The sequence below is a fragment of the Bradyrhizobium sp. CCBAU 11434 genome (assembly GCF_028128895.1).
GTDB lineage: Bacteria > Pseudomonadota > Alphaproteobacteria > Rhizobiales > Xanthobacteraceae > Bradyrhizobium > Bradyrhizobium zhengyangense.
Genome location: NZ_LBJX01000100.1, coordinates 288,358 through 490,314, shown reverse-complemented (window position 1 = coordinate 490,314; position 201,957 = coordinate 288,358). Strand labels below are relative to the sequence as shown.

The 201,957-nt window shown below is 64.2% G+C and carries 178 protein-coding genes and 1 pseudogene (1 of these 179 only partly in view); 82 read left to right on the top strand and 97 right to left on the bottom strand.

Features of this window, described 5'->3' with window-relative positions; genetic code table 11:
• A pseudogene (locus XI06_RS34640) lies at positions 1–266 on the bottom strand (DUF308 domain-containing protein); the annotation flags it as partial.
• Positions 267–580: 314 nt separating this feature from the next.
• Here XI06_RS34640 and XI06_RS34635 point away from each other — a divergent pair.
• Both XI06_RS34635 and XI06_RS34630 read left to right on the top strand, forming a co-directional pair.
• Positions 581–2,230: a glycosyltransferase family 39 protein gene (locus tag XI06_RS34635; protein WP_237863863.1), complete on the top strand. Its 1,650-nt coding sequence runs from the start codon at positions 581–583 to the stop codon at positions 2,228–2,230.
• Positions 2,231–2,357: 127 nt separating this feature from the next.
• Positions 2,358–3,137: a class II aldolase/adducin family protein gene (locus XI06_RS34630; RefSeq protein ID WP_271607339.1), complete on the top strand. Its 780-nt coding sequence runs from the start codon at positions 2,358–2,360 to the stop codon at positions 3,135–3,137.
• A gap of 206 nt (positions 3,138–3,343) precedes the next feature.
• Here XI06_RS34630 and XI06_RS34625 read toward each other — a convergent pair whose 3' ends face one another.
• The 3 genes from XI06_RS34625 to XI06_RS34615 all read right to left on the bottom strand — a co-directional run bounded on the left by XI06_RS34625 (position 3,344) and on the right by XI06_RS34615 (position 7,849).
• Positions 3,344–4,738 carry a M20/M25/M40 family metallo-hydrolase gene (locus XI06_RS34625; protein WP_237863861.1) on the bottom strand — a complete coding sequence of 465 codons (1,395 nt, stop codon included), beginning with the start codon at positions 4,736–4,738 and terminating at the stop codon, positions 3,344–3,346.
• Between the two features lie 25 nt (positions 4,739–4,763).
• On the bottom strand, positions 4,764–6,092 hold the full coding sequence (locus XI06_RS34620) for a glycosyltransferase family 87 protein (protein ID WP_237863860.1): 1,329 nt from the start codon (positions 6,090–6,092) through the stop codon (positions 4,764–4,766).
• Between the two features lie 137 nt (positions 6,093–6,229).
• Entirely contained in the window at positions 6,230–7,849 is a 1,620-nt protein-coding gene (locus XI06_RS34615) for a helicase HerA-like domain-containing protein (RefSeq protein WP_237889649.1), read from the bottom strand.
• 343 nt (positions 7,850–8,192) lie between these two features.
• Between XI06_RS34615 and XI06_RS34610 the strand changes: the two genes are divergently transcribed.
• The 13 genes from XI06_RS34610 to XI06_RS34550 all read left to right on the top strand — a co-directional run bounded on the left by XI06_RS34610 (position 8,193) and on the right by XI06_RS34550 (position 20,838).
• The gene (locus XI06_RS34610) at positions 8,193–8,558 is read left to right on the top strand and encodes a DUF2267 domain-containing protein (RefSeq protein WP_237863858.1); all 366 of its coding nucleotides are present in this window, start codon (positions 8,193–8,195) and stop codon (positions 8,556–8,558) included.
• Positions 8,559–8,582: 24 nt separating this feature from the next.
• The gene (locus XI06_RS34605; protein WP_237863857.1) at positions 8,583–8,990 is read left to right on the top strand and encodes a DUF4332 domain-containing protein; all 408 of its coding nucleotides are present in this window, start codon (positions 8,583–8,585) and stop codon (positions 8,988–8,990) included.
• A gap of 185 nt (positions 8,991–9,175) precedes the next feature.
• Complete coding sequence (gene folP, locus XI06_RS34600; protein WP_237863893.1) at positions 9,176–10,036, top strand: dihydropteroate synthase; 861 nt, start codon at positions 9,176–9,178, stop codon at positions 10,034–10,036.
• Positions 10,033–10,401 (top strand): dihydroneopterin aldolase, encoded by a 369-nt coding sequence (gene folB / locus XI06_RS34595; RefSeq protein WP_237863856.1) that lies wholly within the window; start codon positions 10,033–10,035, stop codon positions 10,399–10,401. The genes folP and folB overlap by 4 nt, the downstream gene beginning before the upstream one ends.
• A complete protein-coding gene (gene folK / locus XI06_RS34590; RefSeq protein ID WP_237863855.1) occupies positions 10,401–10,892 on the top strand; it encodes a 2-amino-4-hydroxy-6-hydroxymethyldihydropteridine diphosphokinase in 492 nt (163 codons plus the stop codon). The genes folB and folK overlap by 1 nt, the downstream gene beginning before the upstream one ends.
• A gap of 83 nt (positions 10,893–10,975) precedes the next feature.
• The gene (locus tag XI06_RS34585) at positions 10,976–12,847 is read left to right on the top strand and encodes a methylmalonyl-CoA mutase subunit beta (protein ID WP_271607338.1); all 1,872 of its coding nucleotides are present in this window, start codon (positions 10,976–10,978) and stop codon (positions 12,845–12,847) included.
• Positions 12,844–13,308, top strand: coding sequence for a GFA family protein (locus tag XI06_RS34580; protein WP_237863853.1), 465 nt, complete (start codon positions 12,844–12,846; stop codon positions 13,306–13,308). Before XI06_RS34585 ends, XI06_RS34580 begins: the two co-directional genes overlap by 4 nt.
• A gap of 23 nt (positions 13,309–13,331) precedes the next feature.
• Positions 13,332–15,488, top strand: coding sequence for a methylmalonyl-CoA mutase (gene scpA / locus XI06_RS34575; RefSeq protein ID WP_237863852.1), 2,157 nt, complete (start codon positions 13,332–13,334; stop codon positions 15,486–15,488).
• Between the two features lie 221 nt (positions 15,489–15,709).
• The gene (locus XI06_RS34570) at positions 15,710–16,480 is read left to right on the top strand and encodes an RsiV family protein (RefSeq protein ID WP_237873704.1); all 771 of its coding nucleotides are present in this window, start codon (positions 15,710–15,712) and stop codon (positions 16,478–16,480) included.
• Positions 16,481–16,597: 117 nt separating this feature from the next.
• On the top strand, positions 16,598–17,584 hold the full coding sequence (locus tag XI06_RS34565) for a tripartite tricarboxylate transporter substrate binding protein (protein WP_237889646.1): 987 nt from the start codon (positions 16,598–16,600) through the stop codon (positions 17,582–17,584).
• 41 nt (positions 17,585–17,625) lie between these two features.
• The gene (meaB, locus tag XI06_RS34560) at positions 17,626–18,615 is read left to right on the top strand and encodes a methylmalonyl Co-A mutase-associated GTPase MeaB (RefSeq protein WP_271607337.1); all 990 of its coding nucleotides are present in this window, start codon (positions 17,626–17,628) and stop codon (positions 18,613–18,615) included.
• Complete coding sequence (locus XI06_RS34555) at positions 18,612–19,259, top strand: pyroglutamyl-peptidase I (RefSeq protein ID WP_237873640.1); 648 nt, start codon at positions 18,612–18,614, stop codon at positions 19,257–19,259. The genes meaB and XI06_RS34555 overlap by 4 nt, the downstream gene beginning before the upstream one ends.
• A gap of 208 nt (positions 19,260–19,467) precedes the next feature.
• Positions 19,468–20,838, top strand: coding sequence for a TIGR03808 family TAT-translocated repetitive protein (locus XI06_RS34550; RefSeq protein WP_271607336.1), 1,371 nt, complete (start codon positions 19,468–19,470; stop codon positions 20,836–20,838).
• A 19-nt stretch (positions 20,839–20,857) separates the two neighbouring features.
• On the opposite strand, the gene XI06_RS34545 is transcribed toward XI06_RS34550, so the two are convergent.
• The 4 genes from XI06_RS34545 to XI06_RS34530 all read right to left on the bottom strand — a co-directional run bounded on the left by XI06_RS34545 (position 20,858) and on the right by XI06_RS34530 (position 24,925).
• Complete coding sequence (locus XI06_RS34545; RefSeq protein ID WP_271607335.1) at positions 20,858–21,487, bottom strand: TIGR03809 family protein; 630 nt, start codon at positions 21,485–21,487, stop codon at positions 20,858–20,860.
• A 481-nt stretch (positions 21,488–21,968) separates the two neighbouring features.
• Complete coding sequence (locus tag XI06_RS34540; protein WP_271607334.1) at positions 21,969–23,654, bottom strand: S8 family serine peptidase; 1,686 nt, start codon at positions 23,652–23,654, stop codon at positions 21,969–21,971.
• A gap of 12 nt (positions 23,655–23,666) precedes the next feature.
• Positions 23,667–24,359, bottom strand: coding sequence for a hypothetical protein (locus XI06_RS34535; RefSeq protein WP_237863846.1), 693 nt, complete (start codon positions 24,357–24,359; stop codon positions 23,667–23,669).
• Positions 24,356–24,925, bottom strand: a complete 570-nt coding sequence (locus XI06_RS34530) for a sigma-70 family RNA polymerase sigma factor (RefSeq protein WP_164938793.1) — start codon at positions 24,923–24,925, stop codon at positions 24,356–24,358. The genes XI06_RS34535 and XI06_RS34530 overlap by 4 nt, the downstream gene beginning before the upstream one ends.
• A gap of 437 nt (positions 24,926–25,362) precedes the next feature.
• On the opposite strand from XI06_RS34530, the gene XI06_RS34525 reads away from it, so the two are divergent.
• On the top strand, positions 25,363–26,520 hold the full coding sequence (locus XI06_RS34525; RefSeq protein WP_237873649.1) for a GGDEF domain-containing protein: 1,158 nt from the start codon (positions 25,363–25,365) through the stop codon (positions 26,518–26,520).
• A 63-nt stretch (positions 26,521–26,583) separates the two neighbouring features.
• Positions 26,584–27,678, top strand: a complete 1,095-nt coding sequence (locus tag XI06_RS34520; RefSeq protein WP_237889642.1) for a DUF2336 domain-containing protein — start codon at positions 26,584–26,586, stop codon at positions 27,676–27,678.
• Between the two features lie 83 nt (positions 27,679–27,761).
• Here XI06_RS34520 and XI06_RS34515 read toward each other — a convergent pair whose 3' ends face one another.
• Positions 27,762–28,400 (bottom strand): NrsF family protein, encoded by a 639-nt coding sequence (locus tag XI06_RS34515; RefSeq protein WP_237863843.1) that lies wholly within the window; start codon positions 28,398–28,400, stop codon positions 27,762–27,764.
• 2 nt (positions 28,401–28,402) lie between these two features.
• Positions 28,403–28,948: a sigma-70 family RNA polymerase sigma factor gene (locus XI06_RS34510; RefSeq protein ID WP_271607333.1), complete on the bottom strand. Its 546-nt coding sequence runs from the start codon at positions 28,946–28,948 to the stop codon at positions 28,403–28,405.
• Positions 28,949–29,237: 289 nt separating this feature from the next.
• On the opposite strand from XI06_RS34510, the gene XI06_RS34505 reads away from it, so the two are divergent.
• The 5 genes from XI06_RS34505 (at position 29,238) to XI06_RS34485 (ending at position 33,948) form a co-directional block, all read left to right on the top strand.
• Entirely contained in the window at positions 29,238–29,921 is a 684-nt protein-coding gene (locus XI06_RS34505; RefSeq protein ID WP_237863841.1) for a hypothetical protein, read from the top strand.
• A 95-nt stretch (positions 29,922–30,016) separates the two neighbouring features.
• Positions 30,017–30,796 carry an enoyl-CoA hydratase gene (locus XI06_RS34500; RefSeq protein ID WP_237863840.1) on the top strand — a complete coding sequence of 260 codons (780 nt, stop codon included), beginning with the start codon at positions 30,017–30,019 and terminating at the stop codon, positions 30,794–30,796.
• A 189-nt stretch (positions 30,797–30,985) separates the two neighbouring features.
• Positions 30,986–32,416: a TolC family outer membrane protein gene (locus tag XI06_RS34495; RefSeq protein ID WP_377803209.1), complete on the top strand. Its 1,431-nt coding sequence runs from the start codon at positions 30,986–30,988 to the stop codon at positions 32,414–32,416.
• 22 nt (positions 32,417–32,438) lie between these two features.
• Positions 32,439–32,996 (top strand): hypothetical protein, encoded by a 558-nt coding sequence (locus XI06_RS34490; protein WP_271607332.1) that lies wholly within the window; start codon positions 32,439–32,441, stop codon positions 32,994–32,996.
• A 40-nt stretch (positions 32,997–33,036) separates the two neighbouring features.
• Entirely contained in the window at positions 33,037–33,948 is a 912-nt protein-coding gene (locus XI06_RS34485) for an amidohydrolase family protein (RefSeq protein WP_271607331.1), read from the top strand.
• Between the two features lie 2 nt (positions 33,949–33,950).
• Here XI06_RS34485 and XI06_RS34480 read toward each other — a convergent pair whose 3' ends face one another.
• The 3 genes from XI06_RS34480 to XI06_RS34470 all read right to left on the bottom strand — a co-directional run bounded on the left by XI06_RS34480 (position 33,951) and on the right by XI06_RS34470 (position 39,891).
• The gene (locus XI06_RS34480; protein WP_271607330.1) at positions 33,951–37,067 is read right to left on the bottom strand and encodes an efflux RND transporter permease subunit; all 3,117 of its coding nucleotides are present in this window, start codon (positions 37,065–37,067) and stop codon (positions 33,951–33,953) included.
• Positions 37,068–37,100: 33 nt separating this feature from the next.
• Positions 37,101–38,345 (bottom strand): efflux RND transporter periplasmic adaptor subunit, encoded by a 1,245-nt coding sequence (locus XI06_RS34475; protein WP_237863835.1) that lies wholly within the window; start codon positions 38,343–38,345, stop codon positions 37,101–37,103.
• Positions 38,346–38,496: 151 nt separating this feature from the next.
• A complete protein-coding gene (locus tag XI06_RS34470; protein WP_271607329.1) occupies positions 38,497–39,891 on the bottom strand; it encodes a CoA transferase in 1,395 nt (464 codons plus the stop codon).
• 112 nt (positions 39,892–40,003) lie between these two features.
• Here XI06_RS34470 and XI06_RS34465 point away from each other — a divergent pair, with 112 nt between their 5' ends.
• Positions 40,004–40,291 carry a hypothetical protein gene (locus XI06_RS34465; RefSeq protein WP_212241468.1) on the top strand — a complete coding sequence of 96 codons (288 nt, stop codon included), beginning with the start codon at positions 40,004–40,006 and terminating at the stop codon, positions 40,289–40,291.
• Positions 40,292–40,489: 198 nt separating this feature from the next.
• Entirely contained in the window at positions 40,490–41,260 is a 771-nt protein-coding gene (locus XI06_RS34460; protein ID WP_237863833.1) for an SDR family NAD(P)-dependent oxidoreductase, read from the top strand.
• A gap of 43 nt (positions 41,261–41,303) precedes the next feature.
• On the opposite strand, the gene XI06_RS34455 is transcribed toward XI06_RS34460, so the two are convergent.
• Genes XI06_RS34455 through XI06_RS34445 form a run of 3 tightly spaced genes read right to left on the bottom strand, consistent with a single transcriptional unit; the run spans position 41,304 to position 46,952 of the window.
• On the bottom strand, positions 41,304–44,678 hold the full coding sequence (locus XI06_RS34455; protein ID WP_237863832.1) for an error-prone DNA polymerase: 3,375 nt from the start codon (positions 44,676–44,678) through the stop codon (positions 41,304–41,306).
• Positions 44,675–46,267: a Y-family DNA polymerase gene (locus XI06_RS34450; RefSeq protein WP_237863831.1), complete on the bottom strand. Its 1,593-nt coding sequence runs from the start codon at positions 46,265–46,267 to the stop codon at positions 44,675–44,677. The genes XI06_RS34455 and XI06_RS34450 overlap by 4 nt, the downstream gene beginning before the upstream one ends.
• On the bottom strand, positions 46,164–46,952 hold the full coding sequence (locus tag XI06_RS34445) for an ImuA family protein (protein ID WP_237863830.1): 789 nt from the start codon (positions 46,950–46,952) through the stop codon (positions 46,164–46,166). Before XI06_RS34445 ends, XI06_RS34450 begins: the two co-directional genes overlap by 104 nt.
• Before the next feature lie 160 nt (positions 46,953–47,112).
• Here XI06_RS34445 and XI06_RS34440 point away from each other — a divergent pair, with 160 nt between their 5' ends.
• The 3 genes from XI06_RS34440 (at position 47,113) to XI06_RS34430 (ending at position 51,537) form a co-directional block, all read left to right on the top strand.
• Positions 47,113–48,348, top strand: a complete 1,236-nt coding sequence (locus XI06_RS34440) for a putative DNA modification/repair radical SAM protein (protein WP_237863829.1) — start codon at positions 47,113–47,115, stop codon at positions 48,346–48,348.
• Positions 48,348–49,790 carry a UdgX family uracil-DNA binding protein gene (locus XI06_RS34435; protein ID WP_271607328.1) on the top strand — a complete coding sequence of 481 codons (1,443 nt, stop codon included), beginning with the start codon at positions 48,348–48,350 and terminating at the stop codon, positions 49,788–49,790. The genes XI06_RS34440 and XI06_RS34435 overlap by 1 nt, the downstream gene beginning before the upstream one ends.
• A 124-nt stretch (positions 49,791–49,914) precedes the next feature.
• Positions 49,915–51,537 (top strand): inorganic phosphate transporter, encoded by a 1,623-nt coding sequence (locus XI06_RS34430; RefSeq protein ID WP_271607327.1) that lies wholly within the window; start codon positions 49,915–49,917, stop codon positions 51,535–51,537.
• A 76-nt stretch (positions 51,538–51,613) separates the two neighbouring features.
• On the opposite strand, the gene XI06_RS34425 is transcribed toward XI06_RS34430, so the two are convergent.
• Entirely contained in the window at positions 51,614–52,786 is a 1,173-nt protein-coding gene (locus tag XI06_RS34425; RefSeq protein ID WP_271607326.1) for a M20 aminoacylase family protein, read from the bottom strand.
• Between the two features lie 178 nt (positions 52,787–52,964).
• Here XI06_RS34425 and XI06_RS34420 point away from each other — a divergent pair, with 178 nt between their 5' ends.
• From XI06_RS34420 to XI06_RS34395, 6 genes are all read left to right on the top strand, one after another.
• A complete protein-coding gene (locus XI06_RS34420; protein WP_237873669.1) occupies positions 52,965–54,584 on the top strand; it encodes a GMC family oxidoreductase in 1,620 nt (539 codons plus the stop codon).
• A gap of 12 nt (positions 54,585–54,596) precedes the next feature.
• Positions 54,597–55,481 (top strand): alpha/beta fold hydrolase, encoded by an 885-nt coding sequence (locus XI06_RS34415; RefSeq protein WP_271607325.1) that lies wholly within the window; start codon positions 54,597–54,599, stop codon positions 55,479–55,481.
• A 138-nt stretch (positions 55,482–55,619) separates the two neighbouring features.
• A complete protein-coding gene (locus XI06_RS34410) occupies positions 55,620–56,564 on the top strand; it encodes a metallophosphoesterase family protein (protein ID WP_237863823.1) in 945 nt (314 codons plus the stop codon).
• A 24-nt stretch (positions 56,565–56,588) separates the two neighbouring features.
• Positions 56,589–56,918, top strand: a complete 330-nt coding sequence (locus tag XI06_RS34405) for a cupredoxin domain-containing protein (protein WP_237863822.1) — start codon at positions 56,589–56,591, stop codon at positions 56,916–56,918.
• A gap of 127 nt (positions 56,919–57,045) precedes the next feature.
• Positions 57,046–57,594: a sigma-70 family RNA polymerase sigma factor gene (locus XI06_RS34400; RefSeq protein ID WP_237863821.1), complete on the top strand. Its 549-nt coding sequence runs from the start codon at positions 57,046–57,048 to the stop codon at positions 57,592–57,594.
• Positions 57,591–58,355, top strand: coding sequence for an anti-sigma factor family protein (locus XI06_RS34395; protein WP_237863820.1), 765 nt, complete (start codon positions 57,591–57,593; stop codon positions 58,353–58,355). Before XI06_RS34400 ends, XI06_RS34395 begins: the two co-directional genes overlap by 4 nt.
• Positions 58,356–58,375: 20 nt before the next feature.
• Here XI06_RS34395 and XI06_RS34390 read toward each other — a convergent pair whose 3' ends face one another.
• Together XI06_RS34390 and hpnO are read right to left on the bottom strand one after the other, a co-directional pair.
• Positions 58,376–58,687, bottom strand: coding sequence for a hypothetical protein (locus XI06_RS34390; RefSeq protein WP_237863819.1), 312 nt, complete (start codon positions 58,685–58,687; stop codon positions 58,376–58,378).
• 105 nt (positions 58,688–58,792) lie between these two features.
• Positions 58,793–60,184 carry an aminobacteriohopanetriol synthase HpnO gene (hpnO, locus tag XI06_RS34385; RefSeq protein ID WP_237863818.1) on the bottom strand — a complete coding sequence of 464 codons (1,392 nt, stop codon included), beginning with the start codon at positions 60,182–60,184 and terminating at the stop codon, positions 58,793–58,795.
• A gap of 142 nt (positions 60,185–60,326) precedes the next feature.
• Here hpnO and XI06_RS34380 point away from each other — a divergent pair, with 142 nt between their 5' ends.
• Positions 60,327–60,953 carry a DUF2147 domain-containing protein gene (locus XI06_RS34380; RefSeq protein ID WP_237863817.1) on the top strand — a complete coding sequence of 209 codons (627 nt, stop codon included), beginning with the start codon at positions 60,327–60,329 and terminating at the stop codon, positions 60,951–60,953.
• Here XI06_RS34380 and XI06_RS34375 read toward each other — a convergent pair.
• Positions 60,921–63,509 (bottom strand): MMPL family transporter, encoded by a 2,589-nt coding sequence (locus XI06_RS34375; protein ID WP_237863816.1) that lies wholly within the window; start codon positions 63,507–63,509, stop codon positions 60,921–60,923. The two genes, XI06_RS34380 and XI06_RS34375, sit on opposite strands and share 33 nt — an antisense overlap.
• 457 nt (positions 63,510–63,966) lie before the next feature.
• Between XI06_RS34375 and ispH the strand changes: the two genes are divergently transcribed.
• The gene (gene ispH / locus XI06_RS34370; RefSeq protein ID WP_237863891.1) at positions 63,967–64,893 is read left to right on the top strand and encodes a 4-hydroxy-3-methylbut-2-enyl diphosphate reductase; all 927 of its coding nucleotides are present in this window, start codon (positions 63,967–63,969) and stop codon (positions 64,891–64,893) included.
• Between the two features lie 35 nt (positions 64,894–64,928).
• A complete protein-coding gene (hpnH, locus tag XI06_RS34365) occupies positions 64,929–66,089 on the top strand; it encodes an adenosyl-hopene transferase HpnH (protein WP_237863815.1) in 1,161 nt (386 codons plus the stop codon).
• Positions 66,090–66,230: 141 nt separating this feature from the next.
• Here hpnH and XI06_RS34360 read toward each other — a convergent pair whose 3' ends face one another.
• The 8 genes from XI06_RS34360 to XI06_RS34325 form a co-directional block, all read right to left on the bottom strand.
• Positions 66,231–66,551, bottom strand: coding sequence for a hypothetical protein (locus XI06_RS34360; protein WP_237863814.1), 321 nt, complete (start codon positions 66,549–66,551; stop codon positions 66,231–66,233).
• 89 nt (positions 66,552–66,640) lie between these two features.
• On the bottom strand, positions 66,641–67,450 hold the full coding sequence (locus XI06_RS34355) for a hypothetical protein (RefSeq protein ID WP_237863813.1): 810 nt from the start codon (positions 67,448–67,450) through the stop codon (positions 66,641–66,643).
• Between the two features lie 293 nt (positions 67,451–67,743).
• Complete coding sequence (locus tag XI06_RS34350; RefSeq protein ID WP_237863812.1) at positions 67,744–68,493, bottom strand: phosphorylase; 750 nt, start codon at positions 68,491–68,493, stop codon at positions 67,744–67,746.
• Complete coding sequence (shc, locus tag XI06_RS34345) at positions 68,490–70,439, bottom strand: squalene--hopene cyclase (protein ID WP_271607324.1); 1,950 nt, start codon at positions 70,437–70,439, stop codon at positions 68,490–68,492. The genes XI06_RS34350 and shc overlap by 4 nt, the downstream gene beginning before the upstream one ends.
• A 51-nt stretch (positions 70,440–70,490) precedes the next feature.
• Positions 70,491–71,747: a hydroxysqualene dehydroxylase HpnE gene (gene hpnE / locus XI06_RS34340; protein WP_237873685.1), complete on the bottom strand. Its 1,257-nt coding sequence runs from the start codon at positions 71,745–71,747 to the stop codon at positions 70,491–70,493.
• Entirely contained in the window at positions 71,747–72,586 is an 840-nt protein-coding gene (hpnD, locus tag XI06_RS34335; protein WP_237873686.1) for a presqualene diphosphate synthase HpnD, read from the bottom strand. Before hpnD ends, hpnE begins: the two co-directional genes overlap by 1 nt.
• Positions 72,576–73,460: a squalene synthase HpnC gene (gene hpnC / locus XI06_RS34330; RefSeq protein ID WP_271607323.1), complete on the bottom strand. Its 885-nt coding sequence runs from the start codon at positions 73,458–73,460 to the stop codon at positions 72,576–72,578. The genes hpnD and hpnC overlap by 11 nt, the downstream gene beginning before the upstream one ends.
• Positions 73,461–73,653: 193 nt before the next feature.
• Entirely contained in the window at positions 73,654–73,887 is a 234-nt protein-coding gene (locus tag XI06_RS34325) for a hypothetical protein (RefSeq protein ID WP_237863807.1), read from the bottom strand.
• A gap of 473 nt (positions 73,888–74,360) precedes the next feature.
• Here XI06_RS34325 and XI06_RS34320 point away from each other — a divergent pair, with 473 nt between their 5' ends.
• Both XI06_RS34320 and XI06_RS34315 read left to right on the top strand, forming a co-directional pair.
• Positions 74,361–74,858, top strand: a complete 498-nt coding sequence (locus XI06_RS34320) for a hypothetical protein (protein ID WP_237863806.1) — start codon at positions 74,361–74,363, stop codon at positions 74,856–74,858.
• A 65-nt stretch (positions 74,859–74,923) separates the two neighbouring features.
• A complete protein-coding gene (locus XI06_RS34315; protein ID WP_271607322.1) occupies positions 74,924–75,769 on the top strand; it encodes a hypothetical protein in 846 nt (281 codons plus the stop codon).
• A 9-nt stretch (positions 75,770–75,778) separates the two neighbouring features.
• Here XI06_RS34315 and XI06_RS34310 read toward each other — a convergent pair whose 3' ends face one another.
• The 5 genes from XI06_RS34310 to XI06_RS34290 all read right to left on the bottom strand — a co-directional run bounded on the left by XI06_RS34310 (position 75,779) and on the right by XI06_RS34290 (position 83,125).
• Positions 75,779–76,570, bottom strand: coding sequence for a class I SAM-dependent methyltransferase (locus XI06_RS34310; RefSeq protein WP_271607321.1), 792 nt, complete (start codon positions 76,568–76,570; stop codon positions 75,779–75,781).
• A 57-nt stretch (positions 76,571–76,627) separates the two neighbouring features.
• Positions 76,628–78,994 carry an efflux RND transporter permease subunit gene (locus tag XI06_RS34305; protein WP_237863803.1) on the bottom strand — a complete coding sequence of 789 codons (2,367 nt, stop codon included), beginning with the start codon at positions 78,992–78,994 and terminating at the stop codon, positions 76,628–76,630.
• Between the two features lie 205 nt (positions 78,995–79,199).
• A complete protein-coding gene (gene eutC / locus XI06_RS34300) occupies positions 79,200–79,985 on the bottom strand; it encodes an ethanolamine ammonia-lyase subunit EutC (protein WP_271607320.1) in 786 nt (261 codons plus the stop codon).
• Positions 79,982–81,568 carry a B12-binding domain-containing radical SAM protein gene (locus tag XI06_RS34295; RefSeq protein ID WP_271607319.1) on the bottom strand — a complete coding sequence of 529 codons (1,587 nt, stop codon included), beginning with the start codon at positions 81,566–81,568 and terminating at the stop codon, positions 79,982–79,984. The genes eutC and XI06_RS34295 overlap by 4 nt, the downstream gene beginning before the upstream one ends.
• Before the next feature lie 174 nt (positions 81,569–81,742).
• Positions 81,743–83,125 carry an ethanolamine ammonia-lyase subunit EutB gene (locus XI06_RS34290; RefSeq protein ID WP_237863800.1) on the bottom strand — a complete coding sequence of 461 codons (1,383 nt, stop codon included), beginning with the start codon at positions 83,123–83,125 and terminating at the stop codon, positions 81,743–81,745.
• Positions 83,126–83,440: 315 nt separating this feature from the next.
• On the opposite strand from XI06_RS34290, the gene XI06_RS34285 reads away from it, so the two are divergent.
• Together XI06_RS34285 and XI06_RS34280 are read left to right on the top strand one after the other, a co-directional pair.
• A complete protein-coding gene (locus XI06_RS34285; protein WP_237863799.1) occupies positions 83,441–85,171 on the top strand; it encodes a methyl-accepting chemotaxis protein in 1,731 nt (576 codons plus the stop codon).
• A 187-nt stretch (positions 85,172–85,358) separates the two neighbouring features.
• Positions 85,359–86,369 carry an ABC transporter substrate-binding protein gene (locus XI06_RS34280; RefSeq protein WP_237863798.1) on the top strand — a complete coding sequence of 337 codons (1,011 nt, stop codon included), beginning with the start codon at positions 85,359–85,361 and terminating at the stop codon, positions 86,367–86,369.
• A 41-nt stretch (positions 86,370–86,410) separates the two neighbouring features.
• Here the strand turns inward: XI06_RS34280 and XI06_RS34275 are convergent, their stop codons facing one another.
• From XI06_RS34275 to XI06_RS34235, 9 genes are all read right to left on the bottom strand, one after another.
• Positions 86,411–87,826, bottom strand: coding sequence for a hypothetical protein (locus XI06_RS34275; RefSeq protein WP_271607318.1), 1,416 nt, complete (start codon positions 87,824–87,826; stop codon positions 86,411–86,413).
• Between the two features lie 493 nt (positions 87,827–88,319).
• Positions 88,320–88,835 (bottom strand): AAA family ATPase, encoded by a 516-nt coding sequence (locus tag XI06_RS34270; protein ID WP_237863796.1) that lies wholly within the window; start codon positions 88,833–88,835, stop codon positions 88,320–88,322.
• 419 nt (positions 88,836–89,254) lie between these two features.
• Complete coding sequence (locus tag XI06_RS34265) at positions 89,255–89,518, bottom strand: hypothetical protein (RefSeq protein WP_237863795.1); 264 nt, start codon at positions 89,516–89,518, stop codon at positions 89,255–89,257.
• Positions 89,519–89,607: 89 nt separating this feature from the next.
• Entirely contained in the window at positions 89,608–90,099 is a 492-nt protein-coding gene (locus XI06_RS34260) for a septal ring lytic transglycosylase RlpA family protein (protein WP_237863794.1), read from the bottom strand.
• A gap of 321 nt (positions 90,100–90,420) precedes the next feature.
• Entirely contained in the window at positions 90,421–91,638 is a 1,218-nt protein-coding gene (locus tag XI06_RS34255) for an acyl-CoA dehydrogenase family protein (protein ID WP_237873700.1), read from the bottom strand.
• A 387-nt stretch (positions 91,639–92,025) separates the two neighbouring features.
• Positions 92,026–92,250 (bottom strand): hypothetical protein, encoded by a 225-nt coding sequence (locus tag XI06_RS34250; RefSeq protein WP_237863792.1) that lies wholly within the window; start codon positions 92,248–92,250, stop codon positions 92,026–92,028.
• A 23-nt stretch (positions 92,251–92,273) separates the two neighbouring features.
• A complete protein-coding gene (locus XI06_RS34245) occupies positions 92,274–92,849 on the bottom strand; it encodes an HdeD family acid-resistance protein (protein WP_237863791.1) in 576 nt (191 codons plus the stop codon).
• Positions 92,850–92,952: 103 nt separating this feature from the next.
• Complete coding sequence (locus tag XI06_RS34240; protein ID WP_271607317.1) at positions 92,953–94,476, bottom strand: FAD-dependent oxidoreductase; 1,524 nt, start codon at positions 94,474–94,476, stop codon at positions 92,953–92,955.
• A gap of 66 nt (positions 94,477–94,542) precedes the next feature.
• On the bottom strand, positions 94,543–95,433 hold the full coding sequence (locus XI06_RS34235) for an alpha/beta fold hydrolase (RefSeq protein WP_237863789.1): 891 nt from the start codon (positions 95,431–95,433) through the stop codon (positions 94,543–94,545).
• Positions 95,434–95,531: 98 nt separating this feature from the next.
• Here XI06_RS34235 and XI06_RS34230 point away from each other — a divergent pair, with 98 nt between their 5' ends.
• The 4 genes from XI06_RS34230 (at position 95,532) to XI06_RS34215 (ending at position 98,013) form a co-directional block, all read left to right on the top strand.
• On the top strand, positions 95,532–95,864 hold the full coding sequence (locus XI06_RS34230) for a hypothetical protein (RefSeq protein ID WP_237870681.1): 333 nt from the start codon (positions 95,532–95,534) through the stop codon (positions 95,862–95,864).
• A gap of 286 nt (positions 95,865–96,150) precedes the next feature.
• On the top strand, positions 96,151–96,690 hold the full coding sequence (locus tag XI06_RS34225) for a sigma-70 family RNA polymerase sigma factor (protein ID WP_333909386.1): 540 nt from the start codon (positions 96,151–96,153) through the stop codon (positions 96,688–96,690).
• A 1-nt stretch (position 96,691) separates the two neighbouring features.
• Positions 96,692–97,345: a ChrR family anti-sigma-E factor gene (locus XI06_RS34220; RefSeq protein ID WP_237889618.1), complete on the top strand. Its 654-nt coding sequence runs from the start codon at positions 96,692–96,694 to the stop codon at positions 97,343–97,345.
• 68 nt (positions 97,346–97,413) lie between these two features.
• The gene (locus XI06_RS34215) at positions 97,414–98,013 is read left to right on the top strand and encodes a sigma-70 family RNA polymerase sigma factor (RefSeq protein WP_237889617.1); all 600 of its coding nucleotides are present in this window, start codon (positions 97,414–97,416) and stop codon (positions 98,011–98,013) included.
• 5 nt (positions 98,014–98,018) lie between these two features.
• Here the strand turns inward: XI06_RS34215 and XI06_RS34210 are convergent, their stop codons facing one another.
• From XI06_RS34210 to hpaR, 11 genes are all read right to left on the bottom strand, one after another.
• Positions 98,019–98,471, bottom strand: a complete 453-nt coding sequence (locus XI06_RS34210; protein ID WP_237863784.1) for a TspO/MBR family protein — start codon at positions 98,469–98,471, stop codon at positions 98,019–98,021.
• 86 nt (positions 98,472–98,557) lie between these two features.
• Entirely contained in the window at positions 98,558–99,385 is an 828-nt protein-coding gene (locus XI06_RS34205) for an HD domain-containing protein (protein ID WP_237863783.1), read from the bottom strand.
• 287 nt (positions 99,386–99,672) lie between these two features.
• Positions 99,673–101,307, bottom strand: coding sequence for a tetratricopeptide repeat protein (locus XI06_RS34200; RefSeq protein ID WP_237863782.1), 1,635 nt, complete (start codon positions 101,305–101,307; stop codon positions 99,673–99,675).
• A 174-nt stretch (positions 101,308–101,481) separates the two neighbouring features.
• Positions 101,482–102,360 carry a transglutaminase family protein gene (locus XI06_RS34195; RefSeq protein WP_237870673.1) on the bottom strand — a complete coding sequence of 293 codons (879 nt, stop codon included), beginning with the start codon at positions 102,358–102,360 and terminating at the stop codon, positions 101,482–101,484.
• The gene (locus XI06_RS34190) at positions 102,357–104,870 is read right to left on the bottom strand and encodes a circularly permuted type 2 ATP-grasp protein (RefSeq protein ID WP_237863780.1); all 2,514 of its coding nucleotides are present in this window, start codon (positions 104,868–104,870) and stop codon (positions 102,357–102,359) included. Before XI06_RS34190 ends, XI06_RS34195 begins: the two co-directional genes overlap by 4 nt.
• A gap of 27 nt (positions 104,871–104,897) precedes the next feature.
• Entirely contained in the window at positions 104,898–108,167 is a 3,270-nt protein-coding gene (locus XI06_RS34185) for a transglutaminase family protein (protein WP_237889616.1), read from the bottom strand.
• A gap of 137 nt (positions 108,168–108,304) precedes the next feature.
• On the bottom strand, positions 108,305–109,609 hold the full coding sequence (locus XI06_RS34180) for a methyl-accepting chemotaxis protein (protein ID WP_237889615.1): 1,305 nt from the start codon (positions 109,607–109,609) through the stop codon (positions 108,305–108,307).
• Positions 109,587–110,108: a PAS domain-containing protein gene (locus XI06_RS34175; RefSeq protein WP_237889613.1), complete on the bottom strand. Its 522-nt coding sequence runs from the start codon at positions 110,106–110,108 to the stop codon at positions 109,587–109,589. The genes XI06_RS34180 and XI06_RS34175 overlap by 23 nt, the downstream gene beginning before the upstream one ends.
• Positions 110,109–110,279: 171 nt before the next feature.
• Positions 110,280–111,803 carry a UxaA family hydrolase gene (locus tag XI06_RS34170; protein ID WP_237863776.1) on the bottom strand — a complete coding sequence of 508 codons (1,524 nt, stop codon included), beginning with the start codon at positions 111,801–111,803 and terminating at the stop codon, positions 110,280–110,282.
• 183 nt (positions 111,804–111,986) lie between these two features.
• Positions 111,987–112,763, bottom strand: a complete 777-nt coding sequence (locus tag XI06_RS34165; protein WP_237863775.1) for an HpcH/HpaI aldolase family protein — start codon at positions 112,761–112,763, stop codon at positions 111,987–111,989.
• A 195-nt stretch (positions 112,764–112,958) separates the two neighbouring features.
• Complete coding sequence (gene hpaR, locus XI06_RS34160; RefSeq protein ID WP_237863774.1) at positions 112,959–113,477, bottom strand: homoprotocatechuate degradation operon regulator HpaR; 519 nt, start codon at positions 113,475–113,477, stop codon at positions 112,959–112,961.
• A 126-nt stretch (positions 113,478–113,603) separates the two neighbouring features.
• On the opposite strand from hpaR, the gene hpaH reads away from it, so the two are divergent.
• The 6 genes from hpaH (at position 113,604) to XI06_RS34130 (ending at position 120,049) form a co-directional block, all read left to right on the top strand.
• Positions 113,604–114,410, top strand: a complete 807-nt coding sequence (hpaH, locus tag XI06_RS34155; protein ID WP_237889612.1) for a 2-oxo-hept-4-ene-1,7-dioate hydratase — start codon at positions 113,604–113,606, stop codon at positions 114,408–114,410.
• A 34-nt stretch (positions 114,411–114,444) separates the two neighbouring features.
• Positions 114,445–114,843: a 5-carboxymethyl-2-hydroxymuconate Delta-isomerase gene (locus XI06_RS34150; protein ID WP_271607316.1), complete on the top strand. Its 399-nt coding sequence runs from the start codon at positions 114,445–114,447 to the stop codon at positions 114,841–114,843.
• A complete protein-coding gene (gene hpaE, locus XI06_RS34145) occupies positions 114,836–116,374 on the top strand; it encodes a 5-carboxymethyl-2-hydroxymuconate semialdehyde dehydrogenase (RefSeq protein ID WP_237863771.1) in 1,539 nt (512 codons plus the stop codon). The genes XI06_RS34150 and hpaE overlap by 8 nt, the downstream gene beginning before the upstream one ends.
• A 131-nt stretch (positions 116,375–116,505) precedes the next feature.
• The gene (gene hpaD / locus XI06_RS34140; RefSeq protein ID WP_237889611.1) at positions 116,506–117,489 is read left to right on the top strand and encodes a 3,4-dihydroxyphenylacetate 2,3-dioxygenase; all 984 of its coding nucleotides are present in this window, start codon (positions 116,506–116,508) and stop codon (positions 117,487–117,489) included.
• 38 nt (positions 117,490–117,527) lie between these two features.
• On the top strand, positions 117,528–118,397 hold the full coding sequence (locus XI06_RS34135; RefSeq protein ID WP_237889610.1) for a fumarylacetoacetate hydrolase family protein: 870 nt from the start codon (positions 117,528–117,530) through the stop codon (positions 118,395–118,397).
• Between the two features lie 26 nt (positions 118,398–118,423).
• Positions 118,424–120,049 (top strand): thiamine pyrophosphate-dependent enzyme, encoded by a 1,626-nt coding sequence (locus XI06_RS34130; RefSeq protein WP_237889609.1) that lies wholly within the window; start codon positions 118,424–118,426, stop codon positions 120,047–120,049.
• Between the two features lie 90 nt (positions 120,050–120,139).
• On the opposite strand, the gene alkB is transcribed toward XI06_RS34130, so the two are convergent.
• From alkB to XI06_RS34085, 9 genes are all read right to left on the bottom strand, one after another.
• On the bottom strand, positions 120,140–120,793 hold the full coding sequence (alkB, locus tag XI06_RS34125; protein WP_237863767.1) for a DNA oxidative demethylase AlkB: 654 nt from the start codon (positions 120,791–120,793) through the stop codon (positions 120,140–120,142).
• Between the two features lie 9 nt (positions 120,794–120,802).
• Complete coding sequence (locus XI06_RS34120; RefSeq protein WP_237863766.1) at positions 120,803–121,549, bottom strand: 2OG-Fe(II) oxygenase; 747 nt, start codon at positions 121,547–121,549, stop codon at positions 120,803–120,805.
• Positions 121,550–121,710: 161 nt separating this feature from the next.
• Positions 121,711–122,397, bottom strand: a complete 687-nt coding sequence (locus tag XI06_RS34115; protein WP_237863765.1) for a DUF2848 domain-containing protein — start codon at positions 122,395–122,397, stop codon at positions 121,711–121,713.
• The gene (locus tag XI06_RS34110; RefSeq protein WP_237863764.1) at positions 122,390–123,739 is read right to left on the bottom strand and encodes an amidase; all 1,350 of its coding nucleotides are present in this window, start codon (positions 123,737–123,739) and stop codon (positions 122,390–122,392) included. Before XI06_RS34110 ends, XI06_RS34115 begins: the two co-directional genes overlap by 8 nt.
• A 42-nt stretch (positions 123,740–123,781) precedes the next feature.
• Positions 123,782–124,501 carry an ABC transporter ATP-binding protein gene (locus XI06_RS34105; RefSeq protein ID WP_271607315.1) on the bottom strand — a complete coding sequence of 240 codons (720 nt, stop codon included), beginning with the start codon at positions 124,499–124,501 and terminating at the stop codon, positions 123,782–123,784.
• Entirely contained in the window at positions 124,491–125,222 is a 732-nt protein-coding gene (locus XI06_RS34100) for an ABC transporter ATP-binding protein (protein ID WP_271607314.1), read from the bottom strand. The genes XI06_RS34105 and XI06_RS34100 overlap by 11 nt, the downstream gene beginning before the upstream one ends.
• A complete protein-coding gene (locus tag XI06_RS34095; RefSeq protein WP_237863761.1) occupies positions 125,212–126,132 on the bottom strand; it encodes a branched-chain amino acid ABC transporter permease in 921 nt (306 codons plus the stop codon). The genes XI06_RS34100 and XI06_RS34095 overlap by 11 nt, the downstream gene beginning before the upstream one ends.
• Positions 126,125–127,048 (bottom strand): branched-chain amino acid ABC transporter permease, encoded by a 924-nt coding sequence (locus tag XI06_RS34090; RefSeq protein ID WP_237863760.1) that lies wholly within the window; start codon positions 127,046–127,048, stop codon positions 126,125–126,127. Before XI06_RS34090 ends, XI06_RS34095 begins: the two co-directional genes overlap by 8 nt.
• A 64-nt stretch (positions 127,049–127,112) precedes the next feature.
• On the bottom strand, positions 127,113–128,360 hold the full coding sequence (locus XI06_RS34085; RefSeq protein WP_237863759.1) for an amino acid ABC transporter substrate-binding protein: 1,248 nt from the start codon (positions 128,358–128,360) through the stop codon (positions 127,113–127,115).
• A 207-nt stretch (positions 128,361–128,567) separates the two neighbouring features.
• On the opposite strand from XI06_RS34085, the gene XI06_RS34080 reads away from it, so the two are divergent.
• The 4 genes from XI06_RS34080 (at position 128,568) to XI06_RS34065 (ending at position 132,290) form a co-directional block, all read left to right on the top strand.
• On the top strand, positions 128,568–128,981 hold the full coding sequence (locus tag XI06_RS34080; RefSeq protein ID WP_237863758.1) for a Zn-ribbon domain-containing OB-fold protein: 414 nt from the start codon (positions 128,568–128,570) through the stop codon (positions 128,979–128,981).
• A 3-nt stretch (positions 128,982–128,984) separates the two neighbouring features.
• Positions 128,985–130,124, top strand: coding sequence for a thiolase C-terminal domain-containing protein (locus XI06_RS34075; RefSeq protein WP_271607313.1), 1,140 nt, complete (start codon positions 128,985–128,987; stop codon positions 130,122–130,124).
• A gap of 5 nt (positions 130,125–130,129) precedes the next feature.
• Positions 130,130–131,044, top strand: a complete 915-nt coding sequence (locus XI06_RS34070; RefSeq protein WP_237863756.1) for an SDR family oxidoreductase — start codon at positions 130,130–130,132, stop codon at positions 131,042–131,044.
• 127 nt (positions 131,045–131,171) lie between these two features.
• On the top strand, positions 131,172–132,290 hold the full coding sequence (locus tag XI06_RS34065) for an SMP-30/gluconolactonase/LRE family protein (RefSeq protein ID WP_237863755.1): 1,119 nt from the start codon (positions 131,172–131,174) through the stop codon (positions 132,288–132,290).
• 136 nt (positions 132,291–132,426) lie between these two features.
• Here XI06_RS34065 and ppc read toward each other — a convergent pair whose 3' ends face one another.
• The 4 genes from ppc to XI06_RS34045 form a co-directional block, all read right to left on the bottom strand.
• Positions 132,427–135,219 (bottom strand): phosphoenolpyruvate carboxylase, encoded by a 2,793-nt coding sequence (ppc, locus tag XI06_RS34060; RefSeq protein WP_237863754.1) that lies wholly within the window; start codon positions 135,217–135,219, stop codon positions 132,427–132,429.
• 133 nt (positions 135,220–135,352) lie between these two features.
• Positions 135,353–135,757, bottom strand: coding sequence for a YccF domain-containing protein (locus tag XI06_RS34055; protein WP_237863753.1), 405 nt, complete (start codon positions 135,755–135,757; stop codon positions 135,353–135,355).
• A gap of 49 nt (positions 135,758–135,806) precedes the next feature.
• Positions 135,807–136,109: a hypothetical protein gene (locus XI06_RS34050; RefSeq protein ID WP_271607312.1), complete on the bottom strand. Its 303-nt coding sequence runs from the start codon at positions 136,107–136,109 to the stop codon at positions 135,807–135,809.
• 111 nt (positions 136,110–136,220) lie between these two features.
• The gene (locus XI06_RS34045; RefSeq protein WP_271607311.1) at positions 136,221–136,889 is read right to left on the bottom strand and encodes a rhomboid family intramembrane serine protease; all 669 of its coding nucleotides are present in this window, start codon (positions 136,887–136,889) and stop codon (positions 136,221–136,223) included.
• A 307-nt stretch (positions 136,890–137,196) separates the two neighbouring features.
• On the opposite strand from XI06_RS34045, the gene glgX reads away from it, so the two are divergent.
• Positions 137,197–139,314, top strand: a complete 2,118-nt coding sequence (glgX, locus tag XI06_RS34040) for a glycogen debranching protein GlgX (protein WP_271607310.1) — start codon at positions 137,197–137,199, stop codon at positions 139,312–139,314.
• 44 nt (positions 139,315–139,358) lie between these two features.
• Here glgX and XI06_RS34035 read toward each other — a convergent pair whose 3' ends face one another.
• Together XI06_RS34035 and XI06_RS34030 are read right to left on the bottom strand one after the other, a co-directional pair.
• The gene (locus XI06_RS34035) at positions 139,359–140,903 is read right to left on the bottom strand and encodes an acyl-CoA synthetase (protein ID WP_271607309.1); all 1,545 of its coding nucleotides are present in this window, start codon (positions 140,901–140,903) and stop codon (positions 139,359–139,361) included.
• A gap of 161 nt (positions 140,904–141,064) precedes the next feature.
• A complete protein-coding gene (locus tag XI06_RS34030; RefSeq protein WP_237863750.1) occupies positions 141,065–141,874 on the bottom strand; it encodes a crotonase/enoyl-CoA hydratase family protein in 810 nt (269 codons plus the stop codon).
• 104 nt (positions 141,875–141,978) lie between these two features.
• Between XI06_RS34030 and XI06_RS34025 the strand changes: the two genes are divergently transcribed.
• A complete protein-coding gene (locus XI06_RS34025) occupies positions 141,979–142,851 on the top strand; it encodes an SDR family oxidoreductase (protein ID WP_237863749.1) in 873 nt (290 codons plus the stop codon).
• Between the two features lie 117 nt (positions 142,852–142,968).
• A complete protein-coding gene (locus tag XI06_RS34020) occupies positions 142,969–144,546 on the top strand; it encodes a fatty acid--CoA ligase (protein WP_237863748.1) in 1,578 nt (525 codons plus the stop codon).
• Positions 144,547–144,661: 115 nt separating this feature from the next.
• Here the strand turns inward: XI06_RS34020 and XI06_RS34015 are convergent, their stop codons facing one another.
• Positions 144,662–145,936, bottom strand: coding sequence for an acyl-CoA dehydrogenase family protein (locus XI06_RS34015; protein ID WP_237863747.1), 1,275 nt, complete (start codon positions 145,934–145,936; stop codon positions 144,662–144,664).
• Between the two features lie 212 nt (positions 145,937–146,148).
• Between XI06_RS34015 and XI06_RS34010 the strand changes: the two genes are divergently transcribed.
• Positions 146,149–146,928, top strand: a complete 780-nt coding sequence (locus tag XI06_RS34010) for an enoyl-CoA hydratase-related protein (RefSeq protein ID WP_237863746.1) — start codon at positions 146,149–146,151, stop codon at positions 146,926–146,928.
• Between the two features lie 164 nt (positions 146,929–147,092).
• On the opposite strand, the gene XI06_RS34005 is transcribed toward XI06_RS34010, so the two are convergent.
• Genes XI06_RS34005 through XI06_RS33995 form a run of 3 tightly spaced genes read right to left on the bottom strand, consistent with a single transcriptional unit; the run spans position 147,093 to position 149,245 of the window.
• Positions 147,093–147,470, bottom strand: coding sequence for a DUF6285 domain-containing protein (locus tag XI06_RS34005; protein WP_237870620.1), 378 nt, complete (start codon positions 147,468–147,470; stop codon positions 147,093–147,095).
• A gap of 3 nt (positions 147,471–147,473) precedes the next feature.
• Positions 147,474–148,460: a phosphotransferase family protein gene (locus XI06_RS34000; RefSeq protein WP_237863744.1), complete on the bottom strand. Its 987-nt coding sequence runs from the start codon at positions 148,458–148,460 to the stop codon at positions 147,474–147,476.
• Entirely contained in the window at positions 148,457–149,245 is a 789-nt protein-coding gene (locus XI06_RS33995; protein ID WP_237870618.1) for an enoyl-CoA hydratase/isomerase, read from the bottom strand. The genes XI06_RS34000 and XI06_RS33995 overlap by 4 nt, the downstream gene beginning before the upstream one ends.
• 180 nt (positions 149,246–149,425) lie before the next feature.
• Here XI06_RS33995 and XI06_RS33990 point away from each other — a divergent pair, with 180 nt between their 5' ends.
• The 5 genes from XI06_RS33990 (at position 149,426) to XI06_RS43615 (ending at position 153,691) form a co-directional block, all read left to right on the top strand.
• On the top strand, positions 149,426–150,205 hold the full coding sequence (locus XI06_RS33990; protein ID WP_237870616.1) for an SDR family NAD(P)-dependent oxidoreductase: 780 nt from the start codon (positions 149,426–149,428) through the stop codon (positions 150,203–150,205).
• 114 nt (positions 150,206–150,319) lie between these two features.
• Positions 150,320–150,700, top strand: coding sequence for a VOC family protein (locus tag XI06_RS33985; RefSeq protein ID WP_237863741.1), 381 nt, complete (start codon positions 150,320–150,322; stop codon positions 150,698–150,700).
• Between the two features lie 290 nt (positions 150,701–150,990).
• Positions 150,991–152,268, top strand: coding sequence for an acyl-CoA dehydrogenase family protein (locus XI06_RS33980; RefSeq protein WP_237863740.1), 1,278 nt, complete (start codon positions 150,991–150,993; stop codon positions 152,266–152,268).
• A 59-nt stretch (positions 152,269–152,327) separates the two neighbouring features.
• Positions 152,328–152,945 carry a flavin reductase family protein gene (locus XI06_RS33975; RefSeq protein ID WP_237889601.1) on the top strand — a complete coding sequence of 206 codons (618 nt, stop codon included), beginning with the start codon at positions 152,328–152,330 and terminating at the stop codon, positions 152,943–152,945.
• A gap of 20 nt (positions 152,946–152,965) precedes the next feature.
• Positions 152,966–153,691 carry an N-acetyltransferase gene (locus XI06_RS43615; protein WP_333909385.1) on the top strand — a complete coding sequence of 242 codons (726 nt, stop codon included), beginning with the start codon at positions 152,966–152,968 and terminating at the stop codon, positions 153,689–153,691.
• Between the two features lie 48 nt (positions 153,692–153,739).
• Here XI06_RS43615 and yghU read toward each other — a convergent pair whose 3' ends face one another.
• Positions 153,740–154,612 carry a glutathione-dependent disulfide-bond oxidoreductase gene (yghU, locus tag XI06_RS33960; protein WP_271607308.1) on the bottom strand — a complete coding sequence of 291 codons (873 nt, stop codon included), beginning with the start codon at positions 154,610–154,612 and terminating at the stop codon, positions 153,740–153,742.
• 314 nt (positions 154,613–154,926) lie between these two features.
• Between yghU and XI06_RS33955 the strand changes: the two genes are divergently transcribed.
• Positions 154,927–156,060, top strand: a complete 1,134-nt coding sequence (locus XI06_RS33955; RefSeq protein ID WP_237889600.1) for a nitronate monooxygenase — start codon at positions 154,927–154,929, stop codon at positions 156,058–156,060.
• A gap of 197 nt (positions 156,061–156,257) precedes the next feature.
• The gene (locus XI06_RS33950; RefSeq protein ID WP_271607347.1) at positions 156,258–157,766 is read left to right on the top strand and encodes an acetyl-CoA acetyltransferase; all 1,509 of its coding nucleotides are present in this window, start codon (positions 156,258–156,260) and stop codon (positions 157,764–157,766) included.
• Positions 157,767–157,869: 103 nt separating this feature from the next.
• On the opposite strand, the gene XI06_RS33945 is transcribed toward XI06_RS33950, so the two are convergent.
• The 6 genes from XI06_RS33945 to ltnD form a co-directional block, all read right to left on the bottom strand.
• Positions 157,870–159,066 carry an efflux RND transporter periplasmic adaptor subunit gene (locus tag XI06_RS33945; RefSeq protein WP_237863737.1) on the bottom strand — a complete coding sequence of 399 codons (1,197 nt, stop codon included), beginning with the start codon at positions 159,064–159,066 and terminating at the stop codon, positions 157,870–157,872.
• On the bottom strand, positions 159,053–162,232 hold the full coding sequence (locus tag XI06_RS33940) for an efflux RND transporter permease subunit (protein WP_271607307.1): 3,180 nt from the start codon (positions 162,230–162,232) through the stop codon (positions 159,053–159,055). The genes XI06_RS33945 and XI06_RS33940 overlap by 14 nt, the downstream gene beginning before the upstream one ends.
• 246 nt (positions 162,233–162,478) lie before the next feature.
• Positions 162,479–164,170, bottom strand: coding sequence for a methyl-accepting chemotaxis protein (locus XI06_RS33935; protein WP_237870608.1), 1,692 nt, complete (start codon positions 164,168–164,170; stop codon positions 162,479–162,481).
• Between the two features lie 159 nt (positions 164,171–164,329).
• Entirely contained in the window at positions 164,330–165,598 is a 1,269-nt protein-coding gene (otnK, locus tag XI06_RS33930; RefSeq protein ID WP_271607306.1) for a 3-oxo-tetronate kinase, read from the bottom strand.
• On the bottom strand, positions 165,595–166,377 hold the full coding sequence (otnI, locus tag XI06_RS33925; RefSeq protein ID WP_237863733.1) for a 2-oxo-tetronate isomerase: 783 nt from the start codon (positions 166,375–166,377) through the stop codon (positions 165,595–165,597). The genes otnK and otnI overlap by 4 nt, the downstream gene beginning before the upstream one ends.
• Positions 166,378–166,390: 13 nt before the next feature.
• Positions 166,391–167,308 (bottom strand): L-threonate dehydrogenase, encoded by a 918-nt coding sequence (gene ltnD / locus XI06_RS33920; protein ID WP_237863732.1) that lies wholly within the window; start codon positions 167,306–167,308, stop codon positions 166,391–166,393.
• A gap of 105 nt (positions 167,309–167,413) precedes the next feature.
• On the opposite strand from ltnD, the gene otnC reads away from it, so the two are divergent.
• On the top strand, positions 167,414–168,088 hold the full coding sequence (otnC, locus tag XI06_RS33915; RefSeq protein WP_237863731.1) for a 3-oxo-tetronate 4-phosphate decarboxylase: 675 nt from the start codon (positions 167,414–167,416) through the stop codon (positions 168,086–168,088).
• 120 nt (positions 168,089–168,208) lie between these two features.
• Here the strand turns inward: otnC and XI06_RS33910 are convergent, their stop codons facing one another.
• From XI06_RS33910 to XI06_RS33885, 6 genes are all read right to left on the bottom strand, one after another.
• Positions 168,209–168,913: an ABC transporter ATP-binding protein gene (locus XI06_RS33910; protein WP_237863730.1), complete on the bottom strand. Its 705-nt coding sequence runs from the start codon at positions 168,911–168,913 to the stop codon at positions 168,209–168,211.
• Positions 168,897–169,628 (bottom strand): ABC transporter ATP-binding protein, encoded by a 732-nt coding sequence (locus XI06_RS33905; protein ID WP_237889592.1) that lies wholly within the window; start codon positions 169,626–169,628, stop codon positions 168,897–168,899. Before XI06_RS33905 ends, XI06_RS33910 begins: the two co-directional genes overlap by 17 nt.
• Positions 169,625–170,608, bottom strand: coding sequence for a branched-chain amino acid ABC transporter permease (locus tag XI06_RS33900; protein ID WP_237863728.1), 984 nt, complete (start codon positions 170,606–170,608; stop codon positions 169,625–169,627). The genes XI06_RS33905 and XI06_RS33900 overlap by 4 nt, the downstream gene beginning before the upstream one ends.
• Positions 170,608–171,486, bottom strand: a complete 879-nt coding sequence (locus XI06_RS33895) for a branched-chain amino acid ABC transporter permease (RefSeq protein WP_271607346.1) — start codon at positions 171,484–171,486, stop codon at positions 170,608–170,610. Before XI06_RS33895 ends, XI06_RS33900 begins: the two co-directional genes overlap by 1 nt.
• A gap of 154 nt (positions 171,487–171,640) precedes the next feature.
• A complete protein-coding gene (locus XI06_RS33890) occupies positions 171,641–172,885 on the bottom strand; it encodes an ABC transporter substrate-binding protein (protein ID WP_237870598.1) in 1,245 nt (414 codons plus the stop codon).
• Between the two features lie 91 nt (positions 172,886–172,976).
• A complete protein-coding gene (locus XI06_RS33885) occupies positions 172,977–173,792 on the bottom strand; it encodes a putative hydro-lyase (protein ID WP_237863725.1) in 816 nt (271 codons plus the stop codon).
• A gap of 119 nt (positions 173,793–173,911) precedes the next feature.
• Here XI06_RS33885 and XI06_RS33880 point away from each other — a divergent pair, with 119 nt between their 5' ends.
• From XI06_RS33880 to XI06_RS33865, 4 genes are all read left to right on the top strand, one after another.
• Positions 173,912–174,829, top strand: coding sequence for a LysR family transcriptional regulator (locus XI06_RS33880; RefSeq protein ID WP_237889591.1), 918 nt, complete (start codon positions 173,912–173,914; stop codon positions 174,827–174,829).
• Between the two features lie 127 nt (positions 174,830–174,956).
• Positions 174,957–176,207, top strand: a complete 1,251-nt coding sequence (locus XI06_RS33875) for a Zn-dependent hydrolase (RefSeq protein WP_237863723.1) — start codon at positions 174,957–174,959, stop codon at positions 176,205–176,207.
• 12 nt (positions 176,208–176,219) lie between these two features.
• Positions 176,220–177,131: an NAD(P)-dependent oxidoreductase gene (locus XI06_RS33870; protein ID WP_237863722.1), complete on the top strand. Its 912-nt coding sequence runs from the start codon at positions 176,220–176,222 to the stop codon at positions 177,129–177,131.
• Between the two features lie 11 nt (positions 177,132–177,142).
• Entirely contained in the window at positions 177,143–178,216 is a 1,074-nt protein-coding gene (locus XI06_RS33865; RefSeq protein ID WP_237863721.1) for a malate/lactate/ureidoglycolate dehydrogenase, read from the top strand.
• A 59-nt stretch (positions 178,217–178,275) separates the two neighbouring features.
• Here the strand turns inward: XI06_RS33865 and XI06_RS33860 are convergent, their stop codons facing one another.
• Positions 178,276–179,349 carry a tartrate dehydrogenase gene (locus XI06_RS33860; protein ID WP_237889590.1) on the bottom strand — a complete coding sequence of 358 codons (1,074 nt, stop codon included), beginning with the start codon at positions 179,347–179,349 and terminating at the stop codon, positions 178,276–178,278.
• A gap of 156 nt (positions 179,350–179,505) precedes the next feature.
• Between XI06_RS33860 and XI06_RS33855 the strand changes: the two genes are divergently transcribed.
• On the top strand, positions 179,506–180,282 hold the full coding sequence (locus tag XI06_RS33855) for an SDR family oxidoreductase (protein WP_237863719.1): 777 nt from the start codon (positions 179,506–179,508) through the stop codon (positions 180,280–180,282).
• 49 nt (positions 180,283–180,331) lie between these two features.
• Positions 180,332–181,750: an amidase gene (locus tag XI06_RS33850; RefSeq protein ID WP_237889589.1), complete on the top strand. Its 1,419-nt coding sequence runs from the start codon at positions 180,332–180,334 to the stop codon at positions 181,748–181,750.
• Positions 181,751–181,799: 49 nt separating this feature from the next.
• Here the strand turns inward: XI06_RS33850 and XI06_RS33845 are convergent, their stop codons facing one another.
• Both XI06_RS33845 and XI06_RS33840 read right to left on the bottom strand, forming a co-directional pair.
• Positions 181,800–182,906 (bottom strand): amino acid ABC transporter permease, encoded by a 1,107-nt coding sequence (locus tag XI06_RS33845; RefSeq protein WP_237863717.1) that lies wholly within the window; start codon positions 182,904–182,906, stop codon positions 181,800–181,802.
• Positions 182,907–182,908: 2 nt separating this feature from the next.
• The gene (locus XI06_RS33840; RefSeq protein ID WP_237863716.1) at positions 182,909–184,096 is read right to left on the bottom strand and encodes an amino acid ABC transporter permease; all 1,188 of its coding nucleotides are present in this window, start codon (positions 184,094–184,096) and stop codon (positions 182,909–182,911) included.
• Between the two features lie 87 nt (positions 184,097–184,183).
• Between XI06_RS33840 and XI06_RS33835 the strand changes: the two genes are divergently transcribed.
• The 4 genes from XI06_RS33835 to XI06_RS33820 all read left to right on the top strand — a co-directional run bounded on the left by XI06_RS33835 (position 184,184) and on the right by XI06_RS33820 (position 188,235).
• Positions 184,184–185,056, top strand: a complete 873-nt coding sequence (locus tag XI06_RS33835) for a MurR/RpiR family transcriptional regulator (RefSeq protein ID WP_237863715.1) — start codon at positions 184,184–184,186, stop codon at positions 185,054–185,056.
• A 3-nt stretch (positions 185,057–185,059) separates the two neighbouring features.
• Positions 185,060–186,409, top strand: a complete 1,350-nt coding sequence (locus tag XI06_RS33830; protein WP_237863714.1) for an aspartate aminotransferase family protein — start codon at positions 185,060–185,062, stop codon at positions 186,407–186,409.
• A 12-nt stretch (positions 186,410–186,421) separates the two neighbouring features.
• Entirely contained in the window at positions 186,422–187,435 is a 1,014-nt protein-coding gene (locus tag XI06_RS33825) for an amino acid ABC transporter substrate-binding protein (protein ID WP_237863713.1), read from the top strand.
• Between the two features lie 149 nt (positions 187,436–187,584).
• Positions 187,585–188,235 (top strand): aspartate/glutamate racemase family protein, encoded by a 651-nt coding sequence (locus XI06_RS33820; RefSeq protein WP_237863712.1) that lies wholly within the window; start codon positions 187,585–187,587, stop codon positions 188,233–188,235.
• On the opposite strand, the gene XI06_RS33815 is transcribed toward XI06_RS33820, so the two are convergent.
• Positions 188,232–188,879: a TetR/AcrR family transcriptional regulator gene (locus XI06_RS33815; protein WP_237863711.1), complete on the bottom strand. Its 648-nt coding sequence runs from the start codon at positions 188,877–188,879 to the stop codon at positions 188,232–188,234. The two genes, XI06_RS33820 and XI06_RS33815, sit on opposite strands and share 4 nt — an antisense overlap.
• A gap of 153 nt (positions 188,880–189,032) precedes the next feature.
• Between XI06_RS33815 and XI06_RS33810 the strand changes: the two genes are divergently transcribed.
• From XI06_RS33810 to XI06_RS33790, 5 genes are all read left to right on the top strand, one after another.
• Positions 189,033–189,242 carry a ferredoxin gene (locus XI06_RS33810; protein ID WP_237863710.1) on the top strand — a complete coding sequence of 70 codons (210 nt, stop codon included), beginning with the start codon at positions 189,033–189,035 and terminating at the stop codon, positions 189,240–189,242.
• A gap of 110 nt (positions 189,243–189,352) precedes the next feature.
• On the top strand, positions 189,353–190,573 hold the full coding sequence (locus XI06_RS33805; RefSeq protein ID WP_237863709.1) for a cytochrome P450: 1,221 nt from the start codon (positions 189,353–189,355) through the stop codon (positions 190,571–190,573).
• Between the two features lie 33 nt (positions 190,574–190,606).
• Positions 190,607–191,929: an MFS transporter gene (locus XI06_RS33800; protein ID WP_237863708.1), complete on the top strand. Its 1,323-nt coding sequence runs from the start codon at positions 190,607–190,609 to the stop codon at positions 191,927–191,929.
• Between the two features lie 17 nt (positions 191,930–191,946).
• Positions 191,947–192,609, top strand: coding sequence for a sulfite oxidase-like oxidoreductase (locus XI06_RS33795; RefSeq protein ID WP_237863707.1), 663 nt, complete (start codon positions 191,947–191,949; stop codon positions 192,607–192,609).
• A gap of 24 nt (positions 192,610–192,633) precedes the next feature.
• On the top strand, positions 192,634–193,857 hold the full coding sequence (locus XI06_RS33790) for a bifunctional alpha/beta hydrolase/OsmC family protein (RefSeq protein ID WP_237863706.1): 1,224 nt from the start codon (positions 192,634–192,636) through the stop codon (positions 193,855–193,857).
• Here the strand turns inward: XI06_RS33790 and pdxR are convergent.
• Complete coding sequence (gene pdxR, locus XI06_RS33785; protein WP_237863889.1) at positions 193,854–195,284, bottom strand: MocR-like pyridoxine biosynthesis transcription factor PdxR; 1,431 nt, start codon at positions 195,282–195,284, stop codon at positions 193,854–193,856. The two genes, XI06_RS33790 and pdxR, sit on opposite strands and share 4 nt — an antisense overlap.
• Before the next feature lie 100 nt (positions 195,285–195,384).
• On the opposite strand from pdxR, the gene XI06_RS33780 reads away from it, so the two are divergent.
• On the top strand, positions 195,385–196,302 hold the full coding sequence (locus tag XI06_RS33780; protein ID WP_237863705.1) for a DMT family transporter: 918 nt from the start codon (positions 195,385–195,387) through the stop codon (positions 196,300–196,302).
• On the opposite strand, the gene XI06_RS33775 is transcribed toward XI06_RS33780, so the two are convergent.
• From XI06_RS33775 to paaC, 7 genes are all read right to left on the bottom strand, one after another.
• A complete protein-coding gene (locus XI06_RS33775) occupies positions 196,281–197,336 on the bottom strand; it encodes a YeeE/YedE family protein (RefSeq protein ID WP_237863704.1) in 1,056 nt (351 codons plus the stop codon). The two genes, XI06_RS33780 and XI06_RS33775, sit on opposite strands and share 22 nt — an antisense overlap.
• Before the next feature lie 2 nt (positions 197,337–197,338).
• Positions 197,339–198,343 (bottom strand): quinone oxidoreductase family protein, encoded by a 1,005-nt coding sequence (locus tag XI06_RS33770; RefSeq protein ID WP_237863703.1) that lies wholly within the window; start codon positions 198,341–198,343, stop codon positions 197,339–197,341.
• A gap of 75 nt (positions 198,344–198,418) precedes the next feature.
• The gene (paaK, locus tag XI06_RS33765; RefSeq protein ID WP_237863702.1) at positions 198,419–199,750 is read right to left on the bottom strand and encodes a phenylacetate--CoA ligase PaaK; all 1,332 of its coding nucleotides are present in this window, start codon (positions 199,748–199,750) and stop codon (positions 198,419–198,421) included.
• 30 nt (positions 199,751–199,780) lie between these two features.
• Entirely contained in the window at positions 199,781–200,230 is a 450-nt protein-coding gene (paaI, locus tag XI06_RS33760) for a hydroxyphenylacetyl-CoA thioesterase PaaI (RefSeq protein ID WP_237863701.1), read from the bottom strand.
• Between the two features lie 55 nt (positions 200,231–200,285).
• Positions 200,286–201,368 (bottom strand): 1,2-phenylacetyl-CoA epoxidase subunit PaaE, encoded by a 1,083-nt coding sequence (gene paaE, locus XI06_RS33755; RefSeq protein WP_237870574.1) that lies wholly within the window; start codon positions 201,366–201,368, stop codon positions 200,286–200,288.
• A gap of 2 nt (positions 201,369–201,370) precedes the next feature.
• Positions 201,371–201,874 carry a 1,2-phenylacetyl-CoA epoxidase subunit PaaD gene (paaD, locus tag XI06_RS33750; protein WP_237870572.1) on the bottom strand — a complete coding sequence of 168 codons (504 nt, stop codon included), beginning with the start codon at positions 201,872–201,874 and terminating at the stop codon, positions 201,371–201,373.
• Positions 201,868–201,957, bottom strand: the final stretch of a protein-coding gene (paaC, locus tag XI06_RS33745; protein WP_237889588.1) for a 1,2-phenylacetyl-CoA epoxidase subunit PaaC. 687 nt of this gene lie beyond the right edge of the window; 90 of the gene's 777 nt are visible here — the last part of the coding sequence; its start codon lies off the right edge, out of view; it ends in the stop codon at positions 201,868–201,870. Before paaC ends, paaD begins: the two co-directional genes overlap by 7 nt.

The window sequence follows — 201,957 nt, the reverse complement described above, 5'->3', positions numbered from 1 at the left end:
TTGGGCGAGGCAAGGCCCGGCGGCAGCACCGGCCTGACGCGAACCTCCGAGGCCGCGGCTGTCCCGGCCAGGCGGCGGGCGATGGCCTGCAGCTCGAGCAGCACGACGTAGAGTCCTATCAGTAACATACCGGAGCAGACGCCGATCGTTCCGCTCGTTATGAGCGTGCTGCCGAGGCTGAAATCCCTGATGGAATAGCCAAAAGCGACCGCAAGGAGGCCCGCCAGAACGGCGAAAATCCCAGCGATCAACAAAGCCACACTCATCGAACACACCCCCGGCCGCGCATCCATGCGCGACACCCGCTACGCCACGATACCGTCATACTGCGTTCCACGCCAACGACCAATTGGCGCCACTGTTCCTAAAGGGAAGGATATCAGGGACTTATTCACATTCCCTTCAGCAATGGTCCGCTAGCTCTCATGGGCTGCCAAGCGTATCGGAAATTGCTGCGTCGCATCAGGAATTTAGCCATAATGCCCAATTACTTGGTTATGGAACTGCGCTATAGGGATTCCGGGGAGCAGGCCCGCGCGCACCAGCAGGGCCACGAGGGGATTCCGGGTCACCAATAGCCATGACATCCATCACGACTTCGGCGATCGACACGCCTCAGGGGCGCTCGGTTGAACGGACTTGCGACGACCTTGCCATGCTGGTGCTGGCTGCCGTCGCCGTCATCGCAGGCCTGACCTTCCGCGACTACGGGCTCGGCTGGGACGACTACACCCACGCCGAATATGCCGACCTGCTGCTGCGCATGTACGGCTCCGGCTTCAGGGACACCTCCGCCCTCTCCTTCGCCAATCTCTACATGTATGGCGGCGGCTTCGACATGGTCGCAGCCCTGCTGCACAAGATTCTCCCGCTCGAGCTGTTCGAGACGCGACGCCTGGTCGGCGCGATCGTCGGCGTGATCGGTCTTGCGGTGACATGGCGACTGGGCCGCCGCATCGGCGGACCTCTTGCGGGCCTCGCCGCGCTGCTGCTGCTCGCGCTCTGCCCGATCTTCTACGGCCACATGTTCATGAACCCGAAGGATGCGCCCTTCGCGGTGGCGATGATCATCCTGATGCTCGGCCTCGTCAGGCTCGCCGAGGAATATCCAAAGCCCTCGCCGCGCACGATCCTGATCGTCGGCTTGGGAGCCGGTCTCTCGATCGGCTCGCGCATTCTCGGCGGGCTCGCGCTGGTCTATGCGATGATCGGCTTCGTCCCGCTGTTCCTGGAGGAACTGCGCGGCGAGGGCGTCCGCGAGGCCGCCAGACGGTTCGCCCATGTCGTCTACGTGCTGCTGCCCGGCCTTGTGCTCGGCTATCTCGTGATGGGCCTGATCTGGCCGTGGTCGATCATGGAGCCCGGCAATCCCTTCGAGGCTTTGACCTATTTCTCGCACTTCTTCGAGAAGCCCTGGAAGGAGATGTTCGACGGCGCGATCGTGTCCGTGCCCGACATGCCCTGGTCGTATCTGCCGACGCTGTTTGCGCTACAGCTTCCCGAAGTGATGCTGGTGTTTATGACCGGCGCCATCATCGGCACCATCGCCATGTTGCCGCGCCGCGCGGTTCCAGCACGCCGCAAGACCATCCTTTTGATGCTGACGCTGGCAGCGACCCTGCCGCTCGCGATCGCGATGGTGAAGCGTCCGGCGCTTTACAACGGCATCCGCCATTTCGTGTTCGTGATCCCGCCGATGGCAGTGCTCGGCGGCGTCGCCTTCGCCTGGACCATCGAGCGCCTGCGCGCCAACCATCGCGCCTGGCAACCGGCCGTGCTCGCACTATTCTGCTTCGGTCTCGCGCTGCCGCTGGCCGAGATGATCCGGCTGCATCCCTATCAATACACCCATTTCAACCACATCGCCGGCACCGTGCGCGCCGCCGACGACCGGTTCATGCTGGACTATTGGGGCCTCGCGCTGAAGCAGGCCTCCGACGAATTGCGCGAACAGCTGGTCGAGCGTCAGGAAGTTCCGCCGCGCAATCGCAAATGGAAGGTCGCGGTGTGCGGTCCGCAGCGACCGGCCCAGGTCGCGCTCGGCCCCGATTTCACCATCGGCTGGGATTCGAATGCGGCCGATTTCGCCATGACGCTCGGCGAATTCTACTGCAAGGGCCTCACCGCGCCTGTGATGGTTGAGATCAAGCGCGACGACGTGGTGTTCGCCCGCGTCTACGACATCCGCGGCCGCAGCATTTCCAGCCTGCTGTCGATCCCGGCACCGTAAAATTCGCCTCCACCGCAGCCCGCTCCATGCGGGCTACGCTGAACTGCCGCGCTTTGCCCGCCTTGCTGCCCGCTTCACCCGAGACTACGCTCCCCCTCCGCAACAACGAAGTTCGGAGAGATTTGCCATGTCGCCAGCGGAAGCCCGCCTGAAGGAAGTGCCGTCGAACATGACGGAGGCCGAGTGGCAGCAACGGGTCAATCTCGCCGCCTGCTATCGCCTCGTCGCGCTCTATGGATGGGACGATCTGGTCGACACCCACATCTCGGCGCGCGTGCCTGGCCCCGACCATCACTTCCTGATCAACCCCTATGGGCTCATGTTCGACGAGATCACGGCCTCGAGCCTGGTCAAGGTCGATCTGCACGGCAATCAGCTCTCCGAGAGCGAGTACAGCATCAACCCGGCCGGCTTCACCATCCATTCGGCGATCCACGAGGTGCGCGAGGACGCGATCTGCGTGCTGCATCTCCACACTCTGGACGGCACCGCGGTATCGAGCAGCGCCGAAGGGCTCTTGCCGCTGAACCAGACCGCGCAGCTGGTCACCCACGACCTCGCCTATCACGACTATGAAGGCATCGCGCTCGATCACGACGAGCGGCCGCGGCTGCAGAAGGATCTCGGCAACCACAACCACATGCTCCTGCGCAACCACGGCACGCTCACCGTTGGCCGTTCGGTCGCCTCCGCCTTCGAGCGCATGTACCATCTCGAGCGCGCCTGCTCGATGCAGGTGCGCACCCGCGCGCTGGGCACGCCGATCTATCCGGTCGAGCCGATCGCGATCGAGAAGAACACCGAGCTGCTCGCCAACCGAGACAATGCCGAGCTGCGCTCCAACACCCTCGTGTGGCCACCGCTGCTGCGCAAGCTCGACCGCGAGCTGCCGGGCTACCGGTCTTGAGATTTTCATGAATGTGGGGTAGTGTTTTCGTCGAACGACCTCTGCACGTTCTGGAATGAAACGCCGTCCAATCCCGGGCGGCGTTTTTATTTTGGGCACACCGTCATTGCGAGGAGCCCTTGCGACGAAGCAATCCAGACCGATCCCCAGAGGAATTCTGGATTGCTTCGCCACGCTCGCAATGACGAGGAGAGTGTTTTGCGCCTTTACTTCACTTCCGCCAGCGCCGCGAGGATTCTTGCCCAGGAGCGGATGCCCTTCTGGAAGCTGCGCAGATCGTACTTCTCGTTCGGCGAATGGATGTTGTCGTCGTCGAGGCCGAATCCGACTAGCAGCGAGTCGAGCCCAAGCGCACGTTTGAAATCGGCGACGATCGGGATCGAGGCGCCGGAGCCCATCAGTACGGTCTCCTTGCCCCATTCCTCGGTCAACGCTCGTTTGGCAGCAGCAAGCGGCTTCATGTTCCAGTCGAGCGCCACGGCGGGCGCGGCGGAATGGTCGCCGAACTCGACCTTGCAGTCGCCAGGAATCCGGGCGGTCACGTAATCGCGGAAGGCCTTGCGGATCTTTTGCGGGTCCTGCCCCTGGACGAGGCGGAACGAGACCTTGGCCGAGGCATGCGACGGGATCACCGTCTTGGAGCCCTCGCCGATATAGCCGCCCCAGATGCCGTTGACGTCGCAGGTCGGACGCGTGGACGCCTGCTCGACCATCAGCCGCCCCTTCTCGCCAGCGGGAATCGACAGGCCGATCGGCTTGAGAAACGTCTCCGGCGTGAAGTTCAGCTTCTTCCACTGCTCCAGGATCTCCGGCGGCGTATCCTTCACGCCATCATAGAAGCCGGGAATGGTGATGTGGTTGTCGTCGTCGAACAGCCCGCCAAGGATCTTGGTGAGCACCCGGATCGGGTTCATGGCGGTGCCGCCGAACACACCGGAATGCAGATCGCGACTGGCCGCGGTGATCTTCACCTCTTCGTAGAGCAGGCCGCGCAGCGCCGTGGTGATCGCCGGCGTGCTCGGGTCCCACATGCCGGTGTCGCAGACCAGGACGTAATCGGCTTTGAACTCGTCCTTGTTGGCCTCGACGAACGGCACGAAGTTCTTGGAGCCGACCTCCTCCTCGCCTTCGATCAGGAAGGTGATGTCGATCGGCAGCGAGCCCGTCACTTTCTTCCAGGCGCGGCAGGCCTCGACGAACGTCATCACCTGGCCCTTGTCGTCCTCGGCGCCGCGCGCGACGATGATCTTGCGGCCGTCGGCGTGATCCGTGACTGCGGGCTCGAATGGCGGACGGTGCCAGAGCTCGAGCGGATCGACCGGCTGCACATCGTAATGGCCGTAGAAGATCACATGCGGCCGCCCGCCCGCCTTGACCTTGCCGACGACCGCGGGATGGCCGGCGGTCGGCCTTACCTCGGTGGCGACGCCGAGGCTCGCAATGTCCTTGGCCAGATGCTCGGCTGCCGCCTTGCAATCTCCGGCATAGGCCGGATCGGCGGAAATCGACTTGATCCGCAGCAGCGAGAACAGGCGCTCGAGGCTGTTGTCGAAGTCCTTGTCGATGTGATCGAGCACGGATTGAAGCTGCGCATTGGCCATGGTCGGATGTTCCGCTTTTGGAGTCTCAGGATGGCTGTGATTTTAGCCCTGCCGCGGCGTCGGAGCTAGCCGCATCAGGCGGATGGCGGATGTGCCAGGCAAGCGCAAGGGCGAGGATCGCCGTGGCGACGAGGTTGTTGCCCCAGGCCTGGATGGCGTTGGGAAACGGCGGCAGCGACAGCAGCATGAGGATGCCGGCCGCGCCGAGCGCAAGCCAGGTTCCCAGCCGCACCTTCGGCCTGATGTCGAAGGCGGCCCGATGCATCAGCACCGTCAGCGGCAGGAACAGCCACATGAAGTAATATTGTCGCGCCAGCGGCGAGGCCACCGTCATCAGACAGAACAGGATGCCAAGCTCCTCGGCATCCGATCGCGCCGTTCGTTGCCGTTCTGACGGCATGAGTGCGATAAAGCCGAGCCCGAGCAACACCGATACCGCGAGCACGATCCAGTTCGCCGTCCTGTAGTCCACGTCGATGACATTCATCGTGTGCGCCGGCTTGCTGGGATCCTCCAGATTGAAGTTGATCGGCCGAACCAGGCGGTGCGTCACGGCGATGATGGACTGGTTGACCCACGACCAGTTCTGCTCGTCGCGCTGGCCAAAACCCTTTTCCGAGCTCGAGCCGACCATGCCTTGGTACCAGGTCTTGAGCTCGGCCGCGTTGCGCTCGAAGCCGCGGATCGGTGCCGGCACGACGTAGAGCAGGATGCCGATGAAGGCGAGCATGCCGACGACCGCCGCCCATTGCCGACGCCAGACCAGATAAGGCAGCACCGCGATCGGATACATCTTGATGGCGGTGGCGAGCGCAAACATGAAGCCCGCCAACCAGGACCGCCGATGCTGGAGGCTCCAGAAGCCGTAGAGCATCATCGCCAGCAGAACGAGGTTCGGCTGCCCGAGATCGAACATGTCGAACACGAAGGTCACGGTGACGAGCGCCGGCAGCGCTTCGAGCCACGGACCGGGCTTGCGATCCGATCCGGTCATGGCGTTGGAAAGCATCCCCGTGTACCACCACGCCACGGCGTTCAGCACCGACAGCACGATATAGAGCGGGATCTTGCCGAACCAGCTCGGGATCGCGAGCAGAATCGCCGACAGCGGTGGATAGATGAACTCGAAATATTCGTGGACGTCGCTCGGATAGAGCGAGCCGCCATGCAGCACCTGCTGCCCGGCCCAGTACCACAGGGAATAGTCCTTGGTCTTGCCGTGACCGAAGATCTCCGGCCCGAGGACATCGGCGGTCAGGATCAGGCAGCAGAGCAAGAAGAGCAGGTCCAGCGGCGCACGCAGCGAAAGAGCTCGGAGCGCACCGGGTTTGTTGGGCGAATGGGCTGTGGTCACAATGCCTTCAATCTGCGGCCGGGAGAGTGTCGATATATGTCTACCCAGACACAAGCCGCAAGTCTCTCCCTCGCCCCGCAGGCGCGAGGTGAGCTGCGGGGGTCGCAGAAAGCCGCTTCAAAAATGTCCTTGCCTGCCTAGCGTCGGAGCAGTCCGCCGAGCGCGCCGCGCACCAGCGCCCGGCCGACCGAACCGCCGAGCTGGCCGCCGACCGACTTGCCGAGATCAGCCACGACGCCGCCGACCACCTTGTCGGTGACCGTGCGCGTGACGTCGCGCGCAATGCGCTGACCGGTCGTCAGGCGATTACGCCCGGTATTGGTGCCGAAGACGGTGCCGACGATCGAGCCGATCTGGCCGAGGAGGCCGCCACCGCCACCCGCCTGACCATCGGCCGGCGCCGCAGTGCCTGCGATCCGCTTCTGGATGATCTCATACGCCGACTCGGCATCAACAGCGGTGTCGTATTTGCCCTTGACCGGACTTGCATCCATGATCGCCTTGCGCTCTTCCGGTGTGATCGGCCCGATGCGAGCCGATGGCGGCCGGATCATCACCCGCTCGACCATCGCCGGCGTGCCGTTGCCTTCAAGGAACGACACCAGCGCTTCGCCCTTGCCGAGCTCCATGATGACCTTGGCGGTGTCGAGTTTCGGGTTGGGCCTGAAGGTCTGGGCGGCAGCGGCGACCGCCTTCTGGTCGCGCGGGGTGAAGGCGCGCAGCGCATGCTGCACCCGGTTGCCCATCTGCCCGAGCACGCGGTCCGGCACATCGATCGGATTCTGGGTGACGAAATAAACACCGACGCCCTTCGAGCGGATCAGGCGAACCACCTGCTCGATCTTGTCCATCAGCGCCTTCGGCGCATCGTTGAACAACAGATGCGCTTCGTCGAAGAAGAACACCAGCTTGGGCTTGGGCAGATCGCCGGCCTCGGGCAGCTCCTCAAACAGCTCTGACAACATCCACAGCAGGAATGTCGCGTAAAGCCGTGGGCTCTGCATCAACTTGTCCGCAACGAGGATGTTGACCATGCCGCGACCGTCGCGGTCGGTTTTCATGAAGTCCTTCAAGGTCAGCGCCGGCTCGCCGAAGAACTTGGTGCCGCCCTGGTTCTCCAGCACCAAGAGCTGGCGCTGGATGGTGCCGACGGTCGCCTTGGTGACGTTGCCGAACCCTTGCGCCGCTTTCCGGATCGGCGCGAGCGGATCCTCTTCCGCGTCCGGCCCCTTCTTGCCGCTGTCGGGCACGATCGCATCGAGCAACGCCCGCAGATCCTTCATGTCGATAAGAGCAAGGCCATTGTCGTCGGCGACGCGGAACGCGACGTTGAGCACGCCCTCCTGCACGTCGTTGAGATCGAGCATGCGTGCGAGCAGCAGCGGCCCCATCTCGGTGATGGTGGCCCGCACCGGATGGCCCTGCTCTCCGAACACGTCCCAGAACACCGTCGAGAACTGGTCGGGCTGGAAATTCAGTCCCATCTCGCTGGCGCGCTTGACAATGAAGTCTTTGGCTTCCCCGACCTCGGAGATACCGGAGAGGTCGCCCTTGATGTCGGCTGCGAACACCGGAACGCCGGCCCGCGCAAATCCTTCCGCCATCACTTGCAGCGTCACCGTCTTGCCGGTCCCGGTGGCGCCGGTGACGAGGCCGTGGCGATTGGCGAGCGCCAGTGTCAGCCAGGCCAGCTCGTCTCCCTTGCCGACAAAAATCTTGTCGTCGGTATCGCCGAGCTTGTTGTCCTGCACCGTCATCACACTCTCTATTGTTGGTTTCGCGCATTGAAAATTCGAGCCAGCCAGTTCCGTAGTTTAACGCATGTCACAAGCCGATTGAAACCTTTCAGGGCGCCGTCGACATGCGACATCGTCGGAGAACTCGCGCCCGGCATGCGCCAAAAGTCGGATGCGCGCATTCGAACCGCGGTGATTTTTCATGAATTTCGTCTCCGCTCTTGCATCGCTGCAACACTATTCGTGTCTTCGAGAATGAATCGGAACGTCGCATGCGTTCATCGCTTGTATTTCACATCGCGGGGGCTCAAGATCACTCTTCGAAAATAATCCGGCATGTGAACCGGCTGAGGGGCAGGCCCATATGGACGAGCTGATCGGACAGCTGGCGACGAACGCCAGCATAGATAGTGCTGTCGCTGAAAAGACCGTCGGCATTATTCTGGGATTCCTCCGCAGTGAAGGTCCTTCCGACAGCGTGCAGGCCCTGATCGACCAGATCCCCGGTGCAGAAGGGGCGATCGAGGCGTCCAGGAGCGGCGGCGGACTGTCGCGGCTGATGGGCGGCGGCCTGATGGCCGTCGGCACGCGCCTGATGGGCCTCGGGCTTGGCATGTCCGACATCCAGACCATTGCCCGTGAACTTTTTCGCTTCGGCCGAGACAAAATCGGAGCGGATCAGATGGGCAAGATCATCGCGGGGACGCCGGGCCTCAGCCAGTTCGCCTGAGCGACGCTTTTCATACCGAGTATCATGACATATCCGATCTCCGAGATTGAGGGCCTGCCGGCCTTTGCCGCCAACAAGTTGAAGGCGCAGGGTATCCGCACCACCGACGCGTTGCTGGAAGCCGCGAGCACCGCCAAGGGCCGCAAGGCGCTCTCGGCCAAGACCGGCATCAGCGAGCAGCTGCTGCTGGAGTGGGCCAACGTCTCCGACTACATGCGTATTCCCGGCATGGGCCGGGCCAAGGTGGGCCTGGTCCGCGCCGCTGGCGTCACCACGGTGCGCGAGCTCGCCTATCGGAATCCGGCAAGATTGGCGCAGAGCATGCGCGAAGCGAACGATCGCAAAAAGCTCGTCCGCATCCTTCCTTCCGAGAAGTCGGTCGGCGACATCATCGCCAAGGCCAGGAAGCTGTCGCCGAAGATTACGTATTAGGCGCTCTCGACATACGATCTGCAGCGTTAGCTCTCGGTGTCATACCCCGAAAGCGGGGTATCCAGTACGCTGCGGCTCCTCCGCATCACTGCACGGCCCTGGAGTACTGGATTGCCCGCTTTCGCGGGCAATGACAGGGAGGGATGGTCTTGACACCCCCTCCCCGACCGCGCAAAGCGGGCCGCATGAATGCCTCGCCTTCCCCATCCGTCCCGCCGGCCGGCTCGGCCGGGCCAGATGTGCTGCGGACGCTCATGGGCCGGCCGCTACCAGCGGTGATGGGCGTGCTCAACGTGACGCCCGACTCCTTCTCCGATGGCGGCGATTTCATCGCGCCGGAACAGGCGCTGGCACGGGCGCAGGCGATGATTGCCGATGGCGTCGACATCATCGATATCGGCGCCGAATCCACCCGGCCCTACAAGGGTGCGCAGCCAGTGACGGCCGCGGACGAGCTGGCGCGGCTGAACCCGGTGCTGGCAGGCATCGTTGCGCTCGGCGTGCCGGTCTCGATCGACAGCATGAAAGCGGAGGTTGTCGCCTTCGCGCTCGACCAGGGTGTCGCCATCGCCAACGACGTCTGGGGGTTGCAGCGCGACGCCGGCATGGCGCCGCTGGTGGCCGCGAGAGGCGTCCCTGTCATCGTTATGCACAACCGCGAGACCGTCGATTCCGCCATCGACATCGTCGCCGACATGAAGGCGTTCTTCATGCGCTCGCTGGACATCGCCACGACGGCCGGCATCGGGCGTGACAAGATCGTGCTCGATCCCGGCATCGGCTTCGGCAAGACCGCCGAGCAGAGCATGATTGCGTTGGCGCGCCTGCGCGAGCTCGACATGTTCGGCCTGCCGATCCTGGTCGGCGCCTCGCGCAAGCGTTTCATCGCCTCTGTGTCGCCCTCGGAGCCGAAAGAGCGGCTGGCCGGCTCGATCGCCGCGCATTTGATTGCCGTGCAGAAGGGGGCGAAGATCATCCGGACCCATGACGTCGCCGAGACCCTGCAGGCCCTGCGGGTCGCCAACGCAATCGAGAGCAAGCAATGACAGATACGATCTTCGTGACCGGCCTGTCGATCCATGCACGCCATGGCGTGCTGGATCACGAAACCGAAGTCGGCCAGCGTTTTGTGATCGACCTCGAGCTCTACACCGATTTGTCGGAGCCTTCGCGCAGCGATCGCCTGGTCGATACCGTCTCCTATGCCGACGTGGTGGCGACCACAACGGCGGCGTTCAAGAACACCAATTACAAATTGCTGGAACGCGCGGCGGGTGCGGTCGCCGACGCCATCCTGTCGAACTTTCCACGCATCCGCGCCGTGAAGATCACCGTGCACAAGCCGCACGCGCCGATCGCCGCGATCTTCGACGATGTCGGCATCATGCTGACGCGCTCGCGGCATCCCTGATGGCGAGCGTGCTGATCGCGCTCGGCGGCAATGTCGGCGATGTCCGCACGACGTTCAAGAAGGCGATCGCCCATATCTGCGGCATGGCGCAGGCCGCAATGATCGCGCGCTCGTCGGACTATGCGACGCCACCCTGGGGCGACGAGGACCAGGATCCCTTCATCAATGCCTGCGTCGAGATCGAGACGGGCCTCGATCCGCACGCGCTTTTGTTCGTGATGCAGAAGGTCGAGCAGAGATTCGGCCGTATGCGCGACAAGGATCGGCGCTGGGGTCCGCGCACGCTCGATCTCGACATGATCGCCTATGACGATGTGTCAATGAACAAGCCCGACCTGACCCTGCCGCATCCGCGCCTGTTCGAGCGCGCCTTTGTGCTGGTGCCGCTGGCCGAAATCGCAGCCGACCGCGTGATCTCGGGCATTCGTGTGCGTGATGCCCTCGCCAGCGTCTCGACGCAAGGCATTGAGCAGCTTCCGGATACCGGTTAACCAAAATCCACCGTTTGCAGGAACGGGGGCCGCCGTGGCAAATTCGCCTGCACATAACAAGATGTTCGGGAGCCCTTGGCCGTATGACCTCCGTGACTGACGATCTGCCGCTGGCGGCCGATTTTCCCAAGGCGACGGACGCGGACTGGCGCAAGCTGGTCGACGGCGTGCTGAAGGGCGCGCCGTTCGAAAAGCTGGTCGGCAAGACCTATGACGGTCTTAAGATCGAGCCGCTCTACCCGCGCGCCAAGGGGGTAGCGCCGGTCGCGGGGCGCCCGGCGGCCGCGCCGTGGCAGATCATGCAGCGGATCGATCATCCCGATGCGGCGGCTGCGAATGCGCAGGCCCTGACCGATCTTGAGAATGGCGCCACGGGACTCGCGCTCGTGTTCGCCGGCGGCGCCGGCAGCCACGGCTTCGGCCTGGAACCGACAGCCGATGCGGTTGCAAGGGCGCTGAAGGACATTCACCTCGACGCCGGCATCGGCCTCGAGCTTCAGATCGGTCCGCAATCGCGGATGGCTGCGATCCATATCGCGGAATATGTGAAGAGCAACGGCATCGACCCCGCCGCCTGCGACATCCGCTTCGGGCTCGATCCGCTGGCGGCCTGCGCGGTGTGGGGAAACAGCCCCTACAGCTGGGAAGAGATCGTTCCCGCGGTGACCGGCGGCATCAAGGGTCTCGCCGCGCTCGGCTTCAAGGGGCCGTTCGCACCTGCTGATGGCCGTGTGATCCATGATGCCGGCGGCTCCGAGGTGCAGGAGCTCGCTTTCGTGCTTGCCTGCGGCGTCGCCTATCTGCGCGCGATCGAGGGCGCCGGCGTTCCACTCGAGCAGGCGCAAGGCATGGTCTATGCGCGGCTCGCCGCTGATGCCGACCAGTTCCTGACCATGGCGAAGTTCCGCGCGCTGCGATTGCTCTGGGCGCGCATCGAGGTCGCCTGCGGCCTGACGCCGAAGCCGCTGTTCATTGCCGCCGATACGGCCTGGCGCATGCTGACGCAGCGTGCCCCCTACGTGAACATGCTGCGTGCGACCATCGCGACATTCGCAGCCGGGCTCGCAGGCGCCAATGCAATCACCGTGCTGCCGCACACACTGGCGCTCGGACTGCCCGATCCGTTCGCGCGGCGCGCCGCACGCAACACGCAAGCCCTGCTGCTGGAAGAAAGCAACCTCGCCAAGGTCAGCGATCCCGCGGCGGGATCCGGCGGCATCGAGACGCTCACGGCGCAGCTCTGCGAGGCCGCCTGGGCGCTGTTTCAGGAGAGCGAGAAGGCCGGTGGCGCCTTCGCCGCACTTCAGCAGGGCCTGTTCCAGAGCAAGGTCGCAGCGGCGCGAAAGGCGCGCGAGGCCAGCATCGCCAAGCGCCGCGACGTGTTGACCGGCGCCAGCGAGTTTCCGAACCTGCACGAAAGCGAGACGGCCGTGCTGAAGGCGACGCCCATCGCGCTCGCACCCTATGGTGAAGCCAAGTACAAGTTCGATGCCCTCGCGCCGATCCGCCTTGCGCAGCCATTCGAGGCGCTGCGCGACAAATCCGACGCGGCGTTGAAGGCGCGCGGATCGCGGCCCAGCGTATTCCTGGCCAATCTCGGCACGCCCGCCGATTTTACGGCACGCGCGACGTTCGCAAAAAGCTTCTTCGAGGCCGGCGGCATCCAGGCGCTCGACAGCGAAGGTTTTGCCGACCCGGCCAAGCTGGCTGCGGCCTTCAAGGCGTCCGGCGCGGCGCTAGCCTGCCTGTGTTCCAGCGACAAGGTCTATGCGGAACGGGCCGAAGCCGCCGCGAAGGCCCTGCAAACGGTGGGCGCGCGACATATCTATCTGGCGGGTCGTCCGGCCGAGGCGGAGGCGGCCTTGCGCGCGGCCGGTGTCACCGGCTTCGTATTTGCCGGGGGCGACGCGCTTGCGACGCTGCAAGACGCCTATGTCCTGATGGAGCAGACATGACCGACGCGAGCAAACCCGTTCTCACCGGCGGCTGCCAATGCGGGGCGGTGCGCTTTGCGATTTCGGCAACACCCAACAAGGTATCGATCTGCCACTGCCGGATGTGCCAGAAGGCGAGCGGCGCGCCGTTTGCTTCCTTCGCCGATATCAACCGGACGGATTTTGCCTGGACCAAGGGCACGCCATCCGCATTCCAATCCTCCACGATCGCGATGCGCGACTTTTGTGCCGCGTGCGGCACGCCGCTGAGCTTCCGTCGCATCGACGGCCCGCGCATCGAGATCATGACCGGCGCGTTCGACCGACCTGACCGGTTGGTGCCGACGCGTCAGTACGGGACCGAGTCCCGCCTCGGCTGGGTGGTCGGAATCTCCAACCTGCCGAGCCAGACCACGCAGCAGAATTACGGGCCGGAGAAGATGGCGACCATCGTCAGCCATCAGCATCCGGATCATGATTGAGCGCCGATGATATGATTGAATCCATGACCCGCATTCCCAACTTCGCCGACGTCGCCTTTGAGCGCGCCGCGACCGCCGCTCCATCAGGCAGCGCCGAGCCGTGGCTGACGCCCGAGGGCATCCTGGTGAAATCAGTCTATGGCGAGGCCGATCTCGCCGGGCTCGATTTCCTCGAGACTTATCCGGGCCTCGCGCCGTTCCTGCGCGGCCCCTACCCGACCATGTATGTCAACCAGCCCTGGACCGTCAGGCAATATGCCGGCTTCTCCACGGCGGAGGATTCCAACGCCTTCTATCGCCGCAACCTGGCGGCAGGACAGAAGGGCCTCTCGGTCGCCTTCGATCTCGCCACCCATCGCGGCTATGACAGCGATCACCCGCGCGTCGGCGGCGACGTCGGCATGGCCGGCGTTGCCATCGACTCCATCTACGACATGCGCACGCTGTTCGCTGGCATCCCGCTCGACCAGATGAGCGTGTCGATGACCATGAACGGCGCGGTGCTGCCGATCCTCGCGCTCTATGTCGCGGCGGCCGAGGAACAGGGCGTTCCGCCTGAGAAGCTGTCTGGCACCATTCAGAACGACATTCTGAAAGAGTTCATGGTGCGTAACACTTATATCTATCCGCCCGCGCCGTCGATGCGGATCATCTCGGACATCTTTGCGTACACCTCGCAAAAGATGCCGAAATACAATTCGATCTCGATCTCCGGCTATCATATGCAGGAGGCCGGCGCGACGCAGGATCTCGAGCTCGCCTATACGCTCGCAGACGGCGTCGAATATTTGCGCGCCGGACTTGCTGCCGGGCTCGACGTCGACCGCTTCGCGCCGCGCCTGTCGTTCTTCTGGGCGATCGGCATGAACTTCTTCATGGAGGTCGCCAAGCTGCGCGCCGCGCGGCTGCTCTGGGCGAAGCTCTTGAAACCGTTCAATCCGAAGGACCCCCGCTCGCTGTCGCTGCGCACGCATTCGCAGACCTCGGGCTGGTCGCTGACCGCGCAAGATGTCTTCAACAACGTGATGCGCACCACCGTCGAGGCGATGGCGGCGACGCAAGGCCACACCCAATCGCTGCACACCAACGCGCTCGACGAGGCGCTGGCTCTGCCGACTGACTTCTCCGCGCGCATCGCCCGCAACACCCAGCTGTTCCTGCAGCAGGAGAGCGGCACCACCCGCATCATCGATCCCTGGGGCGGCTCCTATTATGTCGAGCGGCTGACGCGTGACCTCGCCGCGAAGGCGTGGGGCCACATCCAGGAGGTCGAGGAGCTCGGCGGCATGGCCAAGGCCATCGAGGCCGGTGTGCCCAAGCTGCGCATCGAGGAAGCCTCCGCCAAGACGCAAGCCCGCATCGATGCCGGCAAGCAGGCGGTGATCGGCGTCAACAAGTACAAGCCGACGGACGAGGCGCCGATCGACATTCTCAAGGTCGACAACACCAATGTCCGGCGCCTGCAGATCGACAAGCTGACGCGGCTGAAATCCGAACGCAATAAGACGGAGGTCGATGCCGCGCTTGCCGCGATCACGCGTTCCGCCGGCGAAGGCAACGGCAATCTGCTCGCGCTCGCCATTGATGCTGCGCGGGCCAAGGCGACCGTCGGCGAGATTTCGGACGCGATGGAAAAGGTGTTCGGCCGGCACCGCGCCGAGATCAAGTCGATCACCGGCGTCTACAAGCGGGAGGCGTCCAGCATGGGCAACCAGGTCGAGAAGGTTCAGGCGCTGATCGACGCTTTCGAGGAAGCCGAGGGCCGCCGCCCCCGCATCCTCGTCGCCAAGATCGGCCAAGACGGGCACGACCGCGGCCAGAAGGTGATTGCCTCTGCGTTTGCCGATATCGGCTTCGACGTCGACATCGGACCGCTGTTTGCCACCGCCGACGAAGCGGCGCGGCAGGCGGTCGAGAACGACGTCCACATCCTCGGCGTCTCCTCGCTCGCCGCAGCCCATCTCACTGCCGTACCCGAGCTGAAGGCCGCGCTGAAGAAGCAGGGCCGCGAGGACATCATGATCATCGTCGGCGGCGTGGTGCCGCCGCAGGATTACGAAGCGCTCTATGCGGCTGGCGCCGAGGCTATCTTCCCGCCGGGCACCGTGATCGCGGACGCGGCCGAGGAGCTGATCCGCAAGCTGAATGCCCGGCTCGGGCATAGCGAGGCGGCGGAGTAATTCCGCCGCCCTCGGCTTGAAGTATCAAACCGGCGGGCGCGCTGCCGCGACCAATCTTCACGTCCCAGTGTTTCGCACCGCGCGCTCCGCGCCGGTTCATCTTGCGGTCATTACAACAATGCAGACATCCAAGCGCCGCGACGGCGTCGCCGCGACGGCGGTCGGGTGCAGAATTGATGGATATTGAAGTGACATATCTTCGTGCAAACGTGCGGGCCGGCTTGCTCGCGATCCTGTCTGCCGTGACTACGATCGGCCTGGCCTCTCCTTCATTCGCCGCCGATCCCAAGCCCGACGCCGCCGTCAAGAACAGGAACATCGACGCGCGCGTCTTTCTCGACGACAAGATCAAGGCCGACGCGCCCCTCGCCGCCGATTGCCTGGCCGAAGGCAAAAGGTGGCTCGACAAGAACGCGGCTGACGCCGCGGCCTCGCGCAAGCAGGACCCACAATTCTTCAAAGACGGCGGCTGGGATTTCGAGCGCAAATATTCGATCCGCTCTGTGGTTGCCGATCGCTATGTCAGCATCCTGCGCGACGACTACATGGACACCCATGGTGCCCATCCCAATTCGGACGTGAATACGGTGCTGTGGGACAAATCCGAGAACAAGCGCATCTCGATCCGCCCGTTCTTCACCGAGACCGCCGACAATGGCGCAACCATGAAGGCGATGGTGAAAGCCGTGATCGCCTCGCTGAAAATCGAGAAGAAGAAGCGCGACAGCGGCGAGACCGCGACGCAGGAGTGGTTCAAGGACCTTACACCTCGCCTGCTCAAGATCGGCGCCGTGACGCTGGCGCCATCGACCGAGACAGACAAGAGTTCCGGCCTGACCTTCCACTACCCGCCCTATGCCGTCGGCCCCTACGCCGAGGGCCAATATGTCGCCTTCGTTCCGTGGGAGACGTTGAAGCCCTATCTCACGCCGGAAGGCGCACGCATCTTCGGCGGCGCACGGCCAAAGGCCGATGCCGACGAACAACAATAGGAGCGGAACCCGTTGCCCACGGCGCCACAGGGCTGCCGCTTGCGACATCGGCGCAAAGCTGCGTAGCATGTTGCGATGACGCGAGCCCGATTCCCGAGGGCGATGCCGGGAACATCGATGCCAGGAATCACCCGCCGCGCTTTCGCGGCCTCTTCTGTGGCTGCAGCCACGTCAGCTCTCCTCTCCCCTGCGCGCGCGCAAGCCTATCCGGCGCGGCCGGTGACCTTGATCGTACCCTGGGGTGCGGGTGGCGGCACGGATGCGACTGCACGGATCATTGCGACGCTCCTTCAGAAGGAGCTCGGCCAGCCGTTCAACGTCGTCAACCTCACCGGAGGATCCGGCGTTGTCGGCCACGCCGAGATCGCAACCGCACGGCCGGATGGCTACACCATCGGCATGATCACCGTGGAAATCGCGATGCTGCATTGGCAGGCGGTGACGCATCTGACGCCGCGGAACTTCATGCCGCTGGCGCTGATGAACGAAGACCCACCGGGCATCCAGGTGGCCGCCGCCTCGCCGTACAGAACGGTGAAAGAGCTGACGGAGGCCATCAAGCTGGCGCCCCCGGGACGGTTCAAGGCATCGGGCACTGGACAAGGCGGCATCTGGCATCTCGCACTTGTCGGCTGGATGCAGGCGATGGGATTGCCGGCGAACCAAGTGAATTGGTCCCCCTCGAATGGTGCAGCACCGGCCATGCAGGAGCTCGTCGCGGGCAGCCTCGACCTCACCACCTGCTCGGTGCCGGAGGCCCACGCGACCATCGAGGCCGGCCAGGCGCGGAGCCTCGCAATCATGGCGCACGCGCGCAATCCGAGCTTTCCCGACGTCCCGACGCTGAAGGAAGCGCTCGGCGTCGACTATTCCACCAGCTCATGGCGCGGCATCGGCGGTCCAAAGGGCCTGGCGCCGGAGATCGCGACCAGGCTGACCGGGGCCTTGAAGACGGTGTACGACTCCGCCGCCTTCAAGGACTTCATGACCGGACGCGGCTTTGGCACCGTATGGCGGGATGCAAGCGACTTCGAAACCTTCATGGACGAGGCTGATCGCCAGATGGGCCAGGCCATGAGGGCCGCCGGTTTTGCCAAGACCTGAGAGGCCCTCGCCTGCCTGCTTCCGCCGTTGTAAAGCAGGACATGGTTGAGAAGAAGACTTCGCTCGATATCACCACCCTCGCCCGCGACCTGCGTGCGGGCCATCGCGCTGCGCTCGCGCGCGCCATCACGCTGGTGGAGAGCCGGCGTGGCGATCATCAGGCGCAGGCACGCGAGCTGGTGCAGACGCTGCTGCCCGACACCGGCAAGGCGGTCCGCGTCGGCATCACCGGCTCGCCCGGCGTCGGCAAATCCACCACCATCGATGCGCTCGGGACCTATCTGATCGAGCAGGGCAACAAGGTCGCCGTGCTTGCGGTCGACCCGTCCTCGGCCCGCAGCGGCGGCTCGATCCTCGGCGACAAGACGCGCATGGCGCGGCTGTCGGCATCCAGCGATGCCTTCATCCGTCCCTCGCCGTCCTCGGGCACGCTCGGCGGCGTCGCTGCAAAAACCCGCGAGGCGATGCTGCTGTGCGAGGCCGCCGGCTTCGACGTCGTCCTGGTCGAGACCGTCGGCATCGGCCAATCCGAGACCGCGGTCTGCGACATGACCGATTTCTTCCTCGCACTGATGCTGCCAGGCGGCGGCGACGAGCTGCAAGGCATCAAGAAAGGCCTGGTCGAGCTCGCCGATATGATCGCGATCAACAAGGCCGACGGCGACAATCTCAAACGCGCCAATGTCACCGCAGCCGACTATCGCAGCGCGCTGCATATCCTCAGCCCCCGCTCCGAGCATTGGCATCCGCCTGTCGTCACCTATTCGGCACTGGCCGGCACGGGCATCGCCGAGCTTTGGCAGAAGGTCCTGGATCACCGTAAGGCGATGAACGCATCCGGCGAGTTCGCCGTACGGCGGCGGGAGCAGCAGGTGAAATGGATGTGGTCGATGCTGGAGCAGCGCATGTTGGCACGATTGCGCAGCGAGGCGTCCGTCCGCGCCAGGGTCAAGAAGATCGAGGCGGAAGTTGCCGATGGCCAGCTCACCCCGGCGCTCGCCGCCGAACGGATTCTGGAGTTGCTGCAATGAGCGATAAGCTCCGCGTTCTCCTCACCGGCTTCGGCCCGTTTCCCGGTGCCCCCCATAATCCGACCCAGCCGCTGGTGGCGCGGCTGGCGAGGCTTCGTCGTCCCGCGCTCGATGATGTCGAGCTATCGCACCACATCTTTCCGGTGACCTATGCCGCGGTCGACCGGCAATTGCCTGATGTGCTGGCACAGGTGAAGCCGGATGCGCTGCTGATGTTTGGGCTCGCGGCGCGTACGCCTTACCTGCGCATCGAGAGCCGCGCGCGCAACGCCGTCACCATGCTGTGGCCCGATGCTGCCAACACCCGCTCCAGCAAGCGCGGCATTGCCGGCCATGCGGACGCCATGAATTTCGGCCCGCATACGGCAAGACTGTTGCGTGCCGCGCGGCTCACCGGCATCGATGCGCGGCCCTCGCGCGATGCCGGCGCCTATCTCTGCAACTATCTGAGCTGGCGCGCGATCGAGAAGGCCCGCGGCGGCGGACCGAAGCTTGCCGCGTTCATCCATATTCCGCTGCTTGCACGCAGCGGCGCCGTGCGGCGCAAGGGCGCCCCGCGGATCACGCTGGAGGAGCTGGTGGATGCGGGGGAAGCGATGCTGATGGAGATGGTGGGTTTGGCAAGGAAGGCGCGGAACGCTTAGTTAGGTCTTGTAGGGTGGGCACAGGCGCATGGCGCCGTGCCCACGTACGTCCTTGGCGACAATCGTGGGCACGCTTGCGCTTTGCCCACCCTACGGCACCGTCTTTGCGGTAAACATTTAACCCTACCGCGAACAATCCTCACCGCCCCCTCCGCCCTGCGCTACCTAATCTTTCGCGGACATCTCCCGCGTCCGCCAAGGACGCGTCATGGACCTCAACCGCCGTCATCTCATCGGAGCTTCGACTGCCGGCATTGCCGGTGCGCTTGCCATGCCCGCCGACGCCGCACGTGCGGCGCCGCTGACGTCGCTGCTCGGCCGCGATGCAACCCAATACGGCGTGCGACCCGGCAGCAGCGAGGACCAGACGCGCGTTCTCCAGCGTGCGATCGACGAAGCCTCGCGGGCGCAGATGCCGCTTGCGCTGCCGCCCGGAATCTACCGCGCGGGCCTTTTAAGACTGCCTGATAGGGCGCAGCTAATCGGCGTGCGCGGCGCGACGAAACTCATCTTCACTGGCGGCGCCGCGGCGATCCAGAGCGACGGTTCTGATTCAATCGGCCTCACCGGTATCACTTTCGACGGCGGCCGCATTCCGCTGCCGACGCGGCGCGGGCTGATCCATGTCCTTGGCGGGCGCGGCGTCCGCATCACCGATTGCGAGATCACCAGCTCCGGCGGCAGCGGCATCTGGCTGGAGCAGGTCTCAGGCGATATCTCCGGCAACATCTTTACTGACATCGCGGTGACGGCGGTGGTCTCGTTCGATGCCAAAGGCCTCAGCGTGTCCCGCAACACCATTGTCGGCACCAACGACAACGGCATCGAAATCCTGCGCACCGCCATCGGCGATGACGGCACAATTGTTGCCGACAACCGCATCGAGGGCATCAAGGCGGGCCCGGGCGGCTCCGGCCAGTATGGCAATGCCATCAACGCCTTCCGCGCCGGCAACGTGATCGTGCGCGGCAATCGCATCAAAAATTGCGACTACTCCGCCGTGCGCGGCAACTCGGCCTCGAACATCCACATCACAGGCAACAGCGTCAGCGACGTGCGCGAGGTCGCGCTCTATTCCGAGTTTTCGTTCGAGGCCGCCGTGATTGCCAACAACACGGTCGACGGCGCCGCCGTCGGCGTCTCCGTCTGCAATTTCAACGAAGGCGGACGTATCGCGGTCGTGCAAGGCAATATCATCCGCAATTTGATCCCGAAGCGGCCGATCGGCACCGCGCCTGACGACGATGCCGGCGTCGGCATCTATATCGAGGCCGACACGTCGGTGTCAGGCAATGTGATCGAGAATGCGCCGTCCTACGGCATCGTCGCCGGCTGGGGCAAATATCTGCGCGACGTCGCGATCACGGGCAATGTGATCCGCAGGGCGCTGGCCGGCATCGGCGTCTCCGTCGTGCAAGGCGCCGGCACCGCGCTCGTCAACAACAACATGATCTCGGAAACCCCGCGCGGCGCGGTGGTCGGCCTCGACCACGCACGCGCCGTGACGGCGGATCTGTCCGCGGAAGGCGCGCAGCGCTTTGTGCAGGTGGTTGTCGGCGGAAACGCAGTGCGGCAGTAGGGCCGCCCCCCGCGCTAGACTAGAACGTATTCCGCAGCAGCGGGTACTTGGCTTCAATGCCGTCGAGGCTGAAGGTGAACTCGACCACGCGCTCGGGGGCCGCGACGATCTCGTCGGCGGGCGGCGTGAAGGTCTGCAGGAACGATGCGATGGACGCTGCCGGCGCAGTCGGAGCGATCCGTTCAGCTGGAGCGATTCGAATTGCCGGAGCAACCCGTGCAGGCGCGGCGATCGGGGCCGCCGGCGCAATGGGCGCCTCGACGATTTCCGCGAGGATATCCGGCTCGGGCTCGAGCCTGACCGGAACGGCGGTCTCTGGGGCGATATGCACGGCCTTTGGCTGCACCGTCTGGGCCTGCTCGCGCGGAAAAACGCGCGGCATGGTCGCCGGCGACCAGCCGAATGCAGAGGTCACGCTCGCGGCGGCCGCGGCGACGTCCTCGCCATTCGCAAGCGCGCGCCAGGTCTGCACCGCGCGCTTGGCTTCCTGGATGTTTTCGAGGAATGCGAGCTCGGAATGGTAGCGGCGCCACCGCCCGGTCTCGAACATTTCAGAGAGATGCTCCAGCCGCTGCTCCGCGAGAGCGCACCAGCGTGCCGCAATTTCACGGCTGGCCGTGCCTCGGCCAGCGTCATGGCGATGAGTCATTAATCAGCCCGTCAGGAGAAAGGTACGGACGCGACGCAACGCACACGAATCAATTTAGGAGCGACATGAATATTTTGTGGAAAAGTTTTGACTTGTCCAGCAACGACACGGCTCAGGTCACAAAACACCGTAGTCACGCGGAGTTTCCAGCAGTTGGGGAGTCAAGCTTCGCACAAGCATGGCGGACCTGCCGCGTGGAGTCGCTTCCTCGTCACAGCGACGCGCTCGCGGTCTCAACCGCAAGCTGATCTCGCATTACGCTTCAAGAGATCCGACGCCCCAAAAGAAAAGACCCGTCCGGGGGGACAACCGGACGGGTCGAGCCATATGGGCGCTTGGGGTGGATGGGCGCTCGCGCCTGATATGACTGATGGGGAGGGATGACCGCTCCCACATTATTTGGTCGTGGCAGCAGGCTGAACGTTCAAAACCGCGGCTCGATTTTTTAACCTTTGGCCGGCGCGCAATGTTGTCGCGGGCGCTAGCGCGCAGCCGGCCTATCCGCCTGAGAAATCGCGGATTTATCGTCCGCGCTCGACAGCGAGGGCTGCTCGATCGCGCGGATGTTGGGGTCGTCGCGGCGCTTCTCGGAATCTTCACGTTTAGTTGTAGCGGCGGCGGCCGCGACCGGCGTCGTGCTGTCGGCCGGAACGGCCATGACCGCGGCAAACGCATCGGGCTCACCGTCGCGGAAGAGATCATCACGCCCGGGTGAACCGAGGTCGCGCGCGGTCTTCGCCAGCGTCATGCGCACCGCTTCCGGCTTCAGGGTGTAATTGCGCTCGAGCAGCAAGGCCGCGACGCCGGAGACATAGGCGGCCGAGAACGAGGTGCCCGACGTTATCTGGTATTTGCCGTCGGGCGCCGGCAGGAAGATGTCGACGCCGGGCGCGGCCAGCGCGATGTAATTGCCGCGGTTGGATGCAGTAAACAGCTTGTCCTGCTGGTCGGTCGCGCTGACGGCGATCACGTTGGGATTGGCGGCAGGATAGAGCGGCGGCGATTTGGCGCCCGCATTGCCGGCGGCCGCGATCAGCACCAAGCCGCGCGCGGCGGTTGCCGCGATCGCACGCTCGATCACCGCGTCCTTCGGGCCGGCGAAACTCATATTGACGATCTGGGCGCCGTGCTCGGCCGCGTAGTTGAGCGAGCGCAGGATGATGTACGACGAGCTCTCCGCTCCGCCGGTGGTGCCACCGAAGGCCCTGATGGCGATGATGCGCGCCTCCGGCGCGCTACCCATCAGCTTCGTATGGGCCACGATGGCGCCCGCAATGCCGGTGCCATGGACGTGGGCGCCTTCGCTGCTGCCGAGCGCATCAAAATTGTCGGCAATGGAATTGGCGAGTTCGGGATGCTTTGCATCGATGCCTGAATCGATCACGGCAACCGTGACATTGGCGCCGTGCACCAACGTATGCGCCTGCGGCAGGCGCAGCTTGGATAGCACGTATTGAGCCGGATCGCCTTCGGTCGGGACCCCCGGCTTCTGGTCCTGCAGCACATAGCGGAAGTTCGGCTGAAGCGAGCGCACACTGGCGTCGGCCGCGAACTCGCGCCGCGCTGTCTCATAAGGGCGGCCGTCGGTGATGCGGAACAGGCCGACCGTGGCCCCGATCAGCGGAAAGTTTTCCGACGACACGCGGGTCAAGCCGTGGCGCCGGGCGAGCTCATCGGCTTCGGTCGGCGACAGCGCGCTGTCGATCTCGGCCACGAATTCATTGGCGAAACTGCGCGACGTCATGGCGACGGGCGTCGCCTTGCCACGCCCCTTGCCGGCGCTCTTCTTGGCCGACTTGCCGGAGCCGTCGCCGCCGCCATTCGGCTGGCTGAGGCACTCGCCATCGGCATCGCGATAGGCGTTGGAACAGGCCGGATAGAGATTTGGCGAGTAGCGCGCGTAGGGCAGCACGGGATTCGGCACCATCCGCCCCGTGATATGAACCGTCGGCGTCAGGTGCGGACCATGATCGCCGCCGCCCACGGCTCTCGCCGCGCCAGTTACGGAGATCGTCGGCGTGCGCGAGGGAACGCTGATCGTCGGCGTGCGCATGATCGCCTGGGCGTGCGCCACTCCGATGCCGAGACAGGCGGCGAGCAAGAGCCCAGCTCCAGCCGAGGAAGCATAGGCACCGGCTCGCAACTTACTCTCGGACTTGCGCATCATTGGTGCAGGCGCTTAAGGCGCCGCTACGGCGAGGTTGATGAACTTCTCGCGCTGCATTCTGGCGAGCAGCGCAGTGAGCTCGTCCTGGCTCATCGCCTTGTCGAACTGCAGGCGGAACATGCCGCCCTTGGCATCGCCGATGATCGAGGCCTGATAGCTGTCAAGCAGCGCGGTGATGTCGGCGACGCGCGCCTCGGGCGTGAAGCGCACCAGCGCCCGCGAAGGCGCAGCCGCCCCGAGCTCACGCGTGATCGGCGCGCCGGTCGAGAGCGACGCAGTCTGGAAGGTCGCAGTCTGAGTCTTCATCAAGACGGCACCGATGATGCCTGCCTGCAGCAGCAGCGCGATGGCGCCCAGGCTCGCCGACCAGGCCATCGTGCGCGGCGACAGGCTCGCAAAGAACGTGGCGATGCGCGCCGACAACGGTAGCGAAGCGGTCGCGCGCGCCGGCTCGGCGTCGATCGCGGCGAACAGCTTCTGCATCGCGCGCGCCGACGGAGCACCCAGGCTCTCGTTCAGGTGGATGGTCTCTTCGTATTCGCCGCGGATCGCCGCATATTGTTTTGCAAGCTGCGGATCGCTGGCGAGCGCTTCCTCGACGCGGCGCGCATCGCGCGCGTTCAGCGTGCCGGCGGCATGCCACGGCAGCAGCAACTCGATCTCACTGGGCTCTTGCTGCAGCATCTTCTTGCTCAAAGCCATCATGGCCAGCCTCGCTCAATGCCGGCTGCCTTCAGCAGTTCGGCCAATTTCTTGCGCGCATAGAACAGGCGCGTCTTTACCGTGTTCTCCGGGATCCCGACGATTTCGGCCACTTCCTCCACGGACTTCTCGTGGTAGTAGACGAGGTCGACGATTTCCCGATGGTCCGGCGAGAGGCCCGTCAGACACTCCCGCAACGCTTCACTGGTATCCTTCTTCTGCACCACCGTCTCCGGATCGTCGGACGAATCCTCGATCGCGTTGGCGGCTTCGTCGTCCAACTCAAAATCCTTCCTGCGGCGAAGCGCAGACAGGGCCTTGAATCGGGTGATTGCCAGTAGCCAGGTGGAAACTGCGGACCGGCCCTCGAACTTACCGGCCTGACGCCAGACGTCGAGAAACACCTCGCTGATGAGGTCCTCCGCCGTCTGCTCGTCCCGCACGAGCCTGAGCCCGAACCTGTACACCCTGACATGGTGCCGCCCGTACAGCACCTGCATGGCAAGCCGGTCACCCTGGGCGATCCTGGCGATCAGGACCTCGTCCGTAGCCGCCTGTGTCACGCTCAAAGCCCGTCTCGCAAGATTGGTCGGGTCGATGCGGGGGACGGTTCGACGGGAGGGGTGAAATTCTTCAACCTACCGCAGTCATACGGGGACTTGTGTGATCTACCACACATACGCGCAATTTCCTTGTCCCACCCGTGGCGGTCGGCCGTTTGGCTCCAAGACGGTAACATAATACGGAAACACTCTCTTGCGGACTTGCCGTGGGCCGGGCGCGGATGGCTCGGTCGAGCGCCTCTATCACGGCCCCGTGCACATTATGTCGCACGACGCAGGATTTGGTCCGCGATATCGGCGGCGATGGCTAATCGACCACCAAATTCCGTGCCGCCCGAGGCCCCTCACCCGCGCAGCGTCCCCCGGATTCGGTTCAAAAGGATACCAAACCTAAAGGCTTGCCACGTAGATTTTTTCGGCTGACATCCACCATTGGCGGGACCATGAACACGGCCGCGACGTCCTTTCCTGAGAGGAGTGCCGCAGAGGCCGCGGATCTCGTCCTTACGCGTGAGGAGGCGGCGCCTGGAGTGCTGGCGCGCCGGATCCGGCAGCGTCGGCAGATGTATGTCGGCCAGGTCGCGAGCTATTCGCTCGGCGCCTTCGTGCTGCTGCTCTACGCCTATGACGGCGCCATCCGTGGCAACGTACCATCGCTGTTCTGGGTCGGCGGCGTCACGATCATCGGCATCTTCGTCGTGATGTCGGAGGCCGGCGTCGGCGACAGGCACAACGACCATTATCTCACGGTCTTCCAGATCTCGGCGCATATGGCGCTGCAATTCGTCTTTCTGGTATCGGTGCCGACGATCGGGATTGCCTTCATCAGCGTGCTGTTCCTGATCTTCGCCTTCGGTACGCTGCGCATGACCTCGGTCCAGGCGATGCTGACCTGGGCACTCGCGACCTGCGCACTCGCGGCCGTCTTCCTCGCCTCCGACCTGCCGATCGGCATGCCGGTCGCGACACGGCTGCAGCGGACCGCCTCGATGCTGTGCTTCGTGCTGGTGATCGGCCAGTGCGCCTTCCTCGGCCTGTTCGGCGCCACGCTGCGCAAGATCCTGTACCGGCGCAGCATCGAGCTGAAGGCCGCCTATCAGCGCATCGAGGAGCTCGCCGAGCTCGACGAGCTGACCGGCTCCTACAATCGCCGCTGCATCATGCGACTTCTCGACGCCGAGATCGAAAAGTCGCGGCAGGCGGACGCCCCCTGCGCCATCGCGCTGATCGACCTCGACTGGTTCAAGCGCATCAACGACGCCCATGGCCATCCCGTCGGCGACGAGGTGCTGCGGACCTTTGCCATCACCATCTTCGCCAACATCCGGCCCGACGACCGTTTCGGCCGCTATGGCGGCGAGGAATTTCTGCTGCTGCTGCCCGGGACCGCAAGCGAGGCTGCATCGCGCATGCTCGATCGGCTGCGCAGCATCATCGCCGAGCTCGACTGGAGCGCATTCTCGCCCGGCATGCGCGTGACGATTTCCGCCGGCGTCGTGACGCTGCGCACCAATGATACTGCCGACACGTTTCTCGCGCGCGCCGACAGCGCGCTATATTCCGCCAAGGCGCAAGGGCGCAACCGCATTGCAACGAGCTGACCAATCCATTTGTCGCCGGCACGTGAGAACACGCCGCCGGACCGAACGCTCCAGGACAGGGCTATGAGATCAAAGACCGTCAAGTCATCCGAAAATTTGCTCGAGGAATTGCAGTCGGCGCTCGCGCACGGCACCGTCGCACGCCGGGTCGAGACGCTGCGGCGCGTCACCGATCTCTTCATCAACAATGCGGTGGACTATTCCGACGATCATATCCGCGTGTTCGACGACGTCTTCCAGTGCCTGATCGAGCAGATCGAAACTTCGGCAAAAGCATTGCTCGCCGACCGTCTCGCGCCGATCGGAGCCGCGCCGCCGCAGATCATCCGTACGCTTGCGCTCGACGACGTCATCGAAGTCGCAGGTCCCGTGCTGTCAAAATCGGAGCGGCTGGACGAGACCACCCTGATCGAAATCGCGCGCGGCAAGAGCCAGGCACATCTCAAGGCGATTTCGCTGCGGCGGGTGCTGTCGGAGGCACTGACCGACGTGCTGGTCACGCGCGGCAATGAAGACGTGGTACAGTCGACCGTCAACAACCACGGCGCACGCCTTTCCGAGAGCAGCCTCGCCGATCTCGTCACGCGCGCCGAGCGCGACGACGATCTCGCTACCTGCATCGGCCTGCGTCCGGACCTGCCGCGGCATCATTACCTGAAGCTGGTCGCCAAGGCTTCTCTCAGCGTTCGCAGGAAGCTGGAAGCGGCCCATCCCGAACTCGCCAGCGAAGTGTCGAGCGTGGTCCAGGAAGCGGCGCAGCGGGTCCGCGCCGCTGCCATGACGAAGCAGACTGAAATGGCGCGGGCGCTGGTGAAATCGCTGCACGACGACGGCCGCCTCAACGAATTCCAGGTCGCGACCTTCGCCGAGCAGGGCAAGTTCGACGAGGCCAATGCCGGGCTCGCGGCCCTCGCAGGCGTTGCGGTCGAGACCGCCGAAAACATGATGATCGAGAGTCGCACCGAAGGCCTGATGATCCTCGCCAAGGTCGCCGGCATGCAATGGTCAAGCGTGCGCGCAATCATCGCCATGCGCGAGAAGCTCTCGGGCGGCTCGCAGACCGACATGCTGTCGCTGCGCGACGCTTACGAGGCCCTGCGCTCATCCACCGCACAGCAGGTGCTGCGCTTCCACCGCATGCAGACGTCCGCGGCTTGAACCGTGATGAGAGTCATCGCGCTTTAGGTTTTTTTGAGCACGATCTTTTCGGAAAACCGCTACGCACTTTTCCGGATCAGGCTCTAATACTTCAGGACTCTCGACCCGACAGCGGCGCCGATCGCGGTCACGATTGCGGTCGCGATCGTGTACCAGGTCGCGACGAACAGCGGCGAGTCGTCGGTGCAATGCGAGGCGTAGAGCGTGGCGGCGAGCCCGGCCGACAGCAGGCCGGCGAGCGCGCCGGCCTGCGCCGGTCGCGACGGCGCGCCATGGCGCAGGCCGAACAATGCACCCGCGAGAAGCGGCAGCGACATCGCGGGGATCGCCAACATGCACCACCGCGAATTCTTGCCGACGAGCCGCATCGTCATCGGCATCGCCGGCGCCATCATCGCCTCGCTGCCGATCGCGACAGCAAGCAGTCCGACGGGCAGCAGCAGGAGCCAGCCCCAACCGCGCATCAAGGCTTCGGGACGCGACAGATGCAGGCTGATGATGATCGCGGGAATCGCGAGCGACAAAGTCACCGCGAACTTCGTATCGAAGAACGGGTTGTGCATCGCCGTCATCACGTCCGGCCGCACGCCCAGGAAGGTCGCGAAAATCAGGATCGAGAACGGCGCCGCGACCAGAAGTCCGGTGGTCAGCAGCGCGCCGACGCGCGGGGCGCGGTGGGCGTTGTCGGCCGCGAGCGTGCGAATGAGTTGATCGGTATCCATGACTAGTGGTCCCGTAGTTTGGCGGTCAGGGCCGCAAGCCCCCGATGCAGCGCGACGCGCACCGCACCTTCGCTCATCGCAAATTTCGTCGCCGTATCCTTGATCGAGGCGCTGTCGACCGCGATCGATTGCAACACGTCGCGCTGGCGCTGCGGCAGCGTGTTGAGCTGCGCGGTGACCGCGCCCGCCGAGGCCGTCTCCTGTGGCGTCTCGCCGGGCAGCGTCTCGGCGAAATCGTCGATATTGACGAAAACGCGCCGGCCGCGGCGCCTGAGCGCATCGATCAGCTTGTTGCGCGCAATCGCGAACAGCCAGGGGGCGAAGGGGGCCTCGCTGTCCCAGGTGTGCCGTTTCAGATGCACCGCCAACAAGATTTCCTGCACGATATCCTCGGCCTGATCGGGAGGCTGCCCGGCACGCGCCAGGCCGCGCCTCGCAGCAGCGCGCAGCACCGGCGTGACCGCTTTCAGCAGACGATGATACGCCGCATCATCCCCCGCCATGGCCGACCGCATCAGGTCGGTCCATTCGTCCTCACGTCCGCGCACGCGCGCTCCTACACGGCAATTCGGCCGCTCTTTCAATTTGTTACATCGCCAACCCTGATATCACGAAGTCGTGATCAAGGCGCAGCCAGGGAATCCGGTCCCCACCCGGAAAAGACCGGAGGCTCATAACACCGATCGGTCCATCTCGCATCCGGGAGCGTGCCGCACCAACCAGTTTGCCGCCTTTTTGCCCGGTGTGGCCCGAAGATTCCCATTTTTTGCCCCGCTGTCGTCATGCGCCGGGGTCTCTGTTCGCATCCGGGACGGGCGAATTGGGGAGATCGTCAACATGATGAAAGCCAGCGGGCGCGCGGCATGGATTGTTCTGGCCGGGCTGTTTTTGCTGTCCGCAGGCGCGGCTCAGGCCGCGCCGAGCTCCGCCGCGAGCGCCAAGCCGGACAGCGCGAGCAAGCAGGCCGATGCGGGCAAGCAGCGCCACCACGCCGCTCGCCGTCATACCGACAGCAAGACAGCGCAAAAATCGGACGACAAGACTGACAAGACCAGCGCGGACGCAACGCCGCAGGCTGGCGAGGCCAAGTCCGATAATAAGACCGATAACAAGGCCGGCAACGATACGCCGGCCTCGAGCCAGATGCCGCCGGAAGTCGCCAACGCCAACGCACAGCTCGCCGCGACGGATACGCCGCCTGCGGCTGCAGCCTCGGCGATGACCAGCCGCGCCAACGACAATGTGCAGGCCGCAGCCGATAATACCGCTGCGCCCGCTCCCGAGAACCAGGTCGTGCCGCCCGACCAGCTCAACGACCTCGACCGCGCCCTGCAACAGGACAACCCGCCCGCGCAGAAAGCGGTGATTGCCGCGACCGACGCGCAGCCCCGCCCCGCTCCGGTCATGGCGAGCAGCCAGCCCAGTTCGGCCTGGGACCAGAGCTCCCTGATCGGCAAGATCTTCATCGGCGTCGGCACGCTGCTGACCTTGGCCTCGGCCGCGCGCATGTTCATGGCCTGATTGCTCGGGACGCGCTCACTTGGCGCGTTCCGGCCCCTTGAAGGCATCCACGCGAGCGGGCACATTGCCCGCCCAATCAAACGCGTGGGTGGAGCATGAGCACGTTCGAACACATCATCGTCGAAAGCATCGGTGCAGTCGGCATCATCAAGCTGAACCGGCCGAAGATGCTCAACGCGCTCTCCTTCGGCGTCTTCCGCGAGATCGCCGCAGCCGTGGACGATCTCGAAGCCGATGACGCCATCGGCTGCATCGTCGTGACCGGCAGCGAGAAGGCCTTTGCCGCCGGCGCCGATATCAAGGAGATGCAGCCGAAGGGCTTCATCGACATGTTCTCCGAGGATTTCGCCGCGATCGGCGGCGATCGCATCGCGCGCTGCCGCAAGCCGACCATTGCCGCGGTAGCAGGTTATGCGCTTGGCGGCGGCTGCGAGCTCGCGATGATGTGCGATTTCATCATCGCCGCCGACACTGCCAAGTTCGGCCAGCCCGAGATCACGCTCGGCACCATCCCCGGCATCGGCGGCACGCAGCGTCTCACCCGTGCGATCGGCAAGTCCAAGGCCATGGATCTCTGCCTCACCGGCCGCATGATGGATGCTGCGGAGGCAGAGCGCAGCGGCCTCGTCAGCCGCATTGTGCCCGCCGACAAGCTGATGGACGAGACGATTGCGGCTGCGGAGAAGATCGCCTCGATGTCGCGCCCCGCCGTCGCGATGGCCAAGGAAGCGGTTAACCGCGCCTTCGAGACCACGCTCGCCGAGGGCATGAGCGTCGAGCGCAATCTGTTCCACTCGACCTTCGCGCTCGAGGACCGCTCCGAGGGCATGGCTGCGTTCATCGAGAAGCGCAAGCCGGCGAACAAGAACCGGTGAGAGCCGACCGACGGTAAGGTTGGCGTAAGACTACATCCCTTTCCCGCAGCCCCCTGTGACGCACCTGCAACAAGCACGGATTTCATGGGGGTTTCCTCCGCGGCAGTTTGCCTGCGGGACCGGCGCTGGGTAAACAGTTAAGAGAGCCGCCGTCGGCGGGGGCGGACAGCCGGGGTTTTGCGGGATTACATGATTGGGCGTGCCGCCAGAGCTGGTCGCGTGATGACGCGGCGACGATCGGGCGTGGGTCGTGTCCTGGCGGCATGGACGGCGCTGGGGCTCTGCTGCGCTCTGCCCGCCGCGGCCAATGCAGAGGCGCTGCCGGAGGCGCTGGCCAAGGCCTACCAGACCAATCCGCAGCTCAATGCCGAGCGCGCAAGGCAGCGCGCCACCGACGAGAACGTGCCGCAGGCGCTCGCCGGCTATCGCCCGCAGATCGTGGCCAGCCTCAGCGCCGGCCTGCAAGCCGTGCGCAACCTGCTTCCTGACAACACCATCCAGACCGCAACGCTGAAACCCTGGACCATCGGGGTCACGGTGTCGCAGACCCTGTTCAACGGCTTCCGCACCGCCAACAGCGTGCGGGTTGCCGAGCTCCAGGTGCAGTCCGGCCGCGAGGCGCTACGCAATGTCGGCCAGGGCGTGCTGCTTGACGCGGTCACCGCCTACACCAACGTGCTGGCGAACCAGTCGCTGGTCGAGGCGCAGCGCTCCAATGTCGCCTTCCTGCGGGAGACGCTCTCCATCACCCAGCGCCGCCTCAACGCCGGCGACGTCACCCCGACCGACACCGCGCAGGCCGAGGCGCGCCTCAGTCGCGGCCTTGCCGATCTCAATGCCGCCGAGGTCGCGCTCGCGGTGAGCCAGGCGACCTACACCCAGGTGATCGGCACTACGCCCGCCGCACTTCGCCCCGCCGAGGTGGTCGATCGCTATCTGCCGAAGACCCGCGAGGATTCGATCGCGATGGCGATCCGCGAACACCCGGCGGTGATGGCAGCGGGCTTCGATGTGGACGTTGCCTCAACCAATATCCGCGTCGCAGAAGGCGCGCTGCTGCCGAGCGCGAGCCTGCAGGGCAGCGTTAGCCGCAGCCGCGACAGCGACCAGACGCTCGGCACCTTCGCCACCGACCAGGCCTCGATCGTCGCCAACGTCACCGCGCCGATCTATGACGGCGGCCAGGCGGCGTCGCAGACCCGGCAGGCCAAGGAAGTTACGGCGCAGAGCCGGCTGGTGCTCGATCAGGTCCGCAACCAGGCGCGCACGGCGGCGGTCAGCGCTTGGGTCGCCAACGAAGGCGCCAAGATCGCGGTCTCGGCATCCGAGTCCGAGGTGAAGGCGGCGACCGTCGCGCTTCAGGGCGTGCAGCGCGAGGCCGCCGGCGGACAGCGCACCACGGTCGACGTGCTGAACTCGCAAGCCGACTTGATCCAGGCCCGGGCCCGCCTGATCGGTGCGTTGCGCGACCGCGTCATCGCCTCCTACACTCTGCTCAGCGCTGTCGGCCATCTCGACGTCAAGACGCTGAGCCTGAACACGCCGGACTACCTGCCCGAGGTGCATTACCAGCAGGTCCGCGACGCCTGGCACGGTCTGCGCACGCCGTCGGGGCAGTAATCTCAATTCTTCGGGTCGACCGATGAAGAGCCGCCGCATCCATCTGATGGGAGCTTCGGGCTCCGGCGTGACGACGCTCGGCCGCGCACTGGCGGGCCGGCTGGCGCTGCCGCATCACGACAGCGACGACTATTTCTGGCTGCCGACCGTTCCGCCCTACCAGACCACACGTCATGCCGCCGATCGGCTGCGCCTGATGCGAGAGATGTTTCTGCCGCGTTTCGATTGGGTGCTGAGCGGATCCGTCACCGGATGGGGCGACGAGTTCGTGCCGTTGTTCGATCTCGTCGTCTATGTGACGACGCCGCGCGAGCTTCGCATGCAGCGGCTGCGTGCCCGCGAAGCCGCTCATTTCGGCGCCGATGCCGTTGCAGAGGGCGGCTGGCGTCATCAGGAGTCCGAGTCGTTCGTCGAATGGGCCTCGCACTACGAAGCCGGTGATCGCGAGGGCCGCAGTCTCGCAAAACATGAGGCGTGGCTCGCGGGTCTGCCCTGCCCGGTCGTCCGCGTCGACGGTTCGCAGCCGGTTGCGGAGTTGGTCGAGCAGCTATGCAGCGACGTGGCGGGACTGCCAGGCTGATGTGATATCGTTCGCCGCCTGTCGCGACTCCGGAGCAGCCATGACCGACAACATCTACGCGCGAGCCGCGCAACCCTCGACGCCGATCAATTTCGACGTGCCTGCGCATGCTTGCGACTGTCACACCCACATCCATGGCGACGCCGAAAAATTTCCGTTCTTCGCGGGGCGCGTCTATACGCCGGGACCTGCGAGCCCGGAAGAGATGGCGGCGCTGCACAAAGCACTACATATCGAGCGCGTGGTGATCGTCACGCCGAGCGTCTACGGCACCGACAATTCCACCAGCCTGTTCGGCATCAAGGCACGCGGCGCCACCGCGCGCGGAGTGGCCGTGATCGACGACAAGACCACCGAAGCCCGGCTTGACGCGATGTATGCGGACGGCTTTCGCGGCATCCGCATCAATCTGGCAACCGACGGCGTCAACAATCCCGATGTCGGCCGCGCGCGCTTCACAGCCGCCGTCGAGCGCATGACGGCACGCGGCTGGCACGTGCAGCTCTACACCACGCTGTCGATGATCTCGGCGATCAAGGATCTCGTGCTGGCCTCACCGGTGCCAGCCGTGTTCGATCATTTTGGCGGGCTCAATGCCTCGCTCGGGCTGCAGCAGCCAGGATTTTCCGACCTCGTCGCGCTGGCCAAATCCGGCAAGGCGTATGTGAAGATTTCGGGCGCCTATCGCTCATCGACTCTCGCGCCCGACTATCAGGACATGGCGCCATATGCGCGTGCGCTGATCACGGCAAACCCGGATCGCATCCTCTGGGGCACCGACTGGCCGCATCCGGATTCGGCGCAGGTCGCGGGCCGCAAGGCCACAGACCTCGCCCCGTTCCATCAGATCGACGACGGCCGTCTGCTCAACCAGCTTCCGCTGTGGGCGCCGGATGCGGAGGTGCGCAAGACAATCCTCGTCGACAATCCCGCGCGGCTCTACGGCTTTTGAGATCAGCGCGCCCGGCGCGAGAAGAACGAAATCAGCACCGGCAGCGTCACCAGGATCACGACCGGCGCCAGCATCATGCCGGTGACGACGACGACCGCGAGCGGCTTCTGCACCTGGGAACCGATGCCTCCCGACAGCGCGGCGGGTAGCAGGCCGACGCCGGCGACGACGCAGGTCATCAACACCGGGCGGAGCTGCAACTCGCCGGTGCGGATCACCGCGCTCATGCGGTCCATACCTTCATCGATGAGCTGGTTGAACTGCGAGAGGATGATGATGCCGTCCATCACGGCGATGCCGAACAGAGCGATGAAGCCGATCGCAGCCGAGACGCTGAACGCCGTGCCGGTGATCAACAGACCGAGCACACCGCCGAAGATCGCCATCGGGATCACGCTCATGGCGAGCAAGGTGTCGGTCATCGAGCCGAAATTGAACCAGAGCAAGATGGCGATCAGCGCCAGCGAGATCGGCACCACGATCGACAGCCGCCGGATCGCATCCTGGAGATTGCCGAATTCGCCGACCCATTCCATGTGCGAGCCGGGCGGCAACTGCACCTGATCGGCGATCTTCTGCTGCGCCTCGCGGATGGCGCTGCCGAGGTCGCGCTCGCGCACCGAGAACTTGATCGGCAGATAGCGCTCCTGCTGCTCGCGATAGATATAGGCGGCACCCGAGACGAGGCTGATATTGGCGACTTCGCTCAGTGGGATTTGCGTGATGGTGCCGTTCGGTCCGGGCGCGCCGATCCTGATATTCTGGATCGCCTCGGCGCTGCGACGGTACTCCGGCGCAAGGCGAACGATGATCGGGAAGTGGCGGTCGCTGCCCGGCTCGTAGAGATCGCCCGCGGTGTCGCCGCCGATCGCGACCTTGATGGTGGCATTGATATCGCCGGGCGCGAGGCCGTAGCGCGCGGCCTTGGCGCGGTCGATGTCGATCTGCACGGTCGGCTGCCCCAGCGAGGTGAAGACGGCGAGGTCGGTGACGCCCTGCACCGTCGACAGCACCTGTTTGATCTTGTTGGCGGTGTCAGTCAGCGCCTGGAGATCGTTGCCGAACAGTTTGATCGAGTTCTCGCCCTTCACGCCCGAGACGGCTTCGGAGACGTTGTCCTGGAGATATTGCGAGAAGTTGAACTCGACGCCCGGGAAACGGTCGTCGAGCTGCTTGAGCAATTGCGCGGTCAGCTCGTCCTTGTCATGTGTGCCGGGCCACTCGCTCGCGGGCTTCAGCGGCGCGAAGAACTCGGCGTTGAAGAAGCCGGCGGCGTCGGTGCCGTCGTCGGGGCGGCCGTGCTGCGACACGACGGATTCGACCTCGGGCCGGGCGCGGATCAGCTTGCGCATCTCGTTGACGTAGCTGTTGCCCTCCTGCAGCGAGATGGTCGGCGGCAGCGTGGCGCGGATCCAGAGATTGCCTTCTTCGAGTTTGGGCAGGAATTCGAGGCCGAGCAGCCGGCCGAACATGATCGTCATCACCACGAGGCCGATCGCGCCGCCGAGCATGATGCTTCGGTTGGCGACGGCCCAGTTCAGCAACGGCATGTAGAGCCGGTGCAGGACCTGCATCACGCGGGTCTCTGTCTCCTCGACATGGGCGGGCAGGATGATCGCGGACAGCGCGGGCGTGACGGTGAAGGTCGCCAGCAGGCCGCCGGCGAGCGCGTAGGCATAGGTGCGCGCCATCGGTCCGAAGATGTTGCCCTCGACGCCAGAGAGCGTGAACAGCGGCAGGAAGGCCGCGATGATGATCGCGGCGGCAAAGAAGATCGAGCGCGAGACGTCGGCCGCGGCGCTGAGGATGGCGTGGCTCTTCATGCCGAAAAGCGTCTCTTGCGACATCTGCTCGGATTCCGACGGTGGCGTGGTCTGCGTCAGGCGGCGGAAGATCGCCTCCACCATGATGACGGTGGCATCTACGATCAGGCCGAAATCGATGGCGCCGACCGAGAGCAGGTTGGCCGATTCCCCGCGCAACACCAGGATGATCACGGCGAAGAACAGCGCGAATGGTATCGTGGCGCCGACGATCAGCGCGCTGCGCAAATCGCCGAGGAAGATCCACTGCAGCAGCACGATCAGCAGGATGCCCACCACCATGTTGTGCAGCACGGTGTGGGTGGTGAGATCGATCAGGTCCTTGCGGTCGTAGATGCGCTCGATGCGCACGCCCGGCGGCAGGATGGTGGAATTGTTGATCTGGGCGACGAGCTGCTCGACGCGACTGATGGTCGGCGTGCTCTGCTCGCCGCGACGCATCAAGACGATGCCCTGCACGATGTCGTCGGAATCGTCGAGGCCGGCGATGCCGAGGCGCGGCTTCTGGCCGACGGTGACGGTGGCGACGTCCTTCACCAGCACCGGATTGCCGTTGGTCTGGGCGACCATGGTGTTAGCGAGGTCGTCGATCGACTTGATCAGGCCGACGCCGCGGACCACCGCCGATTGCTGGCCGATATTGACGGTGTTGCCGCCGACATTGACGTTGGAGTTGCTGACCGCCTGGAGCAGCTGCGGCAGTGTCAGGCCGTTGGCGACCAGCTTGTTGTTGTCGACCTCGAGCTCATAGGTCTTGCTCTTGCCGCCCCAGCCGGTGACGTCGATCACGCCGGGCACGGCGCGGAAGCGGCGCTGGAGGATCCAGTCCTGGATGGTCTTGAGGTCGAGCACGCTGTAGTTCGGCGGGCCGACCAGGCGATAGCGGAAGATTTCGCCGATCGGGCTCAGCGGCGATATCTGCGGCTGCACGTTGCCCGGCAGCGGCGCCAGCTGCGCCAGGCGGTTCAAGACCTGCTGCAGCGCCTCTTCATAGGTGTAGGCGAAGGAGAACTGCAGTTTGACGTCGGAGAGGCCGTAGAGCGAGATGGTGCGGATCGTCGTCAGGTTCTTCAGGCCCGCGACCTGGGTCTCGATCGGGATCGTGATGTAGCGTTCGATCTCTTCCGCCGACAGGCCCGGGCTCTGGGTGACGATGTCGACCATCGGTGGGGTCGGATCCGGATAGGCCTCGATGTTGAGCTGGTTGAACGCAATCAGGCCGCCGATGAGCACGGCGGCGAACATGCCGACCATCAGGAAGCGCCGGTTGACGGCAAGGGCGACGAGACGGTCCATTCAGGTTTTTCGCAGTTTCGTGGGGCTCGTCGATCAACTACCGGACGCCGCGCGGTCGATGAACAGGCTGCCTTTGACGACGATCTGTTCGCCGGGCTTCAGGTTGCTGGTCACCTCGACGAGGTTGCCATTGATGAGGCCGATCTTGATCTGGCGGAGCTCGACCGACTTGTCTTCACGCGCGACCCAGATGCGGACCTGGTCGCCTTCGTAGATCAGCGCCTGCTTCGGCACTGCAGGCGCCGCGCGGTCGCCGGCCGAATAGATCGTGACGTTGGCGAACATTTCCGGCTTGAGCAGGCCGTCCTTGTTGTCGATGGTGGCGCGGACCAGCAGGCGGCGGGTATTGGGATCGATTGCAGTGGCGACGTAATTGATCTTGGCGGTCAAGGGGCGGCCCGGCAACGCCATCACGTTGACGCTGATGTCCTGTCCGACGCTGACCATGGCAGCATCGCTCTCGCGCACGAAGGCGGTGAGCCAGACCGTGGAAAGATCGCCGATCACAAAGACTGGATCGCTGGCGCCGGCGCTGACATATTGCCCGGGGCCGATCTTGCGCTGCACGACCGTGCCCGAGAGCGGCGCATAGATCGTGATTTCAGGATTGATGGTGCCCTTGTTCTGGAACGTCTTGATCGTTTCGTCGGTAAAACCGAGGATACGCAGCTTGTTGTTTGCGGCCTCCAGCGCCGTCACCGCCGAGCGCATGTCGTTCTGCGCCTGGACCTGGGTCGCTTCCGCCTGCTGATAATCCTTGAGCGGGATGGCGCGGCCTTCGTAGAGATCCTTGGCGCGCTTGTACTGGATGTCGGCAAGCTCTAGCGCAGACTTTGCCTTGTTCTGCGACGTCATCGCCGCGATGAAATCGTTCTGGGCCTGCACGGTGTCGGCGGCCTCGATTGTGAACAGCGGTTGACCCTGCGTCACGCTCTCGCCCGGCTTGGCTAGCAGCTTGGTCACCCGGCCTGCATAGGGCGAGAAGACCGGCGTCGAGCGGTCCTCATCGACCGCGACTTTGCCCTCGGTGACGTACTCGGCACGGAAGGTTTTGGCGTTGACTGGCTCGATGGTCAGCGTCGCCCATTCGGACGGTGTCGGTGTGAAATTCTGCGCGTTCTTGCGCGACTGACTGGAGACTTCGGAGAGCTTCTTCTCCTTGCCGCCGGCAAACAGGAAGCCATAGGCGCCAGCTCCGGCAAGCACCAGTAAAACTACGGATGCGATCACCCGTTGTTTTGTAAGCACCTGCAATCGCTTGGTCTTTTCAGATACCATGGGGCCCGGTCGTGTCTGCGACGATCTCGGCAGACGACTGCCTCATCGGTCGCGCTAATAGTGCCGATTTGGGATTTCAAACAACCTAAAAAACGCTGGCCGTCCTTCGGTTTGCGTTAAAATTTTGCGACACGTCAGCTTCACGTCAGCTTCAGCGCGGCCATCGCGGCGAATGGCTGCCGAGCGGCATTGCCGGACGGCTCCATTGCGCCGGTGTCCTCGACAGCACGGCCGAATGACGCACCGCCTGCAATGCGCCGAAGCCAGATGACACCGTTTCCATGAACGCTGCATGTACAACCTCGCCCGTAAGATCAGGGGTGTTGAGACCGCTTTCGAGCCGGCCCAGATTCCACAGCCAGCGACCGGTCTGCGCCAGCGACACGCGCACGTGCCAGCTGCCGCCTTCGCGCGCCTGGCGCGCCTTCGCCATCATCGCGCCGAACGCCATCAGATAGCCGGTGGCGTGGTCGAGCATCTGCGCCGGCAATTCCTTCGGACCATCGATACCGGCCGCCTTGCCTTCCGCATGGTTGAAGCCCGTTGTGGTCTGCACCAGCGAATCGAAGCCGCGTCGCTCGGCCCAGGGGCCGGAATGGCCATAGGCCGACAACGTGACGTAGACGATGCCGGGATTGATTTCCGCGGCCTCTTCCGGCGCGAAGCCGAGGCCAGCGAGCGCGCGCGGGCGATAGCCTTGCGAGAAAATGTCGGCGTCTTTCAGCAATTCGCGCATTTGCGCCCTGCCCGCCTCGCTCTTCAGCTCGATGAAGGTGGTGAGCTTGCCGCGGCCGGTGTCGATGGTGAGCCAGGGAATGGCCGGCAGCTCCGGCCCCGAGACCAGCAACACATCCGCCTCATGTGCCGCGAGCGTGCGGCCGGCGACGGGCCCTGCGATGACGCGGGAGAGATCGAGCACGCGCAGACCCGAGAGCGGACGATCACCTCGAGGCCACGGCTTCGGAGGCGCCTCGCCGATCCTCTCGATCGAGACCAGCGGCAATTCGGCCAGCGCACGCGCCTGCGGCAACGACGACCATTGGTCGTAGCTCCGCATCAAGGCAACGACACCACCCGCGGCATAGGCCGCGGTCTCGAAATCCTCGCCCTTCCATTGCATCAGCGCGGCCTGCACCTTCTCGCGCTCGGGCGCGCAGCCAAGCACCTTGCAGACGGCGTCGCGGTGATGCGGGAAATTCGTATGGCAGCGGACGAAGCTGTTGTCGCCGGTCCTGTAAACGCCGGCGATGGCGTCCCAGGCCGGCGGCGGAGGCTTGTCGTCGAGGCGCAGATAGCGCTCGGAGCGGCATTCGACGACGGCGTGGCGCATGTCGACGGTCACGTCCTGCGCCTCGCCGCCGCGCAGTCGCCAGATCTCGGCGGCGGCAAGGCCTGCGGCGGCGATTGTCGCTTGGCCGGCGACGGCGACGCGGAACGAGGACGGAACCTGCGGCTCCTCGCCGGTCAGATGCACGCGCGCGAGTGCGGCTTTATCGCCGCCGGCGGAGGTCCAGATGTCGCTGAGGATGTCGGTGGGGCTTTGCATCGTAGCCTCTCCCTTGTCATTTGAGCATGATCTTTCGGAAAACCGCTGCGCACTTTTCCGGATCATGCTGTAGTTTTCTTGCGACCATCCCATGAGCACGGAAAGGATTGCAATGGCCGCCATCGATCCCCTCACCGCAGGCGCCGTGTTCGTTGCAACGGCGGCGACCGATGCGGTCTATGTGATGTTTACGTCAGCCGTGGTCGCGCGCAAGCGCGTACCGGCCGCGAGCTGGAGCGCGATCTGGTATCTGCTCTCCTCCTACGCGGTGATCAGCTACACAGAAAACGCCGTATATGTGGCGTTCGCTGCGATCGGCTCCTGGGTCGGTGCCTATGCCTCGCTGACCTTCCTGCACCGCCCGCCGGGCGGCCCACCGGTGGGGGCTGCGCCGGAGTGAGGGGGCCGCTCCTCCGGTTCGCACGGTGTCATCATCCGCGAAAGCGGATGATCCCGTATTACAGAGGCGGTTGTGATTGAACCGAGAGGCCGCAGCGTACTGGATACCCCGCTTTCGCGGGGTATGACCCCGAGAACGAATTCGACATCCTCGTTCAAACAACTAAGCTGATTACGACCAACAAAAGGAAAACCAACAATGGATCTCGGTCTCAAGGGAAAAAACGCTATCGTGCTCGGCGGCACGCGCGGCATCGGGCGGGCGATTGCGGCAACGCTGGCCGGGGAAGGCAGTAATGTCGCGGTGTGCGCGCGCAATGCAGAGCAGGTCGCGGCCACCGTTGCTGAATTAAAGGCGGGCGGCATCAACGCCACCGGCGGCAGCGTTGACGTCACCAACGGCGCGGCGCTGAAGGCGTGGGTCGAGGGCGCAGCCAGGGAGCTCGGTGGCATCGACCTGCTGTTCGCCAATGCGGGCGCAATGGCGCAAGGCCACGATCCTGCATCGTGGGAGCAGAATTTCCGGCTCGACGTGCTCGGCGCCGTGCATGCATTCGACGCGGCACGGCCGTTCCTCGAGGCCAGCGGCGAGACGAGCGGCGATGCCGCCTTCGTCATCATCTCCTCGATCTCGGCGGCGCAGGCCGATGTCGCCAGCTCCTACGGCCCGATCAAGGCGGCGCTGATCCACATGGCCAAGGGCCTGGCGCGGCAATACGCGAAGAAGAAGATCCGCGTGAATGTCGTCTCGCCCGGCACCGTCTATTTCAAGGGCGGCGTCTGGGAGATGATCGAGAAGAACATGCCGGAGCGTTACAACGACGCGATGAAGCGCAATCCGACCGGACGCATGGCGACGCCGCAGGAGATCGCAAACGCCGCGGTGTTTCTGGCGAGCCCGGTGTCGGGATTCACCACCGGCTCCAATCTCGTCGTGGACGGCGCGATCTCGAACCGGGTGAATTTCTGACAGGTCATGTCGTCCTGGCGAAAGCCAGGACGACATCGGAGCCTTAGTGAAAATCCCGCGACGGCGGCAGGATACGGACGTTGCGGGGGTGGCGGATTTTCTGCGCCGGCATATCTGCGAGCGCGCGTGGGTCTTCGTTGAGCGGCTCGACCACAGTGGCGCCTGATGGCACCGGGTGCTTGCGGCTCAGGGCATCGTTGGCGAGGCCGACCAGATCGTGCGAGCGATCGATCATGCGCTGCGCGATCAGATGCGTGACCTTCTCGGGACTGCTCTGAATGTAGCCCTGAACCTCGATGAGGCGCGCGCCCATTACCTCCTTGCGGTACTGCTCCATGACCTTGGGCCACACCACGACATTGGCGATGCCGGTTTCGTCCTCCAACGTCATGAACACGACGCCGCTGGCGCTGCCCGGCCGCTGCCGCACCAGCACCACACCGGCACAGCGGACGCGGCGCCGCTCGTTCTCGTGGCTGATCTCCTTGCAGGCGACAATGCGCTCGCGCGAAAACATCTCACGCAGGAATTCCATCGGATGGCCCTTCAGCGATAGCCGGATGGTCTGGTAATCCGCGACGACCTGTTCGGGGCGCGGCATCACGGGGAGCGGTTTTGCGCGCTCGTCCGGCTGCTCGCGTGCGGTGGCCGCTTCGAATAGCGGCAGCGCCACGTCGTCAGGCAGCCGCCGCACCTGCCACAACGCCTCGCGGCGGTCGAGCCCGAGCGAGCGGAACGCGTCCGCATCGGCCAGCAGGATCAGCGCACGCTTGGGCAGGCCGGTGTCGCGGGCGAAGTCCTCGAGCGAGGTGAAGGGCCGGCGGCTGCGGGCATCAATGATAAGATCGGCCCAATCTTTCTGGGTGACATAGACCTTGCCTTGCCTCTTCGCCTGCTCCTTTTTGAGGAACTCCTCATCCGGATCGAGCCAGTGGAAGCCATCAATCTGGCGAAAGCCGAGACGCACAGCGCAATATCTGCCTTCCGTATTCTCCAGCGTATTCTGCGCAAAGCTGTAGGACACATCGATCTCGCGAACCTCGACGCTGTTCTTGCGGGCATCGCCGACGATCTGCGCCGGTGCGTAAAAGCCCATCGGCTGCGAATTCAAGAGGCCACAGCAGAAGGCGTCGGGGTGATGATATTTCAGCCATGACGAGATGTAGACGAGCTGCGCAAAGCTCGCGGCATGGCTCTCGGGAAAACCGTAGGAGCCGAAGCCCTTGATCTGGTCAAAGCAGCTTCTGGCGAAGTTTGCATCATAGCCGCGCGCCACCATGTTGCCGATCAGCTTCTCCTCGTATTGGCCGATGGTGCCGACATTGCGGAAGGTCGCCATCGAGCGGCGCAGGCCATTGGCTTCCTCGGGGGTGAATTTCGCCGCTTCGATCGCGATGCGCATCGCCTGCTCCTGGAACAGGGGCACGCCCTTGGTCTTGTGCAGCACCTTGTAGAGTTCGTCAGCGGGACCATGCTCCGGCGATGGCGAGGGATAGGTGACCTTCTCCAAATTATTCCGGCGCCGCAAGTAAGGATGCACCATGTCGCCCTGGATCGGCCCCGGGCGCACGATCGCGACCTCGATGACGAGATCGTAGAAGGTCCGTGGTTTCAACCGCGGCAGCATGTTCATCTGGGCGCGGCTCTCGACCTGGAACACGCCGAGCGACTCGCCAGCACACAGCATGTCGTAAACCTTGGGGTCATCCTGTGGAACGCTTGCCAGCACGAAACGCTCGCCCTTGTGCTGATCGATCAGATCAAAGCATTTCCTGATGCAGGTCAGCATGCCGAGCGCGAGCACGTCGACCTTCATCATGTTGAGCGCGTCGACGTCGTCCTTGTCCCATTCGATGAAGGTGCGATCGTCCATCGCGGCATTGCCGATCGGCACATAAGTGTCGAGCCGGTCCTGCGTCAGCACATAGCCGCCGACATGCTGGGACAGATGGCGCGGGAATTCGATCAGCTCGGTCGCCAGCTCGACCGCAAGGCCAATCATGGGGTTTTGCGGATCGAGCCCGGCCTGCCGGACCTGCATATCGTTGAGGCCCTTGCCCCAGCTGCCCCAGACAGTGTCAGCGAGCGCGGCGGTGACGTCCTCGGTCAGGCCGAGTGCCTTGCCGACGTCGCGGATGGCGCTGCGCGGACGATAATGAATGATGGTGGCAATGATCGCGGCGCGGTGGCGGCCGTAGCGGCGATAGACATATTGCATCACCTCCTCGCGCCGCGAATGCTCGAAATCGACGTCGATGTCGGGTGGCTCGAGCCGCTCCTTAGAGATGAAACGCTCGAACAAGAGATCGACCTTGGTCGGATCGACCGAGGTGATCCCGAGCACGTAGCAGACGGCCGAATTCGCCGCCGATCCCCGCCCCTGGCACAGAATGTTCTGGCTGCGCGCGTAATGGACGATGTCGTGCACGGTAAGGAAGTAATGCGCGTATTTCAGCTCTGATATCAGCGCGAGTTCCTTGTTGAGCGTCGCACGCAGCTTGTCGTCGATCTTGCCGCCGAAATATTTATCAACCCCCGCCCAGGTCAGATCCTCCAGATGTCCCTGCGCGGTCTTGCCCGGCGGCACCGGCTCATCAGGATATTGATATCTGAGCTGGTCGAGCGAGAACTGGATCCTGTCGGCAAAACGCATGGTCTCCGCGATCGCCTCGGGGACATCGCGGAACAGCCGGGACATCTCGCGGGGCGTCTTCAGAAAGCGCTCGGCATTGGCTTCCAGCTTGCGTCCGACGGCCTCGATCGTGGTCTTTTCCCGGATGCAGGTGAGCACGTCCTGGAGGGGGCGCCGGCCGGGATCGTGATAGAGCACCTCGTTGGTCGCGAGCAGCGGCACCTTTGCTTTGGCGGCGAGATCATCGAGCCGCGCCAGGCGACGGCGATCGTCACCACGATAGATCAGGCTCGCCGCCAGCCACACACCGTCAGCGCGGCTTGCTTTCAGCTTTGAAAGCACATCCAGCGCTTGCGCATCATCAAACCGATGCGGCAGCGTCAGGACCAGGAGCTGGCCTTCCGCAAACTCCAACAGATCGCCAAAGCTGAGATGGCACTCGCCTTTCTCGATCCGGGTGATGTCGTCGCCGCGCTTGCCCCGGGTCAGAAGCTGGCAGAGCCGGCCATAGGCAGCGCGATCGCGTGGATAGACGAAAATGTCGGGCGTGCCGTCGATGAAGACGATGCGTGCGCCGATCAGCAGCTTTGGCTTGTGCAGCACCTTGTCATTGTCGAGCTCATTCCAGGCCCGCACCACGCCGGCCAGCGTGTTGTGATCGGCAATCCCGATCACGGGAATGCCGAGCTTGCTGGCCTGATGCACATAGGCGCGCGGATCCGACCCGCCGCGCAGGAAGGAGAAATTGGTGGTGATGCCGATCTCGGCATAGGCAGGAATGTTCATGCGAAGAGACCGTGCACATACCAGCGGGGTGGAGCGGGCTCGCCGTCGGCGTCGAACACCTCCCCTTCATAAAGACCGTCGCGAAAAATCCAGAAGCGCAGGCCCTCTGCATCCTCGATGCGGAAATAATCCCGCGTCAGCGGCTTGCCGTCCTGCCGCCACCATTCCATCGCGATGCGTTCGGGCCCCTCCACCCGCACCACCGCATGTTTCGCGCGCCGCCAGGTGAATTGGTGCGGCGGGCCGTCAGGCACGGTCGCGAACGGCACGGAGACCGGCTCCGGCTGGTCGAACAGTCTGAGGGGACGCAGCGGTGGCTCGCTTTCGGCACGCGCGGGCCACTCGGCCTGCACGGCAGCAGCGAGATGATGCTGGGCGGGCGCGGCCAGCACCGCCTGCTCGGGGATATGGGTATCCTGCGGCAGATGCACGACGACACGCTTTCCGCCGATGCGCGCGGCGATACGGTCGATCAGCGCGGCGAGTTCGTCATTGTCATGGATGTGAGCATCGAGATCGCGCTGCTCCTGCACCACGATCTCGGTGCGGCTTGCCGACAGGCGCACCATGTCGAAGCCGAAGCCGGGATCGAGCGGATCGGCGAGCGCATCGAGCCGTTCGCGGAACAGGCGGTCAATCACGGCGCTTCGCGTTACCGGACGTCCGGTTTCGACCGTGATCGCGCGCACCACGCCGTCAGTGCGGAAGAACGCGGCTTCCAGCCGCCGCGCGCCCTTGCCCTGCTTCTCCATGGCGACGATCAACGTGTTAGCGAGCCGCGACAGCGTCATCGCGATCATGGTGTCGGTCGCGATCGGCTCGGCAAAGCGTTTTTCCACGATGTAATCGGGCAGCGGCTTGCGAGGGCTGATCGGCGCATCGCCCTGTCCCAGCGCATGCGCAAGCAGCGTGGAGAACCGCGCACCGAACCGCGCCGTGATTTCGCTCGGGGTGCGCGAGGCGACATCGCCGATGGTCTTCAGACCGGCACGGCGCAAGCCGGTGGTGATCGCCTCATCCGCACCGAGTGCGGACACCGGAAACCGGTCGATCGCCGCTGCCTCCCCGCCATCGGCAACGATGCTGCCCGCGGCCTGCCGCGTCAGCGTGCGCGCGCAGACCGAGGTGCCGGCAACGGCTGCGCTGACGACAAAGCCTTGTCGACCGAGCGCCCGGACCAGCGTCTGCAACAAGGCCGCCTCGCCACCGAACAGATGCGCGCAGCCGGTGATATCGAGGAACAGGCCGTGCGGCGCATCGAGCGCCACCAGCGGCGTGAAGCGGTCGCACCAGTCGGCGATGTCGCTGAGCGTCTTGGCATCGGCGACGACATCGGCGTCGAACACTTTCAGGTCCGGACACATCGCTCGCGCATTGGCCAGCGGCTGGCCGATATGCAGACCCAAACGTTCGGCAGCTTCGTCCAGCGCATGGATCACCAGCGCATTGTTGTCCTTGATGACAACGATGCTCGGCGCATTGGTCTTACCCAGCCCGGCGCTGCTGAAGAACCGCTGGATCCGGTCGATGGGCAGGCGTGGCAGCCACAGGCTGAGGATACGCCGACGGTTCACTGAACTGGCACTCATCACACTTCCATTCCATGATCCACCGGCCGCACGGGCCATGACGATTGCGCAACAGCTCGACATCGAAGCGCGGCGCGCCCCAGGCACTCCATGCTGAACCCGGCGGCGAATGCGCCGCGCGCAGCATCCATCTGGTCTCCGCGGTCGAAGGCAGCGGCTGCGCCGCCATCCGCAGCAACAGGCCAGTGACGCCTGAGCCTTGCGCGGCCAGCGTCAGCTTGCGGCTCGCCACCAGGTCGAACTGCCTGGTCTCGCCCCAGAGCTCGAGCACGACGGCGCCGAGCGCATCGCAGGCGAGCGCATCGGCCGAGGTGCGCAGCGCGCTCTCGACGTCAGCCGCACGCACCATCACCACGCGACGCGGATCGAGGCCGAGCTCGGCGAGCCCGCTCATCGACAGCGCGCCGGTCTCGATCTGCGAGAAATCCTGCCGAACCCACAATAGCGGCCGCTGCGTCGTGACGCGGCCCGCAAGCCCCGTGACAAAGCCCGTCGCGGCCGCACCCTGGCGCCCTTCGCAAAACACCTCGTGGATCGCCGCGCGCGCGAGCCCGCCTTTCAAGGCGCGATCGACCTCACCGTGACCGAGCGCGACGCGGTCGTGATGATGCACGACCTCCGCTGTCTCGATCCGTTCGATCTGGCTGCGCAAGGTCGCAAGCGCGCTCATGCGTGCGCCGCTCATGCTCGCCGCTCCCTAGAGATTGATGCCGTGGCTTTCAAAAGAAGAACCAACGGCTGGCTCATTTGTTCATGATATGTTCTAATATAAAGCTAACGGCAGCCGAAGAGTCAATCGAATTGGCGCGCCAAAGATTCATGAGCGGAATCAAAGAGATTCAAACATGGACGTACAACGCAAACTGGAAATTCTCGCGGATGCCGCCAAGTACGACGCGTCCTGCGCCTCCAGCGGCACCGAGAAGCGGGATTCCAGCGACGGCAAGGGCATGGGTTCGACCGCGCCGGGCATGGGCATCTGCCATTCCTACGCGCCGGACGGACGCTGCATCTCGCTGCTCAAGGTGCTGCTGACCAACGCCTGCAATTACGATTGCCTCTATTGCGTCAACCGCGCTTCCTCCAACGTGCCGCGCGCCCGCTTCACCGTCGACGAGGTGGTCAAGCTGACGCTGGACTTCTACCGACGCAATTACATCGAGGGACTGTTTCTCTCCTCCGGCATCATTCGCAGCCCCGACTACACGATGGAGCAAGTGGTGAGCGTCGCGCGAAAACTGCGCGAGGAACATCACTTCCGCGGCTACATCCATCTCAAGACCATTCCGGAGGCCGACGACGCGCTGATCACGGAAGCCGGCAAATATGCCGACCGTCTTTCCATCAACATCGAGATGCCCGAAGCGGCGAGCTTGCAGCAATTCGCGCCGGAGAAGGACGTGCGCGCGATCCGCCGCACCATGGGCCGGCTGCGACTCAAGCTGGACGAGGCCGAGGACGATCGCGCCGCGAAAACGAGAGCGAAGCCGCAGCGCTTCGCGCCGGCCGGACAAAGCACGCAGATGATCGTCGGCGCAGACAGCGCGAACGACCACACCATTCTCCATACCAGTGCCAATCTCTACGGCTCCTATCGACTGAGGCGCGTCTACTATTCCGCCTTCAGCCCGATCCCGGACGCCAGCCGCGCTTTGCCTCTGGTCAAGCCGCCACTGCTGCGCGAGCACCGGCTCTACCAGGCCGATTGGCTGATGCGCTTCTACGGCTTCGATGTTGCGGAGATCGTCGACGACAGCGCCATGCTGCCGCTCGACATCGATCCCAAGCTCGCCTGGGCGCTGCGCCATCGCGACCGCTTCCCGCTCGACGTCAACCGCGCCAGCCGCGAGGAGCTGCTGCGGGTGCCAGGCTTCGGTACCAAGGCGGTCGAGCGCATTATCGCGACGCGGCGCACCACCACGATCCGCCTCTCCGATCTGGCGCGGCTACACGTGCCCCGTCACAAAGCGCTGCCGTTCATCATCCTCAGCGATCATCACCCTACGCCGCATCGTCTCGATGCTGCCGGGCTGATCGAACGATTCAAGCCGAAAGCAACGCAATTGGGGTTTGGATTCTGATGCAGTACATCACCCTCGACAGCGAAACCGATTTCGACGGCTGGCGCAAAGCCGCACGCAGCCTCGTGCTTCATCATGTGCAGCCCGCCGATGTCACCTGGGCCGTGCAAGGCGACGACGCCGATTTGTTTGCGCCGCCCGCACCGTCGCCGATCCTCGAAGTGAATGACGGCACGTTCAATGTATCAGGCAAATTCGTCGATCTCGCGAAATCGGCAATCCTGCATCGCGATCGCGAGCGCTTTGCGATTCTCTATCGCCTGCTCTGGCGGCTGAAGGACCATCACGATCTCATCGAGGTCGCGACCGATCCCGACATCGCGCTGGTGACGGCGATGGCACGCGCGGTCCATCGCGACGAGCACAAGATGCACGCCTTCGTGCGCTTTCGCGAGATCGGCCGGGAACGCGCCGCGCATTACGTCGCGTGGTTCGAGCCGGAACATCACATCGTCGAGCTCGCCGCGCCATTCTTCGCAAGACGCTTTGCCGACATGCCCTGGTCGATCCTGACGCCCGATCTCTGCGCGCATTGGGATGGCCACGCGCTCTCATTCACGCCTGGCGTGAGCAAGAGCGAGGCGCCAAGCGAAGACCGGCTGGAGGAAACCTGGCGGCGCTATTACGCCAGCATCTTCAATCCGGCACGGCTCAAGGTGAAAGCGATGCAGACGGAGATGCCGAAAAAATATTGGAGGAACCTGCCCGAGGCCTCGATCATTAAGCCCTTGATCGAGGACGCGGAGCGCATGACCGGTGCTATGATCGCCAATGCCGCGACCGATCCGCACAAGCCTCAGAAGCGGCCGGAGGCCCCGATGACACGCAAGACGGCTGCCGATGATCTCGAAGCCCTCCGCGAGGAGGCCGCGCATTGCCGCGCCTGCCCGCTCTACAAGGACGCAACACAAACCGTGTTCGGCGAAGGCCCGAAGCACGCCACCATCATGCTGGTCGGTGAGCAGCCGGGCGACAAGGAAGACCTTGCCGGTCATCCCTTCGTCGGCCCGGCCGGCCAGATGCTCGACCGCGCGCTTGCGGAGGCCGGCGTCGATCGCAAGAAGGTCTATGTCACCAACGCCGTGAAGCACTTCAAATTCGTGCCGCGCGGAAAGATCCGCCTGCACCAGAAGCCGGCAACGCCGGAGATCAAAGCTTGTCGGCAATGGTATGAGCGGGAAGTTTCGGCAATCCAGCCCGAGCTCATCGTGGCGATGGGCGCAACCGCTGCGCAAAGCGTGTTCGGCAAGATCACGCCCATCGGCAAGACTCGCGGCCGGCTCATAGACCTCCCCGACGGACGCAAGGCTCTGGTGACGGTGCATCCGTCCCATCTGCTGCGGCTACCTGATCCCGAGGCGAAGGTGATGGAATATCAGCGCTTTGTCGAAGACCTGAAGATCGCCGCCGCGTTGCAGAAGAAAGCCGCGCGCGCCGCCTGACGCAGCTCCGATGCACGGCAACAAGCCGTGGAGAACTCACGTCATTTCGGCGGCCCTTCCGCCATTTCAACCGCCTGTCACATGCCGCGCGCAAAATCGGGGCCTTGGGACAGGAGAATTTCCAATGAGTGACGTTGCTTTGCCGGGCTCGATTGAGCCTGCTTTGAGTAAGGGGCCAGACCTCAATCGCGGATTTCATCCCCTCACCGGCGTGATCTACATGGGGGTGATCGCCGCCGCATTGCTGTTCGTCGCCTACAGCATCTGGGTCGACGTTGATGCGTCCGGCGTGCAGGTCAAGGCCTTCGCCCCCTTCCTCCTGCTCTTCGTCGCGCTCCTGATCGCGCTCGGCTTCGAGTTCGTGAATGGCTTCCACGACACCGCCAACGCGGTCGCAACCGTGATCTACACCCGCTCGCTGCCCGCCCATGTCGCGGTGGTGTGGTCCGGCATGTTCAACCTGTTCGGCGTGCTGCTGTCCTCCGGCGCGGTCGCGTTCGGCATCGTCTCGCTGCTGCCGGTCGAGCTGATCCTCCAGGTCGGCTCAAGCGCCGGCTTCGCGATGGTGTTCGCGCTGCTGATCGCCGCCATCATCTGGAACGTCGGCACCTGGTATTTCGGCCTGCCGGCCTCAAGCTCGCACACCCTGATCGGCTCGATCATGGGCGTCGGCATCATGAACGCGGTCCTGCATGGCCGCAGCGGCACCACCGGCGTCGACTGGTCCCAAGCCACCAATATCGGCAAGGCGCTGCTGCTGTCGCCGCTGTTCGGCTTCGCGCTCGCCGCTGGCCTGCTGCTGATCCTGCGCACGGTGCTGCTGCGCGCCACACCCGCTCTGTTCGGCGAACCGAAGGGCGACCAGCCGCCGCCGTGGTGGATCCGCGGCATTCTCATCCTGACTTGCACGCTGGTGAGCTTCTTCCACGGTTCCAATGACGGTCAGAAGGGCATGGGCTTGATCATGCTGATCCTGATCGGCACCGTGCCGACCGCCTACGCGCTCAACCGCGCCCTGCCGGAGAGCCAGATCGCCGCGTTCATTCAGAACTCGGAAGCCGCCAGCAAGATCATCGAGGGTAAGGCCGCCGGCTACAGCGTGATCGGCAATCCGCGGCCGGCCGTGACCAACTTTGTCGCGCAGCACGAGGTCAACGCCGGTACGTTCCCGTCGCTCGCCGTACTTGTGCGCGACATCGCCAAGCAGGTGAGCACCTACGGCTCGCTCGCCAAGGTGCCTGCCGACCTCGTCGGCAACACCCGCAACGACATGTACCTCGCATCGGAAGCACTGCGCTTCCTGATGAAGGACAAGGAAGCCGAGCTCAGCGCCACCGACGTTGCCGTGCTCAACGCCTATAAGGGCTCGCTCGACAGCGCCACGAAGTTCATCCCCGGCTGGGTGAAGATCGTGGTCGCCATCGCGCTCGGCCTCGGCACCATGGTTGGCTGGAAGCGTATCGTCGTCACCGTCGGCGAGAAAATCGGCAAGACGCACCTGACCTATGCGCAAGGCGCCTGCGCCGAGATTACTGCGGCCGCCACCATTGCTGCCGCCGACGTCTACGGCCTGCCGGTCTCGACTACTCACGTGCTGTCATCGGGCATCGCCGGCACCATGGCCGCCAACGGCTCGGGCCTGCAATGGGCGACGATTCGCAACATTGCCATGGCCTGGGTGCTGACCCTGCCGGCCGCGATGATCATCTCGGGCGTGCTGTACTATCTGTTTTCGCACGTGGTCTGAGCCGCGACACGACATGCCAAGAAAAAGGGCCCGTGCGATGCACGGGCCCTTTTCATTCGTGCCTCGGTTCAGCGTGTCATGACGCCGCGAGCTGCTCCTCGACCAGCTTGACCCAGTAGGACGTGCCGAACACGATCGCCTCGTCGTTGAAATTGTAGGCGGGGTGATGAAGGCCGGCGCTGTCGCCATTGCCACAGAAGATGAAGGCACCGGGTCGCGCTTCCAGCATGTAGGCAAAGTCCTCGCCGCCCATCATTGGCGACATCTCCAGCACATTGGTATCGCCCGCGACCTGCCTGGCAATGCGCGTCGCCACCTCGGTCTCTGCGGCGTGATTGTTCACGACAGGATAACCGCGCTTGTACTGCAGGTCGATCTTTGCGCCGGTGATCTGGGCGACGCCCGCCACGACTTCGCGCACGCGCTTCTCGACCAGCTTGCGCACATCAGCTGTCAGCGTGCGGATCGTGCCTCTCAGCGTCGCGGTTTGCGGAATGACATTGCGGGCATTGCCGGCGTGGAATTCGCAGATCGAGATCACGGCCGATTCCAGCGGATCGACGCTGCGCGAGACGATCGACTGCAAGGCGGTGATCAGCTGTGCACCCACGAGAACGGAATCGACGCATTTGTGCGGACGCGCGGCATGGCCGCCGAGGCCCTCGATCATGAAATCGACCTCGTCGGTCGACGCCATGATCGGGCCGGGCCGGATCGCGAAGGAGCCGATCGGAATGCCGGGACCATTGTGCATGCCGTAAACCTGCTCGATGCCGAAGCGCTCCATCATGCCGTCCTTGACCATCGCCGCGCCGCCGGCGCCGCCCTCCTCGGCCGGCTGGAAGATCACGACGGCGTCGCCGGCGAAATTGCGGGTCTCGGCGAGATAGCGCGCGGCACCGAGCAGCATCGCGGTGTGGCCGTCGTGGCCGCAGGCGTGCATCTTGCCGGGGGTCTTCGAGGCGTAAGGCAGGTTAGTTTGCTCGTCGACGGGCAGCGCGTCCATGTCGGCACGCATGCCGATCGCCTTGAGCCCCTCGCCGCCGGGCTTTTTGCCCTTGATCACACCGACCACGCCGGTCTGGCCAATGCCGGTCACAACCTCATCGCAGCCAAACTCGCGCAGGCGATCCGCCACGAATGCTGCGGTGCGGTGGACATCATACAGCAACTCGGGGTGCTGGTGGATGTCCCGCCGCCAGGTCTGGATATCGGGTTGGAGGTCGGCGACGCGGCTCACGATGGGCATGGAGGATCTCGAGCTCTGTTGAAAATACAAGCCCGTCTACCATGCAAGCGCCAGTCCACCTAACTGCCGGAGAACGGGGCTGGCTCTGCCCGTTCGGCATGGCCGGGCTTGTCCCGGCCCAGTCCGTCTGCCTATTAGGACGGAACGCGTTTGGAGACCATTCGGGGTGGAAAGCAGAATGCCAAGGCGGCTCGAAGGTGATTTTGACTACATTATCGTCGGCGCCGGCACGGCCGGCTGCATCATCGCCAACCGGCTGTCGGCCGTATCCGGAAACCGCGTCCTGATTCTCGAGGCCGGCGGCGACGACAACTGGATCTGGTTCCACATTCCGGTCGGCTACCTCTTTGCCATCGGCAATCCTCGCTCCGACTGGATGTTCAAGACCGAGGCCGACCCTGGCCTGAACGGCCGCTCGCTCGCCTATCCCCGCGGCAAGGTGATCGGAGGCTCTTCGGCGATCAATGCCATGATCTCGATGCGCGGCCAGGCCGCCGATTACGATCACTGGCGCCAGCTCGGCATGACCGGCTGGGGCTACGATGACGTGCTGCCGCTGTTCAAGCGGCTGGAGGATCACTTCCTCGGCGCCAGCGAGCATCACGGCGCCGGCGGCGGCTGGCGCATCGAGGCGCCCCGACTGTCCTGGGACGTTCTCGATGCCGTTGGCGATGCTGCAGAGGAAATGGGTATCAAGCGCATTCCCGACTTCAACACCGGTGACAACGAGGGCACCAGCTATTTCCACGTCAACCAGAAGCGTGGCCGGCGTTGGTCGTCGGCGCGCGGCTTCCTCAAGCCGGCGCTGAACCGCCCGAACCTTCGGCTCGAGAAGCATGTGCTGGTCGATCGTCTCGTCATTGAGCAAGGCCGCGCCGTCGGCGTGCGCTTCATCCAGAACGGCGAGATCGTCGAGGCGCGCGCCAAGCACGAGGTGATCCTCTCGGCCGGCTCGATCGGCTCGGTGCAGGTACTGCATCGCTCCGGCATCGGGCCGGCTGACTGGCTGTCGCCGCTCGGCATCGACATCGTGATGGACAAGCCCGGCGTGGGCCGCAACTTGCAGGACCACCTTCAGCAGCGTGCGATCTACAAGGTCGAGGGGGTGCGGACGCTGAACGAGACCTACTACAACCTGTTCCGCCGCGGCCTGATGGGTCTCGACTATGCCTTCCGCCGTCGTGGTCCGCTGACCATGGCGCCGTCGCAGCTCGGCATCTTCACGCGTTCCGACGCGACACGTGCGCGCGCCAACATCCAGTTCCACGTGCAACCGCTGTCGCTCGACAAGTTCGGCGATCCGCTGCACCGCTTCCCCGCCATCACGGTGAGCGCCTGCAATCTCCAGCCGACCTCGCGCGGCACCGTGCGCCTGCGCTCGGCGGGCCCTGACGACAAGCCGATCATCGCGCCGAACTATCTGTCGACCGACGACGACCGCCAGGTCGGCGCCGACGCGATCCGCACCACGCGCCGCCTGATGCAGCAGAAGGCGCTCGCGAAGTATCGACCCACGGAATATCTGCCCGGCCCCTCGGTCGGCGATGACGATGCCTCGCTGGCGAAAGCCGCCGGCGACATCGGCACCACCATCTTCCATCCCGTCGGCACGGCGAAGATGGGATCGGCGAACGATCCCATGGCCGTGGTCGACGAACGCCTGCGCTTCTATGGACTCGGCGGCCTGCGTGTCGTCGACGCCTCGATCATGCCGACCATCACCTCGGGTAACACCAACACGCCGACCGCGATGATCGCCGAGAAGGGGGCCACGATGATCCTGGAGGATGCGAAGTAGCATCCCGTCACCATGATCCCTCAGCGCTTTTCCATCGGCCCCGCCGGCGCAGAGATCGCCATGCTGCAATGGGGCGAGCGCGGCAAGCCGCCTGCCCTGCTCGTGCATGGCACCGGCTTCGTCGCCGACGTCTGGGACGAGGTCGCGCGCGAGCTCGCGTCGACCTACACCGTCTACGGGCTCGATCGTCGCGGCCACGGCGCCAGCCACAAGCCCCGCACCTATCACTTTGCGGATTATGCCGACGACATCTGCCGGGTGGTCGACGCGCTCGGCTTGCGTAACGTCTACGGCATCGGCCACAGCGCAGGCGCAACCGACCTGTTGCTGGCAGCGAAGCTGGTGCCGGGATGCTTCACGCGCCTGTTCGTGATGGAGCCGACCGCGATGAACCCGTTCGCGGCGCGCGATCCATCAGTCGGATTGAGCGAGCAATCGCTGTCCCGCGTGCAAGGCGCGTTGCGCAGGCAGGCCGAGTTCGACAGTCCCGACGCTGTCTTCGAACGCTACCGCGCGGCTCCCGCCTTTGTGGATTGGACCGAGGCTTCGCTCTGGGCCTATGTCCGGCACGGCTTCACGCCGCTCGACAATGGGCGGGTGCGCCTTTGCTGCACGCCGGAGATCGAGTCAGCCATGCTGCGTCCGATCTACGAGGTGATGGAACAGGTTTATGTCGGCGACCCCCGCGGCAATCCCTTTACCTGGTTCAGTGAGATCGCGTGCCCCGTGATGGTGACGACCGCCGAGATGTCGTGGCCGATTTACAAGGAGATGGCGACGCACGCCCTGGCCCTCATCCCGCACGCCCAAACGCTCGTTTTCGAAGGCGCCGGCCACTGCGTGGTGCAGGAAGCTCCCGCGCTCGTGGCGCGGGCGATCCGGGAATTTTCGGCGTAGGTCGCCGTTCAGCTCTCTTATCCCCCGCCCGGCGTATGTGACCCCACCTCACGAAAACGTCATCGCGTCCGGGAATAAGTCTCCCCCTCCCCCGATCAACTCCCCGAAGCCCAATTCCGGGCCAAAGGAGACGTTGCGATGAGCGGACACGATCACGGGGACGACGGCGTCAGCCGCCGCAAGGTGCTCGAATGCATGACGTGGGCCGGCACCGGGGTGCTCTGGACCATTACCGGCGGCGTGCCGCGCTCGCTTGGCATCATCGATTCCGCTGAGGCCGCAACTGCCGCCGCGCCCGGCATGACCTTCCTCCAGATCAGCGACAGCCATGTCGGCTTCGACAAGCCGGCGAACCCCAATGCGCTGGGCACGCTGGAAGAAGCCGTCAACAAGATCAATGCGATGCCGACCAAGCCGTCGTTCATGATCCACACCGGCGACATCACCCATCTGTCCAAGGCGTCCGAGTTCGACAACGCCGACCGCATCATCTCACAGTCCAAGCTGGACGTGCATTACGTGCCCGGCGAGCATGACTTCCTCGACGAGGAGGTGAAGTTCTATCGCGACCGCTACGGTCGCGGCACCAAGGGCGCGGGCTGGTACTCTTTCGACGCCGGCGGTGTGCACTTCGTCGGCCTCGTCAACGTCGTCGACCTCAAGGCCGGCGGCCTCGGCAATCTCGGCACCGAGCAGCTCGCCTGGCTCGAGGACGACCTTCGCGGCAAGTCGAAATCCACACCTATCGTCTTATTTGCACACATTCCGCTCTGGACCGTCTATCCGGAATGGGGCTGGGGCACCGAGGATGGCGGCCGCGCGCTTGAATACGTCAAGGGCTTCGGCTCGGTCACCGTGCTGAACGGCCACATCCACCAGGTGATGCAGAAGGTCGAGGGCAACGTCACCTTCCACACCGCACGTTCGACCGCCTTCCCGCAACCGGCGCCGGGTGCCGCCCCCTCTCCCGGGCCGATGAAGGTCGAGGACGCCAAGCTCCGATCGATGCTCGGGGTCGCCAGCATCAACTTCAAGCAAAACGAGCAGCGGCTCGCCATCATCGACACGCCGCTCCAAGGTTGATTCAAGGTTGAAGAGAAGCTGACAATGAAGACGCTCAATCGCCGCGACTTCTCCGTCGCTGTGGCCGCGGCCATCCTGCTGCCCATCACGACTGCCCGTGCCGACGACAACGCCATGGAGGTGCATATCGACAATTTCGTCTTCCAGCCGGCGGAACTCAAGATCAAGGTCGGCACGACCGTGACCTGGACCAACCGGGACGACATCCCGCACACCGTGGTGTCGGCCGGCAAGTTCCGGTCCAAGGCCCTGGACACTGACGACAAGTTCTCGTTCACCTTCACCGATGCGGGCGACTACAAGTATTTTTGTTCGCTGCACCCGCACATGACCGGGATGATCAAGGTTGAGTAACGTCTCCAACCAAGGCATCTCTGTCTTGCCCGGCCGGTGGTCACACGCCGGCCGGGCTCGCGTGCCTTCGGTCAGGCCCCAAGGCGATACGACGTACCAAACGCAGCAAGAGGCAGAGCGAGAGGCGATGCCCGTCAGCGACGATTTCCAGAAGGCGCAGCGCTTCCGCGAGGCGGCACTGCCCCATCTCGACGACGTCTACACGCTCGCACGCTATCTGCTGCGCGACGCCTCCGACGCGGAGGACGCGGTGCAGGAATGCTATCTGCGAGCGCTGAAGCACTTTGACAGCTATCGCGGCCCGGCCATGAAGCCGTGGCTGTTCGCGATCCTGCGCAATGTCTGCAACGCAGAATATGCCAGACGCGCGCATTCGCATGCCGCGATCGAGGATACGCCGGGAGCAGCCGACCAGACGCCGATGTGGCAGGAGAACGAGGCGAGCCCGGAGGCTGAAGTGCTGCGCAATCGCGACGCCGGCGCCATCCGCAAGATGATCGACGCGCTGGCCGAGCCGTTCAAGGAAACCTTCGTGCTGCGGGAGATCAACAACCTGTCCTATCGTGAAATTGCAGAAGCCGTCGGCGCCCCCGTCGGCACCGTGATGTCCCGCCTCGCCCGCGCCCGCGCCATGCTGCGCGCGGCCTGGACGGCGGAAGAGGAGCATTTGAGATGACCTGCGACGAAGCAAAGATCCTGCTTCACGCGCTGCTCGACAACGAGCTTGATGCCGGCCACGCGCGCGAGGTCGAAGCCCATATCGCCACCTGCCCGGCCTGCGCGGCCGAACTTGCCGCGCAACGCGAAATGCGGCACGCGCTTGCCGGTGCGAAGCTGCGCTACACGGCACCGGCGAGCCTGCGCGCACGTATCGAGGCCTCGCTCCCGCAGGCGCGGCCGCAGCTCAGCCGACGCTCGGTGCTGCGCGGCTTTGCGATGGGTTCGGCCGTCTCCGCGCTCGCCGCCTCCGGCGTCGTCGCCGTCGTGTTGCGCCAGGACGACCAGCAGCGCATCCTCTCGGAGGTCGTCTCCGCGCATCTGCGCTCGCTCCAGGCCGGCCATCTCATCGACGTCGTCTCGACCGACCAGCACACCGTCAAGCCGTGGTTCAACGGCAAGCTCGACGTTGCCCCGCCGGTGATCGACCTTACCGCGCAAGGCTTTACGCTGGTCGGCGGCCGGCTCGATTACGTTGATGCACGTGCGATCGGCGCGGTCGTTTACAAGCGCCGGCAGCACATCATCAACCTGTTCGTGTCGCAGACCGCGAGCACCGAGCATCGGCCACCGAAGACGCAGACCATGCAGGGCTTCAACTGCCGCCGCTGGGGTGAGCGCGGCCTGAACTTCTGGGCCGTCAGCGACATCGGCGGCGACGAGCTCACCGAGTTCGTCGACAAGTTCGAGGCGGCGATGAAGGCGAATGTGGAGGGATAGACTTATTTCCGCGGTCGATTTCAGTCGAAGAGCCGCTGAAGATCAAATGCTCTCAATGTGACGATAAATAATCCCGTCGCGATCCATGTCGTGGCGGCGATCAGAGCTGCAATCCTGAAACTCTTGAGCTGCGCCAGGCACTCCCGCGACAGGTCGGGATCGCCGGGATCGTGCATCGCACGCATGGAGACACGGATGGCCGCAAGCGCCCCGACCACGCGGGGCTTCGGCATTAGTTCTCTGTAACCGTTGTAGCTGAGCCAGGCGCGCGCGCTGGACACGACGAACGTCAGAAACAGGAGAAGCGAGACGAGAACAATTGCAAATCGCATGAAGCGGCATCTTGAGGGGCAGCAGCAAATATGTCGAGCACAACACGCTCGCCGTTGCGCCTCACGTACCGCGCTGGCTCCGCTGAGCCGCGGACCGCTCGGTGTCTATGCCGACCGTCGCACCGCGTTGTCGACCAGCGTCTTGCCGAGCGACCAGATCGCGCCGGGGACCTTGTGGCTGCCGGCGATGACGTCGTCGAAGGCGCGCTCGATCCAGTTGCAGTCTTCTTCGGTGATGGTGAGCGGCGGCAGCAGCTTGATGGTGTGGCTGCCGTGACCGGCGACCTGGGTCAGGATCTTGTGGTCCTTGAACAGGGGCACGGTAATGAGCTGGCAGAACAGGCCCTTGTTGGCGGCCTCCAGCACGTTCCAGGACGCCCGCAGCCGCAGCGATTTCGGCGGCCCGAACTCGATGCCGATCATCAGACCCTTGCCGCGCACTTCCTTCATCAGCTCGTAGCCGGGCACCATACGCGTGAGCGCGAGGCGAAGCTCGGCACCGCGCTTGGCCGCAGCCTCGATCAGCTTCTCCGATTCCATCACATCGAGCGTGGCGATGCCCGCGGCCATCCCGAGATCGTTCTTGGAGAAGGTGGAGCCGTGCACCACGGCGCGATCCATCTGATTAAAAATCTTGTCGAAGATGCTCTTGCGCGTCAGCACGGCGCCGACGGGCACGTGGCCGCCCGACAGTGACTTCGACAGCAGCACCATGTCGGGCTCGACGTTCCAGTGCTCGACCGCGAGGAAGCGGCCGGTCCGGCCCATGCCGGTCTGGATCTCGTCGGCGACGAACAGCGTACCGTACTTCTTGCAGAGCGCGGCCGCGCCCGGCAGGAACTCGTCGGAGGGCATGTTGACGCCCTTGCCCTGGATCGGCTCGACGACGAAGGCAGCGACCTCGCGCGAGGCCAGCGCCTTCTCGAGCGCGGCCAGATCGTTGAACGGAACCGAGGTGCAGCCCGGCAGCAGCGGCTCGAAGCCGGTGCGGAAGTTCGAATCGCCGGTCAGCGACAACGCACCATAGGTCAGGCCGTGATAGCCGTGGGCGCAATAGACGATGCCGGGACGCCCCGTCGCGCCGCGCGCGAACTTGATCGCGGCCTCGACGCATTCGGCGCCGGAATTGGCGAAGAACGCCTTGTCGAGATAGGGAACATATTTCAGAAGCCGCTCGGCGAGCACGCCGGCCAGCACCGAGACGTCAAACTGGACCAGATTGGGCAGATCGGCATCGAGCACGCTTTTCAACGCCTCGCGCATGACAGGATGATTGCGCCCGATTGCGAACACGCCAAAGCCGGACAAGAGATCGAGGTAGCGTGCCCCCTCGCGATCGTAGAGGTACTGCCCCTGCCCCTTCTGGAAGCCGACGTCGTAGCCGATGGTCTTGAGAACCCGGACGAACTGCTCGTTCAGGTACCGATTATGCAGGGTGCTGCGCTGGGCCTGACGGTCCGCGAACAACTGGGACATGTCTGGATTTGGACTGATCATCCGCTACATACTTCGGTTGAGGGCCGCTTCGTCAACTGAAAACGATCAGCGAACGGAAAAGGGTCTGTGCGGCCTTTTGCCCTTTTTCGGACCATCTTCGCAAGCACAGCTTTAGACCATGTTGCACTGCCGAGGAACACATATGCGTTTGGCCATTTACACCGGAATAATACTGGCAGGTGGTTACGCCGGCCTGACACCGGCGCTTGCCGCCGATCCCACCGGCGATTGGCGCGTCGCCGATGGCGTCGCCAATATCCGTGTCGCGCAATGCAATGGCAGCATGTGGGGCGCGGTTTCCTGGGAAAAGCAGCCCGGAGGCCGTGACGAGAACAACCCGGATGTCTCAAAAAAGAACAGGCCGACACTGGGCATGGCGACCCTGATCAACATGAAGAAGACGGCTGGCGCCGAGCAATGGGAAGGTCAGGTCTACAACGCCAAGGATGGTCAGATGTATAGTGCGACCATCACGCCAAATGGCACCGACCAGCTCGAGATCAAGGGTTGCGTGCTGGGCTTCCTGTGCGGCGGCGAGACCTGGACCCGCGTTGGTCCGCCGATTCCCCTGAGCACCGCCAACGCCATGGCCAAGGGCGCGCCAAAAACCACCGGTGCGGCGCCCAAGTCTGCGCCGGCTGCCGCGGCACCTGTGCCGACCGCGACCACGCCGAAGAGTGCCGCCGCGGCCAAGCCGGGTCAGAAGAGCTCCACTGACCCCGTCGGCGATATCTGCCTACTCCCTGAGATTGCGGGGTTTGCCCATTAGGGCCGGCTGAAACAGCAACACTGCGGCAAGCGTCGTCACCAGCGACAAAGCGAGCAGCTTGCCCATGCTGGATGTGCCCGGATGGCTCGACAGCCACAAGCTGCCGAACGCCGTCGCCGTCGTCAGCGCGCTGAAGAAGATCGCCCGCGTCAGGCTGGTCTGAAGCAGGTTCGTCCTGCCGGACCGCCACGCGACGACATAATAGATCTTGAACGCGACGCCGACGCCGAGCAGCAGCGGAAACGCGACGATATTGGCGAAGTTCAGCGGCAGGCCGATCAACACGCAGATCTCGAGCGTCACCGCACCCGCAACCAGAAGCGGCACCAGCGTCATCAGCACGTCCACGATGCGACGGAGCGTGATCCACAGCAACAGGCCGATCACCAGCAGCGCATAGATGCCGGCATGGATGAAGGCATTCACCACGGTGTCACCGGATTTCAGGATCGAGACGGGTCCGCCGATCGCGGTCGGCTCGGCAGCGAGCACGGCGGCCGCAAACTTGCGCAGCGTATCGTTATCGTTCGGATCGCCCTTGGGCTGAGCCTCGACACGGATGATGCCGTCCTTGCTCTTCCAGGCGCTCACGAGATCCGGCGGCAATGAGCTCAGCGTGACCGGCCCGGCCTGCATCGCATTTCTCAGCTGGTCGAACACGATCTTCATCGGCGCGACGAACACGTCCTGCGCCTTGTTGCGGGTCGCTTCATCCGAGTTGGCGAGCTTCTCCAGGGCGTCCGCGAGTCGACGCGAGGCAACCGCGCCAGGGCCCTTGGCGTCGCCCGCAGTCCGGCGGAGATTGTCGACCGAGGATTTCAGCGACTCGACATTCTCCTGGTCCGACGGCGCTGCATCGATCTGATCCGGATTGAGCGCGGGGTTCAGCACCTTGGCGCCCTGCGCGATCAGCTTCAGTTTCGGCTGCTGGTCCTCAGGCACGAAACTGTTGAGCGACATCACCCGCAGTACTTCGGGGACCTTTTCGAGCCTCGCCTCAACCTGCCTGGCTTGCTCTTCCGACGTGACCATCACGTTGATGGCATTGGCGCCGGTGTTGGGATCCTTGCGCAGGTCGAGGAAGGTCGCGATCGACTCCGCGTTCGGGTTGCGCAGGTTCATCGGGTTGAAGTCGAACTTCAGGAAGTAGAGCAGCGGCAGGCCGGCGAGCGCCAGCAGCAACGTGCCGCCCACGACCAACACACGGTGCTTCTCCAGGAAGTAATCGAGCGGCGCCAGGAAGGCATAACCGACCGGCTCCATCTCGCCGGGCGGATTCAGCAGCTTCAGCATCGCGGGCAGTACGGTGATGCTGGAGACGAACGCCACCAGCATGCCGACGCCGGCGATCTGGCCGAGCTCGGAGATGCCCTTGTAGTCGGTCGGCAGGAAGCAGAGAAAGCCGGCGGCAGTCGCCATTGCCGCCAACGACAGCGGCACTGCGGAGCGCTTCGCGGCAAGCACCAGCGCGCCGGAGAGATCGTTGTGCTTGTAGCGCTCCGAACGGTAGCGGACGCTGTACTGGATACCGAAATCGACGCCCAGACCGACGAACAGCACGGCGAACGCGATCGACAGCAGGTTGAACGAGCCGACCATCATCAGGCCGGCGGCGGTCGTCAGCGCGAGGCCGACGAAGAGATTGACGAATACCGCGAAGATGATTTTCGACGAGTGCAGCGCGAGCCACAGGATCAGCAGCACCACGACCACCGTGCCCACCCCGTTGACGATGGCGCCTTCCTGGACGGTCGCGTATTCCTCGTTCGCGATCGGGACCGGACCTGTCAGCCGCACCCGCGCCTGGTACTTCGTCGCGAAATCGAGATCGACCGCGGCCTTGCGGATCGCGTCGGTCGCGCCCTTGCCGGGCTCCAGCGCGTTGTAGTCGAGAATCGGCTTGAACTCGATGAAGGCCCGCTTGTCCGAATCCTGTAGCGGCTTGTCGCTGACGAGCTCGCGCCAGGAGAAAATCGCATTGCCCTTGCTGAGCACGGTCTCGACGGTCTCCGCGATCTGGTTGAACGGCCGCTCGGTGCTGTCGAGCTTGACCTCGCCGCGCTTGACGCCGGCAAGCCCGGTCTCCAGCGCGCCAGTCAGGCCGCGGATCGAGGGATCACCGGCCATGATCTCGATCAGGGGCGCTGCGGATTCGAACTGGCTGGTGATCTTGCCGACTTCCTCGGTCGGCAGGAACAACAGGCCGTTCTTCTCGAAGAACTCGCCGGTGCCGAGCTGCTGCATCGACTGGAATTCGGCCTTGTTGTCCTTCAGCTTGGCGAACAGCGCGTCTGACGCCGCGGTCGCCATCTCCGGTGTCTTGGCCTCGACGACCGCGAGAATCGTGGCATCGCGGTCGAAGGCACGATCGAACTGCTGGTCGCGCTGGCGCCAGTCGAGATTCTGGGCAATCAGCGAATTGATGTCGGTGTTGATGGCAAAGTGCCGGGACGTGTAATAGCCGGCCCCTACCGCCAGCAGGAGCCCGAGAACGACGACGAGGGAGGCAAACCGGGTACAGGCCCTGACGATGGCAACGACTACGCTTTGCAGCATCTTTTCTTTCTAGTGTTAGCAGCCTGCCGAAAACGCCCGCTGTTTAGCGGAGTTCCCGGGCGAAACCTATTGCCGTTTTGGGTCGTTCTCACCGGAACAAGGTTCGAAGTAAACGGCGAAAGACCATGGCAAAATCATGCGGGACGGCGGTATAGCCGGAGACTTGAGGCGGCAAAGTGACGAAGGGGTGAGCACAAACGTCGCCGTCTTGCTCATCCGAAATGGCGCACTATAATACCTCATATCGGTCCTACCCGGAACCCGCGGCTCCTTACACCTTTCCTTATTGCCGATTTTTTGACACAAAGTGCTGTGCCTGCATGCGCCGAGACCCTGATGGGGTGGGCGGTTACCGCGGTTGCGACACCAATGGTGCGGATATTGCAGCGTTGGCCCATATCGGGGTGCCGCCGGGGACAAATAAGCGGATTGGTGCAACTTGCGTGATGGGCGTCCAATGGAAGTTTATCTAGCGCAGCCGCGCGGCTTTTGCGCAGGCGTGGTGCGCGCGATCGAGATTGTCGAGCGGGCGTTGGAGAAATACGGCCCGCCGGTCTACGTGCGCCACGAGATCGTGCATAACAAATACGTCGTCGAGAGCCTGAAGGCCAAAGGCGCTGTCTTCGTCGAGGAGCTGTCCGAGGTTCCGCCGAAGGCCGTGACCGTTTTCAGTGCCCATGGCGTCGCCCGCAGCGTCGAAGTAGAGGCGGCCGCGCGCGACCTTCCGGTGCTGAACGCCACCTGCCCCCTGGTCACGAAAGTTCACAATCAGGGGAAGCGCTACATCACCAAGGGCCGCACCCTGATCCTGATCGGCCATGCCGGCCACCCCGAGGTCGAGGGCACGATGGGCCAGGTTCCCGGCCCGGTTCTGCTGGTCCAGAGCGTCGAAGAGGCCAAGGCCCTGACGCTGCCGGCGGATACGCCAGTGGCCTACATCACCCAGACCACCCTGTCGGTCGACGACACCAAGGGCATTATTGAGGCCCTTCAAGCCAAATTTACAGATATTCAAGGCCCAGACATCCGGGATATCTGCTATGCGACACAGAACCGCCAATCTGCGGTAAGGGACTTGAGCAAGCTGGTCGACGTGATTTTGGTGGTGGGCGCTGCCAATAGCTCGAACTCGAACCGGCTCCGCGAGATCGGCACTGAGGCCGGTGTCGCGAGTTATCTGATCGCCGATGGCCGCGAGCTCAATCCGGAGTGGTTGAAAGGTGCCAGGTCCGTCGGCCTTACGGCCGGCGCCTCGGCGCCCGAGGTGCTGGTGGATGACGTGATCGAAGCGCTGCGGCGGATCGGACCGGTGACGGTTTCGGTGCTCCCGGGCCGCGAGGAAAACATCGAATTCAGGCTTCCGGCCGAACTGGCTGCAAGCTGACCTACCCGAATTTCAAGCCCAGAAAGAAACGTGTAATGGCAATCCCCTTCTTCAAGGAAATGCGTATCGGCGGCTATTTGCTCAAGCAGAAACTGCTTGGCCGCAAACGCTATCCGCTCGTGCTGATGCTCGAGCCGCTGTTCCGCTGCAACCTCGCCTGCGTCGGCTGCGGCAAGATCGACTATCCGGATGCGATCCTCAACCGCCGCATGACCGCCCAGGAGTGCTGGGACGCGGCCGACGAGTGCGGCGCGCCGATGGTGGCTATTCCCGGCGGCGAGCCGCTGATCCACAAGGAGATCGGCGAGATCGTGCGCGGCCTCGTCGCGCGCAAGAAGTTCGTCTCGCTCTGCACCAACGCGCTGCTGCTCGAGAAGAAGCTCGACCTGTTCGAGCCCTCGCCCTACCTGTTCTTCTCCGTGCATCTGGACGGCCTGCGCGACCACCACGACAAGGCGGTGTCGCAGCAGGGCGTGTTCGACCGCGCGGTGTCTGCGATCAAGGCGGCCAAGGCGCGCGGCTTCACCGTCAACGTCAACGCCACCATCTTCGACGGCCATCCGGCCGAGGAGATCGCGAAGTTCCTCGACCTCACCGTCGAGCTCGGCGTCGGCGTCTCGATGTCGCCCGGCTACGCCTATGAGCGCGCGCCGGACCAGGAGCACTTCCTCAACCGCACCAAGACCAAGAAGCTGTTCCGCGACGTCTTTGCGATGGGCAAGGGCAAGAAGTGGAACTTCATGCACTCCGGCCTGTTCCTCGACTTCCTCGCCGGCAACCAGGAATATGAGTGCACGCCCTGGGGCATGCCCGCGCGCAACATCTTCGGTTGGCAGAAGCCCTGCTATCTGCTCGGTGAAGGCTACGCCAAAACCTTCAAGGAGCTGATGGACACCACCGACTGGGAGACCTACGGCACCGGCAAGTACGAGAAGTGCGCCGACTGTATGGCCCATTGCGGCTACGAGCCGACGGCGGCGACCGCAGCGCTGAACAACCCGATCAAGGCGATGTGGGTGTCGCTGCGCGGCATCAGGACCACCGGCCCGATGGCGCCGGAGATCGACATGTCGAAGCAGCGCCCGGCGCAGTACATCTTCTCCGAGCAGGTCCAGAAGAAGCTCTCCGAGATCCGCAAGGACGAGGCCGACGCCGCCACGGCGAAGGCGGCACGGAAGGCTTCGACGGCGGCGTAAGTCGCGCGAGCACGCGCGAACGAAAAAAGGCCCGGTCGCCATCGCGACCGGGCCTTTTCTTTTGCTCACTCTCCCACAAAATGAAAAACAACCCCATGCACAGTAGAAGCGCGATCGCTCGCTGGCATCGGCTCTACCTGGTTAGGTCATTGCAGCGTCGAGCAAATCGGCATCAAACCGGCAAGGATCGCCGCAGCTGCGGCGCGGGTCCGTTTTCGTAACCAGCGGCGCCGTCAGCCGGCCGCGATTAAGACCGACCAAATTTCGTATTTTACGAATATCATTTGACCCGTCGGGCAAAACAGTGGCACTATGCCATGCTGGCAGTTTCGAAAGCGGCACCAGCTGGTCGCTTTCCGCGAGGCACGAAGTCTCGACGCCGCGGTCTTCATTTCGTGCTGAACCAGATACTTCGTGATTGCCGCGGGCTGATAATCTGAGCGACAGCCCCGGCACCGTCACTGTAATTATCGTGATTCACTCCAGGGGTGCAGTCCAGCACTGTCACGGTAGTCGGGGACGAGATGGATTTCGCAAGGGCTCAGCTCATTCTACGAACTAGGCTTCTGAGAAGCACCAAACGATGCAGCGATAACGTCGAATAGCTCAATGTAAGCCCGGATTCCGAGAATACATTCGTCGGGATCAACAGATGCCCAATACAATCGGCTTCCGTAAATGAGCCGATCAAACGCTTCATTCCCTCCCATTTCGAAAACACATTCTGAATCACTTTCATGGAGTATCCGAAAAACCAGAGGGGCTCCCACCCGCTGGGGGTCGCCGCCGAGATCCAGGCCAACCTCGAAGACAAGGCCACAATCCAGCCTCTTATGCCAACGGTTACGGCGGCGCTTGAATGCGAGTGCAACGCAGAACTCATCAATAAAAGGAATGATGCCCCGCTTCTTTCCGGTCCATCCTGTCGTCTGGATTCCCAGACGTGCGCACTCGCGCTTCTGTAACTCTCTTCGAAAGGCGATGTCTTTGTCTCGAAACTCCTGATCGCTCCATGCTCTTTTGAAATGATCGAGCAAACCTTTGATGAGAGGTCCATTCGGAACAGCCGGGTCGACGAAATCCTTCCGGGCAAACAGATCATCCAGAAAGGCAGAGCGATATCGCGGCTCAATGAGGAATCTCCTGAGGTCCGATTGCACCTTTCCGACGGATCGCATCGTCTCCATCGCTACCTCATCCCAATAACGATTGAGCAATTCCGCCTGGCTCGCTCCGCAGAACTCGATCATCCTGTTCTGCCAGGCAGCCGGAATCAGGAAGCCACGTGCCTCGAAGGCACGCTGGGTCGGAACCCGGCCTGGCCAGCTCGCTAAAGCATCAAAAATGGGATGATCGCCCATTCGTGGGACCTCATGAAATTGCAAAACACGTCAGTCCCGTAGGTGGATTGATCCCTTCGCGAAATCCATCCGCTTGTTTCGAAGTTCGCAACTATCCAGCCGACTAAGCTCGCGATCAGTCAGGTGATGGCCGCGACTACGGAGAGCGGGAAGAGATGGGCTTCGCAAGGGCTCAGCCCATCCTAGGGAGTCCCGCTGGTGGCGGACAAGTCGCTCCATTGCGACGACTGCACCAAAACAAAAAGGCCCGATCGCATCGCGACCGGGCCTGTTGTTTTGCCGGGCTGAAAAGCTCAGATCGTCTCCGCCACCAGCGCTTCGCTGTCCACCAGCTCCGTGCCGATCAGGAAATCGCGGCAGCCGCGCAAGGACCGCAGCGCGCGGTTGAAGTCGAGGCCGGTGGAGACCAGGGCGTGGAGCGTGGCCGGGTTGCGGACGATGCCGCGCAGGACGGCGGCGAGGTCGATCTGGCCGTTGGGCTTGATGGCGGCGCGGGCGAGCGCCGGCAGCGCGCGGTGGGCGGGGTCGCTGATGACGCGGACTGCGGCGAACGGCAGGCCGGCCTCGGCGGCGTAGGCGGCGGCGATGTGGCTTTCCATGTCGACGGCGGAGGCGCCGGTTTCCGAATGCAGCGCCGCCTTGCAGGATGAACCCGTGACCACTTCCTCGGCACCGGCGAGGCTGCCGCGCACGACCCGGCGGCGGCCGGAGGTCAGCTTGTCGATGAGGTCGTCGCTGAGCGACAGCCCGGCCCCCCAGCGCGCATCGCCGGAGAGCACCTCGGTCGCCACCACGACGTCGCCGGAGCGCAAGCTCGGATCGAGCCCGCCGGCGACGCCGAACGAGATCACGCCGCGAATCGTCTCGGGGTCCACCACCGTCAGGAGCGCGCGCAATTGTGTCGGGCTGCTGGACGAGCAAATGACCGCCATGCCGGGGCCGGCGGCAATGCGGGCCTCCTGGACAAGTCCGGTCACGATCAAGATCGGCCGCGGATCAATGGCATTGCCCGCAGTAAAATAGTCCCCCGTCCCCAAAGTCACATCCCGACCCCTACCACCCTGCTGTTGGTGTTCCGCAAGTTCCGATACCGCGCCAGCGCCCACAGCGGGAAGAACTTTGGGTAACCATGATATCGCAGATAGAACACGCGGGGGAAGCCTGTGGCGGTGTACCGCTGCTCGTCCCACAGTCCTTTTTCGTTTTGTGTTGCAATCAGGTACTCCACCCCGCGGGCGACGGCCGGGTGATCAACCTCGCCAGCAGCCATCAGGGCAAGCAAGGCCCATGCCGTTTGCGAGGCGGTCGAGGGGGCGGGTTCCCAGCCCCGGTAGTCCAGCCGGTAGCTGACGGCGTCCTCGCCCCAGCCGCCGTCCTTGTTCTGGATCGAGGCCAGCCAGGCGGCGGCCTTGCGCATCATGGGGTCGTCGTGGCGGACGCCGGCCATGTTGAGGGCGCACAGCACCGACCAGGTTCCATAGATGAAGTTCATGCCCCAGCGGCCGTACCAGGACCCCTCGGGGTGCTGGGTCTTGCGTAAGTAGGCGACGCCGGCGGCGACGTGCTTGCTGGTAGCTTCGGTCTCGCCGAGCTGGGCGAGCATCGAAATGCAGCGCGCTGTGACGTCCTCGGTCGGGGGATCAAGCAGCGCGCCGTGGTCCGAGAACGGGATGTTGTTCAGGTAATATTCGAGGTTGTTGACGTCGAAGGCGGCCCAGCCGCCGTCGTCGCTCTGCATGCCCTCGATCCACTCCCGGCCGCGGTCGATCGCGGCGTCATAGCCGGTGGCACCATGCTCCCGGCGCATCCGGTCCATCGACATCACCACCACGGCGGTGTCGTCGAGATCGGGGTAATGGGCATTGTTGTACTGGAAGGCCCAGCCGCCTGGACGCACATCCGGCCGCTTCGCCGCCCAGTCGCCCTTCACCTCGAGCTCTTGTTTGGGGATCAGCCAGTCGAGGCCCTGCTTGGCCGCAGGCACCGCCTTGTCGCCGCCGGCTTCCAGCAGCGCATGCGCCGTCAGCGTCGTATCCCACACCGGCGAGACGCAGGGCTGGCAATAGGCTTCGTCGCCGTTGAACACGAGCAGCTTGTCGATGCCCCGGCGCGTGATCGCACGCGGCGGGAAGTTCTCATCCTTGCCGAGGGCGTCGTACATCATGACGATGTTGGCCATGGGCGGATAGATCGCGCCCATGCCGTCCTCGCCATTGAGCCGCTCTTCGGTGAAGGCGAGCGCCGCATCGATCGCGCGCTTGCGCAGGCTCTTCGGAAACAGCGGCTCGACGACGCGCAAGATCGCATCCAGCGAACGGAATAGCAGGAACCAGGCCATGCTCTGGTGCGGCGCCTTCGCGGTCATCCCGATCGAGCGCGGATCCTGCAGGAACAGCTCGTCGATGCCGACGCCTCTCGGATTCCTCGCGCGCGGCTTCAGCGCCGCGATCACCATCAGCGGCACCATGGTGGTGCGCGCCCAATAGGAGATCTTGTTGAGATGGAATGGCGACCAGAACGGCAGCAGCATGATCTCGATCGGCAACACCGGCACCGCGCGCCAGGTCACGACGCCGAAGGTCGCGAGCAGGAAACGGGTGAAGACGTTGCTGTTGATCGCCCCGCCACGGGCGTGGATCGCCTCGCGCGCACGCACCATGTGCGGCGCGTCCACGGAATCGCCGATCATCTTCAGCGCGAAGTACGCCTTCACGCTGGCGCTCATGTCGAACTCGCCGTCATGCACCAGCGGCCAGCCGCCATGGGCGCCCTGGACGCGGCGCAGATAGTTGGCGATCTTGGCCTCGAGCGCGGTGTCGACCGGCTCGGCGAGATAATGACGCAGCAGGATGTATTCGGCCGGAATGGTGCAGTCGGCCTCGAGCTCGAAGACCCAATGGCCATCGGCTTGCTGGAAGCCGATCACGCCCTGCGTGGCCGACGCAATGCTCGATTCCAAAGCTTCGCGGCTCGCGTTCACGGAATCCATGTCGCTCGATTGCTCCTGGCGTCGATTTGAAAGTGACCGTGACATTGCCCGTCAGGCCCGCTTTGCGGCCAGTACCAGATCGGCGGCGCGATCACCCGACCGGACCGATCCCTCGATCGTTGCAGGCAATCCCGTAGCAGTCCAGTCACCGGCGAGAAACAGGTTTTTCAGCGACGTGACCGGCCCCGGACGCAGGGCATTCTGGGCCGGCGTTGCCGCGAATGTGGCACGGCGCTCGCGCACGATCTGCCACGGCGGCAGCTCGCCGGAGACCCCACCGGCCGCGCAGACGTCGTTCCAGATCGTCTGGGCCAGTTCCTCGCGCGGCATGTCGACCAGGCGGTCGCCATTGCTGATGGTGACGGAGAGCCGGTTCGGGAAGGCGAACAGCCATTCCACGACGCCGCCGATTACGCCGAGGATCGGCGCCGATCCCGGCGGCGGCTCGAAGCGGAAATGCGCATTGACGATGGCGCGGAATTCGGTCGGCGCGGTCAGCCCCGGCAGCAGGCTCGTCGCGGCACGCGGCGGCACCGCCATCACGATCACGTCGCCTTCGCTGAGCTGGATCACGTCCTCGCCGCCGAAATTCAGCGCGCTGACCTTGCCGTCGCTGTTGACGAAGGAGCGCAGCTCATGGCCGAGCTGAACCGTGTGCCCCCGGTCCTGAAGGAATTTTACGGCGGGCTCGATCAGCACGGCGCTGAGCCCATCGCGCGCGATCAGCGGACGACAGGCCTGCCCGCCCGCCAGCAACGTCTCGCGCACGATGGCACCGGCGAGCCCCGCCGACCCCTCGGGCGGATCGACATTGAGCGCCGCTAGCAGCAGTGGCTGCACCAGGCGATGATAGAGCGTGCCTTCGCAAGGAATGGATTTTCCGACCAGCGTCTGTTCCGATGCCCAGATCAGCGGCGCCAGCTTGAGATAATCGGTGAGACCCGTATCAGGAACGCGACGGCCCTCATCAAGCACCCAGGTCGGCAACCGGCCGGTGCCGAGATCGATCTGCCAGCGCTGCCCGGTCTTGATGTCGACGAAGGGAAACTGCGCGCTTTCAGGCCCGACCAGGCCCGCCTCGGTGCCGATCGAGCGTGCGTAGGCGCGCGCGTGGCTGTTGCCGGACAGCAGCAGATGATTGCCGTTGTCGATGGTGAGATTGGTGGCGCCGTCGAAATAGGAGCGGCAGCGGCCGCCGGCCTGGTGCGTCGCCTCGTGCACGGCGACCTTGTAGCCGGCATTGGCGAGCCGCACAGCGGCGGAGAGGCCGGAAATTCCAGCGCCGATGATGTGAGCTGTGTTTTGCATCAGATGAAAGCGTAGCGGAGCAGGATCAAAATGCGTGTGACCTTCGACACACGCACGGGCTCGCGCGGTGCGTTGAACCCGCGCGCGATCAGGAGGTCCAGGATGGAATGGTAGTATTTCGACATGATCCGCGGCGCGCGCACCGCGCGACGCTTGTTGCGGCTCATGATCTCGTCCGACTTCTCGAAATGCGCTTTCGCACGCTGCGTCAGCGGCAGGCAGACCTTCGGCAGCGCGCGCTCGGCGATCACGCGGTTCGGATCGTTGGAGGTGATGCCGGCATGCAGCAGCGCTTCGCGCGGCAGATAGAGCCGGCCGAGGCCCGCGTCCTCGTCGATGTCGCGCAGGATGTTGGTGAGCTGGAGCGCGCGGCCGAGGTGATACGCAAGCAGGATGCCGTCCTCTTCCGGCAGGCCGAACACCCGCACCGACAGCCGTCCCACGGCGCTGGCGACACGATCGCAGTAAAGATCCAGCGTCGCCATATCAGGCGCGCGAATGTCCTGCGGCACGTCCATCTCCATGCCGTCGACGATCGCCAGGAAATCCTCGCGCTTGAGCCCAAAAGTCTTCACCGAGGCGACGTAGTCCTTCAGCCGCGGCGGCGGATTGCCCTGGTAGAGCGCATCGATGTCGTTACGCCATTCCTGCAGCGCGGCCAACCGCTGGTCGCGCGGGCCGTCGGAATCGGCGATGTCGTCGACCTGGCGGCAGAAGCTGTAGATCTGGAACATGGCCTCGCGCTGGTCGCGCGGCAGGATTCGCATCGCAGCGTAGAAGGAGCTGTTCGATGCGGAAGAGCCATAATTGGCGCTGGGCGCGGTCGCCTCAAGCGTCATGGGCAGTCCCCGGATTGGTAATGGTTTTGCGGCCGATCGCACGGCGGCCGAGTTCACCGGCGATGCCGGCAAGGCTGAAGGTGAGCAGTTCGAACTTGTTCAGATGCACGCGCTCGCGCAGGGGATCGCGCACCTTCAAGAGGCGCACGATACGGTCCGCATAAGCCTGGATCACCGCGACGTCGACGCCGAGGCGGACATCCCGGATCTCGGCGCTCAGCGACCTGCCCTCGCCCAGCAGCGCTTCGTTGCGCACCGCGAGCGACTGCAGGCAGGCCAGCATCGCCGGCGGCGACTGCGCCAGGCCGAGCTGCTCGACCGAGGCGCCGCTTGCGGCGAGCGCATCGCGCGGCAGATAGACGCGATTGAGCTCGCGATAATCCTTACCGCAATCCTGGAGGTGGTTGTTGATCTGGAGGCCCGCACACAGCGCATCCGACGCCGCCCAGGTCGAGGTGCTTTCGCCATGGACGTCGAGCATGAAGCGGCCGACCGGCATCGCCGAATAACGGCAATAGTGGATGACCTCGTCCCAGGTCTCGTAGCGCAGCTTGGTTACGTCCATGCGGAACGCGATCAGCACGTCGAGCGCGTGGCGCGGCGCCATGCCGCGCTCGGCGAGCGCGCGCCGCAAGGTGACGGCCTCGACCTGGGTCTCGCCCTTGCCGAGCAGTTCCGCCTCGAGCAGGTCGAGATAGCGCAGCTTCTCGTCCGCCTGCAGGGTGGCGTGATCAGCGATGTCGTCGGCGGTCCGGACGAAATTGTAATAGGCCAAGATCAGGGCGCGATGACGCGGATGAATGATCCAGGACGCGACGGGAAAATTCTCGTCGCGGTCACCCTTGCCGGATCGCAATTCGCTCGCAGAGGTCATCGAGGGCTGATCAACAATCGTTTGGACAGAAAGGGCTTTTGCGTTCGCGCGGGCTCATGCCGGCGACGCCGCCGCGGCCCCCATATAGGGGAATACGGCCGCAAAACCAATCCTGTCGCGCGATGGCCGCCCTCTGCGGATCCGGCCTGAAAAAGGCGGCCCCAGGGCCGCCTTTATGGGCCAGTGGCCGAGCTTATTGGTTGTGGTCCTTCAGGACCTGGTCGCAGGCCTGCGAGATCTTGGACCGGTTCTCCTTGAGGCAGGCCAGGATGGTGAAATCGCCCTGGTCGATAACCGGACGGCAGAACTTCTGCACATCGCGCGTGCAGGCCTTCTGCTCGGCATCCGTGCCACGCCCCTGCTGGGCGAACGCAGCCGTGGACAGGGTTGCCGACAGCACGGTGAGAGCGACGAGAAGCTTACGCATTGTATTCCTTCATTCTGACGGCAGAATCGCACCAATCCCGGGCAGCTCAGGGCCGACGGGAACGGATTGTTCTGTTGGCAAGTTGCCACGGAGAGTGCGGCACCGGAGAAGGCACAAGCGCTGGTAAATGCGGCCAAATTGGCGCCGCGTTCACCAAATCAGGTCTTCCCTCGGTCTTCATTGGCAGATGTAAGGGCTTGATACTACGTCATAATTCTGGCACGTGGTGTTTTACTGCATACCTGTTGCAGCGCTGCATCTGTCCGACCGGCCATTTGGGCCGGAAACATATGGAAACAGAGGGAAATCGGGGCCGGACCGCGGCAAGGCCGCTTCGCGCGCCTGACATCGCGGGCGACTAGGCTTATCCGGCACAGAAGCTTGAACCTGACACAGGCTCACAACACTAAACTTTCGATGTGGCGAGACGGCTTGCGATGAAGCAGGCGTGGTTCCAAAACGGGATATTGATGATGAAATTCTTTGGGCGATCTGAACTGGCACTCAAGGCAGCCGGCATCGGTGCGGCGCTGCTCTTCTCGGTTGCGGCAAGCCACGCTCAGTCGTCCGGCCCGTTCGCCGGTTTCGACGGCGCGTGGACCGGCACCGGCACGGTGTCGCTGTCCGACGGCTCGACCGAGCGCATCCGCTGCAAGGCGGACTACAAGGTCGCCGGCACCGGCCTCAGCCTCAAGCAGGCGCTGCACTGCGCCTCCGACAGCTACAAGTTCGACCTCACCAGCGACGTGACGAGCCAGGGTGACCGCATCTCCGGCAATTGGAGCGAGGCCAGCCGCAACATCTTCGGCAATCTGCAGGGCACCGCCGGCGGTGGCCAGATCGAAGTGTTCGTCGAGGCCAACGGTTTTGCCGCCAACCTGACGCTGCGCACCAACGGCACCAAGCAGACGGTGCAGATCTCGTCCAAGGGCGAGATCCGCGGTGTCAATATCACGATGACGAAGGGCTGATTGCCAGTCTCCGCTTGAAAAGGACCGAGCCCCCGGTTTTCGCGAGCCGGGGGCTTTTCGCTGACATGAACCCGTTTCGCAGACACCTGCTCAAGGCCATCGGACTCCTCGCCGCCGTTCCCGCGTGGGCCAGTGATGATCAGTCAATCCAGCAAGGCAAGGACATGCAGCCGTCGTCAGTGAAGCCGCGCCACGTGCTCTGTTTCCTCGGCAAGGACGACGGTCTGCTTCATCCGCCGAAAGCCGTCGCAACGATGATCGCCGATTTCGGCTTCGAGATCGACCGCACCTATTCGCAAGCAAAACCCGATCCGCACATGGAGCGATCATTCGGTGTGTGCTGGGACCGCACCTTTCCCAATGCCTGGTCCGCCGCCGATGAGGCCGCTGTCGCCAACCACAAATCGGTTCTCTACGTGCTGAGCCCGCCGATGGAGCGGGAGACGACGGTCGCCTATTCCGCCGCAGCCTTGCGCATCGTCGAGGCGATGATCGAGGCGGGAGCCACCGCCGCCAAAGGCGAGAGCGCCGGCGTCGCGCATGGTCTCAAACGGTGGATGCAGCTGGCCTCCGAGTGCAAGGCGGCGGCGAAAACAAACCAGGGCCTCGCCGTCACGGCAGCGATGAGCCGGGTCTGCCGCCTCGCCTTCGCCAAGCGTCCACTCGGCGGCGACGTCTATTATGAAAGCGTCGGCTACCATTTCGTCGGGCTGCCGGAGATCTACGTCGCGAAGTCGCGCGGCAGCGACCGCGATGCGGCCAGGCTCATGGACGAGATCGCCGATGACATGGCCGCGGACGGCGTCGATGCAATTCTGCGTGCGCGCAACCTCGCACTTTCGCGCGGATCGCACTACGCCGAGGACGATTTCAAGTTCGACCCGTACGGGATCGTCCACGTCGAGGCGTAAGGCCGCGGATCACGGCTTGCGCGCGATGCATTCGCACCGGCATCTGAAATAAACCGCGTCGGGATCGCAGCCCCAGGCGTCCCAGCCGGCAAGCGCGGTCTCAATCTCGTCGGCGGTCGCGAGCGACTTGCCTACAAGCTGCGGCCCGAGACCGAGCAGGCTCTGCCGCGCATCCGCGACGGCTTCAGTGCGGCTTGCAGCATCGGCGCTGTGGTTGACATAGCTCGCGCCGGCCCAGACCGGCGTGAAGCTGTGCGCGCGAAGAACGGCGCTCTGTCGGCGGCCGAAGCGAAGTGCCTCGGGATCGTCGTGCTCGTACCAGCGCTGCCAGAGATCGAGCGCGAGGCGCACGCCGTCAACCTCAGGATGGAGAATGTTGCCGCCAACATCGGCGTCACGCGTGCCCAGCAGGCCACCCGGCCTCAGCACACGTCGCGCTTCGGCCAGCGTTTTCGCCAACATCGCCTGGCTCTGATGGTAGAGCACCGCATGACAGAATATCGCGTCGAACGCACCGTCCTCGAACGGAAGCGCGGTCATGTCGGCTTCGACAAAGGACAGATTGGTCAGGCCCGCATGCGCGGCAAGCTGCCGGGCTGACGCGATCGCGTTCGGATTGATATCAACGCCGATCGCCGTGCCCACGCTCTCCGCAAGCGCGGCCGTGATCGTTCCCGGGCCGCAGCCGATGTCGAGCAGCCTCATACCGGGGCTAAGGAACGGCACGAAGAAGGCGGCCGCATCGCCGCCCCGCTTCTGCTGAAACGCCGTGATCGCGCCGTCGTGCCTGATATCGCGCATGAAACCTCCGAACCGCAGCCAGCGTGCTGCGATTCGGTGGCCGCGTGATGACCCCGCTCAGATCGCCGGCTTGTCCGTGCCGTGAAGCCTGGCGTGGAGGTTGATCAGCCACATCGCCGTCGGCCGCAGGATGAAGAGGTCGGCGACCAGCGCCGCCACCATCGAGAAGGCGCTGAGCCAGCCGAACAGCCGCAGCGACGGCAGGTCCGAGAACACGGTGACGACGAGGCCGCAGGCCAGCACCACCGTGGTCAGGATCAGCGCCGGGCCGACCAGCACGGTCGCGCGCTCGACCGCGAGCGCCGAACCGACGCCGGGTTTACTCTCGAGCCTCAGGCGGTTGAGGAAGTGGATGGTTGCGGACAGGCCGAGGCCGAACGAGACGGTGAGCGCGACGACGCTGGCGAATTGCAGCCCTTCGCCCATCGCCCACAGCACCGTTCCCGACATCACCACCGGGAAGATGCCCGGCAGGATGCAGGCGAACATCACGACCCAGGAGCGGAAGGCAAGGCCTATGAAGATCGCAACCAGCGCGAATTCGACGGTGAGACCGCGATTCAGCTTCTCGATCATGCCGGCCGAGTTGCGTGCGGCGATGGCGGCAAGACCGGTGACGGCGACTTCGTAGCCGGGATGCTTCTTGCGGACGGCGTCGAGCTCGGTATCGAGCTTGTCGACGATCGGCAGAAGCTGGCTGGAGTCCTTGTCCGGCACGCGGCCGGCCACGACCACCGCATCCTGCTCGGCGTCGATGAAGCGCCGCACCAGATGTTCGGGGATGACACCCACATATTCCTTGAGGGTCGCGACGTCGTCGCTCCCGGCCTTTTCGGCGAGCCACCGGCGCAGCGTTTCCAGCGACCAGACGTTGCCGACGCCGGCGGCCTTCTCGACGGTCGCATGCACGTCGGCGATGGTTTGCAATGTCTCCGGCGAGTAGAGCGATTCACCCTTGGGGAACGTGATCAACACGTTGACCGGGTTGGCGCCCGTCAGCTTGGCATCGAGCCGGTTGCTTGCGGCGACCGCCTGGCGCTTGTCCGGCACCTGGTCGGCGAGCCGGTAGCGCGGCTGCAGATTGGCGTAGATGACGCCGAGGCTGGCGACGAACAGCAGCGCGATCAGGCTGAACAGGCCGGGCCGGCCGACCATGCGCACCGCGATCCAGTAGCAGAAATTGCGCAGCGCCTGCACGCCGGCATCCGCGCTCTGGAACTTGACCGCAAAGATCTTCTCGTTGCGCACGAACAGCACGCCGAACACGGGCACCAGCGACAGCACCGTGATGAGCGCGATGATGGTGGCAGCCAAGCCCGCCTCGCCGAACTTGCGGATCAGGTCGGAGTCCGAGAACTGCAGCGCGATGAAGGAAATGCCAGCGGTGCCGTGCGTCAGCACGCAGGCGGGCCCCACCACCAGCACCGCGTTCCTGAACGCGGTGAACTTGTCCTGGCCCGCGATCAGCCGGTCGCGCGCGGCGAAAGTCAGCTGCATCGAGTCCGAAAACGAGATCACCATGATGAGCGGCGTCATCACGTTCAGGAACATGTTGAGATTGAAATTGGCCCAGCCGAGCGCGCCAAGCGCGATCAGAATCGCGATCATCGGCGGGAACGCCGCCACCACCATGAACGAGATCTTGCGGAAGAAGATGATGGCGATGATGCAGCCGGCGAGAATGCCGAGGATGTTGTAGGTGAGGCCGTCGCGCTCGACCGCGTTGCGGATCTCGAGCTGCATCACCGGCACGCCCGAGAGCTGCACGCTGAGCCCGGTGTCGCCGAGATCCTCCTTCATCAGCGCGCGGATGTCGCCGACGGTCTTGGTCAGCTTGCTGGAGGCGACCACCTGCGGATCGAGCGAGAGCACGATCAGCGCCAGCGTGCCGTCCTCCGACAACAGCTTGCCGCGGATGATCTCGTTGTTTTTGACAGTCTCGATGAACTGGTCATAGGCCGCGCCCTCGGGCAGCTCGGCCGGGAACAGCGCCGCCGGCAGCTTGCCCGGCGCCGGCGCCTGGCGCGCCGAGAACAGCGAGACCAGGCCGCGGGTGCCCTCGACCAGTTGCATGTCGGTGACGAAATCACGGAGCTTCTCGAGGTTATTCCGCGCCAGTAGTTTTTGGCCCTCGACCACGACGAGGACGTCGAATTCCTCGGCCGGGAACTTCTTGGTCACCTCTTCGTACTGCCGGAATTCGCGGGTGTTGGAGCGGAACAGCTGCGACAGCGAATCGTCGATCTTGATCCGCTCGATGCCGAACACGGCGGCGACGATCAGCGCGACCAGGATGATGCAGGAGACGATCGGCGCCCGGACCGCGATCAGCCCGATACGCTCCAGCCCAAAGGCAATGGAGGACGCAGGCCCCTGCTCGACCTTGTCGACATGAACCTCATTCTCGCGGTGCTTTTCGAGCATGCCTTGTCCAGTTCCTAAATCGGCTCTAGCTGTGAGCTTATTGCGCCCCGCGAACGGCTTGAAAACGCCATACCAATGGGAGGCTTGCCCTTTGAAAATGCGCGGAAAATCGCCGGCAGCGGTTTAGCAGGTCAAGCGCCCTTCTCGCAAGCACGCCGGCGGTCTCCGAATCGATCAAGATGCGGCGATTTTGCCGGAATGTCCGTCATTCTGGCACAGCCGTGCCGATTCGACGCGGGGCGCGGTCGGCGCTTTCGTCCTTGAGCGCCACGCCCGTGACCTGGCGCGCCAGCCCCTCGCGGACCAGCCAGGCGATCTTGATGGCCGCCGCGTCGTAGCTCAACCCGGCCTTGTGGATATTGGACACGCAGTTGCGCTCGGCATCAGTCAGGCCGGGCTTCGGCGCGAAGGTCAAATAGGCCCCGAGGCTGTCGGGCGCTGACAGCCCCGGCCGCTCGCCGATCAGCATCACAACCATGCGGGCGCCGAGAATCGCGCCGATCTCGTCACCGAGCGCGACCCGCGCGCCTGAGGCGACGACAACGCGGCCGACCGCGACAGCGTCGTCCCCAGCCAGCAGCGGCAACAGGCTTTGCAGCAGTGCCACCACATGGGCGTGGACCGCGGCGGCCGACAAGCCGTCGCCGATGACGATCGCAAGCTGGCATGGCGCGATGCCAAGGTCCGCCAGTGCCGCGGCGAAGCCCGCGTCGAGCTGACGTCCAAGATCGGGCCGGCGCAGATAATCGGCGCGATCGGTGGCACGGCTGCTGACCACGGTGGCGCCAAGGCCGAGCGCCCTCACCCCGGCAATCACACCCGGCGCGTCGAAAGCGGCATGCACGGCATCGCGGGCGCGGGCGTGGGCCAGTGTGAAAGCGAGCAGCGGTTTGGTCGGCAGGCTCGCGCCGCTGCGCCCGAGCGCGACGCGCGCCGGCGTGAGCGATTTGAGGTCGATGATCGGGCGGGCCGGAACGGGCTCGTCGCTCATTCGGCGGGAACGGAGGCTTCGCGCAACCTGATCGAATAGTTCGAGGCGTTCTGCTCGCCGCTGGTGGCCGCCCGCGCAAAGGTGATGAGATGATGCGCGATCATGGTGCAGCCGATCAGGCCCTCCATGTCACCGCGCTTGATGCGTCCGAGCGCAAACTTCCAGAACACGCGCCTGTAATCGCCGAGCACGCCGACCTTCCAGAAGATGTTGCGCAGCATGACGAGGCCGCGGCGGATGTTGGCCCAGGTCTTCATCTCGTCCGGCACCGGCATCCTGAGGCGATGAGGATAAACCTCGTCGCATTGATACTGGAAGCGCTCGTAAACCTTCTCCGGCTGGTAGGCGACGCTCATGGCGTGCTTCCAGGACGCGACGACTTCGTCATAAGGCAGCAGGAAGTCGACGTTGGAATCGCGCCCCTCATCGTCGACCAGACGCCCTTCCCTCTCCAGTCGGTCCCACAACGGCGTCTTCGGCAGGGCCTGAAGCAGGTTGATGGTGAGCAGCGGAATGCGCGACTCCTCCACGAAGGCGAGCAGCGCCTCCGACGTATTGGCCTTGTCAGTGTCGAGCCCCATGATGATGCCTGACACCACCTCCATTCCGTAGGAATTGATGGTGCGCACGCCCTCGAGGATCGGGACCATCATGTTGTGGTCCTTGTGCATGGCCTTCAGCGCGTCCGGGTCCGGCGTTTCGATGCCGCAGAAGATGGTGATGAAATAAGCCTCGCGCATCTTCTTGAGGATCTCGGGGCGCTTGGCGATGTTGAGCGTTGCCTCGCAGGCAAGCCGCACCACATAGCCGGTCTTCTTTTGCCATTCGATGAGGTGCGGCAAGAGATCCATTGCGGCCTTGCGGTTGCCGATGAAGTTGTCATCGACGAAGTAGACCGTGTCGGTCATGCCGCATTCACGCAGGCGGTCGAGCTCGGCAATGATCTGCTCCGGCGACTTGATGCGCGGGTTGCGGCCATAGAGGCCGGGGATGTCGCAGAACTCGCACTCATACGGACAGCCGCTCGAATATTGAATGCTGCCGAGGAAGTACCGTTTCACATCGGCGAGCTCATAGGCCGGGATCGGAAACTCCGTCATCGGCACGCGATCCTTGGTGGTCAGCACCACCTGGACGTCGGGACGCGACGTATCGCGCGACAGAATATCGATCAGTTGATTGGTGGCATCGCCAAGCTCGCCGACATGGAGATAGTCGAACGACGGATAATAATCCGGGCACGCGCTGACCGAAGGGCCGCCGAGCGCGACCGGCAGGTCGAATTCATGGGCGCGGCGGCAGATGTCGTTCATCTGCTGGCGCTGGATGTGCATGCCGCTGACGAAGACCGCCTCTGCCCATTCGAACTCCTCCTTGGTCGCGCGGCGGAGGTTCTCGTCGACGAATTTGACCTGCCATTCCTTCGGCAGGTAGGCCGCGAGCAGCAGCAGGCCCTGCGGCGGCATGAAGGCACGGACGCCATCGGTCAGCGGATAGGCGTGCTCGAAGGTGCCGAAGGATGAGGTGTAACGCGGAAAGACGCAGAGAATATGCCGGCTCGTTCCGTTGCTTTCAGCGCGCATCGAACTTCCCCCAACCACGTTCCACTGATGGTACTGACGAGGTCTCCAGAAACATAGCGTAACGCTGCGACCGGAATTCCTCAATATTGTGGCAGCGAACTAATTCTTGAGACACGCCAATGGTTTCCCGGGGTTCACGGCGGCAGACGGGGCTTTTCGCGAGGTTTTTCCGCATCACGCGATCAGCCGCGCGGCAAAATCGGGCAAAAGGCCCGCGTCGCCGGCAAGCCTGAAGTCGGCCCCGGCAATACCTGACAGCACCAGCCAATCGTCGAACTCGGGCGCGCGGGCCACACCGAAGACGTCGCGGACATAGAGCGCGTCGTGGAAGGAGGTGGACTGGTAGTTCAGCATGACGTCGTCGGCGCCGGGCACGCCCATGATGAAGGTGACGCCGGCCGCGGCCAGCAGCGTCAGGAGATTGTCCATGTCGTCCTGGTCCGCCTCGGCATGGTTGGTGTAGCAGATGTCGATGCCGAGCGGCAGGCCGAGCAGCTTGCCGCAAAAATGATCCTCCAGGCCTGCCCGGATGATCTCCTTGCCGTCGTAGAGATATTCCGGGCCGATGAAACCGACCACGCTGTTGACCAGCAATGGCGCATAGGCGCGGGCCACCGCATAGGCGCGCGCCTCGCAGGTCTGCTGGTCGACGCCGTGATGGGCGCCCGCCGACAATGCCGAGCCCTGGCCGGTCTCGAAATACATGACGTTGTCGCCGACCGTGCCGCGCTTCTGCGACAGCCCGGCCGCGTGCGCCTCCTTCAGCAGCGCGAGGTCGATGCCAAAGCTGCGGTTGGCGGCCTCGGTGCCGGCGACCGACTGGAAGACGAGGTCGACTGGAACGCCCTGCCCGATCAGCGACAGCGTCGTGGTGACATGGGTCAGCACGCATCCTTGCGTCGGGATTTTCAGCCGCGCGACGATCTCGTCCAGCAATCGCAGCAATTGGCCAATCACGGCCGGATCGTCGCTGGCCGGATTGATGCCGATGCAGGCGTCACCGGCCCCGAGCAGAAGGCCGTCGAGGATCGAGGCGGTGATTCCCTTCGCATCGTCGAAGGGGTGGTTGGGCTGCAGCCGCGTGCTCATCCGCCCCTTCAGGCCGATGGTGTTGCGGAAGGCGGTCGTGACCTCGCATTTCCGTGCCGCCAGGATCAGGTCCTGGTTACGCATCAGCTTTGACACTGCGGCGGCCATTTCCGGGGTGATACCGGGCGCGAGCTTGCGCAACATCTCAGGGGTGGCGGCGTCCGACAGCAGCCAGTCGCGGAATCCGCCGACGGTCAACGAGGCCACCGGCGCGAAGGCCCTGGCGTCATGGCTGTCGATGATCAAGCGGGTGACCTCGTCGGCCTCATAGGGAATGACGGCCTCCTGCAAGAACTGGCCGAGGGGGACGTCGGCCAGCGCCATCCGCGCGGCGATCATCTGCTCCGCGCTTCCGGCGGCAATCCCGGCCAGCCGGTCGCCTGAGCGCGGCGGTGTCGCCTTGGCCAGGAGGTCGCGCAGGTCGGCGAAGGCATAGGTCGTGGCGTCGATGGTGTGGCGATAGACCAAAGGCCCCTCCGGGTTCGTCGGCCAGTGACCGACCCCCGGTCGATCCCGAAGGCGGCGCTGGCATCAGGGAATACGCGCTCGGCGGCTTGTGCGCACGCCCGATGTTCGGGGCATTCCAGGCACTCCCCGGGGCCGACCTGCCGAGAACGATAGGACGGCACCAAATTACTGAGATGGCTCTTATTTCCCAAGACCTTTGGCGCACGCCCCGGACTTGCGCGTTAACGCAGCGTCCATCTTCATTCTGCATAGTTTTGCATCAATTTTACACGACCGCACACACCGGCCGATCCTGGCCATTTGGGCCCGAACACCATGCAAATCGACAGATCTGGGAATGCTGCCGGCCTGGCAGGCCGTTTCTCGCTTGCCACCAAGCTCTATGCGATCTTCGCGCTGTTCGCCCTGCTGACGGCGGCGATTGCGATGCTGTCCGACTACAACAGCCGCCGCGGCGCCGAGCTGACCTCAGCGATCGAGACGGCGAATGCGGCTGCGCTGAACGTCGAGCGCGTCAACTCGCTGGTCTATGCGGTCGTGATGGAATCGCGCGGCGTCTACATGTCGACCGAGCCGAAGGTCGTGAAGAAGTTCGGCGACGGGCTGCTGAAGTTCAACGATCAGATCCTGGGCGTGGTCAAAGGCTGGGAAAGCATCGTCAAGGCCGACGACGCCGAGCAGTTCGCGACCTTCAAGAAGCGCATCGAGCAGTTCGTCGAGTTCCGCAAGGAGCTGGTCCGCCGCGGTGTCGAGATCAACGCGGCGGCGGGGCGCGAATGGGGCGATAACGACGCCAACCGCGCCGTGCGCTCGGCGCTGAACAAGGATCTCGAGGCGCTCTCCAAGGTCTATGCCGAGCGCGCCAGGCAGATCGCGCAGCAGACCGAGACCAACCGCATGCTGTCCTTCGTGCTGACCTGCCTCGGCGGCGTGGCGCTGGCGCTGGTCGTGATCGGCATCATCATCATCGCCCGCTCGATCGCCCGGCCGCTCGCCGCGATCACCGCGACGATCAAGCAGGTCGCGGACGGCGCCGAGAATGTCGTGGTGCCGCACGCCGGCCGCGCCGACGAGATTGGCGCCCTTGCCCGCGCCATCGAGGTGTTCCAGGACGCGATGGGGCGCAACCGCAACCTCGCCTCGCAGGTCTCGCAGGATTCCGCCATGCGCGAAGAGCGCGCGCGCCACATCGAGCAATCGGTCGAGGCGTTCCGCGAAGCGATCGGCGCGATCATGCGCGGGCTCAGCGACAATGCCAGTGTCATGCGCGAGACCGCGCAGACCATCACCCGCGTCACCGCGGATGCGAGCAGCCGCGCCGGCACCGCCGCAAACGCCACCCAGCAGGCCTCGCACAACGTCACCGCGGTCGCAGGTGCCGCCGAGGAGCTGTCGGCCTCCGTCGAGGAGATCGGCCGCCAGGTGCGGCAAAGCGCAAGCGCGGTCGAGCAGACCGGCCAGCGCACCGAGAAGTCTATCACCGAGATCGAGAGCCTTGCCGCCGCCACGCAGCGCATCGACGGCGTTCTGACCCTCATTCAAACCATCGCGGAGCAGACCAATCTGCTCGCGCTCAACGCCACCATCGAAGCTGCGCGCGCCGGCGATGCCGGCCGCGGCTTTGCCGTCGTCGCACACGAAGTGAAGGCGCTGGCAGGACAGACTGCGAAGGCGACCGCCGACATCAGCGAGAACGTCGCGATGATCCAAACCTCCACCCGCAACGCGGTCGATGCCGTGCGCGAGATCGGCGGCGCGGTGCGCGAGATCAACGAGGTCACCTCGGCGATTGCCGGTGCCGTCGGCCAGCAGGACCAGGCCACGCGCGAGATCTCCTCCAACGCGCAGAGCGCCGCCCAGGGCAACGAGACGCTGGTCGCCAACATCACCTCGCTCCGCGACGCCATCGGCGAGACGGATACGGCGGCCTCCTCGGTCCTGTCAGCGGCGAGCAGCCTGACCGCGACCGCGGACACGCTGTCGCGCGAGGTGGAGAAGTTCTTCCATAACCTGCGCGCCGACAACCGCACGGCCAAGGCGGGATAATCGCGCGCCGCTCGCAACAGCGGCGATTGACCCGCACCGACGGAATCGCGAAAACAACCCCATACACAGTAGACGGGCGAGCCAGATCAATGGCTTGGCCGGCGAAGCGCCACGACTGCTGATTTTACGAAATCCATTTGACACGTCGGGCAAAACACCGGCATGATGCCACCCTGGCGGAGGTCGCATGGAGATCGTCCGGCGTACATTTTTCCAGTTCGTGGCCGGCGCGACCGCCGCGTCCGCCATCCCTGTCCGCTCAGCCAGGACCGAAGAAGCAAACAAGCCGGCACGCGTCGCGACCGGCCTGCTTGCAATGTGGCAAAGCACGGCCTGGCTGGGCGTGGAATCCGGGATATTCAAGAAATATGATGTCGACGTCAGCGTGCCGGCGGTGGCTATCGGCGGGCCGCAGGCCGCCGCTCGTTTGATCCACGGCGATGTCGAGTTCGCCCATACCGGCGTCCTCCCCGTCGCCGAGGAAGTGCTCAAGGGCAGCGATATCGTCATCCTGGCGACCCCGACCACGGAGTTTCCAAACCAGTTCGTGATGACGCAGAAAGAGATCACTGCGCTCAGTCAACTGGGCGGGAGAAAAGTCGGCGTGCTCTCGGAGACGGGTCAAACCAGCGTCGCGACGCGCATCACCATCGAGAAAGCAGGTGTAACGGCCGCCTACCTGCCGCTCGTCACGTTCGATCGGATCTTCAGCGCACTCGCGGCAGGTGAGATTGACGCCGGCGTACTTCCTGTCGATCAACGCTTTGTCGGAGCGTCCCGCCATGGCTGGAATGCCTTTCCGATTTATGAGTTCGGCGCTCCCTCGATATTCGCCACCACGCGCAGGCTGATCACATCCGATCGCGAGCTGGTCATGAACGTCATGCGAGGCTTCGTCGACACGATCCATGTGTTCAAAACCCAGCCTGATCTCGTCGTGCCCTTGCTCCAGCGCTATCTGGGCATCGCCGACCGAGGCGCTGCCGAGGAGCTCTACAGGTACCACGTCCCGGTGTTTCAGAGGGTGCCGAAGCCGCTTCTGGGCAATCTGCAGAACATACGAAACGTGCTCACAGCCAAGTATCCGGCCGCGGCTTCACTCAAGGAGACCGATATCTCTGACGGATCGTTCATCGAGGCGCTGGAACATGACGGATTCATCGAGCGCCTCTGGCAGTCGGCAGAGAGCCGGCGATGACATGCGGCAGGCAACCGCGCGAAATGCCGCGGTCAGCGCGCCTATCCCGACTGATCGACAAATATCCTGACGCGGCCGATATCCTCGACTTCGCGATAGCGGCTGAGCTCCGCCTTCAGCTCGGGATCCGAATTGGCCCAGGCCAGCCAATCGAACGGGAATGAACTTAATAGATAAGTATCGACGAGGATGACGTTGGGCCGGCCGGTGCGAATGTCCGCGAGCAAATGCCGCCGCTCGAAATCGATGATGCCGTCCAGTTTCGCTTGCTCGGCGGGATTTGGTTGCGCGCTCTGCTGGCGCAGGATCGCGCCTGCCCCCAGCAGCTGCGCGCACGAGCTGCCGACCCAGGTTCCGTGGATTTGACGGACGAGCGGATGTCCCAGACCGATGTGATCTGTAATCGTCAGCAGCCGCGGCTGGTCCGCGAGAGCCTGCACGCGCCCTTGCAGCGGCGGAAAACGCGGAGCCGGCGACGACAGATAGAGCCCGATGAGCAAGACGGCGGCGAGGCCGCCGATCAGGGTCGGCGTCCTCAATGGCCTTGTGCGAAGATGGAGCGACGGCGCCGCAATCGCGAACACACAAAGCGCCAGGGCCGTGTATGGCCAGGCCTTGCCCTGGACGATGAAGCTGGCGGCTCCTCCGACCGATGCGGCCAGCCACGGCAAGGAGTTGCCGCTCATTTTGAAATCGCTGGGCGCCGAGAAGCGCAGGTACGCAACAGAAGCGGCGATCACGACGATCGGAAGAGGAACCAGGCTGATGAGGTCCTTGCGGATCGGGAGATAGGCCTCGGCGACCATCGGCGCATAAGTGGAGACGTAAGCGGGAAACAGGACGACGACCAGCGCGCCGTAGCCGACGACGATCGCCGCGGCAATGCATGCTTCAGACGTGAATAAGGGCCTGAGGGAACGCTGGCGGACGACGCGCAGGATGACCGGAAGGCCCACCACCAGGGCAAAGAACGGTTTGATGCCCATCGCCAATCCCGCCCCCACCCCTGCGAGGATTGCGGCCGGCCCCAGCGAGAGGCCGCGCCAACGCAGCGCAGTGATGAAGACAAAAGGGGTCAGCGCAATGACGGCGATGTGTTCACGTTGTCCGAACACGGCGCCGGGAAGGACGGCGAGCAGGAACGCGAACAACCACGCCGAAATGCCTCTCTCTCCGGCCTCCAATCTCGCGGACGCAGCGGCGCGATCGATGATCAAAAGTGCGCCCGCGATTTCGACCATCACCATTGCGATCACGATGAACTGCGGCGCAATGCCAGATAGGCGTGAGAACACCACGGCCGGCATATACATGTAGACCGACAGAGGCGGGTTGGACTCGAACAGGTTGATGCCAAGCTTTTGGCCGTCCAGGATCTTTTCGTCCACAGTGAGCAGCCAACCCAAATCCGGGTTGAGGACGACGGGAATCTGAACAAGCCCAGCCGTCAGCAGCATCGCAGCAACGATCATCCACCGCTGCTTGGCGCTGAAAGCACTTCCTGAGTTCCCCAAGAGCCCGACCTCTCTCTGCTGCGCGGTTCAAACCGTGCGGCGAGACGTACGGTCGAAGGGAATTACGAATCCGAGAATAACGATCATCCCTACTCTCAACCAGAAGGTGTTACTAATGTCCTACTCGCCTTTGGTTCCATTGCGTGCATCCCCGACGGAACCGCGGGCGGAGCCATACTCTGCTGGTGCTGTCCGATAGTTGGATTGGCGAATGGACTAACCGCGGACTGCGGCATCGCGACGCGTGCAAAAAGCGCGGATAGCCTCGCTCAAGCAGCCTCGACAACAAAAAGCCCCGGCACGCGGGGCCGAGGCTTGCGATCCAGTTCGCGTACATCCGGCGAACCAATCGTCGAGGCAAAGGCTAGCCGCGAATTTTGAACAGATGATGACGAAGCTCGCCGCCAACAAAATGTCGCGCCGGGCGGGAACCCGATCACTCCATCACATCGCGAAGATAGATCTCCACCAGCGCAAGCAGATGATCGACCGAATCATGGGCGGTATCGAGCACCAGATGGTCTCGATCCCACGGTTCGTAGTGCCTGGTGACGATGTCCTGCCAGGTCGGCGGCCTGAGGCCGGGAATATCGGACTTGCGCGTCTCCGCCCGCTGCCGGTGCAAAGCCACATCGCTGCAGATCACTTCGATCTCGGCGATGGGTATTGATGCTTGCAGTGCCGTCTGCCGCCAGCCCTCGCGGCTTGCCAGAACCGGATTTACGCTATCAGCGACGACCGCGCGACCGAGCTTCAAGTTTTCCGCCGCCAGCGCGTTGGCGATGACGTAGCCCATCGGACCGACATCATGGCCCGCCGCGCGCAAGGACTGCTCGATTGCATCGACGCGGATATAGCTCGCCGCATACCGCCGCGTCAGTTCGCGTGAAAGCGTGGTTTTTCCGGTGGCAGGAAGACCGGCGAAAACGATGAGGATGGGCTTGCCTATCATGCCTCATCATCCGCCGGCGCGCCTGGATCTGCAACGGCACGGGCGCCGACGCCCTCAGAGCAGCATGGAGATGATGGCTATCAAGCCGATCGCCGTCAGCCCCCACACCAGCGAATGCAAAGCCCAAGGCCGCATCGTTGCACCTCGTCCGCCTGTCCTGCAGAACGCAGGAAACGCCAAGGCGCGGTGCGTCAAATTGAGATAGATCAAGAGCCGAAAATGAGCAGGGAGGCGGCAGCCACGGTGAACGCACCGGCCGCGACGACAAGGACACGTATGATCAGGTCGCTGCCCATGCCCAACGTTAACCTATGATAACGCGGCGCGTCTGTGCAGTTTGTGCCAAAACCGCAGTTGAGACGATTGTGACGTGGCCCAAGGGCCTTCGCCGCCAAGGCCGCGCGGGCGAGGTCGCCAATCTATTTCGGCAGACATTCCACGTTATAGGCAATGATGATCTGGCTGGGATCGGCCTTGCCCAGGCTCTTCAGATCCTCCAGGCCGCTCCTCAACCTGGCGCCGGCCTGGCTCAAGCTCCCCTCGAGCGTCGACTTCGCCGCCTTGCACCGTTCCTCGCTGGTGAATTCCTGGAACACTACGGTCGGCAATAGCCGCCATTCCGCCTTGTCATTGGTTGCGGCGGGACTGACCGAATAGGAAAACACATACATCAGGACCCACATGATTGGGCTCCGGTACGATGCGAGCGGGAATGCGCAATCGCATCGCGCCATCCCGCGGCATCTCCTCGTTGATCCAGATCAACGAACGCTCAACCGACCGGCCCCGGTATCCAATCGTCGCCAGAGAGCGGCCTGACCGTGACGTCGGGAATGACGCCAAGCTCCATGCTCGGATCGAAATGGCGCATCGTCCGCTCGTTGAGATCGATGATGCGGCCAGGCCTGAGCGGCCCCACGTCGTTGATCTTGACGATGACCTTCTTGCCGGCAGCTTCGACCAGCGCATATTTCGGTCGCGCGCCGAATTGGACCCCGCCGAACTTCCCGCGCAGGCTCGTCTTGATCGCAGCTGTCCACACCTCGGGATCGTAACGCTCGCCGGTGGCTGTTTTCGGGCCGCCCTCCTCCTTGCCGGGCTTGAATGGATTATACGTGGATGCTGCGCCAACGATTGCTCCCTCGCAGGCGGCTTCGACGACGGCGCTTGATTGAGCCCCACTTGTTTCGCTGCGGGCAACGGTCACAGAAACGACAAGCGCAACCAGGGCGCCGCAAACTGCGGCGCTCGAGCGGAACACCATTACATCTCCTTTGAATTTTCGTGCGGTTCCCGATGCCGCAGAACGTGGCGAAGCGAACGCGTCAGCGTTTTTGAACTTGCGCCAGTCTCTTGCGGATTCGCGCCAACCCCTGGCCGCGGAACCGTTGCGAGAACCTGAGCGGTCCCCGCGTGTCTTCGTTATCGCTGTCTAAAACAGGGAATGAGTCAGCAACATGACCTCCGCGGTCGCCCCCCGGAGTCTTACGTGCTCAGCGGCAGGATCCACTGCGCAACGTCCGTGAAAACCGCAATGGCGCGGAACTTCAGAACCTTTGCATACCGTTGTCTTGCAACAGAAGCTCTAGCCTCCGATGACACCACCGTGCTTGATCAGTTCCTTGCCGATGGCGGCGAGATGCACTTGATCGGGGCCGTCGCCGATGCGGATGAAGCGGGCATAGACATAGGCGCGCGCGAGGAACGTGTCCTGCGACACGCCGGCGGCGCCATGGATCTGGATGGCGCGGTCGATGACGCGGGCAGCCATGCTCGGCACCACGATCTTGGCGGCGGCGATCAGGTCGCGCGCGGCCTTGTTGCCCTCGCGGTCCATCTTGTCGGCGGCTTGCAGCGTGAGCAGCCGCGCCTGCGTGATCTCGCAGAAGGAGTGCGCGATGTCCTCGCGCACCGAGCCCTGCTCGGCGAGCGGCTTGCCGAAGGCCACCCGCGACACCGAGCGCCGGCACATCAATTCCAGCGCGCGCTGGGCGCAGCCGATCAGCCGCATGCAATGATGGATGCGGCCGGGACCGAGCCGCCCCTGCGCGATCTCGAAGCCGCGGCCTTCGCCGAGCAGCATGTTCTCGGCGGGCACGCGGACATTGTCGTAGACGATCTCGGGATGGCCGGCCGGCGCGTCATCATAGCCGTAGGTGAGCATGTCCCTGACGATGCGGACGCCGGGCGTGTTCCTGGGCACCAGGATCATGGATTGCTGACGGTGACGATCGGGATCGTCAGGCGCGGTCTTGCCCATCACGATCAGGATCTCGCAATCCTCGTTCATCGCGCCTGAGGTGAACCATTTGCGGCCGTTGATGACATAGTCGTCGCCGTCACGCGTGATCGCACACTGGATGTTGGTGGCATCGCTGGAGGCGACCTGCGGCTCGGTCATCGAGAAGCCGGAGCGGATGCGCCCCTCCAGCAGCGGTTTTAGCCAGCGCTCTTGTTGCGCGGGCGTGCCGTAATTCGCGAGCACCTCCATGTTGCCGACATCGGGCGCCGAGCAGTTGAACACCTCCGGCGCCCAGAGAATGCGGCCCATGATCTCCTTCACGGGGGCATATTCGAGATTAGAGAGGCCGGGACCGTGCTCGCCGGAGAGGAATAGATTCCAAAGCCCCTGCTCGCGCGCCAGCCGCTTCAGGTCCTGCAACACTTGCGGCGTCTTGTAGCGCGCCGCTTCCGGCTTCACCTGCTCGTAATAGAGCTCCTCGACCGGCTCGACTTGCTCCAGCATGAACCGGCGGACGCGCTCCTGAAGCTCGAGCGACCGGGCGGAGTGTTGGAAGTGCATAAGGGTCTCCTGTTCGTCCACCTTCGCGCCAGTATCGTAGGGTGGGCAAAGCGGAAGCGTGCCCACGCATTTTTTTCGATCGAGAGAGATGGTGGGCACGGCGCAAGTGCGCCTTTGCCCACCCTACGGTACCGAGCGAGCGGGGAGCGCCCACTCACCCGGCTCGCTCACGTCCCGCGCAAGAGTTCGCTCGCGGCCACCCAGTCGTTGCCGTCGAACTGGAGCCTATAGTCGTGCTTGATCGGCCAGAAATCCTGCGGCGTGGTGTTGAGGGTGGTTTCTCCCCGGCGCTTATCGTCCGCGCGAAGCGATCACGCGGCGTGCTGCCTTTTGCCAGTGCGTCAGCTCAGCGGAGTTCCGCGGGATGGTCTTGCGTCGAGTTGCTGGTTACTCGGCGCCGCGCTTCGATCCCGTATAGGAACGCCGCAACAACGCGAACAGGCTGCCGCCGGTCGCCGCTCCCAGCAGGTAGACGACCAGGGTCTGGACCGCGAGCGGCAGGCTGAGATTCATCCTGAAGAAGGAGATCGTGACCGTCTCGAAATTCTGCGCGGCAAAGATCACCGTCGCGGCAGCGAACAGAACGATGACGGCAATGTAGAGCCAACGCATCGCGTTCCCCCTTCCCGTCCCGCCTAGTGCCGCCGTTTCAGGCTGAAGCCCAGGCTCACCCAGCCGGCGCCCGCCATGATCAAATCGATGCCGAGGAACAGGCCGAGGATGTAGACGCTGTTGACCGGCCAGCGCGCCACAATCAAGAGACCGAGCAGCAGCGTGATGGCGCCTGACAGCGCGACCCACACCCACGGACTCTCGCGCTTCATGCTGAAGGCGAGAAACAGCCTGACAGCGCCGGACGCGATCAACGATATGCCGAGAAACAGCGTCAGCAGGACTGCCGCGAACAGCGGATTATCGAAGGTGAGGATGCCGGCGATGACATAGAGCACGCCGAGCAGCACCCAGATCAGGAACTTGCCCCAGCTCTTCATCTGGAAGGCGCCGATGATCTCGGCGCCTCCGGCAACGATCATCATCGCGCCGACCACGATCACGCTCGCCACCGTCGCCATCACCACACTGCCGAGCGCGACGAAGCCGGCGATCAGGTAGACGACGCCGAGGGCGACGATCCAGCCCCATTTGCCGTGCAACGCCGCGATGCCGGAGCCGAGGCCAGGATGGGGAGAGGTATCCGAAGCAGACGTCATGACGCGCCTCCTGCATGTGATGCCCCAGAGCACATCTCAGGATAGCACGGCGCCGGGACGACAGCCAGCAGATCAGCCCAGCGGGCGCCAGCGTTGACGCAGATCAAGCGCGCGACCGCTCCATCTCAAGCTCGGCCTTGAGATTATCGAGATCGCGATAAATTGAGGCAACCGCGAGCACCCGGCCATCCTTGCGGTACTTCAGCAGGCAATCCCGGTCCTTGATGCTGCCGTCGATGGCGATGTCGTCAAAGCTCTCGGCGTGGCCGACATAGTTGATCGGCACGTCATAATGCTGGCTCCAGAAGAACGGCACGGCATCGAAACGCTCGCGCCTGCCGAGCATGTTGCGCGCCGCGGTCTGGCCCTGCCGCTCCGCCACCACCCAATGCTCGACGCGAATGGTCTGCCGCGAATGCGGATCGGGCCAGCGCGCGATATCGCCGGCCGCGAAGATTCCGGCGACGCTGGTCTCCAGATATTCGCTCACGCTGACGCCGCGATCGACGGCAAGCCCCGCCTGCTCGGCCAGCACCAGGCGTGGCTTGACGCCGATGCCTGCTACAACGAGGTCGGCCTCGATGACAGCGCCGCTCTTCAGCGTCGCACGCGTGCCTTCGAGCTTTTCCACGGTGTCCTCGAGGTGAAAGACTACGCCGTTCTCTTCATGCAGCGCACGAATGAAGTCGCCCATCTCGGGGCCGAGCACCTTCTGCATCGGCCGCTCCTCGGGCGCGACCACGTGGACCTCGATCTTGCGCGCCCGCAAGGAGGCAGCAACCTCAAGCCCGATGAAGCTGGCGCCGATCACCAGCGCGCGCTTGGCACTCCCTGATGCCTTGATGATGGCGCGGCTGTCGGCGACGGAGCGCAAGGTGTGGACATGCGGCTGGTCGGCGCCTGCAATCTGGAGCTTGACCGGCTCCGCACCGGTCGCGAGCAGCAGCCGATCGAATGGCAGCTTGTCGCCATTGCCGAGCGTGACGCTCCGCGTCTTCGGGTCGATCCCCGAGACATCAGTGTTCAGCCTGATATCGATGCCGGCGTCCCGGTAATAGTCCTCGCCACGCAGCGGCAGCCAGTCTTCCGGCGCGTTGCCGGCGAGATAATCCTTGGAGAGGTTGGGCCGGTCGACCGGCATTGCGCCGTCATTGCTGAGCATGGTGATGGCGCCGGCAAATCCTTCGCGGCGAAGCGTCTCGGCCGCCGCAAAGCCAGCCGCGCCGCCGCCGACGATGACGAACTTTTCGGATGTCGGCGCGCTGCGATGAGCCGTCCGCGGCTTCGGCGCTTCGCGCTTGCGCGCAACGGTGATCCTGTCCTGATCGCGCGCAACCTCCCACACCGCCAGCGCGCTCAGCGCCGGCGGCCGCGTGGCTTCGCCCGTGCGCAAGGCGAAGCAGGCATGATGCCAGGGGCAGCGGATGGTGTCGTCAACCACCAGCCCCTCGGCAAGTGGGCCGTGATAGTGGCTGCAAAGCGGCTCGATCGCGAAGATCTCGCTGCCGGCCTGGACGAGCAAAACGTCCTCCTCACCGACATGGCCGAGCAATTTTCCGTCCTTGAACGCGCTCAGCGACAGGCCCTTGGTCAGGTCGGATCCGCTCGGCTTCTTGTCTTCGGTCATGGTCATCTCCCTGGCAGTTCAGGATTGGACGACGGCAGCCGCGAAAAGTTCCTGCGATCGGGAAAATCAGGATGCCGCTTTCCGTACGTCCAGCACGGCCTGCGCCCATTCGGCCGGCCGTTCCTGCGGCAGATTGTGGCCGGCACCGGCGAAGACGCGCCGCTCGAAGAAGCCCTCGAATTTCTCCGCGTGGTGGGCGGTGCCCGGGATGACGCCGTCGCTGTCGCCGTCGATCGCGATGGTGGGGACGCGGACCTGTGGCTGCGCGGCGAGCTTCGCTTCGATCGCGACGTAGGCGGGATCGCCTTCGACCAGCGCGAAGCGATGGCGATAGGAATGGATCACGACGTCGACGAAGTCGGGATTGTCGAACGACACCGCGCTCTTTTCGAATGTCGCATCGTCGAATTGCCATTTGGGCGACCACATCATCCAGAGCTGCCGGGCGAAGCCGCGCCTGTTGCGCTCCAGCGCGCGGCGGCCGCGCTCGTTGTGGAAGAGATATTGATACCAAAGCGCCGCCTCCACCGGCGGCGAGGCCGGCTCCATCGCGCGCGCGATGTTCTGGATGTTGTAGGAATTGCCGGAGACGAGCCCGACGACGCGCTCAGGGTGCAGCACCGAGACGACGCAGGCCGCGCGGCCGCCCCAATCATAGCCACCGACGACGGCGCGTTCGATTTCGAGCGCGTCCATGAAGGCCAGCAGATCGGCACCCAGCGCCGCCTGCTCGCCGGACCGCAACGTCTGAGCCGAACGGAACCGCGTCGGCCCGTACCCGCGCAGCCACGGCACCAGCACCCGCGCGCCGGCCTGCGCGATGATCGGCGCGGCCTCGGCATAGGCGTTCACGTCATAGGGAAAACCGTGGCCCATGATGCAGGGCCAGCCATCGGGCGCGCCGTAGTCGAGATAGGCAATGTCCAGAACGTCAGTCGTAACGGATTTGTATTGCATGCTGCTCACTCGACCTGGCGCTCGAGCCTAACTCGCGCCCGTCGGTGATCCAACTCCTTTTGCGCACCGTTCCTGCCGCATCACGATCGAGGTGCAGCATGGTCTATGTCTCCATGACCGGCTTCCGCCCGCGCGGTATCGCACAGTTGCCGCGATTCTGGTGGCGAACGGTCCAATCGCTGGCGCAGGCGCGTCGTGCCGCCGGAGTTGTCGCAGTCGAAGCGAAGGTCGTCGGCGGAACTTATCACACGCTGACGGCATGGTCGGATCTTGTCAGCATGCGCCATTTCGTTGCGAGCGGAGCGCATCTCAAGGCGATGAAGAACATCCGCAGCCTCGGGACTGGCAAAATCTTCGGCTACGCGCCCGATCACCTTCCCGATTGGGACACCGTCTACGAGCTCTGGAAGCTGCATGGCCGAGAGGTTTGACCGGCCGTCTCAGGCGGCCTCGACGCCTTCTCGTCGTCGATCCCTGAGGTTCCGGCTCGCGCCGCTTGTCGTGGCCGCGCAGGGCCTCTAAAAAAGAGGACTCCTGGAGTGATCCGGCTGACCGCGCCCGTCGTTAGGGACTGGACATGTCAACCGAGGCTCCATGACGACCGGTCTTCGCGCTGTGAGCAGGTCCGTGTGGCGCAGGACCCCTGCGGCGGCTGCTCGGCGGGACCGGCCTCGCGGATTTTCAGGCGAAAGACCCAACGAAAGGCCCAAGGCGACCGTGGAATGGGCTGAATTGATCGGACGCGTGGCGGCCCATGGCGATCGGGGCGCGTTCAAGCTGTTGTTCGAGCATTTTGCTCCGCGCGTGAAGGGATTCCTGGTCAAGACCGGGATGAGCGCCGATGCCGCGGAGGAGATCGCGCAAATGACCCTGCTGACGGTGTGGCGGAAGGCGGCCCAATTCGACCCGGCGTCCGCGGGCGCGGCTGCGTGGATCTTCACGATCGCGCGCAATCTGCGCATCGATTCTGCCAGGGCTGCGGCGCGCCGGGCCAAGGCTGCCGTGAATGCAGAACGCGATGAAACGCCTGAGGTCGCTCTCTCGCCCGAGACCATGATGAGCCGGAGCGACGACGTATCGCGCGTATCGGCAGCGATCCAGCAATTGTCGGACGAGCAATCCACTGTGATCCGGATGTCGTTTATCGAGGAGCACCCGCACGGCGAGATCGCCGAGCGGCTCGGTATCCCGCTCGGGACGGTGAAGTCTCGCATCAGGCTCGCCATGGCGCGGCTCAAAGATCTCTTGGACGACTGACATGACCATCAACCACCATCCCCCCGAAGATCTGCTGGCGGATTTTGCCGCAGGCCGGCTCGACGAGGCCGACCGTCTCGTCATCGGCGTCCATGCCGCGCAATGCCCAAATTGCCAGCGCTTCATCGCCGCGATCGAGCAGCTTGCAGGTGCCGCGCTCGAACAGGCCGCTCCGGTCGCCATGGCGGACGACGCGTTCGCGACCATCATGGCTGCGATCGACGAGCCGGAGACGGCATCGACGCCGGCGCCGACCTCTTCGCAGCCGGTGCCGCTGCTCGACGACGACCTGCCCGAGATGCTGCGCAGATGCCGGTTCGCCAAGAGCCGGCGCGTGGCGCCGGGCGTCAAGATGCAACCGATCGTCCTGCCCGGCGCGGACAAGTCGCGCGCATTCCTGCTGTGGTCCGCGCCCGGAACGCGCATGCTGGAGCATTCGCACACCGGGACCGAGCTGACCCTGGTGCTCAAAGGCAGCTTCAGCCATCAGGGCGGCGAATACCGGCCAGGCGATTTCGACTTCGGCGACGGCGAGGTCGATCACCAGCCGCTCGTCGGCAGCGACATGCCGTGCCTGTGCCTTGTGGCCATGAGCGGGGACTTGCAGATGCACGGCTGGCTTGGCCGATTGATCTCGCCCTTCGTGCGGCTTTGAGCGCCCTCATGTGATCCAGTCGCGTCGCGCCTTCGTTCTGCTGGCAGGTAATGCTGGAGGACGAGGGAATGAGCTGCGGCAGACTGACGGCACGGGACCCGACGATCGAGCGCTTGAGCGATCTTCTCGCCCGCGTCGGGCGCGGCGACCAGCGCGCCTTCGCCGAGCTCTTTGCCGCGACGCGCAACAAGCTGCGCAAGACGGCGCGCCCGATCGCGCCGTCCGATGCAGACCTCGACGATCTGCTCCAGGACGCTTATCTGAAGATCTGGAAGCATGCAGCTCACTTCGATCCGGTCCGTTCGTCACCGATCACCTGGATGTGCGCGATCATGCGCAACACCGCGATCGACGCAGCGCGGCTCAAGCAGGTGCCGACGACGGAACTGGATGAAGCGCTGGCGGTGCCCGACACCGCCGCGACCGAAGACGCATTCGACTACGACTTCGCCCAGCCGATCGCCGCGCGCGCGATCGAGCGGCTCCCTGATCAGCGCCGGCAGTTGCTGTCGCGCGCCTATCTTGACGGTGAAAGCCGGTTGATGCTGGCGCAGCGCTTCGGAGTTCCGGTCGGTACGATCAAGACCTGGCTGCGACGCACGCTGGACTCGGTCCGACGCGATTGCGTCAAAGCCGGGACGAGTGGTGCAGTCGCGCAGACCGGCTGAGCCGCTCAATTGAGCAGCCAGATGCTCGCATTGAGCAGCGTGGCGAACGCCACCCACGCGGCATAGGGCAGGAACAGCACCGCCGCAGCTCGGTCGGCTCGCCAACAAACGACAATGAAGCCGATAATCGTGACAAGCAGGACGACGATCACCGCAAGGGCGAGATCGATACGATGCGCCGAGAAAAACACCGGCGACCAGATGAAGTTGAGCAGCATCTGCGCGCCCCACAGCGCCATGCCCACGCCGCGTTTGTCCCTTTCCCAGGTTCGCCAGCCGGCCACAGCGATCAAGACATAAATCACCGACCAAACCGGAGCAAAGATCCAGTTCGGCGGATTGAACGGCGGCTTGTGCAGGGCGGCGTACCATTCGCCGGGAAGATTGATCGTCCCGACCGCGATCCCGATTCCGACAGTTGCGACAACAAAGGCCGCGAGGCCGCCAAACTTCTGCATGTGTGTGATCCGAAACTGCTGCGCAACGTCCTCTCAACGTGCGGGCAGCGTAGTCGGATCACCCGGAAGCCCAAAACCTTCCACGGCTATTTCTGCGGTCCGGACAACGAGATATCGCGTTCGGCGCGGAACACGTTGCTGTAGAGATTGGCGATCCACTGCCGGCCGATCTCGGTCTTGTTGAGATAGCCGATCTCGGTCTGGATGTGCGGTGCGACGCTGTTCCAATAGAATTGCGGATAACGGTTCACGATGTCCGCGGGCGAATCGTAGCCGAGTTGGCGGTTCATGCCGACCTCCTCGAACTCGTAATAGAGCGCATTGGCCTTGCGCAGATAGTTGGGATCGCCGAGCTGGCCGATGAAGTCGGCGGCACGGAGGATCGAGGCCTCGTCGTCATATTCCTGGCCCTGGCGCGCCGGAAAGCGCGTGCCTTCGATGGCGCGGGCGACGCGCTCCGGATCAACTCCCGGAATATGCCGCAACCTCCGCGTGACATACAGCTTCGAGCGATCGACATGATACATCATCAGGCTCGCATCCGATGCACCGCGCGGCAATGAGATCTTGGTGTCGGCCGCATCGATGACGAAGCCGTCGGCGTCGTCCTCCTCGAACAGCCCGCGCACATAGCCGATGTCGTGGGCGAGGCAGGCGATCAGGACATGAACGTAATCTTCACCCGACAGATGGGTGTGAAGGCTTCGGCCGCGGAGAATGGCCTGGGCTGCCAGCGTCACCAGCATCGTATGCTCGATATTGTGATAGAGCGCATCGCTGTTGCCGATGCATTCCATCGCGGTGCGCGTCGCGCTTTCGACGATACTTGCGGAAGCCTCATCGTACCGGCGACGCATGAAGCTACCGAGGAATTCCTCGAGGGATTCAGCCGCCAGTCGCGGTAACGTGATCATGGGTGCAGCCCCGTCTGTCGGTGGTGTCCCACGGCAACTCCCGACGCCTCATTGTCGTCCTCGACGCAGGCTCCAGCATAGCCCAATCTGGGGCGACTGACCAAATCCCGGAACAAAAATACGTAAATATGTTACTCTGCCGCCGCGCAGCATCACGGTTGCGGTCACGGTCCGATGCAGCCCGCGGCCAGGCGCCGGCCGTTCATCTTGCAAGGGACACACCATGAGTGCCGGGAGCGCTGCTGCGGCGCGGCTTGGACGCCTGCACCGCGTTGCGGACGGACGCGTCAATTCCCTCGCGCGAGGCGCGCAAGCATGCCGTCGAATGCGACCTTGATCCCGCGAATATACGGATTCTTGTAGGGAAATTCCGGATTCTGGTCGTGCACCAGCATGGAGGCGTTGACCTCGAACACGACGAGACGGCCGTCAGGGTCCAATCCGCAATCGATGCCGAAATAGTCGAGACCGATACGATCGCGAATGACTCGCAACGCCGCATAGTGGCGCGGGCTGAAGACCTGCTCGGGGGCACGCAGAAAGTGCTCCTCCTCGGCCTGCATCCAGGCATGACGGCCCATCTCCGTCGCATCGCGATGGAGCTTCCAGTCGTCGCCAATCGCCAGATGATAGGGCAGGATTTCCTCGCCCACGAACAAGAACCTGTACTTGCGGAAAAAGCCGTCTGCAGAGCGATAATCGATATAGTCGATCACGTAGCGGTCATGGTCCGCATGTGCCGCGAGGAACGAGACCAGTGCAGCCAGATCGTCGAGCTTCTCGAAGAGGTCGCCACCATGCATGCCGGCCTGTCGCGCCAGCACTGGAAAAGCGAGCTTGAGACCATCAGGGAGCCCCTCGCCGGCTGCGATACGGACCGTGCGTGGCACGCGGCAGCCCTCGACGTCGGCGAGCGCCAGAGCCGTGGCGTCGCGCGTCGTACTCCGGATTTTTGCGGGATCGTTGACGACTGGCTTGCCGAGATCGCGTGCAATGGCCGCGGCGAGCGGAAGCACTTCCGTGCCCTGATCGGCGTCTGAGACGAGGTTGACGACGATGTCAGCCTCACGCGCCAGCAGCGCGATATCCGGTTGGCAACCGGGCAAGAGCGACAGGATGCAGGTCTCGTAGCCGCAATCCTTGAACAGGAATTCGACCGGCGTGTTGCCGACAAAAGGTGCAAACAGCGCCAGCGCCCGAAACGCAGGCGGCGACTGGGTCGCCTGTCTGCACAGGATCGGATGCACTTGCGCAGCGCGGGCGTAAGCGACCTCCGCCTGTTCCTCTTCGCCGCGCACCTGACGGATCGCCCCGACCCAGTAAAAATTCTCGGCCTGTTCGGGCGCGAGCGCCATGGCCTGCTCGAATTGCGCGACGGCCTCACCGGTCTCGCCGAGCTCGAAGCAGACCTTGCCGAGCTGGCTGCGGAGATCCGCGTCATCGGGCGTCTCCTCGATCAATTCGAGCAGCAAAGTCTTGGCGATCGCGAACTGCCGCGTCGCCACCAGCGCCTCGACCAAATTGGTACGCGACGGCCGATGGCCCGGATTGCGCCTGAGCGCCTCCAGATACAGCGAAATCGCATCCTGAATCATGCCGGTGCGCTGGTGGACGATGCCGAGATTGCACCAGCAGGCGACGAGATGCGGCGCGATGCGCAACGCTGCCTTGTAGTTCTCGGCTGCAGAACAGATGTCGTCGCAGAGCATGAAGGCATTGGCGAGCGCCGCGTGCAGATCGGCAACGCGGTCGACGACGACACCGATCGACGCCGTCGTCGCAAGCGCGAGTCCGGCCTGAAATACCGCGATTGCGGGCTTGATCTCGCCGCGCCGGTAGTGTTCGCGGCCGGTGCGCAGCATGTCCGCAATATTTGGCGTGCCGGCGGCAGGCTGCGCGAGAGCCATCGATGGTGACGTCATGTGGTCTCCGGCGGTGACGCCCCCGAAGCAGCGTTGAACCTGAGCCAACATGTCGCGGGGTAGCGTTAACAGCGTGTTAATGAACCGCCGTTCGGCAGATCGAGGAAATACGATGAAACAAATTTCCCGCAACCAGACGCATTCGGTCACACACCGGAGTCCGTGAAACGACGGTCATTCCACCAGCAGCACGTCCACGGCGACGCCGAGCTTCTGCTTCGGCGAGCCGACGATGATGCCGTCGACCGGAGACACATCGGAGAAGTCGCGGCCGATCGCCAGCACGATGTGGTCGTTGGCGACCAGGAGATCGTTGGTCGGATCGAAATCAATCCAACCGAGCTCCGCCCCACACCATAGCGACACCCAGGCATGGGTTGCGTCCGCGCCCTGCAAGCGCGTCTGGCCCGGCGGCGGAATGGTGCGCAAATAACCGCTGACATAGGCCGCAGGCAGGCCGAGCCCGCGAAGCCCCGCGATCATGACATGCGCAAAATCCTGGCAGACGCCATGGCGCTTGTCGAAGACCTCGTTGAGCGGCGTCGAGATGGCGGTGGCCTTGGGATCGTAGCGAAACTCGGCGCGTATGCGGTGCATGAGATCAACCGCGCCGGCGATGATGCCGGTATCGGGCTTGAAGCTCTCCACGGCATAGGCGCTGACGGGGCGCAAAACAGGCACCAGCGGGCTCGCAAAGACATAGCCGACCGGCGAGGATGGCCCGAGACTCGTGGCTTCGAAGGCAATATCGCGGATGCTCTCCCAGGACGGGCTCGCGGCATCGCGCGCCGGCGGCTTGCGATCGACTGAAACACGCGAGCGCGAGTCGATGCGCAAATTGCGATGCGCGGCCTCGATCACGATGCTCTCGGTCAGCGTGCCAAAGAAGTCGCGCCGGACGTTGCGCTCCGACGGGCGCGGGCGGATTTCGACCTTGTGCGAGATCAACTCCTGACCGTGACCGCTGTTCGGCTCGAGCCGCAGCGTGCAGCGGGCGAAGCTGACCGGGCTCTCATATTCGTAGGTGGTGACGTGCCGGATGTCGTAGATCACGCCAGCCCCGTCAATTTTTCCGGCCGGCTCGCATTCGGGCCGTGCGGGAAATAATGCAGCCCGATCGCCTCGGCGAGGCCGAGCAGATCCTGCTCCAGCGCAAACAGCGCCTTGACCTCGAGCTTCTCCGCCTCCGCGGTCGCCAGCATCGCCTGCACCGCCACCGCAAGCCGCTGCGGCTTTTCGATCAGGCCGTGCTCCTTCAGGCTCGGCAGCGCCGCGATATGCTCGTTCAGGGTCGCGACCTGGAACGCGACCGAGCGCGGATTGTAGCTGTCGAGCACCGCGAGATCGCGCACCGGCGCCAGGATCGGCGCGAGCAGATAGCGCGAGCGATAGGTGATCTGGGAATCCACCAGCGTCAGCAGGATGTCGAGATCCTCATCGCCCGCCTCGTCATAGGCGAACTGCCGTGCAAAGCGCGTGGTGTTGATGGCGCGCTCGGTACGGCGTCCGATATCGAGGAAGCGCCAGCCGGCGGCGCGGTTCATGTTCTCCTGCGCAAGACCTGCGAAGCTGGCGAGCTCCTGCAGGGTCAGCTCGGCCGCGCTCAGCACACTGTCGTCGTCCTCGACCTCGTAGGAGAGACGCTCGGCCATCTCGGTGATGACCTGCCAGGCATCCGGCGACAGCCGCTCGCGCAAGGAGGTGGCCGTGCGCAGCGCCGAGCGCACCAGCGACAACGCCGAGCCGAAACGCGCCTCGCTCTGCAACGCTTCAGCGACGATACGGCTCGGGGCCGCGCGCGAGGTCTGTGAGATCGCCCCCCAGGTCACCAGCAGGCGCTGGATCCGTTCGGCCGATTGCAGCGAAGCCGCGGTGCCCTTGTTGGGTCCACTTGGCGAGCCCAGCGCGCGTACCAGCCGCAGCGTTGCTTCGGCACGTTCGAGATAGCGGCCAAGCCAGAACAGATTGTCGGCGGCGCGGCTCGGCAGCACACCAGCGATACGGCGGATCCGCACCTTGTCGGTTGCCGGCAGCAGAGATGCGGTCGAGACCTTCTTCTCGGAGACAACCCAGACATCAGCGGCACGCGCACCATCGCCCATCGACACCGCGCGCGCGTCCGCCTGCTCGGCGATGCGGCAGAAGCCGCCGGGCATGATGGCCCAGCCATCGGGCGTTGCGGCCGCAAACACACGCAGCACGAACGGCCGCGGCGTCAACTGGCCCTGCTCCCACACCGGCATGGTGGAGAGACGCACCACCTCCTGGCCGACATAATCCATGCCGCGCGCGCCGATGGCATCCACCAGGCGCTGACGTCCTGCTACATCGAGCCCGCTTGCGAGCACCGGACCGTTGCTATCGAAGCCGGGAACACCGCGCTGGTAGGCGCCTTCGATCGCGACCTCGTTGAGCCGCGACAGCACCTCGTCACGCGCCGATTTCTGACCGCACCACCAGGTCGCGATATGCGGCATCTTCAGCTCTTCGCCGAGCAGTCGACGGCTGAGCGCCGGCAGGAAGCCGAGCAGCGCCCTCGCCTCCAACACGCCCGAGCCGGGCATGTTGGCGACGACGACGCCGTCCTTGCGCAGCACGTCGATCAGGCCGGGCACGCCGAGATGCGAGGAGGCATCGAGCTCGAGCGGATCGAGCGAATTGGAATCAACACGGCGGAGCAGCACGTCGAGCCGCTTCAGGCCCGCGACGGTGCGGATGTGGATGCGGTTGTCGCTGACGGCGAGATCGTCACCCTCGACCAGCAGGAAGCCAAGATAGCGCGCCAGCGTCGCATGCTCGAAATAGGTCTCGCTGAAACTGCCGGGCGTGAGCACGCCGATGCGCGGCTCGTCGCGGTCGGCGCGCGCGCGAAGCGAATCGCGAAACGCCTCGAAGAACGGCGCGACGCGCGGCACGTTCATCGACTTGTAGAGATCGGAGAAGGCGCGCGAGAGCACGAGGCGATTCTCCAGCGCATAGCCTGCCCCCGACGGCGCCTGCGTGCGGTCGCCGAGCACCCACCAGCGGCCGTCGGGCCCGCGGCCGACATCGGCGGCATACAGCGAGAGATAGCGGCCGCCCGGCGGCGGCACGCCGCAGACGGGACGGAGATATTCGGGGCTGCCGGCGATCGCACCGGCAGGCAGCGCGCCGTCCGCGATCAGCCGGCCCTCGCCATAGATGTCGCGCAGCACGAGCTCGAGAAGTTCGGCGCGCTGGGTGATGCCGGCGCAGAGCTGCTTCCAGTCGGCTTCGTCGATCAGCAGCGGCAGATGACTGAGCATCCAGGGCCGGTCGGCGCTGTCGCCGGGGGCGCGATAGGTGACGCCGGCCTCGCGAAGGTGACGGTCGGCCATGCCGAAGCGCCGCTCGACCTCGTCAGGCGCCAACGCACCGAAAGCGTCGAAGAACCGGCTCCAGACCGCGCGGGGGGCACCGTCGGGCCCCAGGAACTCGTCGGGGATGCCCGGCAGGCGGCTGTAATCGCGGACCCACTGCGCGAGCCGGCGCTGGCTTTGCGCCTTACCTGTCCCTCTGTCGCCTTCGGCTGCGCCCTCGCCCATGCGCCTCTCCCTGCCCCACCATCATACTCATTGCAGGAGCGGGGTCCGCAAGTCGAGGGTCAGCGGGAATTCATTTGTGCGTTCCTCGGGCGGCGGCTGCATCGGCCCCGGCGTATGGCCGTGGTCCTGGAAGCGCGCCAGCCGCCGCGCCTCGGCCTCGTAGGTGTTGACGGGCTTGGTCTCGTAGTTGCGACCGCCGGGATGGGCGACGTGATAAACGCAGCCGCCGAGCGAGCGGCCGTTCCAGCTGTCGATCAGGTCAAACGTCAGCGGCGCATGGACCGGGATGGTCGGGTGCAGGCCGGAGGCCGGCTGCCAGGCCTTGAAGCGGACCCCGGCCACGGCCTCGGCCGAGCGGCCGGTCGAGGTCATCGGCAGGCGGCGGCCGTTGCAGGCGATGATGTGGCGGCCTTCGACGAAGCCCTCGGCCTTGACCTGGAGCCGTTCGACGGACGAATCGACATAGCGCACGGTGCCGCCGGCCGAGCCTTCTTCGCCCAGGACATGCCAGGGCTCCAGCGCCTGCCGCAGCTCCATCGTCACGCCGCCGTGGTGGACGCGGCCGAAGGCGGGGAAACGGAATTCAAGCTGGGCCAGATACCATTCCGGCTCGAATGCATAGCCGAAGTTTTTCAGCTCGGAGAGCACGTCCTGAAAATCTTCCCAGATGAAATGCGGCAGCATGAAGCGGTCATGCAGCGCCGTGCCCCAGCGCACGAACTTGCCTTGTTGCGGCTCACGCCAGAATTTTGCGATCAGCGCGCGGATCAGGAGCTGCTGCGCCAATGACATCCGCGGATCCGGCGGCATTTCGAGCGCGCGGAATTCGACGAGACCGAGACGTCCCGCCGGACCATCAGGCGAATAGAGCTTGTCGATGCAGATCTCGGAGCGATGGGTGTTGCCGGTGATGTCGACCAGCAAATGCCGAAACAGCCGGTCCACCAGCCACAGCGGCACCTGGTAGCCCGGCGGCGGCACGTGCGAGAGTGCGATCTCGAGCTCATAGATGCTGTCGTGGCGGGCTTCGTCGATGCGCGGCGCCTGGCTGGTCGGGCCGATGAAAAGCCCGGAGAAGAAGTAGGACAGCGACGGATGCCGCTGCCAGTAGAGCACGAGGCTCTTGAGGAGATCAGGCCGGCGCAGGAACGGCGAGTCCTGCGGGCTCAAGCCGCCGATCACGACGTGATTGCCGCCGCCGGTACCGGTGTGGCGGCCATCGAGCAGAAAACGATTGGCGCCGAGACGAACCTTGCCGGCGTCCTCATAGAGGCCCGAGGTGATCTCGACCGCATCGCGCCAGCTTTGCGCCGGCTGGATGTTGACCTCGATGACACCGGGATCCGGGGTCACCTTGATGACCTCGATGCGCGGATCGAACGGCGGCGCATAGCCCTCGACATGGACCTGAAGCTGCATCTCCTCGGCCGTGGCTTCGAGTGCCGCGACCAGCTCGAGATAATCCTCGATGCGCTCAACCGGCGGCATGAAGGCGCAGATCACGCCGTCGCGCACTTCGATCGACAGCGCGGTGCGCACGGGAACAGATGTGTTGAGCTGCTCGGGCGCAACCCGCTGCGGCGATTTCGGCCGCTCCGGGAGCGTGAACACCGGCAGCTTGCCGCGCGCCTCCATCGGGTCCTGCTCGACGATGTAGGGATATTGATTGGGCGGGACATAGCCGAGCGAGCCGAGCGGCAGGCGCAGGCCGAGCGGTGAATCGCCCGGCGACAGGAACAGATGACCGCGACGCAGTTGCCAACGCTCGCTGCGCCAGCGCGGCGGCGCGTTCCAGCGCTGCACCGGCAGCACGAAGCCGCGCGGCGCCCGCAGGCCCTGATTGAACACCCGCGCCATGCGCGCACGCGCTTCGGGATCCGACAGCTGGGAGTTCGAGGGATCGACGTTGATCGGAAGCTCGGCTTCCTTCTGGAGCCAATAGACGGTGTCCTCATAGGCCGGAATAATGTAGCCGGGATCTAGCCCGAGCCGAACCGCCGTGCCCTCCATGAAATCCTCGGCGTCCTCGGTCTGGGCGCGCTTGGGATTCTCGATCTTGGCGATGCGATCCGCGTTCTTCCAGATCGGCAGGCCGTCCTTGCGCCAGTACAGGCCGAAGGCCCAGCGCGGCAGGCTCTCGCCCGGATACCATTTGCCCTGGCCGTAATGCAGCAGGCCGCCCGGCGCGAAGCGATTGCGCAGCCGCCGGATCAAATCGTCGCCGAGCGCGCGCTTGGTCGGACCGACCGCCTCCGTATTCCACTCCGCCGCTTCGAGATCATCGACGGACACGAAGGTCGGTTCGCCGCCCATGGTGAGGCGCACATCCTGTGCGGCGAGGTCGCCGTCGACCTGCTCGCCGAGATCGTTGAGCCGCGCCCAGGAATCGTCCGAGAACGGCTTTGTGATGCGCGGCGCCTCGCGGATGCGCTTCACGCTCATATCGAAGGCGAACTCGACCTCGGCAAAGCCGGCGCCGCCCGAGATCGGCGCGGCCGAGCGATAATGCGGCGTGGCGGCCACGGGGATGTGCCCCTCGCCCGCCAGCATGCCCGACGTGGCGTCGAAACCGATCCAGCCCGCGCCCGGCAGATAGACCTCGGCCCAGGCATGCAGATCGGTGAAGTCGTTCTCGACCTCAGGCGGTCCCTCGATCGGATCGATGTCAGGGCGGATCTGGACCAGGTAGCCGGAGACGAAGCGCGCGGCGAGACCGAGATGACGGAAGGTCTGGATCAATAGCCAGGCCGAGTCGCGGCACGAGCCGGCGCAGGAGGTGAGCGTCTCCTCCGGCGTCTGCACGCCGGGCTCCATGCGGATGATGTAACTGATCTTCTTCTGCAGCTCGCGATTGAGGTCGACCAGGAAGTTGACCGTGTTCGGCGCCTCGCGTGGGATCGAGGCCAGATATTTTGCGAAGGCCGGATCGGGCTTGATGGTCTCGAGATACGGCGCCAGCTCAGTCTTGAGATCCTTTGGATACTCGAACGGAAAGCTGTCGGCATAGGGCTCGACAAAGAAGTCGAACGGATTGACCGTCGTCATCTGCGCCGTGAAGTCGACCTCGAATTTCAGCTCGGTGGTCTTCTCCGGAAAGACGTAGCGTGCCAGCCAGTTGCCCTGCGGGTCCTGCTGCCAGTTCACGAAATGATTGGATGGCGTGACCTTGAGCGAATAGCTCAGGATCGGCGTCCGCGTATGCGGCGCCGGCCGCAGGCGGATGGTCTGCGGTCCCAGATCGATCGGGCGGTCGTATTTGTAGTGCGTGACGTGGTGCAATGCGACGTAGATCGACACGGGGTACGGTGCTCCAGCAGCTTTTTTGAGCAGAACACCTGATGTCAATGCGATCAAGCACTAACAACGGGCAGACCGTGCCTATGCAAGGTGCGGGCCGTCGCTTTCGCGTCGCTGCTGGGTGCGCGAGGGCGCTCTTACGCCGCCGAGGTCAGCCGCTGCAAAAACTGCGTCACCTCGCGCCGGAGCGTTCCGACCTCGCCGTGGACGCGCTCGGAGGCGCTGTTGACGCGGGCAGCGACGCGGCCGGTGTCGGCGGCGGCCTCGCTGATGCCTGTGACGTTGGAGGACATCTGCGCGGTGCCGGCCGAGGCCTCCTGGACGTTGCGGGCGATCTCGCGGGTGGCAAAGCCCTGCTGCTCGATCGAGGTCGCGATCGAGGCGGTGATGCCGTTGATCTCGGCGATTGTCTGCGCGATCGCCTCGACGGCGGCGACCGAATTGGTGGTGGATTGCTGCATCTCGCCGACCTTGGCGCTGATCTCCTCGGTCGCCTTGGCGGTCTGGTTGGCCAGGCTCTTGACCTCGGACGCGACGACCGCAAAGCCGCGGCCGGCCTCGCCGGCGCGTGCCGCCTCGATGGTGGCGTTAAGCGCGAGGAGATTGGTCTGCGAGGCGATCTCGCTGATCAGCTTGACGACGTCGCCGATCCGCAGCGCCGCGTCCGCCAGGTTTCGGATCTCGCTGCCGGCGCGGTTGGCCTCGGTCACGGCGCGGCCGGTGCTTGCGGTCGAGCCGGTGACCTGGCGGCCGATCTCGGCGATCGAGGATGCGAGCTGCTCGGCGGCGCTGGCGACGGTCGCGACGTTGCGCGAGGCCTGGTCGGAGGCGCTGAGCACGCCGGAGGTCTGGCGGCTGGTCTTCTCGGCCGCGGTCGCCATCTGGCCGGCGTCGGATTCGAGATCCGTCGCCGCGCCCATCAGCGTGCCGGCGACGCCGTCGAGATGGGTGCCAAACTGTCTTGCGAGATCGCCGATCTCGACCACGCGGCGGCCGAGGCTGTCGGTGCCCGAATTGATGACGGTGGCCGAACGGCGAAACGAGCCGGGCAGACCGCGCGCGAGGATCTTGCGGAAATACTTGCCGCGGCTGGCATAGTCCATCGACGCCGAAGCCTCGCGGACGAAGGCATCGGTGATGTCGAGCATATCGTTGACCGATTTCTGGATCGACCCGATCCGGCCGGCTTGACGATCGCTGAGGATACGCGCTTCGAGATCGCCCTGCGAAGCCTTGCGGCAGACGTCGGCCACCTCATCGACGGCCACCGCCGTGCGACGCTGGCACCAGACCGCGTAGCCGAGCAGCACAATGGTCGCGCCGAGCAATGCCGCAGCGGAAAGTCCGGTCACGCCAAGCAGCGCAAGTGCGAACGCAACGACGGCAAGAATGCATGCGAGCGCGGTCGCTCCCTGCGCCTTAGAGAGAGAGCACAAATTCATCGTAACCGACACCCTGTTGCTTTAGGAGTCCGACCATCGCATCGAAGCTCGCATGCATGCCGTCCTTGGCATTGGCGTGACGCGCCTCTTCGGCGCACAACGTCTTGTAGATCGGCTTGATGCGCTCGATCTGGATGGGATCGGGCTTACGACGGTTGGAGTGATAGCCGACGATATTGCCGCGCTCGTCGAACGTCGGCGTGACGTGCGCAAACACCCAGTATTGGCTGCCATCCTTCGCCAGATTGACGACGTAGGCGAATATCTCCTGCTTGGATTGCAGCGTGTCCCACAGCAGCTTGAAGACGGCGCGCGGCATGTCGGGATGACGGATCAGGCTGTGGGGCGCGCCCATCAGCTCCGCGTAGGAATATTTGGCCATGCGAACGAAGACGTCGTTGGCGTAAGTGATGCGGCCTTTCAGATCGGTCTTCGATACGATCAGCTCTTCCTCGCCGAGGAAGCTCTCCACGCCAGTCGGCCGTATCGCACGCGTCATCGTTGACGAATCCTGTCGAAGGGCAGCGCCCTCGAAGGAGTCGCCTGCATGACCCAACGAATACGGTGCGAAACGTTAATCTCGGGTGACCGCAGGAATTCCCGCGGTCATATGGCACCTACGTATGATTACGTAGGTGTCGGCATTCTGCAGCGAGGTGCATCAGCACCGTCACATCGTCGCGCCCAGCACCCAGGGCGCGAACTCGGCGCCGCCGAAATCGAAGCTTTCGCTCTTGGTCGGCTGACCCGACGCGGTCTTGAGGATGAGATCGAAGATGCGCTTGCCACACTGTTCGACGCTCTCCTCGCCTTCGAGGATGGTGCCGCAATTGACGTCCATGTCCTCTTCCATGCGCTTGTACATCGGCGTGTTGGTGGCCAGCTTGATCGAGGGTGCCGGCTTGCAGCCGAACACGCTGCCGCGGCCGGTGGTGAAGCAGACGAGGTTGGCGCCGCCGGCCACCTGCCCGGTGGCTGCGACGGGGTCGTAGCCGGGCGTGTCCATGAACACGAAGCCGCGCTTGGTCACCGGCTCGGCGTAGCGCAGCACCTCGACGAGGTTGGTGGTGCCGGCCTTGGCCATCGCGCCGAGCGACTTCTCCAGGATGGTGGTGAGACCGCCGGCCTTGTTGCCGGGGCTCGGATTGGCGTTCATCTCGGCGCCTTCGCGCGTCGTGTATTCGTCCCACCAGCGCATGAGGTCGACCAGCTTCTCACCGACCTCGCGGCTGACCGCACGGCGGGTCAGCAGATGCTCGGCACCGTAGGTCTCCGGCGTCTCCGAGAGGATCACGGTGCCGCCATGGCGGACGACGAGATCGCTGGCCGCGCCCAGCGCAGGATTGGCCGAGACGCCGGAATAGCCGTCCGAGCCGCCACATTGCAGCGCCACGGTCAGTTCGCTCGCCGGCACCGTCTCGCGCTTGACCTTGTTGGCGTCAGCGAGCGCCTCGCGCACGAAAGCGATGCCCGCCTCGACCGTCTTGCGGGTGCCGCCGACCTCCTGGATGTCCATCGCGCGCAGGCGGCCGGCGAGCTTCTGCTCTTCCATCAGGCCGCCGATCTGGTTCACCTCGCAGCCGAGGCCGAGCACGATGACGTGGGAGAAATTGACGTGCCGCGCATAACCGCCGAGCGTGCGGCGGAGCAGCGCCAGCGGCTCGTTCTGCGTCATGCCGCAGCCGGTCTTGTGCGTCAGCGCGACGACGCCGTCGACATTGGGAAACTCGGCCAGCGGATTGTCGCCGGTGAAAGGATTCTTCTTGAAGACGTCGGCGACAAGGCCCGCGACATGGGCGCTGCAATTCACCGAGGTGAGGATGCCGATATAATTGCGCGTGGCGACGCGACCGTCCGGACGGCGGATGCCTTCGAAGGTCGCTGGCAGATCGAAATTCGGCGTCGGCTTGACGTCGGCGCAATAGGCGTAGTCCTTGGCGAAGTCGCCCATGCCGATGTTCTGCACATGCACGTGCTGGCCCGGCGCGATGGCCTGGGTCGCAAAGCCGATGATCTGGCCGTAGCGGATGACAGGTTCGCCCACCGCGATCGGCTTGATCGCAACCTTGTGGCCGGAGGGGATGCGCTCGACCGTGGTGACGCCATCGGCCACCACCGTTCCCGGCGGCAGGCTGGCGCGCGCGATCAGCACGCCATCATCGGGATGCAGGCGGATGACGGGGCTGATGGTCATGGAAGTCTCCTCGGGTCTCTTACTCCACCTCTCCCCGTTCTTACGGGGAGAGGTCGGATCGGCACAGCGATCCGGGTGAGGGGCAAGCCGCGCGCTCGATTTGTTAGTTTGGTCACGTATTGAGAGAGGCCCCTCCCCCTAACCCTCGCCCCGTAAAAAACGGGGAGAGGGAAAGGAGAGAGCTCAAGCCTTGCCGCCCGACTCCTTGCGGGTGGCGTTGACCTGCATCTTGGCGTAGGTCGTCATCAAGCCGACCTCGTTCGAGAGCGTCACCAGCTTGAAGCCCATGTTGATGGCGCGCGCAGCACCTTCGGCGCCGCTGCAATGGATGCCGGGATTGAGGCCGCGCTTGCCGCACTCCTTGATGATCTTGTCGTAGATTGCGAGGATCTCGGGCTCGGAGCGATCGAGCTTCGGCTCGAGGCCGTAGGAGAAGCCGAGGTCGGACGGGCCGATATAGACGCCGTCGATGCCTTCGACGTCGAGGATCGCTTCCATGTTCTCGACCGCGGTCTTCGTCTCCATCATCGGCAGCAGGATGGTGTCGGCATTTGCGGTCTTCTGGTAGGAGCCCGCGGTGCCGTACATGCCAGCGCGGATCGGGCCGTTGGAGCGGACGCCCTGTGGCGGATATTTCGAATAGGAAACGAGGTTCCTGGCTTCCTGCGCCGTGTTGACCATCGGGCAGATCACGCCATAGGCGCCGCCGTCGAGCACCTTGCCGATGATGCCGGGCTCGTTCCAGGGCACGCGGACCATCGGGACGACCGGGTGCTTGTCCATGGCCTGGAAGCACTGCACCATCGACTGGTAGTCCTGCACGCCATGCTGGATGTCGACGGTGACGCTGTCGAAGCCGCATTGCGCGATCATCTCAGCCGAGAAGCCGGAAGGAATAGCCAGCCACGCGTTGACCACGGCCTTGCCCGACTTCCAGATTTCCTTGACCTTGTTCGCCACGTTGCCTTCCTTCTTTGTTGTTGGGACGCTTCGACCCTGCGGGCGGTGTTCATTATCGCCGCCCGGATATCATCCAGCAAGGCTGGCGTCATCCGCCACGGCCCCGGATTGGGGTGACCGGCTCGCGCGGCACTTTGAGCGAAAAAAAGCGCTGATGTCCACGACAGACGCTGCGCTCTCGCGCATATCTGCTGTTCACTCCTCGGCACTTGCCCCGTCGGCGGCGCCGAGTCCTGCGAGACTCTGTTCCAACTCTCCGAGCATCTCCTGCAACTCGGCAAGCTTTCGCGCGCCGAAGCGCTGCGTGATCTCGGCATAGATCGCTTCCGATGAAGGCGCGACGGAGGCCATCAGCTTCACACCGTCTTTCGAGATCGAGACCATGCTGCGGCGCTGGTCCGACTTCGCCGTCCTGCGCTCGATCAGATTGCGTGCCTCGAGATCGCGCAGGATACGCGACAGGCTTGGCCCCAGGAGGAACGCGGTGCGCGCGAGTTCCGTGACCTCGGCGGCCTCGATGGCGGCGAGCGCGCGCAGGATTCGCCATTGCTGCTCGGTCAGACCGTGCTCGCGCAGCTTGGGGCGAAATTGCCGCATCACCGCCTCGCGTGCCCGCAGCAGCGACATCGGCAGCGAGCGCGAGAAATCGCGCATCGGCACCTGGCGGGCGACGGGTGCATTTCCGTTCGCGGGATCAGGGGGTCTCTTCGCCATATCGCCCTTTCAAAGTCGCCCTTTTCAGACCGCAAAACGTTTGCAGTGCAACAAACCCAATTTCTGTTTGACGCAGTCACTTAACATGTTAAGTATCTCGAGGCACCACGATTTCACAGATCACCCATGGCGCTTTCCAACGACGATATCCAAGCTTGCGCTGACCGTCTGCACCGGGCGGAGAAGACCCGCGTGCAGATCCGGCAACTGTCGCAGGATTTCCCCGGGATCACCATCGCCGATGCCTACGCGATTCAGAAGGCATGGGTCGACATCAAGATCGCCGAGGGACGCCTCGTCAAAGGCCACAAGATCGGCCTGACCTCGAAGGCGATGCAGAGCGCGCTCAACATCGACGAGCCTGATTCCGGCGTGCTGCTGGACGACATGTTCTTTGCCGATGGCGGGACCATTCCGACCGAGCGCTTCATTGCGACGCGCGTCGAGGCCGAGCTTGCCTTCGTCATGAGCAAGCGCCTGTCGGGGCCCGACTGCACGATGTTCGACGTGCTCAACGCCACCGACTTCGTGGTGCCGGCGCTGGAGATCCTGGATACGCGCATCCAGCGGGTCGATCCCACGACCAAGGCGACGCGCAAGATCTACGATACAATCGCGGACAATGCCGCAAATGCCGGCATCGTGCTCGGCGGGCGGCCGATCCGCCCGCTCGATGCCGACCTGCGCTGGATCGGCGCGCTCTGCTTCAGGAACGGCCAGCTCGAGGAGACCGGCCTTGCCGCCGGCGTGCTCAATCATCCCGCAACCGCCGTTGCGTGGCTTGCGAACAAGATCGCGCCGCTCGGCCTTGCGCTGGAGCCCGGCCAGGTCGTGCTGGCCGGCTCCTTCATCCGTCCGATCGAGACCCGCAAGGGCGACACAATTCAAGCCGATTATGGCGCCTACGGCTCGGTCAGCTGCTACTTCGCTTAGAAAGCAATAAGACGACACAGGGAGTGAAACTGCCATGCCGCATTTCACGATCGAATATTCGGCCAATCTCGACAGCCGCCTCGACATCGCGGCGGTGTGCGAAGTCGTGCGCAAGGCAGCCGTCGAGACCGTGATCTTCCCGCTCGGCGGCATCCGCGTTCGCGCTGTCAGGTGCGAACACTATGCGATCGCAGATAGCAGGCACGATTACGGTTTCCTCGACATGGTGCTGCGCATCGGCGAGGGCCGCGACCTGCCGACCCGCAAGAAAGCCGGCGAGCATGTGTTTCAGGCGCTCTCAAAACATCTCGATCCCGTCTTCGCCGCCAGCAAGTTCGCTCTGTCGTTCGACATGCAGATCAACGACAAGGACACCAGCTGGAAGCGCAACAACATCCACGACGCCCTGAAAGTGGAGGCCGCCCATGGATAAGCCCACGCCGAAAGCCGATGTGTTTCAGGCCAACCGCGATCGCGTCGCACCGCTGCTGAAAAAGCTGCGCGCCGACGGCGTCGGCCACATGATCGACGGCAAGATCGTGCCGTCCATCTCAGGCGAGACGTTCGAGACCAAGTCGCCGGTCGATGGCGCTGTGCTCGCCAGCGTTGCGCGTGGCAATGCCGAGGATATCGATGCCGCGGCGACCGCCGCTTCCCTCGCCTTCAAGTCCTGGCGCGACATGGGGCCCGCGATGCGGCGCAAGCTGCTGCATCGGGTGGCGGATGCGATCGAGGACAATGCCGAGGATATCGCGGTGCTCGAATGCATCGACACCGGCCAGGCCTATCGATTCATGGCCAAGGCCGCGATCCGCGCCGCCGAGAATTTCCGCTTCTTCGCCGACAAATGCGCCGAGGCGCGCGACGGCCTCAACACGCCGAGCGACGAGCACTGGAATATCTCGACCCGTGTGCCGATCGGCCCGGTCGGCGTGATCACGCCGTGGAACACGCCGTTCATGCTCTCGACCTGGAAGATCGCCCCTGCCCTCGCCGCGGGCTGCACCGTCGTGCACAAGCCGGCGGAGTGGTCGCCGGTGACAGCAGCCATTCTGGCGCGACTAGTCAAGGAAGCCGGCGTGCCCGATGGCGTGCTCAACACCGTCAATGGCTTTGGCGAAGAGGCCGGCAAGGCGCTGACCGAGCATCCCGCCATCAAGGCGATCGGCTTCGTCGGCGAGAGTGCGACGGGATCGGCGATCATGGTTCAGGGCGCGCCGACCCTGAAGCGCGTGCATTTCGAGCTCGGCGGCAAGAACCCTGTCATCGTGTTCGACGATGCCGATCTCGATCGCGCGCTCGATGCCGTCGTGTTCATGATCTACTCGCTCAATGGCGAGCGCTGCACCTCATCGAGCCGCCTGCTTGTCCAGGCGAGCATTGCGGACAAATTCGTGGAGAAGCTGACCGCGCGGGTGAAAGCGCTGAAGGTCGGCCATCCCCTCGATCCCGCCACCGAGATCGGGCCGCTGATCCACGAGCGGCACCTCGCAAAAGTCTGTTCCTATTTCGACGTCGCGCGGCAGGACGGCGCGACGATCGCGGTCGGCGGCAAGGCCTATGACGGACCGGGCGGCGGACATTATGTCGAGCCGACGCTGGTCACAGGCGCGCACGGCAAGATGCGCGTGGCGCAGGAAGAGGTGTTCGGCCCCTTCCTTACCGTGCTGCCGTTCAAGGACGAGAAGGACGCGATCGAGGTCGCCAACGACATCCGTTATGGCCTCACCGGCTATGTCTGGACCAACGACGTCGGCCGCGCTCTGCGCGTCGCCGATGCCCTGGAGGCCGGCATGATCTGGCTGAACTCGGAGAACGTCCGCCATCTGCCGACGCCGTTCGGCGGCATGAAGGCCTCGGGCATCGGCCGCGACGGCGGCGATTACTCGTTCGACTTCTACATGGAAACCAAGCACGTCTCGCTGGCGCGGGGCACGCACAAGATTCAGAAACTGGGAATTTAGGGAAACGGTCATTCCGGGGCGCGCGAAGCGCGGGCCCGGAATCCATTCATCGACCAACTCTGCTGCACGATGGATTCCGGGCTCGGCTCTGCGAGCCGCCCCGGAATGACAGGAGACCGAGGGGAAACGCAATGCCCGTACCGCAACACATCTTCGAGCCGCCGTTCAACATCATCCGCTCCAGCCACGTCGTGCTCGACGTGACCGATCTGAAGCTGAGCCGCGAGTTCTACGAGACCACGGTCGGCCTGCATGTCGAGGATGCCGACGACAACGTGGTGTACCTGCGCGCCGCCGAGGAGCATCAGCATCACTCGCTGGTGCTGCGCAAAGCGGCCGTGCCCGCCTGCAACAGGCTGGGCTTCAAGGTCGGCAATGACGGCGATCTCGACAAGGCCGCAAGATTTCTCTCCGAGAACCGCCTCGCCCATGCCTTTGTCGACCAGCCGTTCCAGGGCCGCACGCTGCAATTCACTGATCCTTTCGGCTTCCAGATCGAGCTCTATGCGTCGATGGACCGCCGGCCGCATCTCTTGCGCCGCTATGATCTCTATCGGGGCTGCCACCCGCAGCGGCTCGACCATTTCAACGTCTTCGCCGCCGAGGTGCAGGACACCGTCGACTTCTATGCGCGGCTCGGCTTCCGTCTCACCGAATATGCCGAGGAGGACGGGCCGAACGGGCGCATCGCCGCGGCCTGGATGCATCGTAAGGGCAATGTCCACGATTTTGCCATCACCAACGGCAAGGGCCCGCGGCTGCATCACTTCGCCTACTGGACGCCGACGGCGATGAACATCATCCATCTCTGCGACGTGATGGCTTCCCAGGGCTTTGTGAAGAACATCGAGCGCGGCCCCGGGCGCCATGGCATCTCGAATGCGTTCTTCCTCTATGTGCGTGATCCCGATGGACACCGCCTCGAGCTCTACACCAGCGACTATTTTACGGGCGATCACGACCACGAGCCGCTGCGCTGGTCGTTGCGCGATCCGCGCCGCCAGACGCTGTGGGGCGCACCCGCCCCGCGCTCCTGGTTCGAGCAGGGCTCGCCCTTCACGGGCCAGACCGTGCGCGAGCCGAAATTCGTGGCCGATGTGCTGGTGGCGGATTAATATTCCTCGTCGGGACGACGCAAGACAATGAGCAACCCATGAAGCTGCCTCGCCTCGCCACTTACTCCCTTAAGGGTGAGACCCGCTACGGCGCCGTCCTCGAGGGCGGCATCGTCGATCTCTCCGCGCGCTATGCCAAGGATTATCCGACGCTGCGCGAGGTAATCGCGGCCGGAAAGCTCGTGAGCCTTGCCGAAGAGGCCGCCGGCCGCACGCCGGTTCACGCGCTCGGCGAGATCACATGGCTACCGCCGGTGCCTGCGCCGGAGAAGATCATCTGCATCGGCGTCAACTATCCTGATCGCAACGCGGAGTACAAGGACGGCCAGGAGGCGCCGAAATATCCGAGCATGTTCATGCGGTCGCCCCGCTCCTTCGTCGGCCATGACACGCCGCTGGTGCGTCCGCGCGCCTCCGCGCAGCTCGACTACGAGGGCGAGATCGTGCTGGTGATCGGCAAGCCCGGCCGGCACATCAAGGAGAGCGCCGCGCTCAACCATATCGCTGCGCTGACGCTCTGCAATGAAGGCTCGGTGCGCGACTGGCTGCGCCACGCCAAATTCAACGTCACGCAGGGCAAGAACTTTGATTCCAGCGGCAGCTTGGGTCCGTGGCTCGTGCCTTATACGAAAGAAGCGCAAATCGCCGACATCAGGCTGACCACGCACGTCAATGGCGAGCTGCGGCAGGACGACCGCACCAGCCGGCTGATGTTTCCGTTCCGCTACCTCATCAGCTATATCTCGACCTTCGCGACGCTCGTGCCCGGCGACATCATCGTCACGGGCACGCCGACGGGCGCGGGAGCGCGGTTCGATCCACCGCGATACCTGAAGCCCGGCGATGTCATCGAGGTCGCGGCCGAGGGCATCGGCACTTTGCGCAACGGCGTCGTCGACGAAGCCTGAGACAACAACACGAATGGAATGATGCAATGACCACCCTCACCGGCGGCGAAGCGATCGTAAGCGGGCTCGTCGCCCATGGCGTCGACACCGTGTTCGGCCTGCCCGGCGCGCAGGTCTACGGCCTGTTCGACGCCTTCCATCAGGCCCAGCTCAAGGTGATCGGCGCGCGGCACGAGCAGGCCTGCGGCTATATGGCGTTCGGCTATGCCCGCGCCGGCGGCAGGCCCGGCGTGTTCAGCGTGGTGCCCGGCCCCGGCGTGCTCAACGCCAGCGCGGCGCTGCTCACCGCCTACGGCTGCAACGAGCCGGTGCTGTGCGTCACCGGCCAGGTACCGACGCAGTTTCTCGGCAAGGGCCGCGGCCATCTGCACGAGATGCCGGATCAGCTCGCGACCTTGCGCAGCTATGTGAAATGGGCCGATCGCATCGAACATCCCGGCAATGCGCCGACGACAGTCGCTCGCGCCTTTCAGGAAATGACATCGGGACGGCGCGGTCCCGCCTCGGTGGAAATGCCCTGGGACGTCTTTACGCAGCGCGCCGACGCCGCTGCAGCGCAGGTGCTGGAGCCACTGCCTGCGCCGCTCCCGGATCCCGATGCGATCAAGCAGGCCGCAGCGCTCGTCAAGGCCAGCAAGGCGCCGATGATCTTTGTCGGCAGCGGTGCGATCGAGGCCAGCGAGAAAATCCTCGAGCTCGCCGAGATGATCGATGCGCCCGTCGTCGCCTTCCGCAGCGGCCGCGGCATCGTCTCCAACGCGCATGAGCTCGGCCTCACCATGGCCGCCGCCTACAAGCTGTGGGCCAGGACGGACCTGATGATCGGTATCGGCACGCGCCTGGAGCTGCCGACGATGTCGCGCTGGCCATATCGGCCGGACGGATTGAAGAGCATCCGGATCGACATCGATCCCGTCGAGATGCGGCGCTTCATCTCGGATGCATCCATCGTCGCCGACGCCAAGGCCGCGACCGCCGATCTCGTCGCCGCCGTCAGCAAGGTCGGTTACAGCAAGACCGCCGGACGCCGCGGCGCGATCCGCGAGGCGAGTGCGAGCGCTCAGGCAGAGATCCAGCGCGTCCAGCCGCAGATGGCGTATCTCAACATTTTGCGCGAGGTGCTGCCGGCGAACGCGATCGTCACGGATGAATTGTCCCAGTTCGGCTTCGCCTCCTGGTACGGCTTTCCGATCTACCAGCCGCGCACCTTCATCACGTCAGGCTATCAGGGCACGCTCGGCTCGGGCTTTCCGACCGCGCTCGGGGCGAAGGTCGCCAACCCCGACAAGCCGGTGGTCGCGATCACCGGTGATGGCGGCTTCATGTTCAGCGTGCAGGAGCTCGCCACCGCCGTGCAGTTCAACATCGGCGTGGTGACGCTGGTGTTCAACAACAACGCCTATGGCAATGTCCGCCGCGACCAGCGCGAACGCTTTGACGGCCGCGTGGTCGCATCCGACCTGGTCAATCCTGACTTCGTCAAGCTCGCGGAGTCCTTCGGGGTGGCTTCTGCGCGCGTCACAGCGCCGGACCAGTTCAAGGCGGCGATGGAGAAGGCACTCGCGCATGGCGGGCCCTATTTGATCTCGGTGGAAGTAGCGCGGGATTCGGAAGTCAGCCCGTGGGCGTTCATTCACCCGCCGAAGCCGTAGTTTTGTCATTCCGGGGCGCGCGAAAGCGCGAACCCCGGAATCTTGAGGTTCCGGGTTCGATGCCCGCATCGCCCCGGAAGGACCGCGGCTTCACCGCGTCCGGCGATACGTCAGATTGATCCTGATGCGCCCCAGCAGCGCGTGCTCGCCCTCGGCGAGCGGTGCGACGCCGTGATAGGCGAGCCTGGACGGCCCACCCCACACCACGACGTCGCCATGCACGAGGCGAAAGCGGCGCGGCTTGTCGGCGCGCGCCAGGCCGCCAAACAGGAAGGTCGCGGGCAGGCCGAGCGAAACCGAAACGATCGGCGCAGAGAAATCCAGCTCGTCCTTGTCCTGATGCAGCGACAGCCGCGTGCCGGGCTCGTAGCGGTTGACCAGGCAGGCATCGGGCGCGAAGCCTTTGAAGCCGCCCTGCTCCGCGGCGCGACGGGCGAGATCGCGGAGCACTTGCGGCATCGCCGGCCATTGCGCGCCGGTTTTGGGATCAATGGGATCATAGCGATAGCCGGTATGATCGGTGATCCAGCCACGCTCGCCGCAATTGGTCATCGCCACCGACATCAAATGGCCGCCGGGCGTCGTCATCCGCCGGAACGGCGACTGCGCCACGATGCCGCGCACCGCCTCGATCAGCTCGCTTTCGATCGGCCTGACGAAGCCGCGCAACAGCACGGCGCCGTCCGCGATCTCCTCGCGCGACGGCTGCGCCTCGGCAACGCTGTCGAACAAATCAGCCGTCAACGGCTCCGCTCATTTCGCATCGTGAAAGATCACACCCACCGTGTGGCGCTGGCCGGACCTGATCCGGCTGACGCCATGGCGGAGATTAACGCGGTAGGTGCCGCGTGTCCCCTGCACCGGGCGATGGTGCACAGCAAAGGCAACGGCGTCGCCTTGCATCAGTGGAACCACCTCGGCCCGCGACTGCATGCGCGGCCGCTGCTCGGTCAGCACGAATTCGCCGCCGGTGAAATCGCGCCCCGGTTCGGACAGCAGGATCGCGACCTGGAGCGGGAACACGTGCTCGCCGTAGAGGTCCTGATGCAGGCAGTTGAAATCACCAGCCTCGTATTGCAGCAGCAGCGGCGTCGGCCGCGCCTGCCCTGCCTCGTGGCAGCGCTTCAGGAACGCGGCGTGGCTTGCGGGATAACGGATGTCGATCCCCATCGCCTCGTTCCATCTGTTGGCGACGCCTTGCAGCTGCCCGTAGAGCGCCGGCCGCAGCTCCGCGATCAGATCGGGCAGCGGATAGGAGAAATATTTGTACTCGCCGCGGCCAAAACCGTGGCGGCCCATGACGATGCGACTGCGGAAGTGCGCATCGTCGGCATAGAGCGCGGCGATGCTGCGGCATTGGCCGGGCGTGAGCAGGTTCCTCAGGACAGCGCAGCCCTGGGTGTCGAGTTCGGTGGTGATGTGGGGCCAGTCGAGGGTTGCGACGTGAGCGGCGAGGTCAGCGGATGGCTTTTGGGGCGATTTGCGTGCTGTTGCTGTCATGGCCAACACTTTCGCAAAGCTAGCTCACCCTCTACCACCCGATTTCCGATGACTCTCTCCCCGTCATTGCGAGTGCAGCGAAGCAATCCAGACTACCTCCGCGGAACCAGTCTGGATTGCTTCGTCGCAAGAGCTCCTCGCAATGACGGTGGGGACGGACCTCAGCCTCGCACCGGCAGCGTCGTTACGTCATACCCGTGCTTGATCGTGCGCTTCAGCACCGGATCCTCCAGCTCGAAGTCGAAACGCTCGGCCGGGCGGATGCCGCCCTTGGCGGCAAACGTGCCGCCGAACATGGCGCAGCCGTCCGGGAACTTGCCGCCCGCAAAACCGCGCGCGATGAGGTCATCGACCGGCAGCATCGCATCCAGCGTGCCCTCCTGGTAGAGCACGCGCTCGCCATTGATGGTGGCGTAGGAGCGCAGGATCATCTTGTCCCAATGGCCGATGACGTCCTCGAGCTCCCACAGCGTCGAGGCGACCGGTTTGTCGCACATCTGCTTGGAGACGGTGACGTTGTAGGCCTCGACCTTGCGGTCGGTGTGGTCGGAGCCGCAACCGACGAAGATGCGGCCCTGCCAGCCGATCAGCACGAACTCGACTTCGCCTGAGGAATCGCCGCCGGTGCATTCGATGCCGTCTTCCTGAGTGAGCCGTCGCGCCGAGGCGCGATAGTAGATCGGCGTCGAGGCCGGCGGCGCGATGCCCATCTCCTGCAGCTCGGCGATGTGCTTGTCGCGCGCGACCGGATCGCGGCCGGTCCAGCCGGCGATGACCATCTGGTCGATCGCCAAGGTCAGCGGCGTGGTGGTGCCCTGGGCGTCGACGGTGAAAGTGAGGTCAAACACGAATGACGGCCTCCATGCCGGCAGCAAGTTCAAAGATACGGCGGTCCGAGCCGCCCGCCCCTGCAAGCATCAGGCCGACGGGAACCTCGCCCTCGCGATGCGCCGGCAGCGAGATGGCGCAGCCGTCGATCATGTTGATCAGGGTGCAATTGCGCAGTGCCCGCAGGTTTTGCGTGGTGAACGCCTTGTCGTCGGCGAGATCGGCGATCTTCGGCGGCGTGTTGGCGGTGGTTGGCAGCACCAAGGCGTCATAGGGCGCGATGCGGGCGTTGACGCGGGCGATCAGCGACCGGCGCTCGTTGAGGAGATCGATGTAGTCGGCCGCGCTCTGCGCCTCGCCGCGCATGATGCGGACGGAGACGCGGGGGTCGTAGACATCGCCCTTGGCGGTGATGAGATAACGATGCCAGGCATAGCTCTCGGACGCCGCAAAGCCGCCCTTGGCGTTCATCGGGCCGATGTCGTGGAATTCGATCATCTCGATGCGCTCGATGATGGCGCCGTGATCGGCGAGCGATTTCAGCGCGCGCTCGAAGGTTTCGGCCACGGGCGCATCGAGATCGTCGAGCGCGATCGTGGTCGGCACGGCGAGCCGCATGCCCTTCACGGGGCGCGGCTTGAGCGCCGTGATCGGCTCGTTGGCCAGCACCGCATCGAGAATGGCACAGCAGCTGACCGAGCGCGCCAGGGGGCCGATGCTGTCGAGCGAGAACGACAGCGGCACCGAGCCGTCGAGCGGTACGCGGCGCTGCGTCGGCTTGTAGCCGACGATGCCGTTGTAGGCCGCAGGAATGCGGCAGGAGCCGCCGGTGTCGGTGCCGAGCGCGCCATGCGCCATGCCGTCGAGCACGGAGACCGCCGCGCCCGACGACGAGCCGCCAGGCACATGTCCCTCGGCCCGGTTCCAGGCGCCTTTAGGCGTTCCATAGTGCGGATTGATGCCGATGCCGGAATAGGCGAACTCGGTCATGTTGGTGCGCCCGATCACGACGAAACCGGCCTTGCGCAGCCGCGCGACCGCCGCCGCGTCGTGCTCGGCTGGATCGGAATCGTCGAGCGCACGGGAGCCGGCGCGCGTGGTCTGTCCCTTGATGTCGAACAGATCCTTGATCGAGATGGGAATACCGGCATAGCGCGAGGGCGCCGCGTTGGCCTTGCGCAGGGAATCCATGGCGTCGGCGGTGGTCAGCGCGGCGTCCTTGTCGACAAGGATGAAGGTGCGCTGCCCCTCGCCGGCGGGATCGGCGATCCTGGCGATGCACGCCTCGACCAGTTTTCGGGAGGTGGTGCGGCCGCTTTCGAGATCGTCGGCCAATGTGGCGAGGGTTGGGGCGTTCGGCATGTCTGGTTCGCCTGCGTCGGGCGCGGCCAAAACACTGCCGCGCTATTTCAATCCAAAATAGGCGCGCCGCAGCGCCTCGTTGTCGGTCATCTCGGCAACCGTGCCGGAAAAGCGAATGCGCCCGCCTTCCAGAACAAATACGCGGGTTGCCACTTCAAGGAAACCGATATTCTGCTCGGCGATCAAAAGCGCGATGCCGCGCCCCTGCAGGCCGTTCAGGATCCGGATGACCTCCTTGACGAAGAGCGGCGACAGGCCGGCCGAAGGCTCGTCCATGACGAGAAGCTTCGGCTCGGCCGCGAGCGCCTTGGCGATCCCGAGCATCTTGCGCTGCCCGCCCGACAGGCTGGAGGCGGCGTCGCGGCGCTTGTCGCGCAGGGCGGGAAAGAGACCATAGAGCTCGTCGAGGCGCCGGCGGGGATTGGCATGACCCAGCGCCTGAGCCCCCACCAGGATGTTCTCCTCGATCGACAGGTCAGGAAACACCGCGAGCTCCGACATGTAGGTCATGCCGAGCTTCATGCGGTCGCTGGAGCGCATATGAGCGATGTCCTGCCCGCCGAGCGCGATGCTGCCGTGACGAGCCTCGACCAGGCCGACCAGCGACTTCAGGAACGTGGTCTTGCCGGCACCGTTGGCGCCGAGCAGCAGGACCGTCTCGCCTGGTTTGACGTCCAGATCGACGCCCCACAGCACCTGCATCGTGCCGTAGCCCGCATCGACGCCTTGCGCCTGAAGAAGAGGCGTTGCTTCAGGCGGCATGCTCGCCTCCCAAGAACACCTCGATCACCTGCGGTTCCTTCACGGCCGCAGCGAGCTTGCCCTCGAAGATTTCCCGCCCCGCATTGAGAACGATGACGCGGTCGGTGATGTGCTCGATGAAACCCATCAGATGCTCGACGACGATGATCGACATGCCGCCGGCCGCGAGCTGCTTGATCCGCCCGGCAATCCAGTCGAGCTCGGCGGGATTGAGCCCGGCGGCGAGTTCGTCGAGCAGCAGCAGGCGCGGTCGCGTCGCCAGGGCGCGGACCAGATCCAGCATCTTCTGCTGCGCACTGTTGAGATCGGCTGCCGGCCGATCGGCCACACTGGCCAAACGATATTCGTCGAGCAGCGCGTCGAGCGCCGGCGGCGCTCCGCCGATGTGGCCGTAGGCCAGGGCGACCCTGACGTTCTCCCGCACGGTCAGCGACATGAACGGCTTCGGCACCTGGAAAGTCCTGTTGATGCCGCGATGGACCAGCTTGTGGGAGGCAACGCCGCCGATGGACGCGCCATCGAACGCGACCTCGCCGCCGTCGGGCGCGTAGAGACCGGAGATCACGTTGATAGCCGTGGTCTTGCCCGAGCCGTTCGGGCCGACCAGCCCCAACACCTCGCCGGGCGCGGCATGAAAGCTGAGGCCGTCGAGTGCAACGAAGCCGCCAAAGCGCTTCACCAGCTTGTGGACGCTGAGAATGGGTTTTGTGTCAGGGGACATGCCAGCCCCTCCGCGTCGCCAGCGAGACCAGCCCGGCCGGCAGGAACAACACCAACCCCATGATGAGGAGACCGTAGATGAGCTGGAAATATTGCGGGGTCGTGAACCCGATCAGATTGTAGACGCCGTACAGGATCAGGACGCCGATGATCGGACCGGAGATCGTTGCAACACCTCCAAACAGCGCGAAGACGATCGCGAAGATGCTGAACTCGCCGCTGAAGACGTTGTCGGGATAGAACACGGACACGTACCAGGCATAGATGCCGCCGGCGAGCCCCGCCACCAGCGCTGACGCCAGCCAGGCCGCAATGCGCATCTTGACGACGTTGACCCCCGCCATCGACGCGCTCACGGAATCCTCGCGAACGGCCTGCAGCGCCAGCCCGAAACTCGAGTTCTTCAGGAAGACGACACCGCCCACCGTCAACGTCAGCACCACCAGCGCCGCATAATAGGCGTGCGAGGGATTAAACGTACCCGTCAGCGACACGCCATACGGCCCCTTGGTGATACCCTCCAATGCGGGATTGGCGACCAGGTGCAGCACGGCCAGTGACGCGGCGAGATTGGCAATGGCAAAATAGGCGCCGGAGAGCCGCAACAACGGCGTCAGCAAGAGGCCAAGCAGCACGCCGACCAATCCCGCCGCCAGCACGGCCACCAGCGCCGGCGACTGATAGTGCATCACCAGCACCGCAAATCCATAGGCACCGGCCCCGAAGAAGCCGACATAGCCGAACGGCAAATAGCCGGTGAAGCCGTAGATGATGTTGACGCCCTGCGCGAGGATCAGGAACGTGACGAAATTGAACAGCAGCAGATGGTTCTGGTAGAGGCCCGGCAGCACCGCAAACACTGCGATCAGCGGCACCAGAATGAACAGCACATGCTTGACGGCATTAGGCAACGCGCACCCGCCTTCCAAGCAGGCCGCTCGGACGTAGCAAGAGGATCAGGATCAGCAGCACGTAAGGCAGAAGATCCGCCCATGAGCTGAGATAGGTCTGCACCAGCATGTAGCAGACACCATAGACGACACCGCCGAGCGCCGTGCCGAGCGGATTGCCGAGCGAACCCAGCACGACGATCGCAAACGACGTCACCGTCGCGTCCGCGCCGAAGGCCGGCGTGATTGAGCCGAACATGAACGGCGCAAACACGCCCGCAACCGCAGCAAGCCCGAGTCCGATTCCGAAGGCCGCGGCCGAGACGCGATCAACGTCGATACCCGAGGCCAGCGCCTCGTCGCGTCGCGACATCACGGCCCGCGTCAAGGTGCCGAGCCGCGTGCGATAGAGATAGACGTACACGAGACCGATCGCGACGAGGCTGGTTCCGGCAGCAATCACCCAGGGCGCGGGAAATCCCTGGCCGAGGATGCGGATCGGACCGGTCTCCGGCTTGCCGCCGAACAGCTGGACCTTGATGGTCGAGAAAACCGTGCCAAGCAGCCGGCTCTGGATCGAGCGCTCGCTGGTGCCGGCGAAGATCGTGGTGATGGCTTCGACCACCTGCGACAGGCCGAAGAACAGGATGATCGACAGCATCTCGGGATTTGCGGATCCCTGCAGACGCGGCACCAGCACCCAATAAAGCAGCATACCGACCAGCAGAAACACCATGAATGCCAGCGGCACCGCAAACAGTGGGTCGATTCCGGCCAGCGCGACGACGCCCAGCGCCACGAAGGCGCCGAGCATCAACACGTCGCCATGCGCAAGATTGACAATGCGCATGACGCCGAAGACGAGATTAAGCCCCATACCGACCAGGCTGAAATACAGCCCGAACAGGACACCGGCGACCAAGGCGTAGGTCAACATCAGCAGCCGACTCCCAGGACCTGTCCCAAGACTTGACCCACAACTTGCCCAGCAGGGTTTGCTGTCATGGACGCGGATAGACCGGCTTTCCGGTCGCCGTCTCATGGGGATAGATCGAGATGAACTTGAGATGCCCGTGATCGCCAAGCTCGAGCTGGCCAAGCGGCGTCAACTCACCGATCTGGCCACCCATCTCGTCGAGCGCGAAGGTGCCATCCAGCGTTTGCAGCTGATTGGACAGGCTGAAGGTCGCCTTGCGCAGCTCGAGCTGATCGAGGCTGGTCGCGACCGACAGGGTCTTTTCGATCACCAGAGCCGTGGTGTAGCCGGCGACCGAGTTGAAGCCGAACTCGACCTTGCCGTCGGGATATTTCTTGTCCCAGGCCGCCTTGTACTCGTTGATGTTCATCCCGAAATTCACCGGATATTTCAGCTCTTGCGGCGGGACGTAGGTGAAGACGTGCTCCAGCCCCTTCTCGCCAACGTTCTTCTCGAGCAGCTCGGTCTCCAGACCCGCATAGATCGAGAACAGCATCTTGAAATTGGCACCGACGTCCTGGACGTTGCGGAGGAAGGCGATGTCGTTCGGCGCATAGCCGAAGTGAATCACCGCGTCCGGGTTGGTGTTGGCGATGTTGTTGATAATGACGGTGTAGTTGGTCGTCTCGGTGGGAACGCCTTGATCGTAGACGATCTCGATCGGCGCGCCCGATTCCTTGACGAACTTGCGGAACGCGTTGGCCTGCGTGCCCGTGAACTCGTTGGTCGCATAGAGAATCGCGACCTTCTTGATGCCGAGGCCGGGTCCATCATGCGAGACGAAATCGGCGACCGGCTTCGGCCAGATGGTCGACACCGGGTCGGCCATCAGGGCGATGTAGGGATTGTCCTTGGAGAAGAAGCTGGCGCCCGTGCCGGTCTGGTCGAACAGGAACATCTTGTGGTCGCGGGCAATCGCGACCGCAGGCGCGGTCAGCACCGAGCCGGAATCGGCAACCAGAAGATCGACCTTATCCTGGGTGATGAGCTGATTGTACAAAGTCGCCGCGGTCGCCGTATTGCTCTGGTCGTCATAGGCAACGAGCTTGATCGGGATCTTCTTGTCGAACGCCTTCACATAGACGCCGCCTTCGGCGTTCTTCTGTTCGACCCACAGCTTCAGTCCATAGTGAACCGGCATCGAGATCGAGGCATAGCGCCCGCTGGACGCATAGAGCGTGCCGATCTTGATCTCGGCCGGCGCGTCCGCAGCCAGGGCCGGCGCAGCGAAGGTCAGACCTGCAACCAGCGCAACGCCTACGGTTCTCAACATGGAATCCTCCCGATCTCTTCTTGTCTCGGCACTTATGTACCGTGCGGACTTAGTTGCACACAAGCACGCCAACCGCAATTGTGCGCATGGTGGAATACATGGCGTGCAGAGCTCAGTGCTGGACCGTTGACGCGCGATAGTCAATTGGCGCATCAAGATTGGAAACGGACGAGCATCAAGTTCTCGCCTTTGGGAGGAGCTGCCGACATGGCCGAACCGCAGCGCGCACGACCGAAACCGACGCCGGAAACCCAGCATTTCTGGGATGGCACCAAAGCGGGCGAGCTGCGCCTGCAACGCTGTGATGCCTGTGCGCATGTCTACTTTCCGCCGCGCCCGTTCTGCCCGTCCTGCGCCTCGCGCAAGGTCACTGTCTTCGCGGCGAGCGGCAAGGGTTTCCTTTACAGCTACGTGATCAATCACCGCCCTGCCGCGCCTGGCTTCACGCCGCCTTACGCGATCGCCGTGGTCGAGCTCGATGAGGGACCGCGGATGATGAGCAACATCATCGACTGCCCGCAGACGCCGGAAGCGCTCGAACTCGACATGAAGCTCCAAGTCGCGTTCCAGCAACTGGACGACAAGATCACGCTTCCCGTGTTCCGCCCGGCGAAGGGGTAAGCCATGCGCAAGAACCACGTTGCCGTCGTCGGCGCGGCCGAGACCACCGAGCTCGGCGTTATTCCCAACATGTCGCAGCTCCAGCTCCACGCGGATGCGGCGCTCAATGCGATCGCCGATGCCGGTCTGAAGCTCTCCGACATCGACGGCTTTGCCACCGCAGTCGAAACGCCGCAGCAGGTCTGCCACTATCTCGGCATCAAGCCGACCTGGGTGGACGGCACGTCCGTCGGCGGCTGCTCGTTCATGCTGCACGTCCGCCATGCGGCCGCGGCGATCGAGGCTGGTCTTTGCAAGACGGTGCTGATCACGCATGCCGAGAGCGGCAAATCGATGATCGGCAAGGCGCCGCGCTCGATCCCCGCCGACAGTCTGCAGGGCCAGTTCGAGGCACCCTATGGCGTCTACGGCCCGCCCAGCATGTTCCCGATTCCCGTGCTGCGTTTCATGAAGACCTACGGCATCACGCACGAACAGCTTGCGTCGGTCGCCGTCGTTCAGCGCGAATGGGCGGCCAAGAATCCGCGTGCGATGATGAAGGATCCGATCACGGTCGCCGACGTGCTCAATTCACGCATGATCGCCTATCCGTTCCGCCTTCTGCAGTGCTGCCTCGTCACTGACGGCGGCGGCGCGCTGATCCTCACCTCGGCCGACCGCGCCAGGGATTTTCCGCGCAAGCCGGTTCATATTATGGGCACCGGCGAGAGCGTGGAAACGCCAATGGTCAGCCAGATGGAAACGTTCAACTCCTCGCGCGCGTTCAAGACCGCGGGGCCGCTCGCGTTCAAGGAAGCCGGCATCGCGCACAAGGACGTCGATCACCTCATGATCTACGATGCCTTTGCGCATCTGCCGCTGTTCGGCCTCGGCGATCTCGGGTTCATGCCGCATGAGGAAACCGGCAAATTCATTGCGGACGGCAACACACGCCCCGGGGCCAGGCTGCCGCTCAACACCAATGGCGGCGGCCTCTCCTACATGCATTCGGGCATGTACGGCATGTACGCGCTCCAGGAGAGCGTGCGCCAGATGCGAGGCATCGCGCCGGCGCAGGTACCGAATGCGAAGATTTCAGTGTGCCACGGCGTCGGCGGCATGTTCGCCGCGTCAGGCACGATCGTGTTTACGAACGAGAGGTAACCCACATGAGCAAATCACTGCAGGACAAGGTCATCATCGTCACCGGCGCTGGGCGCGGCATCGGGCGCGAGATCGCGCTGCTCTGTGCGGCTGAGGGCGCCAAGGTCGTCGTCAACGATCCCGGCGGGGCCGCTGACGGCGCCGGCTCGAGCGCTTCGCCTGCCGAGGAAGTGGTCGAGGAGATCAAAAAGCGCGGCGGCACGGCGGTCGCCAATTTCGAGTCGGTCGCGGAAGCGATCCCCGCCAGCAAGATCGTGAAGACCGCGACCGATGCCTTCGGCAGGCTGGATGGTGTCGTCAACAATGCCGGCATTCTGCGCGACATGATCTTCCACAAGATGAGCGTGGAAGCGTTCGAGGCGGTCATCAAGGTGCATCTGATGGGCTCGTTCTATGTCAGCCACGCCGCCGCGCGCATCTTCCGCGAGCAGGAGAGCGGCTCCTTCGTGCACTTCACCTCGACCTCCGGCCTGATCGGCAATTTCGGCCAGGCCAATTATGCTGCCGCCAAGCTCGGCGTCATCGGGCTTTCCAAGTCGATCGCGCTCGACATGAGCCGCTTCAACGTGCGCTCCAACTGCGTGTCGCCGTTCGCCTGGACCCGCATGATCGGCACCATCCCGACCGAGACCGAAGCCGAGAAGGCGCGCGTCGAGAAGATCAAGCAGATGGGCCCCGAGAAGATCGCGCCGATCTGCGCCTATCTGCTCTCCGATGCCGCCAAGGACGTCACCGGACAGATTTTCGGCGCACGCATGAACGAGCTGTTCCTGTTCAGCCAGAACCGCCCGTTGCGTTCGGTCCATCGCAGCGAGGGCTGGACGCCGCAGTCGATCGCGGAACACGGCATGCCGGCGCTAAAGGGCTCGTTCTACAAGCTGGATCGCTCGGCTGACATCTTCCCGTGGGATCCGGTTTAGGGATCATGTAGCCACAATTCCGGCGTCACGGTGCTGCGATCTCTGGTTGTCTTGTCCAGAGATCGCCCGGCTTCAGCCTGAATGAAGGCGAATGATGTCCTCCCAACAAAAAACTTGGGAGGAAACCATGACAAGAATATTGACCAACTTCGACGACACCACTGCAGGCGAGCGCAGCGGCCTCGGCCGCCGCACGCTTCTCAAGGGCGCCGCGACCGTCGCCGCATCCGCCCTCCTCGCTTCGAACGCCGACGCCCGCGACTACGGCGCCAATGCCGAGCCGCAGCGCTACCCCGACCCAGACATCATCGTCATCGATCCCAAGCGTTTCAAGGCCAAGGTCGGCAACACCTCGATCAAGCGGCTTTACACCGGCTGCCTGTGGGCGGAAGGACCGGCGTGGAACGCGCACGGACAATATCTCGTCTGGAGCGATATCCCGGCCAACCGGCAGCTCCGTTATCTCGACGACGACGGCCACATCTCCGAGCAGTTCCACAAGCCGTCGAACGAGGCCAACGGCAATTCGTTCGACACCGAGGGACGCCAGATCAGCGCCGAGCGCACCCGCCTCGTCCGCTACGAGCATGACGGTTCGGTGACGGCGCTGGCCGAGCAGGCCAATGGCAAGCCGCTCAACGGGCCGAACGATATGGTCGTGCATCCCAACGACAAGTCGATCTGGTTCACCGATCCCGGCTACGGCGCGATCAGCATCTACGAGGGCAAGCTTGCCAATACCGGCTCGCTGCAGCCCTATCAGAAAGAGGCGGTCTATCGCCTCGACGCGCAGTCCGGGCAGTTGACGAAGGTTGCGGACGAGCCGTTCAAGCCGAACGGCATCGCCTTCTCGCACGACTACAAGAAAGTCTATGTCTGCGACACCGGCATCACGCATTATCCGCAGGCGGAAAACGTGGTGTGGTCCTACGACCTCGACGGCCAGAAGCTATCGAACCCGAAGCGGCTGATCGACATGAAGCTCGACGGCAAGTCAGGCTTTCCCGACGGGATGCGCGTCGACACCGAAGGCAATATCTGGGTCGGGGCCGGCTGGGTCGGACCGGGCTATGATGGCGTGCAAGTGTTCGCGCCGACCGACGGCGCGCGCATCGGTCAGATCCTCCTGCCCGAGACCTGCGCCAATCTCTGCTTCGGAGGCAAAAAGCGCAATCGCCTGTTCATGACCGCGAGCCAGTCGCTGTATTCGGTCTATGTGGAGACGCAGGGGGCGCATTTCTGTTGAGAGATACGCCGCGCCCTCACCACGCGTCACGGCCGGGCTTGTCCCGGCCGTCCACGATCTTCGATGCTGCACCAAGAATGTGGATGCCCGGGACAAGCCCGGGCATGACGACTGAGTGTGCAGTCGCGACGTCGTCTTAGCCCGTATTCCGCAACCCCGCGGAGATGCCGTTGATCGTCAGCTGAATCCCGCGCAGCACCTGCTCGTCCGGGTTCTGGGCACGGTGCTCCCGCAAGAGCTCGACCTGCACGTGGTTGAGGGGATCGAGATAGGGGAAGCGGTGGCGCACCGAGCGTTCGAGCAGCGGGTTGCCCTGCAGCAGGCGATCCTGTCCCATGATGTCCAAAAGCGTCTCGATGCAGGAATGCCATTCGCGACGGATACGGCCGAAGATTTTTTCGCGCAACGCCTCATCAGGCACGAGCTCGGCATAGCGCGAGGCGATCGCGATCGAGCTTTTTGCCAGCACCATGTCCATGTTCGACAGCAGCATGCGGAAGAACGGCCATTCCTTGTAGAGCTCTTTCAGGAACGGCATGCCCTTGTCGGGATGCTCGGCAATCCACTGCTCGACCGCACTGCCGAAGCCGTACCAGCCGGGCAGCATCAGGCGGCACTGCGCCCACGAGAACACCCAGGGGATCGCGCGCAAATCCTCGATCGCGCGGGTCTTTTTGCGCGAGGCCGGACGGCTGCCGATGTTCAGTGTCGCGATCTCGTTGATCACGGTAGAGGACCAGAAGTAATCGACGAAGCCCTCGGTCTCGTAGACGAGGCCGCGATAGGCCTTGAAGGCGAGATTTGAAAGCTCGTCCATCGCGATCAGATATTCGCGGCGCGGCGCGCTCTCGCGCGGCCGCAACAAGCTCGCGTCCAGCGTCGCCGCAGCCAGGACCTCGAGATTGTTGCGGCCGACTTCGGCGTTGGAATATTTCGACGAGATGATCTCGCCCTGCTCGGTGATACGAATCTGGCCGTTCACGGCGCCGCCCGGCTGAGCGACGATGGCGTCATAGCTCGGTCCGCCGCCGCGGCCGACCGAGCCGCCGCGGCCGTGGAAAAGGCGCAGCCGCACATGATGACGCTCGAACACGTCGACGAGTCCGATCTCGGCCTTGTAGAGCTCCCAGCCCGAGGTGACGAAGCCGCCATCCTTGTTGCTGTCGGAATAGCCGAGCATGACCTCCTGCACGCTGCCGCGGCTGTCGACGAGGCGGCGGTAATCGTGCAGCGACAACATGCGATCCATGATGCCGGAAGAGGCCTGCAAATCCTCGATGGTCTCGAACAAGGGCACGATGTTGATGGCGCTGCGCCCGGAGGGATGGACGAGGCCGACCTCCTTGAGCAGCACCGCGACCTCGAGCATATCAGACATGCCCTTGCACATCGAAATGATGCATTGGGGAATGGCGTCCGATCCGAACTTCGCATGCGCTTCTGCGGCCGCATGGAAGACGTTGAGCTCGCCCATGGTCTCGTCGCTGTACTTGACGAAGGGCGACACCAGCGCGCGCGTCGAGCGCAATTCGTTGGTGAGGAGCGAGATGCGAGCCTCCTCGCCGAGCGCGAGATAGGACATGCCGGGGTTGGCTGCGTCCATCAGCTCGGCGATGGTACGTTCGTGCACCGCCGAGTTCTGGCGGATGTCGAGCCGCGCCAGGTGGAAGCCGAAGCAATCCACCGCGCGCCGCAGCACCCGCAGCCGGCCACGCGCGATGACGCGGGCGTTGTTGGAGATCAGCGAGCGATGCAGCACGTCGAGATCGACCTGCAGCTCCTTGACACTCTGATAAGGCGCGCCCTTGCCGACCGGCCGGCGGGTGATTTCGACCTCGAGCTTTTCGGCCGTCGCGGTCAGGCGCGCATAGATGCCTGATACCGCGAGGCGATAGGGCTCGCCGCTCCGGTGCGGCGAGGTATCGGGCGAGCGCTCCGCGAGCGTGCGCAGCTCCTCGGAGACATCGGCGAGATGGGCCGCGATCGACAATTCCGAGCCGAGCACGTGGAGCTCGTTCAGATAGAACTGCATCACCCGGCTCGACTGCAGCCGCAGCGTGCCGCGCATCACGTCGGCGGTGACGAAGGGATTGCCGTCGCGGTCGCCGCCGATCCAGCTTCCCATCCTCAGGAACGAAGCGAGCTCGCTGGCAGCCTGCTCGCCACCCTCCTCCAGCCGGTCCTCCAGGGCGTTCACCAGCCGCGGCACCTCGCGAAGGAAGGTATAGTCGTAAAATGACAGGCCGTTGGCGACCTCGTCGAGCACGGTCAGCTTGGTCCGGCGCAGCAGATTGGTCTGCCACAACGTCAGCACCTCGCGGCGAAGCTGCTCGTCGCTGGCGGCGGCCTCGTCCGCGGTCAGCGCAACCCGCTCGCGGCGGTCGAGCAAGGCAGCGACCTCCATCTCGCGGTCCATGGTGCTCTTGCGGCGGACTTCGGTCGGATGCGCGGTCAGCACCGGGCTGACGAGCGCGGTCTTGAAGAAGCTGCGCAGCGCGTCGGCGCCAATGCCGGCGGCCTTGGCGTTGGCCAATGTTTGCGCCAGCACCCCGGAGCCGTTGGCGGCGCTGCGGGTGCGCATCTGGCGGATGTTGTTCTGATCCTCGGCGATGTTGGCAAGGTGGGAGAAATAGCTGAAGGCGCGAACGATCCGAACCGTCTCCGAGGTCGACATGCTGTCGAGGATCTGCTCGAGCTCGCGGCGGGCAATCCGGTCCTCGTCGCGGTGGAACCGGATCGAGGTCTGCCTGATGCGCTCGACCAGGTCGAACACATCAGCGCCCTCCTGGTCGCGCACCGTGTCGCCCAGGATGCGCCCGAGCAAGCGAATGTCGTCGCGCAGCCGGGCATCCGCCTCCAGAGCCTGGACGTCCTCAGGCCGATTCGGGCGAAGATCGGCAGCGTCGGATGGTACGGTCTGGAGGGACATGGCTCGCTCCTTTTTCTAGAGCTCCCAATGGCTCCCCGGCGGACCGAGTGTGCGATATTTTTCTGCCGCAGTGCAAGATGAAGTTGGGGGCGGCGCACACAGCCGTGCGCCGGGGCCAAGAGCGCCGGCAGGGTCAGGCCGGCACGATCACCTTGCCGATCGGCCAGAGCGCGATCCCCGCGAGCTTCAGATGGGCCCATGCGAAGGGAATGCCGATAATGGTGATGGCGAAGAGCACGGCCGTCAGGATGTGGCCGAGCGCCAGCCACCAGCCGGCCAGCACGAGCCAGATGATGTTGCCGATCATCCCGAGGGCGCCGGTGCCGATATCGCTCATGCCGGTGACCTCGTCACGGCTGACCGCGCGCGAGCCGAACGGCAGCAGCGTGTAAATGGCGATGTTGAACGCCGCCCGCGCCCAGGGCAGCCCGATGATGGTGATGGCCATGATGACAGAAGCCACCAGCCAGCCGAACGCCATCCAGGCGCCGCCGATGAGAATCCAGATCAGGTTGAGCAGGATGGAAACTGGGGACATGGGATCATCCGGAGGTCAATGATCCCTCAATATAGCACGACCTCGGAGGTCATAGTCCATGACGCCGGCTGCGTTCGGCACGCAGCGACGTGCCGACAAACCCGACATCCTCGATCCCGCGCGAAATCTCCTTCGCGCAAAGCCAAAGCGTCAGCGCGGCGACGCCAATCGCGGCCAGTCCCGAGATCAGAACAGGATTTGGGCAGAATATGACAAGAAAATTATCGAGCTGAATTGATCCAGTTGGCCAGCGCGGACTGCAAGACGATCCCAGCGCCCAACCGGAAAGCATTACAGCAACAGCATTCGCTGCGGCCGACACCGTCACGACGATCGCAAGACCCTTCTTCATGGAGAGTGCGAGATCAACCATCTTCACGACGGCGCAACATGCGACCACGATGATGATGACCAGGCCCCATCCGGGCGCGGCGGCGATGGCTTGAGCCTGGCCGCTCCAGGCCTACAGCGCAGCAACGCAGGCAAGCAGGGTCAGATTGACCTTCACGGCTTCGGGAAACTTGCAGCGAAGCGCCCAGGAGTTCGCCTTCTCGATGATATCAAGCACGGCGCAGGCGATCAGTCCGGCCGCAAACCCGCCGAGATGGACCCCCCAGTCGATCCGCGAATTGCCGAGCGCAAACGCGATGTTCAATCCGATGTTGATCGCGAAGAAGTCGAATCCGACGTCGAGCTTGCCGAGGATCCACAGGCAAAGCAGCGCACCCAGGATGCCCGACGTGGCGCCGGACGCGCCGACCGTCAAATAAGGGGTGGAATGGATACCATTGCCGATGATCGCGCCGAACACCATCGCGCAGAGATAGATGATGAGGAAGTAAGCCGGTCCGATCCGCCGCTCGAGATGCCCGCCCCACAGGACCAGGCACAGCATGTTCATGGTGAGGTGGACGAAATTGACGTGCAGGAAGCCATAGGCGAGCAGGCGCCAATACTCATGCCGCGCGATGGCGCCCGAATACATGCCGCCGTAACGATACAGCAATTCCGCCGGCGCCGCCGGACCGCCCGCCTGGATGAAGCAAAACCCCGACGCGAGCACCGTCACGGTCATGAGGGCGTAGACGGCCGCATGAGGGACCTCGAAGAAGCCGGGGCGAAACGATGGCATGAATATCGGGACCGGATGAAATGGGAGCGACAGCGTAGCCGAGCCGATCAAATAACTCTACCCATACGTGCATCAGATCGGCTACAGCTTGCTGTGAACGTTGGATTTTCTTCTGCACCCGGGACGCGGCAAGACCGCGAGGGTGCGTCGTCGATCGTCAGTTTGGAGGCTGGAAGGAGCGAGCGTCGCGCGGGTGTACTTCCGCTTCATCGAACTGACGCACGCACCAGGCAGAATATGCCGGCCGCCTGAAACATTCGGAAGCCAATGGCGTTGCTGAGGCGGTCGCTATTGGCTGGGGGCTTCAATGTCCGATTTCGTCATCGAGGAAGGCCTGCCTTATCCGCTGGGTGCCCATTGGAGCGGCAACGGCACCAATTTCGCGGTGTTTTCAGCCAACGCCACCAAGGTGGAAGTCTGCTTCTACGACGGCGATCGCGAGACGCATCGCTTCGAGCTGCCGGAATATACCGACCAGGTCTTCCACGGCTATATCGCCGGCGTCGGCCCCGGCACCTTTTACGGCTACCGCGTCTATGGGCCCTATCAACCCGACGCCGGTCACCGCTTCAATCCCAACAAGCTGCTGCTCGATCCCTATGCCCGCGCCCATGCCGGGAGCTTGACCTGGAATCCGGCGGTGTTCGGCTACATCATGGAGACCGGCGACGACACGACCTTCGACGAACGCGACAGCGCGCCGTTCATGCCGAAATGCGTCGTGGTCGATCCTGATTTCGACTGGCAGGCCGAGGCGGCCCGTCAGAACGTTCATTGGGACGAGACCATCGTCTACGAGACCCACGTCAAGGGTTTCACCAAGAAGCATCCTGCCGTGCCGGAAAACCTGCGCGGCACCTATGCCGGCTTCGCGGCGCCCGAAATGATCGCGCATCTGACATCGCTCGGCGTGACCTCGATCGAGCTGCTGCCGGTCCATTCCTTCATCAACGACGACAATCTTCTGAAGAAGAACCTGGTCAATTACTGGGGCTACAACACCATCGGCTTCTTCGCGCCCGACCCTCGCTATGCATCGGACGTGCCGAACAGCCTGCGCGAGTTCAAGGAGATGGTCTCGAAGCTGCACGGCGCCGGGCTCGAGGTGTTCCTCGACGTCGTCTACAACCACACCGCCGAAGGCAACGAGCTCGGGCCGACGCTGTCCTTCAAGGGCATCGACAATGCGAGCTATTATCGCCTCCTGCCCGACCGGAAGCGCTATTACATCAACGACACCGGTACCGGAAACACCGTCAACCTGTCCCATCCGCGCGTGATCCAGATGGTGATGGACAGCTTGCGCTACTGGGCCGGCCATATGCATATCGACGGCTTCCGCTTCGATCTCGGCACCATTCTCGCGCGCGAGGTCTACGGCTTCGACGAGCAGAGCGGATTCCTGAAGGCGATGGATCAGGATCCGCTGCTCTCGACCGTCAAGTTGATCGCCGAGCCCTGGGACTGCGGACCCGGCGGCTATCAGGTCGGCGGCTTCCCGCCCGGCTGGGCCGAGTGGAACGACAAATATCGCGACACGGTACGCGATTATTGGCGCGGCGAGGCGCCGCCGTCCGCGCTGGCCTCGCGGCTGCTTGGCTCGGGCGACATCTTCGGCCGCTGGGGCGGCCGGCGCTCATGGGCCAGCGTCAACTTCATCACGGCTCATGACGGCTTCACGCTGAACGATTGGGCGAGCTACAACGACAAGCACAACGAAGCCAATGGCGAGGGCAACCGCGACGGCAACTCCAGCAACCGCTCCTGGAACTGCGGCGTCGAAGGCCCGACCGACAACAAGGATGTCATTGCGCTGCGCGAGCGGCAGAAGCGAAACATGCTGGCAACGCTGCTGCTCTCGCAGGGAACGCCGATGCTGCTCGGCGGCGACGAGTTTGGCCGGACCCAACAGGGCAACAACAACGCCTATTGCCAGGACAGCGATATCTCCTGGTTCGACTGGAACATGGGCGAGGACGCGCAAAAGCTGCTCGACTTCACCAAGCGGGTGATCCAGCTGAGACGCGACTATCCGATCCTGCGCCGCAGCCGCTTCCTCACCGGCGCACATGACGCGCAGCTCGACATCCGCGACGTCGTCTGGGTCAATGCCAATGGCAGCGAGATGTCGAGCGACGAATGGGAAAACGGCTGGCTGAAATGCTTCGGCGCCATGCTCGACGGCCGGGCACGCAAAACAGCCATCCCGCGCCATGGCGAGGACGACAGCGTGCTCATCATCCTCAACAGCTATGAGGGCGAGGTCGACTTCAAGCTGCCGCACACCACGGCCGGACCGTGCTGGTCACTGCTGCTCGACACCAATGCCGCCGATGGCGCATCCGGCGCGCGGTTCGAGTTCGACAGCGTCTACAAGGTGCCGGGCCGGTCGTTCCTGCTGTTCGTTGGCGGGGAGCTGGTCTAGGGCATAGCGTTTTAGAGCTTGGCTCCATCCCGGGGACACGGCCTTCAGATCTTCCGCCCCGCCTGCTCCCAATAGGGATCGCGCAGGCGGCGCTTGAAGATTTTTCCGGAGTCCTCGCGCGGCAGGCCCGAGCGGATCTCGATATGCTTCGGCACCTTGTAGTCGGCGAGCGAGCCCTTCAGTCGCGCACGGATGTCGGCGACACCGAGCGTGACGTCAGGTTGGGGCTCGACCACCGCCATCAGCGCCTCGCCGAACTCGGCATCGGGGATGCCGAACACGGCGCAATCATGCACGCCCGGGACGGCGTGCAGCACCGACTCGATCTCGGCCGGATAGATGTTCACGCCGCCCGATATCACCATGTCGCGCTTGCGGTCGCAGATGAAGACATAGCCGTCTTCGTCGATGTAGCCGACGTCGCCCGAGGTGATGAAACCGTCGCGGTCGATCTCGGCGCGCTTCTCCGGCTTGTTGTGATAGGTGAAGTCGGCCATTTCACGCATGCGGGAATAGATCTCGCCGATTTCGCCGACGCCGAGCACGCTTCCGTCGTCGCCGATGAAGCGCAGCTCGGCGCCGGGCGAGATCTTGCCGACCGTACCCGGCTTCTTCAGCGCATCGTCTGATGTCGCGAAGGTCACGGCACTCGATTCAGTCGAGCCGTAGAATTCATAGATCACCGGCCCCCACCATTCGATCATGGCGCGCTTGACGTCGGCCGGACAGGGCGCTGCGGCGTGAATGATATGGCGCAGCGAGGAGACGTCGTACTTCTTGCGGGTCTCCTCCGGCAGCTTCATCAGGCGGATGAACATGGTCGGCACCATGAAGATGGTATCGATTTTGTAGCGCTCGATCAGCTCCAGAAACTCTTCCGCCTCGAAGCGCGGCATCAAGACCAGTGCGCCGCCGAGCTTGCCGGAGCGGATGCCGAACGAGTTCGGCGCGGAGTGATAGAGCGGACCCGGCAGGATGGCGCGGGCACCGGGCTTCAAGCCGTAGATCATCGCCCGCATGCGCTCGCCGGCGGCCTGCTGTTCCGGCGTCGGCGCATTGCGCCGCACGCCCTTGGGATGACCTGTCGTGCCTGACGTGTAGATCATGTTCATCGGCTGCGGCACGACCGGGCCGTCATAGGGCTGGAATTGCGCGAGCCAGAATTCGAAATCGATCGCGAAGTCCGGCGTCTCAAGGTGATCGGGATCGATCTTGTAGGTCTTCAGGATTTCCGGCGGCGTCGGCACGCTGAGAACGGTGACGCCTCTCGGAATCGCGTCACGCAAAGCGTGCAGCATGTCGGCATGTCCGATCAGCACGGAGGTGCCGGTGTCGCTGAGGATGTAATTGATCTCCTCCGGCTTGAAGTGCCAGTTGATCGGCACGCCATAGGCGCCCAGCCGCATCGCGGCGTAGGCGGCCTCGAGGAAGGCGATGTCGTTGCGCATCAACATGCAGACGCAATCGCCTTGCTTGACACCGATCTTGGCGAGGCCGGAGGCGACGCGGTCGGCGCGATCAGCGACTTCGGCGTGGGTGCGGCGGCGCTCACCGGAGACGATGCCGAGGAAGTTGGACGTTTCGCTCATTTTTGTTGTCCGATCTTTCGTCGGGTTGAGAGAGGCAACTGCTATTCAGGCAGTCATTCCGGGGCGATGCGCAGCATCGAACCCGGAATCCATTTCACAGCGGACCGTGCGGCCCGATGGATTCCGGGCCTGCGCCTACGGCGCATCCCGGAATGACGAACTTAATCCGCATACTTCGCTGCGCGCTTCTCCAGATTGGAGCGCACCGCTTCGGTCTGGTTCGGGCTGCCGATCAGCTTCTGCTGCTCGATCGACTCCGCAAGCAGCGCCGGCCCCGGATCGACCGAGAGATTGTTCAGCAGCCGCTTCGCGGCACGGATCGCATCGGGGCTCTTGCCGGCGATCTCGCGCGCGACTTCGAGCGCCGCAGCGCGCGGATCATCGCAGATGCGGGTGGCGAGGCCGTAAGCCATCGCCTCCTGCGCGGAGAAGATGCGCCCCGTGTAGGTGAGATCGCGCAGGATGTCGTCGCGCACGAGGCTCGCCAGGATCGGCGTGCCCGCCATGTCAGGCACGAGTCCCCATTTGATTTCCATCACCGACATCCGCGCATCGGGGCTAAGGAAACGCATGTCGGCGCCGAGCGAGAGCTGAAAGCCGCCGCCGAAGGCAACGCCGTGCACGGCCGCGATCACGGGAACCGGAAGCTGGCGCCAGCCCCACACCGCTTGTTGCGGGAAGTTGGCCTGGCCATGCGTGCGCTTGGCGAGATCGCGATTTTCGCCACCCGGAATTCCGTTGCCGCCCTTCTCCTTCATGGCGGCGAAACGCCCCATGTCGAGACCGGCGCAGAAGGCGCGGCCTTCACCCGACAGCACGACGACGCGCACGCCTTTTTCCTTCGAAAGACGCTCGGTTGCCGCAACAAGGGCCTCGAACATGGCCTGATCGAGTGCATTCATCTTGTCCGCGCGCACCAGGCGCACGTCGGCGACGCCTTCCGAGATCGAGATAGAGACGCGCTCTTCCATGGATGAATTCTCCCTGTTCTTGTTCGGTGCCGCTTTACAGAAAGCTGACGGCCGGATTTAGTCAATCGACCAATTAACTGACAATCCGTACGGGAGAAACAGCCATGTTCAAGGAAAATCTTCTGGCTGGGCGGCGCATTCTCGTGACCGGCGGCGGCACAGGGCTCGGCAAATCGATGGCGGCTCGCTTCCTCGAGCTCGGCGCCGAGGTGCACATCTGCGGACGCCGCAAGATCGTCTGCGACGAGACCGCGATCGAGCTGATGGGTGAGTATGGCGGCCGCGTCACCAGCCATGGTGTCGACATCCGCAACGCGCTGGCGGTCGAGGAGATGATCGATAACATCTTTCGCGAGGCGCCGCTGACCGATCTCATCAACAACGCCGCCGGCAATTTCATCTCGCGCACGGAAGAGCTCTCGCCGCGCGGCTTCGATGCCGTCGCCAACATCGTCATGCACGGCACGTTCTACGTGACCCAGGCGGTCGGCAAGCGCTGGATCGCGTTGAAGCAGCCGGGCAACGTCGTCTCGATCACCGTGACCTGGGTGCGCAACGGCTCGCCCTATGTGGTGCCGTCGGCGATGAGCAAGTCGGCGATCCACGCCATGACGATGTCGCTGGCGACCGAATGGGGCCGCTACGGCATCCGCCTCAACACCATCGCGCCGGGCGAGATCCCGACCGAGGGCATGAGCAAGCGCATCAAGCCCGGCGACGAGGCCGGCGCGCGCACCAAGGCAATGAATCCGATGGGCCGCGTCGGCACCATGGAGGAACTGCAGAACCTCGCCGTGTTCCTGATCTCCGGCGGCTGCAACTGGATCACCGGTGAGACCATCGCCATGGACGGCGCCCAGGCGCTGGCGATGGGCGGCAATTTCTACCAGCTGCGCGACTGGAGCGACGACGACTGGAAGACCGCACGCGAGAGCATCATGGCGCAGAACGAGAAGGACCGGGCGAAGCGGGGGTAGCTGCTCTCTCCGCTGTCGTCCTGGCAAAAGCCAGGACGACAGCGGGGCCCCCATCTTGTCTTCACCCGCCGATAACGCCAAACTCCCCGCATAAAGACAAAACACCACGGGAGAGACATGTCTACACAGCCATTGGCGAACCTCGCCGACATGGTGCGCGAGCGCGCGATGAGCCGCGGCAACGCCACTGCCTACGAGTTCGAGGGCCGCGTCACCAGCTTTGCCGAGTTCGATATCAAGACCAATAAGGTCGCCAACGCGCTTGTAGCGATGGGCGTAAAGAAGGGCGACCGCATCGCCTATCTCGGCAAGAACAGCGACCTCTACTTCGAGCTGCTGATGGGCGCGATGAAGGCCGGCGTCGTGATGGCGCCGGTGAACTGGCGTCTCGCCGGACCCGAGGTCGCCTTTATCGTCGCCGACTGCAAGGCGCCCGTACTGTTCGTCGGGCCGGAGTTCATCACCCAGGTCCGCCAGATCAAGGACCAGCTTCCCGGCGTACGCACTATCATCACCACCGAGGGCGGCGCACCGGAATGGCAGGATTTTGCCGCGTGGCGCGATGCACAGAACGGCGACGATCCGAAGGTGCCGATCGATACCAAGGACATCGCGATCCAGCTTTATACGTCAGGCACCACAGGCAAGCCGAAGGGCGCGATGCTGAGCCACGCGAACTTCCTCAACCTCGTGCAGACAGGCAATGCCGAGGACAAGCCGGAGTGGAACCGGTGGTCGACGGACGACGTGTCACTGGTCGCGATGCCGATCTTCCATATCGGCGGCTCAGGCTGGGGCGTGATGGGGCTCTATCACGGCGCCCGCGGCGTCATCGCGCGCGAGTTCGATCCGACCAAGGTGCTGGACTTCTTCGAGCAGTCGGGCATTACGAAACTCTTCATGGTGCCGGCTGCTATGCAGTTCGTGGTGCGGCAGCCACGCGCCAAGACAGTCGATTTCTCCAGGCTGAAATACATGCTGTACGGCGCCTCGCCGATTCCAGCGGCGCGGCTGAAGGAATGCATCGAGGTCTTCAAATGCGGCTTCGTGCAGATGTACGGCATGACCGAAACGACCGGCACCATCGTTGCGCTGCCGCCGGAGGATCACGTCGAGGGGCTCGAGCGGATGCGCTCGGCCGGCAAGGCGCTGCCGGGCGTCGAGATCGCGATTTTGGATGCTGACGGCAAACCGCTGCCGCCGCGCCAGGTCGGCGAGATCGCGACGCGCTCGGGCTCCAACATGGCCGGCTACTGGAATCTGCCAGAGGCGACCGCCTCAACATTGCGCGGTGACGGCTGGCTGCGCACGGGCGACGCCGGCTACATGGATGAGGACGGCTACCTCTACATCCACGACCGCATCAAGGACATGATCATCTCCGGCGGCGAGAACATCTATCCCGCCGAAGTGGAGAGCGCGCTGTGCGATCATCCTGACGTCGCGGAAGCCGCCGTGATCGGCGTGCCGGACGATAAATGGGGCGAGGCGGTGAAGGCCGTCGTGGTGATGAAGCCAGGCAAAGAGGCAACCGCCACCGACATCATCAACTTCACCCGCGAACGCATCGCCGGATTCAAGACGCCGAAGAGCGTGGAGTTTCTGCCGGCATTGCCGAGGAATCCATCAGGCAAGATCCTGCGGCGGCAATTGCGCGAGCCATATTGGGCGGGGAAGGATAGAAGGGTAAATTGATCCACGGTGCCGTAGGGTGGGCAAAGGCGCGAAGCGCCGTGCCCACCATCTCTCTCCGCAATGGCGAGTGGTGGGCACGCTTCGCTTTGCCCACCCTGCGGGACCGGTGCAAGCTTCAGTGCTTCCCGGGCCCCATATACCCGAACAAGAACCCCGCCACCTTGCGCATCTGGATCTCCTCGCTGCCTTCGGTGATGCGGTAGCGGCGGTGGTGGCGGTAGATATGCTCGAACGGCTTGTGGCGTGAATAGCCCATGCCGCCGTGGACCTGCATGGCGCGGTCGGCGGATTCGCAGCAGAGGCGGTTTGCCCAGTAGTTGCACATCGAGACGCGGTCCGAGAGCGTGCGCTCGATCTGCTCCTCGGTAAGCTGGTCCATCTCCCAGGCGGTCTTGCGGATCAACAGACGCAGCATCTCGGCTTGCGTGGCAAGCTCGACCAGCGGGAACTGAATCGCCTGGTTCTCGGCGAGCGCCTTGCCGAACGGCTTTCGCTCGCGTGCGTATTTGACGCTCTCGTTGATGCAGTAGACGGCCGCGCCCAGCGAGCTCGCCGCCTGGCGGATGCGGTTCTGATGCACGAAGCATTGCGCCAGCGACAGGCCGCGGCCGACTTCGCCGAACTGCGCATCCTCAGGCACGAACACATCCGTAAAGCTGACGCGCGGATGGTCGGTCGGCATGTTGAAGGTCCACATATATTCCTCGACCTTCACGCCGTGGCTCTTGGCCGGCACCAGGAAGCAGGTGATGCCGCGGGCATCGCCGTCATTGCCCGACGTGCGCGCGAACAGCGCGCAATGCGTGGCGACGTGCATGCCGGTCGTCCACATCTTCTCGCCGTTGATGATCCAGCCCTTGACGTTGTCTCTGACGACAGGCACCGCCCGCGTTTCCATGTGGGTCGCGTCGGAGCCGTGATGCGGCTCGGTGAGGCCAAAGGTGATGCGATACTTGCCCTTGATCGAGCCGTCGATCATCGCCTTCTGATCGTCGCGGCCGTAGCGGTCGAGCATGGTGACGACAGGAAAATTGCCGACGATCGAGTGCTCGTTCTGGAGGTCGTTGTGCAGGCCGAGGCCCTTCGCCGCAAAATGCTCGCGGATCACGGCCATCCAGAGATTGGAGCCGTCCTTGCCGCCATATTGCTTGGGCACCGGGAAGCGCAAATGACCGGCGGCATCTGCGAGATCCTTTGCCTTGCGCAGCAGCGCTTCCCATTCATGCCGCGGCAGGCCGCCATTCTCGAAATCGGTGCGCGCCCATTCGCGGCGGTGATCGAAGAAGCGAATGTTGTCGTCGGCCTGTTCCAGCGGCTTGATCTCGCGCTCGATGAAACGATCGAGCTCTCCGAGATAGGCGACGAGATCGACAGGCAATGAGAAATCCACGGTGCTCTCCCGGGCTGATTTTATCGTTTTGCGTTAAGGCGCTAGGCGCGTTTCTGCTTCACACGATTAAGGTGAGAAGAGCGCGCGCAAGTCAAGCGAGCCCAGGCGCGTGAGAAGCGCAAGGCGCACCCCCGCAATTCGATGGTGTTGTGACGCTGACGCGCGGTAGTATGACGCCAATATTCCTTTACGAGAAAATGCGGGAGCGCACGATGGAGCTGAAATTCTCAAAGGTGGAACGCAAGGGACCGGTCACGATCATCACGCTGTCGCGACCTGAGGTCTACAACGCGCTGCACATCGATGCGCATTTCGAACTCAACAAGGTTTTTGACGATTTCGCCGCCGACCCCGAGCAGTGGGTCGCGGTCGTCACCGGCGCCGGCGACAAGGCGTTCTGCGCCGGCAACGATTTGAAGTGGCAGGCCGCGGGCGGCAAGCGTGGCTGGGACAAGGGAGGCTTTGCCGGCCTTACCTCTCGCTTCGACTGTGACAAGCCGATCATCGCCGCGGTCAATGGCGTCGCCATGGGCGGCGGCTTCGAAATAGCGCTGGCCTGCGACCTCATCATCGCCTCGGAGAACGCAACCTTCGCCCTGCCCGAGCCGCGCGTCGGCCTTGCCGCACTTGCCGGCGGCCTGCACCGCTTGCCGCGCCAGATCGGCCTGAAGCGCGCCATGGGCATGATCCTCACCGCGCGCCATGTCAGCGCCAAGGAAGGCCATGAGCTCGGCTTCGTCAACGAGGTGGTCCCGCAGGGCGAGGCACTCGCCGGCGCGCTGCGCTGGGCGGAGATGATTACCAAGAACTCGCCGATGTCGATCCGCGCTTCGAAGCAAACCATCCGGAAGGGGCTTGCGGTATCGCTGGAGCAAGCGATCGAGGAGCAGCGCGAATATCCGGCCGTGAAGGCGATGGTGGCCTCGCAGGATTACATCGAAGGCCCGAAGGCGTTTTCGGAGAAGCGGCCACCGAAGTGGGTGGGGAGATAGGCGGTCTCACCGCCGTAACCTGAGTGCGTCCAACATCACCGGTGTCATGCCCCGGCTTGACCGGGGCATCCAGTACGCCGCGCCTTCTCCGTATCTCACTGCGGCCTCTGGAATACTGGATCGCCCGCTTTCGCGGGCGATGACAGCTGAGAATATGGCGCCGCCTAGCCGCCTCGCGATAGCTCTCGCTTGTAAGACGCGTAATTCGGCTGATCGACCGCAAGCTTGTCCATCGTGGTCGCCCACAGATGCTCGGCCAGCCCCGGCGTTGCGAGATCGACCTCGCCCCTGGCGATACGCTCCGCGAGAGCGCGGTTCAGCTCCGTCACCGAGCCCTCGACACCGAGCAGCGCACGCAGCCGTTCCACTTCCCTCGCATCACTGCCCTCCTCCTGTGTCAGTTGCCGCGTGACAAGATCGAGGATGTTGATCGCCACCCGCAGCTTGAACGCCTGATGGCCCGAGATCAGCGGCGTGATGTCGCTGCGGAGGAAATCGGCGACCGCCTTGGTCAGCTCGATCGGGGTCGGTTCGTCCTGCATTGCCTATCCTCCCCGCGGCGCGAGCAGCCGTAAGAGATCGATCTCGGTCTCGGATGCACGGCGCCCGATCATGGCGCGCTCCATGGAATGGTCCGGCCCCTCGCGGAAGCGCTGCATCATGCCGCCGCACATGATGCCCCAGCGTAGCGTCCCCATCACTTCCCAGAACTTGACGCGCGCTGCATCGACCTTGCGGCCGGCAGCCTCGTAGCCGGCAAAGAGCTCTTCGCGTGAGCCAAAGCCGCCGACGGGCTTGTCGATCTCGCCAAAGCGCCAGGAGTTCACGCAGACCCAGCCGAGATCCTCCATGGGATCGCCGAGATGAGCGAGCTCCCAGTCCAGCACGGCACGGACGCCGTCGGCGCCGATGATGAGATTGCCGTTGCGGAAATCGCCGTGCACCAGCGTCACTTCAGTCGATGGGCCGGGATCATGGTCGCGCAGCCAGCGCAGTGCAAGCTCGAACACGGGCTTTGGCCAGTTCAGGCTGCGATAGTCGCGATCGAACTCGGAGATCTCCTGCGTCGCCGACCTGCTGCGCAGCTCGGGCAGCTTGTCCTGCGGCAGTTGGTGCAGGCCCGCAAGCACGCCGCCGATCTGCCGCGCGAGCAGTGGCCGCGCTGCGGCGAATTCGTCATCGCGAAGAATCTTGCGGGCGATGGTCTCGCCCTCGACCCGCTGCATGATGAAGCCGGTGCCGAGATCGTCATCCGGCGTCAACACATGCATCACGCGCGGCGACGGCACGCCAGCCTCGAAGGCTAGTTGCATCAGCTGCGCTTCGGCCGCGAGCCCCGCGGCCCGCGTCGGCGCCGCGCCATAGCCCTTCGGCGAGCGGCGCAGAATTGCACCGATCGGGCCGTCGGGATGCGTGATATCGAAACGCCAGGTCTCCTGGCTGGCACCACCGGACAGTTTTGCCGCGCCGGTGACGCCGGTCGCACCTCGACACCAGCGCTGAACGCTGCGGGAAAGCTCCGTCTCGATCATTTGCCTTTGAACTGCGCGGGCCGCTTCTCCAGGAACGCGCCGACGCCCTCGCGGAAATCCTGCGTATCGCCGGCGCGGAGCTGGCACTGGAATTCGAGATTGAGCTGCTCCTCGAAGGAGTTTTCCGGGCTGTCCCAATAGAGCTTGCGGATCAGCGACAGTGCGACCGTCGGGCCGCTGGCAAGCTCGCGTGCGAGCTTCATCGCCTCTTCCATCAGCACGCCGTCATCATAGACGCGATTGACGAGGCCCCATTCCAGCGCCTTCTCGGCCGGGAGCCGCTCGCCCATCAACGACAACTCGATCGAGCGCGCCTTGCCGATCAGACGCGGCAACAGCCAGGTCGAGCCACAATCCGGCACGAGGCCGATGCGCCGGAAGGCTTGCAGGAAATAGGAGGAACGCGCGCACAAGATCATGTCGCCGAGCAGCGCAAAGCTCATGCCGGCACCCGCGGCCGGGCCGTTGACCGCGGTGACGATCGGACAATGCAGATTGCGGATACGGCGCAGGAACGGATGAAAGCCGGTCTCCAGCGTCAGGCCGGCCTTGGTCTTCTTCGACTGGTTGTTGCGGCCCTGCAGATTCGCACCCGTGCAGAACGCTCGGCCTGCGCCGGTCAGCACGACACAGCGCACCTCGTCCTTCTTCTCCTCGATCGCGTCGAGCGCCTCGGAAAGACCGCCCAGCATATCCACAGAGACCGCGTTCATCACCTCCTGATGGTCGAGCTTGAGGATCGCGACCGAGCCATCGAATTCGAGCGTGACGTGTTTGAACTGCATCGTTTCCTCGTCAGTTGCGGCCGGCGTCAGTTTCGCAGACCGGAATTAGCATTGCCGGGGCGCATATTTGATTTTTGGCGCGGTCTTGTCCATGGTGATCGCAGCATAGCAAGCAATCTTGCGCGCAGCGGCTGATGCGCCGCATACCCAAGACGTCTTGCCAAAAACAGGAAACGCGCCATGAATCTTTTCGACCTCACTGGCCGCGTCGCCGTGATCACCGGCGGCAATGGCGGCATCGGGCTCGGCATCGCGCAGGCGCTCGCGGGCCAGGGCTGCAACGTCTCGATCTGGGGCCGCAATGCTGACAAGAACAAGGCCGCTGCCGCGAGCATGGCAGGACTGTCGGGCAAGGTCGACAGCCGCGTCTGCGACGTCACGGATGCCGCGTCAGTCAATGCCGCGATGAAGGCGACGCTCGACACGTTTGGCCGGGTCGACGGCTGCTTCGCCAACGCCGGCATCGGCGGCGGTGGCCGCAGGTCATTCATCGAACGAACCGAAGAGGAATGGCGCACGATGTTTGCGACCAATCTCGACGGCGTGTTCCACGCCTTCCAGGCGGCCGCGAAGCACATGACCGATCGCGCCAATGCGGGCGATCCCTTCGGCCGGCTGGTCGCCACCTCGAGCCTCGCCTCGATCTTCGGCACCGCGCGCAACGAACATTATGCCGCGACGAAAGCCGCCATCAACGCGCTGGTGCGCGCGCTCGGCGTCGAGCTCGCCCGCCACGGCGTCACCGCGAATGCGATCCTGCCCGGCTGGATCAAGAGCGACATGACGGCGGGCATCATGGCCAACGAAAAATTCGTCGCCAACGTGATGCCGCGGATTCCGATGCGGCGATTCGGCGAGGCCAGCGATTTCGGCGGCATCGCCGTGTATCTGATGAGCAAGGCGTCGTCGTATCACACCGCGGATACGTTCGTGATCGACGGCGGCTATACGGCGTTTTGAGATCCCCCCCCCCCCCCCCCCCCCCCCCCCCGCAATCCGGGACTTCCAAAAAGCAAGCAAGACCCGGATTGCGCGGCGCTCCATCCGGGCTACAACTCTGAGGGGAATGGGCAAATGTTCTCGCACATCATGATCGGCACCAACGACCTCGACAAGGCCAAGGCGTTCTACGACAACCTGCTCAGCACGCTCGAGGTACGCCCGGCCAAGGTCGACGGCCATCGCATCTTCTACTTCACCAAGACTGGTGTGTTCTCGGTGACCAAGCCGATCAACGGCGAGCCGGCGACCTGCGCGAACGGCGGCACCATCGGCTTTGCCGCCAACTCACCCGAGCAGGTCGACAAGTGGCACGCCGCCGGTGTCGCCGCTGGCGGAACGCCGATCGAGAATCCACCCGGCATCCGCGAGGGCGCGGGGAACAAGCTCTATCTCGCCTATTTGCGCGACCTCGACGGCAACAAGATCTGCGCGATGCATCGGATGCCGAGCTGAGGCGTGCCGTACTCTGCTCGTCATTGCGAGGAGCACTTGCGACGAAGCAATCCAGACTGCCGCCGCGGTAAGATTCTGGATTGCTTCGCTGCGCTCGCAATGACGGGATCCTGGGCGCCGGTCCGTGCTCTATCCACGTCACGTCCCTGCCGTCATTCAAACAACATTTCAAACGTCCCGCGAAATTCCATCGCATGGCATGGCTCGCGCGGAAAAATACCCGCTCGCACTTTCGCTGCGCTGCGACTATTCTCCCGGCCAACACGATCTCAGCGCCTCCGGGAGGAACAATGACAAAGCACACCTACATTCCCCGCACCACCAACTATGCGCTCAACCCGGGCGATGAGCTCAATGACCTCAGGATGTCCGATCAGGTCCGGCCGCTCTACGATCACGTCAAGAAGTTCATCCGCGAGACGGTCGAGCCGATGTCGATCGAGTTCGCCAAGGCCGGCGAAGGCAAAGAGGATCGCTGGAGTTTTACGCCGAAGCAGCTCGAGGTGCTCGAGGCCGCCAAGAACAAGGCCAAGAAGGAAGGCCTCTGGAATTTCTTCCTGCCCGATGACGAGACCGGCCAGGGCCTGAAGAATCTCGACTACGCCTATATCGCCGCCGAGCTCGGCAAGAGCCCGCTCGCGTCCGAGACCATGAATTGCTCGGCGCCCGACACCGGCAATATGGAAGTGCTGGAGCGCGTCGGCACCAAGGAGCAGAAGGAGAAGTGGCTGAAGCCGCTGCTCAATGGCGAAATCCGCTCCGCCTATGTCATGACCGAGCCGAATGTTGCTTCCTCCGACGCCAAGAACATCTCGACGACCGCAAAGCTCGTCGGCGATGAATGGGTGATCAACGGCGAGAAGTATTATATCTCCGGCCTCGGCGACCCCCGCTGCAAGATCCTGATCGTGATGGTGAAGACCAATCCGGATGCAGCGCCGAGCAAGCAGCAGTCACAGATCCTGGTGCCGCGCGACACGCCCGGCGTCGAGGTGCTCGGGCCCATGTACGTGTTCGGGCAGGACCACGCGCCGCGCGGCCACATGCACATGCGCTTCAACAATGTGCGCGTGCCGAAAGAGAACATGCTGCTCGGCGAAGGCCGCGGCTTCGAGATCTCGCAGCTTCGCCTCGGGCCGGGCCGCATCCATCACTGCATGCGCACCATCGGCAAGGCCGAGAAGGCGCTCGATCTCATGGTGCAGCGGGGCCTCACCCGCGAAGCCTTCGGCAAGAAGATCGCCCATCTCGGCGGCAACATGCAGATCATCGCGCAGGCGCGCTGCGAGATCGAGGCGATGCGGCTGATGGTGCTGAAGGCCGCCAAGGCGATGGACGTGCTCGGCAACAAGGAGGCCCGTGTCTGGGTCTCCATGGTCAAGGCCATGGTGCCCGAGCGCGCCTGCAAGATCATCGATCAGGCAATCCAGATGCATGGCGCCACCGGCATCTCGCACTGGACCCCGCTCGCCGAGATGTACCAGGACGTCCGCCACCTGCGCTTCGCCGATGGTCCGGACGAGGTGCACTGGATGGTGGTCGGACGGCATGAGTTGAGCATGGCGTAGGTTGATTGTTTCCCCGCTTCGCGCTTGGGAAAGAGGGGAAGAATCTCATCGGGGCCACCATGGATTATGCCGCCAGCGACCTGACGCCACGCGAGTGCTACAAGGTGCTGACCTCCTTCATCCTGCCGCGGCCGATCGCGTGGGTGACCTCGGTCGGACCCACCGGCGTCGTCAACGCAGCCCCGTTCAGTTTCTTCAACGCCTTCTGCGAGGATCCGCCGCTGTGCATGTTTGCGGCGAACCGCAAGCCGAACGGCCAGGACAAAGACACCTTCCGCAACATCCAGAAGACCGGCGAGTTCGTGGTGAACATCGCCGACGAGCCGCTCGCCAGGGCCATGCACGAGAGCAGCGGCGACTTCCCGCCCGAGGTCGGCGAGCCCGACTATCTCGGCTTGAAACTTGCGCCCTCAAGCAAGATTGCCGTACCGCGGCTGGCCGATACGCCCTGGGCGATGGAATGCAAGCTCTGGAAGATGATCGACGTCAATGACGATCGCCGCCTGATCTTGGGTGAAGGCATCCACTTCCACATCCGCGACGAGCTCTGGGACGACAAGGCGATGCGGGTGCATATGGACCGCTATCACCCGATCGGCCGCATGTTCGCCGACCGCTATTGTCGCACCGACGACCGCGTGGTGTTTCCGGCGGCTGAAGGTACGAAGGGAAAATAGCTGACACAGGGGGCGAGACGATGCCGGAACCCTTTCACGACAACGAGGAGCGCAGCCGGTTCGAGCTCGATGTCGACGGGCTCGCTGCCTTCGTCACCTACCGCAAGAGTGACGGCGCGATCACGCTGGCGCACACCGAGGTGCCGCCCGAGCTCGGCGGCCGCGGCGTCGGCTCCAGGCTCGGCCGCGCCACGCTTGAGGCGGTGCGTGCACAGGGACGCAAGCTGTCCGTCGAATGCGACTTCATCCGCAATTTCATGAGCAAGAATCCTGGCTACAACGATCTTCTTGCCGAGGGCGAGGACGCGCATGAGCAGCCGGTCGCAAGCTACCGTGCTGGTTGTTTCTGCGGCGCCGTTGAGGTCGAGGTTACGGGCAAGCCGGTCTTCGCCGGCTATTGCCACTGCGCCGATTGCCAGGCCTGGTCGGCCGCACCGATCAATGCCTTCAGCCTTTGGAAGTCGGACAGCGTCCGCATCACCACAGGAGAAGCGGAGCTCGGGACCTTCAACAGGACCGAGCATTCCTATCGTAAATTCTGCAGGCGCTGCGGCGGCCATGTCATGACCGAGCACCCGCGCATGCGGCTGATCGACGTCTATGCCAATCTCTTGAAGGGCTACCAGCACCAGCCAACCCTGCATGCGAACTACGCGAGCAAGATGGTATCGGTGAGGGATGGCCTGCCGAAATACGCCGATCTGCCGGCGGAGCTGGGTGGATCCGGGGAGATGTTACCGGATTGATGGTGCATCCTCGCCCCGCTTGCGGGGCGAGGCAAAGGACGAGATCTGCTACGTCGCGGGCGCGACCTTGTCCTGCGTCTTGGTCTCGAAATCGGATGCGTCGTGGCGCTCGTGGAGCTGGCTGGCGGGATCGCCGGAGACGCGGTTGACCATGCGGCCGCGCTTCACGGCCGGGCGCTGCGCGATCTGATCGGTCCAGCGCTGCACGTTCTTGTAGTCCTGCACGGACAGGAACTCGCCGGCGCCATAGACCAGCCCCTTGGCGAGCGCCCCGTACCAGGGCCACACGGCCATGTCCGCGATCGTATACTCCTTGCCCGCGAGATATTCGTTGTCGGCAAGGCGCCGGTCGAGCACGTCGAGCTGGCGCTTGACCTCCATCGCGAAGCGATCGATCGCGTACTCGATCTTGAACGGCGCGTAGGCGTAGAAATGGCCAAAGCCGCCGCCGAGATACGGCGCGCTGCCCATCTGCCAGAACAGCCAGGACATCGCCTCGGTGCGGGCCTTGATATCCTTGGGCAGGAAGGCGCCGAACTTCTCGGCGAGGTAGAACAGGATCGAGCCGGACTCGAAGATGCGGATCGGCTCGGGGCCGGAGCGGTCCATCAGCGCCGGAATTTTCGAATTCGGATTGATCTCGACGAAGCCGCTGCCGAACTGGTCGCCATTTCCGATCTTGATGAGCCAGGCATCGTATTCGGCGCCCTTGTGGCCGAGTGCCAGGAGCTCCTCCAGCATCACCGTGACCTTCACCCCGTTCGGCGTCGCCAGGGAGTAGAGCTGGAAGGGATGCTTGCCGACCGGCAACTCCTTGTCGTGGGTGGGGCCAGCGATCGGCCGGTTGATGCTGGCGAATTGGCCGCCATTCTCCTTGTTCCAGGTCCAGACTTTCGGCGGCACGTAAGGGGTATCGGTCATGCGGGTGCTCCGGCGGAAAGATGCGCCTGCATTAATTAGCCCGCGAACGGCCGATGGCAAGCCCCACCGGCTCTGCGCCCCACGCGGGCCTCAGGCCGGCGTCATGCAGTCTGGCTGTCGCCAGCCTGCGCCCCTGATGATCTGGCCCACACGGCCGACATCTTCCGGATCAGAATGGTTCGTCCACGACGCAACGCCTGCGCGCAAGATGCTTGCCCGAATCCGGCGTGGCATCATCCGCAACGAAGGGCTGGCGTCGAGCGGCCCCCGCAGGGCAAAACGAAGAGCAACGCCAAAGCCGCCGGGAGAAGACCATGAAATCGCCGATCTGCGACATGCTGGGGATCGAGTTCCCGCTGCTCGCCTTCAGCCATTGCCGCGACGTCGTTGCCGCGGTCAGCCGCGCCGGCGGCTTCGGCGTGCTGGGCGCCACTGTGCATACGCCCGATACGCTCGAACGCGAGCTGAAATGGATCGACGATCACGTCGACGGCAAACCCTATGGCATCGACGTGCTGATCCCGGAAAACATCTCCACCGCAGGCGAGAAGCACGTCACCTGGAAGAGCCTGGAAGCGCGCGTGCCGCAGCAGCACCGCGCCTACACGCGCGACCTCCTGAAGAAATACGATATCGAGCTGACGACATCAGAGGTGGACGGCGACCGGCCGCAACCCTTCGATGCCGAGACCGCGCTAGAGCTGTTAAAAGTCTCCTTCAATCATCCGATACGGTTGATCGCGAATGCGCTCGGCGTGCCCCCGAAGGCGATGATCGAGATGGGCAGGAAGCATAACGTGCCGGTTGCCGCCCTCGTCGGCGCCAAGGAGCACGCGCTGCGCCAGGTCGCGGCCGGTGTCGATATCCTCGTCGTGCAAGGCACCGAGGCCGGTGGCCATTGCGGCGAGGTTTCGACCATGGTGCTGGTGCCCGAAGTGATCAAAGCGATCAAGGAGATCCGCGACGTGCCGGTGCTTGCGGCCGGCGGCATCATGACCGGCAGGCAGATGGCGGCCTGCATGGCGATGGGCGCGGCTGGCGCGTGGACCGGCTCGGTGTGGCTGGCGACGGTCGAGTCCGAGACCAGCGAGATCTTTCGCGAGAAGATGATCGCGGCCTCGTCGCGCGATGCGATCCGCTCGAAGGGCCGCACCGGCAAGCCGGCGCGGCAGCTTCGCTCGGTCTGGACCGATGCCTGGGACCGCGCACCCGAAAGCCCGGGCGCCCTGCCGATGCCGCTTCAGAGCATCATCAGCCGCGACGCCTTCAACGCCATCGACCGTGCCGCCGCGGCCGGCAACGCCAAGGCGCGCGACCTTGTCAGCTACTTCGTCGGCCAGGGCGTCGGATTGATCGACAGCGTGAAGTCCGCGGGCGCCGTGGTGCAGGAATTCAAGGAAGAGTTCGCCGAAGCCGTCGAGCACATGAATGCGCTGGTGGCGGAGTAGCATGTTGTGTGTGGCCCATCCTTCGAGGCTCGCCAAGCGCCGCAAGCGTCGCTCGGCTCGCACCTCAAGATGACGCTTCCTCCGTAGCCGTCACCCCCGCGCAATGGCGAAGCCATTGTCGCTGGAGGTGGCCGCTACTTCAGCGGCCCTCGAAGGGCGATGGCGTGCCCAAGATCTGAAACGTGAAGCAAGAAGAAATGACCAACATCCCCGAAGACCGCATCCCCGTCATCGTCGGCATCGGCGAGATCGTCGACCGCCCCAAGGAGATCACCGAAGGCCTCGAACCGCTCGACCTGCTCGAACAGGCCTTGCGGCGCGCAGAAGCTGACGCCGGCGCAAAGCTGCTGGGCGAGGTGCAGTCGCTCGACGTGGTCAACTTCCTGAGCTGGCGCTATCGCGATCCCGAGAAGCTGCTGGCGCAACGCCTCGGCGTCTCGCCGGCGCATTGCTATTACGGCCCAGTCGGCGGCGAGAGCCCGATCCGCTACATCCACGAGGCGGCAAAGCGCATCGCGCGCGGTGAGTGCACCGTGGCTGCCGTCTGCGGCGCCGAAGCGCAATCAACGGCGACGAAAGCCGATCGCGCCGGCGTCAAGCTGCCATGGACGCCGTTCGCCCATGATGTCGCGGAGCCCAAGCGCGGCGCGGCGTTCCAGAAGCCGCTCGCCATCAAGCTCGGCGTGTTTCGACCCGTGACGGTCTATCCATTCTACGAAGCCGCCTCCTCCGCGCATTGGGGCCAGACGCCGCGCGAAGCGCTGGCGGAATCGGGAACGCTGTGGTCACGCTATTCGGAAACCGCCGCGCAAAATCCCAATGCCTGGCTGAAGCGGCGCTATGCCGCTGAAGAGATCACGACGCCGACGGCCGACAACCGGCTCATCGCCTGGCCCTACAACAAGCTGATGGTGGCCAATCCCAGCGTCAACATGGGCGGCGCACTGCTGCTCACCAGCCTCGCCAAGGCGCGCGCGCTCGGCATCGCGGAAGAGAAGCTGGTCTATCCGCTCGGCGGCGCATCAGCCGAGGAACCGCCCGACTATCTCGTGCGCGACCAGTTTTTCGAGAGCCACCCACAGAACGCCGTGCTGAGGGCCGTGATGGATCTTGCAGGCGGAGACGGCAGAAAGTTCGATGCGATCGAACTCTATAGCTGCTTTCCATGCGTGCCGAAGATGGCGCGGCGGACGCTCGGCCTTTCCGCCGACGTGCAGCCCACCGTGAACGGCGGCCTCACCTTCTTCGGCGCACCGCTCAACACTTACATGACGCATGCAGCCTGCGCGATGGTGCGTCGGATCCGCGGCGGCGCCAAGCTCGGCCTGCTCTACGGCCAGGGCGGCTTCGTCACCAAACATCACGGGCTGGTCGTGGCGAAGGCGCCGCCGCGCGATGCGCTCGCGCAGGAGACGAGTGTGCAAGCAGCAGCGGATCGCAACAAGCGTGCGGTGCCGGAGTTCATCACGGAGGCCTCGGGCAAGGGTAAGGTCGAGAGCTTTACGGTGCTCTATGGCCGCGGCGGAGATGTGGAGCACGGCGTGGTGATGCTGCAGACGGAAGATGGCCAGCGCACGCTGGCGCGGATTCCGGCGAACGACAGCACGACGCTGGCGCACCTGTTGAACATGGACTACACGCCGGTGGGCTCACTGGGTGAGACCACGATGGCCGCCGACGGCGTGCCGGAGTGGCGCGTGGCGTGATCCCGTAGGGTGGGCAAAGCGAAGCGTGCCCACGTCTTGCCTATTTGACGAAAACACGTGGGCACGGCGCAAGAGCGCCTTTGCCCACCCTACAAGACCGAACCTAGCCCTTCGGCGGCTGCTTCTCCGACGCAGTCGCTGGCTTGCCGCCTGCGCCGACGACGCGCACCTGGTCGCCGTCAGACAGACCGTCCGGCGGCGCGGTGATGACGCGGTCATCAGGCGCGATACCGGACGCGAGCTCGATCTCCTTGCCGAGATCGCGGGCGATGGTCACGGTCTTGAACTGCACCTTGTCGTCGGCGCCGACGGTCGCGACGCGCAGGCCGCTCCCGTTGAATATCAGGGCGCTGGCGGGAATGCTGAGCGGCGCGGACTCGCGCTGCAGGCTCAACTTCACGCTGGCATAGCCGCCAGGCATCAGCTCGCCGCTGGAGTTGTCGAGACCGAGCTGCATGCGCGTGGTGCCCGAGGCGACATCGACGGCCTGCGAGGACGCTTCCACCGTGGCCTGAAAAGTCCGGTTCGGATATTCCGGCAGCGCAATCGTGGCCTTGGCGCCGATCTTGATCGCCGGAACGTAGTTCTGGGGAACGTTGACGTAGACGCGCAGCTTGGTGATGTCGGAGACCACGAACATCGCCGGCCCCGAGCCGCCGCCGGCATTGATCAGCGCACCGACATCGGTGTCGCGCGAGGTCACCACCCCGTCGAACGGCACCGTGATCTTCTTGTAGCCGGCGAGCGCCTCGAGCCGCTCGACATTGGCCTGGCCGGACTTGACCGCCGCGTTCTTGTTGGAGAGGTCTGCGGTGCGCTCGTCGATCTCCTGCGCCGAGACGAAGTTGGAGGCGACCAGCGTCTTGCGCCGATTGAGCGTGGCCTCGGACAGTCTGGCGCTGGCCTGCTGGCTGGCGAGGTCGGCGCGGGCCTGCAACAGCTGCTGGTCGAGATCGGGCGCCTCGATCTCGGCGATCACCTGCCCTGCCTTGACGCGGGCCCCGATATCAACGCTCCAGCTTTTGAGATAGCCGGAGACGCGCGCGAAGATCGGCGCACGATAATAGGCTTCGAGCCGGCCCGGTAGGTCGATGGTAGAACTGAGCGCCTTGGCGTTGGGCAGCGTCACCGCCACGCTGGAAATGGCCTGGTCGTCGGTCCATTCCTTCAGCTTGGAGCCCTGGTCCTCCCGGGCACGGATGCCGGTGCCTACCACGAGGCCAGCCGCAATCAGCGCCACCACGCCGAAAATGCCCAGTTTCCGGTGCGACACCGGGGAGCGGGGTTCAGTGGGCGACATGCGGGGTCTCCAAAGGGGCGGCGGCTTTGGCGCCTTGTTTCTTGTGTACCATACTGAACACCACGGGAACAAACATCAGCGTGGCGAAAGTTGCAAAGATCAGGCCGCCGATCACGGCGCGGCCAAGCGGCGCGTTCTGCTCGCCACCCTCGCCGAGCCCCAATGCCATCGGCGCCATGCCGATGATCATGGCGAGCGCGGTCATCAGCACCGGACGGAACCGGACGAAGCCGGCTTCCAGCGCGGCCGCGATGGGATCGCCGAGCTCCTCATAGCGCTCACGTGCAAAGGAGATCACCAGCACGCTGTTCGCAGTGGCGACGCCCATGCACATGATGGCGCCGGTCAGGGCCGGTACGGAGAGCGTCGTCTGGGTCGTGAACAGCATCCAGACGATGCCAGCAAGCGCGGCCGGCAGCGCCGTGATGATCACGAACGGATCGGACCAGGACTGGAAGTTCACGACGATCAGGAAGTAGATCAGCACGACGGCGCCGAGCAGGCCGAAGAGAAGACCCGTGAAGGCACTGTTCATGGTCTGCACCTGGCCGAGCAGCACCACGGAGGAGCCCTTCGGCACCTCCTTGGCGGTGTCGGCGATCAGCTGGCGGATGTCATTGGAGACGGCCCCGAGATCGCGGCCCGACGTTGTCGCAAATATTTGCACCATCGACTGGATGTCGTATTGCGACACCACCGCGCTCGAGGTCGAGCGTTTGATGTCGGCAATGCCGCCCAGGATCGGCGACTGCGAATTGCCGGCCGCCGTGATCGGCAGCGTCTGCAGCGCGCTGAGCGAGTCGATCTGGTATTGCGGCGTCTGCATCACGATCGAATAGGACACGCCGTTATCAGGGTTGAGATAGTAGGTCGGCGCGACCTGCGAGGAGCCGGCAAGATTGACCACGAGACTGTTGGTGACGTCGCGCTCGGTCAGACCGACATATTGCGCGCGGGTGCGATCGACATCGATGTTGAATGTGGGATTGCTCGGCGATTGCTGAATGCGCGCATCGGCAACGCCGGTGATCCGGCGCACCTTGGCCAGCAGTTTGTTGGCATAGGCGAAGTTGGCTTCGAGATTGGCGCCGCGGACTTGCAGGTCGATCGGCGCCGGGGCGCCGAAATTCAGGATCTGGCTGACGATGTCTGCGGGGAGGAACGCGAAGCTGACGCCCGGAAACAGCCGCGGCAATTGCTCGCGCAGAACCTTCACATGCTGTTCGGTCGGCTTGTGGCCTTCCCTGAGCTTGATCTGGATGTCGCCGTCCTGCGGACCGATCAAGCCGGTGTTGTTGTAGGTCATGTTGATGCCGGAGATCGGCATGCCGATGTTGTCGGTCATGGTCTCGATCTCGCCCGGGATCAGCTTGCGGACGGCCCTTTGCACGTCGGCGAGCTGGTTGGCGGTCTCCTCGACGCGGGTGCCGACCTGGGTGCGGACATGCATCAGGATGTTGCCCGCGTCCACCGCGGGGAAGAAGTTGCGGCCCAGGAACGGCACCAGCGCGAAGGACGCGCCGACCGCGCAGAGAAAGCCGATCACGAACACCGCGCGGTGCGCCAGCGCCAGGCCCAGCAGCCCGCGGTAACCGCCGCGGATGCGTTCGAAACGGGCCTCAAAACCGCGCTGGAACCAGACGAGGGGATTGCGCGACTTCGGCGGCTCACCCTCGTGATGGACATGCGCCTGCAGCAGATAGTTCGCCATGGTCGGCACCAGCGTGCGCGACAGGATGAACGACCAGATCATCGCGAACATCACCGCTTCGGCCATCGGCACGAACAGGAAGCGCGCGACGCCGGAGAGGAAGAACATCGGCACGAACACGATGCAGATACAGAGCAGCGAGACGAAGGCCGGCGTCACGATCTGGTTGGCGCCGTCGAGGATCGACTGTTCGACCGGCTTGCCCTGTTCGAGATGGTAGTTGATGTTCTCGATAGTGACCGTGGCGTCGTCGACGAGGATGCCGACCGCGAGCGCAAGGCCGCCGAGCGTCATGATGTTCAGCGTCTCGCCGATCGCCGACAGCATGATGATGGCACCGAGCACCGAGAGCGGAATCGAGATCGCGATGATGATGGTCGAGCGCCAGCTGCCGAGGAACAAGAGGATCATGACGCTGGTGAGCAGCGCGGCGATCACGCCCTCGAACGCGACGCCTTTGATCGCGCCGCGGACGAACACCGACTGGTCGCCAATGAAGCCGATCTTCAAGGCATCCGGCAGCTGATCCTTGACGTCGATCACCTTCTGCTTGATGCCGGCGATGATATCGAGCGTCGATGTCGCTCCCGCCTTCAGCACCATCATCAGCACCGAGCGGTTGCCGTCGACATGGACGATGTTGGTCTGCGGCGGATTGCCGTCGCGCACGGACGCGACGTCGCGGACATAGACCATCGCGCCGTTGACGGCCCTGATCGGCAGGTTGCCGAGCTCGTCGATCTTGAGCGGCGAGTTGTTGAGCTGGATGTTGTACTCGAAGGTCCCGATCTTCTGGGTACCGACCGGCGTGATCAGGTTTTGCGCAGCGAGCGCATTGGCGACGTCCTGGCCTGATAGCCCGCGCGCCTGGAGCGCGGTCGGGTCGAGGTCGATCGTAACCTGGCGCTGCTTGCCGCCGAACGGATACGGGATCGCGGCGCCCGGCACGGTGACGAGCGGGGTGCGGAGCTGGTTGATGCCGATGTCGGCGAGGTTCTGCTCGGTCAATCCGTCGCCAGACAGCGCCACCTGAATGATCGGCACGGTCGAGGCGGAGTAGTTCAGGATCAAGGGCGGCGTCGCGCCCGGCGGCATCTGCTTGATCAGTGTCTGCGAGATCGCGGTGACCTGCGCGTTGGCGGTGCGGATGTCGACATTGGGCTGGAAGAAGATCTTGATGATGCCAAAGCCGTTATAAGAGTTGGCCGTGATGTGCTCGATGTCGTTGACGGTCGTCGTCAGCGCCCGTTGGAACGGCGTGGTGATACGGCCCGACATCTGGTCGGGCGGCAGTCCGGTGTACTGCCAGACCACGCCGATCACGGGGATGCGAATGTCCGGAAAGATGTCGGTCGGCGTCCGCAGCGCTGCCAGCGATCCGATGATCAGAAGCAGGAGCGCCAGCACGACAAACGTGTAGGGCCGGCTCAGGGCAATACGGACCAGAGCAATCATTCGTCAGGCAATTCCAAATACTGGGGCGGGGAACACGCCCCCACGGTTCCTATCGTCGCTTTACCCGAACCCCGCAGAAATGGCCAACGACAGGCTCTCACACGCGGTCACTTCCCTGCTATCGCACTGCGAAATCGCATTCCAGATATGCAGCGGCGCCCGGAAGATCGCAGAGAAGGCTTTCATGCACGTAAAAAAGCGGCGCCCCGAGAGGCGCCGCTTTCAGAACTTGCTTCGCCTTTGGGCTTAGGCTGCGCGGACGTTGGTCAGGAACTTGCTGACCTCGGTCTTCAGCCGGCTCGAGTCATTGGACAGCATCTGCGCGGCCGAGAGCACTTGCGACGATGCCGTGCCGGTCTCGGTCGCCCCCTGCTGCACGTCGGTGATGTTGGAGGAGACCTGCTGGGTGCCCTGGGCCGCCTGCTGCACGTTGCGGGCGATTTCCTGAGTCGCAGCGCCCTGCTCTTCCACGGCGGCCGCGATGGCCGAGGAGATCTCCGAGAGACGCTCGATGGTCGAGGAGATCTCCTTGATCGCGCCGACCGAGTCGTTGGTCGCCGCCTGGATGCCGGAAATCTGCTGGCCGATCTCGCCGGTCGCCTTGGCGGTCTGCTCAGCCAGCGCCTTCACCTCGGAGGCAACGACCGCGAAGCCGCGGCCGGCTTCACCGGCGCGCGCCGCCTCGATGGTGGCGTTCAGCGCCAGGAGGTTAGTCTGGCCAGCGATGGTGTTGATCAGCTCGACGACATCGCCGATGCGCGAGGCAGCCTTGGAGAGTTCGCTGACGCGCTCGGTGGTGGCACGGGCCTGGCCGACGGCGTCGCCCGCCATTCGCGCCGATTCCTGCACCTGGCGGCCGATCTCGCCAACCGATGAAGCCATCTCTTCAGTTGCGGAAGCGACCGACTGGACGTTGGTGGAGGCTTCTTCCGACGCCGCGGCGACCGTGGTCGCCATCCGCTGCGAGCGGTCGGCGGTTGAGGTCAGCGTCGAGGCGGAAGCCTCCAGCTGGCTCGAGGCCGACGATACGGTCTGGACGATTTCGCCGATCATCGTCTCGAATTCGCGGGTGATATTGTCGACGCGGCGGCCGCGTTCGATCTTGGCTTCGGCGTCGGCCGCAGCGGCCTCGTCGGCAGCCTTCTTGGCGATCAGCGCTTCCTTGAAGACCTGGAGCACGTCGGCCATGGCGCCGATCTCGGTCTTCTCGCCGCGGTGCGGGACCTCGGCGGAGAGATCGCCCCGGCCGAGCGCCTGCATCGGCTGGGTGATCGAGTCGATGCCGCTGGAGACGTCGTGGACGAGGTAGAAGCCAACGCCGATGCCGGTAATCACGGCAGCACCGAGGATGATCGCGACCAGCATGAATGCGAAGGAATAGCTGTCGGCGGCGTCCTGAGCTGCCTGATCTCCGCCCTTGGTGTTGAGCTCGATGTCCTTGGCCAGGATGGCGTCAGCCTCAAGCCCGATCTTGTTGACCGTCTTCGTGTTCAGCTCGTGTGCCTCGTGGGGGATCTTGCCGGCCTCCTGACGCGACAGCGCCATGACTTCCTGCGTGCCCTTCTTGTAGGTATCCCACGCCTTGGACCATTGGTCATAGAGCGTGCGCTCTTCGGGCGACGTAATCATGGTCTCATACGTCTTGCGGAACTTGGTATTAGCCTCGACGACGGTCGCAAGCGTCTTCTCAGCCGCGAGCTTCTCTTCCAGCGTTTCCGCCAACATGTGCTCACGGATGACGTTGCGATAGGTGATCACGCCGGCGCGGAGATCGCCGATCACGCGCACGCTCGGCATCCAGCTCGTCGTGATGTCGCTGGTGTTGGCATTCATCGACCGCATCTTCATGACGGCGAGCAGGCCCATGCCGGCCATTGCGACCAGCAGAAACGCCACGACACTGATGATCTTGGCGCGGATGGAAATAGCGGCGAGCATAAGCGGGTCTCTTTGCGTTGGCGCGGCGGCGCGTCCTGGAATTACGGATCAACCAAAAGCGGCGCCGACGCCCAACAGCAAAGCGACTGTTGTTAACTACGACTCCGTACGAGCACGGAACCTTAAAGAAGTGAATGATGAACTAAGGATGCCCTGCGCTCAGCGCATGAGCCTCATCGCATCCGAGAAAAACTCCGGCCCGCCGAAATTGCCGGACTTCAGCGCCAGCAACATCTCACCTGCCACCGCGCGCAGCACCGGGACACCCGCGGCGATCTCCGCTCCCACGAGAAATCCGGGGATCTTCAACCGGTCAACGACCGCCCCTGAGGTCTCGCCGCCTGCGACGATCAGTCGCCGCACGCCTGATTTCACGAGGTTTTCGGCAATGTCGGCCATCGTCTGCTCGATTGCGTGTCCTGCGGCGTCGCGGCCGTGGCGCGCCTGAAGCGCAGCGACGTCGGCCGGCGTGGCACTCGATGCAATCAGCACCGGACCCTGGGCCAATCGCGGCCCTGCCCAGTCCAATGCCCGCTGCGCTTCATTGGCCCCCGTAAGAATACGTTCGGTGTCGAGGTGAAGCACCGGCATGACGCGCTCGGCGTTGGCGATCTGCTGCAAGGTGGCCTGCGAGCAGCTCCCGGCGAGGCACGCCACCTGTCCGCCGACGGCGGCGCCCTGCCCGCTGCCGGCGGCAGCCGACTTGACCTTGCCGGTCGATACCAGCGCGCGTGCCAGCCCGAGGCCGATGCCGGAGGCGCCGACCGAGAGCCGGTGCTCCGCCGCGACAAGGCCAATGGTCTCGAGGTCGCGGTCGAACACGGCGTCGATGATCGCAGCGCCAATACCCTTGCCCGAGAATTCGGCAAGCAGGCTTCGCACGGCCTCCGCCCCGCGCGTCAATGTCGCGAGATCGACGAGGCCGACCTGCGTCTTGCTCTGCCGCGCCAGTACGCGCACCAGGTTGGAATCGTGCATCGGGTTGAGCGGATGGTCCTTCAGCGGGCTCTCGTTCAGCGGTACGGCGCCGACGAACAGATTGCCCTGATAGACGGTGCGGCCGGTCTCGGGAAAGGCCGGCGTCACCAGCACGACGGCCTCGCCGCAATCGGCGCGCAGCGCATCCATGACGGGGCCGATATTGCCGGCGTCAGTGGAATCGAAGGTCGAGCAGATCTTGAACAGCACGTGGCTTGCGCCGCGCCCGCGCAGCCATGTCTCGGCCGCGCGCGATCGCGACACCGCAAGGCTCGCCTCGATCGAGCGGCTCTTCAGCGACACCACGACGGCGTCGACCTCCGGCAGCTTCAGATCATCGGCGGGCACACCGATGGTCTGGACGGTGCGCAAGCCGGCGCGCGTCAGCGTGTTGGCGAGATCGGAGGCGCCGGTGTAATCGTCGGCGATGCAGCCCAACGCAAGTGTCACGATTTCGCTCCGGCATAGGGCTTGAACCAGGCGAGACCGTCGGTGGTCTTGCCGCGCGGATTGTATTCGCAGCCGACGAAGCCGGCATAGCCGAGACGGTCGAGCTCATCGAACAGGAAGGGATAATTCAGCTCCTCGCCGTCGGGCTCGTTGCGCGAGGGAATGCTGGCGATCTGGATATGGCCGATGATCGGCATCATCTCGCGCAGCCGCATCGTGACGTCGCCATGGATGATCTGGCAGTGATAGATGTCGAACTGGAGCTTCAGGTTGGGCAACCGCAGCTCCTGGATCAGGTCGCGCGCGAAGCCGAAATCGTTGAGGAAGTAGCCGGGCACGTTGCGCGCATTGATCGGCTCGAGCACGATATCGATGCCATGCGGCGCGAAGAACTCGGCGGCCCATGCCACCGATTTGTAGAAGGCCTCGATCGCGAGGCGTTCGCCGCGGTTGGCGATGCCCGCCATCAGATGCAGCCGCTTGACGCCAGTAGCCTTGGCGTAAGGCAGCGCCGTTTCCAGGCTCGCCTTGAGGTCGTTGAAGCGTGAGGGAAGCGCAGCAAATCCCTTCTCGCCGGCGTTCCAGTCGCCCGGCGGCAGGTTGAACAGCGCCTGGGTCAGGCCGTTGCGCCTGAGCCGCTCGCCGACCGCTTCGACCGGATGGTCGTAAGGGAAGAGAAATTCGACGGCGGTGAAACCGGCCTGCGCGGCGGCATCGAAGCGATCGAGGAACGGCACCTCGGTGAACATCATCGAGAGGTTGGCGGCGAAACGGGGCATTGGAAATCCTCTTTTACTTGTCGCCGGGGAGCTTGACGCCGGTGACCTGCGCGTACATGCGCGCCACCGACGCATCGTCGTCGCGGCCCATGCCGGCGGCCGATGTCATCAGGAACATCTGGAGCGCCGCGGCGGAGACCGGCACCGGAAATCTGGCGCTGCGTGCCATGTCCTGGATGATGCCGAGGTCCTTCACGAAAATCTCCACGGCACTACGCGGCGTGTAATCGCCATCGAGCACATGCGGCATGCGGTTCTCGAACATCCAGGAATTGCCGGCGGATGCCGTGATCACCTCATAGACCTTGCGGATGTCGAGGCCCTGCTTGGCCGCAAACGCGATCGCCTCCGAGGCAGCCGCGATGTGCACACCAGCCAGCAGCTGGTTGATCATCTTGAAGGCCGCGCCCTGGCCTGCAGCATCGCCAAGCTCGTAGAGCTTTGCCGCCATGGCATCGAGCGCCGGACGCGCCTTCGCGAAGGCGGCCGCACTCCCGGAGGCAAGGATCGTCAGCTCACCTTGCGCGGCGCGCTGCGCACCGCCGGAGATCGGCGCATCCAGGTAATTGCGGCCGGTCGCCTCCAATTGCTTGGCGAGGCGACGCGCCACGTCGGGATCCATGGTGGCGGAGGAAATGAACACGCTGTCCTTCGGCAGCGTCTCGGCGACGCCGTCCTTGCCGAACAGGATCGCTTCGGTCTGCGCGGCATTGACGACGACGCTGACGACGATGTCCGCGCCCTTGGCCGCCTCGGCCGGCGTTGTGGCGCCGGCGCCGCCGTCCTTCACAAACCGCGCGACCGCATCAGCCGAAACGTCGCAACCGGTGACGGAATGGCCGGCGCGCTTCAGCGAAGTCGCCATGCCGTATCCCATCGAGCCAAGCCCGATGACGGCGATGCGCTGGTTTTGCGACGTGGAGGCGGACATGCAACTCACCCTTGCGAACGTTTCCTGGACGGCCGCCCTTTGCGGCAGCTCACGATCTCGAATAACACGGCTTGGCCGCGCTGCCAAAGCGTGAGACAAGCGGACATGACGGCCATGAGCAATGAAACAAGGCTGCGCGAAGATATCTGCCGGTTCGGGCGGTCCCTGTTCGAGCGCGGGCTGACGCCGGGCTCATCAGGCAATATCAGCGTCAGGCTGGATAGCGGCGGCTGGCTGGTGACGCCAACCAACGCCTCGCTCGGCTTCCTCGATCCTGCAAAGCTGTCACGGCTGGATGAACAGGGCCGGCTGGTCTCAGGCGACGCCCCCACCAAGGAAGTTCCGCTGCACACCGCGCTCTATGACACGCGCGGGAGTGCGCGGGCGATCGTGCATCTGCATTCGACGCATTCGGTCGCGCTCTCGATGCTGCCCGAAATCGACCCGCGCGCCATGCTGCCGCCGATGACCGCCTACTATCTCATGAAATGCGGCGCCACCGCGCTCGTGCCCTATTACCGCCCCGGCGATCCCGCGGTCGCCGATGCCATCAAGGGGCTGGCCGGGAAATATTCATCCGTGCTGCTCGCCAATCACGGCCCGGTCGTCGCCGGCGACACGCTGGAAGCAGCGGTGTTTGCGACGGAGGAGTTGGAGGAGACGGCGAAGCTGTATCTGCTGCTGCGCGGGATGAACCCACGGTATCTTTCACCGGAGCAGGTCGCGGATCTGGTGAAGGTGTTCGGGGTGTCGTTACCGGAGCATGGGCACGAACATTGAGCCCGGCTCTATCCCCCGTCATTGCGAGCGCAGCGAAGCAATCCAGAGTCTTTCCGCGGTGGCGTTCTGGCTTCGCTGCGCTCGCAATGACGGAGAACGTGGCGACGGCCGGCAGCTCAACTACAGCCCCAGATACGCCTTCCGCACGTCCGGATTGCCCCTGATCTCCGCCGACGGGCCCTGCATCAGGACGCGGCCGGTTTGCAGGATGTAGGCGCGGTCGGCGATCTCCAGGCACTCGGCCATACGCTGCTCGACGATCAACACGGTCATGCCGGAGTCCCGGATGAGCTTCACGGCCTGAAAAATCTCATCGACAAGTTTGGGCATGATGCCCTGCGAGGGCTCGTCCAGCATCAACAGCCGCGGGCGCGTCATCAGCGCGCGGCCGATCGCGAGCATCTGCTGCTCGCCGCCCGAGAGCGTTTCGGCGCGCTGCTCGAGCCGTTCGGACAGACGCGGAAACAGCTTGAAGACGAGCTCGAGCGGCCCCTCACGATTTGCCTCGCCGCGATAGAGATAGCTGCCGAGGCGAAGGTTGTCCCGCACCGACAGACGCGGGAACAGGCGGCGATTCTCCGGTACATAGGCGATGCCGGCGGCCGTGATGTGGTGCTGCGCCATGCCGTTGATCTGCTTGCCGTCGAAGGTCACGGTGCCCGAGCGCGGGCGCTCGGCACCGGCGATCGATTTCAGCAGCGTCGACTTGCCGGCACCATTGGCGCCGGCGACACAGACGATCTCGCCCTTGGCGACCTCGATACTGACCGCGGAGATCGCGACCAGGCCCTGATAGGCGGTCGTGACTTCACGCACCGACAGCATGACGATCTCCCAGATATGCCTTGATCACCTTGGGATCGCGGACGACCTCAGCGGGCTTGCCCTCGACGAGCACCTTGCCGAGGTCGAGCACGATGGCGCGATCGACCAGCGGCATCACGATCTCCATGACATGCTCGACCATCAGCACGGTGATGCCGGCATCGCGCACCTTGCGCACCAGCGCGACGCCGGTCTGGGCCTCGGTCGGCGTCAGGCCGGTGAGGACTTCGTCGAGCAGCAGGAGTTTTGGTTCGGTCGCAAGCGCGCGGGCGACTTCGAGCCGCCGCTTCTCGGCCGGCACGAGGTCGCTCGCGAGCACATTGGCGCGCGCGGCAAGGCCGGTGAACTCAAGCACCCCATGCGCCTTGCGGCGCGCTTCGCGCATCACGGTGTTGCGCACCAGTGCACCGACAATGACGTTGTCGATGACGGTCATGGTCTCGAAGCTCTTGACCACCTGGAAGGTGCGCCCCACCCCGCGCTGACAGCGCTCGGCCGCCGGCAGGTTGGTGACATCCTCGCCGTCGAACCAGATGGAGCCCTGCGTCGGCGGCAAGACGCCGGCGATGAGATTGAACAGCGTCGACTTGCCGGCGCCGTTCGGGCCGATCAGGCCGACGATCTCGCCCCGACCGACCGAGATCGAGACATCGGAGTTGGCGACGAGGCCGCCGAACCGCTGCCAGACGCCGCGGGTTTCAAGGAGCGCGGTCATCGCGTGGCTCCTTTTGCCTTGGAGCGGGAGAACAAGCTCACCAGGCCCTGCGGCAAGGCCAGCGAGATCAGAACGATCAGCGTGCCGTAGACGATGAGATCGACGCCGCGACCGGAGCCGCCGATATAAGAGCGCGTCAGCTCCGTCATCGGAATCAGGATGGCCGCCCCTAACACTGGCCCCCAGAGCGTGCCGATGCCGCCGAGAACTGCCGGCAGTGCCATCAGCAGCGAGAACTGGAAGCCCATCACGCTCTCAGGATCGATATAGGCAAGAAACTGCGCATAGAAGGCGCCGCCGATGGCCACGAGAAATGCGGAGACCGCAGCCGCCCCCATCTTGGAATTGAACACGACGACACCCAGGCTCTCGGCCGCTTCAGGATTGTCCTTCACCGCGCGCCACCAGAAACCCCATTTGGAGTCCTCAAGCCACCAGGTGACGAACCAGGCGAGGCAACACAGCGCCAGCGCGAAATAGAAATACGGCAGCTTGCTGCGCATGAACTGGAATTTCAGCCAGCTGTCGCCGCGCACGGGAATGGTGATTCCGAGCGCAGCTCCCGCCCATTCCCAGTTCTGGAACAGCAAGAGCCCGATCTCCGCGATGACGATGGTCGCGATCACGAAGTAATGGCCGCGCAGGCGGAAGAAGGGATAGCCGAGCCCCATCGCAATGACAGCCGCGATCCCGCCGCCGGCGAGCATACCGAACCAGGGCAACACGCCGAACTTGGTGAACAGAAGCTCGGTGGTATAGGCGCCGATGCCGAAATAGAGCGCGTGGCCCAGCGAGATCTGCCCGCAATAGCCGGAGAGGATGTTCCAGCTCTGTGACAGCGCCGCATACATCAAGGTCAGAACCAGGATGTTCTGGATATAGACGTTCTTGACGAACAGCGGCGCGAGCGCAGCAAGCGCCGCCAGCACTGCGGCAATGATGAGATCGCGGCGACGCCGCGCGGCAAAATTCTTGTCCATCACATCGACCCGAACAGGCCGCGCGGCCGAATGAAGACGACGAGCAGGTACACCGCGTAGATGCCGACCGACTTCAGCGAGGGCGGCAGCATCAGGGCGGTGACCGCTTCAACCAGGCCGACGATGATACCGCCGGCAAAGGCCCCGAATACGCTGCCGAAGCCGCCGAGCGCCACCGTGACATATGCAATCAGCGCAAAGGACGCGCCGACGTCGGGATAGATGTAGAAGAACACCGCCATGATCGCGCCGGCGAGACCGACAAGCGCGGCGCCAAGGCCCCAGCCGAACGCGAACACCCGGTTCTTGTCGATACCGACGAGCGCGACCGCACCGGGATCCTCGCGGGTGGCTTCCAGCGCGCGGCCGAAATCGGTGCGGTGGATGAAGAAATAGAGGCCGGCAAAGGCTGCGATCGAGACCAGCGCGCCGACCAGCTGCGGCTCCGGCAGGAAGATGCCCGCAATCGAGACGGTCTTGCCGCCGAGCCAGGATTGCGGAATGCTGCGATAGTCCGGCGTAAAGAACAGCTGGGCCAGCCCCCGCATGACGATAGCAAGACCGAAGGTGGTGAAGATCTGCACCATGCCGGCATTGGCCTTGGCCCGCATGGCGAAACGCACAATCAACAGGTAGACCACCGCTCCGAACACGAACATCGCCGCCGCGACCAGCGGCGCGGAGAGCAAGGGATCGATGGCGAAGAACGCGAACAGGAAGAAGGACGCGTACATCGCGATCATCAGGAACTCGCCATGGGCGAAGTTCGTGACGTCCATCAGGCCGAAGATCAGCGCGAGGCCGACGGCGATCAGTCCGTAGAGCAGGCCCATCAGCAACCCGCTCGCGAGACTTTGGACAATTGTTTCAACTGTCAGCAACTTGTCCCCCAGAAAAAGCCCTCACCCCGAGGGGCGACATCGAATGCTCATCGCAAAGGAGGGGCCCGCCCTCGTCTTTTCCGACGCGGCCCTCCGTCTTACTTCGCAGGATCAGGATCGGAAGCTATCGTGCGAGCTTCCGATACCATCATCACTTCATCGGCCAGACAGCTTCGGCCACCGCCGCCTGAGCCGGGAAGATGGTGACAAACTTGCCGCCGAGATATTGCAGCAGCACCGGATCGGCGTCGTTGTTCTGGCCCATGTCGTCGAACTTGACCCGCTTCCAGGGCATGATGGTCTGCTCGCCCGGAATGTCGGTTGCAGCCATCGCGTCGCGGATCTTCTCGCCGTCAGTCGACTTGGCGCGGTTGATGGCGTCCGCGATCACGATCATCGCCATGAACTGCCGCGAGGTGTTGTCGTTGAGATCCTTGCCCGACTTGGCCTTGAACAGATCGTTGATCTTGCCGACCATCGGCCGCTTGGCGGCGAGATCGAGCGAGAAGCTGCCGCGGGTGATCGCACCTTCGAGCTTGTCGCCGACGGCATCGTATAGCGCCTTTTCGGAGAAGCCGGCCGCCTGGGCCAGGATCGCGTTCGGCTTGTAGCCGAGCTCCGCCATGGTCTTGACCAGCAGGATACCATCCGTGGTGTAGCTCGAAGGCAGCAGCACGTCGGCATTGGCGGCCTTGAGCTGCTGGACTTCGGCCGACAGCGACGGCGAGTTGGCGCGGTACTTGATGTCGGCGACGATCTTGTAGCCGCGCTCGGTCGCAAGCTTGGTCTGGGCATTGGCGGAGTCGGTGCCGAAGATCGTGTCTTCGTGGAATAGCGCCAGCGTATTGGCCTTAGCGCCCTTCTTCTTCATCGCGTCGAGGAAATCGAACATCGCGGTCGAGAACATCTCGTCATGCGGCGAGGCGCGGAAATAGTACTTCAGTCCGCGGCGATGCAGGCTCGGCGAGGAATTGTCCGCCGACAGGAACGGGACCTGATAACGCTCGCAGATCTGGCTTACCGTGACCGCGACCGCGCTCTGATAGGAGCCGAGCACCGCGCAGACCTTCTCCTGGGTGATCAGTCGCTCGGCTTCGGCGCGGCCTTTTTGCGGGTCGCCCTGGTGGTCGGCATAAACCATGCGGATCTTGGCACCACCAAGACCCGGCAAGCCGACGCCCTTTGCCAGCGGAAGATCGAAATCCTGATCGTTGTTGATGATGTCGATTGCGGTCTCGAACGCGCGCTGCGCATCGACACCCACCTGGGCGCCGGCACCCGACAGCGGGTAGGTCGCGCCGATCACCACCTCGGACGTTTGCGCGCGTGCGGCTAGCGGCAGCAGTGCGGCAGCGGCGGTGGCTCCGAGCAGAACGTCGCGGCGAGTGATCGTCATTGGTAAAGTCCCCTGTTATTCGAATTTTGTGCGTATCGATGAAGCGATTGGCAAACTGCGTAAAGCCCGAAGAAGCAGCAAACGCTGCCTACTAAATCACGGCCATGTTCCTGTTCTTCAGATCCGTCACCAGCATCAGGCCCGGCGAATGCGTAATTGCGAAAGGTAGCTTGGCGGCGTTGATCACCGATTGCGGCGTCACGCCGCAGGCCCAAAACACCGGGATCTCGTCGTCGGCGACAGGTACGGGATCGCCATAGTCGGGCTTGGCGATATCCTTGATGCCGATCAGATGCGGATGGCCGAGATGCACGGGCGCACCGTGCACGGCGGGATAACGCGAGGTGATCTGCACCGCGCGGATGGCGTCAGCCGGCTTGAACGGACGCATCGACACCACCATGGGACCAGCGAACGGACCAGCCTCGCCGCAGGCAATGTTGGTGCGGTACATCGGCACGCGCACGTTCTCTTCGATGTGACGGATCGGCATGCCCTCGTCGAGCAGTGCCTCTTCGAACGAAAACGAGCAGCCGAGCACGAAAGTCACGAGATCGTCGCGCCAATACCTGGTGACGTCGGTCGGCTCGTCCACGACTTCGCCGTCGCGCCAGACGCGGTAGCGCGGCACGTCGGTGCGGATGTCGAGATCGGCGCCGAGCGCGGGGATGTATGGGCTGCCGACGTCGGACATGCCGATGATCGGGCATGGTTTCGGATTGAGCTGGCAGAAGCGATGGAAGGCGCTGGCGTATGCCGCCGGCAGGATCGCCAAATTGCCCTGGACGAAGCCGGGGGCAACCCCCGCGGTGGAGCCGACCTGGCCGCCGCGATAGGCGAGCCGCGCCTGGCGGCTCGGGAGCGTGTCAGGCGTTTCAGTTTGCTGCGCTGCCACCAAAACAGTCATTTCATCGACCTGCCTATGAACTCGACAAGCCTAGCCAACATCAAGCATACTATAAAGTCTAATCGTCCTTTTTAATCGATATCGATAAAGTCATTTTATCGATCGGGAAAATCCTTCCAATGCTGGACTTCAGGTCGATCGAAACCTTCCTTTGGGTTGTGAAGCTCGGCAGCTTCCGAGGTGCCGCGGCGCGGCTCAATACGACCCAGCCGGCGATCTCCCAACGGATCGCCCAGCTCGAACGTGAGATGGGCGTCAAACTCCTGAACCGCGATCATCGCGTGGCGTCACCGACCCCGAGCGGGCGGCAGATGATGGTCTACGCCGAGAAGCTGATCGGCTTGCGCGCCGCGATGATGGCCGAGATCGGCGATCGCTCGGCAATGCGCGGCGTGATGCGGCTCGGCGTCGCCGAAACCATCGTGCATACTTGGCTGCCGCGGCTGGTGAAGAGCGTCAACGAGATCTATCCGAACCTGTCGCTGGAGATCGAGGTCGACATCACGCCGAACCTCACCGCGCGATTGCTTGCACAGGAGATCGAGCTGGCTTTCGTCGTCGGTCCCCTCTCGGCCTCGGGCGTGCACAACCGCATGCTTGCCGACTATCCGATCGGCTTTCTCGCGAGCCCATCACTCGGGCTCGGCCACGGCCCGGTGACGCTCGCCGATCTCGCGCGGTTTCCGATCATCACCTTCCCGCGCAAGACCAGGCCCTACGAGGTGGTGCGCGAGGTGTTCGACCGGCCCGACTTGCCGCCGATCCGTCTTCACGCCTCCGCCTCGCTCGCCACCGTGATCCACATGGCGGTGGAAGGCCTCGGCATCGCCGTGATCCCCGACGCCATCGTCGAGAACGAGCTCGCCGACGGCCGGCTGCAATTGCTCGACACAGATCTTAAGATCGCGCCGCTGACATTTACGGCGAGCTGGCTCGCCTCGCCAGACGTCGTGGCGGTGCAGCGCGTCGCCGAGCTTGCATGTCAGATTGCGCAGAGCAGCCTCGCGGTTGACGCGCCCGCGCTGGCGCGTCATTGAAAAAGGCGCCGGACAACCTTTCCCGTCATTTCGGGATGGTGCGCAAGCACCAGACCCGGAATCTCGAGATTCCGGGTCCGACGCTTCGCATCCCCCCGGAATGACGGATTACGAATGGACTGAACGCATGAGCCGAGCCGCGACCAACCTGCAAATTGATTCCGCCCGCCTCTGGGGCTCCATCCACGAGACCGCGCAGTTCGGCAGGACGGCCAAGGGCGGTGTGCGGCGGCTGACCTTGAGCAGCGAAGACAAGCAGGTCCGCGACTGGTTCCGAAGGGCCTGTGAGGACGCCGGGCTCGAGGTTCACACCGATGCGCTCGGCTCGCAATTCGGCCTGCGCAAGGGCCGCGACATGTCGAAACTGCCCGTCGGCATCGGCTCGCACCTCGACACCCAGCCGACCGGCGGCAAGTATGACGGCATTCTGGGAACACTCGGCGCGCTCGAAGTGATCCGTACGCTGAACGACGCCGGCATCGAGACCGAGGCACCGATCTGCGTCGTCAACTGGACCAACGAAGAGGGCTCGCGCTTCGCGCCGGCGATGATGGCCTCCGCCGCTTATGTCGGCGACTTCACCACCGACGACATCCTGTCGCGCAAGGACATCGATGGCACCACCGTCGGCCAGGCCCTCGACAGCATCGGCTATCGCGGCGACAAGCCGGTCGGTTTCCAGAAGCTCGGCTGCTTCGTCGAGCTACACATCGAGCAGGGACCAATCCTCGAAGCCGAGGGCAAGACCATCGGCGTGGTCGATTCCGGCCAGGGCGTGCTGTGGTACGATGGAAAGATTTCCGGCTTCGAGAGCCATGCGGGCTCGACCCCGATGCCGCTGCGACGCGATGCGCTGGCGACCCTGTCGGAGATCGTGCTGGCGATGGAGGCCATCGCGAAGAAGCACGGGCCGAACGCGGTCGGGACCATCGGCGAAGCCGTGATCGCAAATCCCTCGCGCAATGTCATTCCCGGCGAGATCGCCTTCACCATGGACTGCCGGAGTGCCGATGGCGCCATCATGGACGCGCTCGATCGCGATCTGCGTGCGGCCATCGCCGAGATCGCCGCGCGGCGCAAGGTCGAGGTCAAGATCGATCTCGTCTGGCGCAAGGCACCGACGCATTTCGATCCGAAGCTGATCGCCGCGGTCGAGAATGCGGCCAAGACGCTCGGCTATTCTTCCCGCCGCATCACCTCCGGCGCCGGCCACGACGCCTGTAACCTGAATACCGTCATGCCCGCCGCGATGGTATTCGTGCCGTGCAAGGACGGCATCAGCCACAACGAGCTGGAAGACGCCACGCAGCCCGACTGCGCCGCAGGCACCAACGTGCTGATGCACACCGTGCTGGCGATTGCCGGCGTCGCGTCCTGATCGGAGAGAGCCATGCGCGGAGTATTCGTCGACGCCAACGAGGCGCTCGCGGTCATCATGGAGCGGCTTGAGAAGCCCGGCGATCCCAAGGTTCGGATCCACAGGGATCCTGATATCAAGCCCGAACAATATCCTGAGATCCTCGACGGCGCCGAGATCGCGATCGTGGACCACACGGCGCTTCCGACCGAAGTCGCCAAGAATTGCACGGGCCTCAAGCACGTCGTGTTCCTCGGCACCGGCGCGCGCAGCTACATGAACCCGGAGGAGCTCGCCGAACTCGGCATCTCCGTGCATCTCATCAAGGGCTATGGCGATACGGCGGTGGCGGAATCCGCAGTCGCGCTGATGTGGGCCTCGGCCCGCGTCATTGCGATGATGGACCGCGAGATGCGCGCCGGAAACTGGCTGCGCGAGGATGGCATGCAGCTCACCGGCAAGACGCTCGGCCTGATCGGCTTCGGCGGCATCGCCGCCGAAGTGGCGCGGATCGCATCCGGCAGCGGCATGAAGGTGATCGCCTGGAACCGTTCGCCGAAGAGCCACGCGAGCGTCGAGTTCACCGATCTCGATACGTTGCTGGCGCGGAGCGACGTCGTGTCGCTGCACCTGCTGCTCAACGATGAGACGCGCGGCATGATCACCCGGGAGAAGATCGCAAAGATGAAGCCGGGCGTGGTCTTCATCAACACCGCGCGCGGCGCCATCGTCGACGAGCAGGCGATGATCGATGCCTTGAACTCGGGCCACATTCGCCACGCCGGCTTAGATGTGTTCAACATCGAGCCGCTGCCGGCGGACCATCCGCTGACCAAGATTCCCAACGTGACCCTGTCGGCGCATTCCGCCTTCCGCACCCCGGAAGCGAGCGAGAACCTGATTGAAGCGGCATGGGTCCATTGCCGCCGGATCGTGAAAGGATAAGAGCAACAACAATGGCCGACTATCGCACCATCAAGGCAGAGCCGCTCACCAACGCCATCCGCGCCATCGTCAAGGCCGGCGGCTCCTCGGACCGCGAGGCCGAGCTCGTCTGCACCAATCTCGTCGAGGCAAACCTCAAGGGGCATGACTCCCACGGCGTTGGAATGATCCCGCGCTACGTCCAGAGCGTCGTCAATGGCGGCCTTGCCGTGAACGCGCACGTTAAGATCGTGCTCGACACCGGTCCGCTTCTCACCCTCGACGGCCTCACCGGCTACGGTCAGGTGATCGGACACGAAGCGATGGAACTGGCGGCCGAGCGCGCCAAGCGCAACGGCGTCTGCCTCGTCGGCCTCTCCAATTCGCACCACATCGGCCGCATCGGCCACTGGGCCGAGCAATGTATCGACCACGGGCTGGTCTCGATCCACTTCGTCAATGTGATCTCGCGCCCGATCGTGGCGCCTTGGGGTGGCAGCGATGCGCGTCACGGCACCAACCCGTTCTGCGTCGGCATCCCGCGCCGGGGCAAGGAGCCGATCGTGCTCGACTTCGCCACCAGCAGGATCGCGCAGGGCAAGACCCGCGTTGCTCACAACAAGGGCGCCGAACTCGAGCCCGGCACCATCATCGACAACGAGGGCAAGCCCACCGTCAAGCCGCGCTACACCGTGATCCCGCCATACGGCGCCATCCTGCCGTTCGGCGAGCACAAGGGATCGGGGCTGGCACTGGTGTGCGAAATCCTCGGCGGCGCACTCTCCGGCGGTCAGGTGGTCAAGGGCCCGTCCGACGGCAAGTACAACGTCATCAACGGCATGCTCTCGATCATCATCGATCCGGGCAAGCTCGGCACTGGCGAGAACCTCGCGAGCGAAGTCGAGAGTTTCGTCGCCTGGCACACCGGCTCGCCTCCCGGCCCGGGCGTCGACAAGGTCAAGATCGCCGGCGATCTCGAACGCGAGACCAAGCAGAAGCGTCTCGCCGAAGGCATTCCCGTCGATCCGACCACCTGGCAGGAGATTATCGAGGCCGGAAAGAAGTTCGGGCTTGATCAGGCGGCGATCGAGAAGATCGCCGGCTGAACGGGAAAGTCATTGTCGTCCCGGCGGAGGCCGGGACGACACCATGTTGTTGATCTGATCTAGTCCACCATATCCGCCACAGCCTTGCCGCAGGCCGTGGTGTCGGCATTGCCACCGAGATCCTTGGTGCGGAGCGTGCGTTCGGCCAGCGTGCGCTCGATCGCCTCGACGATCGACTTGCCGGCTTCCTTCTCGCCGAGATGCTCGAACATCATCGCGCCGGACCAGATCATGCCGATCGGGTTGGCGATGCCCTGCCCCGCGATATCGGGAGCCGAGCCGTGCACCGGCTCGAACACCGATGGGAAGTTGCCTTCAGGGTTGATGTTGCCCGACGGCGCGATGCCGATCGTGCCGGTGCAGGCCGGGCCGAGGTCGGAGAGGATGTCGCCGAACAGGTTCGAGCCGACGACGACGTCGAACCAGTCCGGATGCAGCACGAAGTTCGCGGTGAGAATGTCGATATGATACTTGTCCCACTTCACGCCCGGGAACTTCTTGGCCATCGCCTCCACGCGCTCGTCCCAATAGGGCATGGTGATGGAGATGCCGTTCGACTTGGTCGCCGAGGTCAAATGCTTCTTCGGCCGCGACTGCGCAAGCTCGAAGGCGAATTTCAGGATGCGGTCGACGCCGGTACGGGTCATCACCGTCTGCTGCGTCACGAACTCGCGGTCAGTGTCGGGGAACATGCGGCCGCCGACGGAGGAATATTCGCCTTCGGTGTTCTCGCGCACCACCCAGAAGTCGATATCGCCGGGCCTGCGCCCCGCCAGCGGTGACGGCACGCCGGGCATCAATCGCACCGGGCGCAAATTCACATACTGGTCGAACTCGCGGCGAAACTTGATCAGCGAGCCCCACAGCGAGATGTGATCCGGAATTTTGGCAGGCCAGCCGACGGCGCCGAAATAGATCGCATCGTGCTTGCCGATCTTCTCCTTCCAGTCGTCAGGCATCATCTGGCCGTGCTTCTCGTAATAGTCGTAGGACGAGAAATCGAAGTGATCGAAATGCAGGGCCACGCCGTGTTTCTTCGCGGCCGCCTCCAAAACGCGCAGGCCTTCGGGCATCACTTCCTTGCCGATGCCGTCGCCGGGAATGACTGCGATCCGGTGTTGTTTCTTGCTCATCGAGAACGTCCTTGGTTAGTCCGGCAGCCGCCGCCTTCTTGACCGCACTGCAATGGACCAAAGTCGGCGGCAGTGCAACGCTGCACTGCAATGTTGACCATGGCGCAACCGAGCGCCTACTGATTTCATCCTGTATCCATCCTGCGAGCATCTCTCATGGATCTGCATCTGCGTGGCAAGCGCGTCCTGATCACTGGCGCGTCCAAGGGAATTGGCGCCGCCGCCGCCGAGGCGTTTGCCGAGGAAGGCGCAAACCTCCTGCTCGCCGCCCGCAGCGGCGATCAGCTCAAGGCGCTGGCCGATCGACTGCGCTCCGCGCACCAGATCGATGCGGCGACGAGCGTCGTGGATCTGCGCAAGGCCGAGGACGTCGCCCGGCTCGCAAAAGAAGCCGCCGACATCGACGTGCTCGTCAACAATGCCGGCGATATCCCCGGTGGCTCCATCGACAAGATCGATGAAGCCACATGGCGGCACGCGTGGGAATTGAAGGTGTTCGGCTATATCAACCTCACGCGGCAGGTCTATGCGCAGATGAAGGCCAAAGGCGGCGGCGTCATCGTCAACGACATCGGTGCAGCGGGCGAGAAGTTCGACGCCAATTATATCTGCGGCAGCGCCGGCAATGCCGCGCTGATGGCCTTCACCCGCGCGCTCGGCGGCAAAAGCCTCGCCGACAACATTCGCGTGGTCGGCATCAATCCCGGCCCTGTCGGCACCGACCGCCACGTCACGCTGCTAAAGACGCGGGCCAAGCACCAGTTCGGCGACGAGAGCCGCTACAGGGAATTCCAGAAGGGCCTGCCGCTCGGCCGCCCCGCCCATGCGCGCGAGATCGGCGACCTCATGGCATTCCTGGCATCGGATCGTGCGGGCTATACATCGGGCGTGATCTACACGGTCGACGGCGGCATCAGCGCTGGATCGGGCTAAGATCGATCCGTTCGATCGCGAGCGAAAAGTAAGCTGAGGAGCAAAACAGTTGTCTCAAGACCTGATCCGCGAAACCGCCTGCGTCGTCGTCGACAAGCTGCGCTCCGGCGACGTCTCTCCGCTTGAGCTACTCGACGTGGTGGAGAAGCGCGTCAAGGAGGTTGACGGCAAGGTCAACGCGCTGCCGACCCTTTGCTTCGATCGCGCGCGGACGCATGCGAAGGCAATGATGCAGAAACCGGCCGGCGCGCGCGGACTGCTTGCCGGCCTGCCGGTGCCGATCAAGGATCTGACTGATGTCGCAGGCGTGCTGAACACCCAGGGCTCGCCGATCTTCAAGGACAATATCCCAGCCAAGTCCGACCTCATGGTCGAGAACCTCGAAGCCAATGGCGCGGTGGTCTACGCAAAATCCAACACGCCGGAATTCGGCGCCGGCGCCAACACCTTCAACGAAGTGTTCGGCGCGACGCTCAATCCCTGGGATACGTCAAAGTCGGCGGCCGGCTCCTCCGGCGGCGCCGCGGTGGCGCTGGCCACCGGCATGGCGTGGCTCGCCCAGGGCTCCGACATGGGCGGCTCCTTGCGCAGCCCCGCGGCCTTCTGCGGCGTCGTCGGCATGCGGCCGAGCATCGGCCGCGTCGCGCACACGCCCAAATCGGGCATCGACCGCAATCTCGGCGTCGTGGGGCCGATGGCACGCAATGTCGAGGATCTCGCGCTGCTGCTCGATGCCATGAGCGGCGATTATGCGGACGATCCGCTGTCGCTGCCGGCGCCCATGACCTCGTTCCTGTCGGCGGCTCAGTCCGGCAAGAAGCCGAAGCGCATCGCCTATTCGCCCAATCTCGGCATTACGCCTGTCGATCCCGAGGTGAAGGCGATCACCCAGAAGGCCGTCGAACGCTTCGCAGAGGCCGGCGCAATCGTCGAGGAGGCGCATCCGGATTGGCGCGAGGCGCATGAGTGCTTCCACGTACTGCGCGCCTTTGACTTCGCCATCACCAAGGCCAATCTGCTGCGCACCAAGCGCGACCTGCTCAAGCCCGAGGTGATCTGGAACATCGAGGAAGGCCTCAAGCTGACGGTCGATCAGCTCGCGCGCGCCGAAGCGCAGCGCGTCGGCATGACCGCACGCGCGATCGAATTCTTCAAGACCTATGATCTGCTGCTGACGCCGACGACGATCGTGCCGCCCTTCCCGATCGAGCACCGCTATGTCGCGGAATGCGCCGGCAAGCGGTTCGAAAACTATGTCGAGTGGCTCGGCATCGTCTACGCCATTACACTCGCCTGCTGCCCGTCGCTGTCGCTGCCCTGCGGCTTCACGGCCTCTGGTTTGCCGGTGGGTGTGCAGGTGGTGGGCGCACCGCGCGCGGATGCGCAAGTGATTGCCGGCGCGAAGGTGCTCGAGGATATTTTGGGTCTGCGCGGCCAGACGCCGATTGATCCGCGGGGGAAGAAGTAACCCCCGAACGCAACGCTTGCGCGCTGCACCTTGTCCGGGACACCTGGCCTCACCTCCCGCTCGTCGCCTCCAGGCTGCGGCTGTAGCGCGACATCGCGAAGCAGAACACGAAATAGATCGCGGCGACGAAAATGTAGACCTCGACCGAGAATTGCTGCCAGGCCGGATCGATGATGGCGGTCTTGGCCGTCGTCAGCAGGTCGAAGATGCCGATGATCAGCACCAGGCTGGTGTCCTTGAAGAACGCGATGAAGGTGTTGACCAGCGGCGGGATGACGTGGCGGATCGCCTGCGGCAGCACGACCAGCCGGTGCTTGCGCCAGTAGGACAGGCCGAGCGCGTCCGCTGCCTCATACTGCCCGCGCGGCACGGCCTGGAGACCGCCGCGGATCACTTCGGCCAGATAGGCGCCTGCGAACAGGATGATCGCAATCTGGGCGCGCAGCAGCTTGTCGATGTTGAAGCCGCTGGGCATGAACAGCGGGAACATCACGCTCGCCATGAACAGAAGGCTGACCAGCGGCACGCCACGGATCAGTTCGACATACAGCACCGAGAGCGAACGGATCGCCGGCAGCTTCGAGCGCCGGCCGAGCGCGACGAGGATGCCGAGCGGAAAACCGAACGCCAATCCGAACGTCGCCAGGATCAGTGTCACCGGCAATCCGCCCCAGCGGTCCTGCGAGACGAACGACAGCCCGAACACGCCGCCCCACATCAGCACGCTGATCAGCGCCAGCGCACCGATCCAGAGGAACGCGAGCTCACGCCGCCACAGCGTGCGGCGGCTGGAGAGATAGAACAGCGCGATGAACAGCGCGACCGACAACGCGGGCCGCCACTGCTCGTCGAACGGATAGGTGCCGAACAGGATGAAGCGGTACTTTTCAGGAATGATCGCCCAGCAGGCACCTAAGCCGCGGACCGCCTTGCAAGCGCTGGAATCATTGGCCGGCGTGAGCCAGACAGCATGCGCAATTCCCCATTGCACGAAGCCAATCACGCCTTTCGCCAGTATCGCCAGCAGGATGATCGTGAGGATACCGTTGGGGATCGACGAGAACAGGTTGGTGCGGAGCCACCGCAGCACCGGGTTGCCGATTTGCGGACGGCGGGCGGCGCGCGGCAGGTCGGGCATGTCAGTGATCGCCGTCATGCTCAGCGCTCCGCCAGCGCGATGCGCGCATTGAACCAGTTCATGAAAAAGCTGATGCCGAGGCTGATGGTGAGGAAGACGGCCATGATCAGCGAAATCACCTCGATCGCCTGCCCGGTCTGGTTCAACGTGGTGTTGGCGACCGAGACCACGTCCTGATAACCGATCGCGACCGCAAGCGACGAGTTCTTGGTCAGATTGAGGTACTGGCTCGTCATCGGCGGCACGATCACGCGCAAAGCCTGCGGCAGGATGATCTGCCGCAGCATGAAGCTGCGGCGCAGGCCGAGCGCGCTGGCGGCATCCCACTGCCCGCGCGGCACCGACTGGATGCCGCTGCGCACGATCTCGGCGATGAAGGCCGAAGTGTAGGTGACGAGCGCGATCAACAGCGCGAAATATTCCGGCGCGAGCGTCAACCCTCCGACGAAATTGAAGCCGCGCAGTTGCGGCCATTCGATCGTCCAGGACACGCCAAGCAACAACGACACAGCGGCCGGCAGCACGACAATGAGACCAAGCGCAAAGGGCCACGCCGGCCGCGGCTTGCCATCACGCATCTGCTGCGCGACCAGCCATCGCCCGATAGCAAGGAATGCGATGAAACCCAACACGAACGTGCCGAGCACCCAGAGTTGCGGCATGCCGATCGGGATCGCCGGCAGGATCAGGCCGCGATTGGAGAGGAACACGCCGTCGAGCGGCCGCCACGCCGCGCGCGCCGCCGGCAAACCCTGCATCAGCACGTACCAGAACAGCAGCTGAAGCAGCAGCGGGATGTCACGCAGGACTTCGACGTAGAGAGCGGCGAGTCGCGACAGCAGCCAGTTCGCCGACAGCCGCGAGACGCCGATCAGCGTCCCCAGAATGGTCGCAAGCACGATGCCGATCACCGCGACGCGTAGCGTGTTGGCGACGCCGACGACGAAGGCCCAGAGGTAGCTGTCCCTCGGATTATACGCGAGCAGGCTGTCGGCAATCGGCATGCTGGCCTCGCGGCCGAGAAAGGCAAAGCCGGTGGTGATGCGGCGGGCCGAGAGGTTGGTGACGGTGTTGGACCAGAGGAAGACGACGACGGCGACGGCAATGCCGACCACCAGCACCTGCCAAAACAGGCCCTTCAGCTCGTTTGGCCCGAGCGCACCGAAAAAGCTGCGGCGCGGCGGCGGCCTGGGATCATCTGAGGTCACAGCACAAAAATCCTTCCTGAAAACAGCGATTTCCGGCGGCGCGCATCAACTGTTGCACCAAACGTGCATTCATGCAACAAATGTTTCATGGCCGTATCAGCGAAATCCTCGCCGTTGAGCGAACTGCGCATTGCGTTGCCATCGCTCCCCCTGCGCTTGCAGGAGGTCGGGCGTTTTGTTGCGGCCAATGATTACGACGCCACCACGCGCTCGATGCGCGATCTCGCGGCGGAGGCCGGCGCCGATCCCGCCGCTTTCACGCGGCTTGCGAAGGCGATCGGCTATTCCGGCTGGGACGAGTTGCGCGCCGCGCTGACCGAGGCGCGCCGGCCGTCCCCGACCTCGCCCTTCTCCGGCCGCGCCAAGACCAGCCGCCACGGCCCGAACGCCGATGTCGCACTCATCACCGATAAGCTCGAGGCCGAAGCTGCGGGCCTGCCGTGCATCTCCGCGCAGGCGATCGCGGACGCGGCCCGCACGCTGCATGATGCAAAGCGGATCTGGATTGCGGGCTATCGCAGCTGCCGCAGCGTTGCGGAATTGCTCAATTACGAGCTCAGGCTGTTCCGGCCCGAACAGGTGCAGATCGTCGGCACCTCGGGCCCCGACGATCTGGATCTCGGGGCTTTCCGTCCCGGCGAGGCCGTCATCGTCGTTGGCTTTCTGCCTTACACAAATGCGAGCGTCCGCGTTGCGCAAGCGGCCCATCGTGCAGGTGCGACGCTGATCGCCATCGCCGACAGCCTCTCGGCACCGATGGCCGAAGGCGCCGATCACGTGCTTCTGTTCGAAGCGGCCTCTTCCCCCGGCTTCTTTCCGAGCCTCACCGGCGCCATTGCGATCGCGCAGTCGCTTGCGGCGGTAACGTTCTCGCTCGGCGGCACGGCCGCCAAGAAGCGCCTGGAAAATACCGAGGCGAGGCTCGCGGCGGCCTCTACCTACGTTTCAGAGAAAGGTTGACCCATGAGCACCCGCACCAGCCGCGTGCTGCACCGCTCGCTGCGCGAGACGCCGCCCAAGGCGATCGGCGGCGAGGGCGTCTATTTGTTTGCCGAGGACGGCCGTCGCATCATCGACGCTTCCGGCGGCGCGGCGGTGTCCTGCCTCGGCCATCAGCATCCCCGTGTGATCGCAGCGATGGCAAAGCAGGCTTCGACCCTTGCTTATGCGCACACTGCTTTCTTCTCCTCCGAACCCGCCGAGGCGCTCGCCGAGACGTTGGTCGGCCATGAGCCCGGTGGTCTCGCTTACGCCTATTTCGTCAGCGGCGGATCGGAAGCGATCGAGGCCAGCATCAAGCTCGCGCGGCAATATTTCATCGAGCGCGGCGAGCCGCAGCGGCAGCATTTCATCGCACGGCGGCAGAGTTACCACGGCAACACGCTCGGCGCGCTCGCCGCCGGCGGCAATGCCTGGCGCCGCGCGCCCTATGCGCCGCTGCTCTCGGCCGCTTTCAGCCATGTGACGCCGGCCTTTGCCTATCACGAGAAGCACGAGGGTGAATCCGATGCGCAGTTCGTGGCCCGGCTTGCGGCCGAGCTCGAAGCCGAGTTTCAGCGACTTGGTCCCAACACGGTCGCCGCGTTCCTGGCCGAACCCGTCGTCGGCGCCACCGCCGGCGCGGTGACCGCACCCGACGGTTACTTCAAGGCGGTTCGCGAGATCTGCGACCGGCATGGCGCGCTGCTGATCCTCGACGAGGTCATGAGCGGCATGGGTCGCACCGGGACCACGCATGCCTGGGAGCAGGAAGGCATCGTGCCCGACATCCAGGCGATCGCAAAAGGTCTCGGCGGCGGCTACCAGCCGATCGGCGCAATGCTGGCAAGTGGCAGGATCATCGACACGATCCGCGCCGGCTCCGGCGCGTTCCAACACGGCCATACCTATCTCGCGCATCCCCTCGCCTGCGCGGCGGCGCTCGCTGTGCAGGACGTGATCCGCGAAGACAATCTGCTCGAACAAGTGAAGCAGCGCGGCAAGCAGCTCGAGCAGCGGCTCACCGAGCGCTTCGGCAATCACCGCCACGTCGGCGACATCAGGGGACGTGGCCTGTTCTGGGCGATCGAGCTCGTCGCCGACCGCGCCAGCCGCACCTCGTTCGATCCGGCGCTCAAGCTGCACCAGAAGATCAAGGCGGAAGCGTTCGCCAACGGGCTCGGCTGCTATCCCGGCGGCGGCACCGTGGATGGCGTCCGCGGCGACCATGTGCTGCTGGCGCCGCCCTATATCGCGTCCGCGGATGAGATCGACCAGATCGTCGACAAGCTCGGCACGGCCGTCGACGTTGTGTTGCGTAGTGTCAATCACTGAGGGGAGAGTAGCATGATGAGGAAAATGGTTATCGCAGCGGGCGTGCTCGCGGCATCGACGGTGATCGCCCAGGCGGCGACGCTGGACACGGTCAAGAGCCGCGGCACGCTGGTGTGCGGCGTCAGCGCCGGCTTTGCTGGCTTCTCGGCACCGGACTCGCAGGGCAATTACAAGGGCCTCGACGTCGACTACTGTCGTGCGCTCGCCGCCGGCGTGCTCGGCGACCCCAACAAGGTGCGCTACGTCTCGCTGACCGCGCAGAACCGCTTCACCGCGCTGCAGTCCGGCGAGATTGACGTGCTCTACCGCAATTCGACGCAGACGTACTTGCGCGGCGTCACGCTCGGTCTGCGCCAGGGCCCGATCAATTTCTACGACGGCCAGGGCTTCGTCGTGAAGAAAGACCTCGGCGTGAAGGAGATCAAGGATCTCAAGGGCGCGACCGTCTGCGTCGCGCAGGGAACGACCCATGAAGTGACGCTCGGCGATTACGGCCGCGCCAACAACATCGACTGGAAGCCGCTGGTGTTCGACCGCGTCGACACCATGTACCAGACCTTCTTTGGCGGCCGCTGCGACGCCATGACCCAGGACGCCTCGGCGCTCGCCGGTGCCGTCACCACCGCGGCGCCGAACCCCGCCGATTACGTCGTGCTGCCGCAGACCATCAGCAAGGAGCCGCTCGGCCCCTTCACCCGCAACGGCGACGAGGTCTGGAGCGATATCGTCACCTGGCTGCATTACGGCCTGATCGAAGCCGAGGAGCTCGGCGTCACCCAGGCCAATGTCGACGAGATGACGAAGTCGCAGACCCCCGCCATCCAGCGCCTGCTCGGCGCCACCGGCGATCTCGGCTCGCGGCTTGGGCTGGACAACAAATGGCTGGTCACGGTGATCAAGGCCACCGGCAATTACGGTGAGATCTACGAGCGCAACGTCGGCAAGGCGAGCCCGCTCAAGCTCGAGCGCGGCCTCAACGGCCTCTGGAGCAAGGGCGGCTTGATGTACGCGGTGCCGTTCAAGTAGACATCTTCCCGTGTCTCGGACGCGCTGCGGCGTGCAACGCCGCTGCGCAGAGCCGGGACCCAGCAACTACAATGGGCCCCGGCTCTGCAGCGCAATACTTCGCATTGCGCTGCGTCCGGGGCACAAGACCTCCCAGGTAGTCACGCTCAATGACGACGTCTCCTCGCATCGCCCTGATCCACGCCCTTAAGCACTCCATCGCCCCGATCGAGGCGGCGTTCGCACAAGCGTGGCCGGAGGCGCGGCTGATGAACCTGCTCGACGACAGCCTGTCGGCGGATCTGGCGCGCGACGGCAAGCTCAACGACGCTATGACCGAGCGCTTTCTTGCGCTCGGCGATTACGCCGCAGCTACGGGGGCAAACGCGATCCTGTTCACCTGTTCGGCCTTCGGCCCCTGCATCGAGGCCGTCGCACGGGCGCATTCGCCGATGCCGGTGCTCAAACCGAACGAAGCCATGATCGAACGGGCGGTGACGATGGGCAAGCGCATCGGCCTGCTCTCCACCTTCCCGCCGACGCTGGTCTCGATGCCGCCGGAGTTTCCGACCTTCGTCCAGATCGTGCCGAAACTTGCCGAGGGCGCGCTGGCCGCACTCGATCGCGGCGACCGCTCGACCCACGACCGGCTGATCGTCGAAGCGTCGAAGGATCTGCGCGATTGCGAGGTGATCGCGCTGGCCCAGTTCAGCATCGCATCATCAGCGCCGCTGGTCGCGGAAGCCACCGGCCGTCCGGTTGTGACGACGCCGGACAGCGCCGTCGCGAAGCTGATGGGGCTGCTGAAGGCGAAGGCCTAAGCGCCCGCCTTCTTGCGACGCTGCGCATCCTTGATCGCAACAGCGAGCGCGGCCTTCGTCTCGTTGACAAAATCCTCGACCAGTTCCTCGCGCGTGGCATGAGCGGCCTCGCCGGTGAACAGGCCTTGCTCGGCCAGCATCACCACGCCATGTAGCGCCGCCCAGATCTTGAGCGCCTGCCGTTCGCGCAAATAGCCGACCGCGGGCGCCTCCAGCGCTTCGATCACGAGCGCAAAGGTCTCCCGGGTGGCCTCGTGCAGCTCGCTGCCCTTGGCCGCGCATGAGACGGTGCGGGACGCAAACATCAAACGGTAGACACCGTTACGGCGCAGACCGAAATCGAGCGTTGCCTGCGCCAGCCGTGACAATTTCGATTGCTTCGACGGCTTCATCATGGCGTCGCGCAACATCGCGCTGAACTGCCGGAACGCCTCCGCCGTCGCCGCGGTCAGCAATGCCTCGCGGTCGGCAAAATGACGGTAGGGCGCCGGCTGTGAGACGCCGAGCTGCTTTGCGAGGGCCTTGATGCTGATCGCTTCCGCCCCGCCCTGCTCCGCCTCGCGCAACGCAGCCTTGATCAGGGCGTCACGGAGATCGCCATGGTGGTAGGTGTTCTCGGGCTTGCGGGCGAGTTGTGATCGCATGTTGCGGGCAAGCCTATAAGTTTGCGCTTGACAGGGGAAGCCTGTCGCGAATGTAATATGCTATAACTTAGAATGAGCCGCAAATGCCGCGGACAATAGACAAGAGGAACGCGTGGCCCTTCGGGCGACGCGCACACGACCGAGGGAGCCGCAATGGCAGCGCGACTGAAAGTTCACGTCGATCCCGACAAATGCCAGGGCCACGCGCGCTGCAAGGCGCTGGCGCCGGAGCTGTTCGAGCTCGACGAATACGGCAACGCCCATGAGGTCGGAGATGGCACGGTTCCGCCGGGCCTCGAGGACAAGGCCTGGCTTGCCAAATCCAATTGCCCGGAAATCGCGATCGATGTGATCGAGGAGTAGCGCGCGGCCCCTGCCCGCGCGCGCTTTGCGTACCTTCAGCGAACACGAGCCCCAAGGGAACGAGCCCCAAGCGAACGAGCCCTAAGGGTTATTCAAGGGATTTTCCAGCCATGTCCGACGTCAGCCAGCCTGTCGCCCATCCGCCCGTCACCGACTGGATCAACGATTTCGACCACACCGACCCGCAATGGACGAACGATCCCTTCCCGATCTGGGAGGAGCTGCGCGCCGCGAGCCCCGTCGTGCACACGGAGCGCTTTCTCGGCTGCTACATGCCGACGACCTATGAAGCCGTGCGCGAGATCGCCAACGACACCGAACATTTCTCCTCGCGCCGCATTATCGTCCGCGACGTCCGGCCCGAGGTCGCCAGGAACGCGGCCCCGCCGATCACCTCGGATCCACCCGTGCACAAGCCGGCCAAGCAGTTGCTGCTGCCGCCCTTCACGCCGGATGCGATGAAGAAGCTGGAACCGCGGATGCGGGCGATCTGCAACGAACTGATCGACGGGTTCATTGCCGATGGCAAGGTCGACGCCGCCGCGCGCTACGCCAAATACATCCCGGTTCGGGCCATCGCGCACATGCTCGGCATCCCCGAGAGCGACAGCGACCTCTTCATCAACTGGATCCACATGATCCTGGAGGTCGGCATCAAGGATGAGACCAAGCTGCTCGAGGCTGTGCACGAGATGAGCGACTACTTCAGGGCGCATATCGAGGAGCGCCGGTCGAAGCCGACCAACGACCTCATCTCCTATCTGATGAATGCCAAGGACAAGGAGGGCCAGCCGCTGGAAGAGTCGCACGTGCTGGGCTCGCTGCGGTTGCTCCTGATCGCCGGGATCGACACCACCTGGAGCGCGATCGGCTCCTCGCTGTGGCATCTCGCTCGCACGCCGGCCGACCGCGAGCGGCTGATCGCGGAGCCAGAGCTGATTCCCACCGCCGTGGAGGAACTGCTGCGCGCCTATTCGCCGGTGACGATGGCTCGCGAGGTGGTCAAGGAGACCACGGTCTCGGGCTGTCCGGTCAAGGCGGGCAACATGGTGCTGCTGTCCTTCCCGGCCGCCAACCGGGACCCAAAAATGTTTCCGGACGCCGACAAGGTCGTGATCGATCGCCGGGAGAATCGCCATGCCGCCTTCGGCCTCGGCATCCATCGCTGCGTCGGTTCCAACCTGGCGCGGATGGAGATGCAGGTTGCGCTTGAGGAATGGCTGAAGCGGATTCCGGACTTCCGACTCGATCCTGGCGGGACCGTGACCTGGTCGCAGGGCACGGTGCGGGGACCCCGCCAGTTGCCATTTCTGCTGGGAAAGGCGATGTAGGCTCCCAGACAATGGATTTCTGGGAGGCCGGACGTGACAGAGCAAGCAATCAAACCGGCCTCCGACCATTTCGACATCGCCGACGCCGAGCGGCGCATAAAGGCGATCTTCATCGGCTCCATCGGCAATCTCGTCGAATGGTATGACTTTTACGCCTATACGGCGTTCGCGCTGTATTTCGCCCCGGCCTTCTTTCCGGGCAACGACCCCGTGGTTCAGCAATTGAATGCCGCCGTGATATTCGCGGCGACATTCCTGATGCGCCCCCTGGGCGGCTGGTTCTTCGGCTACCTCGCCGACCATTACGGCCGGCGCATCTCGCTGACGCTGTCGGTCGTGTTCATGTGCTTCGGCTCGTTGATCATCGCGCTGACCCCGACCTACGCGACGATCGGCTTCGCTGCGCCGGTCATCCTGGCGCTCGCCCGCGTCATCGAGGGCCTGAGCTTAGGTGGCGAATACGGCGCCAGCGCCACTTACCTGAGCGAGGTCGCCGATCCCAAGCATCGCGGCTTCTACTCGAGCTTCCAGTACGTCACGCTGATCGGCGGCCAGCTGACCGCGATTATCGTGCTGCTGCTCCTGCAAAAGGTCTTCCTCACGCCAGATGAGCTGAAAACCTGGGGCTGGCGTATTCCGTTTGCGATCGGCGCGGCGCTTGCGATTTTTGCCGCGGTGATGCGGCGCAACCTGCATGAGACCGAGGCCTTCGAGGAAGCCAAGAAGGTGGTGAAGCCGACCGGCTCGATCACCAATCTCTTGCGCTACCCCCGCGAGCTGCTGCTTGTGGTCGGCCTCACCGCCGGCGGCACTGCGGCATTCTACACCTTCACCACCTACATGCAGACCTTCGTGAAGCTGTCGGTCGGGCTGACCGAGGACCAGACCACCTTCGTGATCTTCGGCACGCTGATCTTCGCGACAATCCTGCAGCCGATCTACGGCGCGATCTCCGACAAGATCGGCCGCAAGCCGCTGCTGATCTTCTTCGGCGTCGCAGGCACGCTCGCGACGGTGCCGCTGTTGATGACGCTGAAGGAGACCAAATCGCCGTTCATGGCGTTCATCCTGATCTGCTGCGCCTGGCTGTTCGTTGCCGGCTACACCTCGATCAACGCCGTGGTGAAAGCCGAGCTGTTCCCGACCAATGTCCGCGCGTTGGGCGTCGGCCTGCCCTATGCGATCACAGTCTCGATCTTCGGCGGCACGGCGCCGGCGATCGCGCTCTATTTCAAGACCATCGGCCATGAGCAGTGGTTCTACTACTATCTCGCCAGTGTCATCTTCCTGTCGCTGATCATCTATTCCACCATGCGTGACACCAAGCGCGAATCCGCGATGCACCGCCACGAATAGCTGACTTCGAGCAGATCATGGCCGACGACAACGAGCCGCCCGACAGCAAGCTGACCCGCACCAAACAGAAGTGGGCGCGCGAGGGCCGCTTCCTCACCGGCAAAATTACGCGCCCCGAGGAGCAGCGGCTGCCGCCCGGACAGCATCTGACCAAGGACTGGCCGGTGCTCGATCTCGGTGTGGTGCCGCCTGTGTCGCGCGAGCGCTGGCGGCTGGACGTCTACGGCGCGGTCGAGAACCCCATATTCTGGACCTACGCCGAGTTCGCGGCGCAAAAGCAGGACCAGTTCACCTCCGACATCCATTGCGTGACAACCTGGTCGCGCTACGACAATCAGTGGGAAGGGCTCGCCACGCGTGAGCTGCTTGCGGCCTGCCAACCACGCGACGATGCTCGCTTCGTGGTGCTGCATTCCTATGACGGCTACACCACCAACCTCGCGCTGGAAGACTTTGCCGCCGAGGATGCGCTGCTGGCCCATAGCTGGTCGGGCCAGCCGCTGTCGGACGAGCATGGCGGCCCTGTCAGGCTCGTCGTGCCGCATCTGTACTTCTGGAAGAGCGCCAAATGGCTGCAGGCCATCGAATTCGTGACTGAGGATGCGCCGGGCTTTTGGGAAGTCCGCGGCTATCATAATCGCGGCGATCCCTGGGCCGAACAGCGCTATTCAGGAGACTAGGCTCGAGCAATCAAGGGGAAGCCCATGCCGACGGAACGCTTCCAATTCACGGGTGAAGGCGGCCATCAACTCGCGGCGGCGCTGGAGCTGCCGGACGGCGAGCCCTCATCCTACGCGCTGTTCGCGCACTGCTTCACCTGCGGCAAGGACACGCTGGCAGCTAAGCGCATCTCGGTCGCGCTCGCCGCCAAGGGCATCGCGGTCTTGCGCTTCGACTTCACCGGGCTCGGCTCCAGCGAAGGCGATTTCGCCAATTCGACTTTCTCATCGAACGTCGCCGACCTCGTGCGCGCCGCCGATCATCTCCGCACGACCCGCAAGGCACCGTCGATCCTGATCGGCCATAGCCTGGGGGGTGCCGCGATCCTGGCGGTAGCCGGCAAGATTCCGGAGGCCAAGGCGGTTGCGACGATCGCAGCACCTTCCGACCCTGCTCATGTCACCGGCCTGTTCAGGGAACATGTCGATGCGATCCGAGAGAAGGGCGAGGTCGAAGTGTCGCTTGCGGGTCGACCATTCCGGATCAAGCGTGAGTTCCTCGATGACATCGTCGAGCACGAGCTGATGAAGGACGTCACCGGCCTGCACAAGGCGCTGCTGGTGATGCAGTCGCCTGTGGACGACACCGTCGGCATCGACAACGCGACCAAGATCTTCGTTGCGGCCAGGCATCCCAAGAGCTTCGTCTCGCTCGACCATGCCGATCATCTCCTGACCAAGCCGGCAGATGCGCTCTATGCGGCCGACGTGATCGCCGCCTGGGCCAGCCGCTACATCGACACGGCAAAGCCTGCGAAAGTGATGGATCGTGCGGAAGAGCCGCGCAGGGTCGTGGTGCAGGAGACCCGCAAGAGCAAGTTCAACCAGCTCATCACCGTCGGGCCTCATCATCTCGTGGCGGACGAGCCGAAAGCCGCTGGCGGCGAGGATGCCGGTCCCGGGCCCTATGATTTCCTGCTCGCCGGTCTCGGCGCCTGCACCTCCATGACCATGCGCCTCTATGCCGACCGCAAATCGCTGCCGCTCGACCGCGTCACCGTCACGCTGAAGCATTCCAAGATCTATGCCAAGGACTGCGCGGAATGCGAGACGCGCGACGGCATGCTCGACCAGATCGAGCGCGATATCGCGATGGACGGCGCGCTCGATGCCGAACAGCGCAAGAAGCTGATGGAGATCGCCGACAAGTGCCCGGTGCACCGGACGCTGACGTCGGAGATTCGCATCGTCACCAGGGCCGTGGACTAGAAGCACGCCGCCATCGTTCGCACCGCCGCGCTGATCTCGCTCTCGCGCCAAGCCGCAAAGCCGAGCAGCAGGCCATGATCGCGCGGCTTTCCGAGCGCCAGGCTCGACAAGGCGCGCGTTTCGACGCCGGCCTCGACCAGCCGCTTCACCACAGCCTGATCGGCGCGACCACGCCTGAGCCGGGCGACGAGCTGAATGCCGCCCGAGGGCACCTCGGCCGTGAGCACCTCGCCGAGATGGCGTTCCAGTCCGGCGACGAGATGATCGCGCCTGCAATGATAGAGCCGGCGCATCCGGCGCAGATGTGCGAGGAAATGCCCGTCGGCGATGAACTCGGCGAGCGCCTCCTGGATGTGACTGGATGCGATCAGCCCGATGTGCCGCTGCGCGATCTCGAATGTGCCGACCAGCGCCGGAGGCACGACGAGATAGCCAAGCCGGATATCCGACGTCATCGCCTTCGAGAAGGTGCCGACATAGAACACGCGGCCATGGGCATCGAGCCCTTGCAGGGCCGGGACCGGGCGGCTGTCATAGTGGAATTCGCCATCGTAATCGTCCTCGACGATCCAGGTCCTGCCGGGCCTGCTTGATCCGAGAAACGCGGTGCGGCGGGCCAGCGACATCAGCCGTCCAGTCGGGTGCTGATGCGATGGCGTCATGAAGACGAGCTTTGGCGCGGCCATTCCGGGCATCGGCTGCATGCCCTGCTCATCCAGCCTGATGCCGATGACGCGCGCGCCGGACGCGCGGAAGGCGGCCGCGGCGCCGGGATACCCAGGGTCCTCGACCCAGACCGCGTCCCCCTTCGTGATGAGCACGGCTGCGATCAGCGTCAGCGCGGCCTGCGCGCTCGGCAGGATCATGATCTGGTCCGCTGCTGCGCGAACGCCTCTGCTGGTCGCCAGGTAATGCGCCAGCGCCTCGCGCAGCCGTGTGCGATTGACCGGACCAAGCTCACGCTTGGCGGCGTGCACGGCGCTGCGGCGCAGGCACCGCGCCCAGACCTCGTTCGGAAACTCCCGTGCATCTCCATGCCCCGGTCGCAACGGCTTGAGCAGCGCCTGATAGGACATCGGCCAGTCGGTCTGCTTGAGCTTCGAGGCCCAGGGCGAGAGCTGCGGCCTCGCTGAGCGCACGCCAGATGCGGCAACGCCCGCGCCCTCGATGCGCTCGCCGCCGTCGACTGTCACCACAGGACGACGTCCATGCGACGCCGCAAGATATCCCTCCGCGGCAAGCTGCTCGAACGCATAGGTGACGGTGTTGCGGGAGACACCGAGATCGCTCGCAAGCTGGCGGCTCGACGGCAGCGCGCGACCCTTGGCGATACGGCCGGCCGCGATCAGGCCGCGAAGCTGGCTCGTCAACTGCGCCACCAGCCCCTCATCGTCGGCGCGGTTCAGGTCGATCAGGCCGGAGATCATGCTGTCCGATACTGGCACTCTATTCCTTTCCAATCTGGCACTTTTTCAGGTGCCAGCTTGAATGCTATCCACCGCATCGGACTGCTTCAAGGACCTTGCGATGAACTCTTCTTTGTCTCCCCGCGCCGCCATCGGCCTGTTCCTGATCGTCGTGCTGGCCTGGGGCGTGAACTGGTCGATGACCAAGCAGCTCGTGCAATTCCTGCCGCCCCTCTGGACGTCGGCGATCCGCAGCTGGATCGCGCTGGCCGGATTGTTCGTGATCCTCAGGCTGAGCAACAATCTGGTGATCCCGGAGCGGCGCGACATCCCTGTCATCCTCAGCGTGGCGCTGCTGCACATGACGATATTCTCCGTCCTGGTTGCAGCCGGCGTGCGCTTCCTGCCTGCGAGCAAGGCCGTCGTGCTCGGCTACACCACGCCGCTCTGGGTTGCGATCGCCGCGCCCATGCACGGCAAGGATACGCTGACGGCACCCAAGCTTGCCGGCGCCTTGTTCGGCCTGGTCGGGCTTGCCGTCATCCTGAACCCCACATCCATCGACTGGGCCAATCGCAACGTCCTGCTCGGCGCCGGCATGGTGATCCTCGCCGCGATCTCCTGGGCCGCGAACATCATCTATCTCCGGGCGCATCGCTGGATCGGCTCTCCGCTCCAGCTCCTGATCTGGCAGGTGCTGGTCGCGACCATCGTGCTCACCGCATTGGCTGTCATCACCGATGGCCTGCCGCACGCGGAATGGTCGTGGAAGCTTGTGCTGCTGTTCCTGTATTCCGGCCTGATCGGGACGGCGCTCGCCTATTGGGCGATGTCGATGGTCAACAAGAGCATCTCGGCGCTGACGACGGCGCTTGGCACCACGGGGACACCGCTCGTCGGCATCGCCAGCGCGGCGATCCTGCTGGGCGAGCCGATCGACATCAGCCTCGTCGTCGCGGCCGCGCTGATCGTGACCGGAATTGGCCTTGCGACTCTGGGCGACCGGATGTTGCGCCGTCAGGCGACCGCGAGCGGCTGAACGCGCAAGGTGCCGCGCAGGCCTGCCGTCGTGCCGAGCAGGATGCCGGCGACTGCGATGAACGAACCGACGGCAAGCGTCGAGACGCCGGTGAGCCCCTGCCCGATCGAGCAGCCAAACGCCATCACGCCGCCGATCCCCATCAGCGCAGCTCCACCGGCAGAGCGCAGCATGTGACGCGGCGAGGAATAGCCTTCGAGCTTGAAGCGACCGGTGACGAGGGCGGTAACCAGGCTGCCGGCAAAGACCCCGCCAACCGTCGCGATGCCGAAGTTGAGCGTCAGCCCGGTCGAGAGCATCGCATATTGCAGACTATCGGCGATTGGCGCGATGAAGGTGAGTGAGGTCACCGGGACGGGATTGAAGTCGTCGGCGCCGAGATAGCCGGAGACGTACCAGCCGCCGGCAACGAGAAGGCCCACAATAATGCCCGCCGCGATCTGGCCCGGCGAGCGACGGAATGCCGGATGGGCGAAGGCAAACAGAATCAGCGCAACGACGATCACGGTCGCGGCCAGCGCGCGCGAAACCACCTCCGTGACACCGAGCGTCGCGAGCACCGACGGCAAAGAAGTCGCGTTGACGGTGATCTGCGAGGCCTGAACCAGCGCGATACGCGCCGGCGCGATCAGGCCCTTGAGCGTCATCTGGGCGGCGATGGCGAGCACGATCACCACGACGAAGGAGCGGAGATTGCCGCGCCCAAGCAGCACCAGCGCGCGCGAGCCGCAGCCGTTCGACAGCACCATGCCGTAGCCGAACAGCAGGCCGCCCAGGAACAGCACCGGCACCGAAAAAGTCTGTTGCAGATAGATCGACTTGCCGAGATCGACCATGCCGTAACCGGCGAGGAGCTGGCTCGCGGTAATCGCGACTGCGATCGCCAGTGCATAGGAGCGCACAAGCCGTCCGTCTCCCTCCGCCAACCATCCGCGCATGCTGCTCATCAGGCAGAAGCCGCTGAGCAGGCCGACGGAACCATAGACGAGGCCAATGACGAGGCCGGCGAGGATGACGAGTTGGGTGGTTTCCATCGTCACGGCTTCAGGATCACCCTATCGCGCGAGGAGCCCGCGACAGCGACATAGGCCTCCTTCGCGCGCTCCAGCGGATAGATCGCACTCGCCTTGATCGGGAACGGCTTCAACTGGCCGCTCGCAAAGCCCGGGCCAAGATCGCGCAGCACCGCGCCCGTCGCCGCGGACGACAGGCCGAGCGTATCAATCCCGACATAGGTATGCTGGCCGCGATAGAATTCGAGGATGTTGAACTGCACGATGCGGTCGATCGCGGCGATCAGAATCTGGCGGCCGCGCAAGCCGAGTGATTTGTGTGCCGCCTGGAAATAGGGATCGCCGACCGTGTTGAAGACGATGTCGGCACCCTTGCCGCCGGTCAGTTCGCGCACGCGTGTGGCGACATCGACGGCGGATGCATCGATCACCTCGATTGGCGCATTGCTGTGACCCTCATAGGCCTCGGCCTTGCGGACCACGCCGGCGACGCGCGCGCCTTGCCAGGTCGCGATCTGCACTGCGGCCTGACCGACCTTGCCGTTGACGCCGAACACAAGCACGGTCTCGCCCGGTTTCGGAATGCCGGCGCGGCGAAAACCTTCCATGGCGGTGACGAAGGGCACGCCGATGCCGGCGGCCTCCTCCCAGGACACCGTCTTCGGCTTCTCCACCACGGCATCGGCTTCGACGACGAGATGACTCGCGTGCGTGCCATCGCGGCGGATGCCGAGATCGCCTGAAGAGCCGAACACCTCGCGGCCGATCGTACCGGCGGGGCCGTCGATCACCACGCCGGCGTAGTCGCGGCCCGGCGTGCGCGGGAAAACGGCATAGGGCATCAGCCCGGTCGCAGCCTTGACGTCGGACGGGTTGACGGCCGCGGCCTTCACCTCGATCAGCAGATCGTTCGGCCCACGCGCGAGCGTGTGACGCTCCACGGTCGGAGCAAGCGCGGCGGCGTTCTCGGCCTTGGCGGTGAGGCGAACGCAGCGTGCTTCGACAGTTTTGGGATCGGCTGGTGACATGGAAAGACCCGGGATTTCTCGCGGGCCTTGTCGCCTTTGGGGGCGGTCAAGTCAATCCGTCAAGTCAGTCCTTGGTCAGTCCTTGGGCCGCTTGTCGTAGAGCCGCTTGGCCTTGCCGAGCGAGCGCTCCAGCGTCGCCGGCGCGACCACCTGGACCCTCGAGCTGACGCCGATCGTGTTCTTGATGTGAGTTGAAATCCGGTCGGCATGGTCGACAAGCCCGCGACCGTCCCAGCTTTCGGGCCGCGCCTCGGCGATGATGGTCAGCTCGTCCATGCGTCCTTCGCGGGTCAGCTCCAGGATGAAGTGGCCGCCGCACCAGTCGGTCGCGAGCAGCACCTCCTCGATCTGGGTCGGGAACAAATTGACACCGCGCAGGATGATCATGTCGTCCGAGCGGCCCGTCACCTTCTCCATCCGCCGCATGCCCGGCCGCGCCGTGCCCGGCAGCAGCCGCGTCAGGTCGCGGGTGCGATAGCGGATCACAGGGAAAGCTTCCTTGGTCAGCGAGGTGAACACCAGCTCGCCCTTCTCGCCGTCAGGCAGCACCGCGCCGGTCTCGGGGTCGATCACTTCGGGATAGAAATGGTCCTCCCAGATGTGCAAGCCGTCCTTGGTCTCGATGCATTCCTGCGCGACGCCGGGGCCGATCACCTCGGACAAGCCGTAGATGTCGGTCGCGTCCATGTCGAAGGCGTCCTCGATCTCGCCGCGCATGGCGTTGGTCCAGGGCTCGGCCCCGAAGATGCCGACCTTGAGCGAGCACTGGCGCGGATCGAGCTTCTGGCGCTTGAACTCGTCGAGGATCGCCAGCATGTAGCTCGGCGTCACTGTGATGATGTCAGGCCGAAAGTCGTTGATAAGCTGCACCTGCCGCTCGGTCATTCCGCCGGAGATCGGAACCACCGTGCAGCCGAGCTTCTCGGCACCGTAATGCACACCGAGCCCGCCGGTGAACAGGCCATAACCGTAGGCATTGTGGATGATCATGCCGTTGCGGCCGCCGGCGGCGCGGATCGAGCGCGCCATCACATCCGACCAGGTGTCGATATCGCGCTGGGTATAACCGACCACGATCGGCTTGCCCGTCGTGCCAGAGGAGGCATGCACGCGCACCAGTTTTTCGCGCGGCACGGCGAACATGTTGAAGGGATAGTTGTCGCGCAGGTCCGTCTTCACCGTAAACGGAAACTTTGCGAGATCGGAGAGCTCGCGAAAGTCCGAGGGATGCACCCCAGCCTTGTCAAAAGCCTTGCGGTAATGCGCGACGTTGTCATAGGCGTGCTTCAGCGACCAGGCCAGCCGCTGCGTCTGCAGCGCCATGATCTCATCGCGTGAGGCGCGCTCCTGTGCATCCATCTCGGCCCTATAGCTGCGGCCGTCGTCCTTCAGCTTCGTCGAAGCCATACTCGTTTCCCCACATATGTGTTCTTCTCTTTATTGATCTTGCGTCGGCAGCCACGCGCCGGGAATGACACGCGAATGCCCACGGAATTCAGCAATGACGGTATCGCCTGCCATGACGCGCACATCATAGATGCCGGAGCGGCCACCGCGGGTCACCTCGCGCGCCTTGGCGACGAGACGGTCGCCGAGCTTGCCCGGCTTGATAAACGTGATCTGCCCCTGCGCCGCGACGACACGGTCATTGTGGGAGTTGCAGGCAAAAGCGAAGGCGGAATCGGCCAGCGTGAAGATGAAGCCGCCATGGGCGATGCGCTGACCGTTGACCATGTCCGGCCGCACCGTCATGGCCAGCGTCGCAAAGCCCGGGCCGATCTCCACGATCTCCATGCCGAGGCCCTTGGACGCATCGTCCTCCGCCCACATCGCATCAGCGCAGGCGCGGGCAGCATCTTCAGGCGACATGGCGGCTTTGACGTTCACACGCTTCTCCCGGCGAACTCTTTGCTCATGATGTTCTGCTTGATGGTCAAGGCTGTCAAACGTGGTCGTAGTCGACCACGACCCGCTCGGACGACGGCTTGGCCTGGCAGGTCAGAACAAAGCCGGCCTTCAGCTCCCAGGGCTCCAGCGAATAGTTGATGTCCATGGGCGCCTCGCCCTCGACCAGCTTGGCGCGACAGGTCGAGCACATGCCGCCCTTGCAAGCGAAGGGCAGATCGACACCGGCGCGCAGCGCGGCATCGAGGATGGCCTCGTCCTCGGCGACCGGCACGTCGCGGCGTTTGCCGTCAATGATCAGCGAGGCGATCGCCTTGGGCGGCGCATCGGGTGCCACGGTCTTTTTCGGTCGCGGCTTGCCGCCGAACTCCGAAACGAAACGCTCGACATGTATACGATCATCGGCGATGCCCAGGTTGCGGCAGGTCGCCTCGATGTCTTCGCTCATGCCAGATGGACCGCAGATGAAGACGTGGTCGACGCTCTCGGCTGGCACCAGCGAGCGCAGCAGCACCCTCACCTTTTCGCCATCGAGCCGGCCATGCAGGATCGGGATGTCCTGCTCCTCGCCGGAGATGACGTGGAAGATGGACAGGCGGTCGATGAAGCGATCCTTCAGCTCCTCGAGCGCCTCCAGGAACATGATGTTGTCGGTCGCGCGGTTGCCGTAGAACAGGAAGAAGCGGCTGTCCGGCTCGCGTGCCAGCACGCCCTTGACGATCGACAGGATCGGCGTGATGCCGGAGCCTGCGGCAAAGCCGACATGGATGCGTCCGGCCTCGGCCGGAGGGATCACGCCAAAACGGCCCGTCGGCGTCATCACGTCGAGCTCGTCGCCATGTCTCAGCTCGTCCGCGGCCCAGCTCGAAAACGCGCCGCCGTCGACTTTCTTCACGGCAATGCGGATCTCGCCGTCGTCAGGGCCGGAGCAGATCGAATAGGAGCGGCGCACCTCCTCGCCATCGAGCGTGGTGCGCAGCGTGAGGTACTGGCCGGGACTGAAAGCATAGTCGCCGGCAAGTTCGCGGGGGATGGCGAAAGTCATCGAGACGGCGTCGGATGCCTCCCGGCGGAGGTCGTTGACGGCAAGGCGGTGAAAACGCGGTGCGGCTGCTGACATGGTCAATGACACTTGAAGTAATCGAAGGGTTCGCGGCAAGCCTTGCAGCGCCACAGCGCCTTGCAGGATGTCGAGCCGAATTCAGACAGCAGTTCGGTCTTGTCCGAGCCGCATTGCGGACACGCCACCGTCTGTTCGCCAAATAGCGCGCGGCGCGAGTGTGAAGATTGCGGCGGCGCGATGCCGTAGGCGCGCAGCTTCTGACGGCCTTCCTCGCTCATCCAGTCTGTGGTCCAGGCCGGCGACAGCACGGTCCGCACTTTCGAACGGCGAAAGCCGGCGCGTTCCAGCGCGATCTCGATTTCGAGCGCGATCATGTTCATCGCCGGGCAGCCCGAATAGGTCGGCGTGATCGCGACCTCGACATGGTCACCATCGAGGGTAACGTCGCGGAGCACACCGAGATCAGCGATGGTCAACACCGGAATCTCAGGGTCGACCACGCTCGCCGCGGCGTCCCAGGCGCGCTGGTGCAGCTCGCTGTCGCGCTCCAGCATCGTCACCATGTCTGCCCCGGAAACGTGCGCTGCATCGATTGCAGCTCGGACAGGAGGTGGCCGAGATGCTCGCTATGGCGGCCGGCACGGCC

Bases quoted from the DNA above. Each gene is read 5' to 3' on its own strand.
- XI06_RS34635 (WP_237863863.1), top strand. From the start codon at position 581: ATGACATCCATCACGACTTCGGCGATCGACACGCCTCAGGGGCGCTCG.
- XI06_RS34630 (WP_271607339.1), top strand. From the start codon at position 2,358: ATGTCGCCAGCGGAAGCCCGCCTGAAGGAAGTGCCGTCGAACATGACG.
- XI06_RS34625 (WP_237863861.1), bottom strand. From the start codon at position 4,738: ATGGCCAATGCGCAGCTTCAATCCGTGCTCGATCACATCGACAAGGAC.
- XI06_RS34615 (WP_237889649.1), bottom strand. From the start codon at position 7,849: ATGACGGTGCAGGACAACAAGCTCGGCGATACCGACGACAAGATTTTT.
- XI06_RS34610 (WP_237863858.1), top strand. From the start codon at position 8,193: ATGGACGAGCTGATCGGACAGCTGGCGACGAACGCCAGCATAGATAGT.
- XI06_RS34605 (WP_237863857.1), top strand. From the start codon at position 8,583: ATGACATATCCGATCTCCGAGATTGAGGGCCTGCCGGCCTTTGCCGCC.
- folP (WP_237863893.1), top strand. From the start codon at position 9,176: ATGAATGCCTCGCCTTCCCCATCCGTCCCGCCGGCCGGCTCGGCCGGG.
- folB (WP_237863856.1), top strand. From the start codon at position 10,033: ATGACAGATACGATCTTCGTGACCGGCCTGTCGATCCATGCACGCCAT.
- folK (WP_237863855.1), top strand. From the start codon at position 10,401: ATGGCGAGCGTGCTGATCGCGCTCGGCGGCAATGTCGGCGATGTCCGC.
- XI06_RS34585 (WP_271607338.1), top strand. From the start codon at position 10,976: ATGACCTCCGTGACTGACGATCTGCCGCTGGCGGCCGATTTTCCCAAG.
- XI06_RS34580 (WP_237863853.1), top strand. From the start codon at position 12,844: ATGACCGACGCGAGCAAACCCGTTCTCACCGGCGGCTGCCAATGCGGG.
- scpA (WP_237863852.1), top strand. From the start codon at position 13,332: ATGACCCGCATTCCCAACTTCGCCGACGTCGCCTTTGAGCGCGCCGCG.
- XI06_RS34565 (WP_237889646.1), top strand. From the start codon at position 16,598: ATGCCAGGAATCACCCGCCGCGCTTTCGCGGCCTCTTCTGTGGCTGCA.
- meaB (WP_271607337.1), top strand. From the start codon at position 17,626: ATGGTTGAGAAGAAGACTTCGCTCGATATCACCACCCTCGCCCGCGAC.
- XI06_RS34555 (WP_237873640.1), top strand. From the start codon at position 18,612: ATGAGCGATAAGCTCCGCGTTCTCCTCACCGGCTTCGGCCCGTTTCCC.
- XI06_RS34550 (WP_271607336.1), top strand. From the start codon at position 19,468: ATGGACCTCAACCGCCGTCATCTCATCGGAGCTTCGACTGCCGGCATT.
- XI06_RS34545 (WP_271607335.1), bottom strand. From the start codon at position 21,487: ATGACTCATCGCCATGACGCTGGCCGAGGCACGGCCAGCCGTGAAATT.
- XI06_RS34540 (WP_271607334.1), bottom strand. From the start codon at position 23,654: ATGATGCGCAAGTCCGAGAGTAAGTTGCGAGCCGGTGCCTATGCTTCC.
- XI06_RS34535 (WP_237863846.1), bottom strand. From the start codon at position 24,359: ATGATGGCTTTGAGCAAGAAGATGCTGCAGCAAGAGCCCAGTGAGATC.
- XI06_RS34525 (WP_237873649.1), top strand. From the start codon at position 25,363: ATGAACACGGCCGCGACGTCCTTTCCTGAGAGGAGTGCCGCAGAGGCC.
- XI06_RS34520 (WP_237889642.1), top strand. From the start codon at position 26,584: ATGAGATCAAAGACCGTCAAGTCATCCGAAAATTTGCTCGAGGAATTG.
- XI06_RS34515 (WP_237863843.1), bottom strand. From the start codon at position 28,400: ATGGATACCGATCAACTCATTCGCACGCTCGCGGCCGACAACGCCCAC.
- XI06_RS34505 (WP_237863841.1), top strand. From the start codon at position 29,238: ATGATGAAAGCCAGCGGGCGCGCGGCATGGATTGTTCTGGCCGGGCTG.
- XI06_RS34500 (WP_237863840.1), top strand. From the start codon at position 30,017: ATGAGCACGTTCGAACACATCATCGTCGAAAGCATCGGTGCAGTCGGC.
- XI06_RS34495 (WP_377803209.1), top strand. From the start codon at position 30,986: ATGATTGGGCGTGCCGCCAGAGCTGGTCGCGTGATGACGCGGCGACGA.
- XI06_RS34490 (WP_271607332.1), top strand. From the start codon at position 32,439: ATGAAGAGCCGCCGCATCCATCTGATGGGAGCTTCGGGCTCCGGCGTG.
- XI06_RS34485 (WP_271607331.1), top strand. From the start codon at position 33,037: ATGACCGACAACATCTACGCGCGAGCCGCGCAACCCTCGACGCCGATC.
- XI06_RS34480 (WP_271607330.1), bottom strand. From the start codon at position 37,067: ATGGACCGTCTCGTCGCCCTTGCCGTCAACCGGCGCTTCCTGATGGTC.
- XI06_RS34475 (WP_237863835.1), bottom strand. From the start codon at position 38,345: ATGGTATCTGAAAAGACCAAGCGATTGCAGGTGCTTACAAAACAACGG.
- XI06_RS34470 (WP_271607329.1), bottom strand. From the start codon at position 39,891: ATGCAAAGCCCCACCGACATCCTCAGCGACATCTGGACCTCCGCCGGC.
- XI06_RS34465 (WP_212241468.1), top strand. From the start codon at position 40,004: ATGGCCGCCATCGATCCCCTCACCGCAGGCGCCGTGTTCGTTGCAACG.
- XI06_RS34460 (WP_237863833.1), top strand. From the start codon at position 40,490: ATGGATCTCGGTCTCAAGGGAAAAAACGCTATCGTGCTCGGCGGCACG.
- XI06_RS34455 (WP_237863832.1), bottom strand. From the start codon at position 44,678: ATGAACATTCCTGCCTATGCCGAGATCGGCATCACCACCAATTTCTCC.
- XI06_RS34450 (WP_237863831.1), bottom strand. From the start codon at position 46,267: ATGAGTGCCAGTTCAGTGAACCGTCGGCGTATCCTCAGCCTGTGGCTG.
- XI06_RS34445 (WP_237863830.1), bottom strand. From the start codon at position 46,952: ATGAGCGGCGCACGCATGAGCGCGCTTGCGACCTTGCGCAGCCAGATC.
- XI06_RS34440 (WP_237863829.1), top strand. From the start codon at position 47,113: ATGGACGTACAACGCAAACTGGAAATTCTCGCGGATGCCGCCAAGTAC.
- XI06_RS34435 (WP_271607328.1), top strand. From the start codon at position 48,348: ATGCAGTACATCACCCTCGACAGCGAAACCGATTTCGACGGCTGGCGC.
- XI06_RS34430 (WP_271607327.1), top strand. From the start codon at position 49,915: ATGAGTGACGTTGCTTTGCCGGGCTCGATTGAGCCTGCTTTGAGTAAG.
- XI06_RS34425 (WP_271607326.1), bottom strand. From the start codon at position 52,786: ATGCCCATCGTGAGCCGCGTCGCCGACCTCCAACCCGATATCCAGACC.
- XI06_RS34420 (WP_237873669.1), top strand. From the start codon at position 52,965: ATGCCAAGGCGGCTCGAAGGTGATTTTGACTACATTATCGTCGGCGCC.
- XI06_RS34415 (WP_271607325.1), top strand. From the start codon at position 54,597: ATGATCCCTCAGCGCTTTTCCATCGGCCCCGCCGGCGCAGAGATCGCC.
- XI06_RS34410 (WP_237863823.1), top strand. From the start codon at position 55,620: ATGAGCGGACACGATCACGGGGACGACGGCGTCAGCCGCCGCAAGGTG.
- XI06_RS34405 (WP_237863822.1), top strand. From the start codon at position 56,589: ATGAAGACGCTCAATCGCCGCGACTTCTCCGTCGCTGTGGCCGCGGCC.
- XI06_RS34400 (WP_237863821.1), top strand. From the start codon at position 57,046: ATGCCCGTCAGCGACGATTTCCAGAAGGCGCAGCGCTTCCGCGAGGCG.
- XI06_RS34395 (WP_237863820.1), top strand. From the start codon at position 57,591: ATGACCTGCGACGAAGCAAAGATCCTGCTTCACGCGCTGCTCGACAAC.
- XI06_RS34390 (WP_237863819.1), bottom strand. From the start codon at position 58,687: ATGCGATTTGCAATTGTTCTCGTCTCGCTTCTCCTGTTTCTGACGTTC.
- hpnO (WP_237863818.1), bottom strand. From the start codon at position 60,184: ATGATCAGTCCAAATCCAGACATGTCCCAGTTGTTCGCGGACCGTCAG.
- XI06_RS34380 (WP_237863817.1), top strand. From the start codon at position 60,327: ATGCGTTTGGCCATTTACACCGGAATAATACTGGCAGGTGGTTACGCC.
- XI06_RS34375 (WP_237863816.1), bottom strand. From the start codon at position 63,509: ATGCTGCAAAGCGTAGTCGTTGCCATCGTCAGGGCCTGTACCCGGTTT.
- ispH (WP_237863891.1), top strand. From the start codon at position 63,967: ATGGAAGTTTATCTAGCGCAGCCGCGCGGCTTTTGCGCAGGCGTGGTG.
- hpnH (WP_237863815.1), top strand. From the start codon at position 64,929: ATGGCAATCCCCTTCTTCAAGGAAATGCGTATCGGCGGCTATTTGCTC.
- XI06_RS34355 (WP_237863813.1), bottom strand. From the start codon at position 67,450: ATGGGCGATCATCCCATTTTTGATGCTTTAGCGAGCTGGCCAGGCCGG.
- shc (WP_271607324.1), bottom strand. From the start codon at position 70,439: ATGGATTCCGTGAACGCGAGCCGCGAAGCTTTGGAATCGAGCATTGCG.
- hpnE (WP_237873685.1), bottom strand. From the start codon at position 71,747: ATGCAAAACACAGCTCACATCATCGGCGCTGGAATTTCCGGCCTCTCC.
- hpnD (WP_237873686.1), bottom strand. From the start codon at position 72,586: ATGACGCTTGAGGCGACCGCGCCCAGCGCCAATTATGGCTCTTCCGCA.
- hpnC (WP_271607323.1), bottom strand. From the start codon at position 73,460: ATGACCTCTGCGAGCGAATTGCGATCCGGCAAGGGTGACCGCGACGAG.
- XI06_RS34325 (WP_237863807.1), bottom strand. From the start codon at position 73,887: ATGCGTAAGCTTCTCGTCGCTCTCACCGTGCTGTCGGCAACCCTGTCC.
- XI06_RS34320 (WP_237863806.1), top strand. From the start codon at position 74,361: ATGAAATTCTTTGGGCGATCTGAACTGGCACTCAAGGCAGCCGGCATC.
- XI06_RS34315 (WP_271607322.1), top strand. From the start codon at position 74,924: ATGAACCCGTTTCGCAGACACCTGCTCAAGGCCATCGGACTCCTCGCC.
- XI06_RS34310 (WP_271607321.1), bottom strand. From the start codon at position 76,570: ATGCGCGATATCAGGCACGACGGCGCGATCACGGCGTTTCAGCAGAAG.
- XI06_RS34305 (WP_237863803.1), bottom strand. From the start codon at position 78,994: ATGCTCGAAAAGCACCGCGAGAATGAGGTTCATGTCGACAAGGTCGAG.
- eutC (WP_271607320.1), bottom strand. From the start codon at position 79,985: ATGAGCGACGAGCCCGTTCCGGCCCGCCCGATCATCGACCTCAAATCG.
- XI06_RS34295 (WP_271607319.1), bottom strand. From the start codon at position 81,568: ATGCGCGCTGAAAGCAACGGAACGAGCCGGCATATTCTCTGCGTCTTT.
- XI06_RS34285 (WP_237863799.1), top strand. From the start codon at position 83,441: ATGCAAATCGACAGATCTGGGAATGCTGCCGGCCTGGCAGGCCGTTTC.
- XI06_RS34280 (WP_237863798.1), top strand. From the start codon at position 85,359: ATGGAGATCGTCCGGCGTACATTTTTCCAGTTCGTGGCCGGCGCGACC.
- XI06_RS34275 (WP_271607318.1), bottom strand. From the start codon at position 87,826: ATGCTGCTGACGGCTGGGCTTGTTCAGATTCCCGTCGTCCTCAACCCG.
- XI06_RS34270 (WP_237863796.1), bottom strand. From the start codon at position 88,835: ATGATAGGCAAGCCCATCCTCATCGTTTTCGCCGGTCTTCCTGCCACC.
- XI06_RS34265 (WP_237863795.1), bottom strand. From the start codon at position 89,518: ATGTGGGTCCTGATGTATGTGTTTTCCTATTCGGTCAGTCCCGCCGCA.
- XI06_RS34260 (WP_237863794.1), bottom strand. From the start codon at position 90,099: ATGGTGTTCCGCTCGAGCGCCGCAGTTTGCGGCGCCCTGGTTGCGCTT.
- XI06_RS34255 (WP_237873700.1), bottom strand. From the start codon at position 91,638: ATGCACTTCCAACACTCCGCCCGGTCGCTCGAGCTTCAGGAGCGCGTC.
- XI06_RS34250 (WP_237863792.1), bottom strand. From the start codon at position 92,250: ATGCGTTGGCTCTACATTGCCGTCATCGTTCTGTTCGCTGCCGCGACG.
- XI06_RS34245 (WP_237863791.1), bottom strand. From the start codon at position 92,849: ATGACGTCTGCTTCGGATACCTCTCCCCATCCTGGCCTCGGCTCCGGC.
- XI06_RS34240 (WP_271607317.1), bottom strand. From the start codon at position 94,476: ATGACCGAAGACAAGAAGCCGAGCGGATCCGACCTGACCAAGGGCCTG.
- XI06_RS34235 (WP_237863789.1), bottom strand. From the start codon at position 95,433: ATGCAATACAAATCCGTTACGACTGACGTTCTGGACATTGCCTATCTC.
- XI06_RS34230 (WP_237870681.1), top strand. From the start codon at position 95,532: ATGGTCTATGTCTCCATGACCGGCTTCCGCCCGCGCGGTATCGCACAG.
- XI06_RS34220 (WP_237889618.1), top strand. From the start codon at position 96,692: ATGACCATCAACCACCATCCCCCCGAAGATCTGCTGGCGGATTTTGCC.
- XI06_RS34215 (WP_237889617.1), top strand. From the start codon at position 97,414: ATGAGCTGCGGCAGACTGACGGCACGGGACCCGACGATCGAGCGCTTG.
- XI06_RS34210 (WP_237863784.1), bottom strand. From the start codon at position 98,471: ATGCAGAAGTTTGGCGGCCTCGCGGCCTTTGTTGTCGCAACTGTCGGA.
- XI06_RS34205 (WP_237863783.1), bottom strand. From the start codon at position 99,385: ATGATCACGTTACCGCGACTGGCGGCTGAATCCCTCGAGGAATTCCTC.
- XI06_RS34200 (WP_237863782.1), bottom strand. From the start codon at position 101,307: ATGACGTCACCATCGATGGCTCTCGCGCAGCCTGCCGCCGGCACGCCA.
- XI06_RS34190 (WP_237863780.1), bottom strand. From the start codon at position 104,870: ATGGGCGAGGGCGCAGCCGAAGGCGACAGAGGGACAGGTAAGGCGCAA.
- XI06_RS34180 (WP_237889615.1), bottom strand. From the start codon at position 109,609: ATGAATTTGTGCTCTCTCTCTAAGGCGCAGGGAGCGACCGCGCTCGCA.
- XI06_RS34175 (WP_237889613.1), bottom strand. From the start codon at position 110,108: ATGACGCGTGCGATACGGCCGACTGGCGTGGAGAGCTTCCTCGGCGAG.
- XI06_RS34170 (WP_237863776.1), bottom strand. From the start codon at position 111,803: ATGACCATCAGCCCCGTCATCCGCCTGCATCCCGATGATGGCGTGCTG.
- hpaR (WP_237863774.1), bottom strand. From the start codon at position 113,477: ATGGCGAAGAGACCCCCTGATCCCGCGAACGGAAATGCACCCGTCGCC.
- hpaH (WP_237889612.1), top strand. From the start codon at position 113,604: ATGGCGCTTTCCAACGACGATATCCAAGCTTGCGCTGACCGTCTGCAC.
- XI06_RS34150 (WP_271607316.1), top strand. From the start codon at position 114,445: ATGCCGCATTTCACGATCGAATATTCGGCCAATCTCGACAGCCGCCTC.
- hpaE (WP_237863771.1), top strand. From the start codon at position 114,836: ATGGATAAGCCCACGCCGAAAGCCGATGTGTTTCAGGCCAACCGCGAT.
- hpaD (WP_237889611.1), top strand. From the start codon at position 116,506: ATGCCCGTACCGCAACACATCTTCGAGCCGCCGTTCAACATCATCCGC.
- XI06_RS34135 (WP_237889610.1), top strand. From the start codon at position 117,528: ATGAAGCTGCCTCGCCTCGCCACTTACTCCCTTAAGGGTGAGACCCGC.
- XI06_RS34130 (WP_237889609.1), top strand. From the start codon at position 118,424: ATGACCACCCTCACCGGCGGCGAAGCGATCGTAAGCGGGCTCGTCGCC.
- XI06_RS34120 (WP_237863766.1), bottom strand. From the start codon at position 121,549: ATGACAGCAACAGCACGCAAATCGCCCCAAAAGCCATCCGCTGACCTC.
- XI06_RS34110 (WP_237863764.1), bottom strand. From the start codon at position 123,739: ATGCCGAACGCCCCAACCCTCGCCACATTGGCCGACGATCTCGAAAGC.
- XI06_RS34105 (WP_271607315.1), bottom strand. From the start codon at position 124,501: ATGCCGCCTGAAGCAACGCCTCTTCTTCAGGCGCAAGGCGTCGATGCG.
- XI06_RS34100 (WP_271607314.1), bottom strand. From the start codon at position 125,222: ATGTCCCCTGACACAAAACCCATTCTCAGCGTCCACAAGCTGGTGAAG.
- XI06_RS34090 (WP_237863760.1), bottom strand. From the start codon at position 127,048: ATGTTGACCTACGCCTTGGTCGCCGGTGTCCTGTTCGGGCTGTATTTC.
- XI06_RS34085 (WP_237863759.1), bottom strand. From the start codon at position 128,360: ATGTTGAGAACCGTAGGCGTTGCGCTGGTTGCAGGTCTGACCTTCGCT.
- XI06_RS34080 (WP_237863758.1), top strand. From the start codon at position 128,568: ATGGCCGAACCGCAGCGCGCACGACCGAAACCGACGCCGGAAACCCAG.
- XI06_RS34075 (WP_271607313.1), top strand. From the start codon at position 128,985: ATGCGCAAGAACCACGTTGCCGTCGTCGGCGCGGCCGAGACCACCGAG.
- XI06_RS34070 (WP_237863756.1), top strand. From the start codon at position 130,130: ATGAGCAAATCACTGCAGGACAAGGTCATCATCGTCACCGGCGCTGGG.
- XI06_RS34065 (WP_237863755.1), top strand. From the start codon at position 131,172: ATGACAAGAATATTGACCAACTTCGACGACACCACTGCAGGCGAGCGC.
- ppc (WP_237863754.1), bottom strand. From the start codon at position 135,219: ATGTCCCTCCAGACCGTACCATCCGACGCTGCCGATCTTCGCCCGAAT.
- XI06_RS34055 (WP_237863753.1), bottom strand. From the start codon at position 135,757: ATGTCCCCAGTTTCCATCCTGCTCAACCTGATCTGGATTCTCATCGGC.
- XI06_RS34050 (WP_271607312.1), bottom strand. From the start codon at position 136,109: ATGAAGAAGGGTCTTGCGATCGTCGTGACGGTGTCGGCCGCAGCGAAT.
- XI06_RS34045 (WP_271607311.1), bottom strand. From the start codon at position 136,889: ATGCCATCGTTTCGCCCCGGCTTCTTCGAGGTCCCTCATGCGGCCGTC.
- glgX (WP_271607310.1), top strand. From the start codon at position 137,197: ATGTCCGATTTCGTCATCGAGGAAGGCCTGCCTTATCCGCTGGGTGCC.
- XI06_RS34035 (WP_271607309.1), bottom strand. From the start codon at position 140,903: ATGAGCGAAACGTCCAACTTCCTCGGCATCGTCTCCGGTGAGCGCCGC.
- XI06_RS34030 (WP_237863750.1), bottom strand. From the start codon at position 141,874: ATGGAAGAGCGCGTCTCTATCTCGATCTCGGAAGGCGTCGCCGACGTG.
- XI06_RS34025 (WP_237863749.1), top strand. From the start codon at position 141,979: ATGTTCAAGGAAAATCTTCTGGCTGGGCGGCGCATTCTCGTGACCGGC.
- XI06_RS34020 (WP_237863748.1), top strand. From the start codon at position 142,969: ATGTCTACACAGCCATTGGCGAACCTCGCCGACATGGTGCGCGAGCGC.
- XI06_RS34010 (WP_237863746.1), top strand. From the start codon at position 146,149: ATGGAGCTGAAATTCTCAAAGGTGGAACGCAAGGGACCGGTCACGATC.
- XI06_RS34005 (WP_237870620.1), bottom strand. From the start codon at position 147,470: ATGCAGGACGAACCGACCCCGATCGAGCTGACCAAGGCGGTCGCCGAT.
- XI06_RS34000 (WP_237863744.1), bottom strand. From the start codon at position 148,460: ATGATCGAGACGGAGCTTTCCCGCAGCGTTCAGCGCTGGTGTCGAGGT.
- XI06_RS33995 (WP_237870618.1), bottom strand. From the start codon at position 149,245: ATGCAGTTCAAACACGTCACGCTCGAATTCGATGGCTCGGTCGCGATC.
- XI06_RS33990 (WP_237870616.1), top strand. From the start codon at position 149,426: ATGAATCTTTTCGACCTCACTGGCCGCGTCGCCGTGATCACCGGCGGC.
- XI06_RS33985 (WP_237863741.1), top strand. From the start codon at position 150,320: ATGTTCTCGCACATCATGATCGGCACCAACGACCTCGACAAGGCCAAG.
- XI06_RS33980 (WP_237863740.1), top strand. From the start codon at position 150,991: ATGACAAAGCACACCTACATTCCCCGCACCACCAACTATGCGCTCAAC.
- XI06_RS33975 (WP_237889601.1), top strand. From the start codon at position 152,328: ATGGATTATGCCGCCAGCGACCTGACGCCACGCGAGTGCTACAAGGTG.
- XI06_RS43615 (WP_333909385.1), top strand. From the start codon at position 152,966: ATGCCGGAACCCTTTCACGACAACGAGGAGCGCAGCCGGTTCGAGCTC.
- yghU (WP_271607308.1), bottom strand. From the start codon at position 154,612: ATGACCGATACCCCTTACGTGCCGCCGAAAGTCTGGACCTGGAACAAG.
- XI06_RS33955 (WP_237889600.1), top strand. From the start codon at position 154,927: ATGAAATCGCCGATCTGCGACATGCTGGGGATCGAGTTCCCGCTGCTC.
- XI06_RS33950 (WP_271607347.1), top strand. From the start codon at position 156,258: ATGACCAACATCCCCGAAGACCGCATCCCCGTCATCGTCGGCATCGGC.
- XI06_RS33945 (WP_237863737.1), bottom strand. From the start codon at position 159,066: ATGTCGCCCACTGAACCCCGCTCCCCGGTGTCGCACCGGAAACTGGGC.
- XI06_RS33940 (WP_271607307.1), bottom strand. From the start codon at position 162,232: ATGATTGCTCTGGTCCGTATTGCCCTGAGCCGGCCCTACACGTTTGTC.
- XI06_RS33935 (WP_237870608.1), bottom strand. From the start codon at position 164,170: ATGCTCGCCGCTATTTCCATCCGCGCCAAGATCATCAGTGTCGTGGCG.
- otnI (WP_237863733.1), bottom strand. From the start codon at position 166,377: ATGCCCCGTTTCGCCGCCAACCTCTCGATGATGTTCACCGAGGTGCCG.
- ltnD (WP_237863732.1), bottom strand. From the start codon at position 167,308: ATGTCCGCCTCCACGTCGCAAAACCAGCGCATCGCCGTCATCGGGCTT.
- otnC (WP_237863731.1), top strand. From the start codon at position 167,414: ATGACGGCCATGAGCAATGAAACAAGGCTGCGCGAAGATATCTGCCGG.
- XI06_RS33910 (WP_237863730.1), bottom strand. From the start codon at position 168,913: ATGCTGTCGGTGCGTGAAGTCACGACCGCCTATCAGGGCCTGGTCGCG.
- XI06_RS33905 (WP_237889592.1), bottom strand. From the start codon at position 169,628: ATGACCGCGCTCCTTGAAACCCGCGGCGTCTGGCAGCGGTTCGGCGGC.
- XI06_RS33900 (WP_237863728.1), bottom strand. From the start codon at position 170,608: ATGGACAAGAATTTTGCCGCGCGGCGTCGCCGCGATCTCATCATTGCC.
- XI06_RS33890 (WP_237870598.1), bottom strand. From the start codon at position 172,885: ATGACGATCACTCGCCGCGACGTTCTGCTCGGAGCCACCGCCGCTGCC.
- XI06_RS33885 (WP_237863725.1), bottom strand. From the start codon at position 173,792: ATGACTGTTTTGGTGGCAGCGCAGCAAACTGAAACGCCTGACACGCTC.
- XI06_RS33880 (WP_237889591.1), top strand. From the start codon at position 173,912: ATGCTGGACTTCAGGTCGATCGAAACCTTCCTTTGGGTTGTGAAGCTC.
- XI06_RS33875 (WP_237863723.1), top strand. From the start codon at position 174,957: ATGAGCCGAGCCGCGACCAACCTGCAAATTGATTCCGCCCGCCTCTGG.
- XI06_RS33870 (WP_237863722.1), top strand. From the start codon at position 176,220: ATGCGCGGAGTATTCGTCGACGCCAACGAGGCGCTCGCGGTCATCATG.
- XI06_RS33865 (WP_237863721.1), top strand. From the start codon at position 177,143: ATGGCCGACTATCGCACCATCAAGGCAGAGCCGCTCACCAACGCCATC.
- XI06_RS33860 (WP_237889590.1), bottom strand. From the start codon at position 179,349: ATGAGCAAGAAACAACACCGGATCGCAGTCATTCCCGGCGACGGCATC.
- XI06_RS33855 (WP_237863719.1), top strand. From the start codon at position 179,506: ATGGATCTGCATCTGCGTGGCAAGCGCGTCCTGATCACTGGCGCGTCC.
- XI06_RS33845 (WP_237863717.1), bottom strand. From the start codon at position 182,906: ATGACGGCGATCACTGACATGCCCGACCTGCCGCGCGCCGCCCGCCGT.
- XI06_RS33835 (WP_237863715.1), top strand. From the start codon at position 184,184: ATGGCCGTATCAGCGAAATCCTCGCCGTTGAGCGAACTGCGCATTGCG.
- XI06_RS33830 (WP_237863714.1), top strand. From the start codon at position 185,060: ATGAGCACCCGCACCAGCCGCGTGCTGCACCGCTCGCTGCGCGAGACG.
- XI06_RS33825 (WP_237863713.1), top strand. From the start codon at position 186,422: ATGATGAGGAAAATGGTTATCGCAGCGGGCGTGCTCGCGGCATCGACG.
- XI06_RS33820 (WP_237863712.1), top strand. From the start codon at position 187,585: ATGACGACGTCTCCTCGCATCGCCCTGATCCACGCCCTTAAGCACTCC.
- XI06_RS33815 (WP_237863711.1), bottom strand. From the start codon at position 188,879: ATGCGATCACAACTCGCCCGCAAGCCCGAGAACACCTACCACCATGGC.
- XI06_RS33810 (WP_237863710.1), top strand. From the start codon at position 189,033: ATGGCAGCGCGACTGAAAGTTCACGTCGATCCCGACAAATGCCAGGGC.
- XI06_RS33805 (WP_237863709.1), top strand. From the start codon at position 189,353: ATGTCCGACGTCAGCCAGCCTGTCGCCCATCCGCCCGTCACCGACTGG.
- XI06_RS33795 (WP_237863707.1), top strand. From the start codon at position 191,947: ATGGCCGACGACAACGAGCCGCCCGACAGCAAGCTGACCCGCACCAAA.
- XI06_RS33790 (WP_237863706.1), top strand. From the start codon at position 192,634: ATGCCGACGGAACGCTTCCAATTCACGGGTGAAGGCGGCCATCAACTC.
- pdxR (WP_237863889.1), bottom strand. From the start codon at position 195,284: ATGATCTCCGGCCTGATCGACCTGAACCGCGCCGACGATGAGGGGCTG.
- XI06_RS33780 (WP_237863705.1), top strand. From the start codon at position 195,385: ATGAACTCTTCTTTGTCTCCCCGCGCCGCCATCGGCCTGTTCCTGATC.
- XI06_RS33775 (WP_237863704.1), bottom strand. From the start codon at position 197,336: ATGGAAACCACCCAACTCGTCATCCTCGCCGGCCTCGTCATTGGCCTC.
- XI06_RS33770 (WP_237863703.1), bottom strand. From the start codon at position 198,343: ATGTCACCAGCCGATCCCAAAACTGTCGAAGCACGCTGCGTTCGCCTC.
- paaK (WP_237863702.1), bottom strand. From the start codon at position 199,750: ATGGCTTCGACGAAGCTGAAGGACGACGGCCGCAGCTATAGGGCCGAG.
- paaE (WP_237870574.1), bottom strand. From the start codon at position 201,368: ATGTCAGCAGCCGCACCGCGTTTTCACCGCCTTGCCGTCAACGACCTC.
- paaD (WP_237870572.1), bottom strand. From the start codon at position 201,874: ATGGTGACGATGCTGGAGCGCGACAGCGAGCTGCACCAGCGCGCCTGG.